This is a genomic window from Pseudomonas sp. NPDC089743 (assembly GCF_044748785.1).
In the GTDB taxonomy this organism is placed as follows: Bacteria; Pseudomonadota; Gammaproteobacteria; order Pseudomonadales; family Pseudomonadaceae; genus Aquipseudomonas; species Aquipseudomonas putida_X.
The window spans coordinates 1-211,477 of the sequence record NZ_JBIVGS010000009.1 but is presented as its reverse complement, the minus strand read 5'-3'; the positions used below and the strand labels follow the sequence as shown (position 1 = coordinate 211,477).

The window sequence follows — 211,477 nt, the reverse complement described above, 5'->3', positions numbered from 1 at the left end:
GCGGCTTGTTGAGGAAGACGAAAAGCACTGGGTCGAACACCGCCACCTTGATATCGAGTTTCGACCAGCGCGGCCAGGCCATCGATGGATTTTCGGAAGTCGACAGGCTTGGGGTAGAGATAGACTTTTCCGACTTTGGCGTCGGGTCGCACCATGGTCGGCGAGCTCCAGATGGAAATCGGGAGCACAGCATCGGCAATCAGCTGAGCGCTTTGAATGTGGGGTTCATGGAGCGCTTACGCTTTGTCGTCGTCCATGGGCATTCTCGCTGTGAGCAAAGCTGTCATTGGCTTACTACTACGACCGTGCGGCTTCGTTCCGGTGCAGGGGGGTTATAGCTCTGTGCAATGATCACGACCCTCGGCGTGGTCTTTGCGTTTGTGGTTCAATCCAGTCGTGGAGCCAGTTGTGCTTTAGGATCGTATCTGGTACATCTAACTAAGAAGGCATATTGCTATCATGGAGAAACAGGGATGAGCGACAAGAATTTTCGCGTAACTTACACTCGTGGCACGAGCTCTTCGGTGGTAACCGCAAGCGTGCGAGCAAGCAGTGCGAGTCAGGCAAAGGAAAAAATCAAGGAACGAGAGCGCGGGCAGGCGAAGATCATCTCTGCTGTAGAGACCTGATACCAAACTCGTGACGTACTTCAAGCTCATCTCATTGCGGTGGGCTTGCTCGGATGAGGAAAGAAAGCATGGACGATGATGTGCAGGAAGAGCGGGTGAAAGACGGGCCCTCCTACAGCGCGACCCTAGATAAGATGATGGGTGACGCGTGGAAAGAGGTGAAGGATGACTTCTCCCATGGTACGGGGATGGACCGGGCTGCATCGACGGCAAAGTTGGTTGGGAAGGGGTCATTCTACATGGGGGTGAAGTTTATCCAGAACCTTCCTGATGCCATCGAGAAAATGAAGGAGAAGCAAGCTAGGAAGGGCTGAGGCCCCTGCGCCAGGCAGAGGCTACATCCATAGCGGGCAAAAACTAGTGACCTTCAACATCGACCGCCAGCCCTAGCTGACCTCGGGGCAGTGAGGCAGGACAGGAATATCTTCGGGCGCTGAACCAGAGGTGGGCCGGTACTTAATGCCTCTGGCTCAGACAGCGGCTGCTTGAAGCCCCAAAAACGAAACATGATGCATCTGATGGGGATTGCTCGTTAGCGTTAACTCAATGGCCTCCTATGATGCTACAAGGCACTGGTTGCCTTGTTAAGCCACAACCCCGGAAGCTGCTTCGCTCGCATCACAGCCGTTGGTGGCCACTGTCCACCACGAGCGGTGGGTATCTTGCGTTCAACTATGCAATCGGCCACCGCCTGTAGGCTAGTGGCAGACCCGGCAGCAGCTGGAGCATGGATTGCGCGCGATGCAGATTGCCTGGGGGCAGGCGGATGCGGTGGCGATGGCGGTTGAGCGGCGGCGCTAGTTATTCAGCGTTCGTACGCCCCATGAAGAAAGCCCCTACATCTATCCACCTTTGTAAAAAATAAGGTCATGCCTGCTGAAATAGGAGAGCAGGCATGGGAATGTGCAAACGGGATTTGACCATCGGTGTGCTGGTAACGGTGCTGTGGGGTTGCAACTACGGTGTGATCGAACTGGGCTTGAGCACGCTCGAACCCTCCGTCATGACACTGCTGCGTTTCACCCTCTGTGCGGTGCCGCTGGTGTTCTTCATCAGGCGGCCGACGGGCGTTTCCATGGCGGTCATGGCGCTCTATGGCGTGCTGTTCGCAGTGGGGATCTGGTGGATGGTCAATTTCGCCATGTACCAGGGGCTTAGCCCCGGCATGGCCTCGGTCTTTCTGCAGTTCAGCGCATTTTTCACCATCCTGCTGAGTGCGGTCTTCCTGCGCGAGCGCATCACTGCCGCACACTTCTGGGGAATGGCGCTCGCGGCCTGTGGCCTGGGCATGATGCTGCTGTCGAGCAGCCAGTCGTCGACGGTGATAGGGCTATTTCTCGTGCTGCTTGCCGCGCTTGCCTGGGCATTTTGCAATCTGCTGATCAAGCTCAAACGCCCTGGTGAGATGACGGCGTTCATCGTCTGGTCGAGCCTGTTCTCGCTGCCTTTCATCCTCGCCTTCATAGTCGTCTCGCAAGGCTGGAAGGCATTCGAAGGCCTTGGTCATGGCCTGGCGTGGGAGGCGCTGTTCTCCGTGCTGTTCCAGAGCCTGATCACCACCATTTTGGGTTATCGGGTCTGGAACAACCTGATGAAAAAGTATCCGGCTACCCAGGTCGCCCCTTTGTCGTTGCTGGTGCCGGTATCAGGGCTGGTCACCTCCTGCATGTTCTTCGGTGAAAGGCTGGGCGCGGGCCAGTGGTTGGCCATCGGCCTGATCTTGACGGGAATGATGGTATTTTTCGCTGGCCACTTGCTTCGGGGTATCGGGCGTCGGGTTGTGGGGCTGCGTTGACGGAGTCTCCCGACGCCGTGGCAGTTATTTACCAGGTTGTTGTGTAGTGACCTCATCAAAAGCCGCCCTGGCACCGTAACGCTGCATGATCCGCGCGATCTCGCCAGACTGTTGCATGCGTACCAAAGCCCTGAGTATTCCCTGCGTCGGTATTGCCGGGTCATTCCTCACCATGCACCCCAGCGCCTGCTCATCTAGCACCGCCAGCACCTGCAGGCGCTGCTCGACCGGCAGCCGCTGGTTGAACCACTGCAAGGACAGCTCATTGCTGACCGCGTGCCGATAACGCCCTATTTGCAGCTTCTGCAGCGCCAACGCCTGGCTTCGGCTGTCCTCGCGGCGCAACTGCCCCTGCTCGAACAAAGGCTCCAGCGTCGTGTAGGTGTACCCCAGTACCGTGCCAATGGCCTGCCGCGGCAGTTGTTCCGGCCGGGTCGGGGCGTTGTCACCTGGCTGCCCGACCAGTACATCGCGCTGATGGAACAACGGTATGCTCCAGACAAAATGCCCTGGCCGGTCATTGAACCACTGCGTGCTCACATAGCAGCGCACGTCGATGTCGCCCTCATCCATCGCCTGCTGCAGGCGCAGGCGGGCCAGTACGTGGTATTCGGGGCGGGCGCCGACTTCGCGAGCGATCCCTTGCATCAGGTCGAACAGCAGCCCTTCGACCGGCTGCTCGCCCTCGACGCGCACCAGTGGCATGCTCCAGCTTTCGGCGACGGAAAAGCGCAGCACCGGTGGATCGGCCAGGCTGCAAGAGGTCCACAGCAACAACAGGGCCAGCAGTCTTCGCAAAGCACATCCTCCATGAACAACGTGCGCCAGTTACTGAGCGTAGACGAACCATGCAGGGTGCAATTTCGGCCCCGCTCCGCTAGCATTAGCGATCTTCCGCTCGATCAGGCTGCGATGGTTTTTCGATGAGTTATCAGGTTCTTGCACGTAAATGGCGTCCGCGCTCGTTCCGCGAAATGGTCGGCCAGGCCCATGTGCTCAAGGCCTTGATCAATGCCTTGGACAACCAGCGCCTGCACCATGCCTACCTGTTCACCGGTACGCGGGGTGTGGGCAAGACCACCATTGCGCGAATCATCGCCAAGTGCCTCAACTGCGAGACCGGCATCACCTCCACGCCCTGTGGCACCTGCTCGGTGTGCCGGGAGATCGATGAAGGCCGTTTCGTCGACCTGATCGAGATCGACGCCGCCAGCCGTACCAAGGTCGAGGACACCCGCGAACTGCTCGACAACGTGCAGTATGCCCCCAGCCGCGGGCGCTTCAAGGTCTACCTGATCGACGAAGTGCACATGCTGTCCACGCACTCGTTCAACGCCTTGCTCAAGACGCTGGAAGAGCCGCCACCCTACGTCAAGTTCATCCTCGCCACCACCGACCCGCAAAAGCTGCCGGCCACCATCCTTTCGCGCTGCTTGCAGTTCTCGCTGAAGAACATGAGCCCGGAGCGGGTGGTCGAACACCTGAGTCATGTGCTGGAGGCCGAGAACGTCCCGTTCGAGCCCGATGCGCTGTGGTTGCTTGGCCGTGCTGCCGATGGTTCGATGCGTGATGCCATGAGCCTCACTGACCAGGCTATCGCGTTCGGCGAGGGTAAGGTGCTGGCCGCCGATGTGCGGGCCATGCTCGGCAGCCTCGATCACGGCCAGGTCTATGGTGTGCTGCAGGCATTGCTGGAAGGGGATGCACGGGCGCTGCTGGAGGCGGTGCGCAACCTCGCCGAGCAGGGGCCGGACTGGAGTGGCGTGCTGGCCGAAATGCTCAATGTGCTGCACCGTGTCGCCATCGCCCAGGCGCTGCCCGAGGCGGTGGACAACGGCCAGGGTGATCGCGAGCGGGTGCTGGCGCTGGCGTCGGCGTTGCCTGCCGAGGATGTGCAGTTCTATTACCAGATGGGCCTGATCGGTCGCCGCGACCTGCCCTTGGCACCCGACCCGCGGGGCGGTTTCGAAATGGTCCTGCTGCGAATGCTGGCGTTCCGCCCGGCCGACAGCGACGATGCGCCGAAACCGGTACTAAAGCCGGTGGGGATCAGCCAGGCCACAGCTGATCCTGCAACCCCGGTGGCAGCGCCTGCGGTGCTTCCCGGCGCGTCTGTCGTTGCCCAAGCCCCCGCTGCAGTGGTGATGGCCCCGCAAGCCGAGCCTGCGGTCGTCGTCGAGGCGCTGTCGGCGGCGCCACCACCCCCTGAGCCGAAGGCTGAGCTGGCAGAGCCCGAGCCCGAGCCGGCACCGGAAGAGGAAGTCATCGACCTGCCCTGGGAGGAGCCTGCTGCACAGCCTGAGCCGCTGGCCGTTGAGCCCACGCCTGCGCCGGCTGCCGCGCCCCGGCCTGCAGTCGCCGAGCCGCAAGCTGCCCAGCCGGCCTATGATGCACCGCCATTCGATCCGTCGGAGTACGCCTCGGTGGGCATGGAGCGTGACGACGAGCCGCCCATGGATGAGGATTATTACGGGGGCGAAAGCGACCCGGTGGGCTTCAGCTATCTGGACGAGCTGGTCGAGCACGTCCAGGAAGACGCCCCCATCGCTGCGCCAGAGCCGTTGCCGGCTGCCAAGCCCGCCACCGGCCTGGCCCTGCAATGGCTGGAATTATTCCCACAGTTGCCTGTGTCCGGTATGACAGGCAACATCGCCGCAAACTGCACGCTGATCGCTGCAGACGGTGACGATTGGCTGCTGCACCTTGACCCAGGCCAAGGCGCCTTGTTCAACGCCACCCAGCAACGGCGCTTGAATGACGCGCTCAACCAGCACCTGGGGCGCACGCTGAACCTGCGCATCGAGCTTATCCTGCCCGAGCAGGAAACCCCGGCCCAGGCAGCCTCGCGCAAGCGTGCCGAGCGCCAGCAGGACGCGGTGGCGTCGATCGAGCAGGATCCGTTGATCCAGCAGATGATCAAGCAGTTCGGTGCTACCGTGCGGCAGGATACTATTGAACCTGTAGCGGCCCTGGTCAGTCAGGGTCAGTAACGGATAACCATGCGGCCGCCCTGTGGCGGGCTGCATCACACGACCCAATCGAGGTATACCCCCATGATGAAAGGTGGCATGGCCGGCCTGATGAAGCAGGCCCAGCAGATGCAGGAAAAAATGGCCAAGATGCAGGAAGAGCTGGCCAACGCCGAAGTGACCGGCCAATCGGGTGGCGGCCTGGTCAGCGTGGTGATGACCGGTCGTCATGACGTCAAGCGCGTCAGCATCGATCAAAGCCTGATGTCGACGGATGAAGACGACAAGGAAGTGCTCGAAGACCTGATTGCTGCTGCGCTGAATGACGCCGTACGCAAGGTCGAGCAGAGCAGCCAGGAAAAAATGGGTGGCATGACTGCTGGCATGCAGCTGCCGCCGGGCTTCAAGATGCCGTTCTAAGGCGTTTGCTGTTCAAAAGCCGCCGTTGGGTTCCAAGGCGGCTTTTTTTGTGGTGTTGTTTACAGGGGCGTAGGGGTGTGGCCGTGCGATCGTTCTGGCGGCCTCAAGATGGAGCGCCGCTTGTGATGTGTGAGATTTGACGCTGTCACCCTGCGCCGGTATAAACCGCCTCTCATAGAATTATCAGGCCTTTCCCATGAGCTTCAGCCCCCTCATCCGCCAACTGATCGACGCCCTGCGCACGCTGCCGGGCGTTGGCCAGAAAACCGCCCAGCGCATGGCCCTGCAGTTGCTGGAACGCGACCGCAGCGGGGGTGTGCGCCTGGCCCAGGCGCTTACCCTGGCCATGGAAGGGGTTGGCCATTGCCGCCAGTGCCGCACGTTGACCGAGCAGGAGTTGTGCCCGCAATGCGCTGACCCGCGCCGCGACGATACCCAGCTGTGCGTGGTGGAGGGGCCGATGGATGTGTATGCGGTGGAGCAGACCGGTTATCGCGGTCGCTACTTCGTGCTCAAGGGGCACCTGTCGCCGCTCGATGGCCTGGGGCCTGATGCTATTGGCGTGCCGCAGTTGATGGCGCGGATCGAGGAGCAGGGCAGCTTCACCGAGGTGATCCTGGCCACCAACCCGACCGTGGAGGGTGAGGCAACCGCCCATTACATCGCCCAGTTGCTGGCCGAGAAGGGGCTGGTGGCCTCGCGGATTGCCCATGGCGTGCCGCTGGGCGGCGAGCTGGAGCTGGTCGATGGCGGCACCCTGGCGCATGCCTTTGCCGGGCGTAAGCCCATTGCGCTTTGAGAGCTGCAAGCTTCAAGCTGCAAGCTGCAAGTAAAAGCAGGTCCGCGTTCGCTTGTAGCTTGTGGCTTTGAGAGCTGCAAGCTGCAAGTAAAAGCAGATCCGCGTTCGCTTGTAGCTTGTAGCTTGTAGCTTGTAGCTTGTAGCTTGTAGCTTGTAGCTTGCGGCTTGCGGCTTGCGGCTCAGTACTCGCTCAGGGAAAACTCGGTCAGGCAGAAGGTCGGCACACCCGCCGCCTGCAGTCGGCGCGAACCGTCCAGCTCAGGCAGGTCGATGATTGCCGCCGCTTCGAACACCTGGGCTCCGGTGCGGCGCACCAGGTTGGCTGCGGCCAGCAGGGTGCCACCGGTGGCGATCAGGTCATCGAAGATCAGCACCGAATCGCCTTCGCACAGGCTGTCGGCGTGCACCTCCAGGAAGGCCTCACCATACTCGGTCTGGTAACCCTCCGACAGCACATCAGCCGGCAGTTTGCCCTGCTTGCGGAACAGGATCAGCGGCTTGTTCAGCTGGTGGGCGATGATCGAACCGATCAGAAAGCCACGGGCATCCATGGCGCCGATGTGGCTGAACTCCGCCTCTACATAACGTTCGATGAACTGGTCGGCGACATAGCGCAGCCCACGTGGCGACTGGAACAGCGGGGTGATGTCGCGGAAGATCACACCCGGCTTGGGGAAGTCCACTACCGGGCGGATCAGGGCTTTGAGGTCGAAGGCTTCGCTGTGCATTGTTGCAGGTATCCTGAAAAACGAATGCGCCAGTATACCTTTTTCAAGCAGCCTTTCAGGCCTCCATCGCACCACCGGCCAGCGCGCACAACTGGATCGGATCGAGAATGTGCACTTCCTTGCCCTCGGCGCGCAGCAGGCCGTTCTGCTGGAAGCGGGTGAACACCCGCGACACGGTTTCAACGGCCAAGCCCAGGTAATTACCGATTTCGTTGCGCGACATGCTCAGGCGGAACTGGTTGGCCGAATAGCCCCGGGCGCGGAAGCGTGCCGACAGGTTGACCAGGAAGGTGGCAATGCGCTCATCGGCGGTCTTTTTCGACAGCAACAGCATCATCTGCTGGTCGTCGCGGATTTCACGGCTCATCACCCGCATCAGCTGGCGGCGCAGCTGGGGGAGTTGCACAGACAGCTCATCGAGCCGCTCGAACGGGATTTCACAGACCGAGGTGGTTTCCTGCGCCTGAGCCGAGACCGGGTAGGCCTCAGTGTCCATGCCGGACAGCCCGACCAGTTCGCTGGGCAGATGGAAGCCGGTGATCTGCTCCTCACCGCTGTCGCTCAGGCTGAACGTCTTGAGGGCGCCGGAACGTACGGCGTAAACCGAGCCGAAATTGTCACCCTGTCGGAACAGAAACTCGCCTTTTTTCAGCGGGCGCCCGCGTTTGACGATTTCATCCAGTGCATCCATGTCTTCCAGGTTGAGCGAAAGAGGCAGGCACAGGGGTGCCAGGCTGCAATCCTTGCAATGGGCCTGGCCGTGGGCGCGCAGTTTGACTGGCTCGGACATTTGAATCGATCCTTGTGGGAAAGCACACATAAGTCGTAAGGGTAACCTACGGCATAGGGTGTAGGCCAGAGTGCGCGAGGATGATGCGCCTTGGCCGAACCCCAGCTGCATCATGCCGGGGGTCCGTTGTTGCCCATAGTGTGCCTGGCAAGCGGGCTTGTCCACACGGTCGAGGGTTCGCCTGGCTAGATCACTCGCGAAAAACGCTGACGGTCATGCATCGCCAGGTACGCGTCGAACACCATGCAGACAGAGCGTGCCAGCAGGCGCCCGGCCGGCAGGATGCGGATGCCCTGTTCATCGAGGCGGATCAGGCCGTCCCGTTGCATGTTCAGCAGCGCTGGCCAAAGGTCGTTGAAATAGCCGCGAAAATCGATGGTGAAGGCGCTTTCGATAGGCTCGAAGTCGAGTTCGAAGTGGCAGATCAGTTGCTGGATCACTGCGCGTCGCACGCGGTCATCGTGATTGCACAGCAGGCCGCGCTGGGTGGCCAGCTGCGAGCCAGAGAGCGCGTCCTGATAGGTGATGAGGTCGCTGCTGTTCTGGCAGTACAGGTCGCCGATCTGGCTGATTGCCGAAACCCCCAGGCCGATCAGGTCGCAGTGGCCGTGGGTGGTGTAGCCCTGGAAGTTGCGCTGCAGGGTGCCTTCTTCCTGGGCGACGGCCAACTCGTCGTCGGGCAGGGCGAAGTGGTCCATGCCGATGTAGCGATAGCCGGCGGTGGTGAGCTGCTCGATGGTGGCCCGGAGCATCTCCAGCTTGGCAGCCGGGGCCGGCAGGTCGTTGCTGTCGATACGCCGTTGCGGCATGAAGCGCTCAGGCAGGTGGGCATAGTTGAAGACCGAGATGCGGTCAGGCTGCAGGCGGATCACCTCCTCGATGGTACGGGCGAAACCCTCCGGGGTCTGCTTGGGCAAGCCGTAGATCAGGTCCAGGCTGACCGAGCGGAACTGCAAGGTGCGCGCCGCCTCGATCAGGGTGCGGGTCTGCTCCAGGCTCTGCAGGCGGTTGATCGCGCGCTGCACCGCAGGGTCCAGGTCCTGCACGCCGAGGCTCACCCGGTTGAAGCCCAGTTCGCGCAGCAGGCCCATGGTCGACCAGTCGGCCTCGCGCGGGTCCAGTTCGATGCCGTAGTCGCCGGAATCATCGTCCAGCAGGTTGAAGTGCTGGCGCAGGGTGGCCATCAGCTGGCGCAGTTCCACATGGCTGAGGAAGGTCGGCGTGCCGCCACCCAGATGCAGCTGTTCAACACGCTGTTTAGGGTCCAGGTGGCAGGCGATCAGCTGGATTTCATGTTCCAGGCGCTGCAGGTAGGGTGCGGCTCGGGCACGGTCCTTGGTGATCACCTTGTTGCAGGCGCAGTAGTAGCAGATGTTGGCGCAGAACGGCACATGCACGTACACAGACAGCGGGCGCACGGCCCGGCGGCTTTCGCGCAGGGCGTGGAGCAGGTCGAACGAGCCGACTTCGCTGTGCAGTTGCACCGCAGTCGGGTAGGAGGTGTAGCGCGGGCCGGCCAGATCGTAGCGGCGGATCAGGTCGGCATCCCAGCGTAGATCTTCGAGCATGTGGGCGGTCCCCGGAATGAGCAGCAGTGCCCCGGAGTCTATGGCCGTCTGTAGGAATCTGTGTTGATTTGTGTCAAGCGCTATGGGGGCCGCTGGGCAGCAGCCCTGTCAGTGCCCCATCAACCAATGCTGGTGCGGCCCCGGCAGGGTCCACAGGCCGAACAGGATGACCAGCAGTCCGCCTGCCATGCGTACGCTGCGCCGCCGTAACAGGGTGTTGACCCGCTCCGCCGCCAGCCCTGTGGCCAGCAGCACCGGCCAGGTACCCAGCCCGAATGCCAGCATCAGGGCCGCGCTGTACCCCGCGTTGCCTTGGCTGGCTGCCCACAGCAGGGTGCTGTACACCAGCCCGCACGGCAGCCAGCCCCACAGCGCGCCAAGCAGCAGGGCCCGGGGCAGGCTGGAGACCGGCAACAGGCGCGAAGCCACGGGCTGGATATGCCGCCACAGCCCCCGGCCCAGTGCTTCGATGCGTGTCAGCCCGCTCCACCACCCGGCCAGGTACAAGCCCATGGCGATCAGCAGCAACGCGGCCACCACCCGCAGTGCCAGGGCAGCAGGGCTGCTGGCTACGGCCCAGCCGGCCAGGCCCAGCAGCAGGCCGGCGCAGGCATAGCTGAGAACACGCCCGACGTTGTACGCCAGCAGCAGACGCAGGCGCCGGCCGCGTTGCTCCGGCGGGATGGCCAGGGTCAGCGCGCCCATCAGGCCGCCGCACATGCCCAGGCAGTGGCCGCCGCCCAGCAGGCCGAGGACCAGCGCGGAGCCAAGCAGGGGAAGCAGGTCAGGCACGGGGTGGTTGGTCCTTGTCTTGCGGCTCGGCGGGCTCGGGGGTGACGGCAGCCTGGTGGCGGGGGTCCTGGTCGTCGAACAGGATGCTGTGGGCAGGGCTTTCAAGGTCGTCGTACTGGCCGCTGTCCACCGCCCAGAAAAAGATGTACACGGCGACGCCAACGAGCAGCAGGGCGGCCGGGATCATGACATAGAGGGCTGGCATGGGCGGCTCCTGATCAGGCAATGGCAGGTTGTGGGGCGCTGGCCCTGGCCGCCACGCCAGGCAGCCGGGTCAGGCGCAGGGCATTGAGGACCACGATCAGCGAGCTGACCGACATGCCGACGGCGGCCCATACCGGGGTGATCCAGCCGAGCGCGGCGAACGGCAGCATGAGGCCATTATACAGGGTCGCCCAAAGCAGGTTCTCAAGGATGTTGCGGCGGGTGCGGCGGGCCAGGTCGAAGGCATGTACCAGCGCTTGCAGGCGGTTGCTCAGCAGCACGGCATCGGCACTGGTCTTGGCAAGGTCGGTGGCACTGCCCATGGCAATGCTGATATCAGCGGCGGCCAGCACCGGCACATCGTTGACCCCGTCACCCAGCATCAGCACCTTGCGCCCGGCAGTCTGCAGGGCCTTGAGCCGGTCCAGCTTGTCGTCCGGGCGCAGGCCGCCAATGGCCTGGTCGATACCCAGCTGGGCGGCCACCTCGGCGACCATCGGCGAGCTGTCGCCCGACAGCAGCAGGGTGCGCCAGCCACGCGCCTTGCATGCCGCCAGCAGGGCAGGGGCGTCCTCGCGCAGGCGATCGTCCAGGCCGAACCAGGCCAGCGGGCCTTGGCGGTCGCCCAGCAGCAGCCATTGACCGCGAGGTTCCGGTACAGGCGGGATTTCCGCGCCGCTGAGGGCGCAAACGAATGTGGGCTGGCCGATGCGCAGGCGCTGCCCGCCGACCAGCCCTTCCAGGCCCAGCCCGGGCACCGTTTGCACCTCGTCCGCGGGCTCGGCATTGCGGCCGAAGGCGCGGGCGATGGGGTGTTCGGAACGGTTTTCCAGGGCGGCGGCAAGCGCCAGGCAGCGGTCGGCGGCCACCGCGCCCAACGGGCGAATGCTGCGCAGGGTCAGGCGGCCCTCGGTGAGCGTGCCGGTCTTGTCGAAAATGACCGTGTCGATCTGGTTGAGGCCTTCGAGCACGTGACCGCGGGTGACCAGCAGGCCGAGCTTGTGCAGCGTACCGGTGGCGGCGGTCAGTGCAGTAGGGGTGGCCAGCGAGAGCGCGCAGGGGCAGGTGGCTACCAGCATGGCCAGGACAATCCAGAACGCCCGTGTCGGGTCCAGGTGCCACCACCACAGGCCGATGACGATGGCGGCTACCAGGGTGAACAGCAAAAACCACTGCGATGCGCGGTCGGCAATCTGCGCCAGGCGTGGCTTTTCGGTCTGCGCGCGTTCCAGCAGGCGGACGATGGCCGACAGTCGCGACGCCTGGCCGAGTGCTTCGATTTCCACGTTCAGCAGGCTTTCGACGTTCAGGGTGCCGCCGGTGACCCGATCGCCGACCCGCCGCGGTTGCGGCAGGTACTCACCGGTCAATAGCGACTCGTCGACGCTGGAACGGCCCTCGACAATGCGCCCGTCAGCCGGGATCACCGCACCGGGCAGCACCTGCACGGTGTCACCGCAGTGCAGTTCGCTGAGCAGGATGCGCTCGCTGCGGCCAAGGCTGTCCAGGCGCAGGCAAGAGGCCGGCAGCAGGTTGACCAGTTGCGCAGTGGCCGCCGCCGTGCGCTCTCGGGCGCGGCGTTCAAGGTAGCGGCCGGTGAGCAGGAACAGTGCGAACATGCCCACGGTGTCGAAATACAGCTCGCCACTGCCGGTAACGGCTGTCCAGATGCCGGCACCGAAGGCCAGGGCGATGGCCAGCGATACCGATACGTCCATGGTCAGGTGGCGGGTGCGCAGGTCGCGGGCAGCCCCTTTGAAGAACGGCGCGCAGCTGTAGAACACGATCGGGATGGTAAGAAACAGCGCCACCCAGCGCAGGATGGTGTGCAGCTCGGGCGACAGGTCGATGTTGAATTCCGGCCAGGTGGCCATGGTGGCCATCATTGCTTGGAACCACAGCAGCCCGGCCACGCCCAGCCTGCGCAGGGCACTTCGGTTTTCCCGGGCCAGTTGCTCGGCGGCCTGGTCGGGTTGGTAAGGGTGGGCGGCGTAGCCGATCTGGCGCAGCTCGGCCAGCAAGCGCGAGAGCGGCAGGCGTTGGTCTTCCCAGCTGAGCAGCAGGCGATGGTTGGACAGGTTAAGGCGTGCGTCGGCCACCCCGGGCAGGTTGCGCAAGTGCTTTTCGATCAGCCAGCCGCAGGCGGCGCAGCTGATGCCTTCGACCAGCAGGGTGGTTTCGGCCAGCTCGCCCTGGTGGTGGACGAAGGTTTTTTGCACGTCGCTACGGTCGTACAGGGCCAGTTCGTCCTGCAACTGCTTGGGCAGGGCCTCGGGGTTGGCGCTGTTTTCGCTGCGGTGCTGGTAGTAGTGCTCCAGGCCACCGGCGACGATGGCCTCGGCCACGGCCTGGCAGCCGGGGCAGCAGAACTGCCGGGGCTGGCCAAGGACCATGGCGGTGAAGCGGCTGCCAGTGGGGACGGGCAGGGCGCAGTGGTAGCAGGGGGTGGGTTGGGTCATCACATCATTGCCTTGCATATTCGGCTGGCCGGCGCGTGGCTACAGGTGTTCAGCGCCCTGGATGGCTTCGTCACCCAGCTGCAAGGTCACACCGTGCGCCACCTTTTCCTCCTCGAACAAACGCCACACCTGGCCGTTTTCGCTACCCAGCAGTTCGACGAAGCGGCGCCCGTCGACCTTGTCTTCCAGTTGCCCCACATAGCGCCCCGCCTCGACCCGGCTCAGCAGCACCTTGCGGTCCTTCTCTGGCTGGGTGGGGGAAATCAGGTTCAGCTCCAGGCGCTTCGGGTCGCTGCTACCGGTCAGGCGCAGGTCCACTTCGCCCGTCAGTTCGTCCAGGTGCACGCTGGCCTGCAACCCCAGATTGTGCGCCAGCAATTCACGGTCCAGCGAGCGGTTGATGCCTTTGCCGGCTTCGTAGTAGTTGTCGTTGACCAGGTTGTCCGGGTTGTTTACGGCGATGCTGACCATGGTCAGGCTCAGGCACACCGAGGTGGTGAGGATGCCGATAATGATCCAGGGCCAGAGGTGCTTGTACCAAGGGCTGTTGGCGGTGGCGGCAGGCATGGTTCGCGTTCTCTCTCAGCGGATCTGTGGGCCGATGAAGCGGCTCTTGGCTTGGACCTCGGCAGCGCTGTCATCGGCGCTTTTGAGGGTGAAGGTGATTTCGTTGGTGGTCGAAGGCAGTTTTTCGGGGGCGACCGACAACTGCACCGGCAGGCTGACGATATCGCCGGCGGCCACGCGGATTTCCCGCTGGCCTTCGAGCCGCAGGTCAGGCAGGCCGGCGGCGTCCAGCACGTAGACGTGGTCACGCTGGTCCTTGTTCATGACCTTGAGGCTGTACACGTTCTCGATCCGGCCCTGGGCGTTCTCGCGGTACAGCACGCGGTCCTTGCTGACGTCGAAGCCCACCAGCGAGCGGGTGGCGAAGGCGGTGGCCAAGGCGCCGATCATCACCAGCAGTACCAGCGCGTAGCCGATCAGCCTTGGGCGCAGCATGTGGGTTTTCTGCCCCGACAGGTTGTGCTCGGTGGTATAGCTGATCAGGCCTTTGGGGTAGTTCATCTTGTCCATGATGCTGTCGCACGCGTCGATGCAGGCAGCGCAGCCGATGCACTCGATCTGCAACCCATCGCGGATGTCGATGCCGGTGGGGCAGACCTGTACGCACATGGTGCAGTCGATGCAGTCGCCGAGGCCCTGGGCCTTGTAGTCCGTGTCCTTCTTGCGCGGGCCGCGGGTTTCGCCGCGGCGCGGGTCGTAGGAGACGATCAGTGTGTCCTTGTCGAACATCACGCTCTGGAAGCGGGCGTAGGGGCACATGTACACGCACACCTGCTCGCGCAGCCAGCCGGCGTTGCCGTAGGTGGCCAGGGTGAAGAAGCCGACCCAGAAGTAGGCCCAGCCATCGGCCTGGCCGGTGAAGAATTCGATGACCAGTTCGCGAATCGGCGAGAAGTAGCCGACGAAGGTCATGCCGGTGACGAAACCGATCAGCAGCCACAGGCTGTGCTTGGTGAATTTGCGCACGAACTTGTTGGCACTCATCGGGGCCCGGTCAAGCTTCATGCGCTGGTTGCGGTCGCCTTCGGTGACCTTTTCGCACCACATGAAGATCCATGTCCACACGCTTTGCGGGCAGGTGTAACCGCACCACACGCGGCCGGCGTACACGGTGACGAAGAACAGGCCAAAGGCGGCGACTATCAGGATGCCCGAGAGCAGGATGAAGTCTTGCGGCCAGATGGTGGTGCCGAAGATGTAGAACTTGCGCTCAGGCAGGTTCCACCATACCGCCTGATGCCCGCCCCAGTTCAGCCACACCGTGCCGAAGTACAGAATGAACAGCGCTGCCCCGCCGACCATCCGCAACCTGCGGAACAGGCCGGTGAAGGCGCGGGTGTAGATTTTCTCGCGAGAGGCGTAGAGGTCGACGGAATCCTTCCCTTTGCTGGCAGGCGGGGTGACGTCATGTACCGGAATGTGCTTGCTCATCATCAAGTCCCACGGCAGTGGAGAAATGCCGCGGCCAGTGCGTGCCGGCCGCAGTCTCGCGCGTTCTGCTAGCGCTGCGACCCATGATACGCCGCTGATGGCACGCCGGGGTCGATCTGCGACCTTTAGTCGCGTTGGTTTCGTGGTGTTTATCGTGTTAAGGCGGGTGTCAATTGATCCAGGTCATCCGGCGCTGAATCTACCGGCGCTATCGCCGGCTAGCCGGCCCCACAGCGGCCCCAGCGAACCTGAGTTCACGGGGTGACTGTGGCAGCCGGCATGCCGGCGATAGCGCCAGTGCAGGCCTCACTCGGCCTTTTCAGGCTCCTGCCCTTGATGCGACAGGCTGTACACATAAGCCGCCAGCAGGTGCACTTTGTCATTGCCCTGCAGTTGCTCCTGCGCCGGCATCTGGCCCTGGCGGCCATAACGGATGGTCTGTTGCAATTGAGCGAAGCTCGAACCGTAGATGAATGCCTGCGGGTGGGTCAGGTTCGGCGCGCCCATGGCGGGTGTGCCCTTGCCTTCAGGGCCATGGCACGCCACGCAATTGGCGGCGAAGATCTTCTGCCCGTTCTCGACATCGGCCTTGGCCCCCTCGGGCAGGCTGCGGCCATCGAGCTTGCTGATCACGAAGGCTGACACGTCGGCCACACCTTGTTCGCCAATCACTTGCGCCCATGCCGGCATCACGCCATGGCGGCCGCCCATGATGGTGGCCTTGATGGTCTCCGGCTCGCCACCCCAACGCCAGTCGTTGTCGGTGAGGTTGGGGAAGCCATAGGCGCCCTTGGCGTCGGAGCCGTGGCACACCGAGCAGTTGGAAGCGAACAACCGCGCCCCCATCTTCAGTGCTTGCGGCTGCTTGGCCACTTCCTCGATAGGCATGGCCGCGTACTTGGCGAAGATCGGCCCGAAGCGGGCATCGGCCTTGGCCATTTCCTTCTCCCACTCGTGCACGCCGGTCCAGCCGGGCTGACCGTTGGTGAACTCGGTCTGCTTGTCGTTATCCAGGTACGAATACCCTGGCAGCACGCCTTTCCAATTGCCCAGGCCCGGGTACAGCACCAGGTAGCCGAGGGCAAAGATGATGGTGCCGACGAACAGCCAGAACCACCATTTGGGCAGCGGGTTGTCGTATTCCTCGATGCCATCGAAGGCATGCCCGACGGTTTCGTCGGTGACCTCTTCGCGCTGGCCCTTGCGGGTCGACAGCAGCAGCCAGGTCAACGCGAAGATGGTGCCCAGGGTCAGGACGGTGACGTACAGACTCCAGAAGGTTGTCATTGTTGTTTGCTCCCAGAAGCTTTTGCTTGCGCTTGCTCGACGTGCGTTTTGGCCTCGGGGTCATCGGCGAACGGCAGTTGGGTCGCCTCGTCGAACTCCTGCTTGCGCCGTGGGTTGAACACCCACAGCGCCAGGCCCACGAAGGCCACCATCACCACGACGGTGCCCAGACCGCGAATCATCCCGATATCCATCAGCGTCACCGTTTGCTTTTGATGATGGTGCCAAGACCCTGCAGGTACGCGACCAGTGCGTCCATTTCGGTCTTGCCCTTGACCGCGTCGCGGGCACCGGCGATGTCGGCATCGGTGTACGGCGTGCCAAGGGTACGCAGCACTTCCAGCTTCTTCGCGGTGTCCTTGCCGTCGAGCGTGTTCTCCACCAGCCACGGGTAGGCCGGCATTTTCGACTCCGGCACTACGTTGCGCGGGTTGTACAGGTGTGCGCGGTGCCAGTCATCGGAGTAGCGGCCACCGACGCGGGCCAGGTCCGGGCCAGTGCGCTTGGAGCCCCACAGGAACGGGTGGTCCCACACGCTTTCACCGGCCACCGAGTAGTGGCCGTAGCGCTCGGTTTCGGCGCGGAACGGGCGGATCATCTGCGAGTGGCAGCCTACGCAACCTTCGCGGATGTAGATGTCGCGGCCTTCGACTTCCAGCGCGGTGCGCGGCTTCATGCCTTCGACGGGTTTGTTGGTGACGTCCTGGAAGAACAGCGGGACGATCTGGGTGAGGCCACCGACGCTCACGGCGATGACCATGAAGAAGGCCAGCAGGCCGATGTTCTTCTCGACAGCTTCATGCTTCATCAGTGGGCTCCCACAACGACGATCTTGGCGGCTTCATCCGCTTCTGCCGGGTTGGCGGCGCGTACGGTACGCAGCACGTTGTAAGCCATCAGCAGCATGCCGGAGGCGAAGAACGCACCGCCCAGTGCGCGGACGATGTAGCCCGGGTGGCTGGCCTGCAGCGCTTCGACGAAGGAGTAGGTCAGCGTGCCGTCATCGTTGATGGCGCGCCACATCAGGCCTTGGGTGATGCCGTTGACCCACATCGAGGCGATGTACAGCACGGTGCCGATGGTCGCCAGCCAGAAGTGCGCGTTGATCAGGCCCACGCTGTGCATCTGTTCACGGCCATACAGGCGCGGGATCATGTGGTACACAGCGCCGATCGAGATCATCGCCACCCAGCCGAGCGCGCCGGCATGTACGTGGCCGATGGTCCAGTCGGTGTAGTGCGACAGCGAGTTCACGGTCTTGATGGCCATCATCGGGCCTTCGAAGGTGGACATGCCGTAGAACGCCAGGGATACCACGAGGAACCGCAGGATCGGGTCGGTGCGCAGTTTGTGCCAGGCGCCGGACAGGGTCATCATGCCGTTGATCATGCCGCCCCAGCTCGGTGCCAGGAGGATGATCGACATCACCATGCCCAGCGATTGCGCCCAGTCGGGCAGCGCGGTGTAGTGCAGGTGGTGCGGGCCTGCCCAGATGTACAGGGTGATCAGCGCCCAGAAGTGGACGATCGACAGGCGATACGAGTAGATCGGCCGCTCGGCCTGCTTGGGCACGAAGTAGTACATCATCCCCAGAAAGCCGGTGGTGAGGAAGAAGCCCACGGCGTTATGGCCGTACCACCACTGGATCATGGCATCGGTGGCGCCGGAGTAGGCCGAGTACGACTTGAACAGGCTCACCGGCAGCGAGATGTGGTTGACGATGTGCAGCATCGCGGTAACCACGATGAAGGCGCCGTAGAACCAGTTGCCGACGTAGATGTGCTTGGTCTTGCGCTTGACGATGGTGCCGAAGAACACCAGCCCGTAGGTGACCCAGACGATGGCCAGCAGGATCGCCAGTGGCCACTCGAGCTCGGCGTATTCCTTGGTGGTGGTGTAGCCCATCGGCAAGGTGATCAGCGCGCCGACGATGACGGCCTGCCAACCCCAGAAGGTGAAGGCGGCCATACTGTCGGAGATCAGCCGGGTCTGGCAGGTTCGCTGCACCACGTAGTAGCTGGTGCCGAACAACGCACAGCCGCCGAAGGCGAAGATAACCAGGTTGGTGTGCAAGGGGCGCAGGCGGCCGAAGCTGGTCCAGGGCAGGTCCAGGTTCAGTTGCGGCCACACCAGCTGCGAGGCGATGAAAACGCCCAGGCCCATGCCAAGGATCCCCCAGACCACCGTCATGATGGCGAACTGGCGGACGACCTTATAGTTATAAGCAGTCGGACTGATTGCTGTGCTCATTCTAAGGTTCCACGGTTTTGGTGTTCTTGTTGGTTGAAAAATCGGCGCCAGTATCGATAACCGCCAGGGTTATGGCAACGCAAGGAGCCCTGCGCCGACCCGTGTCCGGGCCCTTTTGCCGGTGTCCCACGGCAGTAGGGTCTGGGCGATTGTACACAAATAAATATTTGTAATGTGTACCGTTTTTCGCCTTTTTCTGATCGATCGGTCAAGCTTTTTTTTGCGGGCGGTGTCAGGCGATGCACCGCGTCTGCTGCGCTGGATCGACAGCGAAGGCAACTGTGCCAACAAGCTTAGTTCTGTTCGGAGGGGGTGCAAGGCGGGGGCGGGGCGGGGAATGCCGGGGCCGCTTGGCGGCCCCGGGGTGTTACTTGGCAGTCACGGTTTCAGTCATACCACCTTGTGAAAGGCTGTACACATAAGCGGCCAGCAGATGCACCTTGTCATTGCCCTGAATTTCCGCCTGGGCGGGCATTTGCCCCTGGCGGCCATAGCGAATGGTCTGCTGCAGCTGGGCAAAGCTCGAACCGTAGATGAACGCCTGTGGATGGTTCAAGTTTGGCGCGCCCATGGCCGGGGTGCCATTGCCCTCGGGCCCGTGGCAGGCCACGCAGTTGCCGGCGAAAATCTCCTTGCCCCTGGCCACATCAGCCTTGGCCCCTTCGGGCAGGCTGCGGCCATCGAGGTTCGTCAGCACATAGGCGGCTACATCCGCCACGCCCTGTTCGCCGATCACCTCAGCCCAGGCCGGCATCACGCCGTGGCGTCCATTCATGATCGACGCCTTGATGGTTTCGGGCTCGCCACCCCAGCGCCAGTCGTTGTCGGTCAGGTTGGGAAAACCATAGGCGCCTTTGGCATCCGAGCCGTGGCACACCGAGCAGTTGGAGGCGAACAGGCGGCCGCCCATCTTCAAGGCCTGCGGGTCCTTGGCCACTTCCTCGACCGGCATGGCGGCGTACTTGGCGAAGATCGGGCCGAACCGGGCGTCGGCCTTGTCCATTTCTTTCTGCCATTCGTTCGCGCCGGTCCAACCGTTCTCGTAGCCGGGCAGAACGCCCTTCCAGTTGCCCAGGCCCGGGTAGAGAATCAGGTAGCCCACGGCGAACACCAGGGTGCCGACGAACAACCAGAACCACCACTTGGGCAGCGGATTGTCGTACTCCTCGATGCCGTCGAAGCTGTGCCCCATGGTCTGGTCGGTGGTGTTGCTGCTCTGGCCCTTGCGGGTCGACAGCAGCAGCCAGGTCAGGCCGATCAGGCTGCCGATGGTCAGTACGCAGATGTACGTACTCCAGAAGGTAGTCATTGGGGCTTACTCCTCATGCCAGTGTCCTGCCCGGCAGGGGGCAGGCGGTCGTCGACGAAGGGCAGCAGGCGCGCTTCGGCGAAATCATGGTCGCGGCGGCGGTTGAAAACCCACAGCGACAGGCCGATGAAGGCAATCATCACCACCAGGGTGCCCACGCCACGGATCATGCCGATATCCATTTCCATCGCACTTACCTCTTGTTCTTGATCGCGGTGCCGAGCACCTGCAGGTAGGCGACCAGGGCGTCCATCTCGGTCTTGCCTTTGACCGCATCACGCGCACCGGCAATGTCCTGGTCGGTGTACGGCACCCCCAGCGTGCGCAGGGTGCGCATCTTGGTGTCGGTGTGGCTGTTGTCGACCTGCTGGCCGACCAGCCATGGGTAGGACGGCATCTTCGACTCCGGTACCACGTTGCGCGGGTTGTACAGGTGCGCGCGGTGCCAGTCGTCGGAGTAGCGCCCACCGACCCGGGCCAGGTCCGGCCCGGTGCGTTTGGAGCCCCACAGGAACGGGTGGTCCCACACGCTTTCACCCGCGACCGAATAGTGGCCGTAGCGCTCGGTCTCGGCGCGGAACGGGCGGATCATCTGTGAGTGGCAGCCCACGCAACCTTCGCGGATGTAGATGTCGCGGCCTTCAAGCTGCAGCGCGGTGTAAGGCTTCATGCCTTCGACCGGCTTGTTGGTGACGTCCTGGAAGAACAGCGGGACGATCTGGGTCAGGCCGCCGATGCTGACGGCGAACACCATCAACAGGGCCAGCAGGCCAACGTTTTTCTCGATGACTTCATGTTTCATCAGGCAAGTCTCCTCAGGCCAGCTGGGCGTTGGCAGGGGCGGCCTCGGCGGCCGGTGCACGGAGGGTGCGCCAGGTGTTCCAGGCCATCAGGAACATGCCACTGAGGAAGATCGCGCCACCGACGAAACGCACGATGAAGCCCGGGTGGCTGGCCACCAGGGTTTCCACGAACGAGTAGGTGAGCGTGCCGTCGCTGTTGACCGCGCGCCACATCAGGCCCTGGGCGATGCCGTTGACCCACATCGAGGCGATGTACAGCACGGTGCCGATGGTGGCCAGCCAGAAGTGCGCGTTGATCAGGCCGATGCTGTACATGCGTGCCTTGCCGAACACTTGCGGGATGGTGTGGTAAAGCGCGCCGATCGAGATCATCGCCACCCAGCCGAGGGCGCCGGCATGCACGTGGCCGATGGTCCAGTCGGTGTAGTGGGACAGGGCGTTGACCGTCTTGATGGCCATCATCGGGCCTTCGAAGGTGGACATGCCGTAGAACGCCAGGGATACCACGAGAAAGCGCAGGATCGGGTCGCTGCGCAGTTTGTGCCAGGCACCGGACAGGGTCATCATGCCGTTGATCATGCCGCCCCAGCTGGGGGCCAGCAGGATCAGCGACATCACCATGCCCAGCGACTGCGCCCAGTCGGGCAGCGCGGTGTAGTGCAGGTGATGGGGGCCTGCCCAGATGTACAGGGTGATCAGCGCCCAGAAGTGCACGATCGACAGGCGATAGGAATACACCGGGCGCTCGGCCTGCTTGGGCACGTAGTAGTACATCATCCCCAGGAAGCCTGCAGTGAGGAAGAAGCCCACGGCGTTGTGGCCGTACCACCACTGCACCATGGCGTCGGTGGCCCCTGCGTAGACCGAGTACGACTTGGTCAGGCTGACCGGCAGCTCCAGGTTGTTGATGATGTGCAGCATGGCCACGGTCAGGATGAAGGCGCCGAAGAACCAGTTGCCGACGTAGATATGCTTGGTGGTGCGCTTGATCAGGGTCCCAAAGAACACGATGGCGTAGCAGACCCAGACAATCGTGATCAGGATGTCGATCGGCCATTCCAGCTCGGCATATTCCTTGGAGCTGGTGTAACCCAGCGGCAGGGTGATGGCTGCCAGCAGGATGACCAGTTGCCAGCCCCAGAAGGTGAACGCGGCCAGGCCGGGTGCGAACAGGGTGGTCTGGCAGGTGCGTTGCACCGAATAATAGGAGGTGGCGAACAGTGCGCAGCCGCCGAACGCGAAGATCACCGCATTGGTATGCAGTGGGCGCAGGCGGCCGAAGCTGGTCCAGGGGAGGTCGAAATTCAGGGAAGGCCAGGCGAGCTGGGCGGCGATGAAGACGCCGAGCCCCATCCCGACGATTCCCCACACCACCGTCATGATGGCGAATTGGCGGACCACCTTATAGTTATAGGCGGTACTGCTGGTTGTGTTCATGTATGGGTTCCCATCCACGGTTATTGGCAGGCTTTACAGCGAGGCAAGCATGATTAATGGGCAACGTGCCGGTATTGACGGGGATCAATGGGCGAAGATCGGAAATGTCCCAGGCTTGCACTGCAATCCGCCGCACACGCTGCAAGATGGCAGTGCGGCGGCGTGCCTGATCCTGGCCCATGGCGCTGGCGCGCCAATGGACAGCGGGTTCATGGACGAAATGGCGCAAAGGCTGGCGGCGCTTGGCGTCGGGGTGGTTCGCTTCGAGTTCCCCTACATGGCCGAGCGCAGGGCAGGGGGTGGCAAGCGGCCACCCAATCCACAGAAGGTGCTGCTCGAATGCTGGCGCGAGGTGTACCGGCAGGTGCGACCTTTGGTCACGGGCAAGCTGGCGATTGGCGGCAAGTCAATGGGCGGGCGCATGGCCAGCCTGCTGGCTGACGAGTTGGGTGCTGACGCGCTGGTGTGCCTGGGTTATCCGTTCTATGCCATGGGCAAACCGGAAAAACCGAGGGTCGAGCATTTGGCAAGCTTGCAGACGCCGACGTTGATCGTGCAGGGCGAGCGGGATGCGCTGGGTAATCGTGAGGCGGTGCAGGGGTATGCGCTGTCACCGTCGATCGAGGTCAGCTGGCTGGTGGCAGGCGACCATGACCTGAAGCCGCTGAAAGCCTCGGGTTTCAGCCATGAGCAGCATTTGCAGGCGGCGGCTGAGCAGGTTGCGGGATTTCTGTTGCGATAGCGTTGCCATCATCGCCGGCAAGCCGGCTCCCACTAGGTTTGCGCTGGGCTTGAGAGCAGCGCGGTACCTGTGGGAGCCGGCTTGCCGGCGATGAGGCCGGTGCAGGCAGCGCTTAGTCGCGGTACTCGCACAGGTAGGCAGTGTCTACCGCCACCTTGAGCTGGAACTTGCTGTCGGCGGCCACATTGAACTTGTCGCCAGCGTTGAAGGTTTCCCAGTTGTCGCTGCCCGGCAGCTTGACGGTCAGCGCACCGGAAACCACGTGCATGATTTCGCGCTTGGCGGTGCCGAATTCGTATTCGCCCGGTGCCATGACACCGACGGTGGCCGGGCCTTCAGTGCCTTCGAAGGCGATCGACTTGACGGTACCATCGAAGTACTCGTTGACCTTGAACATGGGGCGACTCCTGAAAAAGAGGGATGAAAAAGGGCTGGCCAGTATGCCCAAGCCCATCCGCCTCGTCATCTGCTTTCAGGGGGCTGCGCTCAAAAGCCCGGCAGGCTCAAGGGCAATAGCCGCGCCGTATTGCGGGCATCCTCCAGCGCCCGGTGCTGCTGCCCGCAAAAGTGCATGCCGGCCAGTTGCAGGGCACCGTTCAGGCCCATCGGGCGCTGCAGGTGACGAGCCTTGGCGAAGCGCTGCTTGAGGTTGATATGCGGCAGGTTGTGCAACAGGCTGTCGAGTTCATGTTGCTGCCATTCCTGAAGCAATTGCTGGCGATCGTAATCACCCCAGCTGACCCAGGCCTGCAATTGCCCACGGTGGTGCCCCAGCCAGCGTTCGAAACGCGCCCATACCTCGGGAAATGGCGCCGCGCTGTCCACGCTGGCCTGGCTGATATGAGTCAGTTCTCGGCAGAACGGCGTCAGTTGCGGCCGCCGCCTGGGCCGCACGAAGCGCTGGAAGTGGTCCACTTCGCGGCCTTCACGGGTCACCAGGCTGGCGCCGATTTCAATGATTTCCATCTCCGTCACCGGCCAGCCACCGTCGTCGGTGGTGGCTTCCAGGTCGATTACCAACCAGTGGCCCATACCAGGCTCCCTCGCCATACATGCCAGAGCAGCGTAGCCAATGTCCGGCGTCACGGCATCCCCTGGCAAAATGCCCTCACTTTGGCATAACCAGCAGTTGTGCCTTGCCAGGAAAACGCCTAGCTTAGGCGCATCCAGGTATGAACCGTTATGAGTGTCCGTCTTGACTCCAGCGCCCGGCCTGAAGGCTTTGACCACCCTGTTGATGCTGGCCGCTGTATGGCTGGCGGCACCGGTCTGGGCAGCCGACGCCATCAAGGTGAAGATCGGTGCCGCGCATTTTCCGCCTTATACGGTGCGCCCCGAGCAGGGCGCGGACACCGGCTTGCTGCCGCAACTGGTCGACGCGTTGAACCGCCTGCAGCAAGACTATCGCTTCGTGCTGGTGCCCACATCGATCCAGCGGCGCTTTGGCGATTTCCAGCAAGGCCGCACCGACATGGCCATCTTCGAGAACCCGCAGTGGGGCTGGCAGCGAATACCCCATCAGGCGGTGGACATGGGCCTGGAAGATGCCGAGGTGTTCGTGGCCAAGCAGGTCGATGGCCGTGACCAACGCTATTTCGATGACCTTGCCGGCAAGCGCCTGGCGCTGTTCAACGGTTACCACTATGCATTCGCCCGTTTCAACCCGGACCCCAACTACCTGCGCAAGGCCTACAACGCCACGTTGACCTATTCGCACGACAGCAACCTGCTGATGGTGCAGGCTGGCCGCGCCGACATCGCGCTGGTGACGCGCTCGTACCTCAGTGATTTCCTGGCGCGCAACCCGGCCAGCCGGGGCCAGCTGATCGCCTCCACGCGCATCGATCAGGTCTACCATCACTATGCGCTGCTGCGCCCCGGTGCGCCGATCAGCGACGCGCAGTTGGCCGCGTTGCTACGCCGCCTGCGTGATACCGGCGAGCTGACCCGCATCTTCCAGCCTTACCAGATCACCGTCCAAGCCCCCCACGACTAAATTCCCCGATTGCAATGACGTTTTCAGAAGCGAGCCTTCAATTCATTTCTGTGAGCCCTGACCATGCCTTTCGATGCCGCTTCGCAGCCCTTGTCACAGCCCCGCTGGCGTAGCCTCAGCGCTGAAGAGGGCGACCTGTGCCTGAGCCTGACCCTGGAGGGCCGCCCGCTGATCCAGATGCGCCTGGCGCCAGCCGCTACCCTGGCGGTGCATGTTGAACGCCTGTGCCCCGAGCGCCCGGAGCAGGCCCTGTGGGCCGCCTGTTATTGGTTGTTGTCGCGTGACCCAGCCTGCCAGCGCCTTGCCTGGCACCTGCCGCAGGCTGTCCCTGAGGCCCTCGCCAGTGGCCTGTTGCTCAGCACGCAACAGCCAGGCGTGTATCTGTGCGAGCGCTCCATGTTCTGGCAGTTGCCACAGCCCTGGCTGGCGCAGCCGGTCAAGGGCGCATACCCGCAACAGATGCAGCTCAGCGATGGCAAGCGCCACCCGCGCCGGGCACCCAAGCCCCGTGGCGAGGTGTATCGGCGCTTCGATGCGCGCCTGGGCAGCTGGGTGTCGCTGCGTACCCTGGAGATCGACCAGGACCTGGAGCGCTTCAATCGTTGGCAGAACGATCCGCGTGTGGAGCAGTTCTGGCAGGAGGGCGGGTCGCTGGAGCAGCATCGGGAGTACCTGGCCAAGCTGCAAGCCGACCCGCACACCGTGACCTTGATCGGCTGCTTCGATGATCAGCCATTTGCCTACTTCGAGGCTTATTGGGCCAAGGAAGACCGCATCGCGCCGTTCTACCAGGCCGACGACTACGACCGTGGCATCCATATGCTGGTGGGTGAGCAGGCGCATCGGGGGCCGCACAAGGTCGCCAGTTGGCTGTCGGCGCTGGTGCACTACCTGTTTCTGGATGACCCGCGCACTCAGCGGGTGGTGGCCGAGCCCCGTGCCGACAACGGCAAGATGATCGGCTACATGCAGGACCAGTGCTTCCACTGCGACAAGGAATTCGACTTCCCGCACAAACGTGCAGCGTTGATGATCCTGGGTCGGGAGCGGTTCTTCGACCGCTGCAGCCTCGCTTAGGGGCTGGAGCGGCAAGCTGCAAGCTTCAAGCTGCAAGAGAAAAGCGGGTCGGCGCTGATCCATCTTGCAGCTTGCAGCTTGCAGCTTGTAGCTTGCAGCTTGCAGCTTGCCGCTGGGTCAGGCCTGGCGGCTGGCGGTCTTGCGGCAGTGCACCAGCGCATCACGGATCATGAAGTTGACCAGCGTCGGCGACACGCCCAGCTCCTTGGCGATGTCTTTTTGCGGCACACCGTGCAAACGGTACATCTCGAAAGCGTAACGGGTGCGCTGGGGCAGCTCGTTCAGCGCCTCGGCAATGTGCTCGAGGGCCGCCAGGTTGATGTGCGTCGCCTCGGGCGACGCGTTCTGGATGACCACGTTCAAGCCTTCCTCCTCGCTGCCCGAATACTTCAGCTCCATCGCCTGTTTGCGGTAATGGTCGATGGCCAGGTTGCGCACGATCTGGAACAGGTAGCTCAGCTGCGCCTTGAACGACGAGGTGATCTGCGGGGCGGCGCCGAGCCGGAAGAACGCGTCCTGCACCACGTCTTCGGCGCGTGAGCGGCAGCCGGTGATGCGCGCCGCGATCTTGACCAGGATGCTGCGATTGGCGACGAATGCCTGGAGTAATGGTGAATCGCACTTACTTGTGGATAGTTGTTCCGCCATGGAAATCACCTTGTCACAGAGAGGAATAGGAGCACCCCGCACAGGGAAGCTTCCTACGACGTGCGACAAACTATGCATAATGATAATGATTGTCAAATACGAAAGTTAATGAGTATCTATTAGTTTCAGTTCTAAGCCGGCGAGCGTGACGCGGTTCACCTTTCGCTGCGTACAAAGCCGCCTCATCCCGGTAATTTCTTCCCTCGCCCGTCCGTTCCCCTCTGTACATCCGGCCGCCGAACGCTGCCCGCCGACCTTGCGCGGGCAACCGGCCCGACTTACCCAGACACTGGCAGGAACACCCCATGACGGACGCCTTCGAACTCCCGCTCTCGCTGGTCCAGGCCCTGGCGCAACGCGCCGCACAGACCCCGGACCGCATCGCCTTGCGCTTCTTGGCCGATGCTCCAGGCGAGCAGGCCGTGCTCAGCTATCGCGATCTGGACCTGCGCGCGCGCACCATCGCCGCCGCCTTGCAGAGCCGCGCTGCGTTCGGTGACCGTGCCGTGTTGCTGTTCCCCAGCGGCCCCGATTACGTGGCGGCGTTCTTTGGCTGCCTGTATGCCGGCGTGATTGCCGTGCCGGCCTATCCGCCGGAGTCTTCGCGCCAGCATCATCAGGAGCGCCTGCTGTCGATCATCGACGATGCCGAGCCGCGCCTGCTGCTGACTGTGGCAGCGCTGCATGACGGTTTGCAGGGCCTGCCAGCCCTGGCCGCCGACAACGCCCCCGAACTGCTGGCGGTGGATGGCCTGGACCCAGCGTTGGCGAGTGCCTGGCGCGAACCTGCGCTGGCTGGCGACGACATCGCCTTTCTCCAGTACACCTCCGGTTCCACCGCGCTGCCCAAGGGCGTGCAGGTCAGCCACGGCAACCTGGTGGCCAACGAGCAATTGATCCGCCACGGCTTCGGCATCGACCTCAACCCCGACGATGTGATCGTCAGCTGGTTGCCGCTGTACCACGACATGGGCCTGATCGGCGGGCTGCTGCAGCCGATTTTCAGCGGTGTGCCCTGCGTGCTGATGTCGCCAGGTTATTTCCTCGCACGACCGCAACGTTGGTTGCAGGCGATCAGCGAATACGGCGGGACCATCAGCGGCGGGCCGGACTTTGCCTACCGCCTGTGCAGCGAACGGGTCAGTGAGGCGGCCCTGGCCGGCCTGGACTTGAGCCGCTGGCGTGTGGCCTATTCCGGCTCCGAGCCCATCCGCCAGGACAGCCTGGAGACCTTCGCCGAAAAATTCGCCCCCTGTGGTTTCACGCCCAGCAGCTTCTTCGCCAGCTATGGCCTGGCCGAAGCCACCCTGTTCGTCAGCGGCAGCCGCCGTGGCCAGGGCATCGGTGCGCTGGAGCTCGACGCCGAAGCGTTCGCCGCCAACCGCGCCGAACCCGGCAAGGGCAGCGTGCTGATGAGCTGCGGCTACCCGCAACCCGGCCATGCGGTGCGTATCGTCGAGCCGCAGCGCCTGCAAGTGCTGGATGACAACCGGGTGGGCGAGATCTGGGCCGGTGGCCCAAGCATCGCCCTGGGCTACTGGCGCAATCCCGAGGCCAGCGCCCGCACCTTCGTCGCCATGGACGGCCAGACCTGGTTGCGTACTGGCGACCTGGGCTTCATGCGCGACGGCGAAGTGTTCGTCACTGGGCGCCTGAAGGACATGCTCATCGTGCGCGGCCAGAACCTGTACCCGCAGGACCTGGAAAAAACCCTGGAGCGCGAAGTCGAGCTGCTGCGCAAGGGCCGCGTCGCGGTGTTCGCCGTCGACGATCAGGGCGAGGAGGGCATCGGCGTGGCGGTGGAAGTCAGCCGCAACGTGCAGAAGGCAGTCACGCCCGAGGCGCTGATCAAAACCTTGCGTCAGGTCATCGCCGATGCCTGCCGCCAGGCGCCGGCGGTGGTCCTGTTGCTCAACCCGGGCGCGCTGCCGAAGACCTCCAGCGGCAAGCTGCAACGTTCGGCGTGCCGCCTGCGCATGAATGACGGCAGCCTGGATTGCTACGCGCGTTTCCCGAGCGCTACCGAAGCGGCCGAGACCGCTGCAGCCGGTGATGGCCTGCAGGCCCGCATCGCCGGCGTCTGGCGCGAGATTCTCAACGCCGAAGCGGTCGCCGCCGACGACCATTTCCTGCTGCTGGGCGGTAACTCCATTGCCGCCACCCAGGTCACCGCGCGCCTGGCCGATGAGCTGGGTATCTCGCTGAACCTGCGCACCTTGTTCGAAGCGCCGACCCTGGCCGACTACAGCGCCGCTGTGGCGGCGATCATCGCCCAGGGCGGTGGTGGCGCGGCAGCTGTCGCGGCCCTCGAGCGTGGCCAGGCCCTGGCGCAGTCGCTGGCGCAAAACCGCCTGTGGTTGCTGTGGCAACTGGAGCCGCACTCGGCGGCCTACAACATTCCCGCCGGCCTGCACCTGCGCGGCGAGCTGCACCAGGCCGCGCTGGAAGGCGCGTTCCAGGCGCTGGTGCAGCGCCACGAAGCACTGCGCACCGTGTTCAGCGAAGCAGATGGCCAGGCCCTGCAGCACATCCTGCCCGAGCAGCCTTTCAATCTGCAGCGCCTGGACCTGCAAGGGCTGACGGCCAGCGAAGTGGCCGAGCGCCGCGAAGCCGAAGCCCAGCAACCGTTCGATCTGACCCAAGGGCCACTGCTGCGTGTGACCCTGGCGCAGCTGGGCGATGAAGATCATCAACTGTGGGTGACTTTGCACCACATCGTCGCCGATGGCTGGTCGCTGAATATCCTGCTCGACGAGTTCGCCAAACTGTATGCGGCCCGCTGCCAGGGCCTGGAAGCCGCGCTGGCGCCGCTGCCGCTGGGTTACGCCGACTACGGCAGCTGGCAGCGCCAATGGCTGGCCGACGGCGAAAGCGCCCGTCAACTGGACTACTGGAAGGCACACCTGGGCGGTACGCTGCCGGTGCTCGACCTGCACCCCGACCAGCCGCGTTCCACGCAGCAGACTCGCCGTGCCGCACGCTTGAGCCTCAAGGTACCGGCTACGCTCAGCGACGCCCTCAAAGGCCTGGCCCGCGAACAGCAAGCCAGCCTGTTCATGGTCTTGCTGGCCGCCTGGCAAGGCCTGCTGCACCGCTACACCGGCCAGGCGGAAATCCGCGTCGGCGTGCCGAACGCCAACCGCCCTCGCCAGGAAACCCAGGGCATCGTCGGCTTCTTCATCAACACCCAGGTACTGCGTGCGCAACTCGATGGCCGCCTGCCATTCAGCGCACTGCTGGCCCAGGTGCGCCAAGCCACCCTCGATGCCCAGGCCCACCAGGACCTGCCGTTCGAGCAACTGCTCGAAGCGCTGCCCGAGGCCCGTGAACAAGGCCTGTTCCAGGTGATGTTCAACCACCAGCAGCGCGACCTCTCGGCCTTGCGCCGCCTGCCGGGCCTGCTGGCAGAAGAGTTGCCATGGCACAGCCGCGAAGCCAAGTTCGACCTGCAGCTGCACAGCGAGGAAGACCACCAGGGCCGCCTGAGCCTGGCCTTCGACTATGCCGCCGAGCTGTTTGCCGAGGGCACTGTGAAGCGCCTGTCCCAGCACCTGCTGGCGCTGCTCGAACAGGTGTGCGCACAACCGCAGCTGGCCGTGGGCGACGTCGACCTGCTGGACGAGCAAAGCCGTCAGCAACTGTTGGCCTGGGGCCAGGCTCCGGCGCCGGTACCGCAGCGTCTGGTGGTCGAACAGCTCAACGAACAAGCGCGCCTGACCCCCGAGCGCACTGCGCTGGCCTGGCAAGGCGGCAGCCTTGACTACGCCGAACTGCATCAGCAGGCCAACCGCCTGGCCCATTACCTGCGCGACAAGGGCGTTGGCCCCGACACCTGCGTGGCCATCGCCGTCGAGCGCTCGCCGCAACTGCTGGTTGGCCTGCTGGCCATCCTCAAGGCGGGTGGCGCCTATGTGCCGCTGGACGTCGACTACCCCGCCGAGCGCCTGGCTTACATGCTGCGCGATTGCCAGGCCAGCCTGTTGTTGAGCAACAGCGCCATGCTCGCCAGCTTGCCGCAGGTCGACGGCGTCAGCGCCATCGCCCTCGACCAGCTGCACCTGGACAGCTGGCCCAGCCAAGCGCCGGGCCTGCACCTGCACGGCGACAACCTCGCCTACGTGATTTATACCTCCGGCTCCACTGGCCAGCCCAAAGGCGTGGGCAATACCCACGCGGCCCTGGCCGAGCGCCTGCAGTGGATGCAGGCCACCTACGCGCTGGATGACAGCGACGTGCTGATGCAGAAGGCGCCGATAAGCTTCGATGTGTCGGTGTGGGAATGCTTCTGGCCGCTGATCACCGGCTGCAAACTGGTGCTCGCAGGCCCCGGTGAACACCGCGACCCGCAACGTATCGCCGCACTGGTGCAGGCGCATCAGGTCACCACGCTGCACTTTGTGCCGCCGCTGTTGCAGGTGTTCGTGCAAGAGCCGCTGGCCGCAGGCTGCACCAGCCTGCGCCGGTTGTACTCTGGTGGCGAAGCGCTGCCGGCCAACCTGCGTGACCGCGTGCTGCAACTGCTGCCGCAGGTGCAGCTGCACAACCGCTACGGCCCGACCGAAACCGCCATCAACGTCACCCACTGGCACTGCCAGGCCGAGGACGGCCAGCGTTCGCCCATCGGTCGCCCGCTGGGCAACGTGATCTGCCGCGTGCTGGATGCCGACCTGCAGCTGGCTGCGCCAGGCGTACCGGGTGAGTTGTACCTCGGTGGCGCGGGCCTGGCCCGCGGCTACCTGGGCCGCCCAGGCCTGACCGCCGAGCGCTTCGTACCCCAGGCCGATGGCAACGGTGAGCGCCTGTACCGCAGTGGCGACCGTGCCCGCTGGCAGGCACAAGCCCTGGAGTACCTCGGCCGTCTGGATCAGCAAGTGAAGGTGCGGGGTTTTCGTGTCGAACCGGAAGAAGTTCAGGCCTGCCTGCTCAGCCAGCCGGGTGTCGAACAGGCGCTGGTGCTGATTCACCAGGACGCTGTCGGGGCGCAACTGGTCGGCTACTACAGCGGCTCGGCCCAGGCTGAAACGCTGCTGGCCAACCTGGCCGAACGCCTGCCGGCCTACATGGTGCCGGCGCAGTTGATCGCGCTTGAACACATGCCGCTGGGCCCCAGCGGCAAAGTCGACCGCAAGGCCCTGCCGGCACCGGCCTGGCAGCAGCGTGAACATGTCGAACCGCAAACGGCGCTCGAACAGGAGGTCGCGGCGATCTGGCGTGAAGTGCTCAACCTGCCGCGCATCGGCCTGCACGACGACTTCTTCGCCCTCGGTGGCCACTCGTTGCTGGCCACCCAGATCGTCTCGCGCACCCGGCAGGCGTGCGACGTCGAGCTGCCGCTGAAAGTGTTGTTCGAGGCCAGCGAACTGGGCACCTTCTGCGCCGAGATCGCCCGTATCCGCGATGCCGGTGAACGCAACCTGCAAGGCGAGATCACCCGCGTCGACCGCCGCCAGGCCGTGCCGCTGTCGTACTCGCAACAGCGCATGTGGTTCCTCTGGCAAATGGAGCCGGACAGCCCGGCCTACAACGTTGGCGGCATGGCGCGCCTGCGCGGCACGTTGCATGTGGATGCCTTCGAGCGTGCACTGCAGGCGTTGATCGTGCGCCACGAAACCCTCCGCACCACGTTCCCCGCCATCGACGGTGTGCCGTACCAGTGCGTGGCCGCTGACAGCGCCGTGCACCTGGACTGGCAGGATTTCAGCAGTTTGCCAGCAGCCCTGCGCGAGCAGCGCCTGGAGCAATTGGCCGAGGCCCAGGCGCACCAGCCGTTCGACCTGGAGCGTGGCCCACTGCTGCGCGCCTGCCTGGTCAAGGCCGCGGAGCGCGAGCACTATTTCGTGCTCACGCTGCACCACATCGTCACCGAAGGTTGGGCCATGGACATCTTCGCCCGCGAACTGGGCGAGCTGTACGAAGCGTTCGTCGATGAGCGCGAGTCGCCGCTGACGCCGTTGCCAGTGCAGTACCTGGACTACAGCGTGTGGCAGCGGCAGTGGCTGGAAAGCGGCGAAGGGGCGCGTCAACTGGCCTACTGGAAAGCCCGCCTGGGCGATGAGCACCCGGTGCTGGCCCTGCCGGCAGACCGGCCACGCCCGGCTGTGCAAAGCCACCGTGGCGAGCTGTACCGCTTCGATCTGGACCCGGCCCTGGTGGCCCGCGTGCATGCCTTCAACAGCCAGCGCGGCTTGACCCTGTTCATGACCATGACCGCCACCCTGGCCGCCTTGCTGCACCGCTACAGCGGCCAGCGTGACCTGCGCATCGGCGCGCCCGTGGCCAACCGCATCCGCCCCGAAAGCGAAGGGCTGATCGGCGCCTTCCTCAACACCCAAGTGCTGCGCTGCGAGGTGGACGGGCAGATGAGCGTAGCCGCCTTGCTCGACCAGGTGCGCCAGGCCGCCATCGAAGGCCAGTCGCACCAGGACCTGCCATTCGACCAGTTGGTCGAAGCCCTGCAGCCACCGCGCAGCAGTGCCTACAACCCGCTGTTCCAGGTGATGTGCAACGTGCAGCGCTGGGCCTTCCAGCAAAGCCGCGAGCTGGCCGGCATGCAGGTGGATTATCTGGTCAACGACGCCAGCGCCACCAAGTTCGACCTGTATCTGGAAGTCACCGACCTCGACGGCCGCCTGGGTTGCTGCCTGACCTACAGCCGCGACCTGTTCGACGAGCCGCGCATCGCGCGCATGGCCGAGCACTGGCAGCAACTGCTGACTGGCCTGCTCGACGACCCCGAGCAGCGCCTTTGCGAACTGCCGATGCTGGCCGACGCCGAGCGGCAGGCGATGATCGGTCAGCTGCAAGGCGAACATCACTATGCCCTCGACCAGACCCTGCACGGCCTGTTCGCCGCCCAGGCCGCGCGCACCCCGCAGGCCGGCGCGCTGACCTTCGCCGGCCAGCACCTGAGCTATGCCGAACTCGACCAGCAGGCCAACCGCCTGGCCCGTGCCCTGCGCGAGCGTGGCGTCGGCCCGCAGGTGCGCGTGGGCCTGGCCCTGGAGCGTTCGCTGGAAATGGTCGTTGGCCTGTTGGCCATCCTCAAGGCCGGTGGCGCCTATGTGCCGCTCGATCCGGAGTACCCGCTCGACCGCCTGCGGTACATGATCGAGGACAGCCGCATCGGCCTGCTGCTGAGCCAGCGCGCGCTGCTCCAAAGCCTGGGCGAGTTGCCAGGCGGGGTGGCCAGCTGGAGCCTGGAGGACGATGCCGCAAGCCTGTGCGCCTACAGCGATGCGCCGCTGGACAACCTCAACCTGCCGCAACACCCGGCCTACCTGATCTACACCTCCGGCTCCACCGGCAAGCCCAAGGGCGTGGTGGTCAGCCACGGTGAAATCGCCATGCATTGCCAGGCGGTGATCAGCGCGTTCGGCATGCGCAGCGACGACTGCGAGCTGCACTTCTACTCGATCAACTTCGACGCGGCCAGCGAACGCCTCTTGGTGCCATTGCTGTGCGGCGCGCGCGTGGTGCTGCGTGCCCAGGGCCAATGGGGCGCCGAAGAGATCTGCCAGCTGGTGCGTGAGCAGCAGGTCAGTGTCCTTGGCTTCACCCCAAGCTACGGCAGCCAGTTGGCCCAATACCTCGCCTCGCAGGGCGAGCCACTGCCGGTGCGCCTGGTGATCACCGGCGGCGAAGCGCTGACTGGCGAGCACCTGGCGCGCATCCGCCAGGCCTTCGCCCCGCAGCAGTTCATCAACGCCTACGGCCCGACCGAAACCGTGGTCATGCCGCTGGCCTGCGCGGCCCCCGACACACTGCCCGCCGACGCTGGCAGCGTGCCCATCGGCCGGGTGATCGGCGCCCGCAGCGCCTACATCCTCGACGAGGACCTGGCACTGCTGCCACAGGGCGGCATCGGTGAGCTGTACGTCGGTGGTGCCGGCCTGGCCCAGGGTTACCACGATCGTCCGGGCCTCAGTGCCGAGCGCTTCGTCGCCGACCCGTTCAGCCCTGACGGTGGGCGCCTGTACCGCACGGGTGACCTGGTTCGCCTGCGCGCCGACGGTCTGGTGGAGTACATCGGCCGTGCCGACCAGCAGGTGAAAATTCGCGGCTTCCGCATCGAGCTCGGCGAAATCGAAAGCCGCTTGCAGGCGCATGCCGATGTCGACGAGGCTGTGGTCCTCGCGCTCGACCTGCCCGGTGGCAAGCAACTGGTGGGCTACCTGGTGTGCAAGCAGGCCAGTGCCGACAGCGAGGCCCAGGCCCAGCTGCGCGAAGCGGTCAAGGCCGACGCCCGCCAGCATCTGCCGGATTACATGGTACCGGCGCACCTGGTGCTGCTCGCCAGCCTGCCGTTGATGGGCAACGGCAAGCTCGACCGCCGCGCCCTGCCGATGCCCGACCTGGAGCAGGCGCGCCAGCACTATCAGGCGCCGGCCAACGAGCTGGAGGAACAACTGGCGCAGATCTGGTGCGAAGTGCTCAACGTCTCCCGCGTGGGTGTACAGGACAACTTCTTCGAACTCGGCGGCGACTCGATTCTGTCCATTCAAGTGGTCAGCCGGGCGCGTCAGCTGGGCCTGCAGTTCACTCCCCGCGACCTGTTCCAGCACCAGACCATCCAGACCCTGGCCGCCGTGGTTGGCCGCAGCGAGATAGCGAACATCATCGAACAGGGCCAACGCCAGGGTCACAGCGGCCTGACGCCGATCCAGCAGTGGTTCTTCGACAGTGAGGTGGCCCAACCGCACCACTGGAACCAGGCGGTGTTGCTCCAGGCGCGGGTGCCGTTGGACAGTGCCCTGCTGGAGCGGGCCCTGGCTGCATTGCTGGCGCACCACGACAGCCTGCGTCTGCGCTTCACCCAGGCAGATGGCCGCTGGCAGGGCGAATACGCCGTATCGCCTGGCGAGCAGTTGCTATGGACTGCCACGGTGGCCGATTTCAACGACTGCCAGGCGCTTTACACCGACGTACAACGCAGCCTGGACCTGGAACACGGGCCATTGCTGCGGGCCTTGCTGGTCAGTGACGGGCAGGGCGCCCAGCGACTGTTGCTGGCGGTCCACCACCTGGTGGTCGATGGGGTGTCGTGGCGCGTGCTGCTCGAAGACCTGCAGGCGCTGTACCGTGGTCAGCCTCTGGCGGCCAAGACCCACGCCATGGCCGACTGGGCCGCGCGCCTGGCAAGCTACGCCGGCAGCGATTCGCTGCGCGACGAGCTCGGCTGGTGGCAGGACCAACTGGGGCATGTGCGCCATGAGCTGCCATGTGATCACCCGCAGGGCGGCAACCTGCACCGGCATGCCGATACCCTGGCCATCGCCCTGGATGTGGAGCAGACCCGTCAGTTGTTGCAGCAGGCCCCCGCGGCGTACCACACCCAGGTCAACGACCTGCTGCTGACTGCCCTGGCGCGCACCCTGTGCCACTGGACCGGTGACGACGAGGTGCTGGTGCAGCTCGAAGGCCATGGCCGTGACGGGCTGTTCGAAGACATGGACCTGACCCGCAGCGTGGGCTGGTTCACCAGTGCCTACCCGCTGCGCCTGAACCCTCAGGCGGGTGACGACGACTGCGCACGGGCCACCTCGATCAAACGCATCAAGGAACAGCTGCGCGAGGTGCCGCACAAAGGCCAGGGCTTCGGCGTGCTGCGTTACCTGGCTGATGACGCCGGGCGCGAACGCATGGCCGCGCTGCCGCAAGCTCGCATCACCTTCAACTACCTCGGCCAGTTCGACCAGCAGTTCGACAGTGCGGCGCTGTTCCAGCCGCTGGATGCCCCTGCCGGCCTGGCCCACGACCTCGACGCGCCGCTGCCGAACTGGCTGAGCGTCGACGGCCAGGTCTATGGCGGTGCCTTGCAGTTGCGCTGGACTTATAGTCGCGAGCGTTTCGACCAGCAGACCATTGCGCGTCTGGCCGATGCCTATCGCCACGAACTGCTGGCACTGGTTGGCCACTGCCTGGCCGAGGGTACGGGCAGCTTCACGCCCTCGGACTTCCCGCTGGCGCACCTGACCCAGGAACAGATCGACGCGCTGCCGGTTCCGGCTGGCGAAATCGAAGACGTCTACCCGCTGACCCCAATGCAGGAGGGCCTGCTGCTGCATACCCTGCTGGAGCCGGGTACCGGCATCTACTACATGCAGGACCGTTACCGCATCAATAGCGCCCTCGACCCGCAGCGTTTCGCCCAGGCCTGGCAGGCGGTGGTGGCGCGCCACGAGGCACTGCGAGCATCGTTCAGCTGGAATGCCGGCGAAGCGATGCTGCAGATCATTCACAAACCGGGTAACACGCCTGTCGACTATCAGGACTGGCGCGGCCTCGACGAGGCGGCCCAGGAACAGCGGCTGCAAGCACTGCACAAGCAGGAACGCGAGGCTGGCTTCGAGCTGCTGCGCCAGGCGCCGTTCCACCTGCGCCTGGTGCGGGTGGACGATGAGCGTTACTGGTTCATGATGAGCAACCACCACATCCTCATCGATGCCTGGTGCCGCTCGCTGTTGATGAACGATTTCTTCGAGCTTTACCAGGCCCTTGGCGAAGGCCGCCAGGCCCAGCTGCCGGTGCCGCCACGCTACCGCGACTACATCGGCTGGCTGCAACGCCAGGACCTGGACGAAGCACGAGGCTGGTGGCAGGCCAACCTGGCCGGCTTCGAGCGCGCCACGGCGATCCCAAGCGACCGCCCGCTGCGTAATGACCATGCCGGTGACGGCATGGTGGTCGGTGACTGCTACACCCGCCTGGCGGTGAGTGACGGCGTGCGCCTGCGCGAACTGGCCCAGGCTCACCAACTGACCATCAACACCTTCGCCCAGGCGGCCTGGGCCCTGGTGCTTGCCCGCTACAGCGGCGAGCGCGACGTCGCCTTTGGCGTGACCGTGGCCGGGCGGCCGGTGAGCATGCCGCAGATGCAACGCACCGTTGGCCTGTTCATCAACAGTATCGCCCTGCGTGTGCAATTGCCCGAACCGGGCCAGCGTTGCAGCGTGCGCCAGTGGCTGAAAGGCCTGCTGGAGCGCAACATGGAGCTGCGCGAATACGAATACCTGCCTTTGGTGACGATTCAGGAATGCAGCGAACTGCCCAAAGGTCAGCCACTGTTCAACAGCCTGTTCGTGTTCGAGAACGCCCCGGTGGAAACCGCCGTGCTCGACCACGCCCAGCACCTCAACGCCAGCTCCGACTCGGGCCGTACTCACACCAACTTCCCGTTGACGGCGGTGTGCTACCCGGGCGATGACCTTGGCCTGCACCTGTCGTTCGACCAGCGCTACTTCGAGCATTCGACCGTCGAACGTCTGCTGGCCGAGTTCAAGCGTCTGTTGCTGGCGTTGGTGCAAGGTTTCGAGGGCGAGGTCAGCGAACTGCCGCTGCTGGGTGAAGAAGAACAGCGCTTCCTGCTCGATGACTGCAACCGTACCGAACATGCCTACGCCCTGGAGCAGAGCTACGTCGCGCAGTTCGAGGCACAGGTCGCCGCGCACCCCGAGCGCACGGTGGCCCGCTGCCTTGAGGCGAGCTACGACTACGCCGGCCTGAACCTGGCAGCCAACCGCCTGGGCCATGCGCTGGTCGCTGCGGGCGCAGGCATCGATCAGCCGATCGCACTGCTTGCCGAGCGGGGCCTGCCACTGCTGGGCATGATCATCGGCAGCTTCAAGGCCGGTGCCGGTTACCTGCCGCTGGACCCCGGCCTGCCGTCGGCGCGCCTGCAGCGCATCGTCGAGCTTAGCCGCACGCCGGTGCTGGTGTGCAGCGCGGCCTGTGCCGAGCAGGCGCGCCTGTTGCTGGACGAGCTGGCGGGTGGGGCACGGCCACGCCTGCTGGTGTGGGAAGAGGTACAGGCGAGCAGCGTCGCCAGCCATGACCCAGGGATTCACAGCGGGCCGGACAACCTGGCCTATGTGATCTACACCTCAGGCTCCACAGGCCTGCCCAAAGGCGTGATGGTCGAGCAGCGCGGCATGCTCAACAACCAGCTGAGCAAGGTCCCTTACCTGGCGCTGAACGAGCATGACGTGATTGCCCAGACCGCCTCGCAAAGCTTCGATATCTCGGTCTGGCAATTCCTTGCCGCGCCATTGTTCGGTGCCAGGGTGGAGATCGTGCCGAACGCCATCGCCCACGACCCGCAAGGCCTGCTGGCCCATGTGCAGGCCACCGGCATTACCGTGCTGGAAAGCGTACCCTCGCTGATCCAGGGCATGCTGGCCAACGATCACCAGGCGCTGGACGGCCTGCGCTGGATGTTGCCGACCGGCGAAGCCATGCCGCCTGAGCTGGCCGCGCAATGGCTGCAGCGCTATCCAGACATCGGCCTGGTCAATGCCTACGGCCCGGCCGAGTGCTCCGATGACGTGGCGTTCTTCCGCGTCGACCTGGCGTCGACGCGCGGCAGCTACCTGCCGATCGGTACGCCAACCGACAACAACCGCCTGTACCTGTACGGCGAGGATCAAACCCTGGTGCCGTTGGGCGCGGTGGGCGAGCTGTGCGTTGCCGGTACCGGCGTGGGCCGTGGCTATGTCGGCGACCCGGTGCGCACCGCCCTGGCCTTCATCCCGCACCCGCACGGTGCGCCGGGCGAGCGCCTGTACCGCACGGGTGACCTGGCGCGGCAGCGCCCCGATGGCGTGCTCGAATACGTCGGACGTATCGACCACCAGGTGAAGATCCGCGGTTACCGGATCGAACTGGGTGAAATCGAAGCCCGCCTGCACGAGCAGGCCGAAATCCGCGACGCCGCCGTGGGTGTGCAGGACGGTGTCAACGGCAAGCACCTGGTCGGATACCTGGTGGCGCACCAGGGCGTCAGCGCCGATGCCACGCTGCTGGAGCAGGTCAAGCAACGCCTGCGTGCCGACTTGCCGGAATACATGGTGCCGCTGCACTGGAGCTGGTTCGATAGCCTGCCGCACAACGCCAACGGCAAGCTCGACCGCAAGGCGTTGCCGGCCATCGACATCGGCGGCCAGCATGGCCAGGCCTACGTGGCGCCACGCGACGAACTGGAAGAGGTGCTCGCCGGTATCTGGGCCGACGTGCTCAAGGCCGAGCGGGTAGGGATGCACGACAACTTCTTCGAACTGGGCGGGCATTCGCTTCTGGCTACGCAGATTGCCTCGCGGGTGCAGAAGCAGCTGCGGTTGAACGTGCCGCTGCGGGCGATGTTCGAGTGCAGTACGGTCGAGGAGCTGGCTGAATATGTGCGTGGGCTTCAGGGCAGTGCGCTGGATGAAGGCAAGGTGGATAGGTTGAGTGATCTGATGGCGGAGCTGGAGGGGTTGTGACCGGCACGGATTGACCCGTAGCGGCCTCTTAGCGGGGAGATCACCTTCTACAGGTCTGCGTTGTATTACCTACAACGGCGGGCTTGTGGGAGTTGATTTACCCGCCAAGAAGGCGCGGCGACGATCCAGTAGCGAGTGTGGTTCGGGAGGCGTTCTTCATTGTTTTCAATGGGAGTGTTGATGGCCGTATAGCCAATGAGCTGAGTGCATAGCATCAGTACGAGTTTGGTGTTCTTGGCTCGCTGAGTGGGGGCGTTCGGTGTTTGAAGTTTTTGGTGTGGAGGTAATTCAAAGTTTAGTATTTCATAGTTGTAGGTTCTTATTGTTTTCATTTCTTCTCGGGTAGCAATTCAAGTCCTGTGGCTGAAGCCAGCGAGGCTGAAGACCAAGCTTGCGCCAAGAGTTGCTGTTGGGGTGGCAGATGTCAACGGGGTTGAATTGACCTGGGGTGACCTAAAAACAGGCGGTGGTTTATTGAGGCTTCACGCTGTAAGAAAGTTGCTTAGGTGATTTCCTACAGTGCTGGGTGAGGAGGGGCTGGTCTGGCCGCTTCTTTAAGTGTTCCGGTAGTTTTTCCTAAAGAGGCGTAATACTTTTCGCTTTGTTCTGAGAATTGATCGCGATGCGTTTATGTCGTTTTTTTTGAAATGAGTGTTTCGTGATGTTTTCGGTTGTCAACCCATTAGCCGAGTGCACCGTGAGGTGCCTTGCCTTGTGCCCCACTTTTGAAATTGAGCGCCGCGTGTGCGGCGCTCGAAAACACTGGATCGGCGAGGTTAGCGCTTGCCGAGAATTTTCCCCAATGCCTCCGGCCGTGGTGCCCCTTGCTGGCTCTGCAGGTTGCCCTGCTCATCCTGATAGAAGATCGCCGGCGTGGCCTGCAAGCCCATTTCTTCCATCAAGGCCAGGTTCGCCGCCAGTTTCTGCTGCACCGCCTCTGGCACCTTGTCCAGCGCTTTCAGGGTACTGGCCTTGCCTGCTTTCTCATGCTGCTCCAGCGCTTTGGCCGGGTCTTTGGCGGCCAGCAGTGCCGCCGACTTGCCCGGGCTGTCCTCGCGGATGATGCCGACCATGATATGGCGCAGCTGCACCTTGCCTGATTCCACCCATGGCCGCGCCTGCTGCCAGAACATGTTGCAGTACGGGCAGTTCGGGTCGCTGAACAGGTAGACCTTGCGCGGTGCATCGGCTTTACCGTCAGCGATCCAGCTGGTTTTTTCCAGTTTCGCCCAGATGGCCTTGGACATAGGCCCGTACACCAGCTTTTCCAGGGGTTCGGCACTGAGGTCCTGGCCCTGTTCGTCAAACAGGCTGCCGACCAGCACATGCTTGCCATCGGGCGTGAGGTACAGGGCGATGCCGTTGTTCTGGTACTCGGCGGCGTAACCGCGCAGGCCATTGGGTGCATCGAAGCTGCCTTTGATCACGGCACCCTTGGCTTGCAGTTGCTCGATTGCCTTGGGCAGCGTTTCGGCCTGCGCCAGCGGGGCGGCCAGCAGGGCCAGGGACAGGGGCAGCAGTGCAGTCATTCGCATGTCATTTTCCTTGTGCGGCAGGGGCGGGCGCGGCGGCCCGTTCGAAAGGTTCCAGGGCACGGTGCAGGCTGGCCCGTGACAGCTCGCCCAGGTGGCTGCCGATCAGCCGCCCGTTGGCGTCGTAGAACAGGGTGGTGGGCAGGGCCATCGAACCGACTCGCTGGGCCAGAATACCGGTGCCGTCGAACAGCACATGGGTCAGGCTCAGTCCCGTGGTGGCGAGGAAGGTGCTGACGTTTTCCGGCGTCTCGCCTTGGTTGACGAACAAGAACGTCACATGAGGGTACTCACCCTGGGCGTGTTGCAGCACCGGCATTTCCCGGCGGCACGGTGGGCACCAGGTCGCCCAGATGTTGATCACCAGCGGCTTGCCGCGATAGCTGTGCAGCGCGACCGATTGCCCGCCGGCATTGCGCAGGCTCAGCTCTGGCAGCTCGGTGCCCTTGCTGTACAGATGGCTGCCAAGGCTGGCCAGGCCCCAGAACAGCGCGCCACTGAACAGCGCCCAGCCCAACGGGCGACGCAGCCCGGGGTGGCGCCAGCCTTGCCAGAGGCTGGCGAGCACGACGCCGGTCAGCCCCGACCAGAGCAGGAAACCACCGTCGCGGATGTCGATCACCTGCACCAGGTCATCGCGGTACATCGGCCAGTAGGCCAGCACGAAGCCCAGGCGAGCGCACAGCAGGCCGATCAAGAACAGGTTGAACAGCGCCGACTCCGGGCTTTCGCCGCCACGCCGGGCCACCCACCAGCCGACCACGCTGGCGATGCCCAGGGCGGCGAGCATCAACAGATGATTGAGGGCCATGGTCAGGGGCCCCAGGGTTACCGTCAGCATCAGCCTTGGCTCCTGGTCTGGGCCCAATGTTGCAGGAAGGCGGCCGCATCCACTTCGCCGGTGATGCGCCGCGCGCGACGTTCTTCGCCTTCCGGGCCGAGCCAGAGGATGCTGGGCGGGCCGGGTACCTGGTAGCGCTGCAGCAGGGCACGGCTGGCGGGGGCATCGGCGGTCACGTCCAGGCGCAGCAGGCGCACGCCGGCCAGGCTGGCTTGCACATCGTCACGGGCAAACACCTTTTTTTCCATGACTTTGCACGATACGCACCAGTCGGCGTAGTAATCGACCATCACCCATTGGCCACGGGCTTTGGCCGCATCGAGCTCGCGTTGCAGGTCCTCCGGGCGGCTGACGGTGACGAACTTATCTTCGCCGTGCTCAGTGGCCGAAGGTGCGGGCCCGCCGGCAAACGGGCGCAACGGCTGCCAGAGGTCATCGCCGCCGGCGGCAGCGCCTATCAGCAGCAGGCCGCCCCACAAGGCGCCCAGCAGCGGTAAGGCGCGCAAGGCAGGCAGACGCTGCAGGGCCGGCCAGGCCGCCCAGCCCAGTGCAATCAGCCAAGCGCCGCTCAAGGCCAGCAGCAGCGGTGCGGCGAGCAGGCTGCGGACGGTGTACAGGGCCATGGCCAGGAACACGAAGCCGAACACCCCCTTGACCCGCTCCATCCAGGCGCCTGGGCGGGGCAGGTAACGGTTGCCCAAGGTGACCAGCAACAGCAAGGGCACACCCATGCCCAGGCCAAGGCTGAACAGCACCAGCGCGCCTTGCAGCACATCGCCACTCTGCGCGATGTAAAGCAGGGCGCCGGCCAGCGGCGCGGTCATGCACGGCCCGAGCAGCAGGCCCGACAGGGCCCCCAGAAGCGCCGCACCGTAGAGGTTGCCGCCCCGGGTGCTTTGCCCGGCACGGTCCAGGCGATCACGCAGGGCGGCTGGCAATTGCAATTCGAAAGCGCCGAACATCGGCAGGGCAAGTATCACGAACAGCGCCGCCAGGCTGCCCAACAGCCAAGGCTGCTGCAACCAGGCTTGCAGGCTGGCGCCAAGCAGCGCTGCAACCACGCCGAGCCCTGCATAGACCAGCGCCATGCTCAGCACGTAGACCCCGGCCAGCACCCAGCCACGGCGTGCGCTGGCGCCGTTGCCCATGACCAGGCCGGCCAGGATCGGCAGCATCGGCAGCGAGCAAGGGGTAAAAGCCAGCAGCAGGCCAAGGCCGAAGAACGCCAGCAGGCTCCAGAGAAGGCTGGCGCTCTGCAGGCCGCTGGCCAGGGCTTGGTCGCTGGCCTGGTCGGTGGCAGGCGCGGCGCTGCCGCCCAGGTCGATGACAGTGGTTTGCGGCGGGTAGCACAGGCCGGCGTCGGCGCAGCCTTGCCAGCCCAGGCGCAACTGGCCTTCGGCGTTGGCGGGGAGCAGCAGTTCGAGTTGCTCGCGGTACACCGCGCTGTCGCCGAAGAATTCATCGTGATGGTTGAGGGCTGGCGGCAGTTGCGGGTGCTGCTCGACGGGCAGGCCATCGAACTTCAGGCGCTTCTGGTAGAGGTAGTAGCCCTGTTTGATCTGGAAATGAAGGCGCATCTGGCCGTCGGCCTGGCGGTCGTGGGTCAGGACGAACGCCTGGTTCACCGGCAGGAAATCGGGTTTTACCGCGAACGGGTTGGCCTGCAGCGGGCCGGCCACAAGGAATGTGAGGAAGAGCAGGAGGACGCGCATGTCTTCGCCTTGGCAGAGTTGAACGGGGCCATGCTGGCCTGAGCCGATTAACCCAAAGTTAACCTGTGGCCGTGTTCGCACGCGAGCAATGTGGACATACCGCGACATACTGTCTGCTTGACTTTGCCAAAACCTATTTGAGTGCTGTAAAGTTGACGTGAAAGTCAGTTTTTGTGGGCGTCCTGCGTAGGCGGTCACATCCTTCCGCGTTTCCAGCACAAGAATCAAAAGATGGGCAGGCAGCGGCCTGCCCAGAGGATCAAGCATGTCCAACCGTGATATTTCCCGGCGCTCCTTCCTGCAAGGTGGCCTGATCGCCGGTGTCGGCGTGAGCATGGCGCCGCTCGGCAGCCAGGCCTTCGCCGCGCTGATGGAGGACCGTGTCACCACGTCGCCGCAGAAGTGGATGAACCACGACGGCAAGGCGCGTTTCCGTAACGACGCGTTGTCCAAGGTCTGTGGCAACAAAGTCTTTGCCCGCGACATCCGCGCCAAGGACATGCCCGGCTGGCCCGAGCAGCAAGGGCATGCCATGTTGCTCAAGACCACCAAGGCCGACCGCATCTACGCCGGTTTCGACCTCGGCCTGCTCGGCGCCGAGCTGCAGCCGGACCGCATCGTCACCGCCGCCGACCTGGAAAAGGACGGTATCGCTTGGCCCGAAGCCCATTCGCCTGACCCGCTGCTGCCACCTGGCAAGGTGCCGATGTTCATTGGCCACCCGGTGGCGATCCTGATCTGGAACGACTTCGAGCGCTTCCGCCAGGCCAAGCGCAAGCTGCAGTTCAACGACAAGGCGATCCGCTACGGCGCTCAGGCCCCGTTGTACCAGCGTGACCCTTACGGCAGCTTCCGTTTCGTGCGCGTCGGCGGCGCCACGCCGTTCGACGAGGACCAGTTCTCCAGCCTGAAGAACAGCATGCTGTTTCCGACCATCCTCAACCGCAAACCGGTGTGGTCCAAGCAGCCCAACCAGCACGGCGACCTCACCGAGCAGGGCCTGTTCTACGCCAAGCGCATCGGTGAGCAACTGGACAACCCGCCGGCAGACTGGCTGGTGTTCGATGAGCGCTACAAGACGCCTTCCATCGAGCCGGCGGCGCTCGAGCCCGACAACGGCAATGGCTGGTACGACGCCGGCACCGGTACGCTGCACTTCGTGGTCGCCACCCAGTGCCCGTTCGAAGTGGCGCAGGACTGCGTGCACATGATCAAGCCTTCGCGCTTCGCCCTCAACCACCTCAACATGCACCCGGGTTACACCGTGGGCTATGGCTCCAAAGACAACAACATCTTCGTCTTCTACGCCGCAGTTGCCGCGCTGTATGGTGCCGGTGTGCCGATCCGCCTGGCCAACGACCGCTATGAGCAGTTCCAGAGCGGCATCAAGCGCCATGCCTTCGACATCCGCTATCAACTGGCCGTGGACAAGAAGGACAACAGCTTCAAGATCTTCCGCGCCGACATGAGCTGTGATGGCGGTGGCCGCATCAACTACAGCCCGTCGGTGGCTGCGGTTGGCGCTACGGCGGCGCAGTCGATCTACTACATGCCGCAGAACGACCTGTCCGTCACGGCCTACCACTCGCGTGGCGTCGAGGCCGGCTCCATGCGCGGCTACGGCACCTTGCAGACCATGGCCGCTACCGAAATGATGGTCGACGAAGTGGCGGGGCGCCTGGGCGTCGATGCCATCGACCTGCGCCGCGCCAACGCGCTCAAATCGGGTATGAAGAACACCCAGGGCGCGGTCCCGGCGGGTGCCCTGCGCCTGCACGAGATCCTCGACAAGGCCGCCGCCCACGACTGGTGGCGCAACCGTGACGCACGCAAGCGCGAGATGGACGCCAAAGACAAGGACCACTGGTACGGCGTCGGTTTCGCCATCTGCCAAAAGGACTTCGGCACCGGTTCCGAAGCACCGATGGCCAGCGTCGAGTTCACCGCCGATGGCCGCATCAGCCTGCGCCACATCGGTACCGAACTGGGCACCGGCATGTCCACTTCCCAGGCCCTGGTGGTCAGCGACTTCCTCGGCCGTTCGGCCGACGAGGTGAAGACCGCAGTGACCGAGTGGCCTGAACTGCAACTGGCCACCAGCGGTAACCCGTACCTGATCAGCCAGGCCGAGCAGGATGCGGCGCTGCGCAACCCGCGCTGGGTCGGCAAGCTGGCATCGCCGTCGTCGGCGACCAACTCGGCGTTCTATTTCAGCCACGCCACCCGCGAAGCGGCGCGCGTGCTGTTCAATCATGGCCTTTGGCCGGCGGCCATGGCCCTGTGGCGTCAAGGCCCGTTCGGTGGGCAGGCCAACCCCTTGGTGGTGCGCCGCGAGAACGCGGTGTGGGTCAACGGTGAACTGACCGGCAATGGCCTGGCGCCGATCCCGTTCGCCGAGCTTGCGAAGAAAGCCCACGAAATGGGCCTGGTCACCGGCGTCAGCGTGCACGGTTTCAACCGTTGGAGCTGGGCAGAAGCCGACTTCGTCATCGACGGCGTGCGCGAGCGTTTCCCGCTCGATGCCGTGGCCGTGAAATACGGCGACGGTGCGCCGAACGCCAAGAAAGCGCAGATGAGCAGCAACGGCTACCACTTGCTCGACCGGCAGAACGCCGCCTACCCGGCCACCCAGTTGAACAACGCCATGGTCACCTACTACAGCCCGGTGGCCACCATCGTCGAAATCAAAGTGAACAAGGGCACCCATGAGGTGCAGGTCCTCAACCATCACAGCTGGGTCGAGTGCGGCCGTGTGCTGGTGCCGGAGCTGGTCAAGGGCCAGCTCGAAGGCGGCATCGCCATGGGCATTGGCCATGCGCTGACCGAAGAGATGCCGTTGCATGAGGGTGGCCCGGGGGAGGGCGACTGGAACTTCAACCGCTATCGCCTGCCGCATGCCAAGGACGTGGCCGTCTGGAAGCAGACCTCCGAGATTCTCCCGCCCTTGTCGCCCACCGACCCGTCCAAGGGCATTGCCGAGGTGGTGATGATCCCGGTGGTCGGCGCCATCGGCAACGCCGTGGCCCATGCCATCGGCAAGCGTGTGCGTGACCTTCCGATTACTCCAGCCCGCATCAAGGAGGCCCTCAATGGCTAACCGTCCGCTTCAACTGACCCTCAACGGTCAACCTGTCGGTCCGGTCGAGGTCCCCGACGACCTGGCGATGATCGACTACCTGCACGAACACCAGAACCTCACCGGCTCGCGCCTGGGCTGCGGCCAGGGTATCTGCCATGCCTGCGTCGTGATCGTCGACAACCCGGATGGCACCAGTGAAGAAGTGCGTACCTGCATCACCGGTGCCCATTACTTCACCGGCAAGAAGGTCCGTACCATCGAAAGCCATGCCAAGCAGGACGAGGCCGGCAACTTCACGCTCAACCCCATCCAGCAGAAGTTCGTCGACCTGTTCGCGTTTCAGTGCAGCTACTGCGCACCGGGCTTCGTCAACGCGGCCACCGTGCTGGTGGAAAATGCCCAGCGTCAGCCGGTGAAGAAGAGCGAGCTGGAGGACCGTATCGAAGAGAGCCTGGGGCACCACATCTGCCGTTGCACTGGCTACGTGCGTTACTACGACGCCACCCGTACGGTCCTCAACGACCTCGGCCTGGTCAAGGAGGGTTGAGCATGGCGTTCGTACGTTCCAGCCTGGCGCTGGCGCTTGGCCTCGCCGTATCGATGGCGGCCCAGGCCGATGACCCGGCACAGATCAAGCGCGGCGAATACCTCGCCCGTGCCGCCGACTGCATGGCCTGCCACACCGCCGAAGGCGGCGCGCCCTATGCTGGCGGCCTGCCGATTCACTCACCGTTCGGCACCATCTATGGCACTAACATCACCCCGGACAAAGCGTACGGCATCGGCAATTACACCGCCGACGAATTCTTTGCGGCCGTCACCGAGGGCAAGCGCAAGGACGGCGCCAACCTGTACCCGGCCATGCCCTACACCTCGTACCACCTGATCTCCCGGGAAGACTCCGATGCAATCCTGGCGTACCTGATGACCGTGCCGCCGATCAACCGCCCGGCACCGCAGACCAAGCTCAGCTTCCCGTTCAACGTGCGCATGGGCCTGTCGGGTTGGAACATGCTGTACGGCAAGAGTGTGCAGCTACAGCCCACCGAAGGTAAAAGCCCGGCATGGCAGCGCGGGCAGTACATGGTCGAAGTCATGGGCCACTGCGGCGAGTGCCATACCCCGCGTAACCCGATTGGTGCGCTGCAGCAGGACCAGCGCCTGACCGGCGGGCTGCTCAATGGCTACCTGGCACCGAGCCTGCTGGCCAAGGACCTTGCCGACCGTGGCTGGACCCAGCCCGACCTCACCACCTTCCTCAAGCACGGTATCAGCGCCCAGGGCAGCATGTTCAACGAGATGTACCCGGTGGTGCACCACAGCACCCAGCACCTCGAGGACGCCGACCTGGCTGCCATGGCCACCTATTTGTTGGGTGAACAGCCGCCGCCTGCCAAGGTCATACAGGAAGTCCCCCTGGACCAGCTCAGCGACAGCGCCAAGCGCGGCCGCCAGCAATACCTCAATGTCTGCGCCGGTTGCCACGGTGTCGACGGCGAAGGCAAGCCGCATATCGCGGTGGCAATGCAGGGCAACACGGTGCTGCGTCAGGGGGATTCACGCAACCTGGTCAAGGCCATCCTCGACGGTATCCGTGAGCAGCAATTCACAGGTTTCGAGCGCATGCAGCCGATGCCGGGCTTTGCCGACACGCTCAGTGATGAGCAGGTCACGGATATGGTCAATTACCTGCGTCAGGCCTGGGGCGGATTGCCAGGTGATTTGAGCGTACAACAGCTTGCTGAGCTGAAGGCGGAGTAATACGTGCAACATCTTGATCTGCAGGTTGTACACCAGGCGATGCAGTGGTCGGGTAACGGCCAGCGGGTCTGGTTGTGCACGGTGCTGGCCACTTACGGTTCGGCGCCGCGCGCGCCGGGCTCGCTGCTGGCGGTGAACGAAGCAGGGCAGTGGGTGGGCTCGCTGTCGGGCGGCTGCGTCGAGGACGACTTCCTCGAGCGCGTGGCCCTGGGCGAGTTCCGCGAGCCGGTCGCGATCGTGCGCTATGGCGACGGCAGCGACCGGCGTTCGAGCATTCGCCTGCCGTGTGGCGGGGTGCTGGAGGTGCTGGTGGAAAACCTGCCGGCCGATTGCGACGTGCAGGCGCATCTGCGCGCCTTGGCAAGTGCGCTGCAGGGCCAGCGGCGGCTTCTGCGCGAGGTGAGCCTGCCCGAGGGCACGCGCCGGCTCAGCGACGACACGTGCCAGGGCCCAAGAGTCGAACGCGCTGCCACCCGTGTGCGCCTGCGTGTGGGCGCCGCTCAGCGGCTGCTGTTGGCGGGGTATTCCAGCGTTGCGCAGTATTGCGCCGAGTTCGGCAAGGGGCTGGGGTTTGAAGTCATCCTCTGCGAGCCGCGCAGCGAGGTGCTCGAAGGCGTGGTGCTGCACGGCATCGAAGTGCGCCGCGAGTTGCCGTCGGAATTCATCGCCAACGGTGGTTGCCATGCCGACACGGCAGTGGTTGCATTGACCCATGATCCCAAAATCGATGACTTGGCCATGCTTGAAGCAGTACGTACCGAGGCGTTTTACATTGGCGTCATGGGTTCCAAGGCCACCTCCGACAAGCGTCGCGAACGCCTGCAGCGCATCGGTGGCCTGGGCAGTGACGAGTTGGCGCGCATCCACGCACCGATCGGCCTCAACCTGGGCAGCAAGACCCCCGCAGAGATCGCCCTGGCAGTGCTGGCCGATATCCTGCGCATGCGTAACGGCATCGAGCGGGCGGCGCTGTGAGCATCGTCGCGTTGGTACTGGCGGCGGGCAGCAGCGTGCGTTTCGGTGGCGACAAGCGCCGGGCCACGTTGGCCGATGGGCGCAGCTTGCTGGTGCATAGCGTCGAGCGTGCCTGTTCGGTATTCAGCGATGTTCGCGTTGTACTGCGTGAGGGGGAGCGCGGCGCGGATCTGGGTTTACCGGGCCAATGCCGGGTCATTGCCAGCCCGGATGCTGGGTTGGGGATGGGGCATAGCCTGGCGGCCGGGGCTGCCTCGTTGATCGACAGTGAGGCACAGGCGGTGGCGGTGCTGTTGGGCGATATGCCCTGGATCGCTCAGGCAACGTTGGGCCAGCTTGCCGCGGTGGCCGATTTGTCCAGGATCGTCTTGCCAGAACATGAGGGACAACAGGGGCACCCGGTGTTGTTCGGGCGCGATTTCTGGCCGGCGCTTTCACGCCTGACGGGTGATGAGGGCGCGCGCTCGGTGCTGAAGGCGCACCCGGCGAGTTGCATCAGGCTTGCAGTGCAGGATGCCGGAGTGTTGCAGGACGTGGACCGGCCCGAAGCCGTCAACCGCTGAGCACGTCGTTCTGCCTATTCATTTTCTTCTTCCTCTTCGTCGAGGTCATACGGCTGAAGGTCAGCCAGTTGCGCGAGCAGACTCAAATGCACTTCGGCATCCAGTCGCTGAAGGCGCTCCGGCTCGGCAGAGCCTCCCAGCATCAGGGCAGGTACGAAACCGTACATCTCGCCGGCCTCCAGATCGCCCAATGCTTTTCTGGCCTGGTCGAAAAGCCCCAGGCCGATGTTTTCGGTCATGGCCCGCATGAGCAAGCTTTGGATTTTGTTGTCCCGTTCTTCGCTGTTGGCGCTTGGCACACTCAGGAAGTACCGGGAATGGTAGGCCGCAATGGTCAGCAGCGAGCCGGTGTTTTCACCCCACAGGTACAACTCGCCGAAAGCGCTGTGGGCAATGAGGTGGTATGTGTCGTGGGTGGTGCCACCCAGCCAGGCATCGACTACGGATTCGTATTCACGTGGGTTCACCAGCCAGAAAAGGCCACTGCCGTAGCCGCACCAACCGTGTTCTTTCCAGTAGTCGAGGAGTTGGTTGGGGAGTTTGTCTTTGTAATGATCGAGGGCTGAAGGCGGTACGGGTTGTTGGCCTATACGGTCTCCGAAGGCTTCGAGGAAGATGGAGAAAACTACGTTCATTGGTAAATTCCTTTTTAGGGTTTTGTGTGTGAAGTTCTACTGTTTGTTATGTGATAATTGTCAAGCGTTTGGCGGAGGCTCTTTTGTGTGCCATTAGAAATCGGAGAATGGATAGGGTTCAAGGGGTGAAAGCTGAGAGAGTAGTGTCAAGTGCTCCACTGCCTTGACTTTTTGAATATTTTCAAGCCGGAGTGTTCCGCCGAACGCAAGTGCGGGGATAAAACCATAAATTTCGTCAGGTTCAAGTCTGCCTAATTTGTTTTTTGCTGGCTCGAAAAAATTCCCGAAATCGTTGGATTCACGATCCATTAATAGAAAAAATCCCTGTACCTGTTTGTCCAAGTCATTTGTTGCTGATGCTTGAATTCGGCCGCAGTAATTTGATGTGTACGGTACGATATCTAACGAAAAGCCGGATCTTTCGCCATATAGGTAGAGGTCGCCAAAAGCGCCTCGCGCGATGATGTGATAGTTATCTCGGCCTTGGAGTGGTGTACCTTCTATGAGTGAGGCAACTACACCTTCGTAGTCCTGAGGATTAACTGTCCAAAATATCCCGTCGCCATACCCGCACCAGCCGTGCTCGATCCAGTAGTCCAATAATTTTTCTGGGAATACACTTCGGTAGCGTGCTATGGTTGATGGAGGAACTTCCTGTCTGAATATAGGTTCGCCCATTTCCTCTATGAAGAGCGAGAAGATTTCGTCCATATTCATGATCCTTGTTTGTTAGCACTTATGCAGTTTTATGTTTAGGAAGCTAGAGGCGCCTCCAGCCTTGGACTGTTGCTTGACAGATTGCACGAGTACTCCAATTTTGCTTTTCCACTGAGGGCCTATGCTCGAATTGACTTGCCTGTCGCCAAAATCACTAATGAGGTCTTTGCCGCCGGCGATCAAGTCTGGATTATGCAATGCTGCAAGTGAAGACATTGTTTCTTTGGCCTGTTTTGTTGACAGTTTTTTTGCTTCGATAGGATTCATCTGCTCAGCCAAATCTTGATAAGCCCTCTTTCTCAGATCATCATACAATTTCTTTCTTGCTTTTCTGGCTATGTTTGGGTCCCGCTTTGCAGGGTTAGCAATATTTTCCAAGAATTCCTCAACTGTGAGGCGATTTAGCCCATCCTGCTGTCCCTTCAGTTGCCGTTCAAACTCAATGTGCTTAGAGGCTGGCAATTTATCCGCCTTGAAGCAAGCCACAGTATGCAACGGCATGCTTTTGGGCTTGCCCTGGGAAGACTCCTTGTCCTTCCCCGCAGGGCGATTCGCCTGCGCAGGCTGCGGATGATCCAGCGCCCCCTTACGCCGCTCCGCCACCTGCAAATCCGGCCGGTTCTTCAGCCCTTCTTCATGCTTTAGCATCCATTGCCCAAGCCGCGCCCCCTTGCTGCTGGCCGCCATCTCCTGCGCCAGCACCCGGGCATCGCCCCGACCGCGTGTGAGGTACGAAACCATTGCCCCCAATAGCAGAACCACCACTTCCACATGGCCCAAGGCAATGTGATGGGCCGCCCTGGAAATTGCATGCGGATCATCCCGCCCGAAAGGGTTAAGGCTTTCGTCCCGTGTGCCCTCCCAGGCGATGCGGATACCATCGATGTAGTACTCGCCGATCCGGGGCAAACCATCGATAAAGAACTCGGCAATGGAGGCAAGTCCCAGTGCGCCCAGGATCCAGCCACTGACCTTGAGGCCCACTGTCGCGCCAGTGCCGGCCAAGGGGATGGCCCCTGCACCGGCGCCGAATGCCCCGATCCCGGCGCCAATCGCGCCGCCGGTTAACGTGCTGCCGACAACGATCATCGCCATCTGCCTGACGACGATCAGCAGTTCGTCAATGATGACGGCGATGTTCAGGTCGGCGAAGCGCTGGCGCAGCATGTGCGCGGCCTGCCATTCGGCCTGGTTGAAGGCAGACTGCACCGCCCTGAGTCGGCGTAGGTTGAGTGACAGTGAAGCCACTGGCTGGTTATGGTGGGTGCGGAAATGGGCGCCTCCCTGATAGCCCACTTTATCGATGACCCGTGACTCGATCTCGTGCCATGACGGCACCAGGTGGCTCAGAAACATGTGTGTCTCCCTGACAGCGCTGTGCAGGGGAAATCACATCATGGTTTGGAAGTAATCATTTCCGTGGTTCTTGTAGGAAAAGTCTTTATCGTCTTCGAATGGAGATGATCATGGTGCAAAAAGACCGATGCCCCTGCCTGAGCTCACCGGGCTTGAACGGCATGCCCACCATGGCCCGAAAAAGGCCCATAATCCCCCGTTAATCCCTTCATAGTGCAATGCCAGCCACACCACTGCGGGAGCCCCCACCATGCACGTTCTGCTCTGCGAGGACGACGACCTGATCGCCAGCGGCATCTGCGCCGGCCTCACTGCCCAAGGCTTGACCGTCGACCGCGTAGCCAACGCCGCTGCCGCCCGGGCCATGCTCCAGGCGGCGCAGTTCGATGTGATGATCCTTGACCTCGGCCTGCCCGACGAAGACGGCCTCAAACTGTTGCGCCGCCTGCGTCAGCAGGGCATCGACCTGCCGGTGCTGGTGCTCACCGCCCGCGATGCGGTCACTGATCGAGTCGACGGCCTGCAGGCCGGTGCCGACGACTACCTGCTCAAGCCCTTCGACCTGCGCGAGCTGGCCGCGCGCCTGCACACCTTGCTGCGGCGGGTCGCGGGGCGGGCGGTCAACGTGATCGAGCATGGCCCGCTGCGCTATGACCCCAGCAGCTGCGAAGCGACCCTGGCCGGTCAGCCGGTCGACCTGTCGCGGCGTGAGCAGGCCTTGCTCCAGGCCCTGCTGCAGAACCCTGGCCGGGTGCTGTCCAGCGAGCAGCTCAAGGACTGCGTGTACGGCTTCAGTGACGAGGTCGAAAGCAACGCCCTCAACGTGCATATCCATCACCTGCGCCGCAAGCTTGGCAACAGCATCGTCGAGACCGTGCGCGGCCTGGGTTACCGCCTTGGCCCGGCGCAGGCGCCAGAGGAAGCCGCGTCATGAGCCTGCGGGTACGCCTGAGCCTGATTCTGGGCAGTGCGTTCATCATCATCTGGGTGCTCGCGGCTGCCTGGATGCTGCGCGACCTGCGCCAGCAGATGATGTTCTCCCTCGACCAGCGCTTGGTGGCGTCAGCGCGCATGGTCGCGGGGCTGATCGATCAATTGCCCAAGCCTTTGAGCGCCAAGGGCGAAGAGGCGCATTTTTCAGCCGACCAGTTCACCGTGCCCGACGGCATGGCCTGCCAGGTCAGCTCGCTGCGCGGCGAGATTCTTGCCAGCAACCACAAGCATGATGGGGGCATGGACGATGAACAGAGCGGCTTCCGCGACCAGACCATCGACGGCGCGCTGTGGCGTACCTTCACCTACAACCATGGCGATGTGCGCATCACCACTGCCGACCGCCACATGGAGCGCGAGGCGCTCAACCAGTCCATCCTGCTGGCCGCCTCGGCGCCGGTGCTGATGGCTTTGCTCGGCAGCCTGGGGCTTGTGTGGATCGGCCTGGGCAAAGGCCTGGAGCCGCTCAATCGCATGCGTGACGCCTTGCGCAGGCGGCGAGCCGACAGCGTGGAGCCGTTGCAGGTGGCGGGCTTGCCCAGTGAGTTGCAACCCTTGCTCGACACCCAGAACCAGCTGTTTCTGCGCATCGCCCAGACCCTGGAGCGCGAACGCCGGCTGACCGACGACGCCGCGCATGAACTGCGCAGCCCGCTGACGGCGATCAAGACCCACCTGCAGGTGGCCCGCATGACCGATGGCGCAGTGCGCGAGCAGGCGCTGGAGCATGCAGAACAGGGCACCGACCGCATGCACCGGACCCTGGAACAACTGCTGCTGCTGGCGCGGGTCGAAGGCAGCCTGTCGTTCGAGGATGGCGTGCAGTGCAGCGCCGAACAGGTCGCCCGGCAGGCGGTGCAGGATGCCGGTGGGGGTGATAACCGGCGCATCGTCCTGCGCCTGCCGGAGGAGGCCACGCGGATCTACCTCGGTATGCCGGCACCGCTGGCGGTGGCGGCGCTGCGCAACTTGCTGGACAACGCCTTGCGCCATGGCGGTGACTCGGAAGTGGAACTGGAGGTGCAGATGGCCGATGGGCAGATTGGCTTCATGGTGCGCGACCATGGGCCTGGTATTGCCGCTGATGACCTGCAGCACTTGACCGAGCGTTTCTGGCGCAACGGCCAGAGCGGTGGCTGCGGGCTGGGGTTGGCGATCGTCCAGGCGATCGTGCAGCGCTGTGCAGGCAGCTTGCGCTTCGACAGCCAGAGCGATGGCTTGCGGGTGGTGCTGCAAGTGCCGGCGCGCTCGGGCGCTTGATCTGCGCCGGCTGTACCGGCCCTATCGCCGGCAAGCCGGCCACTGGGCTGCGGCAGTTGCAGCAGTTGCAGCACTTGCCGCAGTTGCAGCACTTGCTGCAGTTTTTGGGGCCAGCGCAGTACCTTGTGGGAGCCGGCTTGCCGGCGATGGGCTGCGCAGCAGCCCTGATCACGCTAACGGTCTGACATTGGGCGCGCAGTCCAGAGCAGCGCTACGGTCGCCGTGGGCGCCGGCTTGCCGGCGACTGGGCAGCACAGGCCAAAAAATCCCACAACAAGCGCTAAATCCTCCCCCCAGCCAAGCGTTTTCCAAGCGACAACTACCCGCACATTCGCTTGCTTGCGAGGATTTACCCATGTCGACCGCTTCCAGCCTTGCCCAGGTCCTGCCGGCCAGCGCGCCGCAACCGCTGTACGAGTTCACCGAGTCGCCCCTGCTGCAACGCCAGCAGCAACAGGAATCCAACGCCCGCAGCTATCCGCGGCGTATCCCGTTGGCGCTCAAGCGCGCCCGTGGCATCCATGTCGAAGATGTCGAGGGCAGGCAGTTCATCGACTGCCTGGCTGGCGCCGGTACCTTGGCCCTGGGCCATAACCACCCGGTGGTGATCGAGGCCATCCAGCGTGTCCTGGCCGATGAAATCCCCTTGCACACACTCGACCTGACCACGCCGGTCAAGGATCGCTTCGTTCAGGACCTGTTCGGCATCCTGCCCGAGGCGCTGCGCCGTGAGGCCAAGGTGCAGTTCTGTGGCCCGACCGGGACCGACGCCGTGGAGGCGGCGCTCAAGCTGGTGCGCAGCGCCACCGGGCGCAGCACCGTGCTGGCCTTCCAGGGCGCCTACCATGGCATGAGTCAGGGCGCGCTGAGCCTGATGGGCAGCCATGGCCCCAAGCAACCGCTGGGTGCCTTGCTGGCCAACGGGGTGCAGTTCATGCCGTACCCCTACGATTACCGCTGCCCGTTCGGCCTGGGTGGCGAAGCCGGGGTCAAGGCCAACCTGCATTACCTGGAAAACCTGCTGCTGGACCCTGAAAGCGGCGTGCCGCTGCCCGCTGCCGTGATCCTGGAGGTGGTGCAGGGCGAAGGCGGGGTGATACCTGCCGATGTCGAATGGCTCAAGGGGGTGCGGCGCATCACCGAGCAGGCCGGCGTGGCACTGATCGTCGATGAGATTCAAAGCGGTTTTGCCCGTACCGGGCGGATGTTCGCCTTCGAACACGCCGGCATCGTGCCCGATGTGGTCACCCTGTCCAAGGCCATTGGTGGCAGCCTGCCGCTGGCGGTGGTGGTGTACCGCGACTGGCTCGACACCTGGAAGCCGGGCGCCCATGCCGGCACGTTCCGTGGTAACCAGATGGCCATGGCCGCGGGTTCGGCGGTGATCAACTACCTGGTCGAGCATCGCCTGGCCGAGCATGCCGAGGCCATGGGCCGGCGCCTGCGTGATCACCTGCAGCGGCTGCAACGCGACTATCCACAGTTGGGCGATATCCGTGGGCGTGGCCTGATGCTCGGGGTCGAGCTGGTCGATGTGCAGGGCCAGCGCGACGTGCTGGGCCACCCGCCGGCCAATCGCGAACTGGCACCCAAGGTGCAGCGCGAATGCCTCAAACGCGGGCTCATTCTGGAGCTGGGTGGGCGCCACGGTGCGGTGGTGCGCTTCCTGCCGCCGCTGATCATCACTGCGCAGCAGGTCGATGAGGTGGCGCAGCGCTTTGCCCAGGCCCTGGCTGCGGCGGTCTGACCCCTGAGGGGCGCGTTGCGCCCCATTTCTCGGCAAGCCCGCTTTCACTTGAACTGGCGGGGCATGCCCGCCGCGTTCGCTACCGCTTACCAGCCGCGCCCGGAGTTGACCCAGAAGTTCACAGACAGCGATGTCGATACCGACTCCACCTGGTGGAACCAGCCTTCTGGCAGGAACAACAGATCCCCGGCCTGCAGCAGCACCCGCAGGAAGGTAACCCCGCGCGCTTCGGGGAAGCGCTGATAATCCGGTGCATCGGGGTTGAAGTCGCAGCCGTCCAGGCCTCCCTTGGGCGAGGTCGACCAGGTGCCCAGGGCCGGGCGATGGTGGGGCGCCGCCAGGATGAACGACTTGTCCCCCCACACCTGGGCGAACAGGTTGTCGGCATCGTCGCGGTGCAACGGCGTGAGGGTGCCTTTGGGGCCGATCCAGATGCGCGGTGCGATGTACAGCGAGCGCTCGAAGTAGGGCGGGTACTGGATCAGCTCGAGCAACTGCGCAGGCACGATGTTGTTGCCCATGTAAGCCGGTGGCTCGCCGTTGCTGTCACGCGGCTGCGGGTTGTCCAGGGCGTTGATGAAATCTGCCATGGACGTGGCGCGAAAGTCGCGCTCGGTGGAGAAGGTCTTCTTCACGTAGTCGCCATGACGGGTGATGCCCTGCAGTTCGGCGAAGTGCTCCAGCGAAGCCTGGCGGTCGAGGTTGAACAGATTCCACTCACGCAGGGCGTCACTGATCACCACCGGTGTGCCGTACGGCAGATAGTGGCGCTGGAAACGCTCCACATCCAGTTGCGCGGCGGGGATTCGTTCTACTTCGGTCAACTGCGGCAGGCTGGCCGACACACGTTCGCTGTAGCGCGGTGGCGTGACATGGCGCTGGTTCATGTCAGTCTTCTGCGCCGTCACGCCCTTGCGCGCCAGGTCGATGATTTGCGGCAGCAGCGTGGCCAGGCCCAGGTTGCCGCCGATTTTCAGCCGGCCGCCGGCAAACAGCTCCTCGACGTTGGCGCTGCCGGCCATGATGCCCAGCAGGTCCTGCTGGGTGACTTCGATGGTGACATCCGGCGTTGCATGCCGGCCGGCTTCGGTGCGCGGCCGGGTACCGGCTTCACACCAGTAGGCCTGCTGCGGGCCGAAGATGAATTGGAAGATGCCTTCGACGCCTACGGCACCGGCATTGGCGAACAGCTTGCTCAGCAAAGGTTGCAGTTCCACGGCGCAGCCTCTTCGTGGGGGAGGGGTGTGAGAACGGAACGAAGGGCGGGTTGCGAAATTTAGCGCGCCGCCCAGCGCTGGCCAGGGGGTTGGCGGTGGTAATTTTTTGCAGGTTGTATCCGTTTCGTAGGGATAGCCGGGCACTGCCCGTGGTACCCCACTCGTACGGAAAGCAAGCTGATGAATCCCGAAAAGTCCCTGCAACTGGCCCGCCGTTTCATTGAATTGCCGCTGGAAAAGCGCCGCCTGTTCCTTGAAACCCTGGCCAGAGAGGGCATCGACTTTTCCCAGTTCCCGATTCCGGCCGCAGTGGCGGCCGAGGACCGGCTTGCACCGTCGTTCGCCCAGCAACGCATGTGGGTGCTCTGGCAGCTGGACCCGCAGGGCGGTGCCTATAACCTGCCAGGTGCGGTCCGCCTCAAGGGGGCGCTCGATGAGGCGGCCCTGCAGCAGGCGTTCACGTGCCTGCTCGAACGCCACCAGACCCTGACCTGCGTGTTCCAGCAGCAGGCCGATGAGCGCCTGTGCCAGGTGCACCGCCCGGCCGCGCCGCAGATCCAGCGTCTGGACCTTCGCGAGCTTGCCGAAGACGCCCGTCAGGGCCGGGTACAAGCCGAGATCGAGGCCGAGTCGCTGCGCCCCTTCGACCTGGAGCATGGCCCGTTGCTGCGCATCCGCCTGCTGCAACTGGCTGAGCAGGAACATGTGCTGCTGCTCACGCTGCACCACATCGTCGCTGACGGTTGGTCGATGAACGTGCTGATCGACGAATTCAGCCACTGCTATGACGCCTGCGCCGCTGGCACCCAGCCGCAACTGCCGGCGCTGCCGATCCAGTATGTCGATTACGCGCTCTGGCAGCGGCGCTGGCTCGAAGCTGGCGAGCTCGAACGCCAGCTGGGGTACTGGCAAGCCACCTTGGGTGATGAGCAGCCGGTGCTGGAGTTGCCGCTCGACCGCCCACGCCCGGCCTCGCCAAGTTTTGCAGGCAGCCGCCAGGAACTGGTGGTGGACTCGGCGCTCGCTCAGCAACTGCGTAGTTTTGCGGCGCGGCACAACCTGACGCTGTTCATGGTGCTGCTCGGTGCTTTCGGCGTGCTGCTGCAGCGCTACACCGGCCAGTGCGACCTGCGCATCGGCAGCCCGGTGGCCAACCGCAACCGTGCTGAAGTCGAGGGGCTGATCGGCCTGTTCGTCAACACCCTGGTATTGCGCCTGCAGCCGGATACCCAAACTGACGCCCTGGCCTATCTGCAGGCCGTGCGGCAGACCGTGCTGGGCGCCCAGGCCCACCAAGACCTGCCGTTCGAGCGCCTGGTCGATGCGTTGAAGGTGGAGCGCAACCTGAGCCACGCGCCGTTGTTCCAGGTGATGTACAACCACCAGCCGCAGGTCGCCGACCTGGCAGCGGTCACGTTGGGCTCTGGCCTGGAGCTGTCCGCACTGGAGTGGCGCAGCCGCACCACCCAGTTCGATCTGAGCCTGGACACGTACGAGCAGGGTGGCGTGCTGCGCGCTGCGTTCACGTACGCGACCGACCTGTTCGAGGCGGCGACCATCGAACGCATGGCGGGGCACTGGCTCACCGTGCTGCGTGAGTTGGTGGCGGACCCTGCACGGTCGCTGTGGCAACTGCCCATGCTCGACCAGGCCACCCGCCACCGGGTGCTGCAGGACTGGAACGCCACAGCTGCCAGCTACCCGCTGCAGTCTGGCGTGCATGAGCTGATCGAGGCTCAGGTGCAGCGCACCCCGCACGCGCCGGCATTGCTGTTCGACGATAGCCTGCTCAGCTATGCCGAGCTCGATGCCCGGGCCAATCGCCTGGCCCACTACCTGCGCGGCCAGGGGGTGGGCGCCGACAGCCTGGTCGGTGTCGCGGCGCAGCGCAGCATCGAGATGGTCGTAGCCTTGCTGGGGATCCTCAAGGCCGGTGGCGCCTACGTGCCACTGGACCCGGAGTACCCTGAGGAACGCCTGGCCTACATGATCGAAGACAGCGGTATTGGCCTGCTGCTGACCCAGCAGGCGCTGCTCGACAGCCTGCCGCTGCCGCACGGTGTGCAGTGCGTGGCGCTCGATACCCTGGTGCTGGACGCCATGCCGGACAGCACCCCAGGGCTCAAGGTAGAGCCGACGCAGTTGGCCTATGTCATTTACACCTCGGGCTCCACGGGGCGCCCCAAGGGCGCGGGCAACAGCCACCAGGCGCTGACCAACCGCCTGTGCTGGATGCAACAGGCTTATGGCCTGGACGCCAGCGATACGGTGCTGCAGAAAACCCCGTTCAGCTTCGACGTGTCGGTGTGGGAGTTCTTCTGGCCGTTGATGACCGGCGCCCGTCTGGCCATCGCGGCGCCGGGCGAGCACCGCGACCCGCAACGCCTGATCCGCGCCATCGAGCGCTACCGGGTGACCACCCTGCACTTCGTGCCGTCGATGCTGCAGGCCTTCATTCACGAGCCCGGTGTGCAGGCCTGCAGCACCGTCTCGCGCATCGTCTGCAGCGGCGAAGCGTTGCCGGTGGACGCCCAGCGCCAGGTGTTCGCGCGCTTGCCGGCAGCGAGCCTCTACAACCTGTATGGCCCCACCGAGGCTGCCATCGATGTCACCCACTGGACCTGCGTCGAAGAGGGCAGGGACAGCGTGCCTATCGGCCAGCCGATCGCCAATATCCGCACCTATGTGCTCGACGCCGGTCTTGAGCCCGTCCCGATCGGTGTGGCCGGTGAGTTGTACCTGGGCGGGGTGGGCCTGGCGCGCGGCTACCACCGCCGTCCCGGGCTGACCGCCGAGCGTTTCGTCGCAGCCCCGTTCGTCAGCGGCGAGCGCCTCTACCGTACGGGTGACCGGGTGCGCCAGCGTGGCGACGGTGTGATCGAGTACCTGGGGCGGTTCGATCACCAGGTGAAAATCCGCGGGTTGCGCATCGAGTTGGGTGAGATCGAGGCGCGTCTGGCCGAGCATGCGCTGGTGCGCGAGTGTGTGGTGCTGGCCCTCGATGGCCGCCGCTTGGTCGCCTATCTGGTGCTCAATGCCACGCCTGAGGGCTGGCAAGGGCAGCTCAAGGACTGGCTGCTGCAAAGCCTGCCCGAATTCATGGTGCCCAGCCAGCTGCTGCCACTGGATGGCCTGCCGCTGACACCCAACGGCAAGCTCGATCGCAAGGCCCTGCCCCAGCCCGAGGCCGGGGCACAGGGTGACCATGTTGCCCCGCAGAGCGCGGCCGAACGCGAGCTGGCGAAGGTCTGGAGCGAGGTGCTGGGCACCGCGCAGGTGGGCCTGGATGACAACTTCTTTGAACTCGGCGGCGATTCGATCATTGCCATCCAGGTCGTCAGCCGCGCCCGTCAGGCCGGGCTGGCGCTCAGTCCGCGCGACCTGTTCCAGCACCAGACGCTGCGCGCCCTGGCCCAGGCTGCGGGCAGCGTGGACAGCCGTCAGGCCGACCAGCGCCCGGCTGAGGGCGAGGCACGCCTGACCCCGGTGCAGCTGCAGTTTTTCGACACGCCCATGCCGGTGCGCCAACACTGGAACCAGGCCGTGCTGCTGGTGCCCCGTGAGCCGCTGCAAGCGGCGCAGGTGCAGCAGGCCCTGGCTCAGGTGGTGGCGCAGCACGACGCCTTGCGCCTGCGCTTCACCCAAGCCGATGGCCAATGGCAGCAGCACCACGCGCCGGCCTCTGCTGGCGTGCCGCAGCTCTGGCAGCGCCAGACAGACAGCGAGCAAGCGCTGGCTGCCTTGTGCGATGAGGCCCAGCGCAGCCTGCAGCTCGATCAGGGGCCATTGCTGGCGGCGATGCTGGTGGCCATGGCCGATGGCAGCCAGCGCCTGCTGCTGGTGATCCACCATCTGGTGGTCGATGGTGTTTCCTGGCGCATTCTGCTCGAAGACCTGCAGCGTGCCTGCCTCGGCCAGCCGCTGCCTGCCCGGACCAGCAGCTACCAGGCCTGGGCCGAGCGCCTGGCCGGGCATGCCGACGCCTGTGCGGGGCAGCTCGACTACTGGCTGGCGCTTGGCGAGACCGGGGCGCAGGCGCTGCCACGTGACCGGGCGGTAACACAGGCGCGCGTGGCCGATGAGCGCAAGGTACGGGTCAGTTTCCCGCCGGCCTTTACCCAGGCCCTGCTGCAACAGGCGCCGAGTGCCTACCGTACGCAGGTCAACGACCTGCTGCTGGCGGCCCTGGCCCGGGCCCTGTGCAACTGGAGCGGCGAGCAGCAGGTACTGGTGCAGCTCGAAGGGCATGGCCGTGAAGCGCTGTTCGACGATATCGACCTGACCCGTACCGTGGGCTGGTTCACCAGCCTGTATCCGGTCGCCCTGCGCCCGCAAGCACAGCCCGGCGCCTGCATCGCGGCCATCAAGGAACAACTGCGCGCCGTACCCCAGCGTGGCCTGGGCTACGGCGTGCTGCGTTATCTGGGCACACCGGCGCAACGCGAGCAACTGGCGCGCCAGGCGCAACCGCGGGTGACGTTCAACTACCTGGGCCAGTTCGACAGCCAGTTCGACAAGGGCGCGCTGTGGCAGCCCGACCCTCGCGGGGCCGGGCAGGGGCAGGATAGCGATGCGCCGCTGGCCAACTGGCTGAGCGTGGAAGGGCAGGTGTACCAGGGCGAGCTGGGCATCAGTTTCGGCTACAGCCAGGCGATGTACGACGAGGTCACCATCGACGCCCTGGCCAGCGATTTCGCCACCCAGCTGCGCGCCTTGGTCGATCACTGCCTGCAACCGGGGGTCGCCAGTGCCACGCCGTCTGATTTCCCGCTGAGCCAACTGGACAGCAGCGGGCTCGCCGCTCTGGCAGTGGAGCTCGCTCAGGTGGAGGACATCCTGCCGCTGTCTCCCTTGCAACAGGGCCTGCTGTTCCATTGCCTGCATGCGGCCGCACCCGGCGACTACATCAACCAATTGCGCCTGGACATCGACCAGCTCGACCCACAACGTTTTCAGGCGGCCTGGCAGGCGGCGCTGGACGCCCACCCGGGGCTGCGTGCCAGCTTTCACTGGCCGGTGGGCGTGCAGCAACCGGTGCAGGTGATCCGCCGCCAGGTGCAGCTGCCGTTCAGCCAACTCGACTGGCGCGACCAGGCCGCGTCGGCCGACCACCTGCACAGCCTCGCCGAGCAGCAGCGCCTGGCCATGACCGCGACGGATCAGGCGCCCTTGCTGGGCATTACCCTGGTGCGCCTGGGCGAGCAGCGCTGGCACATGATCTACACCCATCACCACCTGCTGCTCGATGGCTGGAGCCATGCCCGGTTGCTGGCTGAAGTGATGCAACGCTACAGCGGCCAGACACCCCGCCAGGCACCTGCGCACCCTCGCACCTACCTGGCCTGGCTGGCCGCGCGTGACCGCCAGCAGGACCAGTCGTTCTGGCAGGCGCAACTGCAGGGCATGCAGGCGCCGACACTGCTCGCCAGCCAGCGCCGCAGTGTTGAACCGCCTGCCTACGGCCTGTGGCAGCAACGCCTTGGCAGTGCGGCATCGGCGCAGATCAAGGCGGCGGCGCGGGCGCGCAAGGTTACCGTCAATACCTTGGTGCAGGCGGCCTGGCTGTTGCTGCTGCAACGGCACTGCCGTCAGGACACCGTTTGCGTCGGTGTGTCGGTATCGGGGCGGCCTGCTCAGGTGCCGGGCATCGAGGCGCAACTGGGGCTGTTCATCAACACCGTGCCATTGGTGGCTGCCCCGCGCCTTGAGCAGCGTCTTGATGACTGGCTGCAACAGCTGCAGGCCTGCAACCTGGCACTGCGCGAGCACGAGTACACGCCACTGGCCGACATCCAGCGCTGGGCGGGCAGAGCAGGCGAGGCACTGTTCGACACCTTGCTGGCGTTCGAGAACTACCCCGTTGCCGAGGTGCTGCAAGGTGGCGGTGACGGGCCGCGCTTCGGTGTGCCGGACAGCCACGAGCAACCCCACTACGCCCTGACCCTGTCAGTGGGCATGGGTGAGCAGTTGCAGGTCGACTATCGCGTGCGCCACGACGCCTTCAGCCTGGCTGACGTGCAGCGCCTGGCCGAGCAGTTTGGCCAGCTGCTGCAGGCGCTCGCTGGCGCGGGTAATCCATGCCTGGCTGAGCTCAGCCTGCTGGATGCCAGCAGCCGTCAGCGTTGCCAGGGGCAATGGCAGGCCGCCGACCGCAGTGTTCCGTCACGGGGTGTGCACCAGCTGATCGAGGCCCAGGCGGCGCGCAACCCGCAGGCCGTGGCCTTGGTCGCCGACGACGGCACGCTGGACTACGGCCAGCTCAATGGCTTGGCCAACGCGTGGGCGCACCAGTTGATCGCGCGGGGTATCGGCCCCGAGGACCTGGTAGGCCTGTGCAGCGAGCGAGGCCTGGCGATGGTCGTTGGTCTGCTGGCGATCCTCAAAGCCGGTGCCGGCTACGTGCCGCTGGACCCGCACTACCCGCGTCAGCGCCTGCAGGACATGCTCGACGACAGCGCCGTCAGGCTGGTGCTGGGCACCCGCACCGCCGCGCAGCCACTGGCGCTGGCAGGCGCAGCCGAGTGGTTGTGGCTGGACCAGCCGCTGGCGCCGCTGGACGCCAACCCTGCGCCGCGCGCCAGCGCCGACAACCTGCTGGGGTTGATCTACACCTCCGGCTCCACCGGTCGCCCCAAGGGTGTGGCCCTGACCCACGGCGCCATCGCCGCGCACATCGCGACCATGGTCGGCCAGTACCAGGTGACGGCGCAGGACCGCTTCGTGCACTTCGCTTCGATCAACTTCGACTGGGGCACCGAGCAGTGGTTGCTGCCGTTGAGCCAGGGCGCCTGCTGCATCGTGCGTGGCGATGATATCTGGATTGCAGCCCAGGCCTTCGAGGTGATCGAGCGCGAGCGCGCCAGCGTGGTCTACTTCCCAACCCAATACGCCTGTCAGCTGGCCGAGTGGGCGCATCAGCAGGGCCGGGCACTGCCGGTGCGCTGCCTGAACGTAGCCGGGGAGGCACTGCCGCGCGAAGGCTTCGAGCGAATCCAGGCCCATTTGCAGCCCCAGCGTATCGTCAATGGTTACGGCCCTACCGAAACCGTGATCACCCCGCTGCTGTGGCAGGCCGACGGGTTGACCCGCATCGACACTGGCTATGCACCGATCGGAACACCGGTGCCGGGGCGCACCGCTTACCTGCTCGATGCAGCCTTGCAACTGCTCGACACCGGCACTGACGGCGAGCTGTATATCGGCGGCCCTTGCCTGGCGCGTGGTTACTTCGGCCAGGCGGCGCTGACCGCTGAACGCTTCGTGCCCGACCCGTACGACACGGTCGGCGGTGGCCGCCTGTACCGCACGGGTGACCTGGTGCGCCAGCAGGCCAGTGGCGAGCTGGTGTTCATCGGCCGCCTGGACCACCAGGTGAAAATCCGCGGCTTCCGCGTCGAGCCCGGCGAAGTCGAAGCCTGCCTGCTGGCGTTGCCTGAGGTGCGCGAGGCGGTGGTGATGCCGGGCGGTCAAGGTGCCGACCTGTACCTGGCGGCCTGGCTGGTACCGGTCAGCGGTTCGCAGGCTGATGCCGGCCTGCGTCAGCGCATCCTCGACGCGTTGCGCGCCGCGCTGCCGCCCTACATGGTGCCGTCACGCCTGCAGCTGCTCGACAGTTTGCCGCTGAACCCCAACGGCAAGGTCGACCGCAAGGCATTGCCGGCGATCGAGGCCGACACCCCTGAAGAGGCGTTCAGTGCACCGCTGGATGCGCTCGAATGCGAGGTCGCCGAGGCCTGGGCCAGTGTGCTGGGCAGACCAGCAGTGGGCCGTTTCGAGCACTTCTTCGAGGCCGGTGGCCACTCACTGCTGGCCACGCAGGTGGTGGCGCGCCTGCACCGCGATGGCCACACCGGCGTCAGTGTGCGCGACCTGTTCAGCGCCCCGCGCTTGTGTGATTTCGCTCAGTGCCTGCGCCAGGCACAGCCAGTGAGCGATGCCGGCCCGCAACTGCGCGCCCTGGGCGACAAGGCCAGTGCACCACTGTCGCTGGCCCAGCGCCGGTTGTGGATTGCCGAACAGTTTGCCCAGGGCAGCGGGGCGTACGGCATGCCGCTGGGCCTGCGCCTGGACGGGCCGTTGCAGCCAGAATGCCTGAAGCAGGCGTTGCAGGTGCTGGTGCAGCGCCACGAAGTGCTGCGCAGCGCGGTGGGCTGTGACGACGAAGGTGAGCCGCTGCTGCTGATTCAGGCTGCGGTAGACCTGAACCTGCCCGTGGACGACCTGAGCCCGTTGCCTGCCGCCGAGCAGCAGCTGCGCGTGCTTGAAGCGCAGCTGGCCAACGTGCGTCAGCCGGTGCCCCTGGACCAGGCGCCGATGCTGCGTGCACGCCTGCTGCGCTTGTCCGGTGACACCCATGTGCTGCTGCTCAACCTGCACCACATCATTTCCGATGGTTGGTCGATGGCGCTGATGGTCAACGAACTGATCGCCAGCTACAGCGCCCTTGCCCGTGGCCAAGCGCCCGCGCTGGCGCCGCTGGCGCTGCAGTACTCCGACTATGCGCTGTGGCAGGCCGAGCGCGAGCGTGCCGGGCTGCTGCAGGCCCCGGCGCAGTGGTGGCGCACGGCGCTGCAAGGCAGCAGCGGGCGCTTGCAGTTGCCGACTGATTTGCCGCGCCCGGCCAAGGCCTCCCAGGCGGGTGAAAACCTGTATCACGACCTGCCGCCGGCTACGGTCGTGGCGGTACGCGAACGCGCCGCACAGCTGGGTGTGACGCCCTACATGCTGCTGCTGGCGGCGTTCCAACTGCTGATGCACCGCGCCAGCGGCCAGCACGATCTACTGCTGGGGGCTGATGTCGCAGGCCGCGAACACCCCGACCTCGAGGCGCTGATCGGCTTCTTCGTCAATGTTCTGCCACTGCGCTCGCAACTGGACGAACGACTGGACTTCGCCGCGTGGCTGGCGCGCACCCGCACCACCTTGCTCGATGCCAGCGAGCAGCAGGCACTGCCGTTCGACCTGATCGTCGAGGCTGCTGGCGCGCCGCGCCACCCCGGCATGAACCCACTGGTACAGGTGCTGTTCGTGATGAACGACATGCCGGTGGCCCACGGCGGCCTGGCCGACCTGAGTGTGCAGGTACTGCCGCAGGCAGGTGGCTATTCGAAATTCGACATGGCGCTGTTCATCGACCCGGTCGCGGACGGCTGGCGCGTCACCTGGCAGTACGCCACGGAGCTGTTCAGGGCAGAACGGGTCCAGGCACTGCTGCGTGGCTGGCTGGACATCCTGGGCCAGGTGCTGGGCAACCCACACATTCAACTGAGAGAGATCACTATGGCGGTTCACAGTGAAATCGTGGCGGCGCCTGCCGCTGCCGGCGGGCAACCGAAGAAGGACAAGCTGGGCAGCTTCCTCAAGCGCGGCGCCGGCACGCCAACCCGGCCGGCCAGCGCAGTGCGCGAGGCTGCACTGGTACCGGGGCAGGCGTTTCCGTTGTTGATCGAACCGGTCGACCCTGGCGTGAGCCTGACCGACTGGGTGGTCAAGCACCGTGCCGAGGTCGAGCGCAAACTGGTGGCGCATGGCGGCATTCTGTTCCGCGGTTTCGGCTTGCAGACCCCACAGGATTTCGAAGCCTTCGCCGAGGCGGTGCAGCCCGGGCTGTACGGCCAGTACGGTGACCTGCCGAAGAAGGAAGGCGGTAAGAACACCTACCGCTCAACGCCGTATCCGGAACAGAAGATGATCCTGTTCCATAACGAAAGTGCCCACCAGGACCGCTGGCCGCGCAAGCAGCTGTTTTTCTGCGAGCTGCCGTCGCCGGTGGGGGGGGCCACCCCGGTGGTCGATTGCCGGCAGATGTACCAGCGCTTGCCCGCGCCCCTGCGCCAGCGTTTCGAGGACAAAGGCCTGCTTTACGTCCGCACGTTCACCGACAAGCTGGACGTGTCCTGGCAGCATTTTTTCAAGACCGACTCGCGTGCCGATGTCGAGCGCCGTTGTCAGGCGTCGGGTATCCAGTGGCGCTGGCTGGACAACGACGAACTGCAGATCCGCACGCCTTGCCCGGCGGTGATCGAGCACCCGGTCAGTGGTGAGAAGAGTTTCTTCAATCAGGTGCAGTTGCACCACGTGTTCTGCCTGGATGCCGACGTGCGCGAGGACCTGTTGGCGCTGTATGGCCTGGAGCGCATGCCGCGTCAGGTCTACTACGGCGATGGCAGCCCGATCGAAGACGCCGACATGGCGTTGATCGGTGAGCTGTACGAGGCCTGTGCGGTGCGTTTCGACTGGCAGGCCGGTGATGTGATCCTGCTCGACAACATGCTGGCGGCACACGCCCGCGACCCGTTCCAGGGGCCACGCAAGATCGTCGTCGCCATGGGCGACATGATGCAACGTGCCGACCTTGAAGCCCTCACCTTGAACCGCACAGGAGTGCAAGCATGAACATCACCGCCGAAACGAGTGGCCTGCCGTTGTTGCCCATGCAGTCGCTCGAGCTGACTGCACTGCCTGCCCGCTGGCAGGACGCGGCGCGCTGCATCACCTTGCAGCTCGACAACGTGCCGGCGCCCGCCGCACTGCGGGCCGCCCTGCAGCAGTGGCAGGGCCAGCATGACGCGCTGCGCCTGCGCATCGGCCAAGCCGCAGGTTATCGCGGCTTGCGTCAGTTTTTTGAGCGCGAGGCCGCGGGGGTGGAGCTGACGTGGCTGGCGGCGGGCGATAGCGCCGGCCGCCAGGCCTGGTTCGAGCGTGAGGTGGATGTGCAGGCCGGTGCGGGCGTTGCCGTGCTGGTGTGCGAACAGGCCGAGGGGCGTTGCCAGTTGGTGCTGGGTGTGCTGGCAGCGCTGGTCGACACTGCCAGCCTGCCGGCGCTGGCTGCAAGCCTTGCGGCGATCTGCCAAGGCGCATTGGAAACAACCGAAGATGGCGATTTCGAACAATACCTGCAGTGGCGCAGCGAGGTGGTGGTGGATGAAGACGCCAGCACTGCGCGCAGCTACTGGAACGCGCTGAACGGCAAGCCCGCGAGCGCCCAGCAACTCCCCTGGCGCCCAGCCCCAGGCAGCCCACGCGGTGAGCGCGCGCAGGCCCGCACAGACCTCGACCCGGACGTTTTGACACGCCTGGCCGGGCTTGGCCTGCCCTTGGACAGGGTGCTGCAGGCAGCCTGGTGGCTGCTGCTGGCGCGGCTCGATGGCCAGCCTGCGCAGGTGGTGAACTGGTGCCACGACAGCCGTGGCGACTACGCCTATTTCGCCGGCAGCGCCGGGGTGTACCACAAGCAGTTGCCGGTGCTGCTCGACTACCAGGCCGAGCAGCCACTGCGTACCTGGCTGCACGGCCTGGCTGCGCAGCTGGAGCAGCATGCGGCTTGGCAGGAATACTTCAGCCCCGAGCAGACGCCCGCGCTGGCGCCTGCCGCCATTGGCTTTGGCCTGACCCCCGCCTGCCCGCCGCTCGCCGGTGGTTGGCAGGTGGTGGGCATTGACGCGCCGATGGCGGGCCCCGACCTGCTGCTGCAGGTCGACAGCGACCGCGCAGCGCCACAGGCGCTGTTGCAGTACTGGGCCGCGTGGCACAGCCCGGCACTGGCGCAGCTCCTGCTCGAACAGTACGCCACGCTGCTGGCAAGCATTGCCCAGACGCCCGACGCGAGCTTGGTCAGCCTGGGCATTGCCGGTGAACGACAGCGTCGTCTGGTGCTTGAGCGTAACGCCCAGGCCGCACTGCCTGCTGTCACCGAACTGCTGCCCGAGCGGGTCGCCCGCTGGGTGCGCGAACAGCCCCAGGCGCTGGCGATCATCGAACAAGGGCAGGGGTGGAGCTGGCAGCAGCTCGACCAGTTGGCCACGGCGTTGGCCGCCCACCTGCAGGCCCAGGGCATTGGCAATGCCAGCGTGGTCGGCCTGGCCCTGCCGCGCTCGGTGCACTGGCTGGCGGCGGTGCTGGCCTGCTGGAAGTGCGGCGCTGCGTACCTGCCGCTCGACCCTCTCTGGCCCGCTGCGCGACGCGAGCAGGTCAGCCGCCTGGCCGGCGCGCAGTTGCAGGTCGATGCCACGCTGTTCGAGCAGCTCGCGGGCACCTCAGCGCCATTCGAGGCGCACGTGCTCACGCCCAATACGGCGGCCTATGTACTGTTTACCTCAGGTTCGACCGGTGAGCCCAAGGGGGTGGTCATCGAACATGGGCAACTGGCCGGGTACCTGCAGGCCGCTGAGCAGGCTTTGGACCTTTCGGCCTGCAGGCACTTTGCGTTCAGCGCCACGGTGGCGGCTGACCTCGGCCACACCAGCCTGTTCGGCGCCTTGCAGGTTGGCGCCACGTTGCACGTTGCCAGCGACGCCGTGATGCAGGACCCGGCAGCGTTTGCCGCGTTCGTGCGCGACGAAGGTATCGATTGCCTGAAGATCGTGCCGTCGCACCTGGCGGCGCTGCTCGACAGCGCGCAGCCTTGCCTGCCAGCGACCCTGGTCCTGGGCGGCGAAGCGCCGAGTGTGCAGTTGCTGGCGCGCATCGCACGGCTGGCGCCTCAGGCTCGGGTGTTCAACCACTATGGCCCGACCGAAGCCACGGTCGGCGTGTTGGTCCAGCCACTGCGGGCCGACGCGCCGATGGCGAGCCTGGGCCAGGTGCTGGCCGGCAACCGCGTTTACGTGCTGACGCCTGCTGGGCAACTGGCGGGCGTGGGTGAGCTGGGTGAACTGCATGTTGCCGGGCGCCAGCTGTGCCGGGGTTATCTGGGGGGCGAGCAGGGGGCGTCGCGCTTTATCGACAACCCCTTGCAAGCCGGCGAGCGCCTGTACCGCAGCGGTGATCTGGCCCGTTACCAGGCCGATGGCAGCATCCTGCTGCAGGGCCGGCAGGATCATCAGGTGAAGATCCGCGGGTTCCGTGTCGAGTTGGCCGAAGTGGAAGCGCGCCTGCTGGAGGTCGATGGGGTTGCTCAAGGTGCGGTGCTGGCGGTTGAAACCCAGCCCGGGCAGTTGGAGCTGCTGGCTTGCTACGTCGTGCACGGCGAAGGCCATGGGCTCGATGAAGCCTCGCTGCGTGCGCGGCTGGCCGAGTGCCTGCCAGCGGCCATGGTGCCAACCCAGCTGCGTCGCCTGCCCAGCCTGCCGCGCCTGGCCAACGGCAAGCTCGACCGTCGCGCGCTGCTGGAAATGCCGCAGGAGGACGGCCAGCAGGATGCTCCGCAGGACGCATTGCAGACATTGCTGGCCCAGCGCATGGCGCAGTTGCTCGGGCGCGACAGCATCGGTATCCACACCGACTTCTTCGCGGCCGGCGGCCATTCGCTGCTGATCATCAAGCTAGTGGCTGGGATTCGTAAGTTGCTGAACTGTGAAGTGGCGCCGGCGCTGGTCTTCGAGCACCCCACCGTGGCGGGGCTGGCCGAGGCGTTGCAGGCCAACGAGGCAAACCGCGGGCAGTTGCTCAAGATTGCCCAGGCGCGCCTGCAACTGGAGCGCATGAGCCCTGAGGAAAAAGAGCAGATGCTGGCCAAGGCGAAGAACGTCACCGCATAGCTCGATCAGCGTTCATAGGGCCGCTTTGCGGCCCAATCGCCGGCAAGCCGGCTCCCACCCCCTACCGCGCAGCGCTCAAGAACGGCGGTGTGCCAGGGCTGGCCATCATGGGTTGGGCTGTCTTGCTCAACGTCTAAAAGCTGGCGCGATCCCTGTGGCCGGCTTGCCGGCGATGGGCCGCAAAGCGGCCCCAATCGCTCACCTGACCGCCACCAGCCTCCAAGTTGCCTCTCATGAGCGCTAGCTCCAGCACCCCGTGCCTGCGAAACATTGAACGTAAATGAAAAAAGTTATCAGTTTTTTTAACGTTCGTGCGTCTTACCTGTAGGCCGCTGAAAACGTGTCGCTCGAACGCGTAAGGCTCTTATAGAAACGGTACGTCGAGACCGTCACCTACACACTCATAGAACATTCGGAGTCAGTCGCGCACATGAAGTCCAAACGTATGCGAAACAAGGGGGCAGCCTTGGCCGCCGGGCCATCGAAGTGGAGCCTGCGTGCTTCGGCACTGGTGCTGAGCCTGGCCATGGCCCACGCCCATGCCCAGCCGGTGGCGGTGGACATCGCAGCCCAACCGCTGGACCAGGCACTGATCGCCCTTGGCCAGCAGACCGGCCTGCAGATGGTCTACTCGCCCGACCTGGTCAGCGGCAAGCGTGCACCGAAGGTCAGCGGCACCATGGAGCCGGACCAGGCCCTGTCGCAACTGCTGGAAGGCGCAGGCCTTACGTACCGTATCGAGAACAATTCGGTCCTGCTGATCAGCACCGACACCAGTGACGTCGGCGCCGGTGCGCTGGTCATTGGCGAAACCACCATCATGGGCCAGGGCATGGGCCAGGCGACCGAGAACACTGGCTCCTACACGCCGGGCCTGACCAGCGTCGGCTCGAAAAGCCCGACCTCGTTGAAAGAAACCCCACAATCGGTGTCGGTGATCACCCGCCAGGTCATCGAAGACCGCCAGTTCACCGACATCAACGATGCGATGAAGGCCGTGCCGGGTGTGACGGTGCAGAGCAACACCTTCCGTATCCAGGACTTCTACTCGCGCGGCTTCCCGATCCAGAACATCCAGCTCGACGGTGCCGCCCCCATGGCGTTGGGTACCACCGCCGGTAGCTTCTACGCGTCGAACATCTATGACATCGCCGAGTTCGACCACGTGGAAGTACTGCGTGGCGCCAGCGCGCTGTTTGGCGGCACCGGTGACCCGGGCGGTATCATCAACCTGGTGCGCAAGCGCCCGCTGGACTTCTACCAGCTCAAGTTCACCGCCTCGGCGGGCAGCTGGGACAACTACCGCAGCGAGCTGGACGTGACCGGGCCGCTGGGCTTCGATGGCAAGCTGCGCGGCCGCATGGTGGTGGCCTATCAGGACCGCCAGTACTTCGTCGACAACCGTGCCACCGACAAGCCGTTCTTCTATGGCGTGCTTGAAGCCGATGTCACCGACGACACCATGCTCACCGCCGGCTTGCGTTTCAACAAGGTCCACGAGACCGGCACCGCCTCGGCCGTGCCACGCTACAGCGACGGTGCCGACCTTGGCCTGCCACGCCATACCGGGCTGTCTACCACCTGGGCGTACGCGGACGGCTTTTCCCGCGAGTACTTCGCCAAGGTCGACCATCGCCTGAACGATGACTGGAAGCTCAACCTGAGCTACACCAACATCTACGACACCATCACCACCAACAACGCCACCACGCTGGGCTCGGTAAACCCGGTCACCGGCACCGGCGTGACTCGCCTGGGCACTTACAGCACCCAGTGGAGCGAGCAGAACCTCTGGGACGTCAACGTCTCCGGCGACTTCAGCATGTTCGGCCTCGACCACCGCCTGGTGGTGGGGGGTGACTATCAAGAGATCGACAGCCGCTGGCGCGGCACTGGCCGCTTCACAACTGGCGGCGGCCCGGTCAATGTGTTCGACCCGGACTCCACCCCATGGGATGATCCTGGCGCTCGCCCGGCCATCAGCCGCGACTACAAACCCAACAGCCAGACTCAATATGGCTTGTACTCGAGCCTGCGCCTGCAACTGGCCGAGCCGTTGCACCTGATCGTCGGTGCCCGGGCACAGCGCTACAAGTTCGACCAGACCTACCAGACGGCAAACGCCGCCGGGACCTGGACCCAGCAGTCGCGGGTGGACATGCGCGAGCCGACCAAAGTCACCCCGTTTGGTGGCATCGTCTATGACCTGACGGACGAGTGGGCGGCCTATGCCAGCTATGCCGAGATCTTCAAGCCACAGCAGAACGTGGTGGCCGGGCCTGCGACCTCCGGCAACACGCTGGACCCGATGACCGGCAAAACCTACGAGACCGGTGTCAAGGGCGAGCTGTTTGGCGGCGCGGTCAACACCAGTATCGCGCTGTACTACACCAAGCGTAAGGACCAGGCGGTAGCCGACCCAACCTACCCGATGACCCAGGTGGCATTCGGCGGTAACTGCTGTTACGTCAGTGGTGGGGAAACCATCAGCAAGGGCATCGACATGGAAATCTCCGGCGAAATCCTGCCGGAATGGATGATGATGGCCAGCTACACCCTGAACATCAACAAGAACCGCGACACTGGCTCTGCGTTGAGCACGGTCACACCCAAGCACACGGCCAAGCTGTTCACCACCTACCGCCTGCCGGGAATGTTGAACGACTTCCGCGTCGGGGGTGGCGTGGACATCCAGAGTGCGACCAAGGTCAGCGGTACTGCTGCGACCTATGACGGCCTGGGCAACGTAGTGCAGGCCGAAGTGCCTTTCGAATACGAGCAGAGCGGGTATGCGATCTGGAATGCGATGGTCGACTACCGCATCGACGAGCACTGGAACGTGACTCTCAACGGCAACAACCTGTTCGACAAGAAGTACTACCAGACCGTCGGTACCTCGACCTATGGCAACTACTACGGCGATCCGCGCAACTTCATGCTGACGGTACGGGCAACGTACTGATTTCAGCCAGCGTAATCAGGGCTGCCATGCAGCCCATCGCCGGCAAGCCGGCTTGTACACAGGTACTGCGTAGGCCTCAAGGATTGCGCTGTACCCATCGCCGGCAAGCCGGCTCCCACAGGTACTGCGTAGGCCTCGAGGATTGCGCTGTACCCATCGCCGGCAAGCCGGCTCCCCCAGGTACTGCGTAGGCCTCGAGGATTGCGCTGTACCCATCGCCGGCAAGCCGGCTCCTACAGGTACTGCGTAGGCCTCGAGAACTGCGCTGTATCCATCGCCGGCACGCCGGGTCCTGCAGGGATAGCGCAAGCCTCAAGAACTGCGCGGTTTCTGTGGGAGCCGGCTTGCCGGCGATGGGCCGCATGGCGGCCCCAGATCGCTTGCCCTACGGGCATCAGGCTTGCTGGTCAGGCCAGCACCTGCTCCAACCAGCATCCTGCCGCCGCATACACCTCGCCAGTCGCCCCGGTGATACCCGACATGCGCAGAAAATCGTGGGTCAACCCCGCCTCGATACGCAGGGTGGTCGGTGTGGCGCTCGCCTCGAGCTTGCGCGCATAGTCCAGGCCTTCATCGAACAACGGGTCGTACTGAGCCAGGTTCACATAGGCCGGCGCCATGGCTGGCAACGCCGGGTGCAGCAGGGGCGAGGCGCGCCAGTCAGTGTGCGCTTGGCTGGCGCCCAGGTAATGCTCGTAGAACCAGTCCAGCGTACCGCTCTCCAGCAGGTAACCCTCGCCATACTGCCGGTGTGAAGCGCGCCGAGTATTGCTTTCGGCTACCGGGTAGAACAGTAGCTGCGCTTTGACTGCCATGGCCTGCGGGTGTTGCGCGCCTTCGATCGCCAGAACCGTGGCCAGGGTAGCACCCGCGCTGTCGCCGGCCAGCACCAGCGCGCTTGGCAGGCCTAGCTCGGTAGCGTTGTGCTGCAGCCAGAGGGCGGCGTCCTGGCAATCGTGCAGTGCCGTTGGGAACGGCTGCTCGGGCGCCAGCCGGTAGTGCGGAGCGAACACCGCATAGTCACCCAGGCAGGCCAGGCGCCGGCACACGCAGTCATGCGAGTCCAGGCTGCCGACCACATAACCACCGCCATGCAGGTAGAGCAAGGTGGCCTTGGGCGTGACGCCCGGGCGCACGTAGAGACGGGCGGGCAACTGCGCACCCTCGCGGCCACTGTACTGCAGGGCGCGCACGTCGACATGGGCGGGAGGGTCGGGGTCGAGCAGACGCGAGGCGTTTTCGAACTCCGCCCGTGCCTGGGCGATGCTCAACTGATGCATGGGCTGGCTCTTGCCCGTCAGGCGGCCGAGTTCGGCCAGTTCCAGGAACGCTTCCAGATCGCAATCCAGGGACATTCGGGTTTCCTTCACAGTGTTGGATAAAGGCCCGGCCGCACAGGGCGGCCGGGCGCAGGTTCACAGGGTGTGTGCGGCCACCGGCTGCAGGCGCTGAAGCACGGTTTCGAGCAGTGCGCCATGGCTGACGATGGCGTAGTGATCAGCGGCCAGGCGCTGGCTGGAGTGGATCGCATGGCGCGCTTCGAAGGCCTGGCAGACGCCCGCTTCGCTGCTCTGTGCCCACCAGCAGTCCAGGCTGGCGCGTACCGCGGGCAGGGCGTGCACTTGCAGCGACAGGGCCTTGAGGGTCATAGCGACGGTAAACGTGCGCGCCAACTCCTCGCTGCTTTGCAGGCCGTCCCTGGCCTCTGCGCCCAGGCTCTGCTCGATCAGTGCCTGCAACTGCGTGGCATCGGCATTGGCCGCTACCGGGAACAGCGGCAGGCTGTCGGCCGAGCGGCCACCGACCACGGCGAGGAAGGCGCGCAAGTCGCCACCGCAGTCTTCGTCCAGCGCCGCACCTGGCTCACCCGGTACATACGGGTCAACCAGGCCGAGCAGGTCGATCTGCTGGCCCTGGCGCTCCAGCTCACGGGCCACCAGCAGCGCCAGGGTGCCACCCAGCGACCAGCCCAGCAGGCGGTAGGGGCCGTGGGGCTGCTTCTGGCGAATGTACTGGGCGTAGTCGATGGCCATGGCGTCGAGCGACTCGTCCTGCCATTGGCGGTCGAGCAGCATGCGGTTCTGCAGGCCATAGACACTGCAAACGCCGTCCAGCCGCTGAGCCAGTGCGCGGTAGTCGAACACTGTGCCGAAGCCCGCATGCAGGCAGAACAGCGGGGCCTGGCGTTCGATTTTGCGGTTGAGCAGCAGCAGTGGGTCGAGCGCCGCCTGCTCGCCCGCCTCGGCCGGGCACAGTTCGGCGATGGTCGGGCGGGCGATCAGGTCGCGCAGCTTCAGGTTCAGGCCCAGTTGCGGTTGGTTGCGCAAGCGCGAGAGCACCTTGAGCACACTCAGTGAATCGCCCCCCAGTTCGAAGAAGTGATCACTTACCCCGACCTGCTCCAGGCCCAGCACATCGGCCCATATCGCCGCCAGGGCGCGCTGGCGGTCATCCGCCGGGGCCTGGTACTGGCGCTCGCGCAGCAAAGGCTCGGGCAGTGCGCGGCGATCGACCTTGCCATTGGGGGTCAGCGGCAACGCATCGAGCACCATCAGGTGCGCCGGTACCATGTAGTCGGGCAGCACCTGGCGCAGGTGCTCGAGCATCGGCGTGACAGCACGCTCGCCGTCGCCACGTACCACGTAACCGACCAGCTGCTTACCGTTGGCAGCCTCGCGCGCCACCACCACCGCATCGAGCACGTTGGCGATATCACGCAGGCGCGCCTCGATCTCGCCCAGTTCGATACGAAAACCGCGGACCTTCACCTGATTGTCCAGGCGCCCGAGGTAGTCGAATACCCCGTCCGGGCGCTGGCGTACCAGGTCACCGGTGCGGTACAGGCGCCCACCAGTGGCGCTGAACGGATCGGCGACGAAGCGCTCGGCACTCAGCCCCGGGCGGCGGTGATAGCCGCGGGCAAGGCCCTCGCCACCGATGTACAGCTCCCCGGCCAGGCCTGCCGGCAGCGGGTTGAGGCAATCATCCAGCACATGCAGCGTGCGGTTGCCCACGGCCACGCCAATGGGGGCGTACACCGCTTCGCAGCGCGCCGTCACCGGCACCTTCCACAGCAATGGGGTGACCACGGTTTCGGTAGGGCCGTAGCCGTTGGTGAGGTAGTGCGGTTTGAGCACCTGCTTGACCAGCTCGAAGTTGGCATCGGCCACCGCATCGCCGCCGAAGCAGTAGATGCGCACCGGGGGCGGTGCCGGTTGGGCCTGGCCGTATTCAGCCAGTTGCTGCAGGTAGGCCGGCGGGAAGCAGGCGATGCTGATGGCCTCGGCATGCAGCACGTCCCAGGTCTGCTGTGGGGTCCACAGGGTGTTGCCACGGACCACCAGCAGGCCCCCGCTGATCAGGGTCGACAGCCAGCGTTCCTGAGCCCCGTCGAAGGCGAACGACATGAACAGCAGCTCGCGGGTCGACGGGCCCATTTCGTAGCGTTCGATGATCGCCTGGCAGTGCATGCGCAGTGGGCCGCGGGCCACGGCCACGCCCTTGGGGTTACCGGTGGAGCCGGAGGTGTAGATCATGTAGCTGAGCTGATCGTCCAGCGCTTGCCGTTGCGGGGCGTGTCGCTGCGCGGACAGCTCGCAGCGGTCCAGGTCCAAGCGGCGCTCGGGGGCCACGCCCAGGCGTTCGCCGATGATGCTGTCGGTCAGCAACAGCGCCACGTCGGCGTCACCGATGATCCATTGCAGGCGTTCGGCGGGGTAGTCGATGTCCAGCGGCACATAGGCCGCGCCAGCTTTCATCACCGCGTAGAAGGCAACGATGGTGCGCACCGAGCGGTCCAGGGCGATGCCCACCCGGTCCTCGCGCCCGATACCGCGTTCGAGCAGGGTCCAGGCCAGGCGGTTGGCCTGCTCTTCCAGTTGCCCGTAGGTCAGTTGCACCCCGTCGCAGCGCACCGCCACCTGGTCTGCACGCGCCTGGGCATGGCGGCCGATCAGGCTGGCCAGGTCATGCTCAGGGCTCACGCCGGGCTGTGGCTGCGGCTGCACGACGGTGTCGAGCAGGCCAAGCGTGCCGACGGCCGCCTCGGGGTGGCTCAGCAGGCGTTCGAGCAAGGTGTCGAAGTGGCTGCGGATGGCCTCCACCTGCGGCGCCTGGAAATGGTCCTGGCGGTAGAGGAACTCGATGCGCAGACGGGCATTGAGGTGCACCGCCAAGTCCATCGGGTAGTTGGTGACGTCGCGCAGTTGCGCTTCACCGAAACGCAGGCCGGCGGCACCGGCCGATTGCAGGCGTTCATCGATGGGGTAGTTCTCGAACACGATGATGCTGTCGAACAGCGCCTGGCCATTGCTCTGGGCCCAGCGCTGGATGTCCACCAGCGGGGTGTGCTCGTGGTCGCGCACTTCCAGGTTGCAGGTCTGCAACTGTTGCAGCCAGTCCTGCACCGGTTGAGCCGGGTGCGGGGCCTGGATGATCGGCAAGGTGTTGATGAACAGCCCCAGCAGGTTGTCGGCACCCGGGAGGCTGGTCGGGCGACCGGACACGGTGGCGCCGAAGCACACGGTCTGTTGGCCGGTGTAACGCTGCAACAGCAGCACCCAGGCAGCCTGCACCAAGGTGTTGGGGGTAACGCGCAGGCGTTGGGCCTGCTCGCGCAGCCAGGTGGTGCGCTGCTCGTCCCAGTGCAGGTAGAGCGCGCCGTGGCCTTGCTGGGCGCTGCGGCTACCGGCCACGCCGGCCAGCTGGGTAGGGGCCTGCAGCTCGGCCAGGCGTGGCCGCCAGAACGCCTCGCTGGCCTGTTGTGCCGGCGCCTGCAGCCAGCGGATGTAGTCGCTGTAACGGCCTTGCTGAGCCGGCAACGCCTGGCCGGCGTAGCATTGGAACAGTTCACCGAGCAGGCGGGACTGGCTCCAGCCATCCATGAGGATGTGGTGGCTGGTCAGGATCAGCTGGTGGCGCTCGTCATCCAGGCGCACCAGCAACAGGCGCAGCAGAGGTGGGGCGAGCAGGTCGAACGGGCGACGCCGCTCGGCTTCCGCGGCGGCGGCCAGGCGCGCCGGCTCGACGGCCTGGCCGCGCCAGTCCAGCGTCCTGGCGTCGAGCTGGCCCTGACGCAGCACGACCTGCAGTGGCTCGCTCAGTTGCGGCGCCTGCCAGAAGGCACTGCGCAGCATCTCGTGGCGCTCCACCAACCGGCCCCAGGCAGCGATGAAACGTGGCGCCTCCAGGCCTTGGACCTCGACGCTGGTCTGGTTGATGTAGAAGTCCCCGGCCCCGGCGTCCTGGGTGTGGAACAGCATGCCCTGCTGCACGGTGGACAGCGGGTAGATGTCTTCGACCTGGTCGCAGGCGAAAGGCAACAGGGCCAGTTGGGCCTGGCCAAGCCGGGCCAACGGCACGTCCGAAGGGGTGAGGCCAAGGCGTACGCCCTGGCCGCACAAGGCCACCACCTCACGCAACTCGGCGGCATAGTCGTCGGCCAGGTGCTGCAGTTGAGCCGGCTCGAACATCCGCTGGCTGAAGCTCCAGTTCAAGCGCAGTTCGCCGTCGAACACCTGGCCATTGAGGGCCAGCCAGTTCTGCAACGGCGCATCGGGGCTTTGTTCGCGGCCTTTGTCTGCGGGGATCGGCCGCAACAGCGTGGCGGCATCGTCGTGGCCACTGTCGAACTGGCCCAGGTAGTTGAAGGTGATGCGCGCAGTGGGCAGTGCGGCCAGGGCCTCACGTATCGCCGGGCTGGCGAAACTGCGCAGGGCGCCGAAGAACGCACCTTTGCCCGGCAGGGCGCGCAGCTGTTCCTTGGTCAGCATGATCGCTTCGGCCAGCGAGCTGCCGGCGCTGATGCGGGCCGGGTAGAGGCTGGTCAGCCAACCGACGCTGCGGGTCAGGTCGGCCTCGAAGTCGGCGAAGGCTTCGCGGCCATGGCCTTCGAGTTGCACCAGATGGTCACAGGCGCCGGTCCAGCGTTGCAGCACACGGGCGAGGGCGGCCAGCAGCAGGTCGTTGATCTGCGTGCGGTAGGCCGCCGGGCAATCCGTGAGCAGGCGCGTGGTGGTCGCGGCATCCAGATGGGTGGTGACGCTGCGGCTGTCGCACAGGCGCAGCGCAACGTCCGCATCGAGCACCGGCAGGCTGCTGTCGATATCGGCGCACTGGCGTTGCCAGAAGGCGGCTTCCTGCTCCCCGGCCGGGCTCTGTGCGTAGGCTTGCAGGCGCAGGGCCCAGTCCTGCACCGACAGGGTGCGCGGTGGCAGCGCGCAGGCTTGGCCGGCAACCGCCTGGGAATAGGCACCGTGCAGGTCTTCAAGCAGGATGCGCCAGGACACACCGTCCACGGCCAGGTGGTGGATCACCAGCAGCAGGCGCTGCTCACCGTCGACCACGCCCAGCACGGCGCGCAGCAACGGGCCTTGGCCCAGGTCGAGGCTGCCTTGAGCGCGGTCGCACAGGTCCTGCCAGCTGTCGCCCTGGCTTGGCTCGAACAGCCAGAGCAGGTCGTCGTCGGGCGTATGCGGGGCAAAGTGAGCCTGCCACTGGCCTTGCACCTGGCTGAAGCGCAGGCGCAAGGCATCGTGGGTCTCCAGCAGCGCGGCGAGCGCCTGGCGCACGTGGGCCGGGGCCAGCGCCTGGTTGGCCTTGAGCATCACCGACTGGTTCCAGCGCTGCGCCTGCGGCACGGCCTGGGCGAAGAACTGCTGCTGCATCGGCAGTAGCAGGCTGGGACCGCTGGCAGGCCGGTACGCGGCCTCGGCCGGTTCGGCCTGGGTCTGGGTGACTTGCGCCAGGGTGCGCACGGTCTGGTGGCTGAACAGGTCTTTGGGGGTGAAGTGCAGGCCGTCGCGTCGTGCCTGGCTCACCAGCTGGATGGACACGATCGAGTCGCCGCCCAGCTCGAAGAAGTTGTCATCGATGCCCACGTGCTCACGCTTGAGCACCCGCTGCCAGACCTGCACCAGGCGTGCCTGCAGTTCATCTTCGGCGGCGCTGTAGCTGGCCTGGGCCTGAGCCAGCCCTGGGGCAGGCAGGGCCTTGCGGTCGAGCTTGCCATTGGGGCTCAGCGGCATGCGCGGCAGGAACAACCACTGGTTGGGCACCATGTAGTCGGGCAGGTGGGCCAGCAGTGCCTGGCTCAGTTGCTCGCGCTCAGGCAGCGGCTCGCCGGCCCTGGCCACCAGGTAGGCGACCAGTTGGTTGTCCACGGCCAGCACGGCGGCCTCGTGGATGGCGGGTTGTTCCATTAGCCGCGCTTCGATCTCACCGAGTTCGATGCGCAGGCCGCGGATCTTCACCTGGTGGTCGATGCGCCCGCAGTACTCGATCACGCCGTCGGCGCGGTAGCGCGCCAGGTCGCCGGTGCGGTACATGCGCGCGCCAGGCTGGAACGGGCAGGCAACGAAGCGCTCGGCGGTCAGCGCCGGGCGTTGGTGATACCCGCGGGCCAGGCCCACTCCGCCCAGGTAGAGCTCGCCGATCACGCCAGCGGGTTGCGGCTGCAGGCCGGCATCGAGGATCCAGCAGGCCAGGTTGGCGATCGGTTGACCAATCGGCACACCGGTCTTGCCCTCGTCACGGCAGGTCCAGTGGGTGACGTCGATGGCCGCTTCGGTGGGCCCGTACAGGTTGTACAGTTGGGCCTGGGGCAACTGCGTGAACACCTGTTGCTGCGCCTCCACCGGCAGCGCCTCGCCACTGCAGACGATGCGCTGCAGGCTGCTGCAGCGGCTGACCTGGTCGTCGAGCAGGAAGGCCTGCAGCATCGAGGGCACAAAGTGCAGGGTGGTGACCTGATGCTGGACGATCAGTTGCACCAGGCGCGCCGGGTCGCGGTGGTCACCCGGCGCGGCAATGGCCAGGCGGGCGCCGGTGATCAACGGCCAGAAGAACTCCCACACCGACACGTCGAAGCTGAAGGGCGTCTTCTGCAGCACTGTATCGCTGGCATCCAGGCCGTAGGCCGCCTGCATCCACTGCAGGCGGTTGGCCAGGGCCTGGTGGCTGTTACCTGCGCCTTTCGGGCGGCCGGTGGAGCCGGAGGTGTAGATGACGTAGGCCAGTTGCTCGGGCGTGCACGGCACTTGCGGGTCATGTTCGGGCTGCGCGGCGGGCGCCTGGTCGAGCAGCAGCACCGGCAGCCCGGGCGGCAGCGGCAGACGCTCGCGCAGGTGCGCCTGGGTCAGCAGCAGGCCGATGCCGCTGTCTTCGACCATGTAGCTCAGGCGCTCGGCGGGGTATTCAGGGTCCAGCGGCACGTAGGCGCCGCCGGCCTTGAGGATGGCCAGCAGGCCAACCACCAGCTCCAGGCTGCGCTCGGCGGCGATGCCGACCGGCGTGTCCTGGCGCACGCCTTGGGCAATCAGGGCGTGCGCCAGCTGGTTGGCCTGGCGGTTGAGCTGGGCGTAGCTCAGCGCGCTGTCGCCGAACAGCAGTGCGGTGGCATCGGGCGTGCGGCGTGCCTGGGCTTCGACCAGGGCGTGGAGCGACGGCGTGGCCGGGTAGGCGTGGGTGGTGGCGTTCCACTGAGTGAGCAAGCGCTGGCGTTCGTCATCGGCCAGCAGCGTGATCTCGCCCAGCGCCTGCTGCGGAGCCTGCACCACGTGCGCCAGCAGGCGCAGCCAGTGGTCCCCCAGGCGTTGGATGGAGCTGTGGTCGAACAGGGCGGTGGCGTAGGTCAGGCTCGCACTCAGGCCCTGGGCGTCCTCGAAGGTGTTGAGGGTCAGGTCCAGTTGCGCGGTCTCGCCTGCCAGTGGCAGCGGCTCGATGGCCAGGCCGTGGCCCAGGGCCGATTCGTTCGGCTGGGGCGCGCCGACCTGGTGGTTGAACATGACCTGGAACAGGGGGTTGTGGCTGAGGTTGCGCGCTGGCTGCAAAGCCTCGACCAGTTGCTCGAAGGGCAGGTCCTGGTGGGCCTGGGCCTGCAAGGTGGTGGCCTTGACCTGGTCGAGCAGTTGCTCGAAGGACAGGGTCGGCTGGCACTGGCCATCGATGACCAGGGTGTTGACGAAGAAGCCGATCAGGTCTTCTGCCTCGACCCGGTTGCGGTTGGCACTGGGCACGCCGACGCGGATGTCCTGCTGGCGGGTGTAGCGGTGCAGCAGGGCCATGAACGCGGCCAGCAGCACCATGAACGGTGTGGCCTGGCGGGCCTGGGCAAGCTGGCGCACGGCCAGGGCCAGGGCCGGTGGGATGGCCAGCGGCAGGCGCGCCCCGTCGAAGCGCTGCACGCTCGGGCGTGGCCGGTCCAACGGCAGTTCCAGCACCGGCACTTCGCTGCCCAGGCGCTGGCGCCAGTAGTCGAGCTGGCGTTCCTGCTCGCCGGCTTCCATCCAGTGGCGTTGCCAGATGGCGTAGTCGGCGTACTGCAGCTGCGGTTCAGGCAACTGGCTGGCCAGGCCCTGGCTGAAGCGCGCATAGCAGTGGGTCAGCTCCTTGACCATCACCTGCATCGAGCGCCCGTCGCTGATGATGTGGTGCTGCACCAGCAGCAGCACATGGTCATCGCTGCCCAGTTGCAGCAACTCGGCACGCAACAAGGGGCCGCAGGCCAGGTCGAACGGTTCACGTACCCGCGCCTGGATATGCGCCTGCAGGGCCTGCTCATCGAGCGTGGTCAGCGTCAGAGCGACGGCGACGGTGGCGTCCACCTGCTGCGCCACGCCGTGCTCGTCTTCGACGAAACGCGTGCGCAGGCTGTCATGGCGATGCACCAGCGCCTCGAGGCTGGCCTGCAGCGCCGCCACGTTCAGTGCGCCTCGCAGGCGCAGGGCGCAGGGGATGTGATAGGCGCTGGCCTGGCGGTCGAACTGCCAGAGGAACCATTGGCGTTGCTGGGCGAACGACAACGGCAGGCGGTCGAACGCTTCACGTACCTGAGGGATCGGCAGGCTGGCCATCGACAGGCCTTCCTCGCGCATCTTCATCAGGTACTGCCGGCGCTTTTCCAGCGGCAGCAGGACAAAGCGCTTGGCGATTCTCGAAGCGGCAGTGCTGTCCATCAGTGTTCCTCCATTTCGTCGAGCCAGGCTTCGAGGGTGTCGAGCTTGTTTTCATCGACCGCGGTTGTAGTGGTGTCCAGGTGCAGCGCGAGGGCTTGAAGGGTCGGGTGCTGGAACAGGGCCTGTGGGGTCAGCTCGCGGCCCAGCTCCAGCTGGATGCGCGAGACGACGTTGATCACCAGCAGCGAATGGCCGCCCAGCTCGAAGAAGTCGTCGTCCAGGCCCACCGCCTGCACACCGAGCACCTGTTGCCAGATGCCAGCCAGTTGCACTTGCAACGCTGTGTGGGGCGCGCGGAAGGGGCGTTGGGCAGGGCTGTCGGCCGGTGCCGGCAGGGCGCTGCGGTCGAGCTTGCCGTTGACGGTCAGGGGTAGCTGTTCGAGCCACATGCAGTGGGCCGGGACCATGTAGTCGGGTAGCTGCGCCTTGAGCGCGGCGCGCAGGGTGGCGGTGTCGCCGCCCTGGCCGTGATGCGCCACCAGGTAGGCGAGCAGGCGGGTGCCGGCGGGCCCCTGGTCGGCGATCACCACCGCCTGGGCCACCGCCGGCTGCGCCAGCAGGCTGGCCTCGACTTCGCCCAGTTCGATACGGAAGCCGCGCACCTTCACTTGTTGGTCGATGCGCCCGATGTATTCGAGGGTGCCGTCGCTGCGGCGGCGCGCCAGGTCGCCGGTGCGGTATAGGCGGCTGCCGGGCTGGGAGGAGAACGGGTTGGCGATGAAGCGCGTAGCGCTCAGCCCGGCGCGGTTGAGGTAGCCTCGGGCAAGGCCAGCCTGGCCGATGTACAGCTCACCGATGCAGCCCGCCGGAACCGGTTCGAGCTCGCCGTCGAGCAGGTAGCCGCTGAGGTCGTCGATCAGTTCGCCGATCGGGCTCAGCGTGCGGTTCACGTCATCCAGGCCAATCGGTCGATAGGTGACGTGCACCGTGGTTTCGGTGATGCCGTACATGTTCACCAGTTGTGGCCGCTGTGCGCCGAAGCGCTCGAACCAGGGGCGCAGTGCCGCCACGTCGAGCGCTTCGCCGCCGAAGATCACATGACGCAGGGCAAGGTCTGCCGAGGCGGCGCTGCATGCGGCCTGGGTCAGGGGTTTGAATGCCGATGGCGTCTGGTTGAGTACGCTCACACGCTCGTCCACCAGCAGTTGCAGGAAGCCCTGCGGGTCGCGGCTCAAGGCGTGCGGCACGATCACCAGGCGGCCTCCATGCAGCAGCGCACCAAAGATCTCCCACACCGAAAAGTCGAAGGCAAAGGAGTGGAACAAGGTCCAGACGTCATTGTGGTCGAAGCGGAACCAGCGATCGCAGGCGCTGAACAGCCTCAGGACATTGCGCTGGCTGAGCAGCGTGCCTTTGGGCAGGCCGGTGGAGCCGGAGGTGTAGATGACGTAGGCGAGGTTGTCGACGCCGCTGCGCGGTGCGGGGTTGTGCACCGGCTGGTCGTCGTAGCCGGCCTCCAGGTCCAGGCGCAGCAGCCCATCGTGCGCGGGCAGTTCGGCGAGCAGGCCGGGTTGGTCGAGCAGCACCTTGATGCCGCTGTCGCGGACCACGAAAGCCAGGCGCTCTGCCGGGTGCGCGGGGTCGAGCGGCACGTAGGCGCCGCCGGCCTTGAGGATGGCCAGCATGCCGACGATCAGTGCGAAGCCGCGCTCGGCGGCCAGGCCCACCGGCACATCGGCGCCCACGCCCGCCGCGATCAGGCGGTGTGCCAGGCGGTTGGCGCGCTGGTTGAGCTCGGCGTAGCTCAAGGCCTGGCCCTGATAGCGCAGGGCAACGGCCTGCGGCTGGCGTTGTGCCTGGGACTCGATGCGTGCAGCCAGCGCTTGCGTTTGTGGGTGGGCGACCGGGGCGCCGTTCCAGGCCTCTTGGACCTGCAAACGTTCGGCCGGGTCCATCAGGGCCAGCCGGGCGAGCGGCAGCCCTGGCTGGGCCAAGGCCTGTTCGAGCAGGTTCAGCCAGTGCCTGGCCAGGCGTTGCAGGGTCGTAGCGTCGAACAGCGTACGGTCGTAGGTAAAACTGGCGCTGAGGCCTTGTTCACCCTGGGCCGTGCTTAGCGCCAGGTCGAACTGGGCCTCCTGGGGTTGGCTGTCCAGTGCCTCCAGGCGCAGCGCACCCAGTGGCGTGGCGTCGGCTGCCTGGTGGTGGTTGTACAGCACCTGGAACAAGCCCTGGCGTGGGCCGCGCTGGGGCAGCAGGGCTTCGAGCAGTTGCTCGTAGGGCAGGTCCTGGTGGTCCTGGGCTTCGACCATGGCCTGGCGGGTCTGCGCCAGCAGCCCGGCAAACGACAGGTCGGCCGTGCACTCGGCGCGCATCACCAGCGTGTTGACGAAGAAGCCGATCAATTGCTCGGTTTCCAGGCGGTTGCGGTTGGCCACCGGTACGCCGATGCGGATGTCCGGCTGGCCGCTGTAGCGGTGCAACAGGGCCTGCCAGGCCGCCAGCAGCACCATCGGCACCGTCGCCTGGTGTGCGCTGGCGAAGCGTTGCACGGTTTCGCCCAGTGCCGTGGGCAATGCCAGATGCAAGCGTGCCGCCGGGCGCTTGGCATCGTCGCGGCGGGGGTGATCGCAGGGCAGCTCGAGCACCGGTTGCTCGCCGGCCAGCCGTGTGCGCCAGTAGGCCAGCTGGCGCTCGCGTTCGCCGTCATCCAGCCAGCGACGCTGCCAGGCCGCGAAGTCGGCGTATTGCAGTGCCAGTGCGGGCAAGGCCTGGCCTTGATAGAGCGCGCACAGCTCGCGGACCATCACCTGCATCGACCAGGCATCGGAGACGATGTGGTGCTGCACCAGCACCAGCACGTGGTCGTCGGCCGCCAGGCGTGCCAGGCCTACGCGCAGCAGCGGGCCGCTGGCCAGGTCGAAGGGCTGGCCGAGCAGGCCTGTGATGAAGGCCTGGCACTGGCTTTCTTCAAGCGGCACGCCCTGCACGTTCAGCGACCAGGGGGCGAGGATGTGCTGGCGCGGCTGCTCACCTTCAAGGGTGAAGCAGGTACGCAGCGCTTCATGGCGGGCGATCAGTTGGTCGAAGGCTCGGTTCAGGGCGGTGACATCCAGCGGGCCGCGCAGGCGCAGTACGCTGGGAATGTGGTAGGCGCTGCTGTCTGGGGCCAGCTTCCACAGCAGCCACTGGCGCTCCTGTGCGTAAGACAGCGGCAGTTGGTCGCGCGCGGTTCGTACCGGCATGGCCAGCGGGGTGGCCGTTTGCAGCTGCGCCAGGGCCTGGCAGAAGTCGCCCAGGCGCGGTTGGTCGAACAGCAGGCGCAGGGGGAAGTTCAGCGCCAGCTCGTGGCGCAGGCGCGAGACCGCCCGCGCCACCAGCAACGAATGCCCGCCCAGGGCGAAGAAATCATCCCCCAGCCCGACCCGTTCGGCCTTCAACAGCTCGGCCCAGGTAGCCGCAACCTGGCGTTGCAGGTCACTCGCCGGCGCCTGGTAGCGAGCCTGTGCCGGGCTGTCGTCGACCACCGGCAGGGCCTTGCGGTCGAGCTTGCCGTTGGGGGTCAGGGGCATGGCCTGCAACAGGTGCAGGCGTGCTGGCAGCATGTAGCCCGGCAGTTGCTCACGCAGCGCTGCCAGGCAGTGTTCGATGAATGCCTGGCTGTCGGCGGGCGTGCTGGCGGGTACTACATAGCCGACCAGCTGCGCGCCATCGACGCCGTCGCGGGCGACCACTGCCGCTTCACGTACCGCGTCCAGGGTGAGCAGGGCCGATTCGATCTCGCCCAGCTCGATGCGAAAGCCGCGGATCTTCACCTGATGATCGACCCGGCCAAGGAAGTCCAGGCTCCCGCTGGCGTGGCGGCGCGCCAGGTCGCCGGTGCGGTACAGGCGCTCGCCGGGCTTGCCGTAGGGGTGCGGCACGAAGCGTTCGGCGGTCAGGCCGGGGCGCTGGTGGTAACCCTGGGCCAGGCCGTCGCCGCCGATGTACAGGTCGGCCGGTACGCCCTGCGGGCTGGGCAGCAGGTTGCCGTCGAGCAGTAACAGGGCGGTGCGCTCGATCGGCTGGCCCAGTTCGGGGCGGGCGCCGCTGCGGGCCAGTGCGTGGCGCGCCGACCAGATGGTGGTTTCGGTCGGGCCGTACAGGTTCCACAGTGCGGCGCAACGGGCCAGCAGCCTTGCCGCCAGGTCATCGCCGAGTGCCTCGCCGCCGCACAGTGCGGTCAGGGCGGGCAGGCGGTGCTCGGGGTCATTGTCGAGCAGCATGCGCCAGGTCGATGGGGTGGCCTGCAGCACGTCGATGCGTTCGCTGATCAGCAGGTCGAGAATTGCCGCCGGGTCCTGCACGGTGTGCTTGTCGGCCAGCACCATGCATGCCCCGGTGCACAGCGGCAGGTACAGCTCCAGGCCGAAAATGTCGAAGGAGCAGGTGGTGATGCTCAGCAGGCGCTGCCCCGGTTGCATGCCGGGCGCCTTGGCCATGGCTGCGACGAAGTTGGACAGTGCGCCATGGGGCACCATCACGCCCTTGGGGTTGCCAGTCGAACCGGAGGTATAGAGCACATACGCCAGTTGCTGCGGCGGGCAGTCCAGGGCTAGTGGCGGTTCGGGCTGGTGCGCGGCGTGCAGGTCGACGTCATCGAGCAGCAGTACCTGTTGGCGTGGCGTTGGCAGGGCAGCCAGCACCGAGGCCTGGCTCAGCAGCAGGGGGGCGCCGCAGTCTTCAAGCATGTAGGCCAGGCGTTCGGCGGGGAACTGGGGGTCCAGCGGGACGTACGCCGCACCGGCCTTGAGGGTGGCCAGCAGGGCGACGACCAGCGGCGCGCCGCGTTCCAGGGCCACCGCGACACGCTCGCCTGGGCCGATGCCGGCGGTGTGCAGGCGCCGGGCGAGGCGCTCGGCAGCGTTGTCGAGGGCGCGGTAGCTTAGCCGCGTGTCGCCGGCCACCAGTGCAACGGCCTCGCCGTGGCGCTGCGCCAGGCGCGCGAACTGCTGGTGCACGGCCAGGCCGTCGAGGGCATCGCCTGCGGGGCCCTGGGCCGCGGCCAACCACTGTTCACGCTGCACGGCAGGCTGCGCATGAAGCTCACCGATGGCGCACTGGGGGTGGTCGAGCATGGCCTGGAGGATGGCCAGCCAGTCCTCACCCAGCCGCTCAGCGGTGGCCGCCTCGAACAGCGTGGCATCGTAGTCGAGGCTGATGCCCAGCCGCTCGCGACCGGCATGAACGTTGAGGCTGAGGTCGAACTTGGCGGCAGTGGGGGCGCTGGGCATCGGCTCGATGTGCAACCCTGGGAAACCGGCCGCGGGCTGCTCGGCATTGTCGCTGGTCCAATTGAACAGGCAGTGGAACAGCACGCCGTTGCTGCCTTGGCGTTGTTCAGCAAGCGCTTGTTCCAGCGGGTAGTCGGCATGCTCCAGGCATGCCAGGGCGTGCTTGCGCACCTGCTCGAGCAGGCTGGCCACGGACTGGCGCGGGTCCAGGCGCGCCCGGTGGATCTGGCTGTTGACGAAAAAGCCGATCAGGTCCTGCACCTGTTCCTGGTTGCGCCCGGCATTGGGCACACCAACGATGAAGTCGTCCTGCCGGGCATGGCGGCCGAGTACCAGCTGCCAGGCGGCCAGCAGCACCATGAATGGCGTCAGGCCATGGGCCCGGCAGGCGGCCTGCAGTTGGCTGAACAGCGCGGCGGGCAAGGCCAGGGTGCAGGTCCCGGCGGCCGTGGCGGGACGGCTGTCGCGCGGGTGATCGGTGGGCAGTTCCAGCCGTTGCAGGCCGCCTTGCAGGTATTGGCGCCAGTAGCTGGCGGCGCGCTCGTGGGCCGGGCTGGCCGGGTAGGCGCCGCGCTGCCAGTGGGCGAAGTCCAGGTACTGCACCGCAGGGCGAGGCAACTGGCCGTCACTGCCGGTGCAGACGTTGGCGTAGGCCTGGGAGAGGTCGCGCAGCAGCACTGGGTTGGACCAGGCATCACTGACGATGTGGTGGCTGGTCAGGGCCAGTACATGGCGTTGCGCGCCCAGCTGATACAGGCAGGCGCGCAGCAGTGGAGCCTGGGTGAGGTCGAACGGGGTGGCGGCCTCGGTCTGCAGCGCCTCGTGCAACACCTGCGGTGGTTGCCCGCGCAGGTCGACGCAGCGCAGGTTCAAGCGCGCCGCGCGGTCGACCTGCTGGCGTGGATGGCCCTGCACCTCGTTGATGCGGGTACGCAGGATGTCGTGACGGTCGATGACCCGGTCCAGCGCCTGTTGCAGGTCTTGGGCCTGCAGCGGGCCCTGGAGCACAAAGGCGCGCGGCTGGTTGTAGGTGGCGGCATCGGGGTCGAGCTGATCGAGCAGCCACAGCTGCTCTTGGGCGAACGACAGCGGCGCGTGGTCGGCGCCGTGGGCAACGATACCGGCAGGGGCGGCGGTGTCGTCGAGCTCGCAGAGCAGGGCCAGCAGCGCGTCATCGGTGGATTGGTTCTGGGGTGTCATCTCGGTCTCGCCATCACTGGAGAATTAAGCGTACTGAGAGAGACGAAGGGGCAGGGGGGTGATTTAGGCAGGCGGTGAAACAGCTGCACCCGGCGCGCGTGGGGCGCGCCGGGTGGGGTTCAGGCAAGGGCTGGCGTGTGTTCTACGACGACTTTGCCGGCCTGCAGCCGGACCCGCTGGTCGGCGATGTCGAAGTAGCGGTCATCGTGGGAAATGACAATGATGGTCTTGCCCAGGCGTTTGAGGTCCGGCAGCAGTTCGGTGTAGAAGATGCGCCGGAAGGTCGGGTCCTGGTCGGCGGCCCATTCGTCGAACACCAGCACCGGGCGTTCTTCCAGCCACGCGTTGATCAGCGCCAGGCGCTTGCGCTGGCCGGTGGACAGGTCGGTGGTGCTGAACGCACCGTCCTTGACGCTGACCTTGTGGGCGATTTCCAGGCGTTCCAGGTAGCGGTTGGCGTCGTCGGGGATGTGCGTATCGCCCTGCACCACATCATCGAACAGGTAGTAGTCGGCGAACACGGTGGTGAACAATTGCCGGTAGTCGTCGCGCCCCTGTGCGTCGATGGCCTGGCCGTTGAGCAGGATCTGCCCCTGTTGCGGCGGGTACAGGCCCAGCAGCAACTTGATCAGGGTGGTCTTGCCACAGCCGTTTTCTCCGACCACGAAGACGATGTCGCCCTGGGCGATCCGCAGGTTCACCGGCCCTACCTGGAAGGGCTGGGCGCCTGGGCTGGCCTGGTAGGCATAGCTCACCTCGCGCAATTCCAGGCTGTCGACCACCACAGGCGGGTTGCCGTGGTCCTCCAGCAGCAGGTGCGGTTCAGGCGAAGAAAACTGCTCGGAAAGCTCGGCGATACGGCGAAAGGCGATTTGCGCGCGGCTGACCACCGGTAAGGTGCCGATCAGGTGTTCCAGCGGGCCTTTCATGTACAGCAGCACCAACACGAAGCCGCTGATGGCCTTGGGGTCGGCGCTTGGCCAGAGGAACTGCAGGGTAAGGCCCAGGCCGATGACCACGAAGAACAGCATGGAGCCGAAGCTCTTGGCGATGACGAACGTGTTGATCGAGCGTACCTGGGTGGCGCAGATCGCATCGGCGGTGTCCTGGATGCCGTGGCGGAACATGCGCTGGCGGCGCGGGCGGTGGATGCGCAGCTCCTTGGCGCCTTCGGCGATGGCGTGGTAGTGCTTCTGCAGCCGGTCTTCGGCGTCGCGGGCCGCCATGAAGCCTTTGATGCCACGGCCTCGGGCGATGTACTGGACGACGCTGCCGATACCGATTGCCACGAGCATCATCAGGAACATCGGCAGTGACAGCGTGGCCAGGTAACCCAGGCAGCCCAGGGTTACGGTCAGCGAAATCGCCAGGGGTGCGAAGGCAAAGGCGAAGTCGCTGATGGTGTCGACGTCATGGGTCAGCACCGGGATCAGGCGGTGGCTGCGAAAGCGTTCGATCTGCTCGATCGGCGCCGACAGCACCTTCTCGCCCAAAGCTTTGCGCAGTTTGGCGATGATGTGCTGGCCGACATAGTTGGTGCCGATGTCGGAGCAGATCGAGCTGGCCAGTGCCAGCGCACAAAGCCCGGCGAAGCCGAGGATCACGCCGTTGCTCAGGCCACCGTCGGCGTGCAGGCCGCTGTTGATGGTGGCCAGCAGGGCGGTAACGCTCAGGCCGCCGACCATGCCCATGACGACCGACAGGGAAACGATCGGCCAGAACGGTTTGAGCAGGGTGAACAGCTCGCTCAGCGCCCCGCGGGTTTTGGAGGTCATGTTGAATTCCTGGATCAGAGGCAGAAGTACATGGTTATGACGAGTGGCCCGCAGGGCAATTTAACCGCGTACCTTCAGAGGTCGCGCACCACCCGAACACCCAGCCAGTCACCCAGGCGCTCCGGGAAATTGGTGTTGCGGTTGCCCGAGCGGGAGAAGATCGGCGCCTCGCCCCAGTCGTTGCCGCGGATGCTTACTACCTTGCAGCTGTCCTTGGCCCGGCTGGCCTGGCCCCAGGCACTGCCGTCGGCCGGGGCGCCTGCGTAGCTGTTGTGGTAGCAGTCTGCGACCCATTCATAGACGTTGCCGTGCATGTCGTACACGCCAAAGGCGTTGGCCGGGTAACTGCCCACGGGCGAGCTGTAGCTGTAGCCATCCTTGGGGCCGTAGACGTTGGCGTGCTGGCTGATTTCCAAGGTGGCGTCTGGGTCGATGGGGAAGGGGTACATGCCGGTGCTGCCACCGCGTGCGGCATATTCGCGTTGGGCCTCGCTGACCATGCGGTAGTGCTTGCCGGTCTTTTTCGACAGCCAGGCCACGTAGTCCTGCACGTCGTGGTAGCTCATGCACACTGCCGGTTGCTGCGGGCCCTGTTTGTAACTCGGCTTGCTGGCAGTGCAGCGCCGGCCCGGGCGATCGTCGCCGTCGGCGATGCGCGTGCCCGTAGCCTTGAGGTAGCCATCCCATTGCTCGGCGGTCACCTGGAAGCGGCTGATGGCGAAGGGTTTGGCGAAGGTCACCACATGCTGTGGGCCTTCGTCATCCTGGCGCCCCATTTCGTCGGGCGGGGTGCCCATGTTGAAGGTGCCGGCGGGCAGCACCACCATCTCCGGGCAGAGCGTGTCGCAGTCACGGAACACCGTGCCCGGGGGTTGGGCGGCTTGTGCTGCCAGGGCCGGCAGGCTGCAGGCGGCCAGCAGGCCGGCCAGGGTCAGGCGATGCATGGAAGCGGTCATGGGGATGCCTTGTCAGAGTTGTTGGGTAATCAGGGCCATGGCCCGGTCGATCTGCTGTTCGTCATTGAGCAGGCTGGGGGCCAGGCGGATCACCGGGCCGACATCGCGATACACCGCGTCGCACATCACCTTGTTGGCGGTGAGGTGGGCGGCGACGGCGTCGGGGTCGCGGTCCTTGATGCGGAAAAACGTGAAACCGGCCGAGTAGCGCTCGCTGCGCGGTGTCACCAGTTGCACCTGGGGGTGCTCGGCGAGGCGCCCCTTGAGCAGGCTGTTGAGTTGGTGGATGCGCTGTTGCACGTCGGCCTTGCCCAGCGCCAGGTGCAGTTTGAAGGCCTCATTGGCGGCCCAGCGGTGCTCGAAGGCGTGGTAGCCGCCCGGGGTCATGATGGTGGCGAAGTCCTCATCGCGGGAGAACGTGGCCATGGTCGGGGTGAGGTGCTCCATGCCGGTGGAGGCCGCGCAGATGATGCCCGTGCCGCGCGGGCCGAACATCCACTTGTGGGTGCCGGCGATGAAGTAGTCGCAGTTGAAATCGGCGAAACGCGCGTTCTCCACGCCGAAGCCGTGCACACCGTCGACCACATAGAGGATGCGCTCGGCTTCGCTGCGGTTGCGGTTGTGCTGGCGCACCAGCGCGCCGATCTCGCCGACCGGCAGCTTGACGCCACTGCCGGAGTGCACCCAGGTCATGCCCAGCACGCGGGTATGCGGCTGGATGGCTTTGTCCAGGGTACTGAGCACCTGGTCGGTGGAGACTGTCCACGGGTCGTCGAACAGGCGGATCTTGCGGGTCAGGGTGCCCTGGCGCTGGGCGCGGAAGGCCAGCGCCTTGTGGGTGGAGTAATGTTCGTGCTCGGTGACCAGGATCTCCTGGTGGGCGCCGACCTTCAGGCCGCCATAGATCATCGCCAGGCCTTCGGTGGTGCTCCCGGTCAAGGCCACCTGGCGCGGTTTGACTTCAAGGTAGCGCCCGGCCCACTCGCGCACTTCATCCTCGCGCTGCCATTCGTACTGGCTTTCCCAGTCCATCAGGGCGGCGGGGTTGCGGTCCAGCGCGGCACGGTGGCGGTCGATCGCTGCCTGTACCGGGCGCGGGTGGGCGGTCACCAGGAAGTTGGCGAAGTGTGCGACTTGTGGGTCGAGCGGGAACAGCGTGCGCAGGTTGCGCCATTTGTCGGGGCCGCTCAGTGGTGCGCTGGCGCCAGCCAGGGCCTGGGGCAGCAGTGGCAGGCTTGCGGCCAGCAGGCCGGCCTGTTTCAGGAAGCTACGGCGGTTGCTCATGGTAGGCAGGCTCGGCTCAACGGTTGGCGACAGGGTGGGCAGCGCGCTGGACTTGCTCCCAGGCACGCAGGAAATTGCCCGCCCAGAGCTTTGCAATGTCTGTTTCGCTGTAGCCGCGGGTCAGCAGTTCGGCGGTGACGTTGCTGATTTCGCTGACGTCCTTCCAGCCCTCCAGGCCGCCACCATCGTTGAAGTCCGAGGCGATGCCGACGTGGTCGATGCCGACCTTTTTCACGGTGTAGTCGATGGCGTCGACGTACTGTTTCAAGGTGGCCTTGGGTTCGTCTTCCAAGATGGCGTACAGCGAGCTTGCATACTCGCCGAAGCGGGCCTCTGGCCAGATGGCAATCACCGCGTCGCCCGGCATCAAGGCATTGGTCAGGCCTTGCAGCGGTTGCAAGTCGAAGCGCGCACGCAGGGCATCGAGCTTGTCCACGACTGGCTGGGTCAGGGGCTTGAGGTACTGACCGAAGCCAACCACCTGAATCACGCCGCCGCTCTCTTTGATCAGTTGCATCTCTTTGTCGGAGAGGTTGCGCGGGATATCCACCATGGCCCGCGGTGCCGAGTGCGAAGCCACGATTGGCGCGCGCGACAGGCGAGCGACATCCTCGAGTGCCAAGGTGGACATCTGTGACACGTCGATGATCACGCCCAGGTCGTTCAAGCGTTTCACTGCCTGCTCGCCCAGCGGTGACAGGCCGCCCAGGGCATCGGCGGTGTCGTTGAAGAACGGCAGCGGCCGCGAAGAGTCGGCCCAGTCGTTGTTGCCGACGTAGCTGAAGCCGAACATGCGCATGCCACGTGCCGCCCACAGGTCGAGCTGCGACAGGTCGTGGCCCAGCGGGTAGGCATTGAGCATGCTGATGAAGATGGCGAACTTGCCCTCGCCGTTGAGGCGCCGGAAGTCGTCAGGGGTGTAGGCGATACCGACCTGGTTGGGGAAGTCGCGGACCATGCCGGTGATGATCTTGTAACGCCCTTCCTGTTCTTGCCGGGCGGCATCGACGAAACCGGGGGTAGGGCGGTGTGGAGCGTTCGGGCCGTTCCAGATTTCCGGCCAGCCGAATACGGTCAGGGCGGCACCTGAGAGGCGGCCACGGTTGGCCTTGACCAGGTCGAACTGGCCGGGACCATCCTTGTCCACTTCGTGCCCCTCGCTGCCCATGCTCAAGGGCACGGTGATATGGCTGTCGAACGAGAGCATGTGCTCGTGCAGCTGCTCAGCCTGTTGCACGATTTTCAGCGGGTAGCCTGCGTGCAGGTGCTGCCAATAGAAGTAGCCAGCGGCACTTGCCAGGGCAACGGTCAGGGCCAGGGGCAGGCCGATGTACAGGGCTTTGCGGGAACGGGTCTTGGTCATTGCCATCTCGTTGCGCGGGTGATCGGGGCGGCTGCCGGCTCAGGGTCTGCGCGGGCAGGGCTTGGGTATCAGGTGGACGAACAACGGCAGGGCAAATTTATCGTTGGCTGCGCCACGGGCGGTCCGCCTGCGGCGGTAAATTTTGCGTGGTGCACAACGTTCTAGCCTTGGACGGGCCGTGTTCCATGGCCGCAATGAATGCTCAGGTAGTGCAATGACGATTTCTCGACGCGGCTTCATCGCCGGTGTGGCATTGACAGGCGTGGCGGTGCCCGCCGCGCTGTACGTGCGGCACGTGCAGCGCCAGCAGTTCGACGAGCAGTTTCCTGAAACCCCGGGCGAAGCCGTGGTCGAACTTGCCGATGCGCCCCTGCAGCAGTTGGGGGACACCTTGCGCGGGTGCTGGCGTTGGACGGCGCAGGGCGCGGACGCAGGGCTGCACGGCTTGCCTGAGGGGGAGCTGGAGCTGTTGCTGGACGTGGCCCACAGTGGGCGTGGCCTGCGTGGTTACCTGGACACGCCCGAGCGCCTGCGGGGTACGCAAGAGCCGCGCTATCGCGTGATGGGCGACCTGCTGGGGGACAAGCCAGGGGCACTGCGCTGGCGGCTGTTTTCGACGCAGCCGGGGCAGGACCAGGTCAGCTATGAGTGCCAGGTGGTCCTCGACGAAGCCTGGGGCGGGTTCGGCAACGCCGGCCAGGCGACCCTCAATGGCCGCATGCTGCCGCTGGGGCGCGCATTGACCCTGCCCGAGCAGGACAACCGCTTTCTTGCGCTCAAGCGCCCGTTCCCCGAGGCCCGGGAGCGGGCGCCCTTGTCACCGGCCTTGCTGGCGAGCCTGATCGCGCCGGAGCATCGATTGTTCCACCAGCTCTGGCATGCCTCGCGCGACAAGTGGCACAAGCTGAACAAGGACCAACAGGCGGCGCTGCGCGGCCTGGGCTGGCAGCCAGGGCCGCGCGGCCATGAACGCGATGCGCGGGGCCGGCACAAGGACCGCAACGGCTCGGGCGTGGATTTCTTCTTCATGCACCGGCACATGCTGGGTGCAGCCCGGGCCCATCAGGATTTACCCTCCTGGAAGCGTTTTCCACTGCCGCAACCTGAGCTTGAGCGCGACCGCATCGGCTTCGCCCGCTATTTCGACAACCATGATGGCAATGCCTTGCCGCCTACCTGGCTGGCTTCGGGCGATGCCGCGTACACCCAATGGGTGCGCGATATAAAGACGCCCGATACGTTCCACGCCAACTTCCAGGTATGGGAGTCGAAGTACACCGACCCGCACTACCTGAGCACGCTTACGCTGGGGCAGTTCGGTTCGGAAATGGAGCTGGGTTTGCACGACTGGCTGCACATGCGCTGGGCTTCGGTGCCGCGCGACCCCTCCAGTGGCCTGCCGGTGCCGTTCGCACGCAAACCGGAAGATTTTGCCGCACGCTGGTTCCAGGCCGAGAACGACTTCCTCGGCGATCCGTTTTCATCCCATGTAAACCCGGTGTTCTGGCACTTCCACGGCTGGATCGACGACCGTATCGAGGATTGGTTCCGCGCCCATGAGCGGGTGCACCCGGGGCAGGTCAGGCGCCTGGACGTCAACGGTGTGCCGTGGTTTGCGCCTGGGCGCTGGGTCGAAGTGGCCGACCCGTGGCTGGGGCCAGACACCCACGGTTGCTCGACGGTACCGGGGCTGCGGCCCGGGCGCAGTGTGGAGATGGACCCGGAGACCATGAAGCTGGCGTTACGCATCATCTTTGGCGACGATGACCTGTTCGCCAAGCTGCGGCCGAAAGTCCCGCAACGCCCCTGGTACGCGCGCAATCTGAAGTTGGCGCAGCGCTGAAAACATCGGCCGCAAGCCGTGCGCGGCCTTTTCAGTGCGGTAGCTGCCAGCCACCCCCAAGTGCCTTGTACAGCGCCACACTGCCCTGCAGGCGGGCCAGGCGCAACTGCGCCTGCTGGTCTTGGGCCAGGTAAAGCGTGCGCTGGGTCTCCAGTACGCTCAGCAGGGTCTCGGCACCCGCTTCATAGCGCTGTTGTGCCAGGGCGAAGGCCTGGCGTGCCTGCACCACTTCCTCGTCCTGCCACAGCCGTTGACGCTCCACACCCTCGATGGCGTTGAGGGCTTTTTCCACGTCGGCAAAGCCGGCCAGGATGCTGCTGCGGTACTGTTCGAGCAATTCGTCCTGCTCGGCTTCGGCCAGCTCGCGTGCGGCGCGCAGCCGGCCGTTGTTGAAGATGGGCGCGACCAGGCCGGCAGTGAGGGTGTAGTAGGAGCTGTCGAGCACCTGGGCAAAGGTGTTCGCGCCCGTGCCAAGGTTGGCGCCCAGCGTCAGCTTCGGCAGCATGGCCGCCCTGGCCACCTGCACATTGGCGTTGGCGGCGGCCAGGCGTGCTTCGGCAGCGGCGATGTCGGGGCGGCGAGTCAGCAGCTCGCTGGGAACGCCGCTGCCGATTGCCGGCCAGTGCAGGGTGGTGATCGGTTGGCGGCTGGCCGGCAAGGCCTGTACCGGGTCGCCGAGCAAGGTGGCGAGGGTGACGCGGCTGTCTTGGCGCTTTTGCTCGAGCAGCGGCACCTGGCGCTCCACAGCCGCCACCAGGCTGCGCTGCTGGGCCAGTTCCAGGCGGGTCGCGGAGCCCGCGCGCTGGCGGATTTCGACCAGGTTCAGCACCGCCCGTGCATTGCGCAGGTTAAGGCGGGCGATGCGCAGTTGTTCTTCCAGGGCCAGGCCTTGCAGGTAGCTGTCGGCAACGGCGCTGACCAAGGTCAGTTCCACCGTCTGGCGGTCGAAGCGGCTGGCGTCGAGGCCGTGCAGCGCGCTCGCCCGCGCCGCGCGCAGGCCGCCCCAGAAGTCGAGCTCGTAGCTGGCGGTCAGTTGCAGGCCGAAGGCTGTGTAGGTGGGCTCGCTGCTACTGACGTCCAACTGGTCGGACCCTTCGCCGTGCAGCAGGCGTTGCCGGCTGCCATCGAGGCTCCCTTGCACCTCTGGCAACAGCGGCGCGCCAGCGATCACGGCGCGGGCCTGGGCCTGGCGTACGCGGGCCGCGGCTGCGGCGAGGTCATGGGCGTTGTGTTGTGCGCGCTTGACCAGGTGGTCCAGCTCACGGCTGGCGAACGCCTGCCACCAGGGCCCCGATGGCAGTGCGATGGCGGGCGCAGCGGCCTTGCCTTGCCAGTGTTGCGGTGCGCTGATGCCGCTTGAGGGCGCAGGGGGGGTAGTGCAGGCGGTGAGGCCCAGGCACAGGGTCAACAGGCTGATGCGGCTTGGCAATGTCATGGATTATTCGCTGGTAAGGGCTTTGACCGGGTCGAGTCGGGCGGCCTTGCGTGCTGGCATGAAGCCGAACACCACGCCGGTGATGACGGCGCAACTGAAGGCGCCGAGAATGGCGGGCAGGGCGAAGGCCACGGCGACGTCGGCGAGTATCAGCCCGCCGCCGATCAGCAGCGCCAGCACGATGCCGCTCAGCCCGCCGACCATCGACAGCATGACCGCCTCGCTGAGGAACTGGCGCAGGATGTCGCGCTGGCGCGCGCCGGTGGCCATGCGGATACCGATCTCACGGGTACGCTCGCGCACGGTCATGAGCATGATGTTCATCACGCCGATGCCGCCGACCAGCAACGAGATCGCAGCGATCGCCCCGAGCATCAGCGAAAGGCTGTTTTGTGTGCGCGCTTCGGCCTGGATCAAGGCTGCATCGTTGGTCAGCTCGAAATCGTCCTTGCCTTGATGGCGCTTGCGCATCAGGCGCTGGATCGCGGCTTCGGTCTCGGCGATCCGGGCCGAATCGGCGGCGGCGATGATCACGTATTCCGGATCGTGGCTGCCGAACAGGCGCATGGAGGCGGCGGAGTAAGGCACCACGATGCGCTCGTCGCTCTTCTGGTCACCCGAACTTGCGCCCTTGCCGGCGAGCACACCGACGACCTGGAACGGCACGTTGCCGATCAGCAGGTATTGACCCAGCGCGTCGGTGCCGGGGGCCAGCAGTTTGTCGCGGACTTTCTGGCCGATGACCGCCACGGCAGCGCCACTGCGTTCGTCGGCCTCGCTGAAGAAGCTGCCCTGCACGACCGGCCAGTTGAGGATGGCGGGGAATTCGACGTTGTTGCCGCCCACATAGAACTTCTGGTTGTTGTTGCCGTGGCGCACCATCAGGTCGCCGCCGATGACCGGCATGACGCGCCGAACCAAGGGCAGTTCGGCGATGGCGGCGACGTCATCGAGCGTGACGATGCCACCTGGCTCGCGCAGCGTCGGCGGGCGCCCGTTGAGGTAGAGGATGTTGGAGCCGAACGCGGCCATCTGGGCCATGACCTGGCGTTTGCTGCCTTCGCCCACGGCCAGCATGACCACGACCGAAGCCACGCCAATGACGATGCCAAGCAAGGTCAGGGCGGTGCGGAACCGGTTGATCCACATCACCCGCCAGGCTGCCTGCAGCGCCTCGAGCAGCTCGCCTTGCCACGCACCACGCACGGTCGTACCGCGGTCCAGGCGCTGGCGCAGGTCATCGGCTTGCAGGTTTTGCGGCGCACTGTCTGGCGGCTGGTCACCGGCCGAGTCGCTGATCATCAGCCCGTCGCGGATTTCCACCACCCGGCGCGCCCGCGCCGCCACCTCGCGGTCGTGGGTGATCAGGATGATCACATGGCCCTGGCTGGCCAGTTCGTCCAGCAGGGCCATGACCTCGGTACCGCTGCGGCTGTCCAGGGCGCCGGTCGGCTCGTCGGCAAGGATGATATGGCCGCCATTCATCAGTGCGCGGGCGATCGACACCCGTTGCTGCTGGCCGCCGGACAATTGATGCGGGCGGTTGCCGGTGCGGCTGGCCAGGCCCAGGCGCTCCAGCAGGGCGGCGGCGCGGGCGTGGCGCTCGGCGGGCGCAGTGCCGGCATAGATGGCGGGCATCTCGACGTTTTCCTGGGCTGAGCCTGAAGGGATCAGGTGGTAGCCCTGGAACACGAAACCGAAAGCTTCGCGGCGCAGCCAGGCCAGTTCGTCACTGCCCAGCCGGGCCACGTCCTTGCCGGCGAACAGGTAATGGCCCGAGGTGGGGCGGTCGAGGCAGCCGAGGATGTTCATCAGGGTCGATTTGCCCGAGCCCGATGCACCGACGATGGCGACGAATTCGCCAGGGTGGATGCTCAGGCTGATGCCGCGCAGCACGTCGACCTTGGGGGTGTCGATGCCACCGTAGGATTTGCGGATGTCGCGCAGTTCGATCAGGGGAACGGCCATTCAACCTCCGCTGGCCAGGGGCGCACCGATGACCAGGCGCTCGCCTTCGCTGAGGCCATCGAGCACTTGCGCGCGCAGCCGGTCGCTGAGGCCGATGCGCACTGTGCGTTGTTCGACCTTGCCATCCTGGCCCAGTACCTGGGCCATGCGCAGGTCATCGGCCTGGCTGTCGTCCAGTGCCGCCAGTGGCGCGGTGAGTACCTGGCTGGCCTGGCCGGCGACGAAGAACACCTGGGTGGTCATGTCGGCCATCAACGCCCCGTCGGGGTTGTCGACGTCCAGCAGCACGGTGTACTGCACCACCTGGCTGCCTGTGGTACCGGCGATGGCGCTGGCAGGGCCGCCGCCGCCCTGGCTGGCATGCGCCAGCGGCTTGGGCGGGATTGGCAGGATCTGCCGCACGCTGCTGTTCCAGCGGCGTTTGCCGCCGGCCAGGGTGGTGAAATAGGCGCTCATGCCAGGCTTGACCTTGCCGATGTCGGCTTCGGACACCTGGGCCCACACGGTCATCGGCGAGAGCTTGGCGATCCGCAGAATCAGCGGCGTCTGTTGCTGGGCGTTGAGGGTCTGGCCTTCACGGGCATCCACCGCCACCACGGTGCCGTCCATCGGCGCGTAGATACGTGTATAGCCAAGCTCCGCCTCATCGCTGCGCAGGTTGGCCTGGGCCTGGCGGATCTGCGCCTGGATCATGTCGATGCGGGCCTGGGTGACCTTGAGCTGGGCGTCGGCTGCCTGCAGGTCTTGCTCGCGTGTGGCGCCGGCGCCAGCCAGTTCGCGCTGGCGCCGGTACTGCTGGGTGGCCAGCCGGTACTGTGCGCGCTGCTCGGCCAGTTGCGCCTTGAGGTTGTCGATCGAAAACCGCCCGGCGTCCAGCCTGGCTTGCTGGGTAGAGGGGTCGATCTCTACCAGCAGCTGCCCCGTGTGCACCTGATCGCCAGCCTCTACGTGCAGCTTGCGGATCTGCCCGGAGGCTTGGGCGCCGACATCCACATACCTTCGCGGCTGCAGCGTACCGAGGGCGGTGACGCTGCTTTCGATGTCGGCGCGGGTGACCGCGACGGTACTCACGGGCAGGGCGCCCAAGGGAAGCGCCTTCCAGGCCAGCAGGCTGCCAACGGCCAGCAGGCCGAGGCTGCCCGCCAAGAGGTGGCGGCGGGTTTTGGGTATGCGACTCATGCGGACTTCCAGCCAATGGGTGGCCACACGCAGCCAGATCAAGGTGCGCACGGAGGTGCCAGTTAAACGAAGGCGCGCGGGGCGGATTTAGCTGCGCTGGCGCAGGGGGAAGGACAGTTGCTGAGAATCATTATAATTTGTAAGATCCCACGCTGATATCACATGACCCTGTCCGAGCCTGTCAGGACGTACACCAGGTGCCGTCGTGGAACACTACTATCGCGAATTGGTGAGCTTCCTCTCCGCGCGCCTGGGCAGCCGCCAGGCGGCTGAAGATGTGGCTCACGATGCCTATCTGCGGGTGCTCGAACGCACCGGTACGCAGCAGATCGAGCACCCGCGCGCGTTCCTTTACCGCACGGCGCTGAACCTGGTGATCGACCGTCATCGACGCCACCTGCTGCGCCAGTCCGAACCGCTGGAAGTGCTGGACCTGGACGAACGCTGGCACAGCCCGGCGCCTACCCAGACCATGCAGTTGGACCAGCGCCTGGCGCTGATGCAGAAGGCACTCGATGAATTGAGCCAGCCCTGCCGTGACAGCTTCCTGTTGCGCAAGCTCGAAGGCCTGTCGCATCAGCAGATCGCCGAGCACCTGGGCATCTCGCGCAGCCTGGTGGAAAAGCACATCGTCAACGCCATGAAGCATTGCCGGGTGCGCATGCGCCAGTGGGAATCCTGAAAAAAAGGTAGTGCATCGGTGAAAATTCTGTGTGCTGGCAACTTGATTTCTAACTGTTTCAAGACAACTATCTAAATTGACCCCGCCAGGCGCCGCCCTGGTGGTTGCCTGTCACTGGCGCTGTTTGGTCAGGGAGCGTGTCCCTATTCACCTGACTGCCCAGGTCCGACAATGACCAACAAGACCCTGCGCATCCTGATCGCCGACGAGCACCCGTCCCAGCGCCTGCAGCTGGAAAGGCTGCTCAATGGACTGGGCTATTACCGGATTGCCCCGGTGGGCTCCTTCGACGAACTGCAGCGCCTGGTACAGTGCGCGCTGGAGCCGTTCAACCTGCTGCTGGGCAATTTCGAGCTGGCCAGCCATGCGGGCGTCGACCTGGCGCGCTTCTGCCGGGTGAGCACGCAGATTCAGCATGCCTTGCTGTACCACTCGCGGCACCTGAAGGTCCCCAGTGTGCCGCCGAGCGAGCGCCAGGCGGTGAGTGTGAGCCTGCCGCAGGTGCCGGACAACGAGGCCCTTGAGTCCTTCATGGCGCTGATCGATGCGCCGGTGGTGATCGGCAAGCTGGCCTTGCCGTCCGGCCTTTCCAGCAGTGGGCCGCCGGCCTACCCGCGCAGGAACTTCGCCCACACGGTCTTCAGCCGATAGCTGCAGCGGGCAGGGCAAGGCAGCGGGTATTTGTTATCCTCTTGCCCTTTGCCGATCTGCGGACCTGTGCCATGACTGCCATCGATACCGCTCGCCCGCCCCGGTTCAGCCGCGGCGACCACCGGACCCTGGGCCTGGCGGCCCTGGGCGGCGCGCTGGAAATCTATGATTTCATCATCTTCGTGTTCTTCGCCCTGACCCTCAGCCAGCTGTTCTTCCCGCCTGAAATGCCTGAGTGGTTGCGCCTGCTGCAAAGCTTCGGGATTTTCGTCACCGGCTACCTGGCGCGGCCGCTGGGCGGCATCGTCATGGCGCACTTCGCCGATCACCTGGGCCGCAAACGGGTATTCAGCCTGAGCATTCTGATGATGGCGCTGCCGTGCCTGCTGATCGGGGTGATGCCGACCTATGCCGAGATCGGTTACGCGGCGCCGCTGGTCTTGCTGGCGCTGCGCATACTGCAGGGGGCTGCGGTCGGTGGCGAGGTGCCCAGTGCCTGGACATTCGTTGCCGAACACGCACCGCAAGGGCGGCGGGGTTACGCCCTGGGCTTCCTGCAGGCCGGGTTGACCTTTGGCTATTTGCTGGGGGCACTGACCGCGACACTGTTGGCTCAGGTGTTTACCGCCGAGGAAATTCTCGATTACGCCTGGCGTTACCCGTTCCTGCTCGGCGGGGTATTTGGGGTGATCGGCGTATGGTTGCGCCGTTGGCTGAGTGAAACGCCGGTGTTTCTGGCCTTGCGCGAGCGCAAGGAGCAGCCGGTGAAGTTCCCGCTGCGACGGGTGCTGGGCGAGCATCGTGGGGCGTTGATCCCGGCTGCGCTGCTGACCTGCGTGCTGACCTCGGCGGTGGTGGTGCTAGTGGTGATCACGCCGACGGTCATGCAGCAGCGCTTCGGCATGACCGCCGCGCACACGTTCGCCCTGAGCAGCGTAGGCATCGTCTTTCTCAATATCGGTTGTGTGCTTGCCGGGCTGCTGGTCGATCGCCTGGGCGCCTGGCGGGCGCTGATGATCTACAGCGCGCTGCTGCCGCTGGGTATCGCTGCCTTGTATGCGAGCCTGGTGGGGCAGTGGGGCATGACGTGGCTGGCGTACGCGTTGGCCGGGCTGTGCTGTGGTGTGGTGGGGGTGGTGCCGTCGGTAATGGTCGGGCTGTTCCCGGCGCAGATCCGGGTGTCGGGTATTTCCTTCACCTACAATGTGGCCTACGCCTTGTGGGCCAGTACCACGCCGTTGGCGTTGATCGCGTTGATGCCGTGGAGCCCGTGGGTGTGCGTTGGCTTTTGCCTGCTCATGGGCGCGGTGGGGCTGCTCACGGCCCTCTACTTTGGCCGCCGGGAACCTTTGGCATTCGCGGCCGAGCCCATGCCGCTCATGTGCGTCGACAAATGAACGGCTAACGCCCGATGGGCGCTGCAAGCCTGAACGAAAAAGCCCCCGGGCCGTGAGGCCAGGGGGCTTTTGCTTGCTGCAAGGGCGGGCTTACATGTTCGGGTAGTTCGGCCCACCGGCGCCTTCAGGGGTAACCCAGGTGATGTTCTGGGCCGGGTCCTTGATGTCGCAGGTCTTGCAGTGCACGCAGTTCTGCGCGTTGATCTGGAAGCGCTTGCTGCCGTCTTCCTGGCTGACCACTTCGTACACGCCTGCCGGGCAGTAACGCTGAGCGGGTTCGTCGTACAGCGGCAGGTTGCTGGCGATCGGAATGCTCGGGTCGGTCAGCTTCAGGTGGCAGGGTTGCTCCTCCTCGTGGTTGGTGCTGGAGAGGAATACCGAGCTGAGCTTGTCGAAGCTGAGCTTGCCGTCGGGTTTGGGGTAGTCGATCTTTTTCGAATCGGCCGCAAGCTTGAGGCAGGCGTAGTCCGGCTTGGTGTCATGCAGGGTGAATGGCAGCTTGCCACCGAACCAGTTCTGGTCGACATAGTTGAACGCACCACCGAGCAGCGGGCCGAACTTGTGCAGGGCAGGGCCGAAGTTGCGGCTGGCGAACAGTTCTTCGTACAGCCAACTGGCCTTGAACGCGCTGACGTAGCCGTCGAGCAGGTCGCCGCCCTCGCGGCCAGCAGCCAGTGCGTCAGCCACTGCCTCGGCGGCGAGCATGCCGGATTTCATGGCGGTGTGGCTGCCCTTGATCTTGGCGAAGTTCAGGGTGCCCAGGTCGCAACCGATCAGCGCGCCGCCGTTGAACACCATCTTCGGCAGCGAGTTCAGGCCGCCCTTGCAGATGGCACGGGCGCCGTAGCTGATGCGCTTGCCGCCTTCGAGGTACTGCTTCATCACCGGGTGGTGCTTGAGGCGCTGGAATTCGTCGAAAGGCGACAGGTAAGCGTTGCTGTAGGACAGGTCGACGATCAGGCCGACCACCACCTGGTTGTTTTCCAGGTGATAGAGGAACGAGCCGCCGGTGTTTTCAGCGCTCATCACGTCGAGCGGCCAGCCGGCGGTATGTACCACCAGGCCTTGTTCGTGCTTGGCCGGGTCGATTTCCCAGATTTCCTTCAGGCCGATGCCGTAGTGCTGAACGTCGGCCTCGCTGTCGAGGTTGAAACGCTTGATCAGCTGCTTGCCGATATGGCCACGGCAACCTTCGGCGAACAAGGTGTACTTGGCACGCAGTTCCATGCCTGGGGTGTACAGGCCGTCCTTCGGATTGCCCTCACGGTCGACACCGAGGTCGCCGGTGACGATGCCGCGGACCACGCCGTTTTCATCGAACAGCGCTTCCTGGGCGGCGAAGCCGGGGTAGATCTCCACGCCCAGGTTTTCGGCCTGCTGGGCCAGCCAGCGGCACAGGTTGCCCAGCGAGATGATGTAGTTGCCCTGGTTGTGCATGGTCTTGGGCACGAACAGGTCAGGGACCTTGGTCGAGTTGCCGGCATCCTTGAGCACATAGATGTCGTCACGCTTCACTTCGGTGTTCAGCGGTGCGCCGAGGTCCTTCCAGTCGGGGAACAGTTCGTTCAGGGCGCGGGGTTCGAACACCGCGCCAGAGAGGATGTGGGCGCCGACTTCGGAGCCTTTCTCGACCACGCAGACGCTGATCTCGCTACCGGCTTCGGCGGCCTTCTGCTTCAGGCGGCAGGCGGCTGACAGGCCCGCCGGGCCAGCGCCGACGATGACCACGTCGAATTCCATGTATTCGCGTTCCACTGGTTCTCTCCTACTCATCAAGGCTGGTGCTGTTGCTTTGTCTTATGGGTGTGGGGTGATCATGCGCGCCGCGCTTCACGGGAGCGGAGCTGTAGCGTCACAGAGGATGAACTACACCGTTTTGTCTTGGCCGCGCATTATATCTACACCACTTGGCGGGTCCAATACAAACGTTTGTTTGAATTTGCCGCAGGCCAGTAAAATCAAAGGAGCGCGGCTGGAGGGTGACCGATTTGCCGTATTGACCGGATTGGGTGTTGCGGTCAAGATACGAGCGGTTTTACGTTCGCCGTAGGCTTAACGCCGGGCGCAGGTACACCTCTAAAAACCAGGTGTGGGGTAAGGCTTTCGGGCCAAAACACGGTTTGTAGTGGAGTTTACACGCCACCACAGGAAATGACCCGCGGGTATTTGCCGCAAGAGTCTCAACTGGACTGATTGGTCACCGTGAAGATTGCACCGCGCGTATCGTTTTCAGAGGTGCCCTTGTACCCACGCGCATCGCCGGGCTTAGCCCCAGGCGACTATCTATTCACCGGAGAGTAACGAGGAATCCATGAAGGTTCTTGTAGCTGTCAAACGAGTGGTCGACTACAACGTCAAGGTTCGCGTCAAAGCGGACAACTCCGGCGTCGACCTTGCAAACGTCAAGATGTCCATGAACCCCTTCTGCGAAATCGCCGTGGAAGAAGCTGTGCGCCTGAAAGAGAAGGGCGCGGCAAGCGAGATCGTCGTCGTCTCCGTCGGCCCGACCACCGCTCAGGAGCAGTTGCGTACTGCCCTGGCCCTGGGCGCCGATCGTGCCATCCTGGTCGAAGCTGCCGACGAACTGAATTCCCTGGCCGTGGCCAAGGCGCTCAAAGCCGTTGTCGACAAAGAGCAGCCGCAGTTGGTGATCCTCGGCAAGCAGGCCATCGACAGTGACAACAACCAGACCGGCCAGATGCTGGCCGCGCTGACCGGCTACGCCCAAGGTACCTTCGCCTCCAAGGTTGAAGTGGCTGGCGACAAGCTGAACGTCACCCGTGAAATCGATGGCGGCCTGCAGACCGTAGCGCTGAACCTGCCAGCGATCGTCACCACCGACCTGCGCCTGAACGAGCCGCGCTACGCGTCGCTGCCGAACATCATGAAGGCCAAGAAGAAGCCACTGGAGACCCTGACTCCAGACGCGCTGGGCGTATCGCTCGCCTCCACCAACAAGACCCTGAAAGTCGAAGCGCCTGCTGCCCGCAGCGCGGGTATCAAGGTCAAGTCGGTGGCCGAACTGGTCGAGAAGCTGAAGAACGAAGCGAAGGTAATCTAAATGACTATCCTGGTTGTCGCTGAATACGAGAACGGTGCCGTAGCCCCGTCCACCCTGAACACTGTCGCCGCAGCCGCCAAGATCGGTGGTGATGTGCACGTGCTGGTCGCCGGCCAGAACGTCGGTGGTATCGCTGAATCCGCTGCCAAGATCGCTGGTGTTGGCAAGGTGCTGGTTGCCGACAACGCAGCCTATGCCCACGTCTTGCCAGAAAACGTCGCGCCGCTGATCGTTGCTCTTGTTGAACAAGGCGGGGCCAACGGCTACAGCCACGTGCTGGCCCCGGCCACCACCAACGGTAAGAACATCCTGCCGCGCGTTGCCGCGCTGCTGGACGTCGACCAGATCTCCGAGATCATTTCGGTTGAATCGGCCGACACCTTCAAGCGCCCGATCTATGCCGGTAACGCCATTGCCACTGTGCAATCGAGCGCTGCTGTGAAAGTGATCACCGTGCGTACCACCGGCTTCGACGCTGTGGCCGCCGAAGGTGGCTCTGCAACTGTTGAAGCTGTAGGCGCTGCGCACGATGCGGGTATTTCCGCCTTTGTCGGCGAAGAGCTGGCCAAGTCCGACCGCCCAGAGCTGACCGCTGCCAAGATCGTCGTTTCCGGCGGCCGTGGCATGGGCAACGGTGACAACTTCAAGCACCTGTACAGCCTGGCCGACAAGCTTGGCGCTGCCGTGGGTGCCTCGCGCGCTGCGGTCGACGCAGGCTTCGTGCCCAACGACATGCAGGTCGGTCAGACCGGCAAGATCGTTGCACCGCAGCTGTACATCGCCGTCGGTATTTCCGGCGCGATCCAGCACCTGGCCGGCATGAAGGACTCCAAAGTGATCGTTGCGATCAACAAGGACGAAGAGGCGCCGATCTTCCAGGTGGCCGACTACGGCCTGGTCGCTGACCTGTTCGAAGCGGTTCCGGAGCTGGAAAAGCTGGTCTGATCCGCCTGCTTCACTTATAAAGAAGCCCGGCCCTTTCACGAGGGCCGGGTTTTTTTATGCGGGCAAGGAGTGAAGGATGGCGTTGCGTGAAGCAGGCAAGGTGCTGGTGTGCACGATGGCGATGCTTTCACCGCTGGCGATGGCGGCTGGCAAGTGTGAGCGGCTGGTGGCGACCGGCAGCCCGGATGCGCCCCCTTACTCCTGGCAAGACCCGAAGGACCCGAAACACCTGATCGGCGCCAACGTCGATCTGTTGCGCCAGGTGGCCAGGGAGTTGGGGTTGAAAGTGGAAGTCCTCAATGCCGGCAGGCGCGACCAGGCGCTGGAAGAGGTGCGCAGCGGGCGCATGGATGTGTTGCTCGACACCCCCCTGCAGGTGGAGCAGCTGACCGCCCTGGACTACATCCACCCGCCCTTGCAGCTCAATGAATACCTGGTCTGGACGCGCCATGATGCTGAAGTGGAATTCAACGGCCCGGCGGATCTGGCCAGGTACCAGGGTAGCCTGTCGGAGCGTGCCCGCCTGACCCCGGCTTTCAGCGCCTTCGCCAAGGCGCAGTTGAACCTGGTGCCGGCGCAGAACCTGACCCAGGCCTTCCAGAAGCTGGTGCTGGGCCAGGTGGATTACGTACTGGCTGGGCGCTACTCGGGCATGGCCATGACCCAAAGCCTGGGCATGAGCAATGACCTGATCGCCCGCGGCCTGCCGGTCGACCGGCCCGGGCTGTTCTTGGCTGTGTCGCACAACTCGGCATGCAATGACACCTGGTTGCGTGGGCAACTGGCAAAAAAGCTGACAGAATTGCCGATCTCCGGTGCGTCTGAAGCCGTGCTGCAACGCAATGTCGAGCGCTGGAAAGCGCAGATGGATGTGCAGGCGGACGCCCCCAAACAGTAGGAAGAGTGCGTGAGAACCCAATCACTGATCCTTGCCGTGGCCATGCTCGGCCTGGCCGGCTGCGCCAACGACCCGGCGCCCAATGAACAGATGCGTATTTCCGAGCAGGCGCTGGAACAGGCCAGGGCGGTCGGCGCCACCGACCAGGTCGAGGAGTTGAAGCTTGCCGAAGACAAGCTCGCCCGCGCCAAGAGCGACATGCTGACCGAAGACTACCGCGACGCCCGTATGCGTGCCGAGCAGGCCGAGCTCGATGCCCGTCTGGCCGAGGCGCGGGTACTCAACCAGAAGAGTGAGGAGCAGCTCGACGTATTGCAGTCGCGGGTCAAGCGCTTGCGCAAGCAACTGGAGATGCAGCCATGAAGTGCTTCAAACCGATGGCGGCGCTGGCATTGCTGGCACTGGCTGGCGGCCTGCAGGGGTGCGCCAGTCAGCGCAGTGCCGCGGCGCTGGACGATGCCTCCGTGGCCTTTCAGAAGGTCAAGGATGATTCCGCGGTACTGCGCAGCGCACCACGTGATGTGATCCGGGCCGGTGAATCGCTGGCCCGCGCCGAGCGCCTGTCCAGCTACATAGGCACCGGCAGCGACGTGCGCCATTACGCGTATCTGAGCCAGCGTTACAGCGAAATCGCCGGTGAGCACGCGAAGTTGGCGCTGAACCAGGAGCGTTTGGCCAAGCTCGACCTTGAGCGCCAGCGCCTGCAGCTGGCCTTGCGCGAGGCCAAGCTGGCCAGCGTACAGCAGCAGGGTGAATGGGTCGAAGCGCAGATCGCCGCGCTGGCCTCGCAGCAGGCCGATCGCGGGCTGGTGATGACGCTCGGCGATGTCCTGTTCGATACCGGTCGTGCGGACCTCAAGAATTCGGCCAGCCGCACGGTGCTCAAATTGGTCCAGTTCCTTCAGCTCAACCCGCGCCGGGTAGTGCGGATCGAGGGCTACGCCGACAACACCGGCGCGCCGGAAGATAACCTCAAGCTGTCGCGCGACCGGGCGCAGGCCGTGGCCGACATGCTGGTCGACCTGGGTGTCGACGAAAAGCGTCTGCAGGTTGAAGGGTATGGCGACCAGTACCCGATCGAGGCCAATGCCTCGGAGCGGGGCAGGGCGCAGAACCGCCGGGTGGAAATCGTCTTCTCCGATGACAAAGGAAGGCTGGCCCCGGCACGCTGACCGCTGGCGCCTCTTCGTGGCTGGCGAAGAGGCGCGCTGGCTAACCCTTTCGATAGCGGCCACGCCACTGTAATGTCGACTATTGTGCAATCTGTCCCAGTACACTTTGCAACTGTTACGGTATCCTCTACCGTAAGTGAGTCGTACAAGAACAATGAGCCCGTCCGCGCGTCGAGATATCGCCATGACCAACCTGCTGCTGTATCAGCGTATCGCCCAGCAACTGGCCGATGACATCCGTCGTGGTGTCTACCAGCCAGGCGAGCGCGTGCCGTCCGTGCGCAAGATGAGCGCCCAGCTCAACGTCAGCCATGCCACGGTGCTGCAGGCCTATGCCAATCTCGAAGACCAAGGGCTGATCCGCGCTCGGCCGCAGTCGGGCTACTACGTGCACCAGACCCCGGCGTTGACTGCGCAGACGCCTGACATTGCCAGGGTCGAGCGCCCCGGCCTGGTCACCCGCGCGAGCATCATCCAGCAGGTTTTGACTGAGGCCCGTCGTGATGGCGTGTTCGCGTTCGGTGCCGCCGTTCCCCATGTCGACTACCTGCCGGTGCGCGCCTTGCATCAGCAGATCGCCAAGGTCACGCGCTTTCACAGCCCGCGAGCTTTCAGCTACATGTTCAGCCCAGGCTTCGAGCCGTTGCGTCGGCAGATTGCGATCCGCATGCGTGATGCGGGTGTGCTGGTCGATCCCAGTGAGGTGATCGTCACCCATGGCTGTGTCGATGCCCTTCAGATGTCGTTGCGCGTGCTGACCCGCCCGGGGGACCTGATCGCTGCCGAGTCGCCCACCTATTACGGCCTGCTGCAGCTGGCTGATTTGCTCGGGCTGAAGGTGATCGAGATCCCCAGCGACCCGTCCACCGGGATCAGTCTGGAGGCGCTGCAACTGGCGGCCAATCAATGGTCGATCAAAGCGCTGGTGCTGACCACGCGCCTGAGCAACCCGCTCGGCGGCACGATTCCCGAAGAGCGGCAGAAGCAGTTGTTGCGCCTGGCTTCGGACTTCGACATCCAGATCGTCGAGGACGACATCTATGGTGAGTTGATGTTCGAGCAGGGCAAGACCAAAGCGCTCAAGGCATTCGACCGGCTGGATCGTGTGATCTACTGCTCGAGCTTTTCCAAGACCTTGTCACCCGGCGTGCGCGTCGGCTGGATGGTGGCGGGGCGATACCAGGAGGAAATCCAGCGGCTGCAGACCTTCACCACTCACTCGGCGTGCAGTGTCACGCAGATGGGGGTGGCGGCTTACCTGGAGAACGGCGGCTATGATCGCCACCTGCGCTATATCCGTCAGGAGTACCGCAAGAACCTCAGTGCCTACCAGTTGGCGGTGCAGCAGCACTTCCCTGAGGGTACGCAGATGACCCGGCCCACGGGGGGCTTCATTCTGTGGGTCAGCCTGCCGGGACGGGTCAATACTCAAGAGCTGCATGTGCGTGCGCTGGAGCAGGGGATCAGTATCGCCCCCGGGCTTATCTTCAGTAATACCGAGCAGTTCAACCACTGCATCCGGCTCAACTGTGGCATTCCGTGGAACAAAGAAGCCGAACGGGCGGTGATGACACTGGGTATGCTCGCCCAGCAATTGTGCAGGGAGTCTGTAACTGCGCTTGTGTAACGCTTGCCAGGTGCGGTCGGAACAGAGAGCATACGCACATTTCCAGCCTGCCAGCCGATGTCCATGAAACTGTTGCGTAGCGTTGCCCTGATTTTTTGCCTCGCGCCGCTCTCGGCGCCTTGTGGCCTTGCCCAGGCGGCGCAGCCTGCCGCATCGGCGCATCAGGGCGCGGCGGCTGAAAAGGCATCGGCCAAGCAGCCTGCCAAGCCCAAGCCCAAAGCCAAGCGCAAGGTACCGCGCAAGCCAGTGAGCAAAGCTGTGGCCAAACCGGTGCCCAAGGCAAAGCTCGACCTCAGCTTGCCGGCAGACATGGTCAACGAGCTCGAGCCTGATGTCGGCAGCTCTGCTACCCGGCGCAAACCTTTGCTGCCGGCCATGTTCACCGAAAAGCCTCACAGCGACGATAGCCCGTTTCAGCTCAATGGGCGGTTGATCAGCAACGAAATGCAATTGCAGATGCGCAACGACAGTCGTCGTGATGTGGAAGGGGCAGCCATCGACTTCGAGTTCCGTCAGTAGTCGGGCGCAACTGACTGCTGGGTCACTGCAGATTTCATCGGGCCAGCAATTTCAAACGTATGTTTGAGCGGTTAGTATCCGGGGACGTTCGTCCCGTTTTGTTCCAGGGAGTCCTGATTGTATGAAATGCCGTGAGGGTTGCGGTGCCTGCTGCATCGCCCCGTCCATCACTTCAGCCATGCCACGCATGCCAGATGGCAAGCCGGCTGGCGTGCGCTGCCTGCACCTGACCGTCGACAACCTTTGCGACCTGTTCGGCATGCCCGAGCGGCCGGCGGTGTGTGGTGGGTTCAAGGCGGATATCGAGGTGTGCGGCAATGATCGCGACGAGGCAATCAGGATTCTCGGTTGGTGGGAGCGGATGACGGCGGCGTGACAAAGCTGGATCTTCGACAACAAGGATAAAGATGATGAGATCGTTCAAGCGTATTGCACTGCTGTGTGGCATGGGTGTCCTGCTGGCGCCTGCCGCCTGGGCGGAAAACTGGCAGGTGGCCAAGGATGAGGAGGGCATCAAGGTGTCCCTCAGCGAAGTGCCGGGCTCCAAGTACAAGGCCTATCGCGGTGTCACCGTGATCAAGGCGCCGCTGGCCAAGGTCGAGGCGCTGCAGGAGGATGTGGCCGGGGCTTGTGCGTGGATTCACGAGTGCAAGTCGCAGAAGTTGCTCAAGCACGAAGGTGATCAGAGCTGGACCTACACCCAGTTCAATACGCCGTGGCCGGTAACGCCGCGTGATTCGGTATTGCTGGTCACTACCGTCAAAGGCGCGGATGGCAGCCTGACGCGTAACCTCAAAGGTGAGCCGTCTTATATCCCTGAAGAGAAGGGCTTCGTAAGGGTGGCGAAAGTCGAAGGCTTCTGGAAATTGGTGCCCAAGGGCGGCAGTACAGAAGTGACCTATCAGGTGCACACCGAGCCGGGTGGCAGTGTGCCGGCCATGGTGGCCAACAAGTTCGTGGTGGATGCGCCGTTCAATACCCTGAAAAGCTTGCGCGAGCGGGCTGAGAAGAATTAAGGCCGGTGCAGGAGGGGCGTAATGAAAAGGCTGCCCGAGGGCTAATGGCAATCAGGTAGTGTTTGGGGCTGCTACGCAGCCCATCGCCGGCAAGCCGGCTCCCACAGGTACAGCCAAATGCCCCCTGCGGGAACAACTGTCTTGCCCAACTTTTAAAAGCTGGCGCAATCCCTGTGGGAGCCGGCTTGCCGGCGATGGGCCGCAAGGCGGCCCCAAAACCTTGGCTTACTTGCGGTCTTTCAGCTCAACGATGTCACGCTGCTGCTCGCCGGTGTACAGCTGGCGCGGGCGGCCAATCTTGTACGGGCTGGAGAGCATTTCTTTCCAGTGCGAGATCCAGCCCACGGTACGTGCCAGGGCGAAGATCACGGTGAACATGCTGGTTGGAATGCCGATCGCCTTCAGGATGATGCCCGAGTAGAAGTCCACGTTCGGGTACAGCGAGCGCTCGATGAAGTACGGATCGGTCAGGGCGATCTCTTCCAGGCGCATCGCCAATTCCAGCTGCGGGTCGTTCTTGATGCCGAGTTCGCCCAGGACTTCGTCGCAGGTTTTCTTCATCACGGTGGCGCGCGGGTCGCGGTTCTTGTAAACGCGGTGACCGAAGCCCATCAGCTTGAACGGGTCGTTCTTGTCCTTGGCCTTGGCGATGTACTTGTCGATGTTCGAGACATCGCCAATTTCATCGAGCATGGTCAGCACGGCTTCGTTCGCACCGCCGTGGGCAGGGCCCCACAGTGCGGCGATACCGGCGGCGATACAGGCGAACGGGTTGGCACCCGAAGAGCCAGCCAGGCGGACGGTGGAGGTGGAGGCGTTCTGCTCGTGATCGGCATGGAGGATGAAGATCTTGTCCATGGCCTTGGCCAGCACCGGGCTGATCGGTTTGATCTCGCACGGGGTGTTGAACATCATGTGCAGGAAGTTTTCCGCGTACGACAGGTCGTTGCGCGGGTACATCATCGGCTGGCCCATGGAGTACTTGTAAACCATCGCGGCCAGGGTCGGCATCTTGGCGACCAGGCGCACCGCGGAAATTTCGCGGTGTTGCGGGTTATTGATGTCCAGGGAGTCGTGGTAGAACGCCGACAGGGCGCCGACCACGCCGCACATCACGGCCATCGGGTGGGCGTCGCGGCGGAAACCGTTGAAGAAGGACTTCAGCTGCTCATGAACCATGGTGTGGTTCTTGACGGTGCTGACGAACTGGGCCTTCTGCTCGGCATTGGGCAGTTCGCCGTTGAGCAGCAGGTAGCAGGTTTCCAGGTAGTCCGATTGCTCGGCGAGCTGTTCGATGGGGTAGCCGCGGTGCAGCAGCACGCCCTTGTCGCCGTCGATATAGGTGATCTTCGACTCGCACGAAGCGGTCGCCATGAAACCAGGGTCGAAGGTGAAGTGACCAGTGGCCCCCAACCCGCGGACGTCGATTACATCAGGACCAACGGTGCCGGTTAAAATGGGCAGCTCGACGGGGGCAGCGCCCTCGATGACCAACTGCGCTTTTTTGTCAGCCATGTGGCCTCCTATTAATGCTTGAAATCATCAGACAGACCCCCCACGCAGGGCCCGCACCACTATAGAGAAGTAAATTCGAATGTCAATTTGCCTAAAGGCTGGTTGAAACCCGCTCTGGGGCCTGATTTTTCGCGAAATTCTCGCCCATTTACGCCTTTTGCTCGCTAAAGGCAATGCGCTATTTGGGCTACCCCGTCACGTTGTCATAAGCAGCCTAACTGTCTATACTCGGCACCCGACCGCCAGGGGCTTGCAAGCCCGAACTGCTGGGGGTCGCCGTTCCCTGGGTGGTGGGTACCTGACCAGTACACTTACCAACAACTTTGCCCTGATTCGCTAGGGGCTCTTCAGTGTGAAAAAAAGCCGTGAAAAGCCAACGACCTGTAAACCTAGACCTAAGGACCATCAAGCTCCCCGTCACAGCGTACACGTCCATTCTGCACCGTATCTCCGGCGTCATCCTGTTCCTCGGCCTTGCCATCATGCTTTATGCACTGGGCAAATCGCTGGGTTCCGAGGAAGGCTTCGGTGAGGTGAAGGCGTGTCTGACCAGCCCGCTGGCCAAATTCGTGACCTGGGGCCTGCTATCCGCCCTGCTTTATCACCTCGTGGCAGGTGTGCGTCACCTGATCATGGACATGGGCATCGGTGAGACGCTGGAAGGCGGCAAGCTGGGCTCGAAAATCGTGATCGTCATCTCCGTGGTGCTGATCGTTCTGGTGGGAGTTTGGGTATGGTAACCAATGTCACGAACCTGTCGCGTTCGGGCCTCTATGACTGGATGGCGCAGCGCGTCTCGGCGGTCGTTCTCGCGGCTTACTTTCTCTTCCTGATCGGCTACGTGGTCGCCCACCCAGGCATCGACTACACCCAGTGGCATGGTCTGTTCTCCAACAACGCGATGCGGATCTTCAGTCTGCTGGCCCTCGTTGCCCTGGGCGCTCACGCCTGGGTCGGCATGTGGACCATTGCAACCGACTACCTGACGCCAATGTCGTTCGGCAAGTCGGCAACTGCGATTCGTTTCCTGTTCCAGGCGGTATGCGGCGTTGCGATGTTCGCTTACTTCGTCTGGGGTGTGCAGATTCTCTGGGGTATCTGATCCATGGCTAGCATTCCAACCATTTCCTTCGACGCCATCATCATCGGTGGCGGCGGCGCCGGCATGCGCGCAGCGCTGCAGCTGGCCCAGGGCGGTCACAAGACTGCCGTGGTCACCAAGGTCTTCCCGACCCGTTCGCACACTGTATCCGCCCAGGGCGGCATCACCTGCGCCATCGCTTCGGCCGACCCGAACGACGATTGGCGCTGGCACATGTACGATACCGTCAAGGGTTCCGACTACATCGGTGACCAGGACGCTATCGAATACATGTGTCAGGAAGGCCCGGCTGCGGTCTTCGAGCTGGACCACATGGGCCTGCCGTTCTCGCGTACCGAAACCGGCCGTATCTACCAGCGTCCGTTCGGTGGCCAGTCCAAGGACTTCGGCAAGGGCGGCCAGGCTGCTCGTACTTGCGCAGCCTCCGACCGTACCGGTCACGCGCTGCTGCACACCCTGTACCAGGGCAACCTGAAAGCCGGTACCACCTTCCTCAACGAGTACTACGCCGTTGATCTGGTGAAAAACCAGGAAGGCGCCTTCGTCGGTGTGATCGCGATCTGCATCGAAACCGGCGAAACCATGTACATCAAGTCCAAGGCCACCGTTCTGGCCACTGGCGGTGCGGGCCGTATCTACGCCTCCACCACCAACGCCCTGATCAATACCGGTGACGGTATCGGCATGGCCCTGCGTGCCGGTGTGCCGGTGCAGGACATCGAGATGTGGCAGTTCCACCCGACCGGCATCGCCGGCGCCGGTGTACTGGTCACCGAGGGTTGCCGCGGTGAGGGTGGCTACCTGATCAACGCCCACGGCGAGCGCTTCATGGAGCGTTACGCGCCGAACGCGAAAGACCTGGCCGGCCGCGACGTGGTGGCTCGTTCCATGGTCAAAGAGATCATCGCCGGCAACGGCGTGGGCCCGAACAAGGACCACGTTCTGCTGAAGCTGGATCACCTGGGCGAGGAAGTGCTGCACAGCCGCCTGCCAGGTATCTGCGAACTGTCCAAGACCTTCGCCCACGTCGACCCTGTCGTCGCGCCGGTGCCGGTCGTTCCAACCTGCCATTACATGATGGGTGGCGTTGCCACCAACATTCATGGCCAGGCCATCACCATGGACGAAGAAGGCAAGGATCACATCATTCCTGGCCTGTTCGCCGTAGGTGAAGTGGCGTGCGTATCGGTCCACGGTGCCAACCGCCTGGGCGGCAACTCGCTGCTCGACCTGGTGGTGTTCGGCCGTGCTGCCGGCCTGCACCTGGAGAAGGCGCTGAGCGACGGCATCGAGCACCTCGACGCCAGCGACACCGACATCGATGTTGCGCTGAACCGCCTGAACAAGCTCAACGAGCGCTCCACTGGCGAAGACGTTGCCAGCCTCAAGCGCGAGCTGCAGAGCTGCATGCAGAACTACTTCGGTGTGTTCCGTACCGGTGAATACATGCTCAAGGGTATCGAGCAGCTGGCCGGCCTGCGTGAGCGTATCGCCAACGTCAAGATCAACGACAAGTCCCAGGCCTTCAACACCGCGCGTATCGAAGCGCTGGAGCTGCAGAACCTGCTGGAAGTCGCCGAAGCTACCGCCATCGCGGCCGAAGCCCGTAAAGAGTCCCGCGGCGCTCACGCCCGTGAAGACTTCGAAGACCGTGACGACGAAAACTGGCTGTGCCACACCCTGTACTACCCGGGTGAGAAGCGCGTGGCCAAGCGTGGCGTCAACTTTGCGCCGAAGACTGTTCCAGCCTTCGAACCAAAAGTCCGGACTTATTGAGGGTGACTGCTATGTTGAAAGTCGAAGTTTATCGCTACAACCCGGATACCGACTCGGCACCCAAGATGGAGTCGTTCGACGTCGATACCGGCGGTAAGGACCTGATGGTGCTGGACGTGCTGGCGCTGATCAAGGAGAAGGACGAGGGCTTCTCGTACCGTCGCTCCTGCCGTGAAGGCGTTTGCGGTTCCGATGGTATGAACATGAACGGCAAGAACGGCCTGGCCTGCATCACGCCGCTGTCCGGCGTGGTCAAGGGTAACAAGCTGGTTCTGCGCCCGTTGCCTGGCCTTCCGGTCATTCGTGACCTGGTCGTCGATATGAGCATCTTCTACAAGCAGTACGAGAAGGTGAAACCGTTCCTGCAGAACGACACGCCGGCCCCGGCCATCGAGCGTCTGCAGTCGCCGGAAGATCGCGACAAGCTGGACGGGCTGTACGAGTGCATCCTGTGCGCTTGCTGCTCGACTTCCTGCCCGTCCTTCTGGTGGAACCCGGACAAGTTCCTGGGCCCCGCTGCCTTGCTGCAGGCCTATCGCTTCCTGGCTGACAGCCGTGACACCAAGACCCAGGAGCGCCTGGCGTCCCTGGATGACCCGTTCAGCGTCTTCCGCTGCCGCGGGATCATGAACTGCGTCAACGTTTGCCCGAAGGGTCTGAACCCGACCAAGGCAATCGGCCACGTACGTAACATGCTGCTGCAAAGCGGCACCTGATTCAAAGCGTTGTAACTGCAGTAAGCCGAGGTGCGGGTGGTGAACCCGCACTGAGGTAAAACCTGAGCAAGGGCCCACAAAGCCCGCGCTCGATACCTATGAAGATATGAGACCAGCAGGGGCTTTCCGGGCTGGTACCCGGAAAATCAGCAGGATCCAAGTGGCGTGGTTCAGTCGCTGTGTTCGGACTTTTCCAGGTTTGCTGTGGCTCTCGCCGATCAGTCCCCTAACCGAGGGTGACCAAGCATGCAAGAAAGCGTGATGCAGCGCATGTGGGAAAGCGCCCACCTTTCAGGTGGTAACGCTGCATATGTGGAAGAGCTCTACGAGCTCTACCTGCACGACCCTAACGCTGTGCCAGAAGAGTGGCGCACTTACTTCCAGAAGTTGCCCGCCGACGGCAGCACCGCTACTGATGTATCGCACTCGACAATCCGCGACCATTTCGTACTGCTGGCAAAGAACCAGCGCCGCGCCCAACCGGTATCTGCCGGGAGCGTGAGCAGTGAACACGAGAAGAAGCAGGTTGAAGTTCTGCGACTGATCCAGGCCTATCGTATGCGCGGCCATCAGGCTGCCAAGCTCGACCCCTTGGGGTTGTGGCAGCGCCCTGCGCCCGTAGACCTGTCGATCAATCACTACGGCTTGACCAATGCCGATCTTGATACGACCTTCCGTGCCGGCGACCTGTACATCGGCAAAGAGGAGGCGAGCCTACGCGAGATCATCGAGGCGCTCCAGAAGACATATTGTCGCACCATTGGCGCCGAGTTCACCCATATCGTCGATTCCGAGCAGCGCAGCTGGTTCCAGCAGCGCCTGGAAAGCGTGCGCGGCCGCCCGGACTTTTCCGCCGACGTGCAGGCTCACCTGCTCGAGCGCGTGACGGCCGGTGAAGGCCTCGAAAAGTACCTGGGCACCAAGTACCCGGGCACCAAGCGCTTCGGCCTTGAGGGTGGCGAAAGCCTGATCCCGATGCTGGACGAAATGATCCAGCGTTCCGGCTCCTACGGCACCAAGGAAGTCGTGATCGGCATGGCCCACCGTGGTCGTCTGAACGTGCTGGTCAACACCTTCGGCAAGAACCCGCGCGAGCTGTTCGACGAGTTCGAAGGCAAGAAGATGAACGAGCTGGGCTCCGGTGACGTGAAGTATCACCAGGGCTTCTCCTCGAACGTGATGACCACCGGTGGCGAAGTTCACCTGGCCATGGCGTTCAACCCCTCCCACCTGGAAATCGTCTCTCCGGTGGTCGAAGGTTCGGTGCGCGCCCGTCAGGACCGCCGCAACGACACCGCCGGCGACAAGGTGCTGCCGATCTCGATCCACGGTGACGCTGCATTCGCAGGCCAGGGCGTGGTCATGGAAACCTTCCAGATGTCGCAGACCCGCGGTTTCAAGACCGGCGGTACTGTGCACATCGTGATCAACAACCAGGTTGGTTTCACCATCAGCAACCCGCTGGACGCGCGCTCCACCGAGTACGCCACCGACGTTGCCAAGATGATCCAGGCGCCGATCCTGCACGTGAACGGCGATGACCCGGAAGCGGTGGTGTTCGTCACCCAGCTGGCCATCGATTACCGCATGCAGTTCAAGCGTGATGTGGTCATCGACCTGGTCTGCTACCGCCGTCGCGGCCACAACGAGGCCGACGAGCCCAACGGTACCCAGCCGCTGATGTATCAGCAGATCAGCAAGCAGCGCACCACCCGTGAGCTGTACGCCGAGGCGCTGATCCAGGCCGGTCGCATCGATGCCGAGCGCGCCCAGGCCAAGATCGACGAGTACCGCAATGCCCTGGACAACGGCCTGCACGTGGTCAAGAGCCTGGTCAAGGAGCCGAACCGCGAGCTGTTCGTCGACTGGCGTCCATACCTGGGCCACGCCTGGACTGCGCGTCACGACACCCGTTTCGACCTCAAGACCCTGCAGGACCTGTCGGCCAAGCTGCTCGAGCTGCCGGAAGGCTTCGTCGTCCAGCGTCAGGTGTCGAAGATCTACGAAGACCGTCAGAAGATGCAGGCCGGTGGCTTGCCGATCAACTGGGGTTATGCAGAGACCATGGCGTACGCCACCCTGCAGTTCGAAGGTCACCCGATCCGCATGACCGGCCAGGACATCGGCCGTGGCACCTTCTCGCACCGCCACGCGGTGTTGCACAACCAGAAGGACGCCAGCACTTACGTGCCGCTGCAGAACCTGTTCCCGGGCCAGCCGCGCTTCGACCTGTACGACTCCTTCCTGTCGGAAGAAGCGGTACTGGCCTTCGAATACGGCTACTCGACCACCACGCCGAATGCGCTGGTGATCTGGGAAGCCCAGTTCGGCGACTTCGCCAACGGTGCGCAGGTGGTGATCGACCAGTTCATCACCAGCGGTGAGCACAAGTGGGGCCGCCTGTGCGGTCTGACCATGCTGCTGCCGCACGGCTATGAAGGGCAGGGCCCGGAGCACTCCTCCGCGCGCCTGGAGCGTTACCTGCAGCTGTGCGCCGAGCACAACATTCAGGTCTGCGTACCGACGACTCCGGCACAGATCTACCACCTGCTGCGTCGTCAGGTCATCCGTCCGCTGCGCAAGCCGCTGATCGTGCTGACGCCCAAGTCGCTGCTGCGCCACAAGCTGGCCGTGTCGACCCTGGAGGACCTTGCAGAAGGTTCGTTCCAGACCGTGATCCCGGAAATCGACACCCTGGATCCTGCCAAGGTCGAACGCCTGGTGCTGTGTGGTGGCAAGGTCTACTACGACCTGCTGGAAAAACGCCGTGCCGAAGGCCGCGAAGACATCGCGATCGTGCGTATCGAGCAGCTGTACCCGTTCCCGGAAGACGACCTGGTCGACATCCTGGCGCCGTACACCAACCTCAAGCATGCCGTCTGGTGTCAGGAAGAGCCGATGAACCAGGGCGCCTGGTACAGCAGCCAGCACCACATGCGCCGTATCCTGGGCCGCCACAACAAGGCGCTGGTCCTGGAATACGCAGGCCGCGACGCTTCCGCCGCGCCAGCTTGTGGTTACGCTTCGAAGCACGCCGAACAGCAGGAAAAACTGCTGCAAGACGCCTTCACTGTCTAACGCCTTCGCGCACTTGAAACCGAATTTAAGGAAACACTGCTAATGGCTATCGAGATCAAAGCCCCAACCTTCCCGGAATCGGTTGCCGATGGCACCGTTGCCACCTGGCACAAGAAGCCGGGCGAAGCCGTCAAGCGTGACGAGCTGATCGTCGACATCGAGACTGACAAGGTCGTCCTGGAAGTCCTGGCTACCGCCGATGGCGTGATGGGCGACATCGTCAAGGGCGAGGGCGATACCGTCCTGTCCGACGAAGTGCTGGGTTCGATCGTGGAAGGTGGTGCTGCCGCCGCCGCACCTGCAGCCGCTCCGGCCGCTGCTGCTCCGGCTGCCGCTGCCCCTGCCGCCGACGCCGGCGAAGATGACCCGGTCGCCGCTCCAGCCGCGCGCAAGCTGGCTGAAGAGAACGGCATCGACCTGGCGACCGTTGACGGTACCGGCAAGGGTGGCCGCATCACCAAGGAAGACGTGGTTGCCGCAGTTGCCAACAAGAAGTCCGCGCCTGCCACTGCTCCTGCTGCCAAGCCTGCCGCTGCCGCTCCGGTGGTGACCGCTGCTGGCGATCGCACCGAGAAGCGTGTGCCGATGACCCGCCTGCGTGCCAAGATCGCCGAGCGTCTGGTCGAAGCCCAGTCCAACATGGCGATGCTGACCACCTTCAACGAAGTCGACATGACCGAAGTCATGGCCCTGCGTTCGAAGTACAAGGACCTGTTCGAGAAGACCCATAACGGCGTGCGCCTGGGCTTCATGTCGTTCTTCGTCAAGGCTGCCACCGAAGCGCTGAAGCGTTTCCCGGCGGTCAATGCCTCGATCGACGGCAACGACATCGTCTACCACGGCTTCGCCGACGTCGGCGTTGCCGTCTCCAGCGACCGTGGCCTGGTAGTACCGGTACTGCGCAACGCCGAATCGATGAGCCTGGCTGAAATCGAGAACGGCATCGCCACCTTCGGCAAGAAAGCCCGTGACGGCAAACTGTCGATCGAAGAAATGACCGGCGGCACCTTCACCATCACCAACGGTGGTACTTTCGGCTCGATGATGTCGACCCCGATCGTCAACCCACCGCAGGCCGCCATTCTCGGCATGCACAACATCATCCAGCGCCCGATGGCCATCAACGGCCAGGTGGTTATCCGCCCGATGATGTACCTGGCGCTGTCGTACGATCACCGCCTGATCGACGGCAAGGAAGCGGTAACCTTCCTGGTCACCATCAAGAACCTGCTGGAAGATCCGTCCCGCCTGCTGCTGGACATCTAATCGCGCAGCTGTAAGCTGCAAGCCGCACGCTTCAAGCCGAAGCCTGCTGGTCTTGCGGCTTGCAGCTTGCCGCTTGAAGCTAAAAAGGAATCTTTTATGACCCAGAAATTCGACGTAGTGGTGATTGGTGCAGGTCCTGGCGGCTATGTGGCTGCTATCAAGGCTGCCCAACTTGGTCTGAAGACTGCCTGTATCGAGAAGTACACCGACGCCGAGGGCAAGCTGGCCCTGGGCGGCACTTGCCTGAACGTAGGCTGCATCCCCTCCAAGGCGCTGCTGGACAGCTCCTGGAAGTACAAGGAAGCCAAAGAGAGCTTCAACGTCCACGGTATCTCCACGGGCGAAGTGAAGATGGACGTCGCCGCGATGGTTGGCCGCAAGGCTGGCATCGTCAAGAACCTGACCGGTGGCGTTGCCACCCTGTTCAAGGCCAACGGCGTCACTTCGATCCAGGGCCACGGCAAACTGCTGGCTGGCAAGAAAGTCGAAGTCACCAAGGCTGACGGCACTACCGAAATCATCGAAGCCGAAAACGTGATCCTGGCCTCCGGCTCGCGTCCGATCGACATTCCGCCGGCTCCGGTCGACCAGAACGTCATCGTCGACTCCACCGGCGCCCTGGAATTCCAGTCGGTTCCCAAGCGCCTGGGCGTGATCGGTGCTGGCGTGATCGGCCTGGAGCTGGGTTCGGTATGGGCTCGCCTGGGTGCTGAAGTCACCGTCCTGGAAGCCCTGGACACCTTCCTGATGGCTGCCGACACCGCAGTGTCGAAAGAAGCCCAGAAGACCCTGACCAAGCAAGGCCTGGACATCAAGCTGGGCGCTCGCGTCACCGGCTCGAAAGTCAATGGCGACGAAGTCGAAGTGACCTACACCAATGCCGATGGCGAGCAGAAGATCACCTTCGACAAGCTGATCGTCGCGGTTGGCCGTCGCCCGGTGACCACCGACCTGCTGGCCTCCGACAGCGGTGTCAACATCGACGAGCGTGGCTACATCTTCGTTGACGATCACTGCGCTACCAGCGTGCCGGGCGTCTACGCCATCGGCGACGTGGTGCGCGGCATGATGCTGGCGCACAAGGCCTCGGAAGAGGGCATCATGGTCGTCGAGCGCATCAAGGGCCACAAGGCCCAGATGAACTACGACCTGATCCCTTCGGTTATCTACACCCACCCGGAAATCGCGTGGGTCGGCAAGACCGAACAAGCCTTGAAGGCCGAGGGTGTTGAGGTTAACGTAGGCACCTTCCCGTTCGCGGCCAGCGGCCGTGCGATGGCGGCCAACGACACCGGTGGTTTCGTCAAGGTCATCGCTGATGCCAAGACCGACCGCGTTCTGGGTGTACACGTGATTGGCCCGTCGGCTGCCGAACTGGTTCAGCAGGGCGCAATCGCAATGGAATTCGGCACCAGTGCCGAGGATCTGGGCATGATGGTCTTCAGCCATCCAACCCTGTCCGAAGCGTTGCATGAAGCAGCGCTGGCAGTGAATGGCGGCGCCATTCACGTGGCCAACCGTAAGAAGCGTTAATTATAAGAAACCACGGCGGGCTGCCCGTCGTGAGTCTTGCGTGCATGACTCACCGCGGAACGTCCGCCGGACCGGATCACACGGGAAAACCCGGGGTCAACGGTCACAGGTGGTGCGGCGCCAGTAATGGCGCAGCGCCGAAGCGCAGTACCTAACGAAGACGGTAAAAAGCATGAATCTTCACGAGTATCAGGGTAAGCAGCTGTTCGCTGAGTACGGCCTGCCAGTTTCCAAGGGTTTCGCGGTCGATACCCCTGAGCAAGCTGCAGAAGCCTGCGACAAGATCGGCGGTTCCGAGTGGGTTGTCAAAGCCCAGGTCCACGCTGGTGGTCGCGGTAAGGCGGGCGGCGTCAAGCTGGTTCGCAGCAAGGAAGACGCCAAGGCGTTCGCTGCACAGTGGTTGGGCAAGAATCTGGTTACCTACCAGACCGATGCCAACGGTCAACCCGTCTCCAAGATTCTGGTCGAATCCTGCACTGACATCGCCAAAGAGCTGTACCTGGGCGCTGTAGTGGATCGTTCGAGCCGCCGTATCGTGTTCATGGCCTCCACCGAAGGTGGTGTGGACATCGAGAAAGTCGCTCACGAAACGCCTGAGAAGATCCTCAAGGCTACCATCGACCCGCTGGTCGGCGCTCAGCCGTTCCAAGGGCGTGAACTGGCATTCCAGCTGGGCCTGGAAGGCAAGCAGGTTCAACAGTTCGCCAAGATCTTCGTTGGCCTGGCCAAGCTGTTCAAGGATCACGATCTGGCCCTGCTGGAAGTGAACCCGCTGGTGATCAAGGCCGATGGCGACCTGCACTGCCTCGATGCCAAGATCAACATCGACGCCAACGCCATGTACCGTCAGCCTAAGCTGAAGACCTTCCACGACCCGTCGCAGGACGACGCCCGTGAAGCCCACGCTGCCAAGTTCGAACTGAACTACGTTGCCCTGGAAGGCAACATCGGCTGCATGGTCAACGGTGCCGGCCTGGCCATGGGTACCATGGACATCGTCAACCTGCACGGCGGCAAGCCAGCCAACTTCCTCGACGTTGGTGGCGGTGCTACCAAAGAGCGCGTTACCGAAGCGTTCAAGATCATTCTGTCCGACAGCAATGTCGCGGCCGTTCTGGTCAACATCTTCGGCGGCATCGTTCGCTGCGACATGATTGCCGAAGGCATCATCGGTGCAGTGAAAGAAGTTGGCGTTAAGGTTCCGGTCGTCGTTCGCCTTGAAGGCAACAACGCCGAACTGGGCGCAAAAGTACTGGCAGAAAGCGGTTTGAACATCATTGCGGCAACCAGCCTGACCGACGCTGCTCAACAAGTTGTCAAAGCTGCGGAGGGCAAGTAATGAGCGTCCTGATCAATAAAGACACCAAAGTCATCTGCCAGGGCTTCACCGGCTCGCAGGGTACTTTCCACTCCGAACAAGCCATCGCCTATGGCACCAAGATGGTCGGCGGCGTTACCCCGGGCAAGGGTGGCACCACCCACCTGGGCCTGCCGGTGTTCAACACCGTCAAGGAAGCCGTGGAAGCTACCGGCGCTGACGCTTCGGTGATCTACGTTCCGGCTCCGTTCTGCAAGGACTCGATCCTGGAAGCAGCTTTCGGCGGTATCAAGCTGATCGTCTGCATCACCGAAGGCATTCCTACCCTGGACATGCTCGATGCCAAGGTCAAGTGCGACGAGCTGGGCGTTACCCTGATCGGCCCTAACTGCCCAGGTGTCATCACCCCGGGCGAGTGCAAGATCGGCATCATGCCAGGCCACATCCACCTGCCAGGCAAGGTCGGTATCGTATCGCGTTCCGGCACCCTGACCTACGAAGCGGTCAAGCAGACCACCGACGCCGGTTTCGGCCAGTCGACCTGCGTGGGTATCGGCGGCGACCCGATCCCAGGCTCGAACTTCATCGACATCCTGAAGCTGTTCCAGGAAGACCCGAAGACCGAAGCGATCGTCATGATCGGTGAGATCGGCGGTTCGGCTGAAGAAGAGGCCGCGGCTTACATCAAGGCCAATGTCACCAAGCCTGTCGTTTCCTACATCGCTGGTGTTACTGCACCTGCGGGCAAGCGTATGGGCCACGCTGGCGCCATCATTTCCGGCGGCAAGGGTACTGCGGACGAGAAGTTCGCCGCCCTGCAGGACGCTGGTGTGAAGACCGTGCGTTCCCTGGCTGACATCGGCAAGGCCCTGGCCGAGCTGACTGGCTGGGAAGCCAAGAAGTAAGTAGCACCCGCTTTACGTAGTACCCCCCACGCGCACAAAGGCCACCTTCGGGTGGCCTTTGTCGTTTTGTGGTCGGTTAACTCCACCCAAAGGTTCGGAAAATTCGACAGAGCTCATCAGGTTTTTCAACCAGACATTCGCTCGAATCAGCAATAAATTGTCGTTGAACACGGTCAACCAGACGACAAACATGTACGCACATCGGACAGGCAGCACTGTTCCAGTGCGTTTGCCGGGTAAAACGGTTAATCTACGCGTTCACTCTGTGCCCGTACCCCAAAAGGGAACGACACGCTAAACGGGTCTGGCCCATCAAGCCGGGCAGCATTTCCCTCACCCATGGGGAAATCCCTTCTCGAATCCCGATTTCAGCAGTGTGGTACTACCCTAAATGAAAGTTTTAAAAGGCCAGGATATCCTGGCGCTTGGCTTTATGACGTTTGCCCTTTTTGTGGGCGCTGGCAATATCATCTTCCCGCCCATCGTTGGCCTGCAGTCCGGGCCGCATGTCTGGATGGCCGCCCTGGGCTTTCTGGTAACGGCGGTGGGCCTGCCGGTCATCACCGTGGTCGCACTGGCCAAGGTCGGTGGTGGCATGGATGCGCTCAGCAGCCCGATCGGCAAGTTCTTCGGTGGCTTGTTGGCGGCGGTGTGCTACCTGTCGGTCGGCCCGCTGTTCGCCACCCCGCGCACGGCGACCGTGTCGTTCGAAGTGGGGGTTGCACCGCTCACCGGCGAAAGCCCGCTGGCGTTGTTCATCTACAGCCTGGTGTACTTCATCGTGGTACTGGCGGTGTCCATGTACCCGGGCAAGTTGCTCGATACCGTGGGCCGTTTCCTCGCGCCACTGAAGATCATCGCCCTGGCGGTCCTTGGCATCGCTGCGTTCGCGCTGCCGGCTGGCACCATTGGTGAAGCGCAGCCCGCCTATGCCGCCGCGGCCTTCTCCAAAGGCTTCTCCGATGGCTACCTGACCATGGACACCTTGGGTGCGCTGGTCTTCGGCATCGTGATCGTCAATGCCATCCGTTCGCGGGGTGTCGAATCGCCGAAGCTGATCACCCGCTATGCCATCATCGCTGGCCTGATTGCCGGTGTAGGCCTGGCGCTGGTGTACATCAGCCTGTTCCGTCTGGGGGCCAGCAGCCATGACATCGCGGCTGGCGCCACCAACGGTGCAGCGGTATTGCACGCCTACGTACAGCACACCTTCGGTTCGCTGGGCAGCGCCTTCCTGGCGGTGCTGATCGCGCTGGCCTGCCTGGTGACTGCGGTAGGCCTGACCTGCGCATGCGCCGAGTACTTCAGCCAGATCCTGCCGCTGTCGTACCGTGCGCTGGTGGTGATCCTGGCGGGCTTCTCGCTGCTGATCTCCAACCTGGGCCTGACCAAGCTGATCATGTTCTCGATCCCGGTGCTGACCGCGATCTACCCGCCGTGCATCGTGGTGGTGGGGCTGAGCTTCGTCAATGACCTGTGGAATTCGCCTACGCGCATCCTCGCGCCAGTCATGCTGGTGTCGCTGTTGTTCGGCATGGTTGACGCGATCAAGGGCAGCAGCATTGCCCACGTGTTGCCGGACTTCATGGCGCACCTGCCGCTGAGCGATCAGGGCCTGGCCTGGCTCGTGCCGTCGGTGGTGACACTGGTTGCTGCCGTGGCGTGCGACCGCATGCTTGGCAAGCCGCGTGAAGCGCTGGCCTGACAGGTTGACGCCTGCCGTTGGCACCGGCCACAAGCCGTAGGGTGCCCGCGCTGGCTGTACACCGAACCCCGCATCCCTGAGGATGCGGGGTTTTTTATTGCGCGGATGTGTCTTTGCGTGCTCGCAGGCGTCGAACAGCGGTGCCTATCCTTGTGCCCTGGCCTTCAGGAAAACTGCATGAATTTCATCCAAAGCAATCTTCACAACGTGTTGGCCCTGTGCTGGTTCGCGCTTTGCTGGGGCGGCTATACCCGCTATGCCATCTGGAAGGGCCGCGACACCGCCTGCCTGGCCAGTGTCCTGCATTTGTATCGGGAAGACTGGATGCGCCGCATGCTGCTGCGCGACAACCGCATCGCCGATGCCAGTGTCATCGGCAATCTGGAGCGCAACGCGTCGTTCTTCGCCTCCAGCACCCTGATCATTCTGGCCGGTATCCTGACCGTTCTGGGGGCTACTGACCGCGCTCTGTCGCTGCTGGCCGACCTGCCACTCGTACAACAGGCCTCGCAAGGCATGTCGGAAATCAAGCTGCTTTGCCTGGCGATGGTGTTCGTCTATGCGTTCTTCACGTTCAGCTGGTGCATGCGCCAATACAACTTTGCCGCAGTGCTGGTGGGGTCTGCGCCCATGATAGGCGAGCGGCTGGTCAGTGAGCTTGAGCGCAAGGCTTTCGCTTCGCGGGCGGCGAGGGTGTTGTCGCTGGCGGCCAACCAGTTCAACTTTGGCTTGCGCGCTTATTACTTCGGCATGGCCATGCTCACTTGGTTCATCAGCCCCGGGTTGTTCATGGTCGTGAGTGTTGGGGTGGTAGTGATCCTTTATCGCCGGGAGTTCCACTCCGATGTGCTGGAAGTGATGGTTTTCACACCGACGGAAAGTGCGCCTACCGAGACCAGCAAAGAAGGCGTCAACACAAACGCCTGAAACGTTTAATCCCTACATGACAGGCACAAAAAAACCCGACATTGTCGGGTTTTTTTGTGCCTCGCTATTACTGCTTGGCAGGCTCAGCGGGTGCGGTAGCCGGAGTGGCCGGCGCGGCCTCTTCAGCAGCTTTCTGCTCGGCTTCAGCCTGATCTTTGGCAGCTTCGGCGTTTTCCTCGGCGGCGTCGTTCATTTTATCCTGAGCTTCGCCCATTTTTTCCTGGGCCTGCTCGGCATGTTCCTGTGCGTCTTGGGCTTTGTCTTCGCTCGCTTTATCGCAAGCAGCCAGGCCCATGGCAGCAGCCAGCATCAGAGCAAAAGCAAATGGTTTACGCATTGGGTGTTTCTCCTTGGTGGAATAAGTGACTTGTTCCTTCGAGTTCGGCCGTGCGGCAATAGTTCCGTATCGTTTACAGATATATAACACTGCAGTGCGCATAGACTTTTTATCACACTTATGCAGATGTAACTGGCGCCAGCGGCCGTGAAGTGAAGTGGAGTGTACCGATGACCGATTCAAGCTTGATGGCCATGGCCGAGCGATTCTTGTCGGCACTGAAACATTGCCAAATGTTACACATGCGCGTGGAACAGGCGGACACCGATGGCATGACGCTGATCTTGCCCTGGTCACCGGCCATCGTCGGTAACCCGCAGACCGGCGCAGTGCATGGTGGCGCCCTGACCACGCTGATGGACACCACCTGCGGGATGGCCACGCTTTGCGTGCTGCCAAGCTTTGAGGTATGTCCAACCCTGGACCTTCGCATCGACTACATGCATCCGGCAGAGGCAGGCAAGCCCATCTATGGTCATGCCCAGTGCTATCGGGTCACCCGGGACGTGATCTTCACCCGAGGCATGGCTTATCAGGACGACCCCGCCCAGCCGATATGCCAGGTTGTCGGCACCTTCATGCGCCTGGGGCAGGAGGTCAAAGGTGGCATCCGCTTCGGCAAGGCACTGAAGGAGGGCAGGGCATGATTCCCCAAGACGTACGTCGCCAGCTCAACGCGGCCCATGCCGTGGGCGATTACCAGCCATTGCTGGCGTTGATACCTTATGCCGGCCTGATCGGCATCACCTGCGAGCGCCAGGGCGATGATTTGCTGTTCTGCCTGCCGGCCAACCCCGACAACATCGGCAACCCTTTGCTGCCGGCCATCCATGGGGGTGTGATCGCTGGCTTCATGGAGCTTTCTGCCGCCTTGTATCTGCTGATCTACAGCGAGAGCGCCAGCATTCCCAAGATCATCGATTTCTCCATCGACTACCTGCGCGCCGGGCATTTTCGCGACACCTATGCGCAGTGCCAGTTGTGGCGCCAAGGTCGGCGGGTGACCAATGTGGCGATCACGGCCTGGCAGGGCGATCGACAAGCCCCGATCGCCACTGCCCGCGCGCATTTCAAGATTGAGCCGGAAAAGCCCTTGAAATCGTCAGGGCTGCCCCCATCTGCATGACATCCGCCGTTAATGCATGCCGACTCGGCTGCAGGCGCCCACTGCCATCAGATCGGAGTTTTGAAGACCATGAGTGTGGAAACACAAAAGGAAACCCTGGGCTTCCAGACCGAGGTGAAGCAGCTGCTGCACCTCATGATTCACTCGCTGTACTCGAACAAGGAAATCTTCCTGCGTGAGCTGATTTCCAACGCCTCCGACGCCGCCGACAAGCTGCGCTTCGAAGCCCTGGCCAAGCCAGAACTGTTCGAAAACGATGCCGACCTGAAAATTCGCCTGAGTTTCGACAAGGACGCCGGTACCGTGACCCTCGAGGACAACGGCATCGGCATGAGCCGCGAAGACGTGATCACTCACCTGGGCACCATCGCCAAGTCTGGCACGGCCGACTTCATGAAGAACCTCACCGGTGACCAGAAGAAGGATTCGCACCTGATTGGCCAGTTCGGCGTGGGCTTCTATTCTGCCTTCATCGTCGCCGACAAGGTCGACGTGTTCAGCCGTCGCGCCGGCCAGCCGGCCGCCGAGGGTGTGCACTGGTCGTCCAAAGGCGAGGGTGAGTTCGAAGTTTCCACCGTCGAAAAACCACAGCGCGGCACCCGTATCGTCCTGCACCTGAAGAAGGACGAGCAGGAATTCGCCGATGGCTGGCGCCTGCGTAACGTGGTCAAGAAGTACTCCGATCACATTGCCCTGCCGATCCAGCTGCCCAAGGAACAGGCAGCTGCCGAAGGTGAAGAGCAGCCGGCCGAAGAGTGGGAAACCGTCAACCGCGCCAGTGCCCTGTGGACCCGCCCGCGTACCGAAATCAAGGACGAGGAATACCAGGAGTTCTACAAGCACATCGGCCATGACTTCGAAAACCCGCTGGCCTGGAGCCACAACAAGGTCGAAGGCAAGCTCGAATACAACTCGCTGCTGTACGTGCCGGCCCGCGCGCCGTTCGATCTGTACCAGCGTGAAGCGCCCCGCGGCCTGAAGCTGTATGTGCAGCGCGTGTTCATCATGGACCAGGCCGAGTCGTTCCTGCCGCTGTACCTGCGCTTCATCAAGGGTGTGGTCGACTCCAATGACCTGTCTCTGAACGTCTCCCGCGAGATCCTGCAGAAGGATCCGATCATCGATTCGATGAAAACCGCGCTGACCAAGCGCGTGCTGGACATGCTGGAGAAGCTGGCGAAGAACGAACCCGAGCAGTACAAGGGCTTCTGGAAGAACTTTGGCCAGGTACTCAAGGAAGGCCCGGCCGAAGACTTCGCCAACAAAGAGAAGATCGCCGGTTTGCTGCGCTTCGCCTCTACCCATGACGAGAGCGGCGAGCAGAGCGTCTCCCTGGCCGAATACCTGGCGCGCGCCAAGGAAGGCCAGGACAAGGTCTACTACCTCACCGGCGAGTCGTACGCGCAGGTCAAGAACAGCCCACACCTGGAAGTCTTCCGTAAGAAGGGCATCGAGGTGCTGCTGCTGACCGATCGCATCGACGAGTGGCTGATGAGCTACCTCAACGAGTTCGACGGCAAGGCCTTCGTCGATGTCGCGCGTGGCGACCTGGACCTGGGCAAGCTGGACTCCGAAGAGGACAAGAAGGCCCAGGAAGAAGTCGCCAAGGAAAAAGAAGGCCTGGTCGGGCGCTTGAAATCTGCGCTGGGTGAGAGCGTTGCCGAAGTGCGTGTGTCGCACCGCCTGACCGATTCGCCGGCAATCCTGGCCATCGGTGAGCAGGACCTGGGCCTGCAGATGCGCCAGATCCTCGAAGCCAGCGGGCAGAAGGTGCCGGACTCCAAGCCGATCTTCGAATTCAACCCGACTCATCCGCTGATCGAAAAGCTGGATAACGAGCAGAGCGAAGACCGCTTTGCCGAGCTGTCGCACATCCTGTTCGATCAGGCGGCGCTGGCGGCCGGTGACAGCTTGAAGGACCCGGCGGCTTACGTTCGTCGCCTGAACAAGCTGTTGGTCGAGCTGTCTGCTTGAGTTGATGCATCGATAAGCCCGCTTCGGCGGGCTTTTTTAATGGTGAATGCCCAAGGAGTGCTTGATGAGCAAGGTAATCGTCGAATCGCTGGTTTATCACCTGTCCGGCAAGACGTATGAAAGCCGCCTGGTGTATGAGCCCGGTGCGCTGGGGCGCCCGGGGCTTGTCATGGCGCCGAACTGGATGGGTATTGGCGAAGGTGCCGAGCGCATTGCCAAGGAAGTGGCCGAGAAGGGCTACGTGGTGCTGATTGCCGACTTGTACGGGCAATCGGTACGCCCTGCCAATGCTGAAGAGGCGGGCGCGGCCATGGCGCCTTTGAAGGATGACCGTGCTGAGCTGCGCAAGCGCATGCGCGAAGCACTGTCGCAGCTGCTGGCCCAATCCAAGGCACTGCTGACCCCCGGCAAGGTAGCCACGTTCGGCTTTTGCTTCGGCGGCTGCTGCGCCCTTGAGTTGGCTCGCGATGGCGCTGACCTGAGGGCTGCTGTGTCATTCCACGGCACGCTGGATACCCCCAACCCGGAAGATGCCAAACGTATCCAGGGCTCGGTACTGGTGCTGCACGGTGCCTCCGACCCGCTGGTGCCGAAGGAGCAGCTGCCGGCGTTCGAGGAGGAGATGAACGCGGCCAAGGTGGATTGGCAGCTGTTGAGCTACGGTGGCGCGGTGCACTCGTTCACTGACCCGGGTGCCAATGTACCGGGCAAGATGCAGTATGACCGTCGCACGTCGGAGCGGGCCTTCCGCTCGATGCACAACCTGCTGACAGAAGTGTTCCAGCGTTGAAATAGCGGGGGCGCTTTGCGCCCCATCGCCGGCAAGCCGGCTCCCACCCCGACCGCGCCGTTCTTCAGGCCTGCGCTTTAGCTGCGCAAGCAACCGTCTTGCTCAACGTCTAAAAGCCGGCGCAAGTCCATGTGGCTGGCTTGCCGGCGATGGGCTGCAGAGCAGCCCCAACATTACCGGGGCAACTCGATCCTTGAGGTTTCCCCTGGCACCTGCGGCCAATCTCCCGCAGCCCAGCGGGCTCTGGCCTGCTCGATCAGTTCCGGGTCACTGGCCACGAAATTCCAGTTCATCCGCCGCGGCCCGTCCAGCGGCTTCCCGCCAATCAGCACCAGCTGGCACTCGCCCTGCGCATACAGCGTCACATCCTCGCCCTCCGGTAGCACCACCAGGCTGCAAGGCTCCACATCCTCATCGCCCAGCACCAACTCGCCATCGAGCAGGTAAAGCGCCCGCTGCACGTGATCAGGCGGTATCAGCAGCGTCGTTGCCGGCTGCATCTGTACGTGCGCATAAAGGGTGGGGGAGAGCACGGGCACCGGTGATTCCAGGCAAAACCCGCTGCCGGCAATCATACAAATGCGTACCCCAAGGTTATCGCTCACGGGCAAACTGGCGGCGGGGTGATGGCTGTAGCTCGGCGGGCTTTGTTCCAGCTCACGCGGCGATGCCAGCCACACCTGCAGCCCGTGCAGGCGTGAGCCGTGGGCCAGGGCGTCGGCAGGCGTGCGCTCGACATGCGCCACACCGCTGCCGGCAGTCATCCAGCTGACATCGCCAGGCAGAACGCGCTGCTCGGTGCCCAGGCTGTCTTTGTGCAGGATTGCGCCTTCGAACAGGTAGGTCAGGGTCGACAGGCCGATATGTGGGTGTTGGCGGATATCCATGCCATGGCCCGGCGCATAGTCGGTTTCGAGCATGTGGTCGAAGAACACGAACGGGCCGACGCTGCGGCACTGCGCCGACGGCAGTGGGCGCAGGATCGGTTGGCCCTCGACCGATTCGGCGCGCGGGCGAATGACCAATGGGCTGCTCATGCTGTGCTCCAGGCGATGGGAAATAGCACCAGCATAGCGGTTTGCCGTGCACGGCTGAACCGCTGGCTAGCCCGTCAGGTCTATTCTGCTCATACCCAGAGAAGGATGCTGCCCCATGATTGCCAGAGTGCTGGCCTGCCTGTTGTTGTGCGTAACGTGGTGCCAGGCGGCACAGGCACGTGATTATCGCTACAGTGACGCCCACCTGCACTATGTGGACTTCTTTCAGGAGACTGAAGGCATGTCTGCACTGATCAAGGCCATGGATGAAGCCGGTGTCGATCACTCGATGATTTCCGGTATTCCGGTGGCCAAGAAATGGCACGAGGATGAGCCCAAGCGGCCGCGCTACTACGCCGGTGACGACGCCGATGCCTACTGGTACAGCGCAACCGACACCTACGTGGCGGCGGCGCTGCAGAAGCTGCCGGCGGAGCAGCGCAAGCGCTTTCACCCTTTCCTGACCGGTTTCAATCCGGTAGACAAGAATGCGGTCAGCCATATCGAGCGCATGCTCGATCTCTACCCTGGGCTCTGGCAGGGCATAGGTGAAGTCTTCACCCGGCACGACGACCTCACTGCGCTCACCAGCGGGGACACGCCCCGCGCCAACAACGAGGCCATGACGCGTATCTATCACCTGGCAGCCGAACGCGACATGCCGGTGCTGCTGCATTCGAACATCACCTCAAAGCGTGAGCGCAACCCGCTTTACCTGGCCGAGATCGAAGAACCGTTGCGTAATCATCCGCATACTCGGTTCATCTGGGCACACGCGGGCACGAGCATGGAGATTCATCGGCATCAGACGCAGATGGATTTTTTATTGCCGGTGCTGACACGCCTGCTCGAGGACTACCCCAACCTGTATATCGACTTGTCCTGGACTGTGCTCAAGCCGTACCTGCTCGATGACAAGGGTGTGCCGCGCAAGGCGTGGCTGGCGCTGGTCGAGCGTTTCCCTGAGCGCTTCATGCTCGGGTCTGACGTGGTGGGCAAGTTTGGCAGCGTGGGGGAGCAGATGCACGGCTTCGAGCCGTTTCTGGATGCTTTGCCGCAGGAGGTGGCGCAGCAGGTGGCGCGGGACAACTTCCTGGCGGTCTTGCCCAAGGCTCGCTGACGCTCTGCCCGCAGCGCTGCGCGGCACAGGCATACACAAAAGAAAACGCCCCGAACCAGTCGGGGCGTTTTCATTTACAGCGTCAAAGCATCACTTGCCAGTCCAGCGCTTGAGCACGAGGGTGGCGTTGGTGCCGCCAAAGCCGAAGCTGTTGCTCATGACCGTGTCGATCTTGGCGTTTTCTTCGGTTTTGCGCAGGATCGGCAGGTCAGCGACTTCCGGATCCAGTTCGTCGATGTTGGCGGAACCGGCGATGAAGTTGTTCTCCATCATCAGCAGGCAGTAGATCGCCTCATGCACGCCAGCAGCACCCAGCGAGTGGCCCGACAGGCTCTTGGTCGAGCTGATCTTGGGCGCCTTGTCGCCGAACACTTCGCGAACACCTTTGATTTCGGCAACGTCGCCGACCGGCGTCGAGGTGCCGTGGGTGTTCAGGTAGTCGATCGGGGTGTCGACCGTGGCCAGTGCCTGCTGCATGCAGCGAATGGCACCTTCGCCGCTTGGGGCAACCATGTCGTAGCCGTCGGAGGTCGCGCCGTAGCCGACGATTTCGGCGTAGATCTTGGCGCCACGGGCGAGGGCGTGTTCCAGTTCCTCGACCACGACCATACCGCCGCCGCCAGCGATGACGAAGCCATCACGGTCGGCATCGTAAGCGCGCGAAGCCAGTTCTGGCGTATCGTTGCGCTTGGTCGACAAGGCACCCATGGCATCGAACAGGAACGACTGGCTCCAGTGCTCTTCTTCACCGCCACCGGCGAAGACGATGTCCTGCTTGCCCCACTGGATCTGCTCCAGGGCGGTGCCGATGCAGTGTGCCGAGGTGGCGCAGGCCGACGAGATCGAGTAGTTCAGGCCCTTGATCTTGAACGGGGTGGCCAGGCACGCCGAGACGGTGCTGCCCATGGTGCGGGTGACGCGGTAGGGGCCGACACGCTTGACGCCTTTCTCACGCAGGGTGTCCAGCGCTTCCATCTGGTTCAGGGTCGAGGCCCCGCCGGAGCCAGCCACCAGGCCGGTACGCGGGTTGGAAACCTGCTCTTCGGTCAGGCCGGCGTCCTTGATCGCGTCCTGCATCGCCAGGTAGGCGTACGCCGCAGCGTGGCCAACGAAGCGGTAGACCTTGCGGTCGATCAGTTCTTCGAGGTTGAGGTCGATGGAGCCGGAAACCTGGCTACGCAGCCCCTGTTCCTTGTATTCCGGGTTGTAACGGATACCCGGACGGCTGTTGCGCAGGTTTTCGGTGACGGTAGCTTTGTCATTGCCCAGGCACGATACGATGCCCAGACCAGTTATAACGACGCGGCGCATGCGAATAACCCTTAGAAATTGTCAGTGGAGGTGAACACGCCGACCCGCAGGGCGTCGGCAGTGTAGATCTCGCGGCCGTCAACGCTGACCGAGCCATCGGCGATGGCCATGTTCAGCTTGCCCTTCAGGACGCGCTTGATGTGAATGTTGTAGGTGACTTTCTTGGCGGTGGGCAACACCTGACCAAAGAATTTCACTTCACCCGAACCCAGGGCGCGGCCACGGCCGGGCAGGCCCTGCCAGCCCAGGAAGAAACCAACCAGCTGCCACATGGCATCCAGGCCCAGGCAGCCAGGCATTACCGGGTCGCCTTCGAAATGGCAGGCGAAGAACCACAGGTCCGGGGTGATATCCAGCTCGGCGACCAATTCACCTTTGCCGTACTTGCCGCCTTCTTCGCTGATATGGGTGATGCGATCGACCATCAGCATGTTCGGCGCGGGCAGTTGCGCATTACCTGGGCCGAACAGCTCACCGCGACTGCAGCGCAGCAGGTCTTCCCGAGTAAAGGCGTGTTGTTTGGTCATGCGAGCTCCTCAATAACCCCCTGTGGCAGGGGATGAATCTTCCCGGCCAACCCGGCATCAGTCCGGGCGGCAGCCTACAGGTAGACTATTGCGTTGTAGTGAAAGTCACAGCGCACCTGGCGAAAGAAGTACAGGTGTGCACTGAAACGTCTATTTTCAGGGCCGATGACGGTCCTGTCCAGTCCTTAAGACTGCCGCACTTTAGCATTTATCGCCAGTCGCGACTGTCCGGCCAGGCAGCCAGCGTTGCAACACCTGCTGCAGGTCAGTGCGACGCAACGGTTTGCTCAGGTAATCGTCCATGCCGGCGGCCATGCAGCGCTCCCGGTCACCCTGCAGGGCGTTGGCGGTCAGGGCGATGATCGGTAGCTGGCCGCCGTTGGGCAGCAGGCGTATGCGTCGGGTGGCTTCATAACCATCGAGCTGTGGCAGGCGGCAGTCCATCAGGATGGCCGCAAAGCGCTGCTGGCTGACCTTTTCCACGGCCTGGATGCCGTCCTGGGCCACGCTGACCTCCAGGCCCAGGCTGCGCAACATGGCTTCGATAACGCTCTGATTGACCGGATTGTCCTCCACCAGCAGGATCCGTTCGCCTTGGGCGAGCGGGGTGTGAGCCGCCAGCGCGCCGGGCAATGCCGCAGCAGCAGAGCTGGCCAGAGCGAGCGGCATTTCCAGGGTGAAGGTCGAGCCCAGCCCTTCGTGGCTCTCCCCGCGCAGCGTGCCGCCCATGCGTTCAGCGAGGGTACGAGCGATGGACAGCCCCAGGCCGGTACCGCCATAGCGCCGTGAAATCGAGCTGTCGGCCTGCTGGAAGGCGACGAACATCATTTCCAGGCGTTCGCTGTCGATGCCGATACCGGTGTCGCGCACGCTGCAGGTGAACCAGAGCGTCTGACGATCGAGCGCCTGCCAACGAGCCTCGACCTGCACCTGGCCCCGTTCAGTGAACTTCAAGGCATTGCCGACCAGGTTGAGGAGGATCTGGCGGATGCGCGTGGGGTCGCCGACCACCTGCAGCTGCTGGCTCTGGGGCGGTAATTGCAGTTGCAGGTCCAGGCCCCGTTGCTGTGCGCTGTGCTGGAAGGACTGCACGCTGCTGGCGATCAGGTCGGCGAGGTTGAAGTCGATATGCTCCAGTTGCAGGGTGGTGCGTTCGATCCGGGAGAAATCGAGAATGTCGTTGATCACCTTGAGCAAGTGCCCGGTGGACTCGCTGGCCACAGCGGTGTACTCGGCCTGCTCGCTGGTCAGCTGGGTGGTTTCGAGCAGTTGCAGCATGCCCAGCACGCCATTCATGGGGGTACGCAACTCGTGGCTCATCATCGCCAGGAATTCCGACTTGGCGCCGTTGGCCTGCTCGGCCTCCTCGCGGGCCTGGATCAACTGGGCAATGGCTTGCTTCTGTTCGGCGCTGGCCTGTTCCAGGGCGCTGGCCAGGTTGTTGATGTGGCGCGCCAGGTGCCCCAGTTCGCTGTCGTCGACCACTGGCAGCGGGGTGTTGTAGTCACCTTGCTGAATGGCCTTGACCGCATGGCCCATGTCGCTGATCGGCTTTGCGAGGCTCATGGCCAGCCGGCGTGCGAGCAGGAAGGTGAACAGCAGGGCGAACAGTGCCAGGATGCCGGCCTTGATGACGATCTCCTGTTGGCGCTGGCTGAAGGCGTCGTCCGACATGCCGACGATCACCCGCCCCAGATAATCGTCCCCGATCGCCGGCGATGGCGCCTTGCCCTGCTGCAGGAAGTCACTGTCCAGGCGGATCTGTTGAAGGCGGATCGGAGCCTGGAATACCTCTACCCGCTGCGCCCGGTTGGTGCTTTCGTCGGCCTGCTCGACGTAGACGAGGATATGGTTGCGGCTGTCCTGCACTTCCAGAAAGCGCACATGTGGAATGCTCAGGGTGGCGCGCATCAACCCCTCGAGTACTTCGTTGTTGCCTGAAATCACCCCATATTCGGATGCCGGGGCCAATTGGTTGGCGATCAGTTGGCCGGTATGGTTGAGCTCCTGACGCAGGTCCTGAATACGCACGAAGGTGAAGAAGCTGATCAGCAGCAACGTCAGCAGCAGCGCAGGGCCCAGGCTGATGATCTGGGTGCGGGTGTGGATATCCCAGCTCAGGCGTTTGCTCATGGGGTGGGTTCTCCTTCGGCCAAAACCTTGGCAGTGGCGTTTGGATCGATCGGTTCCAGGCCCAGGGCGCGAGCCACCTGCTGGTTGCCACTGACCCCGAAGCGGTCGGGGTACAGGCTGCGCGGCCATTGCGCTGGCGGGCGGTCGAGCAGTTGGTCGAGCACCGCCAGCCAGTCTTCCTGGTCGCTGTAGGTACTGGCCAGAGCACCGGCGCGGACAAAACCGGCGTTCGGGCCGATCACCGCCATCTGCCGGCCGTAGCTGCTGAGCAGCAGGTTCTTGGCGGTCTTGGAGTTGTAGAGGTCGGGGTCTTCCAGGCCCAGCAGCACGTCGCTGTTGCCCAACAGATTCAGCAGCGGCCGGCTGTCGCGCTGGTCCGGCCATTGTTGGGCGACGATTTCCAGCCCCAGAGGCCGGGCTGCCTGGCGCAGCTCGTCAAGCAGAAAATGGCTGTGTTCTGCGTACAGCACGCCGATGCGTTGGGCTTGCGGCAACAGGTAGCGGGCCAGGCGCAGCTGGCGGGCCAGGGGCGGATCACTCCACAGCAGGGTCAAGTACGCCGGTCGCGACTTTCCCAGGCGCTGCTCGGCCTCTACGCGGCTGATGCGCATGGCCAAGGCCGGCGGGCCTTTGCTCTCGGCCAGGCGCCACTCCAGTGCGGCGCTGTCAATCAGCACCAGGCGCAGGTCGGCCGGCAGCTTGCCTGGGCGCGGCAGTTGGTCGACGGTCTGAAACCTTACCTGATCGTGGCTGCGGCGGCTTTCGAGCGCTGCGACAAAGCTGCGGATGCCGGGCTGTTCCTCGCCACCGACCAACAGGATTTCGCTGGCGGACAGCGAACCCATTGGCCAAAGGCAGAACACCAGCAGGCGCAGCAGACGGGCCATCAGAACTCCAGCTCCGCGCTGACGCTCAGGCGGTGACGGCTGTCATAGCGGTTCTGCACGGTGGTGGTCGGTTCGTCGTCCAGGCGCTGCTGCCATAACGCGGCCAGTTCGAGGGTGCTGCCCTGGATACGAAAGCGTTTGGCCAGACGCAGGTCGAGGCGCTCGTAGCGGTACTGGTTGAGTGCATCGTCCCCGTAGTAGAACAGCGCACTGGACCAGCCATCACCCCATTCGCGCATCCACCCCGCCGAGCCACTGTTGCGGGCAGTGTTGGCGCTGTCGGCGGGGTTGCTGGCCCAGGCATCGACATAGGCATAAGTGAGCCGCAGGCGGTCGCGCCGGGTGGGTCGCCAGTCCAGCTGTGCCTCGCTGCCGCTGAATCGGGCCTTGTTGGCGTTACTGGCGATGTACTGGTTGTTGCGCAGTGGCTCGCTGATCATTCCGGTGATCTCGTCGTAGAACAGCTTCACATCCATGTTCAGGTCGATATCGCTGAACTGGCCGTTGTAGCCCAGCTCACGTGAGCGCATGCGTTCCTGGTCGAGGTCGCCCGGCCCGCGGGTCTTGACGAAATACTCGCCGTTCTGCTGGCCGAACGCAGTAGGGGTCAGGTTCGTGACCGTGTAGCTCCAGTTGACGTTGTTCTCGAACATGTCCGGGGAGCGCACTGCCTCGGAATACACCGCACGCAAGCCGTGGCGTGGGGTGATCAGGTAGTTGACCGCCATGCGCGGTGACAGCGAGCTGCCGGACAGTTGCGAATCTTCGAACATCGCGCCGCCCTGCACGATCCAATGCTCGTCCGCGCGCCACTCCAACTGGCCAAAGAGGCGCCAGGTCTGATCGTCCAGGCCGCCGTCGAAATACGTCTGCGAGTCGGCGCGGTCATAACGGTAGTTCATGCCGCTGAGCAGGCGCAGGTTTTCGGTCAGGCTCAGGGTGTCCTGGATTTCCAGGTCGTAGCGGGTTTCCCGGGTGCTCTGGTCGACATCGCCGCACACCACGTTGCTGCCGCCCTGGTTGTTCCACTGGTCCTTGATGGCATCGACCAGCGCCTGCTCTTCGGGGTTGCTGCTGTTGGGCGGGTTGTTGGCGCCGCGGGCGACCTGCTCGGCGAAATTCGGGTTGAGCTGCCACAGCCGGGTCAGTTCCGGGCTGAACGACAGCGCTGCGTCGCAGGCGCGCCAGACCTGCTGGCGGTCGAAGTGCTGAGCCGAGCCCTGCACGTACAGGCTGTGGTCAGGGTTGAAGTCGATGTTCCAGCGCACGGAGCCTGCGTAGTCCTTGGCGTTGACGTCGGCATTGTTGCCGCTTTCGGTGACGAAGGGGAATACGGGCTGGTAGGTATAGGGCCGCTGGTTGCTGCCTTCCTTGGCTGCCAGTTGCCATTCCAGTGTCTGGTTTGTCGCCAGGTTGTGGCTGACGCTGAGGTTGAAGCGGTTCAGGCGGCGGCTGTCGCGGTAATCCTGGCCGAACTGGTTTTCATCGAAGCCGTCATCTTTCTGGCCCGACACCGACAGGCGCAGGTCACCGCCGTCCCAGCCGAAGCCGTGGCTGAGGTAGTAGTCATCGATGCCATCCTGGCCGCGGGTCAGCTTCATGCGCGTGCCGTGGCTGTCGGCGGGATTGCGGGTGAGAATGTTGACCACCGCCATCAGTGCGTTGGCGCCGTAGCTGACGGTGTTGGGGCCGCGGAACACCTCGATGCGTTCGATGTCCTCCAGCGCCACCGGGATGTCGCTCCAGTCCACCGTGGCCAGGCCGGCGCGGTACACCGAGCGGCCGTCGATGAGCACCTGCATGCGTCGGGCTTCGTTGACGTTGGTGCCGTGGTAGTTGACGGTCGGTTGGTTGCCGGCGCCGTAGCCGATCATCATCCCCGGCACCAGGCGCAGCAGTTCGGGAATGTCGCGGGCGCCGCTGGCTCGGATCAGTTCGCTGTCGAGCACGGTCATGCTGCCCGGCACGGCGGCCGGGGACTGTTTCAGCCGCGTGGCGGTCAGAACCTGTGGCAGGTCGGCGTTGTCGATGAACAGGTCGTCGGCCACGGCCGGGCTGCCGAGCAATGCTGTGAGCAGCAACAGGCGAGGGTAGGGAGGCGTGCCAGGGAACACGATACGGCCTTGTATCAGAGTTGAAACAGGCATGTTAACTGACCATGGAGCTTTTGCCAGCCAAACGGTGGGCTGCGGGCTGCAAGCTACGAGCTGCAAGCTGCAAGCTGCAAGCTGCAAGAAACAGCGACCTCACTGGCCACAAGGTTTTCTTATGGCTTGAAGCTTGAAGCTTGAAGCTTGCAGCTTGCAGCTTGCGGCTTGCAGCTTGTAGCTCGCAATCCCTGGCTTGGTCGTATAATGGACCCCGTCGCCAATTAACTAATGGCTTTAACGGATTGAATATGACTGAACAGCACCCTGTTGCAGTTCTGGGAGGCGGCAGCTTCGGCACCGCAGTGGCGAACTTGCTGGCGCAGAACGGCGTGCCGGTGCGCCAATGGATGCGTGACCCTGAGCAGGCCGAGGCCATGCGCATCAATCGCGAGAACCCGCGCTACCTCAAAGGCATCCGCCTGCATGACGGCGTCGAGCCGGTCAACGACCTGCTGGCCACGTTGCACAGCAGCGACCTGATCTTCGTTGCGCTGCCTTCCAGCGCCTTGCGCAGCGTCCTGGCCCCGCATGCCGGGCTGTTGCGCGGCAAATGCCTGGTCAGCCTGACCAAAGGCATCGAAGCACAGAGCTTCAAGCTGATGAGCCAGATCCTCGAAGAAATCGCACCCGATGCACGAATCGGTGTGTTGTCCGGGCCAAACCTGGCCCGCGAGATCGCTGAGCATGCGCTGACCGCTACCGTGGTCGCCAGCGAAGATGAAGACCTCTGCCAGCGCGTGCAGGCGGTATTGCACGGGCGTACCTTCCGTGTCTACGCCAGCAGCGACCGCTTTGGTGTCGAGCTGGGCGGTGCCCTGAAGAACGTCTATGCGATCATCGCTGGCATGGCCGTGGCATTGGGGATGGGCGAAAACACCAAGAGCATGCTGATTACCCGGGCGCTGGCCGAAATGACCCGTTTCGCCGTGAGCCAGGGTGCCAACCCCATGACCTTCCTCGGCCTTGCCGGGGTCGGCGACCTGATCGTCACCTGTTCTTCGCCCAAGAGCCGCAACTACCAGGTCGGTCACGCCCTGGGCCAGGGCCTGACGCTGGAGCAGGCAGTCACTCGCCTGGGCGAAGTGGCCGAAGGGGTCAATACCCTGAAGGTACTCAAGGCCAAGGCGGAGGAGGTCCAGGTCTACATGCCGCTGGTGGCCGGGCTGCACGCCATCCTCTTCGAAGGCCGCACGCTGAACCAGGTGATCGAGCGCTTGATGCGTGCCGAGCCCAAGACCGACGTCGATTTCATTTCCATCAGCGGTTTCAACTGAGCCTTCAGCGGCTTTGGACAGAACAAGGAGCGACACATGAACGATACCCCTGAGCGCGCCCAGCGCGAGTCGATCATCCTGCGCGTGTTGTGGATGCTGGTGTTTCTGGTGGTGTGGCAATTGGCCGAGCTGTTGCTCGGCGGCCTGGTGCTGGTGCAGCTCATCTACCGCCTGATCTACGGCGCGCCGAGCGCCAGCCTGATGAACTTCGGCGACAGCCTGAGCCAGTATCTGGCGCAGATCGGTCGCTTTGGCACCTTCCATACCGACAGCAAACCGTGGCCTTTCGCTGACTGGCCCACGCCGCGTGCGCCGGAAGGCGAAGCGCCCCATGCCGTTGCCCCAGCACCCCATCCGGTACGCGACGAGGAGCCTAAACTGTGAAACTGTGGGTATTGCGCCACGGTGAGGCTGAGCCCAGGGCCAACACCGACGCCGAACGGCGCCTGACTGCCCACGGCCGCGAGCAGGTGCTGCACAGTGCTGCGCACCTGCTTGGCCAGCCGCTGCAGGCCATCCTTGCCAGCCCCTACGTGCGTGCTCAGCAAACGGCCGCCCTGGTGCATGACACCCTGGGCTTTGCCGAGCCGGTGCGCACCGTGCCCTGGCTGACGCCGGAAAGCAACGTGCAAGAGGTGATCGCCGAACTCGAACGCCTGGGGCTTGAGCAGGTATTGCTGGTCAGCCACCAGCCGTTGGTGGGCGCGCTGGTGGGCATGCTGGAGCATGGCCACGCGCAACAGCCTGCGCCGCTGAGCACCGCCAGCCTGGCGCAGCTTGAAGGCGACTGGCCGCTGGCGGGGCTGATGACCCTGCAGGCCCTGCATCACGCCCCTTGAGTGATCGGCAACGGGCCTTTGTGCCTGTTGCCGTGCCCTCTGCCGATTGCTCGCATACCCGCCTGGTGAGCCCTCGGTGACCTGATCGCCCTCGCCGATGACCTTTACAGGCGTTGCCGAGCGCGAGCCGGATGCCGACAATGGGCCATCATCCCCGTACCGGACCAGGTGCCATGTCGCAGCAGATCTTCTTCGCCCATGCCAACGGATTCCCGTCGGCCACCTATGGCAAGCTGTTCGCTGCCCTGGCGCCGGATTACCAGGTGCAGCATTTGCCCCAGCATGCTCACGACCCCCGCTTTCCGGTGAACGAGAACTGGCAGAGCCTGGTGGACGAACTTTTACACCACCTGGCCAGGCAGGATCAGCCGGTGTGGGGTGTCGGGCACTCGCTCGGTGGCGTGCTGCACCTGCATGCAGCCCTGCGCTGCCCGGCGTATTACCGCGGTGTGGTCATGCTTGACTCACCGGTGCTGACCCGCGCCGATCAGTGGTTGCTGCGCACCGCCAAGCGCTTTGGCTTCATCGACCGCATTACCCCTGCTGGCCGCACCCTGGGCCGGCGAGAAGCGTTCAGCGACCGCGCCAGCGCACGGGATTATTTCGCCAGCAAGAAGCTGTTCCGGCATTTTGACCCCGACTGCCTGGAAGCCTACCTCGAGCATGGCCTGGAAGACGTGGAGCAGGGGGTACGCCTGCGCTTCGATCCGGCTACCGAGATCAGCATCTACCGCAGCATTCCTCACGCCAGCCCGGCCCCTGCACGGCAGCTTCAGGTGCCCCTGGCGATGGTGCGGGGGGAGCGCAGCAATGTGATTCGTCGCCACCACACGTTGGCGGTGCGCGGCATGCCCAAGGGCGAATACCACAGCGTGCCCGGTGGGCACATGTTCCCGCTGGAGCGGCCGACAGACACTGCCAGCCTGATCAAAGGCCTGTTCGACCGCTGGGGCCAGGCATGAGTGCCCATGTCGAGGAAATCCGCCTCAGCCTCGGCCATATCGAACTGGCTGCTCACCTGTTCGGCCCCGAAGATGGCCTGCCGGTGATCGCCCTGCATGGCTGGCTGGACAACGCCAACAGTTATGCCCGCCTCGCACCGCAATTGAAAGGCCTGCGTATCCTCGCCCTGGACCTTGCCGGGCACGGCTACTCGCAGCACCGCCCGCCAGGCGCCGGATATGCGCTGGCCGACTACGCCCATGATGTACTGCGGGTTGCCGAACAACTGGGCTGGCAACGGTTTGCCCTGTTGGGGCATTCGCTGGGGGCGATCATTTCGGTGCAACTGGCCGCCGCCCTGCCAGAGCGGGTCAGCCACCTGGCGCTGATCGATGGTGTCATCCCGCCGACCGGGGCCGAGGAGGATGCCGGCGAGCGCCTGGGGTTGGCGCTGCAGGCCCAGTTGCGCCTGGATGGCAAACGCAAGTCGGTCTACCAGACCCTGGAGGAGGGCGTGCAGGCGCGCATGAAGGGCATGGTCGCGGTCAGCCGGGACGCTGCCGAGTTGCTCGCCCAGCGCGGACTGATGCCGGTGCCTGGCGGTTACAGTTGGCGCAGTGACAGCCGCCTGACGTTACCGTCGCCGGTGCGCTTGAGCCATGCCCAGGCCATGGCCTACGTGCGCCGGGTGAACTGCCCGGCCTGCCTGGTGGTGGCGGCCGATGGCATGCTGGCGCGCCACGCTGAGCTGCTGCAGCAGCTAACCTTTGAACAGACGGTGCTGCCCGGTGGCCATCATCTGCACCTGAACGATGACCACGGTGCGGCCCTTGTCGCAGACTGTATCAATCGCTTCTTTGGCTTTGCTTGACTTGAGCCGGACAAGTGTCGAGGCTTGGCGGGTTGAACAGGGAGACAACCATGCAACTGCCAGACATCCTGGAGCTTCATCACGGCGCTCGCCGCCGCGCGGGTCGCCGATGAGCGTGCCCGTCATGATTCGTACTGCCGGCGCCTGCCTGGCGCTCGTCAGCCCGTTGCTGTGGGCCGGCGCCCTGCCGGTGCCTGTGGACGCCAAAGTGGTCGAACAACGCCCGGGAGTCGAGCAGGAACGCATCTACCCAATGGGCCCACTGCGCAAGATCAGCGGCCGTCTGCGCGTGGACGACAAGGTCGAGAGCCGGGGCCAGGTCAGCTCCATCACCTACGAGCTGCCGGAAGAGCGCACGGCGCGCGAGGCTTTTGCCAGCGCCCGTGAAGCACTGCAGCGCGATGGCGGCTATCCGTTGTTCTGGTGTCTGGGCCGCGATTGCGGCGAAGCCAGCCTGTGGGGCAACGAGGTATTCGGCAGTGCGCGGCTCAATGGCGGTGACGAGCAGCAGGCGTTCATCCTTCTGCGCCGCTCCGCCGAAGAGGCCGATACCCTGGTGGCGCTTTACGCCGTAACCCGCGGCAACCGTCGCGCCTACCTGCATGTGGAAGAGTTCGTCGCCAGCAGCCCGCTGGGTGAATTGCTGCCGACACCCGCCACGGTGCTGCTTGAAATGCGCGACACTGGCAAGCTCGACTACCCCGACCTGGGGGCACCTGAGCCTGCGTGGGTGGCGCTGTTGGGGCGCAGCCTGAAGCTGGATATCACGTTGCGCGCCAGCCTCAGCGGTGCCCAGGCCGAAGCCTGGCGTCAGCAACTGATCAAGGCCGGCGTACGCAGCAACCGGCTCGAAGTCGGCAATACCCCCACCGATGGCCTGCACCTGGAACTGATCCGTTGAATGAGCGCCACCATGGCCAACAATGATCGCCTGCTGATCCAGATTATCCTGCTGACCTTGCTCGGCGCCACGTTGTGGGTGATGGCGCCGTTCATCTCCGCGTTGTTGTGGGGGGCAATCCTGGCATTTGCCAGTTGGCCGCTGATGCGCCTGCTGACGCGCGCACTGGGTGGGCGTGAAACATTGGCGGCAGGCCTGCTGACCTCGGCCTGGATCCTGATCGTGGCCTTGCCGCTGGTGTTGTTGGGCTTCAACCTCGCCGACCACGTTCGGGACGCCACTGCCTTCGTGCGCGACGTACAGGTCGATGGTTTGCCTGATGCCCCGGCATGGCTGGGTGGCATTCCGCTGGTAGGTGAGCGGCTGGTCAGCGGCTGGCAATCCCTGGACCAGCAGGGTGCTGCGCTGATCGCGTCGGTCAAACCTCACCTGGGGCAGGTCGGCAACTGGTTGCTGGCGCGCAGTGCGCAAATCGGCAGCGGTGTGCTGGAGCTGACGCTGAGCCTGGTGTTCGTATTCTTTTTCTACCGCGATGGGCCGCGCCTGGCGGCGTTCGTCCTGCGCTTGCTGAACCGCCTTGTAGGTGAGCGTGCCGAGTATTACCTGGACCTGGTAGCGGGCACCGTGCAACGGGTGGTGAACGGGGTGATCGGTACTGCGGCGGCACAGGCACTGCTGGCCTTGATCGGCTTCCTGATTGCCGGTGTGCCGGGGGCCATCGTGCTGGGCCTGGTCACCTTCATGCTCAGCCTGATCCCCATGGGGCCGCCACTTGCGTGGATACCCGCGACGGCCTGGCTGGTATGGAAGGGTGAGTACGGCATGGCGGTGTTCCTCGGTATCTGGGGCACCTTCGTCATCAGTGGTGTGGACAACGTGCTCAAGCCTTACCTGATCAGCAGGGGCGGCAACCTGCCGCTGGTCATCGTGCTGCTCGGGGTGTTTGGCGGTTTGATTGCCTTTGGCTTCATTGGCCTGTTCATCGGGCCGACCCTGCTGGCGGTGGGGTATAGCCTGCTGCTGGACTGGAGCCGCAACGCCGGGCAGCCAACCCCCCAACCTTAGCCTGCCTGACCCCTGGCGGGCTTGCCCGCCGATGGGCCGGTGCAGGCAACGGCCCGTCCTGATCTTTACGCATTCTTTATCCCCAGCCCCGCGCCTCGATCTCGCCCCTTTACGCCTTCCCCTCGGACAATTCCCCCAAAGCGGCCCAAGCCGTAACCAGGGGAGATCCACACATGAACATGCTCGACGGGCTGTCACTGCTACTGGCAGTGGCATTGGCGGTTTACCTGCTGATGGCGCTGCTGCGCGCCGATCGCAGCTAGGGAGCGGCCATGCACAGTTATGACTACGCGTTGCTGTTGGCGTTTTTCGCTATCGTGCTGCTATCGGCACCCTGGCTCGGGCGGTTCTTCTTCAACGTCATGGAAGGCCAGCGGACTTGGCTGACGCCGCTGCTTGGGCCGGTGGAGCGGGGCTGCTACCGGCTGGCCGGCGTGCGCGCCGATCAGGAACAGAACTGGAAGCAGTACGCCCTGGCGCTGATGGCATTCAACCTGGCCGGCTTCGTGCTGCTCTTCAGCGTGCTTTTGCTGCAAGGGTACCTGCCGCTCAACCCGCAACACTTGCCCGGCCTGGAATGGTCGTTGGCTTTCAACACCGCGGTGAGTTTCGTCACCAACACCAACTGGCAGGCTTACAGCGGTGAAGCTTCGGCCAGTTACCTGAGCCAGATGCTTGGCATGACCGTACAGAACTTTGTCAGCGCCGCTACCGGGCTGGCCGTACTGGTCGCCTTGTGCCGCGGCATCGCCCGGCGCTCGGCCAGCAGTATTGGCAACTTCTGGGTCGACATGATCCGTGCCACCCTGTACGGCCTGTTGCCGTTCTGCCTGGTGCTCGCGCTGCTGCTGGTCTGGCAGGGTGTGCCGCAGACTTTCGCTGACTACGCCCACGCGGTGACCCTGCAAGGCGCTGACCAGACGATTCCGCTCGGCCCTGCCGCCAGCCAGATCGCGATCAAGCAATTGGGGACCAACGGTGGCGGCTTCTTCGGTGTCAACTCGGCGCACCCGTTCGAGAACCCCACGGCCTGGAGCAACCTGTTCGAGGTGGCTTCGATCATCCTGATCCCGGCCGCCCTGGTCTTCACCTTCGGCCATTACGTCAAGGACCTGCGCCAGAGCCGGGCGATTCTTGCCTGCATGCTCGGCCTGTTTCTGCTTGGCGGCGCGACCGCGCTGTGGTCGGAGCACCAGCCCAACCCGGCGCTTGACAGCGCGCAGGTTCAGCAGAGCGCACCCCTGGAGGGCAAGGAAAGCCGCTTCGGCACGACCGGCTCGGTGCTGTGGGCGGTGACCACCACCGCAGCGTCCAACGGGTCGGTCAACACCATGCACGACAGCCTCAACCCACTCACCGGCATGGTCGCCATGGTCAACATGATGGTCGGCGAGGTGATCTTCGGCGGTGTTGGCGCGGGGCTCTACGGCATGTTGCTGTTCGTGTTGATCGCGGTGTTCCTGGCCGGCTTGATGATCGGCCGGACCCCGGAATACCTCGGCAAGAAACTGCAGGCTCGGGAAGTGCAGCTGTTGGTGGCAACCCTGCTGGTGATGCCGGTCGGCGTGCTGGTGCTTGGCGCTATCGCCGCCAGCCTGCCAGGCCCTGCCGGCGCGGTCAGCAACCCGGGTGCCCATGGCTTCAGCCAGTTGCTCTACGCCTACACCTCCGGCGCCGCCAACAACGGCTCGGCGTTCGCAGGTTTCGGCGCCAACACAGTGTTCCACAACGTGATGATCGGCCTGGCCATGCTCATCGGCCGCTTTGGCTACATCCTGCCGATCCTGGCCTTGGCTGGCAGCCTGGCAGCGAAGAAAAGCGCGCCCCAAGGGCTCAACAGCTTCCCGACCCATGGCCCGCTGTTCACCGGCCTGCTGCTGGTGACCATCCTGCTGGTCGGCGGCCTGACCTTCCTGCCAGCCCTGGCCCTTGGGCCAATCGCTGAACACCTGAGCCTGGGTTTCTGAGGAACCGACCATGAATATGCCCATTCCTGAAGTGAACGCCCGGCACAGCGCCAAGGACCAGACCCGCTTCGCCGCGCTGTGGCGCCCGGCGCTGGTGCAGGCATTCGTCAAGCTTGACCCGCGTCAGCTCAAGCGCTCGCCGGTCATGCTGGTGGTGGCTTTGACCGCCGTCTTGACCACCGTGCTGTGCTTTGCGCCCGGCAGTGACGTGAGCACCGGCGTTGCCGTGCAGATCGCGTTGTGGCTGTGGTTTACCGTGCTGTTCGCCAACTTTGCCGAAGCGCTGGCAGAGGGCCGGGGCAAGGCCCGCGCCGATAGCCTCAAGGCCGGCAGCCAGGGGCTGACCGCAGAGCGCCGGACGCGCGACGGCACGTTCGAGACCGTTGCCGCTGCGCAGTTACGCAAGGACGACGTAGTGCGTGTGGTGGCCGGCGAGATGATCCCAGGTGACGGCGAGGTGCTCGAAGGCATCGCCGCGGTCAACGAAGCGGCCATCACCGGTGAGTCGGCGCCGGTGATCCGCGAATCCGGTGGTGACCGCTCGGCTGTCACGGGCAATACCCGGCTGGTTTCCGACTGGTTGCTCATTCGCATCACCAGCAACCCTGGCGAGTCGACCCTGGACCGCATGATCGCCCTGGTCGAAGGCGCGAAGCGGCAGAAGACGCCTAACGAAATCGCGCTGGACATTCTGCTGATCGGCCTGACGTTGATCTTCCTGATCGTCGTGGTGACGCTGCAGCCATTCGCCCACTTCGCCGGCGGCAGCCTGCCACTGATTTTCCTCGCTGCACTGCTGGTGACGCTGATCCCGACCACCATTGGCGGCCTGCTGTCGGCCATCGGTATCGCCGGCATGGATCGCCTGGTGCGCCTTAACGTGATCGCCCGCTCGGGCCGTGCCGTGGAGGCGGCCGGTGACGTGCACACGCTGATGCTCGACAAGACCGGTACCATCACCTTTGGCAACCGCCGCTGCAGCGCCCTGCATGCCGCCACCGGGGTGACTGCCAAGGAACTGGGCGAAGGTGCCTTGCTCGCTTCGCTGGCCGATGACACAGCCGAAGGCAAGTCGATCGTCGAGTACCTGCGCCAGTTGCATGACTTCGTCGAGCCGGACGCGGGGCAGTTCAACGCCGTCGCCTTCAGTGCCGAGACACGCCTGTCGGGCATCGATTTCCAGCAGCATTGCTACCGCAAGGGCGCCGTTGATGCCGTGCTCGCCTTCGTCGGCATGCAGCGCCTGGAAATGCCGCTGGCGCTGACGCGTGAAGTTGAACGCATCGCCCAGAGTGGTGGTACGCCACTGCTGGTGTGCGTGGACAAGCGCCTGCTCGGTGTGATCCACCTCAAGGACGTGGTCAAGCCTGGCATCCGCGAACGCTTCGCCGAGTTGCGCAAGCTGGGTATTCGCACGGTGATGGTGACTGGCGACAACCCGCTGACTGCCGCGGCCATCGCCGCCGAAGCCGGTGTTGACGACGTGCTGGCCGAAGCCACCCCGGAGAAAAAGCTGGCGCGCATCCGCCAGGAGCAGAATGACGGCCGCCTGGTGGCCATGTGCGGCGACGGTGCCAACGACGCCCCGGCCCTGGCTCAGGCTGACGTGGGCATGGCCATGAACGACGGTACCCAGGCTGCGCGCGAGGCCGCCAACATGGTCGACCTGGACAGCGACCCGACCAAGCTGCTGGACGTGGTCCAGGTGGGCAAGGAGTTGCTGGTGACCCGTGGCGCGCTGACCACCTTTTCCATCGCCAACGATGTGGCCAAGTACTTCGCCATCCTGCCGGCGTTGTTCGCCGCCATCTACCCGCAACTGGGCGTGCTCAACCTGATGCACCTGGCCAGCCCGCAGAGTGCGATCCTGTCGGCCATCGTGTTCAACGCGCTGATCATCATCGTACTGATCCCGCTGGCGCTGCGCGGTGTGCGGGTACAGGCGGCCAGTGCTGCTCATCTGCTGCGACGCAACCTGCTGATCTACGGCCTGGGCGGCATCATCGTGCCATTTGTCGGGATCAAGCTGATCGACCTGCTGCTCAACGCTTTGCACCTGGTCTGAGGAGGCCACCATGAACACATATGTACGCCCGGCGCTGAGCCTGATCCTGTCGCTGGCAGTGGTCACCGGTGCGCTGTATCCGCTGGCGGTGACCGGGGTTGCGCAAGTGGTTTTTCCGGAGCAGGCCAATGGCAGCCTGGTGCGCGATGAGCAGGGCAAGGTGCGCGGCTCGGCACTGATCGCCCAGGATTTCCAGGGCGATGGCTGGTTTCATTCGCGGCCTTCGGCGGGGGCTTATGCCACCGTGGCCAGCAGCGCCAGCAACCTGTCGCCAAGCAACCCGGCGCTGGCTGAACGGGTCACGGGCGATGCCGCGAAGCTGTACCAGGCTGGGCAGGGGCCGGTGCCGCAGGCCTTGCTGACCACCTCGGGCAGTGGCCTGGACCCGCATTTGCCACCGCAGGCCGTGGCCTACCAGATTCCCCGGGTGGCGGCGGCGCGCCAGATACCGGTAGAGCGCTTGCAAGCCCTGCTGGAAGAGGCCACCCTCCACCCATTGATCGGGCCGCCTGTGGTCAATGTGCTGGCCCTTAACCAGGCGTTGAGCAAATTGGGGTCATGAATGTGGGGCCGCTTTGCGGCCCAATCGCCGGCAAGCCGGCTCACACAGGTCGTGCACAACTTTCCGAAGCTGTGAACCGCCTGTGGGGGTCGGCTTGTCGGCGATGCAGGCCCAGAAAAACCGATCGTGGCGCTATTGAAGGATGAAGCATGAGTGACGCAGCCCGCGCAGACGCGCTGTTGGCCAACCTGCCGCGCGAAGGGCGTGGCAGGCTCAAGGTATTTCTCGGTGCAGCACCCGGGGTGGGCAAGACCTACGCCATGCTCCAGGCGGCCCACGCCCAACAGCGCCAAGGCGTGCAGGTACTGGCAGGCGTAGTCGAAACCCACGGCCGCGCCGAAACCGAATCACTGCTCTCTGGCCTGGTCCAGCAACCTCTGCTGCGCAGCGAATACCGTGGTGTCACCCTGGAAGAAATGGACCTGGACGGCCTGCTCAAGGCCGCCCCGGATCTGGCCCTGGTCGACGAACTGGCCCACAGCAACGCCCCGGGCAGCCGCCACGCCAAACGCTGGCAAGACGTTCAGGAACTGCTAGCCGCCGGGATCGACGTGTACACCACGGTCAACGTCCAGCACCTGGAGAGCCTCAACGACAAGGTGCGCGACATTACCGGTGTGCACGTGCGTGAAACCCTGCCGGACTGGGTGCTGCAGGAGTCCTTCGAACTGGTGCTGATCGACCTGCCGCCGCGCGAGCTGCTCGAACGTCTGCGTGAGGGCAAAGTCTATGTGCCCGAGCAGGCTCGGGCTGCGATCGATGCCTATTTTTCCCAGACCAACCTCACCGCGTTGCGTGAGCTGGCCATGCAGGCCGCCGCCGCACAGGTCGATGCCGACCTGGCCCATGGCTACCGCCAGCGTGGCCAAGAGGCGCCGGCACTGCGCGGGCGTCTGCTGGTGGGTGTCGAGGGTGACGACCAGGCCGAACGCCTGGTGCGCCATGCCAGCCGGGTTGCGCAGCGTCGGCATTTGCCCTGGAGCCTGGTGCATGTGGACAACGGGCGGCTGCGCGACGAAACCGCACGCCAGCGTTTGCAGGCGGCGCAACAACTGGCTGAACGCCTGGGCGGGGAAGTGGTGCTGCTGCGCGCAGGCGAGGTGGCACGCACGCTGATCCAGCATGCCGTCGAGCGCCGAGCCAGCCTGGTGCTGGTAGGCCAGTCTCGGGACCGCCTGCGTCGTCGCCTGTTCGGTGCAGGCGTGGCTGCCCGGTTGCTGCGTGAAAGCCACGGGCTTGAAATCAACGTGCTCGACCGCGATGTTCAGCCGGCCCCGGCACGTTCGACCGTGCGACGGGTGTGGGTATGGCGCCACTATCTGTTGGCACTGGCTGCCACCGCGCTGGCGACGGGGTTGTCCTGGGCGGTGTCGAGCGTGTTGGCGCTGCCCAATATTTCGCTGGTGTTCCTGGCCGCCGTATTGCTGGTTGCGGTGCGCAGCAGCCTGGGCCCGGCCTTGGCCTGTGCCGCCTTGTCGTTCCTGACCTATGACTTCCTGTTCATCCCGCCGAATTTCTCCTTCAGCATTCAGCGCGAAGAAGACGTGCTGACGCTGGTGTTCTTCCTGTTGATGGCTGCGCTTACCGGCAACCTCGCTGCGCGTCAGCGCCGGCAGTTGCAGGCCCTTCGCGAAACCCAGGCGCAGACCAACCAGTTGCTCGACCTGTCGCGGCGGCTGACGGTCGCCACCGACCGGCAAGCCGTGTTCAACGCCGCCGGCCAGCACCTCAATGGCTGGCAGGACGTGCACGTGTGCCTGCTCGAACGCAACCCTGAAGGGCAGTTGCAAGTGGCCAGCGGCCAGGCTCAGGCCCTGAGCGACAACGAGCGCGCCGCCGCCGAATGGGCCTGGCAGCATGGGCAGGCCGCTGGCCATGGCAGCGACACCCTGCCTAACGGCCGCTGGTGGTGGTGGCCATTGATCGTCGACGATCATCCCCTGGCCCTGCTCGGTGTGCGCCCCCAGTCCGGCGAACCTCTCAGTGCCCAGCGCCGCCGGCTGCTCATGGCACTTGGTCAACCGCTGGCCCAGGCGCTGGCCCGGGCTCGCCTGGCCGAGCAACTGGAAGCCGCTCGGCTGCACGGCGAGACCGAGCAGTTGCGCAGTGCGCTGCTGGCCTCGGTGTCCCACGACCTTCGCACACCGCTGACCGCCATGCGTGGCAGTATCGACAGCCTGCTGGCGCTGGGCGAGGCCATCCCCACCGAAGACCGCCGCGAACTGTTGGAAGGCACCCGCAACGAAGCCGAGCGCCTTGACCGCTATATCCAGAACCTGCTCGACATGACCCGCCTGGGCCACGGCGGCCTGAAGCTGGCCCGCGACTGGGTCGCCCCGGCCGATATCGTCGGCAGTGCCCTTAACCGCCTTCGCGTGGTGCTCGCGCCGCTGCGCGTGCACACCGAGGTGCCCGCCGAGCTGCCGTTGCTGTTCGTGCACGCCGCGCTGATCGAACAGGCGCTGATCAACGTGCTGGAGAACGCGGCCCGCTTCTCACCTGCCCAAGGCCGCCTCGAACTGCAGGTGTCGGTGCACGAAGAGCAATTGCGCTTCGCGGTCAGCGATCAAGGGCCTGGTATCCCCGTGGCCGAGCGCGAGAAAATCTTCGACATGTTCTACACCGCAGCCCGCGGCGACCGTGGCGGGCAGGGCACCGGCCTGGGCCTGGCGATCTGCCAGGGCATGATCGGTGCCCATGGTGGGCAGATCCTGGTCAGCGAAGGCATCGATGGCCATGGCACCTGCATCACTCTATGCTTGCCCTTGCCCCAACAACCCGAAGCCGAAAGCGAAACCCCATGAGCCAGTCCGCCACCCTCCTGGTCATTGACGATGAACCGCAGATCCGCAAGTTCCTGCGCATCAGCCTGGCCTCACAAGGCTACAAGGTAATCGAGGCGGCCACCGGTAGCGAAGGGCTTGCTCAGGCTGCCTTGGCCAAGCCTGACCTGGTGGTGCTCGACCTCGGCTTGCCTGACATGGACGGGCAGCATGTGCTGCGCGAGTTGCGCGAGTGGAGTGCGGTGCCGGTGCTGGTGCTGTCGGTGCGTGCCAGCGAACTGCAAAAGGTCGATGCGCTGGATGGCGGGGCCAATGACTATGTGACCAAGCCGTTCGGCATCCAGGAGTTTTTGGCCAGGGTCCGTGCGCTGTTGCGCCAGGTGCCGCAAGCGGGTGGGGGCGAGGTGACCGCGAGCTTTGGGCCGTTGACCGTGGACTTCGCCTTTCGCAAGGTGACGCTTGAGGGCGCAGAGGTGGCACTGACCCGCAAGGAATACGCGTTGTTGGCGCAACTTGCCGGGCATCCGGGGCGGGTCATTACCCAGCAGCAGTTGCTCAAGGATATCTGGGGCCCGACACACGTGGAGAACACCCATTATCTGCGGATTGTCGTGGGGCATTTGCGGCAGAAACTGGGCGATGATCCAACCGCACCGCGGTTCATCATCACCGAGGCCGGGGTCGGATACAGGCTGGTTGCGCCTTCCTCCTAGGGCCGTTGCCAGGCAAGCTGAACGTCAGTTGAAGCGCAAACCGAATCACCCCCTCCATTACTCCCCTTTTCTGAATAGTCGCAGCAACCCGCCAGTTGCAGCGACAGCGCCTCCATTCGCGCTTTTTGCCAGGCGCAGCCTGGGGCGCGACCGTTCATTCCTTTGTACGCTAATTTAATTTTGTACAGGTATGCAGCGCTGAATTTGCCGCATTCACGGCGGATAGGTCTTTCCTGCCATCAAAAAAAACTGTACAGCTATCTGGATTTGTACAGGTTTTGTCGGTACTGTTGAATTCCTCGCAGGAGCGCGGAACGTTCAAGGGAGTGATCGAGTCTCAGCAATAGCCTATTGCCATAACCTAGTTACCATTCCGATCGGGGCAGGTGAAATGAACATGAATGTCGCCCCGGTGCCGTCCAACGAAGAGCAGCGCCTGGCCGCGGTCGCCGAGTGGTGTGTTGCGCACCAGGACTGCAGCACCGAGCTGCGCACGCTGGTCGAATGGGCCGGACGGTACTTCAGTGCGCCGATATGCCTGATCTCGATCGTAAGTGAGTGCCAGCAGTGGTTCATGGCCAAGACTGCATTGGAGGCCGACAGTACGCCGCGGGATGTCGCGTTCTGTGCCCACACCATTCTTCAGGCGCAGCCGCTGGAAGTACTGGATGCGACGCTGGACCCGCGCTTTGCCGACAACCCACTGGTCACCGGTGCGCCCGGCATTCGCTACTATTGCGGCGCTCCGCTGCTGGTAGACAAGCAGGTCGCGATTGGCAGTTTCTGCATCATCGATACGGCCCCGCGTGCGGCCTTGGATGATGCCCAGCGCGGGATGTTGCAGGCGTTCGCCGACATGGCAGTGCAGATCATTGCCGGCATACGTCGTCGAAATTTCTACGACCAGCCGACCGGGCTGTTCAACCGGGTGAAACTGGAATGCGACGTGCAGACGCGCCTTGAACGCCATGATGCCCTGACCGTGGTGGTGTTCGACATCATGCCGGCGCAGGTGCTGACGCACATGATCAAGGTGTTGGGCTACAACTTCGCCCACGACCTTACCCTTCAGGTAAAAGACCTGATCGTCAGCCAGCTTGACTCCGATCTGGCGTTGTACAAAATCAGCCCCACCCGGTTTGCCGTCATCGTGCATCAGCACCCGCTGGCAATGTGCGCGCGGGTCATCGGTGTGCTGAGCGACCCTGTGCTGTGTCATCAGATTCCTGTCCTGCTGGATGCCGCGGTCGGTATTTCACCGGTCAGCCGCTGCGACGACGATGGCAGCCTTGACTGGTTGCGCCGTGCGGTCGGCGCCGCCGACGCGGCCCGTGGCAACCCTGGGCGCTGCGCGCACTATCAGCCGGAGGTGGACGCGGCACAGCGCAGGGCCTTCTCCCTGCTGACCTCACTGGGGGCGGCGCTGCAGCGCGATGACGAGCTCAGCCTGCACCTGCAGCCGCGCGTCGAACTGCAAGGCCATACGTGCAACAGCGCTGAAGCGCTGTTGCGCTGGCGCCACCCGCAATTGGGAGATATTTCCCCTGCCGAGTTCATCGCCCTGGCCGAGAAAACCGCGCTGATAGCGTCGATCAGCCTGTGGGTGATGCACGCGGTGTTGAACATCCTGCAACACGCTCAGGCGCCAGACTTACGTATCAGCATGAATGTCACCGCGCGCGACCTGGAGAGCGCAGCATTCATGGACGCCTTGCTCGCCGAGCTCCAGCGCAGGGCCATCGCGCCGGGGCGCCTGCAGCTGGAGTTCACGGAAAGCGTGCTGATCGAGCAACCCGAAGAAGTGCGGCGGCAATTGCTGCGCGCCCGTCAGGCCGGGGTCGACGTCGCCATCGATGACTTTGGTACCGGCTATAGCAACTGGGCTTACCTCAGCCGCATTCCTGCCACGCTGGTGAAACTGGACCGCTCGTTGATCCAGAAGGCCGCGCACAGTGCCAAGGACCTCCTGCTGGTGCAGTCGCTGGTGGGGCTGGCTAACCAGCTCGGTTACCAGGTGGTGGCCGAAGGCATCGAAACCGCTGAACAGCTCACCTGTGCCAAGGCCTGGGGTTGTGCCCAGGCGCAAGGCTATTACCTGGCAAGGCCCATGCCACTGGCCGCCTTCCAGACGTGGTACTGCAACAACCGGCTTCGCTGGTCGCAGTCCTGATTTGACTTATTCGTCGCTTATCCTCAGCAGGTAGCCAGCATGTTCAACCGGCAATTGAAAACCACGCTCGCCGAGCGTGAACGCGAACTGGAAAGCCTTCGGCAATGCCTGGAGCAGATAGAGCAGGCCGGTTTTTTTCTGCGGCTCGACGGCGATTGGCGGATCCTCGACTGCAACCTCGTCAGTGCGGCTGCGTTCGGCGTGACGGTGGATGCCTTGGCCGGCACCTCCTTGAAGCAATGGCTTCCCGCCCAGGCCTTGGGCGGGTTGGCCAGCGCGCTTGCCAAGGGTGTGCCGGTGCACGATGACATGAGCCTGAGCGCGGCCAATGGCAAGTCGGCGTGGTGGCGCCTGGGCTGGTATCCGCGGTTGGATGCACAAGGGCGGGTATGCGAGGTACGGGCATTCGGGCGCGACGTGTCGCAAGAGGTCGGGCTGGCCCGGGAGAACCAGGCGCTGCTCGACGCGCTGTTACGCTCCAGCGCGGTCATCCAGTTCGACCTGGCAGGCAATGTGCTGGCCGCCAATGACACGTTCCTGGCGGGCATGGGCTACCGCCTCGATGAAGTGGTGGGTAAGCATCACCGGATGTTTTGCTGCGCAGAAGACACCGCCAGCCCGGCTTATGCAGAATTCTGGCGAACGCTCAACACCGGCCGCTACGTCACTGGCCGCTTCCGCCGGCTGGACCGGCACGGGCAGGAAGTGTGGCTGGAAGCCAGTTACAACCCGGTGAACGACGCCCAGGGCAAACGGGTGCGGGTGGTGAAATTCGCCTCGGTGGTGACCGCACAGGTCCAACGCGAAGAGGCTATCAGGCAGGCTGCGCAGATGGCGCTGGAGGTGTCGCGCGACACCGTGGGCGGAGCGTCCGAGGGCGCGGCGGTGGTGCAGCAAGTGGAGCAGACCATGCAGGGCATGACCCAACAACTGCAATCGGCCGGCACGACGATCACTGCACTGGGTGAGCAATCGGTATTGATCAGCTCGATCGTGCAGACCATCGGCGGCATCGCGGCGCAGACCAACCTGCTCGCGCTCAATGCAGCCATCGAAGCGGCCCGCGCCGGCGAGCAGGGCAGGGGCTTTGCCGTGGTAGCCGACGAAGTGCGAAAGCTGGCGGCGCGCACCAGCACCGCTACCGATGAGATCGTCTCGGTGGTGGCGCATAACCAGACCCTCGCCAGCCAGGCCGTGGGCGAAATAGAAACCAGCCGCAGTCACGCCACGCAGAGCCTGCAGCTCGCCTCGCAGGCAGGTGAGGCGATTGGCGTGATCCTGCAGGGCGCGACGGGTGTGGTGAACGCTGTAGAGCGAGTGAGTCAGGATTTGCGTTGAGCCGGGCCGGCGTACCGTTCAGCGGGCATCGCTCGGTATCAGCGCGGTCAATGGTGGCAGACGCACAGCTGTTGGCCCTCTAGATTCGTGTGGCGTGCTGGAAGCCCCGAACAACAATAAAGAGGGACCTGACGATGCCGACCGCCATCCAAGCGAACAACGCCTGGCGCATCCTGTTGCTGCTGTTTCTGGCCAACCTGTTCAATTTCTTCGATCGCACCATACCCGCCATCATCATCGAACCGATACGCCTGGAGTGGCACCTTAGCGACTTCCAGATCGGCCTGATCGGCACCGCCTTTACCCTGGTCTATGCCATTGCCGGCCTGCCACTGGCACGGCTGGCCGACACCGGCTCGCGCAGCCGGCTGATGGGCTGGGGCCTGATGGCGTGGAGCGGGCTGACGGCAGTCAACGGCATGGTCGGCAGCTTCTGGAGCTTCCTGCTGGTGCGCATGGGGGTGGGCATCGGCGAAGCCAGCTATGCGCCTGCCGCCAATTCGCTGATCGGCGACCTGTTCCCTGCCGAGCGGCGGGCACGGGCGATGGGTATCTTCATGCTCGGCCTGCCGCTGGGCCTGTTGCTGGCCTTCTTCACCATTGGCGCCATGGTGCAGGCCTTCGGCAGCTGGCGCGCACCGTTCTTCATCGCCGCCGTGCCGGGTGTGGTGCTGGCGTTGTTTTTGTTCCTGATCCGCGAACCCGCACGCGGTGCGGCCGAAACCGTAGCCGTCTCCCAGGCGCCACTGGACCGGCCCCTGCGCCGCGTACTCAGCGTGCCCACCTTCGCCTGGCTGGTGCTCGCGGGCCTTACGTTCAATTTTGCGTCGTACGCCTGCAACTCGTTCATGGTGCCCATGCTGCAGCGGTACTTCGAGCTGCAACTGCAACAAGCCGCAGTGGCCACCGGGGTCATCGTCGGTGTGACCGGTCTGGTAGGCCTCACCCTGGGTGGCTGGGTGGCCGACAAGGTGCATCAGCGCTTTGCCAACGGCCGGCTGATGTTCGCTGTGTCGAGCATGCTGGTCGCCACGCTGGCCACCGCCTGGGCGCTGCATGCCGGGCGGATCGAGCTGGGCCTGTTCGTGGCGCTGTTCGGCGTGGGCTGGCTGTTTTCGTACAACTTCTACACCTGCGTGTACACCGCCATCCAGGACGTGGTGCAGCCTCGCTTGCGCGCCACGGCCATGGCGCTGTATTTCGCCGGCCTCTATCTGCTGGGCGGTGGCTTGGGGCCGGTGGTGGTCGGTGGGCTGTCGGACCATTTCGCCGTCGCCGCCATGGATGCAGCGGGGGAGGTACTGATGAGCGAGGCGTTCAAGGCCCAGGGGTTGCACGACGCGATGTACCTGATACCGGTGGCGCTGATGTTGACCATGGTGTTTCTGTTGGCCGCGTCGCGCTGTTTCAGTCGCGATGCGCAGCGGATGCGGGAGGGGATGGTGGCTGACAGCGAAGCCGCGGTGGGCCGGGCTGTTCAGGCCTGAGTATTTTTAGCTGAAAAGCGGTCTGCGCGGGCGCTGCAATCCAACCCCAGGCATCGGTGGCTTGCTCGCGCTGTGACGGCTCGGAATGCCACTGGTCCTATAGATGGCATTTGGCCTTGTTTCAGGTTGATGCTCATATATGGGAAGCATTATCATTCACGCCATCACTCTAACTCACAATTCTTTGTCAGGATTTGTACGATGGCGTCTCGCTTCCCATCGCGCCCAGCCATGCTGGCGCTCTGCTGTTCCGTAACGCTGATGGCGCAAGCGGCCGAGCCTATTCAGCTCGACGCCACTGACGTCAACGCCGACGCCGTCAAGCCCACCCCCGGCGCGCTGCCCGAGGCGTTTGCCGGTGGCCAGGTCGCCCGCGGCGGCAGCATGGGCGTGCTGGGCAATCAGGACAACATGGACGTCCCGTTCACCCTGACCAGCTACACCTCCAAGCTGATCGAAGACCAGCAGGCGGAGGACATCGGTGACGTGCTGGCCAACGACCCGTCCGTGCGCGAGTCGTTCGGCTTCGGCAACCAGTCGAAGGTCTTCGTGATACGCGGGCTGCCGCTGGCAGGGGATGACATCTCTTTCAACGGCCTCTACGGCATTCTGCCGCGCCAGATCATGTCTACCGACGGTGTGGAGCGTGTTGAAGTATTCAAAGGGCCCAATGCGTTTCTCAATGGTGTGAGCCCGACCGGCACTGGCCTTGGTGGTAACGTCAACTTGCAACCCAAGCGTGCTGGCGATGTTCCTACCCGCCGTTACACCCAGGACATCAGTGCTGATGGGCGCATCGGCGAGCATCTGGACATCGGCCAGCGCTTCGGCGAAGACAACCGCTTTGGCGCGCGGCTGAACCTCAGCCAGCGTGAAGGTGAAACCGCTGTTGACGATCAGGACCAGCGGACCAAGCTATTCGTTGCCGGCCTGGACTACCGCGGCGACACGGTGCGCATCTCCACCGACTTCGGTTACCAGAAGCAGCGTATCAACCACCTGCGCAACTCAGTGCGCCCAGGCACCGCCACCCAGGTGCCAACCGCACCGGATGCCAGCCACAACTACGGCCAGGCTTGGAGCTACAGCGAGTCGGAAGATACCTTCGGCATGATTCGTGGCGAATGGGACCTGAACGAGAGCTGGACCGCCTATCTGGCGGGTGGTGCGCGCCATACCCGCGAGCATGGCACCTATGGCACGCCGGTGCTGGTGGGCAATAGCGGCACGGCTACGCTCTCCGGTTCGGATATCGTCCACGGCGAAGACAACACCAGCTTCAGCGCCGGCCTCAATGGCCGCCTGCAGACCGGGCCGTTCAGCCACCAGATTGCCGTGGGCGCCAATACCCTGTGGACGCAGGCGGAAAACGCCTACACCTTTTATCGCCCAGTCCCTGGCAATACCAATATCTACGACAAGGTCACGCTGCCCAAGCCAACCGACGGCTACCTCACCGGTGGTGAGATGGGTGACCCCGGTGTGACCGGCAAGACCCGTAACCGCAGCATCGCTATTTCCGACACGGTGGGCATGTTCGATGACCGTCTGTTGCTCACTTACGGGGTGCGTCGTCAGCAACTGCGCATCGAAAACTATTTCTATGACGGTACCACTTTCAATGGCGTCGCCAACCCGGCCAATGACGGAAGCCGTAACGGTCCTGCTTATGAAAAGGGCGTGACTACGCCTGTCTATGGGATCGTGTACAAGGCCACCGACAGCATCTCGGTTTACGCCAACCGCATCGAAGGCTTGGCCCAAGGCCCGACGGCGCCGGCGAACACTGTCAATGCCGGGCAGATGTTCCCGCCTGGCCGAACCAAGCAACTTGAGGCAGGTATCAAGCTCGATAAGCAGACCTACGGCGCGAACCTGGCTGTGTTCCGCATTGAAAAACCGTCCGATGGCTATACCGAGGGCACTACCTACATTCGCGATGGCGAGCAGGTCAACAAAGGCCTGGAGCTGAGTGTCTACGGCGAACCGATCGAAGGTTTGCGCCTGATGGCCGGCGGTACCCGCATGGCGTCGGAGCAGAAAAAGACTGCCAACGGTACCAATGACGGCAACCACGCCATCGGCGTGCCGACTTTCCAGCTGAACGCCAGTGTCGACTGGGATGTGCCGGGGGTGCCAGGGTTGGCACTCAATGCCCGGATGCTGCGCACCGGCGGCCAATACGTCGATGCCGCCAACGACCTCAGCCTGCCGACCTGGAACCGTTTCGATGCCGGTGCACGCTACAAGCTGAAAGTCGCCGAGAAGGACCTGACCCTGCGGGTGAACGTGGAAAACCTTACCGACAAGAACTACTGGGCTTCAGCCAATGGTGGCTACATGACCCAGGGCGATCCGCGGTTGGTGAAGTTCTCGGGCACGATTGATTTCTGATCCGGAGCGCTTGCACCACTGTACGGGCTGCCTAGCTCCAGCGCTGCGCTTGCGTAGCTGCTGGAGGGGCTCGTCTCGCGATGGGGGGGCGTTAGCGCTGGGCCTTCTCAGGCCAACACTTCTGGCCCGGTGCACCCTGCGTGGCGCTGTCAGCATCTGCAACCAGGGCAGTGCTGACAGCGACGCACGCGCTGGCGCTCGAAGGCAGTCACCCTCAGCTGTCGTGGCGCAAAAACGCTGCCTCCAACAGTTGCTGCGTATAAGCGTGCTGGGGTGAATGGAAGATCTGCCGGGCCTCGCCCTGTTCCACAACATGCCCATGCTTGATCACCATCAGTTGGTGACTCAACGCTTTGACCACGGCAAGGTCATGGCTGATGAACAGGTAGGTGAGGTTGTACTTCTGCTGCAGGTTGCGCAGCAATTCCACCACCTGCCGCTGCACCGTACGGTCCAGCGCAGAGGTCGGTTCGTCCAGCAGAATCAACGCCGGCTTGAGCACCAGCGCCCGGGCGATGGCGATACGTTGACGTTGCCCGCCCGAAAACTCATGCGGGTAGCGATGGCGGGTGCGAGGGTCCAGGCCGACTTCTTCCAGCACCGCGATAATCGCCGCTTCCTGTTCCGCGGCTGTACCAATCTTGTGAATCCGCAGCCCCTCGCCGACGATGTCCGCCACACACATACGTGGGCTCAGGCTACCAAAGGGGTCCTGAAACACCACTTGCATCCCGCGTCGCAGTGGCCGCACCTGCTGCTGGTTCAAGCCTTCCAGTGCCTGGCCGTGGAAGCGGATGCCCCCTTGGCTGGAAATCAAGCGCAAGATCGCCAGCCCAAGCGTCGACTTGCCCGATCCGGACTCACCCACGATCCCCAGGGTCTGCCCTTGGGGCAGGCTGAAGTTGATCCCGTCCACGGCCTTCACGTGGTCGACCGTCTTGCGCAGCAAGCCTTTCTTGATCGGGAACCATACCTTCAGGTCGTTCACTTCCAGCAGTGGCGTACCCACTGCGGTTTGCGCCGGCAACCCGCTGGGTTCTGCATTGATCAGCATCTGCGTGTAGTGGTGCTGCGGCGCGCTGAACAGCGTTGCGCAATCGGCCTGCTCGACAATCTGCCCGCGCTGCATCACGCAAACACGGTGGGCAATGCGCCTGACCAGGTTCAGGTCATGGCTGATCAACAGCAATGCCATGCCCAACCGCGCCTGTAGTTCCTTGAGCAGTTGCAGAATCTTCAACTGCACGGTCACGTCGAGTGCAGTGGTGGGTTCATCGGCAATCAGCAGTTCCGGCTCATTGGCCAGGGCCATGGCAATCATCACCCGCTGCCGCTGGCCACCGGACAGCTCGTGGGGCAGGGCCTTCAGGCGTTTGCGTGGCTCGGGAATGCCCACCAGTTCAAGCAGCTCCAGCGTGCGCGCAGTGGCTTGCTTGCCGGTGAGGCCCTTGTGCAGCAGCAGGATTTCGTTGATCTGCTTCTCGATGCAGTGCAGCGGGTTCAGCGAGGTCATCGGCTCCTGGAAGATCATCGCGATGCGGTTGCCGCGAATCTTCTGCATGGCCTTCTCACCTTGCTGCAGCAGGTCCTTGCCTTCGTAGCCAATGCTGCCACTGGGGTGGCGTGCCAGCGGGTAGGGCAGCAGGCGCAGAATCGAGTGGGCGGTAACGGACTTGCCCGAACCGCTCTCACCGACCAGCGCCAGGGTCTCGCCCTTGCGGATGTCGAAGCTGATGCCATCGACCACACGGTTGACCTGTTCGCCGGTAACGAACTCTACCGCCAGGTCGCGCACTTCGATCAGGTTCTGTTCACTCATCTCACTTCCTCGGGTCGAAGGCATCGCGGGCGGATTCGCCGATGAATACCAGCAGGCTCAGCATGATCGCCAGTACGGCAAAGGCGCTGATGCCCAGCCATGGCGCCTGCAGGTTTGACTTGCCTTGGGCTACCAGTTCGCCCAGCGACGGCGCGCCCGGTGGCAGGCCGAAACCGAGGAAGTCCAGGGCGGTGAGGGTGCCGATGGCACCGGTGAGGATGAAGGGCATGAACGTCATGGTCGAGATCATGGCGTTGGGCAGGATGTGCCGATACATGATCGCGCCATTGCGCATACCCAGGGCACGGGCGGCACGCACGTACTCGAGATTGCGCCCGCGCAGGAACTCGGCGCGCACCACGTCAACCAGGCTCATCCATGAGAACAGCAGCATGATGCCCAGCAACCACCAGAAGTTGGGCTGTACGAAGCTGGCAAGGATGATCAGCAGGTACAGCACTGGCAAACCGGACCAGATCTCCAGAAAGCGCTGGCCGGCAAGGTCTACCCAGCCACCGTAGAAACCCTGCAGGGCACCGGCGATGACGCCGATGATGGAGCTGAGGATGGTCAGGGTGAGGGCGAACAGTACCGAAATGCGGAAGCCGTAGATCACCCGCGCCAGCACATCGCGGCCCTGATCGTCGGTGCCCAGCCAGTTGTCCGCCGAGGGCGGCGCAGGGGCGGGTACGCGCAGGTCGTAATTGATGCTCTGGTAGCTGTACGGGATCGGGGCCCACAGTACGAAGCTGTCTTTCTTGGCCAGTAGCTCCCGGATATACGGGCTCTTGTAGTTGGCCTCCAGTGGGAACTCGCCGCCGAAGGTGGTTTCCGGGTAGCGTTTGAAGGCCGGGAAAAACCACTCGCCGTCGTAGCGCACGGCAATCGGTTTGTCGTTAGCGATCAGCTCGGCACCCAGGCTCAGGCCGAACAGGATGAGGAACAGCCACAGCGACCACCAGCCGCGTCGGTTGGCCTTGAAGCGCTCGAAGCGCCGACGGTTGAGAGGGGACAAGGCCATGTCAGTGCTCCCGGCTGGCGAAGTCGATGCGCGGATCGACCAGGGTGTAGGTGAGGTCGCCGATCAGTTTCACCACCAGCCCGAGCAGGGTGAAGATGAACAGGGTGCCGAACACCACCGGGTAGTCGCGGTTGATGGCCGCTTCGAAACTCATCAGGCCCAGGCCATCGAGGGAGAAGATCACCTCGATCAGCAGGGAACCGGTGAAGAAGATGCCGATGAACGCCGAAGGGAAGCCTGCGATCACCAGCAGCATGGCATTGCGGAACACGTGGCCGTAGAGCACCCGTGAGCGGCTCAGGCCTTTGGCTTTGGCGGTGACCACGTACTGCTTGTTGATCTCGTCGAGAAAGCTGTTCTTGGTCAGCAGGGTCATGGTGGCGAAGTTGCCGATCACCAAGGCGGTGATCGGTAGCACCAGGTGCCAGAAGTAGTCGAGCACCTTGCCGGTCGTGGACAGCTCGTCGAAGTTGTTCGAGGTCAGGCCGCGCAGCGGGAACCAGTCGAAGTAGCTGCCGCCGGCGAACAGCACGATCAGCAGGATGGCGAACAGAAACGCCGGGATGGCATAGCCGACGATGATCGCTGAGCTGGTCCAGACGTCGAAGTGGCTACCGTGGCGCACCGCCTTGGCAATGCCCAGGGGGATCGACACCAGGTACATGATCAAGGTGCTCCACAGCCCGAGCGAAATCGACACTGGCATCTTTTCGGCGATCAGGTCGATGACTTTGGCGTCGCGAAAGAAGCTCTCGCCGAAGTCCAGTTGGGCGTAGTTCTTGACCATTATCCATAAACGCTCGGGGGGCGACTTGTCGAAGCCGTACATGCGCTCGATTTCCGCGATCAGCGCCGGGTCAAGGCCCTGGGCGCCGCGGTAGTTGGAGCCGGCCACGGAGACCTCGGCGCCACCGCCGGCGATCCGGCTGGTGGCGCCCTCGAAGCCTTCGAGCTTGGCGATCATCTGTTCGACCGGGCCGCCGGGGGCGGCTTGGACGATGATGAAGTTGATGACCAGGATGCCGAACAGGGTCGGGATGATCAGCAGCAGACGACGCAGGATGTAGGCCAGCATGTCAGTTGGCCTCTTGAGCGGGCGTTTCGGACACGGCTGGCGTCACGTCAGGCTTGATCCACCAGGTGTCGATGCCGATGTCGTACTTGGGCGAAACATCGGGGTGGCCGATGTGGTTCCAGTAGGCCACGCGCCAGGTCTTGATGTGCCAGTTGGGGATCACGTAGTAGCCCCATAGCAGCACCCGGTCCAGGGCGCGGGAGTGGTCGATCAGGCTTTGCCGGGAGTCGGCGTTGATCAGTGCTTCGACCAGCTGGTCGATGGCCGGGTCACGCAGGCCGATGAAGTTGCGGCTGCCGGGGTTGTCAGCCGCCGCACTGGACCAGAACTCGCGCTGCTCGTTGCCTGGGGAGTTGGACTGCGCAAAGCCACTGACGATCATGTCGAAGTCACGTGAGCGCAGGCGGGTGATGTATTGCGAGACGTCGACGCGGCGGATGTTCAAGTCGATGCCAAGGTCGGCCAGGTTGCGTTTGAACGGCAGCAGGATGCGCTCGAACTCGGTTTGGGCCAGCAGAAACTCGATGGTCACCGGTTTGCCGTTCTTGTCGACCATCTTGTCGTCGACGATCTTCCAGCCAGCGTCCATCAGCAATTTGTAAGCCTGGCGTTGCTGTTCGCGGATCATGCCGCTGCCGTCGGTGACCGGGTTGTGGAAGACCTCGCTGAACACCTGTTCGGGAATCTTGCCGCGCAGCGGCTCGAGTATCTTCAGCTCGGCAGGCGAGGGCAGGCCTCGGGCGGCCATTTCGGAGTTTTCGAAGTAGCTGCCGGTGCGGGTGTAGGCGCCGTTGAACAACTGCTTGTTGGTCCACTCGAAGTCCAGCAGCAGGCTCAGCGCCTGGCGCACGCGGATGTCCTGGAACACCGGTTTACGCAGGTTGAAAATGAACCCTTGCATGCCGGTGGGGTTACCGTTGGGCAATTCTTCCTTGATCAGGCGGCCATCGCGTACAGCGGGAACGTTGTAGGCGGTGGCCCAGTTTTTCGCGCTGGTTTCCAGGCCATAGTCGAACTGGCCAGCCTTGAGTGCTTCCAGCGCGACGGTGTTGTCGCGGTAGGAGTCGAAGGTCATGGCGTCGAAGTTGAACTGGCCGCGGTTGAGCGGCAGGTCCTTGGCCCAGTAGTCCTTGACCCGCTCGTAGCGGATCGAGCGACCGGGCTTGACCTCGGTGATCTTGTACGGGCCGCTGCCGAGCGGGATTTCCAGGTTGCCGCGGTTGAATTCGCGGCCTTCGTACCAGTGCTTGGGCAGTACCGGCAACTGGCCAAGGATCAGCGGCAACTCGCGGTTGTTCTTGTGCTTGAACCTGAACAGCACACGCAGCGGGTCTTCGGCGACGACTTCGGCGACATCGCCATAGTACTGGCGGTACAGCGGTGCGCCGTCCTTGATCAGGGCGTTGAAGGTGAATACCACGTCTTCGGCGCGCATCGGGTGGCCGTCGTGGAAGCGTGCCTCGGGGCGCAGGTAGAAGCGCACCCAGCTGTTGTCCGGGGCCTTTTCGATCTTGCCGGCAACCAGGCCGTACTCGGTAAAGGGCTCGTCCAGGCTCTGGCGCATCAAAGTGTCGTAGATGGCACCGACGTTTTCGGCGGCCACGCCTTTGTTGATGAAGGGGTTGAGGCTGTCGAAACCACCGAAGCTGGACTGGCGGAAGGTGCCGCCCTTGGGCGCGTCGGGGTTGACGTAGTCGAAGTGCTTGAAGTCGGCCGGGTATTTCGGCGCTTCATCATAAAGGGTCAGTGCGTGTTGCGGCGCGGCCATGGCCGGCAGGCTCAGACAGGCAAGCAGCAGGCTGCCTGCCAGTTGGCGCAGGCGGTACGTTGGCATCATTGGGCTTTCTCCGAAGTCTTTAGCCACCAGGTATTCAGCCCGAGGGTATAGGGCGGTGTGGTGACGAAACCGAACCGGTTGCGGTAGGCCAGGCGGTGATTGTCGAGATACCAGTTGGGGATCATGTAGTACTGCCAGGAAAGCACGCGGTCCAGGGCGCGGGCGGCGGCGACCTGGTCATCGCGGGTGCGTGCGGCGAGCAGGGTGTCGAGCAGGTGATCGACCACAGGATCCCTGACCCCCGCGTAATTCTTGCTGCCCTTGGTCGCAGCCTGGCTGGAATGGAAGTACAGCCACTGTTCCAGGCCGGGGCTCAAGGTCTGGCTCAGGGTCATCAGAATCATGTCGAAGTCGAACTGATCCAGGCGTTGTTTGTACTGGGCACGGTCCACGGTGCGCAAGCGCGCATCGATGCCGATGCTCGCCAGGTTTTCGACATAGGGCTGCAAGATGCGTTCGAGGTTGGGGTTCACCAGCAGCAGTTCCATGCGCAGCTGCTGCCCGTGTGCGTCGACCAGGCGCTGGCCGTCGAGCTTCCAGCCGGCGTCGCCGAGCAGGCTCAGCGCCTGGCGCAGGGTCTGGCGGTTGATGCCGCGGCCCTCGGTGTGGCTGACCTGATAGGGTTGGGTGAACAGCTTTTGCGGCAATTGGTCACGGAACGGCGCCAGCAGCAGCCACTCCTTGCCCGTGGGCAAGCCGCTGGCGGCAAACTCGCTATTGGGGTAGTAGCTGGTCGAGCGGCGGTAGGCGCTGCTGAAAAGGGCGCGGTTGGTCCACTGGAAGTCGAGCATCAGGCCCAGCGCCTGGCGTACCCTGGCGTCGCTGAAGGTGGGCCGGCGGGTGTTCATGAACAACCCCTGGGTCTGGGTCGGGATGCGGTGCGGGATCTGGGCCTTTATCACCTCGCCACGGCGCAGTGCCGGGAAGTTGTAGCCGTTGGCCCAGTTCTTTGCCTGATGCTCGATATAGATGTCGAATTCGCCGGCCTTGAAGGCTTCGAAGGCGACTGTGGCGTCCCGATAGAACTCGTATTCGACGCGGTTGAAGTTGTACTTGCCGCGGTTCACCGCAAGGTCCTTGCCCCAGTAATTCTTCACCCGCTCGAACACCAGGCGCCTGCCGGGCTGCACCTGGGTGATGCGGTAGGGGCCACTGCCCAGAGGCGGCTCGAAGGTGGTGGCCTTGAAATCGCGGCCTTGCCAGTAGTGTTTGGGCAGCACCGGCATCTCGCCCAGGCGCAGGATCAGCAGCGGGTTGCCAGCGCGCTTGAATACGAAGCGGATGCGCAACGGGCCCAGGATATCCACGCGCTGCACTTCCTGCAGATTGGTGCGGTAGATCGGGTGGCCGCCTTTTAGCAGCGTGTAATAAGAGAAGGCGACGTCGGCCGAGGTGATCGGTTTGCCGTCATGCCAGCGCGCTTGCGGGCGCAGGTTGAACACCACCCAGCTACGGTCCTCGCTGTACTCCACCGAGCGGGCGATGAGGCCGTAACTGGACGTGGGTTCGTCGCCGGAAGGGTCGTACATGCCGGTGCCGACCATCAGCGTTTCGTTGAGCTCGTTGACCCCGTACTGCAGGAAGTTCGGCGTTGTGACTGGGCTTGAACCCTTGAAGGTATAGGCGTTGAGCGTATCGAACGTACCCAATGCCATAGCGCGCAAGGTGCCGCCCTTGGGCGCTTGCGGGTTGACCCAGTCGAAATGGGTGAATGTCGCTGGGTACTTGAGCGTGCCGAACTGCGCGTATCCGTGGCTTTCGCTCACCATCGCGGCTGCGGGAAAGCTCAAGGCCAGGCTGAGTGACAGCAGGAGGGGACGTATCAAGTCGGCATCCGATCCAGAGGCGTTGGGCTTTGGTCGGGCTACAGTAACAGCTTGGCGGGGTTGGAAAAAGGGTGTGGCTGGAAGGAGATCGAGGGGCTGCCAAGCAGCCCCGATTCAGATCAATGCCCCAGGTAGACGGTCAAGGTCTGGCCTGGCTTGAGGGCATGCCCGCTGCGCGGATTCCAGCGCTTGAGGTGCTTCATCTCGACGTTGAACCGTTTCGCCACCAGATACAGTGAGTCGCCTTTGCGGACCTTGTACTTAGTCGAGCGCTTGGAGGATGCCGCCACCCGGTTGCCCGCCGCACTACCGCCACGCAACGCCAGCACCTGGCCGGCCTTTACCCGGCTACCCGAGAGCTTGTTCCAGCGCTGGATATCCTTGACCGAAACCCGGTTGGCCCTTGCGATGGTGCTCAGGCTGTCGCCGCGCTTCACGCGGTAGCTGCGGGCGCTGGCAGGTGCCTTGGCTTCAGCCACGGCGCGAGCGAACACGGCCTTGTTCGGCTGCAGGCTGATCAGTTGTTCAGGCTTGAGGTTGGACAGGCTGTCGGAGAGCAGTTGCGCCTTGGCCGTCGGCACCAGCAATTGCTTGGGCCCATCCACGGTCATGCGCTTCTTGAAGGCCGGGTTGAGCTGGATCAGTTCGTCTTCGTCTATGTTGGCGAAGGCGGCAACCCGCGACAGGTCCAGGCGGTCCTTGATGGCGACGGCTTCGAAGTAGGGCTCGTTGGCGATCGGGTTGAGATTCACGCCGTAGGCTTCGGGGGTCAGCACCACCTGCGACAGGGCCAGCAGTTTGGGCACGTAGTCGCGTGTTTCCTGCGGCAGGGGCAGGTTCCAGTAATCGGTTGGCAGGCCGAGTTTCTCGTTGCGCTCGATCGCCCGGCTGACGGTGCCTTCGCCGGCATTGTAGGCGGCCAGCGCCAGCAGCCAGTCGCCATTGAACATGTCGTGCAGGCGGCTCAGGTAGTCCAGTGCGGCATTGGTCGATGCGGTGATGTCGCGGCGACCATCGTAGAAATTGGTCTGGCGCAGGTTGAAGTGGCGCCCGGTGGAGGGGATGAACTGCCACATGCCTGCGGCATGGGCGCGCGAGTAGGCCATGGGGTTGTAGGCGCTTTCGATCGCCGGCAACAGGGCCAGCTCCAGCGGCATGTCGCGTTCTTCCAGGCGCTCGACGATGTAGTGCAGGTACAGGCTGCCACGCTCACCGGCGTTTTCCAGGAACGAAGGGTTGCTGGCAAACCACAGCCGCTGCTGCTCGATGCGCGGGTTGACGTCGATGGTGTCTTGCAGGGCGAAGCCCTGGCGCATGCGCTCCCACACATCCTGGGGCGCCTGCTCGGCCGGTTTGACCGCGAGGGGAGCGGGTTTGTGTTTGATCCGCGCCTGGTAGCTGTGCGCGCGAACGCTATCGGATTCGTCGAGCTGACGGGTGCTCTGGCAGCCCACCAGGGTGGCGGCCAGCGCCAGCGCACTGATTTGGGCCAGGCGCGTCAGGGCGACTGAATGAGCGGTTCTGCGGCTTGGGGAAGACATCGGCGGGGACGGGTATCCGGGCAAAAAATTTCGGCGATTCTAGAAACCGCATCCCGCCGGGTCAACCTTGCAGCGCATGTTGCGATATATCTTCAGGTTATCAGAAGGTGTCCTTCCAAGACCTCAAGGCAGCAAAAACAGCGACATGCGTGGTGTTTGAATGTCCCTTCCATTCGTCAGCTTTTTGTTTAACTAATGTTTCAGCGGTACGTAAAAACGGGTTGGTCAGCCGTTCCAGGCCGATGGTTGATGGCAATGTGATGCGATTGTCGGCCCGCAGCCGGCTAACATCATCGAAACGCTGCAGAACGTGCGGATTTTGCGGCTCGACAGCCTTGGCGAAGCGCAAGTTGCTCAGGGTGTACTCGTGGGCGCAGTACACCTCGGTACGCTCCGGCAGCGCGGCCAACCTGGCGAGGGCGGGCTGCATCTGCTCCGGCGTGCCCTCGAACATCCGTCCGCAGCCGGCGGCGAACAGCGTGTCGCCGCTGAACAGCACCGGCGTCGCGGGCTGGTCGCTGAAGAAGGCAATATGGCCCAGCGTATGCCCCGGCACTGCCAGGACCTGGAAGGTCACGCCCAGCACGGTCACCTTGTCACCCTCGTCCAATGCAAGGTCGCGGCACGGGATGCGCTCGTTGGCGGGGCCGCAGACGCGCGCTCCGGTCAGCGCTTTCAGCTGCTCGACTCCGCCGACGTGGTCATTGTGGTGGTGGGTGACCAGGATATCCTCCAGCAGCCAGTCAGGATGGGCGGCCAGCCAGGCCTGCACCGGTCCGGCATCGCCAGGATCGACCACCGCGCAGCGGCGTTTGGCAGTATCCTGTAACAACCAGATGTAGTTGTCGGAGAAAGCGGGGAGCGCATCGATCTGTATCATGGTGTGGATCCGTATCGCCAAGCGTGGCACATGAGGGCATCTTAGCCGCGATGGCGCGGTGCGAGAACCTTCGAGGGAGAGCGCAAATGACCGACCAACCCTTTGCCCAGGCCGACCCGGCCTGGGTCGAGCTGATCAGCCTGGCCCGTGACTGGTTCCACGGCCCGCTCGGCCAGCTGATGCTCAAAGAAGAGGAAAAATTGCTGGAGGAGGAGCTCGGGCGCTTCTTCGGTGGTTACCTGGTGCATTATGGCCCCTGCGCCGAGGCACCGCCCAGCGCCCCTCAGGTCCAGCGCAACGTGCGCCTGGGCGCGCCGTTGCCGGGGGTGGAGATCGTCTGTGAAGAGCAGGCCTGGCCCTTGAGCGAGCACGCCGCCGACGTGGTGGTGCTGCAACACGGCCTGGACTTCTGCCTGTCGCCCCATGGTTTGCTGCGCGAGGCCGCCAGTGCCGTACGCCCCGGTGGGCATCTGCTGATCGTCGGTATCAACCCCTGGAGCAGCTGGGGCATACGCCACTTCTTCAGCCATGGCGCGCTGCGCAAGGCCCGCTGCATCTCGCCGTCACGGGTGGGTGACTGGCTCAACCTGCTGGGCTTCGCGCTGGAGAAACGCCGCTTCGGGTGCTATCGTCCGCCGCTTGCCTCACCGGCTTGGCAACAACGCCTGGCGGGCTGGGAACGGGTGGCGGGCGGTTGGCAGAGCTCCGGTGGCGGGGTTTACCTGCTGGTAGCGCGCAAGATGGTGGTCGGCCTGAGGCCGCTGCGCCAGGAGCGCCGCGAGCCGATGGGCAAGCTGCTGCCTTTGCCCCTGGCCAAGGTCAACCGCACCGCGGTCAGCCCGGATACCGAAAAGCACTGAACATGAGTGGTACATGAGCGATAGCGTCGAGTTGTATACCGATGGTGCCTGCAAGGGCAACCCTGGCCCTGGTGGCTGGGGCGTCCTGTTGATCTACAAGGGCGTCGAAAAGGAGCTGTGGGGCGGCGAGCGCGAAACCACCAACAACCGCATGGAACTGATGGCCGCGATCCAGGGCTTGATGGCGCTCAAGCGCGAATGCGAGGTGGTGTTGACCACCGACTCGCAGTACGTGATGAAGGGCATCAACGAGTGGATGGTCAACTGGAAGAAGCGCGGCTGGAAGACGGCCGCGAAAGAGCCCGTGAAGAACGCCGACCTGTGGCAGCAGCTCGACGAGCAGGTCAACCGCCACAAGGTCACCTGGAAGTGGGTGCGCGGGCACATCGGCCACCCCGGCAACGAGCGCGCTGACCAGTTGGCCAACCGTGGCGTCGACGAGGTGCGCGCCAAACGTTGAGCTGGGGTACAATCCTCGGCTTTGTAACTGATGCAAGTTGGAGCGCCCCGCGTGGAGCAGCAGCAAGATAAACGCCTGGTCATTCTCGATACCGAAACCACCGGCATGCCGGTCAGTGAAGGCCACCGGATCATCGAGATCGGCTGCGTCGAGGTCATTGGCCGGCGCCTGACCGGTCGCCACTTCCACGTCTATCTGCAACCGGACCGCGAGAGTGACGAGGGCGCGATCAACGTCCACGGCATCACCGACGCTTTTTTGGTCGGCAAGCCGCGCTTCGGCGATGTAGCCGAGGAATTCTTCGAATTCATTCAGGGTGCCACGCTGGTCATCCATAACGCCGCGTTCGACGTCGGTTTCATCAATAACGAGTTCGCCCTGCTCGGCCAGCGTGACCGTGCCGACATCTCGCAGCATTGCACCATCCTCGACACCCTGCTGCTGGCCCGCGCCCGGCACCCGGGGCAGCGCAACAGCCTCGACGCGTTGTGCAAGCGTTACGACATCGACAACTCCGGCCGTGAACTGCACGGCGCGTTGCTTGACTCGGAGTTGTTGGCCGACGTCTACCTGGCGATGACCGGTGGCCAGACCAGCCTTTCGCTGGCTGGCAATGGGGCTGACGGTGACGCTGAAGGGCAGGGCAGTGGTGGCAGCGAGATCCGCCGGATCACCGGGCGTGCGCCTGGGCGGGTGATCATGGCCAGTGCCGAGGAGCTGGAGGCGCATGCAGAGCGGTTGGCGGCGATCGCCAAATCGGCGGGCGGGCCGTCGATGTGGCAGGCATTGACCGAAACGCCAGCCGGTTGATGCTCGGCCTGCCATGGCCTTGTCGCCGGTAAGCCCACAGGCTCTTTACTGAACTGCAGGCCCGTACAGGAAACGGCGTGCCTGCGACAGGGCCGCACTGACAACACCAGGCTCTACTACCCTGTGAGAGACGCTCTGTCCTTCGGAGGTAGCAGCCTGATGTACAAGGACCTCAAGTTCCCCATCCTCATCGTCCACCGCGCCATCAAGGCCGACAGCGTAGCCGGCGAGCGCGTGCGGGGGATTGCCGAGGAACTGCGCCAGGACGGCTTCGCCATTCTTGCCGCCGCAGACAATGCCGAAGCGCGCCTGGTCGCTGCCACTCATCATGGGCTGGCCTGCATGCTGATCGCCGCCGAAGGCGTTGGCGAAAACACCCACCTGCTGCAGAACATGGCCGAATTGATCCGCCTGGCCCGCCAGCGTGCGCCTGACCTGCCAATCTTCGCCCTGGGCGAACAGGTCACCTTGGAGAACGCTCCCGCTGAAGCGATGAGCGAGCTCAACCAGCTGCGCGGCATCCTTTACCTGTTCGAGGACACCGTGCCATTCCTCGCCCGCCAGGTAGCACGTGCTGCCCACAACTACCTCGACGGCTTGCTGCCGCCGTTCTTCAAGGCCCTGGTACAGCACACTGCGCAGTCCAATTATTCCTGGCACACGCCCGGCCATGGCGGTGGCGTGGCCTATCGCAAAAGCCCGGTGGGCCAAGCTTTCCATCAATTCTTCGGCGAAAATACCCTGCGTTCGGACTTGTCCGTCTCGGTGCCAGAACTGGGCTCGCTGCTCGATCACACGGGGCCTTTGGCAGCGGCTGAAGCCAGGGCGGCGCGCAATTTTCGCGCCGACCATACCTTCTTCGTGATCAATGGCACCTCCACCGCCAACAAGATCGTCTGGCATGCCATGGTCGGCCGTGATGACCTGGTGCTGGTCGACCGTAACTGCCACAAGTCGGTGGTCCACGCCATCATCATGACGGGCGCCATTCCCATTTACCTGTCCCCGGAGCGCAACGAGCTTGGCATCATCGGGCCGATCCCGCTCAGCGAATTCAGCGCTGAGTCGATCCAGGCCAAGGTGCGCGCCAACCCTTTGGCCAAAGGGCGCGAACCACGCATCAAACTGGCGGTGGTGACCAATTCAACCTATGACGGGCTGTGCTACCACGCCGGGCTGATCAAGCAGGCTCTGGGTAGCAACGCCGAGGTGCTGCACTTCGATGAAGCCTGGTTCGCCTACGCCGCGTTCCATGAGTTCTTCACCGGGCGCTATGCGATGGGTACGGCCTGCACCGAGGGCAGCCCGTTGGTGTTCAGCACGCACTCCACGCACAAACTGCTGGCTGCCTTCAGCCAGGCGTCGATGATCCACGTGCAGGACGGCGCCCAGCGCCAGCTGGACCGTGATCGCTTCAATGAAGCCTTCATGATGCATATCTCCACCTCACCGCAATACAGCATCCTCGCTTCTCTGGATGTGGCTTCGACCATGATGGAGGGGCCTGCAGGGCGCTCGCTGCTGCAAGAGATGTTTGACGAGGCACTGAGCTTTCGTCGCGCCCTGGCCAACTTGCATGCACATATGCCTGCCCCCGATTGGTGGTTCAGCATCTGGCAGCCGCCGGGGGCTGAGGGTATCGACCAGCTCGCGGCGCAGGACTGGCTGCTGCAACCCGGCGCGCAGTGGCATGGCTTTGGCGAACTGGCGGGCGATTATGTGTTGCTCGACCCGCTGAAGGTCACCTTGGTGATGCCGGGGTTGCGAGCCGACGGTGTGTTGGACGAGCAGGGCATCCCGGCGGCAGTGGTCAGCAAGTTTCTATGGGAGCGCGGGTTGGTGGTGGAGAAGACCGGCCTTTACAGCTTCCTGGTGCTGTTCTCGATGGGCATCACCAAGGGCAAGTGGAGCACATTGCTGACCGAGTTGCTGGAGTTCAAACGCCATCACGATGGCAATACCCCGCTAAGCCAGTGCCTGCCGAGCATCGTTGCAGTCGACACGGCACGCTACCACGGCCTCGGGCTGCGCGACCTGTGCCGCCAGCTGCATGAATGCTATCGGGTCAATGCCACGGCCAAGCAGCTCAAAGGCTTGTTCGGACGCCTGCCGGAAGTCGCCCTCAGCCCTGCCCAAGCCTACGACCATATGGTGCGCGGTGAGGTGGAAGCGGTACCGATCGAGGCATTGCTCGGCCGCGTCTCGGCAGTCATGCTGGTGCCATACCCGCCGGGCATCCCCCTGATCATGCCGGGGGAACGGTTCACCGAAGCGACCCGCCCGATCCTCGACTACCTGGCGTTTGCCCGGGCCTTCAACAGCGATTTTCCCGGTTTCGTCGCCGATGTTCACGGCCTGCAGAATGAGTCGGGAAGCTATACGGTCGATTGCGTCAAGGAATGCGAATGATCTCGACGCCCGTCTGGACCAGTTCAAAGCGGTCTTCACCCAAGTGGTTGACGCGATCGCCGATGGCCAAGCGATAGGTGGTAACCGGCGCGCCCAGTGCGCTGCCGTCGGCCTGCAGGGTGGACTCTTGGAACTCGTGGACGGGGTAGATACGGCCTTCGGCGTCACGGGCGTGGAATTGGCCGACCATTACTGCTGCCATTTAGGTGAAAACCTCTGAATTACGTGGGAAATGTCTGCAGGAATAGACCGTGGATGGTACCTGGAAGTTTTCTGCCGGAGGAAAAAAACCTTAGCGCCGGGCGATGGTCATCTATAACTACAACGTCTCTTACCCCAGCAAAGGTTGAAAATCGCCATGAGCCAGGTGTATTCGGTAGCGGTCGTCGTCGGCAGCTTGCGCAAGGAATCGTACAACCGCAAGGTGGCCCGTGCCCTTTCAGAGCTGGCACCGTCCAGTCTCGCCCTGAAAATCGTCGAAATCGGCGATCTGCCCATGTACAACGAGGATGTCGAGGCTGCGGGTGTGCCTGAGCCATGGAAGCGCTTTCGCGATGAGATCCGGCGCAGCGACGCGGTGCTGTTCGTCACTCCGGAGTACAACCGCTCCATACCGGGCTGCCTGAAAAATGCCATCGATGTGGGTTCGCGTCCCTATGGGCAAAGCGCCTGGAGTGGCAAACCTGCGGCAGTGGTGAGCGTGTCGCCCGGGGCCATTGGCGGGTTCGGCGCCAACCATGCCGTGCGGCAGTCGCTGGTGTTTCTCGACATGCCCTGCATGCAGATGCCCGAAGCTTATATCGGTGGGGCGGCCAGCCTCTTCGAGGACAGTGGCAAGCTCAATGACAAGACCCGGCCCTTCCTGCAGGGCTTCATCGACAAGTTCTCCTCCTGGGTGAAGCTGAACAGGGCAGTCTGAGCCGGCCCTGTCGGCGGCACGCCGGCTCTCACAGATACCCCATCGTTGATGAAACAGCGGGGCCGTCATGGGAGCCGGGGCGCCGACGAAAGCAGCAACGAACACCGGTCAGAACGTCTGCGGCATCTCCCCCTTGGCCAACCGCCGGTTGATATCGGCGACCACCTCGGGCAGGTCATTGATGGTATCGATCAGGTAGTGCGGGCGTGACGCTGCGAACAGCGCATGAATTCGCTTGCGTTCACTTTCCAGCTTCTCGGCGCTCAGCGCTTGGTAACCTTCCCAGGTCAGCCCGAGCGCGTTGCCCGAGCACACCAGTGCCACGGTCCACATGCCGGCACGGCGGCCTTCGAGGATGCCCGGCACGGTGTCGTCGACCTTGACGCAGGCCGCCACATCATCAATGCCCAAGGCAATCACATTGGCCAGTGCCTGTGCCGGCCAGGGGCGGCCATTGGGGGTTTCGTCGGTGGCCACCACATGGTCGGCGACATAGCCGTTGCGTGCCGCCAGTTCGACGACCTTGTCCATCACCACTTTCGGGTAGCCCGAGCAGGAGCCGATTTTCAAGCCGTCCTGGCGCAGGCCGGTGAGGGTGTCCAGAGCGCCGGGGATCAGCGCTGAATGCACGGCGATCTTCTCGATCTGCAGCGGCATGAAGCGGTTATAGATGGCGGTGACGTCATCGTCGGTCGGCGTGCGGCCGAACACGTTGCGATAGCGCTCGGCAATTTCCGGCACGTCACACAGCGTGCGAATGTGGTCCCACTTGCCCATGCCCATGGGGCCGCGCGCTTCCTCGATGGACACCTGCACGTCGAACTCGGCAAAGGCTTCGACAAAGATCTGTGTGGGAGCGAACGAGCCGAAATCGACCACGGTACCGGCCCAGTCGAGGATCGCGGCTTGCAGCTGGGTGGGGTTGTTGTAGTTCATGTGCGCTAATTCCTGAATTGGGGTGGGCAAAGGGTCAGATGTCCAGCACTTCCATTTCCCGCAGCACGTCGGCCACGGCATTCACGGCGGCCTGCATGCCATCGGCACCGACCACGCCGATGCAGCCGACGCGGAAGGTTTCGACCTCGGTCAGCTTGCCCGGGTAGAGGATGAAGCCCTTGGCTTTGACCCGCTCGTAGAAGTCCTTGAACTGGTAGCGGGCATCGTTCGGTGCGTGGAACGTGACGATGATCGGCGCCTGGATGTCGGCGGGCAGGAAGCTGCGCAGGCCGATGGCAGCCATGCCGTCGAGCAGGGTCTTGCAGTTGTCGGCGTAGCGTCGGTGGCGCGCCGGCAGGCCGCCTTCCTCGTTGTATTGCTGCAGGGCTTCGTGCAGGGCCGCGACCACATGAGTGGGCGGGGTAAACCGCCATTGGCCGGTCTTGGCCATGTAGGCGTGCTGGTCGTGCAGGTCCATGGCCAGCGAATGGGCATTGCCCTCGGCAGCGGCCAGGGCGGCTTTTTCGGCGAAGACGAAGCCCATGCCAGGTACGCCTTCCAGGCACTTGCCGGAGGCGGCGATCAGCGCTTCGAAAGGAATTTCGCGGGCATCGATGGGCAGCGCGCCGAACGAGCTCATGGCATCGATGATCAGGCGCTTGCCGTGGCGTTGGATCACCTGGGCGATCTCAGGCAGCGGGTTGAGGATGCCGGTGCTGGTTTCGCAGTGGATCAACGCCACATGGGTCACGGCGGGGTCGGCGGCCAGCAGGCGGTCGACATCGGCGGCGGTGGTCGGTTGGTCTTCGGCGGTTTCGAAGGTGCTGTAGGTGCGGCCCAGCACGTTGCAGATCTTCGCCAGGCGCTGGCCATAAGCCCCATTGATCAGCACCAGTACCTTGCCATCGCGTGGCACCAGGGTGCCGATGGCCGCTTCCACGGCAAAGGTGCCACTGCCTTGCAGGGGAACGCAGTGGTGGCTGGCGGCGCCGTCGATGATTGTCAGCAGTTGCTCGCAGACGCTGGCAGTCAGCTGGTTGAAGTCGCGGTCCCAGGAGCCCCAGTCCACCAGCATCGCTTGGCGGGTGCGCAGTGATGTGGTCAAGGGACCTGGGGTCAGCAGAATAGGGGCGTTGCTCATTCCGTTATTCCTCGCAAGCGGTGGGCTGAAACTACGAGGCCTAGGTTGCAATTCGCGCTTCCATCAATCAAATTGTTTGTTGTTATCCCAGCTATAAGTCAGGCCGATAAATATGAATCTCTTTCAGCTGCGTGCCTTCGATGCAGTGGCCCGTGAGGGCAGCTTTACCCGTGCTGCCGAGCGCCTGTTCATCAGCCAGCCGGCAGTGACCGGGCACGTCAAGGCTCTGGAGGAGCACTACCAGATCACCTTGCTGCGGCGCACGGCGCGGCGCGTGGAGTTGACCGAGGAGGGCACGCGGCTGGCGGCCATCACCCGGGCCATGTTCGGCCTGGCTGAAGAGGCACAGGCCATGCTCGAAGCCAACCGGCAACTGCTGACCGGGCGCCTGGAGGTGGCTGCCGATGGCCCGCACCGGGTCATGCCCATGCTGGCGCAGTTACGCGAGCGCTACCCCGGCATCACGGTGAATCTGCGCCTGGGTAACGCTCAGGAGACGCTGGCTGCCCTGTTGTCCGAGCATGCCGATGTGGCGGTGCTGACAGAGATCGAGCCACGCAAGGGCCTGTATCTTCAGAGCCTGTGCCAATCCCGGTTGTGTGCGTTGCTGCCAGCAGGGCATGCCTGGGCTGGGGGCGAGGGTGACCTGGCCTTGGCCGAGCTGCACCAGCAGATCATGGTGCTGCGCGAACCCAGCTCCACTACCCGGCGCACCTTCGACAAGGCCTGCGCTACAGCTGGCGTGCAGCCCCGGGTGCAGCTGGAGCTGGACAGCCGTGAGGCGGTCACTGAGGCAGTGGCATCGCAACTGGGCATCGGCGTGGTGTCGTCTACCGAAGTGGCCAACGACCCCCGGGTGGTGGCGCGACCGTTAGGCGGGCAGGGCCTGGTCAACCAGCACATGGTTGGCTGCCTGGAGCGGCGCCGTGAGTTACGCTTGATCCAGGCATTCCTGGGCCTGGCAGCCAGCCTTTGAGCCGGGCCCAGATGCCGGCATAACCTGATGGACTGCAGATGAGCGAGAAAGACACTATTTCCATGCAACTGGTGCGTGAGGCCTTGTTGCAGACTTGCCCCGCGGGTGAGCCGGATGCGGCGCTGCTGGCCCGTGCCGGTATCGACGCCGGGCAGTTGCAGGCCCCGGATGCACGGGTCAGTGCCCAGGCCTATGCCCGGCTCTGGCGGTTGCTGGCGCGGCGCTGCAACGATGAATTCTTTGCCATGGACCCGCGCGGCCTGCGCAGCGGCAGCCTGGCGTTCCTGTGCCGGGCGAGCATGGCCCAGCCAACCTTGGGCGAGGGCCTGGAAACCGCGCTGGCGTTTCTTTCGCTGATGCTCGAGGACCTGCAGCCGAGCCTGGTGCGTCAGCAGGGCCTGGCCGAGATTGTCATCAATGAGCCGCGCGACCTCCCACGGCGGGCGTTCACCTATTTCACCTTCTGGATGATCGTGCATGGCGTGGCCTGCTGGCTGGCCGGGCGACGCATTGCCATCCTGGCCATCGAGCTGCGCTGTGCCGAGCCGCCGTACTGCGACGATTACCGGGTGATGTTCTCGCAGAACCTGCAGTTCGAGCGGCCGCGCACCCGCATGATCATCAGTGCCGATTGCCTTGACGTGCCACTGCGCCGCAGCCCCGAGGACCTGCAGCGCTTTCTGGCCGAAGCGCCTGGCAACATCCTGGTCAAGTACCGTGATCCGGCCAGCCTGGCGTGGCGCATCCGCAGCGACTTGCTGCAACTGGACCCGTCCCATTGGCCGGATGCCGACGGCCTGGCACGAGATTTGTGCCTGTCGCCGTCAACCTTGCGCCGTCGACTGGCGGAGGAGGGGCAGAGCTACCAGGTACTCAAGGACAGCGTCCGGCGTGAGCTGGCCATCGCCTGGTTGAGCCAGGCCGAAGCGCCCATGGGGGAAATCGCCGAGCGCCTTGGGTTTGCCGACGGCAGTTCGTTCTACAAGGCGTTTCGCAAGTGGTTCGGGTGCAATCCCGGGCATTACCGTGCGCTGATCCTGGCTCGGGGCGCGGCAGGCTGAAAGGGCGCCACGGCGACCTCAGGCGGTGGCTACGGTGGTATTTCCTCATGCCTTGCCCAGTGCCGGTTGGCGAGCATGCCAGCCCCATCTTTCGCTCCCGGCACACCCATGACTTCCATCGCCTCGAACCCTGTTACCCGCCATGAACAAGCAACCGATGCCTTCATCGCTGCCAGGCTACCCGTCTGGCTCAAACGGGCCAGCCAGCCTCAGATCGCCGCCCTGCGCGCCAGCCTCAACGCCCACCACGCCAGCCAGGCCCGTCTGCGCGGGCTCACGTTGACCCTCGAGCCTCTGCAGCAGTTCGCCGAAAAACACCTGTCCGCAGTGCTGATCAAGCCGCTGCCCGCAGGCATGACCCTGGCAGGGCTGGAGTGGCTGCAGGTATCGCCGCGCATCGGCACACTGCCCGGAACATTCCAGCAGACTTACCGTTACTCGGCGGCTCGGCAGAATGGATTGCTCAGGCTCATGAGCAACTTCGGCCCTGACGAATCGTTTTTTCAGGGTACCGGGCTCGTCCCCCCTGGGCGGGACACTCTGTTGACCGGCACGCCCGAGCAACTGGTTGAGACGTGCCGTGCGCTGGATGTGGGCCAGCTCTACCAGACCGAGCTGCAGCGTATTTTCAGTGCCACCACCCAGGACATTCTTGCCCAGGACAAGCGTTCGGGCCTGGCACTGGCTGCGCAGGTCGCAACGCTCAAGGGTGATATCGACGAGCAGGTGCAGCAAGCCTTGCGCAAGATGGTTGAGGGGGGTGGTGCCCATCCCGACTCGGGTCTGCACGGTTACCCCGGCTTGCTGGAGATGTTGGGCCAACGCGTGGCTGACGGGCTGTTCATTCGCTTGCGCGACGGTGTGGGCAATGATCGGGGTGTGGTCGTCTACCTGCCCAGTGATCCGGTGCAGGCCCTTCGCCGCTTCGACTCCACCGAGGCGATGAACACTGCGATGGTTGCAGCCTTGCAAGAGAAGGCCTACCGGGACTATTTCCTTCAGCTCATCAGCTTGCGGCATCGGGCAAGCGTCGCAGGTGTGCTCAGCGGACGCCTCAGGGATGCAAGGCCCGATCTGGCGCTCAAGGGCGCCACTGCGCCTGGCGACCTGTTCGCCGCGCTGGCCGCGCAACAGCTGCAGCGAGTCAAGGACGATGCCAGGCTGTTACTGGTACCCACAGCAGACGCTGATACGGCTGCCGCCCGCGCTCGCCATGCGGCCTGGCATGCTGCCGGCCTTGACTTGTTCAACCTGGCTGGGCTGTTCATCCCTGTCGTCGGCGCGCTGCTGCTGGGCCAACTGGTGGCGCAGACGCTTGGCGAAGTCTTCGAGGGCGTCGAGGACTGGGTCCGGGGGCATCAGCACGAGGCTCTGGAACACATGCTGGGGGTCGCCGAGACAGTGGCTGCCACAGGGGTGACCGCCGCCGCCGTGAGTTTTCTGCGCAGCAGCTTTGTCGATGGCTTGCAGCCTGTGAACGTGGGGGGGCGGCGTGGCCTGTTGTGTTCCGATGACATCACCGCCTACGCGTCCAGCCCCGGCACCATCGCCCTGCGTGACGATGGCCTCTATGGCGATGGCAACAGGCGCTGGATGCGCAGGGGCCAGCGTTACTATGAAGTACAGCGCAGTGAGCCTGAAGCCCCATACCGCTTGCGTCATCCTGGCGTGGACAAGGCGTACGGGCCAACGGTGCTGCACAACGGCGAGCGCGGCTGGCGACTGCTGCGCGACCAGCCGCAACGCTGGAGCGACGTGCGCTGGATGCTCGACACCCTGTGGCCGCAGCATCCGGTCATTGATGCACAGCAGGCGGCGCAAGTGCTGCGGGTTGCCGGTATGGATGCCGAGGAGTTACGCGGTGTGCTGGTCGAAAACCGGCCGGCGCCTGTAAACCTGCGTGAGACGTTGCGGCGCTTCGAGGCCCATGCACGTATCGAGTCGTTCTTCACGCGCCTGGCCAGCTACTCGCTGGCCACACACGACAATGCATTGCTGGAGTGGTGCCAGGCCCGTTCCGCCAGTACCGACATCGATGTCCTGTTGCGTCAGCGCGCTGCGCTGCAGGGGCCTCTTCTCGAACAACTGAGCACGCCACCGGCTGTCGACGACGCCCTGCTGCCCTTGATAAAGCGTGACTTCGCCGGTTTGCCGCAAGCCTATGCGCAGGCACTGGCCACCCAGGCCAGCGAGGGTGAACGCTTCGTGGCGACGTCAGCTGGGCACGTGACGCTGGGGCTGGCGAACAAAGCCCGCTCCCTGCTGCGCCTGGCCAGGTTGAATCGTACGCTCGAGGGGCTTTACCTGCCCGCCAGCTATTGCAACGAAACCGGTCAACTGGCGCTCACCCTGCTTCAGGGCGAGCTGGAAAACAACGCAGGCGTGCGTTGCGAGGCGCTGAGCATCGAGTTGCGCGATACCGGCCCGCACGGGCGGCTGCTAAAGGCCGTTGGCACCGCTGTTGACCCTTTCGTGCGCAGGATCGTGGTGCGTAAAGACGGGCAGTTCCACCTTTACGATGGCTTGGGGCGCGGGTTGCCGTTCGGCCCTGGCAACCCGGCGAGCCTGTACGAAATGCTTGCCGCGGTGTTGGCGCCTGAGCATCGCGCGGCCTTGGGTATGGCCCAGGCCGACGCCGGTCCACAGCTACGCCAGCGACTGCTGGCCAGGCTTCCTGCCACGCACCGCGAGGTGGCTGAGCTCTTGCAATGGCCGGCTCAGGCTCAGTGGTTCAACCCTGGACGACGCTTGCCGGACGGGCGTGTTGGCTATCCGCTCAGTGGCCGTGCCGAGGGCGACAGCCGTTCGTTCCCTGCGCGCATTCGGGAGCGTTTGCGTCAGCTTTATCCCGGGCTGGATGAGGCGCAACTGGACCAGGAGCAGGCGCTTCTTGCAAGCGGGCAGCGGCCGGCCTATGAACGCCTCGTCGAGCTTGAGGATGACCATGATCAGTTGATTCGCCACCTCAACCGATGGAGCAGTGCTCAACTGGACGCACGGCGACGGGTACTCCGGCGGCGAGTGGCCGACGCCATTCTGCGGGCTTGGCGGTTGCAGGGGGACTGGATTTACGACGATGCGGGTACAGCAACCGGTCAGAACTTGTCCCTGAGCGGCATGTTGCTCAACAGTTTGCCGGACCTACCGGGTGTCATCGATTTCCACCGTGTAACCCGCCTGAGTCTGCAAAACTCGGCGGTCGATCTGGTGCCAGTGGACTTCTTGCGCCCATTCACTGCGCTGACCGAGCTTGACATGAGTTTCAACCGGCTGCGCAACATCCCGCTCGGGATCGCTTACCTGCCGCAACTACAGCGCTTGCGCCTGGCGCATAACCAGATCCGCTTCAACGCACAGACCGTCGGTGTGCTGCAGGCAATGACTGCCTTGTCCCATCTTGACCTGAGCTACAACCGGCTGGAGCACCTTTATCTGGACTTCAACCATTTCTCGGCAATGACTCATCTGAACCTGCGCCACTGCCGGCTGGGTGCGTGGCCCAGCCGGCTCGAGCTGTGCGGCCTGCTGGTGCACTGCGACCTGAGCGACAACCAGTTGCGCGAACCACCGGAGGCGTTGCTGGCAATGCCTCATGCCTGGCGCCGCGGGCTGGTCGTCGACCGTAACCCGCTAAGGCGGGCGCAATTGCAACGGTTGTACGTGCTGGACCCCATCGAGGAACACGGACATTTGCCAGAATCGATGGCAAGGGTCGACTTGCCCCATGCCCGAGCCTTGTGGCTGGGGCATGTCGCCGAAACCGATCAAGCAGCGCGCGGGTTGCTGTGGGACGGCCTTGCGGCCGAACCGGGCAGCGCGAGCTTCTTCCGTATTCTGGCATGGCTGGAGCATACGGCTGATTATGCCCCGGCCATTGCTGATGGCGGCCGGGATGCGCTTGCGCGGGATGTATGGGCCGCGTTGCAGGCGGTCGAGAGCAACCCGGCGTTGCGCATACGCGTTTTTGAAGTGGCCAGCCAACCGGTTTCGTGCTCGGATATGGTCCGTGACATTTTCAGTGATATTCATGTGAGGGTCTTGCTGGCCCAGGCTGAGACCGATGCGCGAGACCCGACGCAGCGGGGACGATTGATGGCATTCGGCCGGCAACTATTTCGGCTTGACCTGGTATGGCAGCAGGCCAGCCGGGCGATCATGCGCCTGGGCGCCGAGGGTGAACACGTGGGGCGTTCAGCCTTGTCGTTGGCATACCGGGTGCGTTTGCGCGAGCGCCTTGATTTGCCGGGCCAACCACGAGCGATGCGCTACCCGGACTCAGCCGGGGTGAGCGATGAGCAAGTCAATGACGTGCTTGCCGCTGTGCTCGCCAGTGAAACGATGGAGGCGCTGAGCCAAAGCCTGTTGAGCCGACTGTTCTGGCAAACCTGCCTTCGTGAACAGCACCGGCCGTTGTTCGAAGCGCTCAATGCCGACTATCTCCAGCGCAGGGCAAACTTGCGCGTTGTCCGGCCACCCATCCCGGCCGATCAGCTGCGTTCGCAGCTCGCTGATCTGGACGACCAGGAACAGCGCGATTCAGAACGGCTGCTGGCAGGCTTGACCGAGTCTTACTTGCATGGGCTGGGCCGTGGAGACGGCTGACGTCCAAGGCGGCCAAACCAGTCATCCAGATTGACAGCTTTGGCCATTGCCGCCTTGCTTGAGCGGCGCGAACATCGTCGGACCGATGGTTAACACCAAAAACAAGAAACCAGGAGTCCGACGATGCGCGATTACATCGAGGCAGCTCGTGCGTTCGACCATGGCCAGGCTGCTGCCGCGGCGCTGCATGGCGACCTCCAAGCCCTCAATGCCTGTGTCGAATGCTGTGACCGCCATGCCGGTGCCGGCAAGCTGGCGCTGATTCACGAAGACCGCGATGGCAACACGGCGCGGTTCAGTTTCGACCAGCTCAAGGCGCAGTCTGCGCGTTTTGCCAATGTGCTCAGAACCCACGGCGTGGGCCCCGGTGATCGGGTGGCTGGGCTGATGCCACGTACTCCCGAGCTTCTTGTCACCATCCTCGCCACCTGGCGCCTTGGCGCTGTGTACCAGCCTCTGTTCACTGCGTTCGGCCCCAAGGCTATCGAGCACCGCCTTGAGCAGTCGCATGCCCGCGTAGTCGTTACCGACAGCCTCAACCGTGGCAAGCTGGACGAGGTGCAGGCCTGCCCGACCATCATCACGGTCAATGCCCGCGCCGGCGAGCTGGACTACCAGCAGTGCCTGGCGGGCGCCCCGAGCGACTGCGAACCGGTAATGCGCTCAGGTGGCGATCCGTTCTTGCTGATGTTCACCTCAGGCACCACCGGCCCGGCGAAACCGCTGGAGGTGCCGCTGCGTGCCATTGTCGCGTTTCAGGGCTACATGCGCGACGCCATCGACCTGCGCAGCGAAGACAACTTCTGGAACCTGGCCGACCCGGGGTGGGCCTATGGCCTGTATTACGCAGTTACCGGCCCGTTGTCGCTGGGCCATGCCACCACGTTCTACGATGGCCCGTTCAGCGTCGAAAGCTGCGCGCGGGTGATCGACAAGCTCGGTATCACCAACCTGGCAGGCTCGCCCACTGCGTACCGCATGCTGATTGCGGCCGGCAGTGCTTTCTCGGCGCCCGTCAAGGGCCGCCTGCGCGCAGTCAGCAGTGCCGGTGAGCCGCTCAACCCCGAGGTGATCCGCTGGTTCGCCAATGAGCTGGGCGTGACCATCCACGACCATTACGGCCAGACCGAACTGGGTATGGTGCTGTGCAACCACCACGGCCTTTCACACCCCGTACACCTGGGGTCTGCCGGCTTCGCCGTCCCCGGCCATCGCATTGTGGTGCTGGACGAGCAGGGTGAAGAACTGCCGGTCGGCCAGCCGGGCATCCTTGCCGTCGACCGCGAGCAATCGCCACTTTGCTGGTTCGGTGGCTACCGCGGGCTGCCGACCAAAGCGTTCATCGGCAAGTACTACCTCAGTGGTGACACCGTCGAGCTCAACGCGGATGGCAGCATCAGCTTCGTTGGCCGCAGTGACGATGTGATTACCACCTCCGGCTATCGCGTCGGGCCGTTCGACGTCGAAAGCGCGTTGATCGAGCACCCCGCGGTGGTCGAGGCCGCCGTCATCGGCAAGCCGGACCCGGAACGGACCGAGCTGATCAAGGCTTTCGTGGTGCTGGCCCAGGGCGTCGTCGGTTGCGCCGAACTGGAAGAAGCGCTGCGTCAGCATGTGCGCCAGCGCCTGTATGCCCATGCCTACCCCCGCGAAATCGAATTCGTCAGCGAGCTGCCCAAGACCCCGAGCGGCAAGCTGCAACGCTTCATCCTGCGCAACCAGGAAGTCGCCAAACAACACGTGCAACAGGCCACCCCTGCCAGCGCCTGAAAGGAAACCGATCATGCAGATAGCCACTAAACACTACATTGTCAGCGGTGCCGCCTCCGGGCTGGGTGCTGCCACTGCGCAGATGCTGGTCGAGGCCGGCGCCAAGGTCATGCTGGTCGACCTCAACGCTCAGGCCGTCGAGGCCAAGGCCCGTGAACTGGGTGACAACGCCCGCTTCGCCGTGGCCGACATCAGCGACGAGCAGGCTGCCCACGCGGCCGTCGATGCAGCCGTCAGTGCCTTTGGCAGCTTGCATGGCCTGGTCAATTGCGCCGGCATCGTCGGCGCCGAGAAGGTGCTGGGCAAACAGGGCCCGCATGGCCTTGCCAGCTTCGCCAAGGTCATCAACGTCAACCTGATCGGCAGCTTCAATTTGCTGCGCCTGGCCGCTGCAGCCATGGCCGAAGGGGCCGCCGATGAGGCGGGCGAGCGTGGGGTGATCATCAACACCGCCTCCATCGCTGCCTACGACGGCCAGATCGGTCAGGCTGCCTACGCTGCCTCCAAGGGCGCCATTGCCAGCCTCACCTTGCCGGCCGCTCGCGAACTGGCACGCTTTGGCATCCGTGTGATGACCATCGCACCGGGCATCTTCGAAACGCCGATGATGGCAGGCATGACCGAAGAGGTACGTGCTTCGCTGGCTGCCGGTGTGCCGTTCCCACCGCGCCTGGGCCGCCCGCAGGAATACGCAGCGCTGGCCCGTCACATCATCGAGAACAGCATGCTCAACGGCGAGGTGATCCGCCTCGACGGTGCACTGCGCATGGCTGCCAAGTAAGGAGCGTGAACATGACCCTCGCCAATGATCCGATCGTTATCGTCAGCGCCGTGCGCACGCCCATGGGCGGCCTGCAGGGCGATCTGAAAAGCCTGACCGCGCCACAGCTGGGCAGCGCGGCCATTCGTGGTGCCGTGGAACGTGCCGGCATCGATGCCGCCAGTGTCGAGCAAGTGCTGTTTGGCTGCGTGCTACCGGCCGGCCTGGGCCAGGCGCCAGCGCGCCAGGCTGCACTGGGTGCCGGGCTGGACAAGCACACCACCTGCACCACCCTCAACAAAATGTGCGGCTCGGGCATGCAGGCCGCGATCATGGCCCATGACCTGCTGTTGGCCGGGACCGCGGACGTGGTGGTGGCGGGCGGCATGGAGAGCATGAGCAACGCCCCGTATCTGCTGGACAAAGCCCGTGGCGGCTACCGCATGGGCCACGGCAGGATCATTGACCACATGTTCATGGACGGCCTGGAAGACGCCTATGACAAGGGCCGCCTGATGGGCACCTTCGCCGAAGACTGCGCCCAGGCCACAGGCTTGAGCCGTGAAGCCCAGGACCAGTTCGCCATTGCCTCGCTTACCCGTGCCCAGGACGCGATCCGCAGCGGCCGCTTTACCGCCGAGATCGTGCCGGTGGAAGTCAGCGAGGGCAAGGAAAAGCGCGTCATCAAGGAGGACGAGCAGCCGCCCAAGGCGCGCCTGGACAAGATCCCGCAGCTCAAGCCTGCCTTCCGTGAAGGGGGTACGGTGACCGCCGCCAACGCCAGTTCGATCTCCGACGGTGCTGCGGCGCTGGTCCTGATGCGCCGCTCCGAAGCCGACAAGCGCGGCCTCAAAGCCCTGGCAGTCATCCACGGCCACGCGGCCTTCGCAGACACCCCGGCGCTATTCCCGACTGCGCCGATCGGGGCCATCGACAGGTTGATGAAACGCACCGGCTGGAACCTGGCCGAGGTCGACCTGTTCGAGATCAACGAGGCCTTCGCTGTGGTCACGCTGGCGGCCATGAAACACCTTGACCTGCCACACGACAAGGTCAACATCCACGGCGGCGCCTGCGCCCTTGGCCACCCGATTGGTGCTTCCGGCGCACGCATCCTGGTGACCTTGCTGTCGGCCCTTCGCCAGAACAACCTGCGCCGCGGCGTGGCGGCCATCTGCATTGGCGGCGGCGAGGCCACGGCCATGGCCGTCGAATGCCTGTACTGAGGTGAACCATGCTGGTAACTGACGAGCAACAACAGATCGCCGATGCAGTACGCGCTTTTGCCCAGGAGCGGCTGAAACCCTTTGCCGCGCAGTGGGACCAGGAACACCGCTTCCCCAAGGAGGCCATCGAGGAGATGGCTGAGCTGGGCCTGTTCGGCATGCTGGTCCCGGAGCAATGGGGTGGCAGTGACACCGGTTACGTGGCCTACGCCATGGCCTTGGAAGAAATCGCCGCGGGTGATGGTGCCTGCTCGACCATCATGAGCGTGCACAACTCGGTAGGGTGTGTACCGATCCTGCGTTTTGGCAGCGAGCAGCAGAAGGCGCAGTTTCTCACCCCCCTGGCAACTGGCGCGATGCTGGGTGCCTTTGCCCTCACCGAGCCTCAGGCTGGCTCCGATGCGAGCAGCCTGAAGGCCCGTGCGCGCCTGGAGGGTGACCATTATGTGCTCAATGGCAGCAAGCAGTTCATCACCTCTGGGCAGAACGCCGGGGTGGTGATCGTGTTTGCCGTGACTGACCCAGAAGCCGGCAAGCGTGGGATCAGCGCCTTCATCGTGCCCACCGATTCACCGGGCTACCAGGTAGCGCGGGTCGAGGACAAGCTCGGCCAGCACGCCTCCGACACCTGCCAGATCGTCTTCGACAACGTGCACGTGCCGGTGGCCAACCGCCTGGGCGCAGAGGGCGAGGGCTACAAGATCGCTCTGGCCAACCTTGAAGGCGGGCGCATCGGTATTGCCTCGCAGGCCGTGGGCATGGCCCGTGCAGCGTTCGAAGTGGCGCGGGACTACGCCAAGGAGCGGCAAAGCTTCGGCAAGGCACTGGTCGAGCACCAGGCCGTGGCCTTCCGCCTGGCCGACATGGCGACGAAAATTGCCGTGGCGCGGCAGATGGTGCTGCACGCCGCCGCGCTACGCGACGCCGGGCGCCCGGCGTTGGTGGAAGCGTCGATGGCCAAGCTGTTTGCCTCGGAAATGGCCGAAAAGGTCTGTTCGGATGCCTTGCAGACCCTGGGCGGTTATGGCTATCTGAGTGACTTCCCGCTGGAGCGGATCTACCGCGACGTGCGGGTTTGCCAGATCTACGAAGGCACCAGCGACATTCAGCGCATGGTCATTGCGCGCAATCTTTGAAGGAGCAGTCTGCATGGCATTCGAAACCATCCTGTTGGATATTCACGGTAAGGTCGGCCTGATTACCCTTAACCGGCCCCAGGCGCTCAATGCGCTCAACGCGCAGATCGTCAGTGAGATCAACCAGGCCCTGGACCAGCTCGAGCGTGACCCGAATATCGGCTGCGTGGTGCTGACGGGTTCGGCCAAAGCCTTTGCCGCCGGCGCCGATATCAAGGAAATGGCCGAACTCAAATACCCGCAGATCTACGTCGATGACCTGTTCAGCGATGCCGACCGCATTGCCAACCGCCGCAAGCCGATTATCGCTGCGGTGTCGGGTTTTGCGTTGGGCGGTGGTTGTGAGCTGGCGATGATGTGCGACTTCATCCTGGCTGGCGACAATGCAAAGTTCGGGCAGCCGGAAATCAACCTGGGCGTACTGCCGGGCATGGGCGGTACCCAGCGCCTGACCCGTGCCGTGGGCAAGGCCAAGGCCATGGAGCTGTGCCTGACGGGGCGCCTGATGGGGGCTGAGGAGGCGGAGCGGGCAGGCCTGGTTGCGCGCGTGGTGCCACAGGCCGAACTGGTGGAGGAGGCATTGAAAGTGGCTGCAACCATTGCTGGCAAGTCGATCCCGGTGAGCATGATGGTCAAGGAAAGCGTCAACCGGGCCTTTGAAGTCACGCTGAGCGAAGGTGTGCGTTTCGAGCGCCGTGTGTTTCATGCCGCATTTGCCACTGAAGACCAGAAGGAAGGGATGGCGGCGTTCATTGCCAAGCGTGAGGCTCAGTTCAAGGACTGCTGAGCTGCACCAGCAGGGGCAGCGAAACTGCCCCTGCTGATGATCAGGCCTGATGGATGAAGAAGTACCGCTTTGCCGCAGCCAGGTCGATCGGGCTGCGATGCACTTCGGTCTCATGCCCGCCTGCGTTCTCTGTTCCACCGCCTGCGTTGTCAGCGTTGCCGACAGGTCTTCGATTGCCTTGATGTTCAGTGCCGCATCGGCATCGTGGACGCACTCGTCCGTCTGGTTGGCACGGGTCAAGCGCAGTTCGATGGCTGCGCGGTGGTGGTCAAGGCCTTCGCGGTGCAGCAGTAGTATCTTTTCGATCTCCATTGGCAGATAAGTGTTGGCCTTGGTGCCTTGCATCAGGGCCAGGCTGCTTCTTGCTGTCTGGAGGCGGGGGCCATGAAACCGCCCGGGTTATCTGCCTTGGCTTTAAAGGTGTACTGCCAGCGACATCGTCCGTGCGGCAAGTCGCTGCCGTCAGGCGTAAACCATGTCATTTCGGTCAATTACCCCGTGATTGGTGTTGCCCCTCGCGACGTGGGGCCTTAGACTGCCGCCCCCTGCAAAAGAGTGCCGATTGGCGCTTGAAGAATTCTGTTGCCAATGCCGAGGCGTTGGCGACACCCGAATCGCCCAAATGCACATTTTTTCATAGAGAAATCGATGACCAAGGAACAGTTGCTGGCCATGTCGGCCGATGACTACATGAACGCTGATCAGCTGGCCTTCTTCACTGGCCTGCTGCAGGCGATGAAAGTAGAAACCCATGAACGCATCGAGCTGAGCCGTGCCACCATCGAAAGCCTGGATACCCCGTCGGATCCTGCCGACGTGGCCTCGGTCGAAGAAGAGCGTCACTGGTTGGTTAATGCCATCGAACGTGATCAGCGTTTGCTGCCGCAGCTGGAAATGGCCTTGGGCCGTATCGCTGACGAAAGCTTCGGCTGGTGCGATGACAGTGGTGAACCGATCGGCCTGCAGCGTCTGCTGATCAGCCCGACCACCAAGTACTGCATCGAAGCCCAGGAGCGCCACGAGCAGCTCGATCGCCACCAGCGCCAGATCTGACCGAGCGGTGTGTGCCAAGGCCCCACGGAGCAATCCTTGGGGCTTTTTGCGTTTGCTGGCGGGTGCGGGCTGGTTCGTTGCTGCTGACGCAATACTGCTATACCAATGTTGGCTTTTTTCGGCAGGGTGGCGGGCGTATCATGGCTATATAGTTAGGTTGCTAAGTAAATTCCGGAGGGGATGATGAATAGCCGAGTCGATATAGCCGTGATGATTGGCTCAGGTGTGCCCGCTGCCTTGCAGGTGTTGGGCCGCCGAGTATGCTGGGTGGTACTGGTGGACGGCGAACGTCGGGGCCCTGCGTTTGCGACACGTGATGAGGCGCGGGCGTGTCAGGTGGCCTGGCTGGAGCAGCTGGAGAAAGGCCGAGCCGCCTGACTGTGGTTCAGTTTTCGAGGCTGCGGGCCAGCTCGCAGGCATCATGGTGGCGACGCCGAAAGCCCTTTACTCTACCGGTAGCGCTTTCGGTGACGTGGAAGAACTCGATGCCGGCAGCTATCACGACGTAACGCGGTGTGAGGCGAGAATAAATGCGCTTTGCCTCTCGACGTGTTTCTGTGTTTTCGTGCATATTTCCTTCCCAGTAATGCGCTGATGGATTGCAGAGCCCGTTCTGCCGAAGGGCCTGGCGTTATCTATCGCATCTTTTCTGACGGAATAGTTGTAAGACATTACGCTTCCCGGTTGGGGAATGTGCCTAAACCCGTCCTTTGGGCGAAGTCTGGCAAGCAGGAGTAAAGATTCCTCCATGCTGTATAGCCAGAAGGCACAGACGTTATGCACATCGCTTCATTACTCTTTTCGCCTATCGAAATGAAAGGGCCGTGCCTCACCGATGGTGAGTGGGGGCGGATGTTACCGATTTGAGGATTACTTCATTGGCAGTCAGTACTCTGGATACCCACGCTTTGTTCGCCCTTGGCGATTTGCGCGGTAAGTTGGCCAAGCTGTTTCAGGGCCGTTTCGTTTATGTCACCGAGCAAAGTCCCGAAGGCTTGTATATGGCCGAAATCGACACCGAGAGTGCGTTGGTAGTCGATGACAAGCAGCGTTTGGAATTGAAGGTGGGGGATCACTTTCGTGCTGCCGTATTGCCCAGTCGTGAGGGCGGCAAGTTGGAAATGCGCTTTCGCGAGATCAAACTGAACGTCTATGGTGTCGGCGACTATGCCTTTGTCTCGGTGCCGCAAGGTGAAGGTATCGTGTTTCGTGAAGGCCAAGGCGTAATGCTGGTGTTCGCGGCTCAACAGCAAGTCCAGGAGGGCTTGGGCAAGCTGCTCAAGGCCGTTACCGGTAAGGTCGCGAAATGGCGCAAGGGTGAATTGACCACGTTCAAGGCGAGTGAATGAACGAGGCGCAAGAGGCGGATGGCGGCCGTGGCGCGTTCCATCGACAACATCAGGCCATGGCCTTGGCACAGGCAGAACGTTTGCTGGCGCGACGCGATGAGATGAAGGGGGCCTGGTTGACCTGGGTGGCGGCCCAGCTCTATCAATTAGGCCCACCTCCCTACGTCGCGATGGTGCGGCGAGAGTTGCAGCGGATCACCCAGCAATGAGCCTGCCGCACATCAATTGCCACCCTCCTGGCTATTACTGACTTCTTCGGGTACCGCTTCCCCGGCCATGCGTTTGCGAAACAGCGCCGCCCTGGCCAGTAACAGGGTAGTGACCGGTACGGTGATCGACAGTAGAACAGGGATCAACCAGGCGTGCAGTACCGGGCCTTGCTTGAGCCATGAAAAGTAGATGATCGAAGCCAAGGCAACGCACCAGGCTCCGATGGTCGAGGCCAGGGCTGGCGGGTGCATGCGCTGGAAATAATCCTTGAGGCGCAGCAGGCCAATGGCCCCGATCAGCGCGAACAGGCTGCCGAGCAGCAGCAGGGCGGCGGTAATGAGCTCGAGCCAGAGCGGTAGTTCAAGAACCTCGGTCATTCTATTACCTCGCCACGCAGCAGGAACTTGGCCAAGGCAAACGAGCCGACAAAGCCGAACAGTGCAATCAATAGTGCACCTTCAAAGTAGGTATCGCTGGCATAGCGGATCCCCAGTACCAGCATCATGAGCATGCCCAGGATGTACAGGTAGTCCAGTGCCAGTACCCGGTCCTGGGCGGAGGGGCCGCGAAACAGCCGGATCAGCGTCAGGCCCATGGCCAGGGCAAAGATGAACAAGCTGGCGAGCACTGCGTAGGCTAGCAGGCCTGTCATTGGAAAATCTCCATCAGCGGTCGTTCGTAGGCGTGTTTGAAGTGCTCGATGAAGGCGTTTTCATCCTTGAGGTCGAACACGTGCAGCAGCAGGACGCTGCGGTCCAGTGCCAGCTCTGACCAGACGGTACCGGGCACCACGGTGGTGATCATCGACAGTGCTGCCAGGCCGTGGGCATCGCGCAGGTCCAGTGGGATATGGACAAAGGCTGAGCGAGGCGGGTGTTGCCCGGCGCGCAAAACGCTGAGGGCTACTTGCAGGTTGGACTGGATGACGTCGTTACCCACCCGGCCCAGCAGTTTTACGACCATCAGCGGCCTGCGTACGCGGGCGTGCTGGGGGCGCAGTGGCGCCATCAGCAGCGGCGCCAGAATGCCAAGCACGGCGGCGAGCAGCAGGTTGCCCGGGCTTACCGACAGATTCAGCAGCAGCCACAGTACGAACAGCGCGACAGACAGCAGCGGTGCGGGGAAAAGTCGGCTCATGGCTGCACCTGTGCGTCGAGCGTGGTCGGGCCGGGTATCGGCTGCGCGGCCATCACGGCCTTGATGTAGGTGTCAGGGGCCTGCAGGCTGGCAGCCGTGTCCTGGGTGTATCGTAGCAGCGGCTCGGCCCGGAAACTGAGCATGATGCACAGGCCCAGCAAAATGACGATCGGCAGGCATTCATAGTGCCGCAGTACTGGAGAGGGGCGCTCTTCAGGCTTCCAGAAACGCTGGATGCCCACGCGGCCGAAAGCGATCAGCGAGGCCATGCCAGACAGGACGAGCAGGACTACCAGCGCCCAGCCGGCTGCAGACAGCGGGCGTTCGCTCGGCATTCCCAACCCCAGTGGGTTGAACAGCGCACTGATCAAGTTGAGTTTGCCGACGAAGCCAGACAGCGGTGGCATGCCGATGATCAGCAACGCACAGGCAATGAAGCTCAGGCCCAGGAACGCCATGGTCCAGGGAATGATCTGGCCGATCACTGCCTTCTGCTCATCGTCGAGGTTGATCCCTTTGGGCGGGTGCAGTGATTCCAGTGGCGAGGGCATGCTGCCTTCTTCGTCCTCCAGCGGCGGCTCGTTGGCCGAGCGAGAGCGTTCCACCAGTTCGGCGAGCAGGAACAGGGCACACAGTGCCAACGTCGAGTTGACCAGATAGAACAGGGCCGCACCCGTCAGGGCCGGCTGGGCGAAGCCGATCGCGCCCAGCAGGGTGCCTGCCGAAACCAGTATGCTCAGTGCCGCCATGCGCTCCAGTCGCTGTGCGGCAAGGATCGATACGGCTGCGATGGCAAGGGTGACCAAGCCCCCGTAGATCAGCCATTGCCCACCGAAATGCGCCGATGCACCGGCCTGGCCCGAGAAGAACAGGGACCAGAGCCGCAATACAGCGTACAAGCCGACCTTGGTCATGATGGCGAACAATGCGGCGACGGGTGCGCTGGCCGAGGCATACGCCGGTACCAGCCAGAAATTCAGCGGCCAGATGCCGGCCTTCGCCAGGAAGGCTACGGCCAGGATTGCCGCGCCCGCGTGCAGCAAACCACGGTCGGCCTCGGGCACCAACGGTACTTTCAGCGCGAGGTCGGCCATGTTCAGGGTGCCGGTCACACCGTAAAGCATTGCGGCGCCAATCAGAAACAGCGAAGAGGCGAACAGGTTAATGGCGATGTAATGCAGGCCGGCGCGCACCCGCGCTCTTCCCGAACCGTGCAGCAGCAGGCCATAAGAGGCCGCTAGCAGCACTTCGAAAAAGACGAACAGGTTGAACAGGTCGGCGGTCAGGAAGGCGCCATACAGGCCCATCAACTGGATCTGGAACAGTGCGTGGAAGCTGGCGCCGGCGCTGTCCCAGCGGGCGCGAGCGAACAGCAGGGCGCTGATGCCGATGACCCCGGTCAACGTCAGCATCAGCGCCGAAAGGTGATCAACCACCAGCACGATGCCAAAAGGCGCGGGCCAGTTGCCCGGCAGATACACGCCAATCGATTCCGCCTGGCCCTGGACGCGCACCCACAACAGCAAGCTGACGGCGATGATCAGCCCGCTGAAGGTCGACAGCAGGTTGAGGCGTGCCTTGAGCAGGCGGTGCTTGTCGCCCAGTATCAGCATCACTGCGGCGGTCAGCAGCGGCAGCAGGATGGGGGCGACGATCAGTCGGCTCATCTCGCTCATTCTTCACGCTCCCGGCCATCCACGTGGTCGGTGCCGGTCAGGCCGCGAGATGCCAGCAGCACCACCAGGAACAGGGCGGTCATGGCAAAGCTGATGACGATGGCCGTCAGAACCAGTGCCTGGGGCAGCGGATCGGTGTAGTGCAGCAGGTCCTGGGTCACGCCTTCCTTGATGATCGGCTCCTTGCCGATGAACAGGCTGCCCATGCTGAAGATGAACAGGTTGACGCCGTACGATAGCAGGCACAGGCCCATGATCACCTGGTAGGTCCGAGGGCGCAGGATAAGCCACACGCCCGATGCGGCCAGTACGCCGATGGCGACTGCAATGACTTCTTCCATCAGGCGGCTCCTGCTTGGCTGGGTTTCGACGGATTACCCGGGCGGTAGGCTCGCACCGACTGGTGGGCCAGGGCAGTGAGGATCAGCAGGGTCGAACCGACCACCACGGTGTACACGCCGACGTCGAAGAACAGCGCGCTGGCCACGTGCACATCGCCGAGCACTGGCAGGTGCAGGTGGGCGGTATGGGTGGTCAGGAACGGGTAGCCCAGCAGCATGGCGCCGCCCCCGGTCAGGGTCGCACAGAGTAGCCCGGTGCCCATCCAGCGCAGTGGGCGCAGGCTCATCTGGGCTTCGACCCATTGGGTGCCTGCGACCATGTACTGGAGGATGAATGCCACCGACATCACCAGGCCCGCGACAAAGCCGCCGCCAGGCTGGTTGTGGCCGCGCATGAACAGGTACATCGAGATCAGCAGGGCGATCGGCAGCAGCAGCCGTACCAGCACTGCAGGCACCATCATGAAGCCCAAAGCTGTGTCGGTGGCATGGCGCGGGTTGATCAGGTCGGTGACCACGTCAGGTGCAAGCTGGCGCTGCTGAGCTGGCAACTGCATGCTCTCCTTGGGTGGGCGGAAGCGGCGCAGCAGGGCGAATACGGTCAGGGCGACGGCCACCAGCACGGTGATCTCGCCCAGTGTGTCGAAGCCGCGGAAGTCAACCAGCATCACGTTGACCACATTGGTACCGCCACCTTGTGGCAAGGCCCGGCTCAGATAGAACGAAGAAATGTCGTTCGGCGTGGGTCGTGTCAGCATGGCGTAGGACAGCAGCGCCATGCCACCGCCGACCAGGATCGCCAGCAGCAGGTCGCGCAGGCGGCGCATGCGGGCGCGGTCGAGGCTCCCGGGCAGCGGCGAGACACCTTCGATACGCCGCGGCAACCAGCGCAGGCCAAGCAGGATCAGTACCGTGGTGACCACCTCGACGACCAGTTGGGTCAGTGCCAGGTCAGGTGCGGAGAACCAGACGAAGGTGATGCAGGTCATGAGGCCGCAGACGCCGACCATGATCAAGGCCGCCAAGCGGTGATACTTGGCTTGGTAGGCAGCGCCGATGGCGCAGGCGATAGCGATCACCCAGAGGGCGACGAACACACCTGACCCCGGGATTTTCGGGCGGTCACCCCAACTCAGGCCGCTGTACAGCATGGGTGTGAGCCCAGCGAGGAAGGCGGCGAGCACCAGCATGAACAGCTGCGCTTGCAGGCGGCGAGTGGTCAGCAGCCCCTCGATGCGCCTGGCCAGTAACATCAGGTGCACCTGGCCGTGCTCGAACAGGCGCTTGCCATTGAACCGCTCGATCAGGGGTGGATACGGGAAGCGCCCTCGGCGCAACTGCTTGCGCAACAGCAGGTACAGCACGATACCGCCGCTCATGGCCACCAGGCTCATGATCAGCGGGGCATTCCAGCCGTGCCAGATGGCCAGGCTGTACTCGGGCAGCGTACCACCCACCACCGGAAGGGCTGCAGCGGCCAGCAAGGGGCCGACCGACTGGGCAGGGAAAATGCCCACCACCAGGCAGGTGAGAACCAGCAGTTCGACGGGTGCGCGCATCCAGCGAGGCGGTTCGTGAGGTGTGTGAGGCAGGTCTTGGGCGGCAGGGCCAAAGAATACGTCGACGGTGAAGCGCAAGGCGTAGGCCACGCTGAAGGTGCCGGCCAGGGTCGCTATCACTGGCAGCGTGGCCTCGACCCAGGCCGTGGAGCTGATGAACACAGTTTCGGCGAAGAACATTTCCTTGGACAGGAAGCCGTTCATCAATGGCACGCCGGCCATCGAGGCGCTGGCCACCATCGCCAGGGTCGCGGTGTACGGCACCAGCCGGATCAGCCCGCTGAGGCGGCGGATGTCGCGGGTGCCGCTTTCGTGGTCGATGATGCCGGCGGCCATGAACAGCGAAGCCTTGAACGTGGCATGGTTGAGTATGTGAAACACGGCGGCCACTGCCGCGAGTGGGCTGTTCAAGCCCAATAGCAGCGTGATCAGGCCCAGGTGGCTGATGGTCGAATACGCCAGCAGGCCCTTGAGATCATTCTGAAACATCGCTGCGAAAGCACCCAGCAGCAAGGTTATGGCCCCCGCGCCACCGACGATCCAGAACCACTCTTCGGTGCCCGAAAGCACCGGCCACAGCCGTGCCAGCAAGAACACCCCGGCCTTCACCATGGTCGCTGAGTGCAGATAAGCTGAAACCGGGGTGGGTGCGGCCATGGCATGAGGTAGCCAGAACTGAAAGGGGAACTGCGCGCTCTTGCTCAATGCGCCGACCAGGATCAGCGGCAGCAGCACTGGATACAGCGCGTGCTGGCGAATGGTCTCACCAGCAGCCAGCACTTTGTCCAGGTCATAGCTGCCCACCACATGGCCGAGCAACAAGGCGCCGACCAACAGGCACAGGCCCCCGGCACCGGTCACCATCAACGCCATATAGGCGCCGCGTCGGGCGTCGGCGCGGTGGTGCCAGTAGCCGATCAGCAGGAACGAGAACAGGCTGGTCAGCTCCCAGAAAAACACCAGCTGGATCAGGTTGCCCGAGATTACCAGGCCGAGCATGGCGCCCATGAACGCCAGAAAGAAGGCAAAGAAGCGGGGTACCGGGTCTTGTGGCGACATGTAGTAGCGCGCATACAGCGACACCAGGGTGCCTATGCCCAGCACCAGCAACGAGAACAGCCAGGCGAAGCCATCCATGCGCAGGACCAGGTTCAGGCCCAGGCTTGGCAACCAGAGGAACTCCTCGCGGATCACACCGCCGTGGGCAACCTGGGGGTATAGCAGTGCTACCTGAACGGTACCGACCAGGGCCACCAGCCCAGCCAGGATGGACTCGGCGTTACGTGCGTTGTGCGGCAGCACAGCTGCCAGGCAACTGCCCACGAACGGCAGAAGCAGTAGCACTATCAAGGACATAGCGTTCTATTCTGGAAAGGTTTGTCAAGGATCATACGTGCCGAGCGGTTGATCACCAACACGCAAGCTGTCGCAGAATCATACAAACAAGGTGTGACAGGCGGTTTTTTTATAACAGTTTCTTACAGAGCATAGCTGTTGTTCGCTGTTTTACAGGCCGCCTTCGCGTTCGCCCTCCAGCTCGAGCGCTTCGCTGGCTGGGCGATGGCGTCGCACTTTGAGTTCGCTCACCACCACGGCGATGACGATCAGCAGCCCGCCCAGCAAGGCAACCCCGGGCAGGCGCTCGCCGGCGAGGCGGCCGACGATCCCGGCCCACACCGGCTCGCCGGCGTAGATCAGGGTGGCGCGGGTAGGCGATACTGATTTTTGCGCCCAGTTCATCGCCACCTGGATCACGGCACTCATGGCGCCCAGGCCCAGTGCGCTGAGCAGCAACAGCCAGGAAAAGTCGGGGATGGGCTCCTGCGTCGGTACGATCATCAGGAACGAGAGCAGCGAGGCGGTGGCCAGTTGCACAACGGTGACGCGGCGCACATCGACCTGTCCGGCATACCGGCTGATCAGAATGATCTCGGCGGCGATGGCCACGGCACTCACCAATGTCACCACTTCACCCTCGCTGAAATGCAGGGACCCGCCCTCGGGGCCAGCGAGCAGCATCAGGCCGAGGAACGCCAGGCAGATACCCAGGCTTGGCATCAGCCCTGGACGGCGGCCAAGCACTAGCCATTGCAACAGCGGTACGAAGGGAACATACAGCGCAGTAATAAAGGCCGACTGGCTGCTGCTGATGGTCTGCAGGCCCATGGTTTGCAAACCATAACCCAGCATGATGGTCGCCCCGATCAGCACGCCAGCCTTTATTTCGGTGAATGTCAGCCCAGGCAGCGCGCGTACCGAGACGAGCCCCACGAACAAGGCCGCTGCAGCAAACCTCAGGCCGACGAAGAACATCGGGCCACTCACGGTCATGACGTTGTGCACCAGCAAGAAGGTGCCGCCCCACAGCATGGTGATGAACACCAGTACCACCTCGGCTTTGCTCAGGCGCAAGGAGACGGTGGTTTGCTGAGGGATGATCGGTTGGCTCATGGTCTTGCTTACTCTGAAGGGGCAGCGCACAATCGCCGCAAAGTGGGCAGTATACTGCGCAACCGGTTAAAGTGAGCAATATAGTGCACAGAGATTCCGCGCACCGTGCTTCGGTGCTGCAGCATGTGAGCCTCAACGTTCGTGGCCTGCGCAATGCAGCGGGGATGAGCCAGAGTGCCTTGGCCGAACGCTCAGGTGTCAGCCGGCGCATGCTGGTGGCGATCGAGGCCGGTGAAAAGAATGTCAGCCTGACGACGCTCGACCTGATAGCCGAAGCGTTGGGGGTCGCCTTCAGTCGGCTGATCCAGGCGCCCGACCAGCGCGATACCAGCCGCATCGACGAGCTGGCCTGGGCCGGTGAGCATCCCCAGAGCAAAGCGGTGCTCCTGGCCAGCAGCGCCGCGCGGCGAGAGGTGGAGATCTGGGAGTGGACTCTGGCACCCGGTGAGTGCTACACCAGCGAGGCCGATGCCGAGGGCTGGAGCGAACAGATTTACGTGGCCGAAGGGCAACTGACCCTGATCATTGAGCAGACCGAACACTGCCTGCACGTGGGGCAGTTTCATGTGTTTCCCAGTGACTGCCTCTATGCCTACCGCAACGATGGTGACGTGCCGACGCGTTTCGTACGCAATGTGGTGATTTGAACGGTCAGTTTTTCACAAGGCCATCCTCAGGCATACCAGGGGGCGTAGTGGGGATAACGGTCCAGGCGTGCACCCGTCACCATCTCGCTGACCCACGAAGCGAGGATCGAGCTGTAGGCTTTTTGGCTTTCTTCACTCGATAGTGCGTGGTCGGCACCATCGACTATGCGGTGGGTCAGTGAATGGGCGCTGATGAAGGCCGAGCGATAGCTCATCAGCGTGGTGTGCGGCACATAGTCATCCTGTTCAGATTCCACCAGCAGCACGTCACCCGCGAACTGGGCGCAGGCGGCCAGTGCACGATTGTCACTGGGGCCAAGCAGGCGTTGGCGGTAGGCATTCAGGCGTTGACGGTCCAGCGTTTGTTTGGGCGTGTCCCATTCCTCGTCCCAGTACAATGCCGGTACGCGTAGGGCCAGCCACTTCACTGGCCGTTGCAGTGTCAGCAGGGTGGCCAGATAACCACCGTAGCTGCTGCCAATGACGGCTATGGCGCTGCTGTCTACGGCGGGATGGCTGACCAGGCGATCGTAAGCTGCCAGCAAGTCTTTGAGATTCTGTTCGCGGGTTACGGTGAGGCGCTGGCTTTCGGTTTTTTCGTGACCGCGCAGGTCAAAGGTCATGCAGACACAACCCAAGCCGGTGATATGCCGGGCCCGAGCAAGGTCGCGTTGCTGGCTGCCGCCCCAACCATGTACGAAAAGGATGCCGGGCATTTTGCTGCCGGGGCTGACCAGAGTGCCGCTAATGCTTTCATCCTCGACCTGCAGCTCGATGGTTTCACTCTGAATGGCCATGCTCGCGAATCCTCGCGTATTTGCAGAATTGTCCGAGTTCACTGTCGTTTCCTTGATAGAAGAGGGTGGCGTCAGTGGGAAGGTTGGGCGTGCCGAATATTTCGTGGGTGGAGGCACGCACCCGTTGCAGTGCCGGGTCATCGGCAAAGGCTTGTAGGGCCAGTAGCTCTGCGCTGCTAGCGCCGCCCAGGCGCCAGGATTGTTCGAGCACGCCACTGCGCATATGGCCCTCATGGTTTTTGCCGCGGGCGATGTCGTAGTTGCGCCGGGAGGCGATGAAGCCTGGGAAGTGCTGCTCGGCTGCATGCTCATAGGTCAGGGCCTGGTTGACGGCAAGGCGCAGGTGGTCCTCCAGCGGCAGTTGCAACAAGGCATGGTAGTCGCCGCGCACCACCATCAGATCGGAACCTCCGTAAACCTCCGTGCCTTGGTGGTCCAGGGTCAGTTGCTGGGTGCCGAAGTAGCTGCAGGTCAGGCCGGCGACACGCACTTGGCCGACGCTGAAGGTTTCGACCTCACTGAGGTCCTCCTCCAGCACAAGCCCCCACAGTGCCAGGTCCTGATCGTCGATGTTGGCCAGTAAAGGCTCCAGTTTATCCAGTTCAACGATCACCTGTTGGCCGCGCCCCGCGCGAGCCAGCACAGGTTTGAGCCGCACTGCGCGATCACGCAGTAGTAGCTGCGCGGCTCGTCGGGCATCGGCTTTGCTGAATACGGTGTAACCGCACAGCAGCGCATCGCTGGCCTGGCGGCCGAAGTCGTCAGTCCAGCCTATGGGGAAGGTGGCATTGGCAGGCAAAGAATGGGAGATCGCCTTGGTTGCCATATAAGGGTGGCTGACCAAGCCACCGAACAGGTCATGTTCAGTGTGGATGCCCAGGTGGGCATAGCGTTGCGGGTCGATGAGGGTTTCTGTGGGGAGGTAGTAATAGCGGTCGGCCGCTTTGGGGGGCTTGTCTGGGGTCACTCGCGTGCATCCGAGAAGCTCGGCCAGGCCCTCAGCCAGCTTCAGGTGCACTGCGTGTTCGTGCTCTGGAGTGTGCTCGCGAGTATCGAGGAGGACGACCCCCGCTTTTGATTCGCAGGTGCTGGGCATGGGCATCAGCCTGTCTGCAATGAATGTACTGCTTGTGAAGCCCGGGGTTTGGGGAAGTTCATGTGGAAGCGATCGGTGGTTCGTGAAGGCTCCTACTGCTTTCATTCTTGCGCGCGCAGGGTTGGCTTGCAGGCCGGGAGTCGGTCGTCGAGATTGCAGGGTGAGGTTGGCTGTTCCATTATCTTGCCTTTGGATCAATCGAGATACCGCAGGAGTGCGAATGAACGTTCAAACCACCCGTGAGCAGAGTGTGCCCGAGCGCCTGATGCGCGTGCGCGAGGTAATGGCCAGGGATGGGATTGATGCCCTGCTGGTGCCCTCTGCCGACCCCCACCTTTCTGAGTACCTACCGGGCTACTGGCAGGGGCGGCGGTGGCTGTCGGGCTTCGATGGCTCGGTGGGTACGTTGGTTGTCACTGCGGATTTCGCCGGCGTGTGGGCCGATAGCCGTTACTGGGAACAAGCCCTCAAGGAGCTGGCAGGTAGCGGCATCGAACTCATGAAGCTGCTGCCGGGTAAGCCGGGTGCATTGGAGTGGCTGGGCGACAATGTCCGGGCCGAAGGCGCAGTGGCCGTGGACGGGGCGGTCATGGCCCTGGCGTCTGCGCGTCAGCTCGAGGAGCGTCTCAAGGGCAGGGACATTCGCTTGGTAACCCATCAGGATTTGCTGGCCGAAGTTTGGGAAGGGCGCCCTGCGCTGCCAGGTAACCCGGTGTATCAGCACCTGCCGCCTCACGCCACTGTCAGTCGGTCGCAAAAACTTGCCCAGTTGCGCCGCACCATGGAAGAGAAGGGCGCAGACTGGCACTTCATCGCGACCCTGGATGACATCGCCTGGTTGTTCAATTTGCGTGGTAGTGATGTTTCCTACAACCCGGTATTCGTTTCCTTCGCATTGATCAGCCAACAGCAGGCCACTTTGTTCGTCGGTGCTGGAAAGGTTGATGAGCATTTGCGCCAAGTACTGGAAGCCGATGGTATCGAGGTGCGTGATTATTCGCAGGTTGGCGAGGCGCTGTCAGCGATACCTGCCGGCGGCCGGCTTTTGGTCGACCCTGCGCGCGTGACGTGTGGCCTGCTCAAGAACCTGGGCCCGCAGGTGTCGCTGATTGAGGGGTTGAACCCGACGACATTGAGCAAATCACGCAAGGGTGAAGAGGAGCTGGTGCACATCCGCCGCGTCATGGAGCAGGATGGCGCAGCTTTGTGCGAGTTCTTCGCTTGGTTTGAAGCGAGTCAGGGAAAGGAGGCCATCACCGAACTGACCATCGATGAGAAATTGAGTGCTGCCCGTGCACGGCGCCCCGATTTTGTCTCGCTGAGCTTCTCTACCATTGCTGCCTTCAACGCCAATGGTGCAATGCCCCATTACCGTGCCACGGAGCAGTCTCACGCGGTCATTGAAGGTAACGGTTTGCTGCTGATCGACTCGGGAGGACAGTATCTGGGTGGTACCACCGACATCACGCGGATGGTGCCGGTCGGCACGCCAAGCATTGAGCAGAAACAGGATTGCACCCGGGTGCTCAAGGGCATGATCGCTCTGTCACGCGCCACGTTCCCGCGCGGAATTCTGTCGCCACTGCTCGATGCGATCGCAAGGGCACCGATTTGGGCGGATCAGGTCGACTATGGCCATGGCACTGGCCACGGTGTCGGCTATTTCATGAATGTGCATGAAGGGCCGCAGGTCATTGCGTATCAGGCTGCAACCACACCGCAGACCGCCATGCAGGAGGGGATGATCAGCTCCATCGAGCCTGGGACCTATCGCCCTGGGGCTTGGGGTGTGCGCATCGAGAACCTGGTGGTCAACCGTGCATCGGGCCAAAGCGCGTTCGGGGATTTCCTCAATTTCGAGACCCTGACGTTATGCCCTATCGATACGCGTTGCCTGCTCACCGAGTCCCTCACCCAGGATGAACTTGCTTGGCTCAACGGCTACCACGCGACGGTCCGCGAGCGCCTTGCTCCCCTGTTGTCAGGCGATGGGTTGGCTTGGCTTGAGGCGCGAACAGCGGCTTTGTAAGCAGCCGATTTGGGCAGTGAATAGAAGAAGGGTAGCTCACGAGCTGCCCTTTCTGTTCACTTGCAGATAACGATCATACTGCGGCTGGTATAACCGGCCGGGTTGATGCCGAAGAGGTAATCACCCGGCTCCTCGTCGGCGTCTCCAGAGCGGGCGATGACCTTGTAACCGCGTGTGCTGCAAGCCGTGGCGGCCTTGCTATAGCACTTGTCCCAGGACGAGGAGAGGCCAGAACAGTTGATATGCAGGCCCTTCTTGCCTTTTTTGACCTCGGTCTTGGCCGTCGCGGCACATCCGGCAATGGCCAAGACGGCCAGGATGAGCAAAATACGTTTCATTCCTGTCCTTAAATGCAGGGTTGATCAGTTGTCTGACCCTGTCGTTATCGCTTCGGTTCTTCCTGAATAGTCTTTGGCATCCGTGTACATGCAAGTAGATAGCGTAGAGATTATGGTTCTGTGACAGCTTAATCAGCAGGGCTGCTCGCTACAATGGTCAATTCCGGGCCAATGAAAATATTTCTCAACTAATCGGCCGCTACCGGGGGCTTGGCGTCGCGGCGCATGGACAGCGTGGCGCCCACTGACGCGGCAATGATGGCGAGAATGGCCAGCCACTGGGTCAAGCTCAGCAGCTCACCGAGGAACAATAAGCCGGAAAGGGCGCCAATGGCGGGTTCTATGCTCATCAGCGTGCCGAAAGTGCGTGCCGGCATGCGGGTCAGGGCGACCATTTCCAGGCTATAGGGGAGGGCAGTCGAGAGTATTGCAACGCCTAGGGCCAGCGGGATGAGGGCAGGTGTCAACAGTGCGGTGCCTGCATGAGCGATGCCGATCGGGGCAACGAATATCGCTGCGACCACTACACCCAGTGCTGCACTCTGAATCCCATGTTCTGCTCCGGCGCGTTGGCCAAACAGAATGTACAGGGCCCAGCACACGCCGGCACCCAGTGCATAGACGGCGCCCGTGAGGTCGAGGGGCTGGCCGCCATGGCCGACCGGGATCAGCAGCAGCAGGCCGCTGACTGCCAGCGCAATCCACAGGAAATCAACGGCGCGCCGCGATGCGAAAAGCGCTACGGCCAATGGGCCGGTGAACTCCAGGGCTACAGCGATGCCCAGTGGTGTTGTCTGCAGTGCCATATAGAAGAGGAAATTCATCCCGCCCAAGGCCATGCCATAGATGATCACATTACGGAGTGTCTGTGTGGTCATGCGTACGCGCCAGGGGCGCAGAATCAGCAGCATGATGATGCTGGCGAATATCAGGCGCAGTGTTGTGGTGCCTTGTGCGCCAATGATGGGGAACATGCTTTTGGCCAGAGACGCACCGGACTGAATCGATGCCATGGCGATAAGCAGCAGGCCTATAGGAAAAAGCGTAGTGGCCAGGCTGCGGGGCTGGGTGTTCATTTGTGCTTGGCATTCCTTCAGATGAGGGCTAGGTGTGCAATATAGTGCGCAAATGCAAGGGGGCGGTGCAAGGTGCCCTTAAAAACACCTTATTTGGCAAAATGGGTGTGATTTGAAATAACTCCTTGACACCGTCCCGAATCCCCTTATAATGCGCCCCACTTCCAGCGTGGTCTGAACGAGAAACTTCTTGAAATTCAATGAGTTGCTTAATCCAGGTAGTGCTGGAGGTGCTTCGGTCATCTGATCGATAGCGGTTGAAATGGTGGTTGACAGCGCTTCTAAACGCTGTATTATTCGCCTCCCGCTACGAGAGATCGAAGCGAGCCAAGTGTTTGAAGCTAAAC

General features: G+C 63.8%; 154 protein-coding genes and 1 pseudogene. 87 read left to right on the top strand and 68 right to left on the bottom strand.

What is annotated here, in order from left to right; translation table 11 throughout:
• Positions 1-155 (bottom strand): IS66 family insertion sequence element accessory protein TnpB (gene tnpB, locus ACIPZC_RS17630; RefSeq protein ID WP_400628474.1); only part of this gene is annotated, 155 nt, incomplete at its 3' end.
• Between the two features lie 318 nt (positions 156-473).
• On the opposite strand from tnpB, the gene ACIPZC_RS17625 reads away from it, so the two are divergent.
• The 3 genes from ACIPZC_RS17625 to ACIPZC_RS17615 all read left to right on the top strand — a co-directional run bounded on the left by ACIPZC_RS17625 (position 474) and on the right by ACIPZC_RS17615 (position 2,424).
• The gene (locus tag ACIPZC_RS17625; RefSeq protein WP_400628465.1) at positions 474-629 is read left to right on the top strand and encodes a hypothetical protein; all 156 of its coding nucleotides are present in this window, start codon (positions 474-476) and stop codon (positions 627-629) included.
• 68 nt (positions 630-697) lie between these two features.
• Positions 698-943 carry a hypothetical protein gene (locus tag ACIPZC_RS17620; RefSeq protein ID WP_400628463.1) on the top strand — a complete coding sequence of 82 codons (246 nt, stop codon included), beginning with the start codon at positions 698-700 and terminating at the stop codon, positions 941-943.
• Positions 944-1,524: 581 nt separating this feature from the next.
• Positions 1,525-2,424 (top strand): EamA family transporter, encoded by a 900-nt coding sequence (locus tag ACIPZC_RS17615; protein WP_400628461.1) that lies wholly within the window; start codon positions 1,525-1,527, stop codon positions 2,422-2,424.
• Positions 2,425-2,448: 24 nt separating this feature from the next.
• Here the strand turns inward: ACIPZC_RS17615 and ACIPZC_RS17610 are convergent, their stop codons facing one another.
• Complete coding sequence (locus ACIPZC_RS17610; RefSeq protein ID WP_400628459.1) at positions 2,449-3,222, bottom strand: substrate-binding periplasmic protein; 774 nt, start codon at positions 3,220-3,222, stop codon at positions 2,449-2,451.
• A gap of 125 nt (positions 3,223-3,347) precedes the next feature.
• Here ACIPZC_RS17610 and dnaX point away from each other — a divergent pair, with 125 nt between their 5' ends.
• The 3 genes from dnaX (at position 3,348) to recR (ending at position 6,612) form a co-directional block, all read left to right on the top strand.
• Entirely contained in the window at positions 3,348-5,414 is a 2,067-nt protein-coding gene (gene dnaX, locus ACIPZC_RS17605; protein WP_400628457.1) for a DNA polymerase III subunit gamma/tau, read from the top strand.
• Between the two features lie 63 nt (positions 5,415-5,477).
• Positions 5,478-5,813, top strand: coding sequence for a YbaB/EbfC family nucleoid-associated protein (locus ACIPZC_RS17600; RefSeq protein WP_008093501.1), 336 nt, complete (start codon positions 5,478-5,480; stop codon positions 5,811-5,813).
• 196 nt (positions 5,814-6,009) lie between these two features.
• The gene (gene recR, locus ACIPZC_RS17595; RefSeq protein ID WP_241804503.1) at positions 6,010-6,612 is read left to right on the top strand and encodes a recombination mediator RecR; all 603 of its coding nucleotides are present in this window, start codon (positions 6,010-6,012) and stop codon (positions 6,610-6,612) included.
• A 179-nt stretch (positions 6,613-6,791) separates the two neighbouring features.
• Here the strand turns inward: recR and ACIPZC_RS17590 are convergent, their stop codons facing one another.
• The 16 genes from ACIPZC_RS17590 to ccoN (ACIPZC_RS17515) all read right to left on the bottom strand — a co-directional run bounded on the left by ACIPZC_RS17590 (position 6,792) and on the right by ccoN (ACIPZC_RS17515) (position 22,237).
• Entirely contained in the window at positions 6,792-7,340 is a 549-nt protein-coding gene (locus ACIPZC_RS17590) for an adenine phosphoribosyltransferase (RefSeq protein ID WP_003254303.1), read from the bottom strand.
• 55 nt (positions 7,341-7,395) lie between these two features.
• On the bottom strand, positions 7,396-8,130 hold the full coding sequence (fnrA, locus tag ACIPZC_RS17585; RefSeq protein ID WP_012315416.1) for a Crp/Fnr family transcriptional regulator FnrA: 735 nt from the start codon (positions 8,128-8,130) through the stop codon (positions 7,396-7,398).
• 185 nt (positions 8,131-8,315) lie between these two features.
• Positions 8,316-9,698 carry an oxygen-independent coproporphyrinogen III oxidase gene (gene hemN, locus ACIPZC_RS17580; protein ID WP_349976129.1) on the bottom strand — a complete coding sequence of 461 codons (1,383 nt, stop codon included), beginning with the start codon at positions 9,696-9,698 and terminating at the stop codon, positions 8,316-8,318.
• A 108-nt stretch (positions 9,699-9,806) separates the two neighbouring features.
• A complete protein-coding gene (locus tag ACIPZC_RS17575; RefSeq protein ID WP_241804501.1) occupies positions 9,807-10,490 on the bottom strand; it encodes a sulfite exporter TauE/SafE family protein in 684 nt (227 codons plus the stop codon).
• Positions 10,483-10,695, bottom strand: a complete 213-nt coding sequence (gene ccoS / locus ACIPZC_RS17570) for a cbb3-type cytochrome oxidase assembly protein CcoS (protein ID WP_241804500.1) — start codon at positions 10,693-10,695, stop codon at positions 10,483-10,485. Before ccoS ends, ACIPZC_RS17575 begins: the two co-directional genes overlap by 8 nt.
• 13 nt (positions 10,696-10,708) lie before the next feature.
• Positions 10,709-13,153: a heavy metal translocating P-type ATPase gene (locus tag ACIPZC_RS17565; RefSeq protein WP_400628453.1), complete on the bottom strand. Its 2,445-nt coding sequence runs from the start codon at positions 13,151-13,153 to the stop codon at positions 10,709-10,711.
• A gap of 39 nt (positions 13,154-13,192) precedes the next feature.
• Positions 13,193-13,720: a FixH family protein gene (locus tag ACIPZC_RS17560; protein WP_400628452.1), complete on the bottom strand. Its 528-nt coding sequence runs from the start codon at positions 13,718-13,720 to the stop codon at positions 13,193-13,195.
• A 15-nt stretch (positions 13,721-13,735) separates the two neighbouring features.
• Positions 13,736-15,151: a cytochrome c oxidase accessory protein CcoG gene (gene ccoG, locus ACIPZC_RS17555; protein ID WP_349976124.1), complete on the bottom strand. Its 1,416-nt coding sequence runs from the start codon at positions 15,149-15,151 to the stop codon at positions 13,736-13,738.
• Positions 15,152-15,457: 306 nt separating this feature from the next.
• Positions 15,458-16,438: a cytochrome-c oxidase, cbb3-type subunit III gene (gene ccoP / locus ACIPZC_RS17550; RefSeq protein WP_241804496.1), complete on the bottom strand. Its 981-nt coding sequence runs from the start codon at positions 16,436-16,438 to the stop codon at positions 15,458-15,460.
• A complete protein-coding gene (locus tag ACIPZC_RS17545; RefSeq protein ID WP_012315408.1) occupies positions 16,435-16,632 on the bottom strand; it encodes a CcoQ/FixQ family Cbb3-type cytochrome c oxidase assembly chaperone in 198 nt (65 codons plus the stop codon). The genes ccoP (ACIPZC_RS17550) and ACIPZC_RS17545 overlap by 4 nt, the downstream gene beginning before the upstream one ends.
• Positions 16,633-16,637: 5 nt before the next feature.
• Entirely contained in the window at positions 16,638-17,246 is a 609-nt protein-coding gene (gene ccoO, locus ACIPZC_RS17540) for a cytochrome-c oxidase, cbb3-type subunit II (RefSeq protein WP_012315407.1), read from the bottom strand.
• On the bottom strand, positions 17,246-18,688 hold the full coding sequence (ccoN, locus tag ACIPZC_RS17535) for a cytochrome-c oxidase, cbb3-type subunit I (RefSeq protein WP_241804494.1): 1,443 nt from the start codon (positions 18,686-18,688) through the stop codon (positions 17,246-17,248). The genes ccoO (ACIPZC_RS17540) and ccoN (ACIPZC_RS17535) overlap by 1 nt, the downstream gene beginning before the upstream one ends.
• A 367-nt stretch (positions 18,689-19,055) precedes the next feature.
• Positions 19,056-19,997, bottom strand: a complete 942-nt coding sequence (ccoP, locus tag ACIPZC_RS17530; RefSeq protein ID WP_349976123.1) for a cytochrome-c oxidase, cbb3-type subunit III — start codon at positions 19,995-19,997, stop codon at positions 19,056-19,058.
• The gene (locus tag ACIPZC_RS17525; protein ID WP_400628448.1) at positions 19,994-20,185 is read right to left on the bottom strand and encodes a cbb3-type cytochrome oxidase subunit 3; all 192 of its coding nucleotides are present in this window, start codon (positions 20,183-20,185) and stop codon (positions 19,994-19,996) included. Before ACIPZC_RS17525 ends, ccoP (ACIPZC_RS17530) begins: the two co-directional genes overlap by 4 nt.
• Positions 20,186-20,190: 5 nt before the next feature.
• Entirely contained in the window at positions 20,191-20,799 is a 609-nt protein-coding gene (ccoO, locus tag ACIPZC_RS17520; RefSeq protein WP_241804492.1) for a cytochrome-c oxidase, cbb3-type subunit II, read from the bottom strand.
• A 13-nt stretch (positions 20,800-20,812) separates the two neighbouring features.
• Positions 20,813-22,237, bottom strand: coding sequence for a cytochrome-c oxidase, cbb3-type subunit I (gene ccoN, locus ACIPZC_RS17515; protein ID WP_400628446.1), 1,425 nt, complete (start codon positions 22,235-22,237; stop codon positions 20,813-20,815).
• A gap of 49 nt (positions 22,238-22,286) precedes the next feature.
• On the opposite strand from ccoN (ACIPZC_RS17515), the gene ACIPZC_RS17510 reads away from it, so the two are divergent.
• Positions 22,287-22,979, top strand: coding sequence for an alpha/beta family hydrolase (locus ACIPZC_RS17510; RefSeq protein WP_400628444.1), 693 nt, complete (start codon positions 22,287-22,289; stop codon positions 22,977-22,979).
• A gap of 112 nt (positions 22,980-23,091) precedes the next feature.
• On the opposite strand, the gene ACIPZC_RS17505 is transcribed toward ACIPZC_RS17510, so the two are convergent.
• Together ACIPZC_RS17505 and ACIPZC_RS17500 are read right to left on the bottom strand one after the other, a co-directional pair.
• Positions 23,092-23,376 (bottom strand): pyrimidine/purine nucleoside phosphorylase, encoded by a 285-nt coding sequence (locus ACIPZC_RS17505; RefSeq protein WP_012315400.1) that lies wholly within the window; start codon positions 23,374-23,376, stop codon positions 23,092-23,094.
• A gap of 89 nt (positions 23,377-23,465) precedes the next feature.
• Positions 23,466-24,011, bottom strand: coding sequence for an exonuclease domain-containing protein (locus ACIPZC_RS17500; protein ID WP_400628442.1), 546 nt, complete (start codon positions 24,009-24,011; stop codon positions 23,466-23,468).
• A 163-nt stretch (positions 24,012-24,174) separates the two neighbouring features.
• Here ACIPZC_RS17500 and ACIPZC_RS17495 point away from each other — a divergent pair, with 163 nt between their 5' ends.
• On the top strand, positions 24,175-24,975 hold the full coding sequence (locus ACIPZC_RS17495; RefSeq protein WP_400628472.1) for a substrate-binding periplasmic protein: 801 nt from the start codon (positions 24,175-24,177) through the stop codon (positions 24,973-24,975).
• Positions 24,976-25,038: 63 nt separating this feature from the next.
• A complete protein-coding gene (locus ACIPZC_RS17490; protein ID WP_400628440.1) occupies positions 25,039-26,052 on the top strand; it encodes a GNAT family N-acetyltransferase in 1,014 nt (337 codons plus the stop codon).
• A 117-nt stretch (positions 26,053-26,169) separates the two neighbouring features.
• Here the strand turns inward: ACIPZC_RS17490 and ACIPZC_RS17485 are convergent, their stop codons facing one another.
• Positions 26,170-26,700: an RNA polymerase factor sigma-70 gene (locus ACIPZC_RS17485; RefSeq protein ID WP_241804486.1), complete on the bottom strand. Its 531-nt coding sequence runs from the start codon at positions 26,698-26,700 to the stop codon at positions 26,170-26,172.
• 305 nt (positions 26,701-27,005) lie between these two features.
• Here ACIPZC_RS17485 and ACIPZC_RS17480 point away from each other — a divergent pair, with 305 nt between their 5' ends.
• Positions 27,006-39,953: a non-ribosomal peptide synthetase gene (locus tag ACIPZC_RS17480; RefSeq protein WP_400628438.1), complete on the top strand. Its 12,948-nt coding sequence runs from the start codon at positions 27,006-27,008 to the stop codon at positions 39,951-39,953.
• Between the two features lie 776 nt (positions 39,954-40,729).
• Here ACIPZC_RS17480 and dsbG read toward each other — a convergent pair.
• The 3 genes from dsbG to dsbD are packed head-to-tail and all read right to left on the bottom strand — an operon-like array spanning position 40,730 to position 44,038.
• Complete coding sequence (gene dsbG / locus ACIPZC_RS17475) at positions 40,730-41,488, bottom strand: thiol:disulfide interchange protein DsbG (protein WP_267817538.1); 759 nt, start codon at positions 41,486-41,488, stop codon at positions 40,730-40,732.
• Position 41,489: 1 nt separating this feature from the next.
• On the bottom strand, positions 41,490-42,326 hold the full coding sequence (locus ACIPZC_RS17470) for a prolipoprotein diacylglyceryl transferase family protein (RefSeq protein WP_349976119.1): 837 nt from the start codon (positions 42,324-42,326) through the stop codon (positions 41,490-41,492).
• Entirely contained in the window at positions 42,326-44,038 is a 1,713-nt protein-coding gene (gene dsbD, locus ACIPZC_RS17465; protein WP_400628435.1) for a protein-disulfide reductase DsbD, read from the bottom strand. The genes ACIPZC_RS17470 and dsbD overlap by 1 nt, the downstream gene beginning before the upstream one ends.
• 265 nt (positions 44,039-44,303) lie before the next feature.
• Between dsbD and ACIPZC_RS17460 the strand changes: the two genes are divergently transcribed.
• Genes ACIPZC_RS17460 through ACIPZC_RS17440 form a run of 5 tightly spaced genes read left to right on the top strand, consistent with a single transcriptional unit; the run spans position 44,304 to position 50,416 of the window.
• Positions 44,304-47,135, top strand: coding sequence for a xanthine dehydrogenase family protein molybdopterin-binding subunit (locus tag ACIPZC_RS17460; RefSeq protein WP_400628433.1), 2,832 nt, complete (start codon positions 44,304-44,306; stop codon positions 47,133-47,135).
• Complete coding sequence (locus tag ACIPZC_RS17455) at positions 47,128-47,664, top strand: (2Fe-2S)-binding protein (RefSeq protein WP_241804480.1); 537 nt, start codon at positions 47,128-47,130, stop codon at positions 47,662-47,664. The genes ACIPZC_RS17460 and ACIPZC_RS17455 overlap by 8 nt, the downstream gene beginning before the upstream one ends.
• A 2-nt stretch (positions 47,665-47,666) precedes the next feature.
• Positions 47,667-48,878, top strand: coding sequence for a cytochrome c (locus ACIPZC_RS17450; RefSeq protein ID WP_400628431.1), 1,212 nt, complete (start codon positions 47,667-47,669; stop codon positions 48,876-48,878).
• A gap of 3 nt (positions 48,879-48,881) precedes the next feature.
• Complete coding sequence (locus ACIPZC_RS17445; protein WP_400628429.1) at positions 48,882-49,853, top strand: XdhC family protein; 972 nt, start codon at positions 48,882-48,884, stop codon at positions 49,851-49,853.
• Positions 49,850-50,416, top strand: a complete 567-nt coding sequence (locus ACIPZC_RS17440; protein WP_400628427.1) for an NTP transferase domain-containing protein — start codon at positions 49,850-49,852, stop codon at positions 50,414-50,416. The genes ACIPZC_RS17445 and ACIPZC_RS17440 overlap by 4 nt, the downstream gene beginning before the upstream one ends.
• Before the next feature lie 14 nt (positions 50,417-50,430).
• On the opposite strand, the gene ACIPZC_RS17435 is transcribed toward ACIPZC_RS17440, so the two are convergent.
• The 3 genes from ACIPZC_RS17435 to ACIPZC_RS17425 all read right to left on the bottom strand — a co-directional run bounded on the left by ACIPZC_RS17435 (position 50,431) and on the right by ACIPZC_RS17425 (position 53,124).
• Positions 50,431-51,051 carry a GAD-like domain-containing protein gene (locus ACIPZC_RS17435; RefSeq protein WP_400628425.1) on the bottom strand — a complete coding sequence of 207 codons (621 nt, stop codon included), beginning with the start codon at positions 51,049-51,051 and terminating at the stop codon, positions 50,431-50,433.
• 93 nt (positions 51,052-51,144) lie between these two features.
• The gene (locus ACIPZC_RS17430) at positions 51,145-51,762 is read right to left on the bottom strand and encodes a GAD-like domain-containing protein (protein ID WP_400628423.1); all 618 of its coding nucleotides are present in this window, start codon (positions 51,760-51,762) and stop codon (positions 51,145-51,147) included.
• An 18-nt stretch (positions 51,763-51,780) separates the two neighbouring features.
• Complete coding sequence (locus ACIPZC_RS17425) at positions 51,781-53,124, bottom strand: DUF6861 domain-containing protein (RefSeq protein ID WP_400628421.1); 1,344 nt, start codon at positions 53,122-53,124, stop codon at positions 51,781-51,783.
• Between the two features lie 250 nt (positions 53,125-53,374).
• On the opposite strand from ACIPZC_RS17425, the gene ACIPZC_RS17420 reads away from it, so the two are divergent.
• The 3 genes from ACIPZC_RS17420 (at position 53,375) to ACIPZC_RS17410 (ending at position 57,124) form a co-directional block, all read left to right on the top strand.
• Entirely contained in the window at positions 53,375-54,058 is a 684-nt protein-coding gene (locus ACIPZC_RS17420; protein WP_016393078.1) for a response regulator transcription factor, read from the top strand.
• Positions 54,055-55,377 carry an ATP-binding protein gene (locus ACIPZC_RS17415; RefSeq protein ID WP_241804474.1) on the top strand — a complete coding sequence of 441 codons (1,323 nt, stop codon included), beginning with the start codon at positions 54,055-54,057 and terminating at the stop codon, positions 55,375-55,377. The genes ACIPZC_RS17420 and ACIPZC_RS17415 overlap by 4 nt, the downstream gene beginning before the upstream one ends.
• A 355-nt stretch (positions 55,378-55,732) precedes the next feature.
• Positions 55,733-57,124: an aspartate aminotransferase family protein gene (locus ACIPZC_RS17410; protein WP_267817490.1), complete on the top strand. Its 1,392-nt coding sequence runs from the start codon at positions 55,733-55,735 to the stop codon at positions 57,122-57,124.
• Positions 57,125-57,210: 86 nt separating this feature from the next.
• On the opposite strand, the gene ACIPZC_RS17405 is transcribed toward ACIPZC_RS17410, so the two are convergent.
• Entirely contained in the window at positions 57,211-58,341 is a 1,131-nt protein-coding gene (locus ACIPZC_RS17405) for a cupin-like domain-containing protein (RefSeq protein WP_400628418.1), read from the bottom strand.
• Positions 58,342-58,521: 180 nt separating this feature from the next.
• On the opposite strand from ACIPZC_RS17405, the gene ACIPZC_RS17400 reads away from it, so the two are divergent.
• The 3 genes from ACIPZC_RS17400 (at position 58,522) to ACIPZC_RS17390 (ending at position 74,781) form a co-directional block, all read left to right on the top strand.
• A complete protein-coding gene (locus ACIPZC_RS17400; RefSeq protein ID WP_400628416.1) occupies positions 58,522-68,736 on the top strand; it encodes an amino acid adenylation domain-containing protein in 10,215 nt (3,404 codons plus the stop codon).
• A complete protein-coding gene (locus tag ACIPZC_RS17395; protein WP_400628414.1) occupies positions 68,733-71,819 on the top strand; it encodes an amino acid adenylation domain-containing protein in 3,087 nt (1,028 codons plus the stop codon). Before ACIPZC_RS17400 ends, ACIPZC_RS17395 begins: the two co-directional genes overlap by 4 nt.
• Positions 71,820-72,249: 430 nt before the next feature.
• Complete coding sequence (locus ACIPZC_RS17390; protein ID WP_400628412.1) at positions 72,250-74,781, top strand: TonB-dependent siderophore receptor; 2,532 nt, start codon at positions 72,250-72,252, stop codon at positions 74,779-74,781.
• A gap of 407 nt (positions 74,782-75,188) precedes the next feature.
• Here the strand turns inward: ACIPZC_RS17390 and ACIPZC_RS17385 are convergent, their stop codons facing one another.
• The 7 genes from ACIPZC_RS17385 to pvdM all read right to left on the bottom strand — a co-directional run bounded on the left by ACIPZC_RS17385 (position 75,189) and on the right by pvdM (position 96,522).
• Positions 75,189-76,136, bottom strand: coding sequence for an alpha/beta hydrolase (locus ACIPZC_RS17385; RefSeq protein WP_400628410.1), 948 nt, complete (start codon positions 76,134-76,136; stop codon positions 75,189-75,191).
• Between the two features lie 60 nt (positions 76,137-76,196).
• A complete protein-coding gene (locus ACIPZC_RS17380; RefSeq protein WP_400628408.1) occupies positions 76,197-84,734 on the bottom strand; it encodes an amino acid adenylation domain-containing protein in 8,538 nt (2,845 codons plus the stop codon).
• On the bottom strand, positions 84,734-91,144 hold the full coding sequence (locus ACIPZC_RS17375) for an amino acid adenylation domain-containing protein (RefSeq protein ID WP_400628406.1): 6,411 nt from the start codon (positions 91,142-91,144) through the stop codon (positions 84,734-84,736). The genes ACIPZC_RS17380 and ACIPZC_RS17375 overlap by 1 nt, the downstream gene beginning before the upstream one ends.
• 119 nt (positions 91,145-91,263) lie before the next feature.
• Complete coding sequence (locus tag ACIPZC_RS17370) at positions 91,264-92,919, bottom strand: cyclic peptide export ABC transporter (protein ID WP_400628404.1); 1,656 nt, start codon at positions 92,917-92,919, stop codon at positions 91,264-91,266.
• A gap of 74 nt (positions 92,920-92,993) precedes the next feature.
• The gene (locus tag ACIPZC_RS17365; protein WP_400628402.1) at positions 92,994-93,875 is read right to left on the bottom strand and encodes a formylglycine-generating enzyme family protein; all 882 of its coding nucleotides are present in this window, start codon (positions 93,873-93,875) and stop codon (positions 92,994-92,996) included.
• Positions 93,876-93,887: 12 nt separating this feature from the next.
• Positions 93,888-95,159 (bottom strand): aminotransferase class V-fold PLP-dependent enzyme, encoded by a 1,272-nt coding sequence (locus ACIPZC_RS17360; protein WP_349976302.1) that lies wholly within the window; start codon positions 95,157-95,159, stop codon positions 93,888-93,890.
• Between the two features lie 16 nt (positions 95,160-95,175).
• A complete protein-coding gene (gene pvdM, locus ACIPZC_RS17355; protein ID WP_267817467.1) occupies positions 95,176-96,522 on the bottom strand; it encodes a pyoverdine-tailoring dipeptidase-like protein PvdM in 1,347 nt (448 codons plus the stop codon).
• A gap of 214 nt (positions 96,523-96,736) precedes the next feature.
• On the opposite strand from pvdM, the gene ACIPZC_RS17350 reads away from it, so the two are divergent.
• Positions 96,737-98,365 carry a twin-arginine translocation signal domain-containing protein gene (locus tag ACIPZC_RS17350; protein ID WP_400628399.1) on the top strand — a complete coding sequence of 543 codons (1,629 nt, stop codon included), beginning with the start codon at positions 96,737-96,739 and terminating at the stop codon, positions 98,363-98,365.
• Positions 98,366-98,396: 31 nt separating this feature from the next.
• Here ACIPZC_RS17350 and ACIPZC_RS17345 read toward each other — a convergent pair whose 3' ends face one another.
• Genes ACIPZC_RS17345 through ACIPZC_RS17335 form a run of 3 tightly spaced genes read right to left on the bottom strand, consistent with a single transcriptional unit; the run spans position 98,397 to position 102,947 of the window.
• On the bottom strand, positions 98,397-99,800 hold the full coding sequence (locus ACIPZC_RS17345) for an efflux transporter outer membrane subunit (RefSeq protein ID WP_400628397.1): 1,404 nt from the start codon (positions 99,798-99,800) through the stop codon (positions 98,397-98,399).
• A gap of 3 nt (positions 99,801-99,803) precedes the next feature.
• A complete protein-coding gene (locus ACIPZC_RS17340; protein WP_400628395.1) occupies positions 99,804-101,768 on the bottom strand; it encodes a MacB family efflux pump subunit in 1,965 nt (654 codons plus the stop codon).
• Complete coding sequence (locus ACIPZC_RS17335) at positions 101,769-102,947, bottom strand: efflux RND transporter periplasmic adaptor subunit (RefSeq protein ID WP_400628393.1); 1,179 nt, start codon at positions 102,945-102,947, stop codon at positions 101,769-101,771.
• A 205-nt stretch (positions 102,948-103,152) separates the two neighbouring features.
• On the opposite strand from ACIPZC_RS17335, the gene ACIPZC_RS17330 reads away from it, so the two are divergent.
• From ACIPZC_RS17330 to ACIPZC_RS17320, 3 genes are all read left to right on the top strand, one after another.
• Positions 103,153-103,629 (top strand): sigma-70 family RNA polymerase sigma factor, encoded by a 477-nt coding sequence (locus ACIPZC_RS17330; RefSeq protein ID WP_241804453.1) that lies wholly within the window; start codon positions 103,153-103,155, stop codon positions 103,627-103,629.
• A gap of 171 nt (positions 103,630-103,800) precedes the next feature.
• Positions 103,801-104,280, top strand: a complete 480-nt coding sequence (locus ACIPZC_RS17325) for a histidine kinase (protein WP_241804452.1) — start codon at positions 103,801-103,803, stop codon at positions 104,278-104,280.
• Positions 104,281-104,351: 71 nt separating this feature from the next.
• The gene (locus ACIPZC_RS17320; RefSeq protein ID WP_400628391.1) at positions 104,352-105,677 is read left to right on the top strand and encodes an MFS transporter; all 1,326 of its coding nucleotides are present in this window, start codon (positions 104,352-104,354) and stop codon (positions 105,675-105,677) included.
• A gap of 90 nt (positions 105,678-105,767) precedes the next feature.
• On the opposite strand, the gene ACIPZC_RS17315 is transcribed toward ACIPZC_RS17320, so the two are convergent.
• Positions 105,768-107,432, bottom strand: coding sequence for an electron transfer flavoprotein-ubiquinone oxidoreductase (locus tag ACIPZC_RS17315; protein WP_349976309.1), 1,665 nt, complete (start codon positions 107,430-107,432; stop codon positions 105,768-105,770).
• Between the two features lie 556 nt (positions 107,433-107,988).
• On the opposite strand from ACIPZC_RS17315, the gene ACIPZC_RS17310 reads away from it, so the two are divergent.
• The 9 genes from ACIPZC_RS17310 to ACIPZC_RS17270 all read left to right on the top strand — a co-directional run bounded on the left by ACIPZC_RS17310 (position 107,989) and on the right by ACIPZC_RS17270 (position 114,915).
• Positions 107,989-108,738, top strand: coding sequence for an electron transfer flavoprotein subunit beta/FixA family protein (locus ACIPZC_RS17310; RefSeq protein WP_400628388.1), 750 nt, complete (start codon positions 107,989-107,991; stop codon positions 108,736-108,738).
• Entirely contained in the window at positions 108,739-109,683 is a 945-nt protein-coding gene (locus ACIPZC_RS17305) for an electron transfer flavoprotein subunit alpha/FixB family protein (RefSeq protein ID WP_267817451.1), read from the top strand.
• 76 nt (positions 109,684-109,759) lie between these two features.
• Complete coding sequence (locus tag ACIPZC_RS17300) at positions 109,760-110,581, top strand: substrate-binding periplasmic protein (RefSeq protein WP_400628386.1); 822 nt, start codon at positions 109,760-109,762, stop codon at positions 110,579-110,581.
• Between the two features lie 9 nt (positions 110,582-110,590).
• On the top strand, positions 110,591-110,944 hold the full coding sequence (locus tag ACIPZC_RS17295; RefSeq protein WP_349976310.1) for a DUF4398 domain-containing protein: 354 nt from the start codon (positions 110,591-110,593) through the stop codon (positions 110,942-110,944).
• Positions 110,941-111,753, top strand: coding sequence for an OmpA family protein (locus tag ACIPZC_RS17290; protein WP_241804445.1), 813 nt, complete (start codon positions 110,941-110,943; stop codon positions 111,751-111,753). The genes ACIPZC_RS17295 and ACIPZC_RS17290 overlap by 4 nt, the downstream gene beginning before the upstream one ends.
• Positions 111,754-111,937: 184 nt before the next feature.
• Complete coding sequence (locus ACIPZC_RS17285) at positions 111,938-113,380, top strand: PLP-dependent aminotransferase family protein (protein WP_241804444.1); 1,443 nt, start codon at positions 111,938-111,940, stop codon at positions 113,378-113,380.
• A gap of 63 nt (positions 113,381-113,443) precedes the next feature.
• Positions 113,444-113,899 (top strand): hypothetical protein, encoded by a 456-nt coding sequence (locus ACIPZC_RS17280; protein WP_400628383.1) that lies wholly within the window; start codon positions 113,444-113,446, stop codon positions 113,897-113,899.
• 121 nt (positions 113,900-114,020) lie between these two features.
• Positions 114,021-114,275, top strand: a complete 255-nt coding sequence (locus tag ACIPZC_RS17275) for a YkgJ family cysteine cluster protein (RefSeq protein ID WP_400628381.1) — start codon at positions 114,021-114,023, stop codon at positions 114,273-114,275.
• 34 nt (positions 114,276-114,309) lie between these two features.
• Positions 114,310-114,915, top strand: coding sequence for an START domain-containing protein (locus ACIPZC_RS17270; protein WP_241804685.1), 606 nt, complete (start codon positions 114,310-114,312; stop codon positions 114,913-114,915).
• 225 nt (positions 114,916-115,140) lie between these two features.
• Here the strand turns inward: ACIPZC_RS17270 and gltA are convergent, their stop codons facing one another.
• The gene (gene gltA / locus ACIPZC_RS17265) at positions 115,141-116,430 is read right to left on the bottom strand and encodes a citrate synthase (RefSeq protein ID WP_241807051.1); all 1,290 of its coding nucleotides are present in this window, start codon (positions 116,428-116,430) and stop codon (positions 115,141-115,143) included.
• A 365-nt stretch (positions 116,431-116,795) separates the two neighbouring features.
• Between gltA and sdhC the strand changes: the two genes are divergently transcribed.
• The 11 genes from sdhC to ACIPZC_RS17210 all read left to right on the top strand — a co-directional run bounded on the left by sdhC (position 116,796) and on the right by ACIPZC_RS17210 (position 130,756).
• Positions 116,796-117,170, top strand: a complete 375-nt coding sequence (gene sdhC / locus ACIPZC_RS17260) for a succinate dehydrogenase, cytochrome b556 subunit (protein ID WP_004376024.1) — start codon at positions 116,796-116,798, stop codon at positions 117,168-117,170.
• The gene (sdhD, locus tag ACIPZC_RS17255) at positions 117,164-117,532 is read left to right on the top strand and encodes a succinate dehydrogenase, hydrophobic membrane anchor protein (protein WP_003254214.1); all 369 of its coding nucleotides are present in this window, start codon (positions 117,164-117,166) and stop codon (positions 117,530-117,532) included. The genes sdhC and sdhD overlap by 7 nt, the downstream gene beginning before the upstream one ends.
• Before the next feature lie 3 nt (positions 117,533-117,535).
• Positions 117,536-119,308, top strand: coding sequence for a succinate dehydrogenase flavoprotein subunit (gene sdhA, locus ACIPZC_RS17250; RefSeq protein WP_241807050.1), 1,773 nt, complete (start codon positions 117,536-117,538; stop codon positions 119,306-119,308).
• Positions 119,309-119,319: 11 nt separating this feature from the next.
• Entirely contained in the window at positions 119,320-120,024 is a 705-nt protein-coding gene (locus ACIPZC_RS17245; RefSeq protein ID WP_012315348.1) for a succinate dehydrogenase iron-sulfur subunit, read from the top strand.
• A 246-nt stretch (positions 120,025-120,270) separates the two neighbouring features.
• Positions 120,271-123,102 carry a 2-oxoglutarate dehydrogenase E1 component gene (locus ACIPZC_RS17240; RefSeq protein ID WP_241807049.1) on the top strand — a complete coding sequence of 944 codons (2,832 nt, stop codon included), beginning with the start codon at positions 120,271-120,273 and terminating at the stop codon, positions 123,100-123,102.
• A gap of 42 nt (positions 123,103-123,144) precedes the next feature.
• Positions 123,145-124,368: a 2-oxoglutarate dehydrogenase complex dihydrolipoyllysine-residue succinyltransferase gene (gene odhB / locus ACIPZC_RS17235; protein ID WP_400628377.1), complete on the top strand. Its 1,224-nt coding sequence runs from the start codon at positions 123,145-123,147 to the stop codon at positions 124,366-124,368.
• 96 nt (positions 124,369-124,464) lie between these two features.
• On the top strand, positions 124,465-125,901 hold the full coding sequence (gene lpdA, locus ACIPZC_RS17230; RefSeq protein ID WP_241807047.1) for a dihydrolipoyl dehydrogenase: 1,437 nt from the start codon (positions 124,465-124,467) through the stop codon (positions 125,899-125,901).
• A 172-nt stretch (positions 125,902-126,073) separates the two neighbouring features.
• Entirely contained in the window at positions 126,074-127,240 is a 1,167-nt protein-coding gene (gene sucC, locus ACIPZC_RS17225) for an ADP-forming succinate--CoA ligase subunit beta (protein WP_011534748.1), read from the top strand.
• On the top strand, positions 127,240-128,124 hold the full coding sequence (gene sucD / locus ACIPZC_RS17220; RefSeq protein WP_016393102.1) for a succinate--CoA ligase subunit alpha: 885 nt from the start codon (positions 127,240-127,242) through the stop codon (positions 128,122-128,124). Before sucC ends, sucD begins: the two co-directional genes overlap by 1 nt.
• 391 nt (positions 128,125-128,515) lie before the next feature.
• A complete protein-coding gene (gene brnQ, locus ACIPZC_RS17215; protein ID WP_400628374.1) occupies positions 128,516-129,829 on the top strand; it encodes a branched-chain amino acid transport system II carrier protein in 1,314 nt (437 codons plus the stop codon).
• Between the two features lie 177 nt (positions 129,830-130,006).
• On the top strand, positions 130,007-130,756 hold the full coding sequence (locus ACIPZC_RS17210) for a DUF599 domain-containing protein (RefSeq protein ID WP_241807045.1): 750 nt from the start codon (positions 130,007-130,009) through the stop codon (positions 130,754-130,756).
• A 67-nt stretch (positions 130,757-130,823) separates the two neighbouring features.
• Here ACIPZC_RS17210 and ACIPZC_RS17205 read toward each other — a convergent pair whose 3' ends face one another.
• On the bottom strand, positions 130,824-131,093 hold the full coding sequence (locus ACIPZC_RS17205; RefSeq protein WP_012315342.1) for a hypothetical protein: 270 nt from the start codon (positions 131,091-131,093) through the stop codon (positions 130,824-130,826).
• Positions 131,094-131,263: 170 nt separating this feature from the next.
• On the opposite strand from ACIPZC_RS17205, the gene ACIPZC_RS17200 reads away from it, so the two are divergent.
• The 4 genes from ACIPZC_RS17200 (at position 131,264) to ACIPZC_RS17185 (ending at position 134,983) form a co-directional block, all read left to right on the top strand.
• Positions 131,264-131,740, top strand: coding sequence for a PaaI family thioesterase (locus ACIPZC_RS17200; RefSeq protein ID WP_400628372.1), 477 nt, complete (start codon positions 131,264-131,266; stop codon positions 131,738-131,740).
• The gene (locus ACIPZC_RS17195; protein ID WP_400628370.1) at positions 131,737-132,219 is read left to right on the top strand and encodes a PaaI family thioesterase; all 483 of its coding nucleotides are present in this window, start codon (positions 131,737-131,739) and stop codon (positions 132,217-132,219) included. The genes ACIPZC_RS17200 and ACIPZC_RS17195 overlap by 4 nt, the downstream gene beginning before the upstream one ends.
• Positions 132,220-132,288: 69 nt before the next feature.
• A complete protein-coding gene (gene htpG, locus ACIPZC_RS17190) occupies positions 132,289-134,193 on the top strand; it encodes a molecular chaperone HtpG (RefSeq protein WP_400628368.1) in 1,905 nt (634 codons plus the stop codon).
• Between the two features lie 64 nt (positions 134,194-134,257).
• Positions 134,258-134,983 carry a dienelactone hydrolase family protein gene (locus ACIPZC_RS17185; protein WP_400628366.1) on the top strand — a complete coding sequence of 242 codons (726 nt, stop codon included), beginning with the start codon at positions 134,258-134,260 and terminating at the stop codon, positions 134,981-134,983.
• Positions 134,984-135,156: 173 nt separating this feature from the next.
• Here the strand turns inward: ACIPZC_RS17185 and ACIPZC_RS17180 are convergent, their stop codons facing one another.
• Complete coding sequence (locus ACIPZC_RS17180; protein ID WP_400628364.1) at positions 135,157-136,020, bottom strand: pirin family protein; 864 nt, start codon at positions 136,018-136,020, stop codon at positions 135,157-135,159.
• Between the two features lie 115 nt (positions 136,021-136,135).
• Between ACIPZC_RS17180 and ACIPZC_RS17175 the strand changes: the two genes are divergently transcribed.
• Positions 136,136-137,140, top strand: coding sequence for an amidohydrolase family protein (locus ACIPZC_RS17175; protein ID WP_267817417.1), 1,005 nt, complete (start codon positions 136,136-136,138; stop codon positions 137,138-137,140).
• A gap of 90 nt (positions 137,141-137,230) precedes the next feature.
• Here the strand turns inward: ACIPZC_RS17175 and fabB are convergent, their stop codons facing one another.
• The 5 genes from fabB to ACIPZC_RS17150 all read right to left on the bottom strand — a co-directional run bounded on the left by fabB (position 137,231) and on the right by ACIPZC_RS17150 (position 144,145).
• Complete coding sequence (gene fabB, locus ACIPZC_RS17170; RefSeq protein ID WP_241807038.1) at positions 137,231-138,451, bottom strand: beta-ketoacyl-ACP synthase I; 1,221 nt, start codon at positions 138,449-138,451, stop codon at positions 137,231-137,233.
• An 11-nt stretch (positions 138,452-138,462) separates the two neighbouring features.
• The gene (gene fabA / locus ACIPZC_RS17165; RefSeq protein WP_241807037.1) at positions 138,463-138,978 is read right to left on the bottom strand and encodes a 3-hydroxyacyl-[acyl-carrier-protein] dehydratase FabA; all 516 of its coding nucleotides are present in this window, start codon (positions 138,976-138,978) and stop codon (positions 138,463-138,465) included.
• A gap of 201 nt (positions 138,979-139,179) precedes the next feature.
• Positions 139,180-141,111 (bottom strand): ATP-binding protein, encoded by a 1,932-nt coding sequence (locus ACIPZC_RS17160; protein WP_241807036.1) that lies wholly within the window; start codon positions 141,109-141,111, stop codon positions 139,180-139,182.
• Entirely contained in the window at positions 141,108-141,998 is an 891-nt protein-coding gene (locus tag ACIPZC_RS17155; RefSeq protein WP_400628361.1) for an ABC transporter substrate-binding protein, read from the bottom strand. The genes ACIPZC_RS17160 and ACIPZC_RS17155 overlap by 4 nt, the downstream gene beginning before the upstream one ends.
• On the bottom strand, positions 141,998-144,145 hold the full coding sequence (locus ACIPZC_RS17150) for a TonB-dependent receptor plug domain-containing protein (protein WP_400628359.1): 2,148 nt from the start codon (positions 144,143-144,145) through the stop codon (positions 141,998-142,000). Before ACIPZC_RS17150 ends, ACIPZC_RS17155 begins: the two co-directional genes overlap by 1 nt.
• 251 nt (positions 144,146-144,396) lie before the next feature.
• Here ACIPZC_RS17150 and ACIPZC_RS17145 point away from each other — a divergent pair, with 251 nt between their 5' ends.
• The 18 genes and pseudogenes from ACIPZC_RS17145 (at position 144,397) to ACIPZC_RS17060 (ending at position 165,519) form a co-directional block, all read left to right on the top strand.
• Positions 144,397-145,422: an NAD(P)H-dependent glycerol-3-phosphate dehydrogenase gene (locus ACIPZC_RS17145; protein WP_400628357.1), complete on the top strand. Its 1,026-nt coding sequence runs from the start codon at positions 144,397-144,399 to the stop codon at positions 145,420-145,422.
• A gap of 36 nt (positions 145,423-145,458) precedes the next feature.
• Positions 145,459-145,806, top strand: coding sequence for a DUF4389 domain-containing protein (locus tag ACIPZC_RS17140; protein ID WP_046785237.1), 348 nt, complete (start codon positions 145,459-145,461; stop codon positions 145,804-145,806).
• Positions 145,803-146,261, top strand: coding sequence for a phosphohistidine phosphatase SixA (sixA, locus tag ACIPZC_RS17135; protein WP_241807032.1), 459 nt, complete (start codon positions 145,803-145,805; stop codon positions 146,259-146,261). The genes ACIPZC_RS17140 and sixA overlap by 4 nt, the downstream gene beginning before the upstream one ends.
• 173 nt (positions 146,262-146,434) lie before the next feature.
• Positions 146,435-147,223: an alpha/beta fold hydrolase gene (locus ACIPZC_RS17130; protein ID WP_241807031.1), complete on the top strand. Its 789-nt coding sequence runs from the start codon at positions 146,435-146,437 to the stop codon at positions 147,221-147,223.
• Complete coding sequence (locus tag ACIPZC_RS17125; RefSeq protein ID WP_400628356.1) at positions 147,220-148,074, top strand: alpha/beta hydrolase; 855 nt, start codon at positions 147,220-147,222, stop codon at positions 148,072-148,074. The genes ACIPZC_RS17130 and ACIPZC_RS17125 overlap by 4 nt, the downstream gene beginning before the upstream one ends.
• 109 nt (positions 148,075-148,183) lie before the next feature.
• Complete coding sequence (locus tag ACIPZC_RS17120; protein ID WP_400628354.1) at positions 148,184-148,975, top strand: DUF4892 domain-containing protein; 792 nt, start codon at positions 148,184-148,186, stop codon at positions 148,973-148,975.
• 12 nt (positions 148,976-148,987) lie between these two features.
• On the top strand, positions 148,988-150,040 hold the full coding sequence (locus ACIPZC_RS17115) for an AI-2E family transporter (protein ID WP_241807028.1): 1,053 nt from the start codon (positions 148,988-148,990) through the stop codon (positions 150,038-150,040).
• Positions 150,041-150,213: 173 nt separating this feature from the next.
• Positions 150,214-150,303, top strand: a complete 90-nt coding sequence (kdpF, locus tag ACIPZC_RS17110) for a K(+)-transporting ATPase subunit F (protein WP_039602773.1) — start codon at positions 150,214-150,216, stop codon at positions 150,301-150,303.
• A 9-nt stretch (positions 150,304-150,312) separates the two neighbouring features.
• A complete protein-coding gene (gene kdpA / locus ACIPZC_RS17105; protein ID WP_400628352.1) occupies positions 150,313-152,007 on the top strand; it encodes a potassium-transporting ATPase subunit KdpA in 1,695 nt (564 codons plus the stop codon).
• A gap of 10 nt (positions 152,008-152,017) precedes the next feature.
• Positions 152,018-154,072: a potassium-transporting ATPase subunit KdpB gene (gene kdpB, locus ACIPZC_RS17100; RefSeq protein ID WP_400628350.1), complete on the top strand. Its 2,055-nt coding sequence runs from the start codon at positions 152,018-152,020 to the stop codon at positions 154,070-154,072.
• A gap of 10 nt (positions 154,073-154,082) precedes the next feature.
• Positions 154,083-154,634, top strand: a complete 552-nt coding sequence (kdpC, locus tag ACIPZC_RS17095) for a potassium-transporting ATPase subunit KdpC (protein WP_400628348.1) — start codon at positions 154,083-154,085, stop codon at positions 154,632-154,634.
• Positions 154,635-154,783: 149 nt separating this feature from the next.
• The gene (locus ACIPZC_RS17090; RefSeq protein ID WP_400628346.1) at positions 154,784-157,438 is read left to right on the top strand and encodes a DUF4118 domain-containing protein; all 2,655 of its coding nucleotides are present in this window, start codon (positions 154,784-154,786) and stop codon (positions 157,436-157,438) included.
• On the top strand, positions 157,435-158,130 hold the full coding sequence (locus tag ACIPZC_RS17085) for a response regulator (protein WP_241807023.1): 696 nt from the start codon (positions 157,435-157,437) through the stop codon (positions 158,128-158,130). The genes ACIPZC_RS17090 and ACIPZC_RS17085 overlap by 4 nt, the downstream gene beginning before the upstream one ends.
• 397 nt (positions 158,131-158,527) lie before the next feature.
• Complete coding sequence (locus tag ACIPZC_RS17080) at positions 158,528-160,300, top strand: EAL domain-containing protein (protein WP_400628344.1); 1,773 nt, start codon at positions 158,528-158,530, stop codon at positions 160,298-160,300.
• 39 nt (positions 160,301-160,339) lie between these two features.
• Positions 160,340-161,101, top strand: a pseudogene (locus ACIPZC_RS17075) (PAS domain-containing protein); the annotation flags it as partial.
• A gap of 30 nt (positions 161,102-161,131) precedes the next feature.
• Positions 161,132-161,638: a methyl-accepting chemotaxis protein gene (locus tag ACIPZC_RS17070; protein ID WP_400628469.1), complete on the top strand. Its 507-nt coding sequence runs from the start codon at positions 161,132-161,134 to the stop codon at positions 161,636-161,638.
• 134 nt (positions 161,639-161,772) lie between these two features.
• Positions 161,773-163,125 carry a spinster family MFS transporter gene (locus ACIPZC_RS17065; RefSeq protein ID WP_400628342.1) on the top strand — a complete coding sequence of 451 codons (1,353 nt, stop codon included), beginning with the start codon at positions 161,773-161,775 and terminating at the stop codon, positions 163,123-163,125.
• A gap of 201 nt (positions 163,126-163,326) precedes the next feature.
• Positions 163,327-165,519, top strand: coding sequence for a TonB-dependent receptor (locus tag ACIPZC_RS17060; protein ID WP_400628340.1), 2,193 nt, complete (start codon positions 163,327-163,329; stop codon positions 165,517-165,519).
• Between the two features lie 214 nt (positions 165,520-165,733).
• On the opposite strand, the gene ACIPZC_RS17055 is transcribed toward ACIPZC_RS17060, so the two are convergent.
• The 7 genes from ACIPZC_RS17055 to gloB all read right to left on the bottom strand — a co-directional run bounded on the left by ACIPZC_RS17055 (position 165,734) and on the right by gloB (position 175,518).
• The gene (locus tag ACIPZC_RS17055) at positions 165,734-167,338 is read right to left on the bottom strand and encodes an ABC transporter ATP-binding protein (protein WP_400628338.1); all 1,605 of its coding nucleotides are present in this window, start codon (positions 167,336-167,338) and stop codon (positions 165,734-165,736) included.
• Position 167,339: 1 nt separating this feature from the next.
• Positions 167,340-168,359: an ABC transporter permease gene (locus tag ACIPZC_RS17050; protein WP_241807017.1), complete on the bottom strand. Its 1,020-nt coding sequence runs from the start codon at positions 168,357-168,359 to the stop codon at positions 167,340-167,342.
• Position 168,360: 1 nt separating this feature from the next.
• Complete coding sequence (locus ACIPZC_RS17045) at positions 168,361-169,434, bottom strand: microcin C ABC transporter permease YejB (RefSeq protein ID WP_039603181.1); 1,074 nt, start codon at positions 169,432-169,434, stop codon at positions 168,361-168,363.
• A 1-nt stretch (position 169,435) separates the two neighbouring features.
• A complete protein-coding gene (locus ACIPZC_RS17040; protein WP_400628335.1) occupies positions 169,436-171,271 on the bottom strand; it encodes an extracellular solute-binding protein in 1,836 nt (611 codons plus the stop codon).
• Positions 171,268-173,097 (bottom strand): extracellular solute-binding protein, encoded by a 1,830-nt coding sequence (locus ACIPZC_RS17035; RefSeq protein ID WP_241807015.1) that lies wholly within the window; start codon positions 173,095-173,097, stop codon positions 171,268-171,270. Before ACIPZC_RS17035 ends, ACIPZC_RS17040 begins: the two co-directional genes overlap by 4 nt.
• 119 nt (positions 173,098-173,216) lie before the next feature.
• Complete coding sequence (locus ACIPZC_RS17030; protein ID WP_241807014.1) at positions 173,217-174,638, bottom strand: lytic transglycosylase domain-containing protein; 1,422 nt, start codon at positions 174,636-174,638, stop codon at positions 173,217-173,219.
• 100 nt (positions 174,639-174,738) lie between these two features.
• A complete protein-coding gene (gene gloB / locus ACIPZC_RS17025; protein WP_400628332.1) occupies positions 174,739-175,518 on the bottom strand; it encodes a hydroxyacylglutathione hydrolase in 780 nt (259 codons plus the stop codon).
• An 86-nt stretch (positions 175,519-175,604) separates the two neighbouring features.
• Between gloB and ACIPZC_RS17020 the strand changes: the two genes are divergently transcribed.
• From ACIPZC_RS17020 to ACIPZC_RS17005, 4 genes are all read left to right on the top strand, one after another.
• A complete protein-coding gene (locus tag ACIPZC_RS17020; RefSeq protein WP_241807012.1) occupies positions 175,605-176,378 on the top strand; it encodes a class I SAM-dependent methyltransferase in 774 nt (257 codons plus the stop codon).
• Positions 176,379-176,391: 13 nt separating this feature from the next.
• Positions 176,392-176,838, top strand: a complete 447-nt coding sequence (gene rnhA / locus ACIPZC_RS17015) for a ribonuclease HI (protein WP_012315304.1) — start codon at positions 176,392-176,394, stop codon at positions 176,836-176,838.
• Positions 176,839-176,889: 51 nt separating this feature from the next.
• The gene (gene dnaQ, locus ACIPZC_RS17010; protein WP_241807011.1) at positions 176,890-177,648 is read left to right on the top strand and encodes a DNA polymerase III subunit epsilon; all 759 of its coding nucleotides are present in this window, start codon (positions 176,890-176,892) and stop codon (positions 177,646-177,648) included.
• A 159-nt stretch (positions 177,649-177,807) separates the two neighbouring features.
• Positions 177,808-180,057, top strand: a complete 2,250-nt coding sequence (locus ACIPZC_RS17005; RefSeq protein WP_400628329.1) for an Orn/Lys/Arg decarboxylase N-terminal domain-containing protein — start codon at positions 177,808-177,810, stop codon at positions 180,055-180,057.
• Here the strand turns inward: ACIPZC_RS17005 and ACIPZC_RS17000 are convergent.
• Positions 180,041-180,259 carry a hypothetical protein gene (locus ACIPZC_RS17000; RefSeq protein ID WP_241807009.1) on the bottom strand — a complete coding sequence of 73 codons (219 nt, stop codon included), beginning with the start codon at positions 180,257-180,259 and terminating at the stop codon, positions 180,041-180,043. The genes ACIPZC_RS17005 and ACIPZC_RS17000 overlap by 17 nt on opposite strands.
• 156 nt (positions 180,260-180,415) lie before the next feature.
• Here ACIPZC_RS17000 and ACIPZC_RS16995 point away from each other — a divergent pair, with 156 nt between their 5' ends.
• The gene (locus ACIPZC_RS16995; protein ID WP_400628327.1) at positions 180,416-180,976 is read left to right on the top strand and encodes an NADPH-dependent FMN reductase; all 561 of its coding nucleotides are present in this window, start codon (positions 180,416-180,418) and stop codon (positions 180,974-180,976) included.
• Between the two features lie 108 nt (positions 180,977-181,084).
• On the opposite strand, the gene phnX is transcribed toward ACIPZC_RS16995, so the two are convergent.
• A complete protein-coding gene (gene phnX, locus ACIPZC_RS16990) occupies positions 181,085-181,912 on the bottom strand; it encodes a phosphonoacetaldehyde hydrolase (RefSeq protein ID WP_241807007.1) in 828 nt (275 codons plus the stop codon).
• A gap of 34 nt (positions 181,913-181,946) precedes the next feature.
• Positions 181,947-183,053 carry a 2-aminoethylphosphonate--pyruvate transaminase gene (locus tag ACIPZC_RS16985; RefSeq protein ID WP_400628325.1) on the bottom strand — a complete coding sequence of 369 codons (1,107 nt, stop codon included), beginning with the start codon at positions 183,051-183,053 and terminating at the stop codon, positions 181,947-181,949.
• 112 nt (positions 183,054-183,165) lie between these two features.
• Between ACIPZC_RS16985 and ACIPZC_RS16980 the strand changes: the two genes are divergently transcribed.
• From ACIPZC_RS16980 to ACIPZC_RS16925, 12 genes are all read left to right on the top strand, one after another.
• A complete protein-coding gene (locus tag ACIPZC_RS16980) occupies positions 183,166-184,029 on the top strand; it encodes a LysR substrate-binding domain-containing protein (RefSeq protein ID WP_241807005.1) in 864 nt (287 codons plus the stop codon).
• 38 nt (positions 184,030-184,067) lie between these two features.
• Entirely contained in the window at positions 184,068-185,090 is a 1,023-nt protein-coding gene (locus ACIPZC_RS16975; RefSeq protein WP_241807004.1) for an AraC family transcriptional regulator, read from the top strand.
• A gap of 108 nt (positions 185,091-185,198) precedes the next feature.
• Positions 185,199-189,692 carry an NEL-type E3 ubiquitin ligase domain-containing protein gene (locus ACIPZC_RS16970; protein ID WP_400628322.1) on the top strand — a complete coding sequence of 1,498 codons (4,494 nt, stop codon included), beginning with the start codon at positions 185,199-185,201 and terminating at the stop codon, positions 189,690-189,692.
• Positions 189,693-189,815: 123 nt separating this feature from the next.
• Positions 189,816-191,462 (top strand): AMP-binding protein, encoded by a 1,647-nt coding sequence (locus tag ACIPZC_RS16965; protein ID WP_400628320.1) that lies wholly within the window; start codon positions 189,816-189,818, stop codon positions 191,460-191,462.
• A gap of 13 nt (positions 191,463-191,475) precedes the next feature.
• Positions 191,476-192,243, top strand: coding sequence for an SDR family NAD(P)-dependent oxidoreductase (locus ACIPZC_RS16960; RefSeq protein ID WP_400628318.1), 768 nt, complete (start codon positions 191,476-191,478; stop codon positions 192,241-192,243).
• A gap of 11 nt (positions 192,244-192,254) precedes the next feature.
• Positions 192,255-193,448: an acetyl-CoA C-acyltransferase gene (locus ACIPZC_RS16955; protein WP_400628316.1), complete on the top strand. Its 1,194-nt coding sequence runs from the start codon at positions 192,255-192,257 to the stop codon at positions 193,446-193,448.
• Between the two features lie 8 nt (positions 193,449-193,456).
• Complete coding sequence (locus ACIPZC_RS16950) at positions 193,457-194,584, top strand: acyl-CoA dehydrogenase (protein ID WP_400628314.1); 1,128 nt, start codon at positions 193,457-193,459, stop codon at positions 194,582-194,584.
• Between the two features lie 13 nt (positions 194,585-194,597).
• Positions 194,598-195,371 carry an enoyl-CoA hydratase gene (locus ACIPZC_RS16945; RefSeq protein ID WP_241806998.1) on the top strand — a complete coding sequence of 258 codons (774 nt, stop codon included), beginning with the start codon at positions 194,598-194,600 and terminating at the stop codon, positions 195,369-195,371.
• Positions 195,372-196,019: 648 nt separating this feature from the next.
• The gene (locus tag ACIPZC_RS16940; protein ID WP_012315289.1) at positions 196,020-196,424 is read left to right on the top strand and encodes a TraR/DksA C4-type zinc finger protein; all 405 of its coding nucleotides are present in this window, start codon (positions 196,020-196,022) and stop codon (positions 196,422-196,424) included.
• Positions 196,425-196,607: 183 nt separating this feature from the next.
• Positions 196,608-196,802 carry a hypothetical protein gene (locus ACIPZC_RS16935; protein WP_241806996.1) on the top strand — a complete coding sequence of 65 codons (195 nt, stop codon included), beginning with the start codon at positions 196,608-196,610 and terminating at the stop codon, positions 196,800-196,802.
• Positions 196,803-197,302: 500 nt separating this feature from the next.
• Positions 197,303-197,773: a hypothetical protein gene (locus ACIPZC_RS16930; protein ID WP_241806995.1), complete on the top strand. Its 471-nt coding sequence runs from the start codon at positions 197,303-197,305 to the stop codon at positions 197,771-197,773.
• A complete protein-coding gene (locus ACIPZC_RS16925) occupies positions 197,770-197,982 on the top strand; it encodes a hypothetical protein (protein WP_400628311.1) in 213 nt (70 codons plus the stop codon). Before ACIPZC_RS16930 ends, ACIPZC_RS16925 begins: the two co-directional genes overlap by 4 nt.
• Positions 197,983-197,994: 12 nt before the next feature.
• On the opposite strand, the gene ACIPZC_RS16920 is transcribed toward ACIPZC_RS16925, so the two are convergent.
• The 7 genes from ACIPZC_RS16920 to ACIPZC_RS16890 all read right to left on the bottom strand — a co-directional run bounded on the left by ACIPZC_RS16920 (position 197,995) and on the right by ACIPZC_RS16890 (position 205,147).
• Positions 197,995-198,360 (bottom strand): Na+/H+ antiporter subunit G, encoded by a 366-nt coding sequence (locus ACIPZC_RS16920; RefSeq protein WP_241806993.1) that lies wholly within the window; start codon positions 198,358-198,360, stop codon positions 197,995-197,997.
• Positions 198,357-198,635 (bottom strand): K+/H+ antiporter subunit F, encoded by a 279-nt coding sequence (locus tag ACIPZC_RS16915; protein ID WP_241806992.1) that lies wholly within the window; start codon positions 198,633-198,635, stop codon positions 198,357-198,359. The genes ACIPZC_RS16920 and ACIPZC_RS16915 overlap by 4 nt, the downstream gene beginning before the upstream one ends.
• Positions 198,632-199,120, bottom strand: coding sequence for a Na+/H+ antiporter subunit E (locus ACIPZC_RS16910; protein ID WP_400628308.1), 489 nt, complete (start codon positions 199,118-199,120; stop codon positions 198,632-198,634). Before ACIPZC_RS16910 ends, ACIPZC_RS16915 begins: the two co-directional genes overlap by 4 nt.
• The gene (locus ACIPZC_RS16905; RefSeq protein WP_400628306.1) at positions 199,117-200,796 is read right to left on the bottom strand and encodes a monovalent cation/H+ antiporter subunit D; all 1,680 of its coding nucleotides are present in this window, start codon (positions 200,794-200,796) and stop codon (positions 199,117-199,119) included. Before ACIPZC_RS16905 ends, ACIPZC_RS16910 begins: the two co-directional genes overlap by 4 nt.
• Positions 200,793-201,137: a Na+/H+ antiporter subunit C gene (locus ACIPZC_RS16900; RefSeq protein WP_043213881.1), complete on the bottom strand. Its 345-nt coding sequence runs from the start codon at positions 201,135-201,137 to the stop codon at positions 200,793-200,795. Before ACIPZC_RS16900 ends, ACIPZC_RS16905 begins: the two co-directional genes overlap by 4 nt.
• Positions 201,137-204,052 carry a monovalent cation/H+ antiporter subunit A gene (locus ACIPZC_RS16895; protein WP_241806989.1) on the bottom strand — a complete coding sequence of 972 codons (2,916 nt, stop codon included), beginning with the start codon at positions 204,050-204,052 and terminating at the stop codon, positions 201,137-201,139. The genes ACIPZC_RS16900 and ACIPZC_RS16895 overlap by 1 nt, the downstream gene beginning before the upstream one ends.
• Positions 204,053-204,202: 150 nt before the next feature.
• On the bottom strand, positions 204,203-205,147 hold the full coding sequence (locus ACIPZC_RS16890) for a DMT family transporter (RefSeq protein WP_400628303.1): 945 nt from the start codon (positions 205,145-205,147) through the stop codon (positions 204,203-204,205).
• Between the two features lie 83 nt (positions 205,148-205,230).
• Here ACIPZC_RS16890 and ACIPZC_RS16885 point away from each other — a divergent pair, with 83 nt between their 5' ends.
• Positions 205,231-205,794, top strand: a complete 564-nt coding sequence (locus tag ACIPZC_RS16885; RefSeq protein WP_400628301.1) for a helix-turn-helix domain-containing protein — start codon at positions 205,231-205,233, stop codon at positions 205,792-205,794.
• Between the two features lie 26 nt (positions 205,795-205,820).
• On the opposite strand, the gene ACIPZC_RS16880 is transcribed toward ACIPZC_RS16885, so the two are convergent.
• Positions 205,821-206,591, bottom strand: a complete 771-nt coding sequence (locus tag ACIPZC_RS16880; protein ID WP_400628299.1) for an alpha/beta hydrolase family protein — start codon at positions 206,589-206,591, stop codon at positions 205,821-205,823.
• Positions 206,575-207,693, bottom strand: coding sequence for a DUF3182 family protein (locus ACIPZC_RS16875; RefSeq protein ID WP_400628297.1), 1,119 nt, complete (start codon positions 207,691-207,693; stop codon positions 206,575-206,577). Before ACIPZC_RS16875 ends, ACIPZC_RS16880 begins: the two co-directional genes overlap by 17 nt.
• 214 nt (positions 207,694-207,907) lie before the next feature.
• Between ACIPZC_RS16875 and ACIPZC_RS16870 the strand changes: the two genes are divergently transcribed.
• On the top strand, positions 207,908-209,716 hold the full coding sequence (locus ACIPZC_RS16870) for an aminopeptidase P family protein (RefSeq protein WP_400628467.1): 1,809 nt from the start codon (positions 207,908-207,910) through the stop codon (positions 209,714-209,716).
• Between the two features lie 56 nt (positions 209,717-209,772).
• Here the strand turns inward: ACIPZC_RS16870 and ACIPZC_RS16865 are convergent, their stop codons facing one another.
• Together ACIPZC_RS16865 and rhtA are read right to left on the bottom strand one after the other, a co-directional pair.
• Positions 209,773-210,054 carry a hypothetical protein gene (locus ACIPZC_RS16865; protein ID WP_400628295.1) on the bottom strand — a complete coding sequence of 94 codons (282 nt, stop codon included), beginning with the start codon at positions 210,052-210,054 and terminating at the stop codon, positions 209,773-209,775.
• Between the two features lie 188 nt (positions 210,055-210,242).
• A complete protein-coding gene (gene rhtA / locus ACIPZC_RS16860; RefSeq protein ID WP_400628293.1) occupies positions 210,243-211,130 on the bottom strand; it encodes a threonine/homoserine exporter RhtA in 888 nt (295 codons plus the stop codon).
• Between the last annotated feature and the right edge of the window lie 347 nt (positions 211,131-211,477).

What these genes read in the sequence shown, in the direction of transcription:
- ACIPZC_RS17625 (WP_400628465.1), top strand. Translation starts at nt 474, where the DNA reads ATGAGCGACAAGAATTTTCGCGTAACTTACACTCGTGGCACGAGCTCT.
- ACIPZC_RS17620 (WP_400628463.1), top strand. Translation starts at nt 698, where the DNA reads ATGGACGATGATGTGCAGGAAGAGCGGGTGAAAGACGGGCCCTCCTAC.
- ACIPZC_RS17615 (WP_400628461.1), top strand. Translation starts at nt 1,525, where the DNA reads ATGGGAATGTGCAAACGGGATTTGACCATCGGTGTGCTGGTAACGGTG.
- dnaX (WP_400628457.1), top strand. Translation starts at nt 3,348, where the DNA reads ATGAGTTATCAGGTTCTTGCACGTAAATGGCGTCCGCGCTCGTTCCGC.
- ACIPZC_RS17600 (WP_008093501.1), top strand. Translation starts at nt 5,478, where the DNA reads ATGATGAAAGGTGGCATGGCCGGCCTGATGAAGCAGGCCCAGCAGATG.
- recR (WP_241804503.1), top strand. Translation starts at nt 6,010, where the DNA reads ATGAGCTTCAGCCCCCTCATCCGCCAACTGATCGACGCCCTGCGCACG.
- ACIPZC_RS17590 (WP_003254303.1), bottom strand. Translation starts at nt 7,340, where the DNA reads ATGCACAGCGAAGCCTTCGACCTCAAAGCCCTGATCCGCCCGGTAGTG.
- fnrA (WP_012315416.1), bottom strand. Translation starts at nt 8,130, where the DNA reads ATGTCCGAGCCAGTCAAACTGCGCGCCCACGGCCAGGCCCATTGCAAG.
- hemN (WP_349976129.1), bottom strand. Translation starts at nt 9,698, where the DNA reads ATGCTCGAAGATCTACGCTGGGATGCCGACCTGATCCGCCGCTACGAT.
- ccoS (WP_241804500.1), bottom strand. Translation starts at nt 10,695, where the DNA reads ATGCCAGCCCTCTATGTCATGATCCCGGCCGCCCTGCTGCTCGTTGGC.
- ACIPZC_RS17565 (WP_400628453.1), bottom strand. Translation starts at nt 13,153, where the DNA reads ATGACCCAACCCACCCCCTGCTACCACTGCGCCCTGCCCGTCCCCACT.
- ACIPZC_RS17560 (WP_400628452.1), bottom strand. Translation starts at nt 13,720, where the DNA reads ATGCCTGCCGCCACCGCCAACAGCCCTTGGTACAAGCACCTCTGGCCC.
- ccoG (WP_349976124.1), bottom strand. Translation starts at nt 15,151, where the DNA reads ATGAGCAAGCACATTCCGGTACATGACGTCACCCCGCCTGCCAGCAAA.
- ccoP (WP_241804496.1), bottom strand. Translation starts at nt 16,438, where the DNA reads ATGACAACCTTCTGGAGTCTGTACGTCACCGTCCTGACCCTGGGCACC.
- ACIPZC_RS17545 (WP_012315408.1), bottom strand. Translation starts at nt 16,632, where the DNA reads ATGGATATCGGGATGATTCGCGGTCTGGGCACCGTCGTGGTGATGGTG.
- ccoO (WP_012315407.1), bottom strand. Translation starts at nt 17,246, where the DNA reads ATGAAGCATGAAGCTGTCGAGAAGAACATCGGCCTGCTGGCCTTCTTC.
- ccoN (WP_241804494.1), bottom strand. Translation starts at nt 18,688, where the DNA reads ATGAGCACAGCAATCAGTCCGACTGCTTATAACTATAAGGTCGTCCGC.
- ccoP (WP_349976123.1), bottom strand. Translation starts at nt 19,997, where the DNA reads ATGACTACCTTCTGGAGTACGTACATCTGCGTACTGACCATCGGCAGC.
- ACIPZC_RS17525 (WP_400628448.1), bottom strand. Translation starts at nt 20,185, where the DNA reads ATGGAAATGGATATCGGCATGATCCGTGGCGTGGGCACCCTGGTGGTG.
- ccoO (WP_241804492.1), bottom strand. Translation starts at nt 20,799, where the DNA reads ATGAAACATGAAGTCATCGAGAAAAACGTTGGCCTGCTGGCCCTGTTG.
- ccoN (WP_400628446.1), bottom strand. Translation starts at nt 22,237, where the DNA reads ATGAACACAACCAGCAGTACCGCCTATAACTATAAGGTGGTCCGCCAA.
- ACIPZC_RS17510 (WP_400628444.1), top strand. Translation starts at nt 22,287, where the DNA reads ATGATTAATGGGCAACGTGCCGGTATTGACGGGGATCAATGGGCGAAG.
- ACIPZC_RS17505 (WP_012315400.1), bottom strand. Translation starts at nt 23,376, where the DNA reads ATGTTCAAGGTCAACGAGTACTTCGATGGTACCGTCAAGTCGATCGCC.
- ACIPZC_RS17500 (WP_400628442.1), bottom strand. Translation starts at nt 24,011, where the DNA reads ATGGGCCACTGGTTGGTAATCGACCTGGAAGCCACCACCGACGACGGT.
- ACIPZC_RS17490 (WP_400628440.1), top strand. Translation starts at nt 25,039, where the DNA reads ATGCCTTTCGATGCCGCTTCGCAGCCCTTGTCACAGCCCCGCTGGCGT.
- ACIPZC_RS17485 (WP_241804486.1), bottom strand. Translation starts at nt 26,700, where the DNA reads ATGGCGGAACAACTATCCACAAGTAAGTGCGATTCACCATTACTCCAG.
- ACIPZC_RS17480 (WP_400628438.1), top strand. Translation starts at nt 27,006, where the DNA reads ATGACGGACGCCTTCGAACTCCCGCTCTCGCTGGTCCAGGCCCTGGCG.
- dsbG (WP_267817538.1), bottom strand. Translation starts at nt 41,488, where the DNA reads ATGCGAATGACTGCACTGCTGCCCCTGTCCCTGGCCCTGCTGGCCGCC.
- ACIPZC_RS17470 (WP_349976119.1), bottom strand. Translation starts at nt 42,326, where the DNA reads ATGCTGACGGTAACCCTGGGGCCCCTGACCATGGCCCTCAATCATCTG.
- dsbD (WP_400628435.1), bottom strand. Translation starts at nt 44,038, where the DNA reads ATGCGCGTCCTCCTGCTCTTCCTCACATTCCTTGTGGCCGGCCCGCTG.
- ACIPZC_RS17460 (WP_400628433.1), top strand. Translation starts at nt 44,304, where the DNA reads ATGTCCAACCGTGATATTTCCCGGCGCTCCTTCCTGCAAGGTGGCCTG.
- ACIPZC_RS17455 (WP_241804480.1), top strand. Translation starts at nt 47,128, where the DNA reads ATGGCTAACCGTCCGCTTCAACTGACCCTCAACGGTCAACCTGTCGGT.
- ACIPZC_RS17450 (WP_400628431.1), top strand. Translation starts at nt 47,667, where the DNA reads ATGGCGTTCGTACGTTCCAGCCTGGCGCTGGCGCTTGGCCTCGCCGTA.
- ACIPZC_RS17435 (WP_400628425.1), bottom strand. Translation starts at nt 51,051, where the DNA reads ATGAACGTAGTTTTCTCCATCTTCCTCGAAGCCTTCGGAGACCGTATA.
- ACIPZC_RS17430 (WP_400628423.1), bottom strand. Translation starts at nt 51,762, where the DNA reads ATGGACGAAATCTTCTCGCTCTTCATAGAGGAAATGGGCGAACCTATA.
- ACIPZC_RS17425 (WP_400628421.1), bottom strand. Translation starts at nt 53,124, where the DNA reads ATGTTTCTGAGCCACCTGGTGCCGTCATGGCACGAGATCGAGTCACGG.
- ACIPZC_RS17420 (WP_016393078.1), top strand. Translation starts at nt 53,375, where the DNA reads ATGCACGTTCTGCTCTGCGAGGACGACGACCTGATCGCCAGCGGCATC.
- ACIPZC_RS17415 (WP_241804474.1), top strand. Translation starts at nt 54,055, where the DNA reads ATGAGCCTGCGGGTACGCCTGAGCCTGATTCTGGGCAGTGCGTTCATC.
- ACIPZC_RS17410 (WP_267817490.1), top strand. Translation starts at nt 55,733, where the DNA reads ATGTCGACCGCTTCCAGCCTTGCCCAGGTCCTGCCGGCCAGCGCGCCG.
- ACIPZC_RS17400 (WP_400628416.1), top strand. Translation starts at nt 58,522, where the DNA reads ATGAATCCCGAAAAGTCCCTGCAACTGGCCCGCCGTTTCATTGAATTG.
- ACIPZC_RS17395 (WP_400628414.1), top strand. Translation starts at nt 68,733, where the DNA reads ATGAACATCACCGCCGAAACGAGTGGCCTGCCGTTGTTGCCCATGCAG.
- ACIPZC_RS17390 (WP_400628412.1), top strand. Translation starts at nt 72,250, where the DNA reads ATGAAGTCCAAACGTATGCGAAACAAGGGGGCAGCCTTGGCCGCCGGG.
- ACIPZC_RS17385 (WP_400628410.1), bottom strand. Translation starts at nt 76,136, where the DNA reads ATGTCCCTGGATTGCGATCTGGAAGCGTTCCTGGAACTGGCCGAACTC.
- ACIPZC_RS17380 (WP_400628408.1), bottom strand. Translation starts at nt 84,734, where the DNA reads ATGGACAGCACTGCCGCTTCGAGAATCGCCAAGCGCTTTGTCCTGCTG.
- ACIPZC_RS17375 (WP_400628406.1), bottom strand. Translation starts at nt 91,144, where the DNA reads ATGACACCCCAGAACCAATCCACCGATGACGCGCTGCTGGCCCTGCTC.
- ACIPZC_RS17370 (WP_400628404.1), bottom strand. Translation starts at nt 92,919, where the DNA reads ATGACCTCCAAAACCCGCGGGGCGCTGAGCGAGCTGTTCACCCTGCTC.
- ACIPZC_RS17365 (WP_400628402.1), bottom strand. Translation starts at nt 93,875, where the DNA reads ATGACCGCTTCCATGCATCGCCTGACCCTGGCCGGCCTGCTGGCCGCC.
- ACIPZC_RS17360 (WP_349976302.1), bottom strand. Translation starts at nt 95,159, where the DNA reads ATGAGCAACCGCCGTAGCTTCCTGAAACAGGCCGGCCTGCTGGCCGCA.
- pvdM (WP_267817467.1), bottom strand. Translation starts at nt 96,522, where the DNA reads ATGACCAAGACCCGTTCCCGCAAAGCCCTGTACATCGGCCTGCCCCTG.
- ACIPZC_RS17350 (WP_400628399.1), top strand. Translation starts at nt 96,737, where the DNA reads ATGACGATTTCTCGACGCGGCTTCATCGCCGGTGTGGCATTGACAGGC.
- ACIPZC_RS17345 (WP_400628397.1), bottom strand. Translation starts at nt 99,800, where the DNA reads ATGACATTGCCAAGCCGCATCAGCCTGTTGACCCTGTGCCTGGGCCTC.
- ACIPZC_RS17340 (WP_400628395.1), bottom strand. Translation starts at nt 101,768, where the DNA reads ATGGCCGTTCCCCTGATCGAACTGCGCGACATCCGCAAATCCTACGGT.
- ACIPZC_RS17335 (WP_400628393.1), bottom strand. Translation starts at nt 102,947, where the DNA reads ATGAGTCGCATACCCAAAACCCGCCGCCACCTCTTGGCGGGCAGCCTC.
- ACIPZC_RS17325 (WP_241804452.1), top strand. Translation starts at nt 103,801, where the DNA reads ATGACCAACAAGACCCTGCGCATCCTGATCGCCGACGAGCACCCGTCC.
- ACIPZC_RS17320 (WP_400628391.1), top strand. Translation starts at nt 104,352, where the DNA reads ATGACTGCCATCGATACCGCTCGCCCGCCCCGGTTCAGCCGCGGCGAC.
- ACIPZC_RS17310 (WP_400628388.1), top strand. Translation starts at nt 107,989, where the DNA reads ATGAAGGTTCTTGTAGCTGTCAAACGAGTGGTCGACTACAACGTCAAG.
- ACIPZC_RS17305 (WP_267817451.1), top strand. Translation starts at nt 108,739, where the DNA reads ATGACTATCCTGGTTGTCGCTGAATACGAGAACGGTGCCGTAGCCCCG.
- ACIPZC_RS17300 (WP_400628386.1), top strand. Translation starts at nt 109,760, where the DNA reads ATGGCGTTGCGTGAAGCAGGCAAGGTGCTGGTGTGCACGATGGCGATG.
- ACIPZC_RS17290 (WP_241804445.1), top strand. Translation starts at nt 110,941, where the DNA reads ATGAAGTGCTTCAAACCGATGGCGGCGCTGGCATTGCTGGCACTGGCT.
- ACIPZC_RS17285 (WP_241804444.1), top strand. Translation starts at nt 111,938, where the DNA reads ATGACCAACCTGCTGCTGTATCAGCGTATCGCCCAGCAACTGGCCGAT.
- ACIPZC_RS17280 (WP_400628383.1), top strand. Translation starts at nt 113,444, where the DNA reads ATGAAACTGTTGCGTAGCGTTGCCCTGATTTTTTGCCTCGCGCCGCTC.
- ACIPZC_RS17275 (WP_400628381.1), top strand. Translation starts at nt 114,021, where the DNA reads ATGAAATGCCGTGAGGGTTGCGGTGCCTGCTGCATCGCCCCGTCCATC.
- ACIPZC_RS17270 (WP_241804685.1), top strand. Translation starts at nt 114,310, where the DNA reads ATGAGATCGTTCAAGCGTATTGCACTGCTGTGTGGCATGGGTGTCCTG.
- gltA (WP_241807051.1), bottom strand. Translation starts at nt 116,430, where the DNA reads ATGGCTGACAAAAAAGCGCAGTTGGTCATCGAGGGCGCTGCCCCCGTC.
- sdhD (WP_003254214.1), top strand. Translation starts at nt 117,164, where the DNA reads ATGGTAACCAATGTCACGAACCTGTCGCGTTCGGGCCTCTATGACTGG.
- sdhA (WP_241807050.1), top strand. Translation starts at nt 117,536, where the DNA reads ATGGCTAGCATTCCAACCATTTCCTTCGACGCCATCATCATCGGTGGC.
- ACIPZC_RS17245 (WP_012315348.1), top strand. Translation starts at nt 119,320, where the DNA reads ATGTTGAAAGTCGAAGTTTATCGCTACAACCCGGATACCGACTCGGCA.
- ACIPZC_RS17240 (WP_241807049.1), top strand. Translation starts at nt 120,271, where the DNA reads ATGCAAGAAAGCGTGATGCAGCGCATGTGGGAAAGCGCCCACCTTTCA.
- odhB (WP_400628377.1), top strand. Translation starts at nt 123,145, where the DNA reads ATGGCTATCGAGATCAAAGCCCCAACCTTCCCGGAATCGGTTGCCGAT.
- lpdA (WP_241807047.1), top strand. Translation starts at nt 124,465, where the DNA reads ATGACCCAGAAATTCGACGTAGTGGTGATTGGTGCAGGTCCTGGCGGC.
- sucC (WP_011534748.1), top strand. Translation starts at nt 126,074, where the DNA reads ATGAATCTTCACGAGTATCAGGGTAAGCAGCTGTTCGCTGAGTACGGC.
- sucD (WP_016393102.1), top strand. Translation starts at nt 127,240, where the DNA reads ATGAGCGTCCTGATCAATAAAGACACCAAAGTCATCTGCCAGGGCTTC.
- brnQ (WP_400628374.1), top strand. Translation starts at nt 128,516, where the DNA reads ATGAAAGTTTTAAAAGGCCAGGATATCCTGGCGCTTGGCTTTATGACG.
- ACIPZC_RS17210 (WP_241807045.1), top strand. Translation starts at nt 130,007, where the DNA reads ATGAATTTCATCCAAAGCAATCTTCACAACGTGTTGGCCCTGTGCTGG.
- ACIPZC_RS17205 (WP_012315342.1), bottom strand. Translation starts at nt 131,093, where the DNA reads ATGCGTAAACCATTTGCTTTTGCTCTGATGCTGGCTGCTGCCATGGGC.
- ACIPZC_RS17200 (WP_400628372.1), top strand. Translation starts at nt 131,264, where the DNA reads ATGACCGATTCAAGCTTGATGGCCATGGCCGAGCGATTCTTGTCGGCA.
- ACIPZC_RS17195 (WP_400628370.1), top strand. Translation starts at nt 131,737, where the DNA reads ATGATTCCCCAAGACGTACGTCGCCAGCTCAACGCGGCCCATGCCGTG.
- htpG (WP_400628368.1), top strand. Translation starts at nt 132,289, where the DNA reads ATGAGTGTGGAAACACAAAAGGAAACCCTGGGCTTCCAGACCGAGGTG.
- ACIPZC_RS17185 (WP_400628366.1), top strand. Translation starts at nt 134,258, where the DNA reads ATGAGCAAGGTAATCGTCGAATCGCTGGTTTATCACCTGTCCGGCAAG.
- ACIPZC_RS17180 (WP_400628364.1), bottom strand. Translation starts at nt 136,020, where the DNA reads ATGAGCAGCCCATTGGTCATTCGCCCGCGCGCCGAATCGGTCGAGGGC.
- ACIPZC_RS17175 (WP_267817417.1), top strand. Translation starts at nt 136,136, where the DNA reads ATGATTGCCAGAGTGCTGGCCTGCCTGTTGTTGTGCGTAACGTGGTGC.
- fabB (WP_241807038.1), bottom strand. Translation starts at nt 138,451, where the DNA reads ATGCGCCGCGTCGTTATAACTGGTCTGGGCATCGTATCGTGCCTGGGC.
- fabA (WP_241807037.1), bottom strand. Translation starts at nt 138,978, where the DNA reads ATGACCAAACAACACGCCTTTACTCGGGAAGACCTGCTGCGCTGCAGT.
- ACIPZC_RS17160 (WP_241807036.1), bottom strand. Translation starts at nt 141,111, where the DNA reads ATGAGCAAACGCCTGAGCTGGGATATCCACACCCGCACCCAGATCATC.
- ACIPZC_RS17155 (WP_400628361.1), bottom strand. Translation starts at nt 141,998, where the DNA reads ATGGCCCGTCTGCTGCGCCTGCTGGTGTTCTGCCTTTGGCCAATGGGT.
- ACIPZC_RS17150 (WP_400628359.1), bottom strand. Translation starts at nt 144,145, where the DNA reads ATGCCTGTTTCAACTCTGATACAAGGCCGTATCGTGTTCCCTGGCACG.
- ACIPZC_RS17145 (WP_400628357.1), top strand. Translation starts at nt 144,397, where the DNA reads ATGACTGAACAGCACCCTGTTGCAGTTCTGGGAGGCGGCAGCTTCGGC.
- ACIPZC_RS17140 (WP_046785237.1), top strand. Translation starts at nt 145,459, where the DNA reads ATGAACGATACCCCTGAGCGCGCCCAGCGCGAGTCGATCATCCTGCGC.
- ACIPZC_RS17130 (WP_241807031.1), top strand. Translation starts at nt 146,435, where the DNA reads ATGTCGCAGCAGATCTTCTTCGCCCATGCCAACGGATTCCCGTCGGCC.
- ACIPZC_RS17125 (WP_400628356.1), top strand. Translation starts at nt 147,220, where the DNA reads ATGAGTGCCCATGTCGAGGAAATCCGCCTCAGCCTCGGCCATATCGAA.
- ACIPZC_RS17120 (WP_400628354.1), top strand. Translation starts at nt 148,184, where the DNA reads ATGAGCGTGCCCGTCATGATTCGTACTGCCGGCGCCTGCCTGGCGCTC.
- ACIPZC_RS17115 (WP_241807028.1), top strand. Translation starts at nt 148,988, where the DNA reads ATGGCCAACAATGATCGCCTGCTGATCCAGATTATCCTGCTGACCTTG.
- kdpF (WP_039602773.1), top strand. Translation starts at nt 150,214, where the DNA reads ATGAACATGCTCGACGGGCTGTCACTGCTACTGGCAGTGGCATTGGCG.
- kdpA (WP_400628352.1), top strand. Translation starts at nt 150,313, where the DNA reads ATGCACAGTTATGACTACGCGTTGCTGTTGGCGTTTTTCGCTATCGTG.
- kdpB (WP_400628350.1), top strand. Translation starts at nt 152,018, where the DNA reads ATGAATATGCCCATTCCTGAAGTGAACGCCCGGCACAGCGCCAAGGAC.
- kdpC (WP_400628348.1), top strand. Translation starts at nt 154,083, where the DNA reads ATGAACACATATGTACGCCCGGCGCTGAGCCTGATCCTGTCGCTGGCA.
- ACIPZC_RS17090 (WP_400628346.1), top strand. Translation starts at nt 154,784, where the DNA reads ATGAGTGACGCAGCCCGCGCAGACGCGCTGTTGGCCAACCTGCCGCGC.
- ACIPZC_RS17085 (WP_241807023.1), top strand. Translation starts at nt 157,435, where the DNA reads ATGAGCCAGTCCGCCACCCTCCTGGTCATTGACGATGAACCGCAGATC.
- ACIPZC_RS17080 (WP_400628344.1), top strand. Translation starts at nt 158,528, where the DNA reads ATGAATGTCGCCCCGGTGCCGTCCAACGAAGAGCAGCGCCTGGCCGCG.
- ACIPZC_RS17070 (WP_400628469.1), top strand. Translation starts at nt 161,132, where the DNA reads ATGGCGCTGGAGGTGTCGCGCGACACCGTGGGCGGAGCGTCCGAGGGC.
- ACIPZC_RS17065 (WP_400628342.1), top strand. Translation starts at nt 161,773, where the DNA reads ATGCCGACCGCCATCCAAGCGAACAACGCCTGGCGCATCCTGTTGCTG.
- ACIPZC_RS17060 (WP_400628340.1), top strand. Translation starts at nt 163,327, where the DNA reads ATGGCGTCTCGCTTCCCATCGCGCCCAGCCATGCTGGCGCTCTGCTGT.
- ACIPZC_RS17055 (WP_400628338.1), bottom strand. Translation starts at nt 167,338, where the DNA reads ATGAGTGAACAGAACCTGATCGAAGTGCGCGACCTGGCGGTAGAGTTC.
- ACIPZC_RS17050 (WP_241807017.1), bottom strand. Translation starts at nt 168,359, where the DNA reads ATGGCCTTGTCCCCTCTCAACCGTCGGCGCTTCGAGCGCTTCAAGGCC.
- ACIPZC_RS17045 (WP_039603181.1), bottom strand. Translation starts at nt 169,434, where the DNA reads ATGCTGGCCTACATCCTGCGTCGTCTGCTGCTGATCATCCCGACCCTG.
- ACIPZC_RS17040 (WP_400628335.1), bottom strand. Translation starts at nt 171,271, where the DNA reads ATGATGCCAACGTACCGCCTGCGCCAACTGGCAGGCAGCCTGCTGCTT.
- ACIPZC_RS17030 (WP_241807014.1), bottom strand. Translation starts at nt 174,638, where the DNA reads ATGTCTTCCCCAAGCCGCAGAACCGCTCATTCAGTCGCCCTGACGCGC.
- gloB (WP_400628332.1), bottom strand. Translation starts at nt 175,518, where the DNA reads ATGATACAGATCGATGCGCTCCCCGCTTTCTCCGACAACTACATCTGG.
- ACIPZC_RS17020 (WP_241807012.1), top strand. Translation starts at nt 175,605, where the DNA reads ATGACCGACCAACCCTTTGCCCAGGCCGACCCGGCCTGGGTCGAGCTG.
- rnhA (WP_012315304.1), top strand. Translation starts at nt 176,392, where the DNA reads ATGAGCGATAGCGTCGAGTTGTATACCGATGGTGCCTGCAAGGGCAAC.
- ACIPZC_RS17005 (WP_400628329.1), top strand. Translation starts at nt 177,808, where the DNA reads ATGTACAAGGACCTCAAGTTCCCCATCCTCATCGTCCACCGCGCCATC.
- ACIPZC_RS17000 (WP_241807009.1), bottom strand. Translation starts at nt 180,259, where the DNA reads ATGGCAGCAGTAATGGTCGGCCAATTCCACGCCCGTGACGCCGAAGGC.
- ACIPZC_RS16995 (WP_400628327.1), top strand. Translation starts at nt 180,416, where the DNA reads ATGAGCCAGGTGTATTCGGTAGCGGTCGTCGTCGGCAGCTTGCGCAAG.
- phnX (WP_241807007.1), bottom strand. Translation starts at nt 181,912, where the DNA reads ATGAACTACAACAACCCCACCCAGCTGCAAGCCGCGATCCTCGACTGG.
- ACIPZC_RS16985 (WP_400628325.1), bottom strand. Translation starts at nt 183,053, where the DNA reads ATGAGCAACGCCCCTATTCTGCTGACCCCAGGTCCCTTGACCACATCA.
- ACIPZC_RS16980 (WP_241807005.1), top strand. Translation starts at nt 183,166, where the DNA reads ATGAATCTCTTTCAGCTGCGTGCCTTCGATGCAGTGGCCCGTGAGGGC.
- ACIPZC_RS16975 (WP_241807004.1), top strand. Translation starts at nt 184,068, where the DNA reads ATGAGCGAGAAAGACACTATTTCCATGCAACTGGTGCGTGAGGCCTTG.
- ACIPZC_RS16970 (WP_400628322.1), top strand. Translation starts at nt 185,199, where the DNA reads ATGACTTCCATCGCCTCGAACCCTGTTACCCGCCATGAACAAGCAACC.
- ACIPZC_RS16965 (WP_400628320.1), top strand. Translation starts at nt 189,816, where the DNA reads ATGCGCGATTACATCGAGGCAGCTCGTGCGTTCGACCATGGCCAGGCT.
- ACIPZC_RS16960 (WP_400628318.1), top strand. Translation starts at nt 191,476, where the DNA reads ATGCAGATAGCCACTAAACACTACATTGTCAGCGGTGCCGCCTCCGGG.
- ACIPZC_RS16955 (WP_400628316.1), top strand. Translation starts at nt 192,255, where the DNA reads ATGACCCTCGCCAATGATCCGATCGTTATCGTCAGCGCCGTGCGCACG.
- ACIPZC_RS16950 (WP_400628314.1), top strand. Translation starts at nt 193,457, where the DNA reads ATGCTGGTAACTGACGAGCAACAACAGATCGCCGATGCAGTACGCGCT.
- ACIPZC_RS16945 (WP_241806998.1), top strand. Translation starts at nt 194,598, where the DNA reads ATGGCATTCGAAACCATCCTGTTGGATATTCACGGTAAGGTCGGCCTG.
- ACIPZC_RS16940 (WP_012315289.1), top strand. Translation starts at nt 196,020, where the DNA reads ATGACCAAGGAACAGTTGCTGGCCATGTCGGCCGATGACTACATGAAC.
- ACIPZC_RS16935 (WP_241806996.1), top strand. Translation starts at nt 196,608, where the DNA reads ATGAATAGCCGAGTCGATATAGCCGTGATGATTGGCTCAGGTGTGCCC.
- ACIPZC_RS16925 (WP_400628311.1), top strand. Translation starts at nt 197,770, where the DNA reads ATGAACGAGGCGCAAGAGGCGGATGGCGGCCGTGGCGCGTTCCATCGA.
- ACIPZC_RS16920 (WP_241806993.1), bottom strand. Translation starts at nt 198,360, where the DNA reads ATGACCGAGGTTCTTGAACTACCGCTCTGGCTCGAGCTCATTACCGCC.
- ACIPZC_RS16915 (WP_241806992.1), bottom strand. Translation starts at nt 198,635, where the DNA reads ATGACAGGCCTGCTAGCCTACGCAGTGCTCGCCAGCTTGTTCATCTTT.
- ACIPZC_RS16910 (WP_400628308.1), bottom strand. Translation starts at nt 199,120, where the DNA reads ATGAGCCGACTTTTCCCCGCACCGCTGCTGTCTGTCGCGCTGTTCGTA.
- ACIPZC_RS16905 (WP_400628306.1), bottom strand. Translation starts at nt 200,796, where the DNA reads ATGAGCGAGATGAGCCGACTGATCGTCGCCCCCATCCTGCTGCCGCTG.
- ACIPZC_RS16900 (WP_043213881.1), bottom strand. Translation starts at nt 201,137, where the DNA reads ATGGAAGAAGTCATTGCAGTCGCCATCGGCGTACTGGCCGCATCGGGC.
- ACIPZC_RS16895 (WP_241806989.1), bottom strand. Translation starts at nt 204,052, where the DNA reads ATGTCCTTGATAGTGCTACTGCTTCTGCCGTTCGTGGGCAGTTGCCTG.
- ACIPZC_RS16890 (WP_400628303.1), bottom strand. Translation starts at nt 205,147, where the DNA reads ATGAGCCAACCGATCATCCCTCAGCAAACCACCGTCTCCTTGCGCCTG.
- ACIPZC_RS16880 (WP_400628299.1), bottom strand. Translation starts at nt 206,591, where the DNA reads ATGGCCATTCAGAGTGAAACCATCGAGCTGCAGGTCGAGGATGAAAGC.
- ACIPZC_RS16875 (WP_400628297.1), bottom strand. Translation starts at nt 207,693, where the DNA reads ATGCCCATGCCCAGCACCTGCGAATCAAAAGCGGGGGTCGTCCTCCTC.
- ACIPZC_RS16870 (WP_400628467.1), top strand. Translation starts at nt 207,908, where the DNA reads ATGAACGTTCAAACCACCCGTGAGCAGAGTGTGCCCGAGCGCCTGATG.
- ACIPZC_RS16865 (WP_400628295.1), bottom strand. Translation starts at nt 210,054, where the DNA reads ATGAAACGTATTTTGCTCATCCTGGCCGTCTTGGCCATTGCCGGATGT.
- rhtA (WP_400628293.1), bottom strand. Translation starts at nt 211,130, where the DNA reads ATGAACACCCAGCCCCGCAGCCTGGCCACTACGCTTTTTCCTATAGGC.